Origin of the sequence: Serratia sp. SA088 (assembly GCF_049065515.1) — a bacterium.
GTDB lineage: Bacteria > Pseudomonadota > Gammaproteobacteria > Enterobacterales > Enterobacteriaceae > Serratia > Serratia nematodiphila.
Genome location: NZ_JBAKGW010000003.1, coordinates 395,657 through 580,711, shown reverse-complemented (window position 1 = coordinate 580,711; position 185,055 = coordinate 395,657). Strand labels below are relative to the sequence as shown.

The 185,055-nt window shown below is 60.0% G+C and carries 164 protein-coding genes, 5 tRNA genes, 1 riboswitch and 1 other annotated feature (1 of these 171 running past the window's edge); of the genes, 62 read left to right on the top strand and 107 right to left on the bottom strand.

Going from position 1 to position 185,055, the window contains the following annotated elements; translation table 11 throughout:
• Window positions 1–310 precede the first annotated feature (310 nt).
• The 3 genes from clpB to rluD all read right to left on the bottom strand — a co-directional run bounded on the left by clpB (window position 311) and on the right by rluD (window position 4,723).
• A complete protein-coding gene (gene clpB, locus ACOWVD_RS11480; RefSeq protein ID WP_004932446.1) occupies window positions 311–2,884 on the bottom strand; it encodes an ATP-dependent chaperone ClpB in 2,574 nt (857 codons plus the stop codon).
• Between the two features lie 130 nt (window positions 2,885–3,014).
• Entirely contained in the window at window positions 3,015–3,746 is a 732-nt protein-coding gene (gene yfiH / locus ACOWVD_RS11475; RefSeq protein ID WP_103085963.1) for a purine nucleoside phosphorylase YfiH, read from the bottom strand.
• A complete protein-coding gene (gene rluD, locus ACOWVD_RS11470; RefSeq protein WP_004932452.1) occupies window positions 3,746–4,723 on the bottom strand; it encodes a 23S rRNA pseudouridine(1911/1915/1917) synthase RluD in 978 nt (325 codons plus the stop codon). Before rluD ends, yfiH begins: the two co-directional genes overlap by 1 nt.
• A gap of 131 nt (window positions 4,724–4,854) precedes the next feature.
• On the opposite strand from rluD, the gene bamD reads away from it, so the two are divergent.
• The 4 genes from bamD (at window position 4,855) to pheA (ending at window position 7,689) form a co-directional block, all read left to right on the top strand.
• Window positions 4,855–5,586 (top strand): outer membrane protein assembly factor BamD, encoded by a 732-nt coding sequence (gene bamD, locus ACOWVD_RS11465; RefSeq protein ID WP_176326194.1) that lies wholly within the window; start codon window positions 4,855–4,857, stop codon window positions 5,584–5,586.
• A 312-nt stretch (window positions 5,587–5,898) separates the two neighbouring features.
• Window positions 5,899–6,240 (top strand): ribosome-associated translation inhibitor RaiA, encoded by a 342-nt coding sequence (gene raiA, locus ACOWVD_RS11460; RefSeq protein ID WP_004932457.1) that lies wholly within the window; start codon window positions 5,899–5,901, stop codon window positions 6,238–6,240.
• Window positions 6,241–6,362: 122 nt separating this feature from the next.
• Window positions 6,363–6,489, top strand: a sequence feature (Phe leader region).
• Complete coding sequence (locus ACOWVD_RS11455; RefSeq protein WP_101428074.1) at window positions 6,364–6,411, top strand: hypothetical protein; 48 nt, start codon at window positions 6,364–6,366, stop codon at window positions 6,409–6,411. Its footprint overlaps the feature before it by 48 nt.
• 42 nt (window positions 6,490–6,531) lie before the next feature.
• On the top strand, window positions 6,532–7,689 hold the full coding sequence (gene pheA, locus ACOWVD_RS11450; RefSeq protein WP_049187931.1) for a bifunctional chorismate mutase/prephenate dehydratase: 1,158 nt from the start codon (window positions 6,532–6,534) through the stop codon (window positions 7,687–7,689).
• Window positions 7,690–7,743: 54 nt separating this feature from the next.
• Here pheA and tyrA read toward each other — a convergent pair whose 3' ends face one another.
• Window positions 7,744–8,865 carry a bifunctional chorismate mutase/prephenate dehydrogenase gene (tyrA, locus tag ACOWVD_RS11445; protein ID WP_004932463.1) on the bottom strand — a complete coding sequence of 374 codons (1,122 nt, stop codon included), beginning with the start codon at window positions 8,863–8,865 and terminating at the stop codon, window positions 7,744–7,746.
• 3 nt (window positions 8,866–8,868) lie between these two features.
• On the bottom strand, window positions 8,869–9,945 hold the full coding sequence (locus tag ACOWVD_RS11440) for a 3-deoxy-7-phosphoheptulonate synthase (RefSeq protein WP_004932466.1): 1,077 nt from the start codon (window positions 9,943–9,945) through the stop codon (window positions 8,869–8,871).
• A 495-nt stretch (window positions 9,946–10,440) separates the two neighbouring features.
• Here ACOWVD_RS11440 and ACOWVD_RS11435 point away from each other — a divergent pair, with 495 nt between their 5' ends.
• From ACOWVD_RS11435 to ACOWVD_RS11420, 4 genes are all read left to right on the top strand, one after another.
• Window positions 10,441–11,205: a DUF481 domain-containing protein gene (locus tag ACOWVD_RS11435; RefSeq protein WP_004932469.1), complete on the top strand. Its 765-nt coding sequence runs from the start codon at window positions 10,441–10,443 to the stop codon at window positions 11,203–11,205.
• 244 nt (window positions 11,206–11,449) lie between these two features.
• Window positions 11,450–11,671, top strand: a complete 222-nt coding sequence (locus tag ACOWVD_RS11430) for an HP1 family phage holin (RefSeq protein ID WP_004932472.1) — start codon at window positions 11,450–11,452, stop codon at window positions 11,669–11,671.
• Complete coding sequence (locus ACOWVD_RS11425; protein WP_015376709.1) at window positions 11,655–12,167, top strand: lysozyme; 513 nt, start codon at window positions 11,655–11,657, stop codon at window positions 12,165–12,167. The genes ACOWVD_RS11430 and ACOWVD_RS11425 overlap by 17 nt, the downstream gene beginning before the upstream one ends.
• A gap of 66 nt (window positions 12,168–12,233) precedes the next feature.
• On the top strand, window positions 12,234–12,461 hold the full coding sequence (locus ACOWVD_RS11420) for an ogr/Delta-like zinc finger family protein (protein ID WP_021505301.1): 228 nt from the start codon (window positions 12,234–12,236) through the stop codon (window positions 12,459–12,461).
• A 144-nt stretch (window positions 12,462–12,605) separates the two neighbouring features.
• On the opposite strand, the gene rplS is transcribed toward ACOWVD_RS11420, so the two are convergent.
• The 5 genes from rplS to ffh form a co-directional block, all read right to left on the bottom strand.
• Entirely contained in the window at window positions 12,606–12,962 is a 357-nt protein-coding gene (gene rplS, locus ACOWVD_RS11415; RefSeq protein ID WP_015376707.1) for a 50S ribosomal protein L19, read from the bottom strand.
• A 48-nt stretch (window positions 12,963–13,010) separates the two neighbouring features.
• Complete coding sequence (trmD, locus tag ACOWVD_RS11410) at window positions 13,011–13,778, bottom strand: tRNA (guanosine(37)-N1)-methyltransferase TrmD (RefSeq protein WP_004932485.1); 768 nt, start codon at window positions 13,776–13,778, stop codon at window positions 13,011–13,013.
• A 52-nt stretch (window positions 13,779–13,830) separates the two neighbouring features.
• Window positions 13,831–14,379 (bottom strand): ribosome maturation factor RimM, encoded by a 549-nt coding sequence (rimM, locus tag ACOWVD_RS11405; RefSeq protein ID WP_004932489.1) that lies wholly within the window; start codon window positions 14,377–14,379, stop codon window positions 13,831–13,833.
• Window positions 14,380–14,397: 18 nt separating this feature from the next.
• Complete coding sequence (gene rpsP / locus ACOWVD_RS11400) at window positions 14,398–14,646, bottom strand: 30S ribosomal protein S16 (protein ID WP_004932501.1); 249 nt, start codon at window positions 14,644–14,646, stop codon at window positions 14,398–14,400.
• A gap of 214 nt (window positions 14,647–14,860) precedes the next feature.
• Complete coding sequence (ffh, locus tag ACOWVD_RS11395; protein ID WP_004932504.1) at window positions 14,861–16,222, bottom strand: signal recognition particle protein; 1,362 nt, start codon at window positions 16,220–16,222, stop codon at window positions 14,861–14,863.
• Between the two features lie 169 nt (window positions 16,223–16,391).
• Here ffh and ACOWVD_RS11390 point away from each other — a divergent pair, with 169 nt between their 5' ends.
• Together ACOWVD_RS11390 and ACOWVD_RS11385 are read left to right on the top strand one after the other, a co-directional pair.
• Window positions 16,392–17,183 (top strand): cytochrome C assembly family protein, encoded by a 792-nt coding sequence (locus ACOWVD_RS11390; RefSeq protein WP_004932506.1) that lies wholly within the window; start codon window positions 16,392–16,394, stop codon window positions 17,181–17,183.
• 42 nt (window positions 17,184–17,225) lie between these two features.
• Window positions 17,226–18,515, top strand: coding sequence for an HlyC/CorC family transporter (locus ACOWVD_RS11385; RefSeq protein ID WP_053091190.1), 1,290 nt, complete (start codon window positions 17,226–17,228; stop codon window positions 18,513–18,515).
• Between the two features lie 66 nt (window positions 18,516–18,581).
• On the opposite strand, the gene luxS is transcribed toward ACOWVD_RS11385, so the two are convergent.
• From luxS to alaS, 11 genes are all read right to left on the bottom strand, one after another.
• Entirely contained in the window at window positions 18,582–19,097 is a 516-nt protein-coding gene (luxS, locus tag ACOWVD_RS11380) for an S-ribosylhomocysteine lyase (RefSeq protein ID WP_004932513.1), read from the bottom strand.
• Window positions 19,098–19,263: 166 nt separating this feature from the next.
• Window positions 19,264–20,826: a glutamate--cysteine ligase gene (gene gshA / locus ACOWVD_RS11375; protein WP_049240037.1), complete on the bottom strand. Its 1,563-nt coding sequence runs from the start codon at window positions 20,824–20,826 to the stop codon at window positions 19,264–19,266.
• Window positions 20,827–20,908: 82 nt separating this feature from the next.
• Window positions 20,909–21,337 carry a YqaA family protein gene (locus ACOWVD_RS11370; protein WP_025159656.1) on the bottom strand — a complete coding sequence of 143 codons (429 nt, stop codon included), beginning with the start codon at window positions 21,335–21,337 and terminating at the stop codon, window positions 20,909–20,911.
• Window positions 21,334–21,900, bottom strand: coding sequence for a fructose-1-phosphate/6-phosphogluconate phosphatase (gene yqaB / locus ACOWVD_RS11365; RefSeq protein ID WP_004932523.1), 567 nt, complete (start codon window positions 21,898–21,900; stop codon window positions 21,334–21,336). Before yqaB ends, ACOWVD_RS11370 begins: the two co-directional genes overlap by 4 nt.
• Before the next feature lie 315 nt (window positions 21,901–22,215).
• Window positions 22,216–22,292: transfer RNA gene (locus tag ACOWVD_RS11360), tRNA-Arg, on the bottom strand.
• A gap of 75 nt (window positions 22,293–22,367) precedes the next feature.
• Window positions 22,368–22,444: transfer RNA gene (locus ACOWVD_RS11355), tRNA-Arg, on the bottom strand.
• Window positions 22,445–22,633: 189 nt separating this feature from the next.
• A tRNA-Arg gene (locus ACOWVD_RS11350) sits at window positions 22,634–22,710 on the bottom strand.
• Between the two features lie 61 nt (window positions 22,711–22,771).
• Window positions 22,772–22,848 (bottom strand) — tRNA-Arg (locus tag ACOWVD_RS11345).
• Window positions 22,849–22,851: 3 nt separating this feature from the next.
• Window positions 22,852–22,944, bottom strand: a tRNA-Ser gene (locus ACOWVD_RS11340).
• 310 nt (window positions 22,945–23,254) lie between these two features.
• Window positions 23,255–23,440 carry a carbon storage regulator CsrA gene (csrA, locus tag ACOWVD_RS11335; RefSeq protein ID WP_004091602.1) on the bottom strand — a complete coding sequence of 62 codons (186 nt, stop codon included), beginning with the start codon at window positions 23,438–23,440 and terminating at the stop codon, window positions 23,255–23,257.
• Between the two features lie 252 nt (window positions 23,441–23,692).
• Window positions 23,693–26,320: an alanine--tRNA ligase gene (alaS, locus tag ACOWVD_RS11330; protein WP_049242670.1), complete on the bottom strand. Its 2,628-nt coding sequence runs from the start codon at window positions 26,318–26,320 to the stop codon at window positions 23,693–23,695.
• On the opposite strand from alaS, the gene ACOWVD_RS11325 reads away from it, so the two are divergent.
• The gene (locus ACOWVD_RS11325; protein ID WP_162180460.1) at window positions 26,270–26,413 is read left to right on the top strand and encodes a hypothetical protein; all 144 of its coding nucleotides are present in this window, start codon (window positions 26,270–26,272) and stop codon (window positions 26,411–26,413) included. The two genes, alaS and ACOWVD_RS11325, sit on opposite strands and share 51 nt — an antisense overlap.
• Window positions 26,414–26,453: 40 nt before the next feature.
• Here ACOWVD_RS11325 and recX read toward each other — a convergent pair whose 3' ends face one another.
• The 3 genes from recX to pncC all read right to left on the bottom strand — a co-directional run bounded on the left by recX (window position 26,454) and on the right by pncC (window position 28,694).
• On the bottom strand, window positions 26,454–26,969 hold the full coding sequence (recX, locus tag ACOWVD_RS11320) for a recombination regulator RecX (protein WP_197763734.1): 516 nt from the start codon (window positions 26,967–26,969) through the stop codon (window positions 26,454–26,456).
• Window positions 26,970–27,029: 60 nt separating this feature from the next.
• Window positions 27,030–28,094 (bottom strand): recombinase RecA, encoded by a 1,065-nt coding sequence (gene recA / locus ACOWVD_RS11315; protein ID WP_004932541.1) that lies wholly within the window; start codon window positions 28,092–28,094, stop codon window positions 27,030–27,032.
• Between the two features lie 111 nt (window positions 28,095–28,205).
• A complete protein-coding gene (pncC, locus tag ACOWVD_RS11310) occupies window positions 28,206–28,694 on the bottom strand; it encodes a nicotinamide-nucleotide amidase (protein WP_015376700.1) in 489 nt (162 codons plus the stop codon).
• 243 nt (window positions 28,695–28,937) lie between these two features.
• Here pncC and ACOWVD_RS11305 point away from each other — a divergent pair, with 243 nt between their 5' ends.
• Complete coding sequence (locus ACOWVD_RS11305; protein ID WP_049242668.1) at window positions 28,938–30,317, top strand: MFS transporter; 1,380 nt, start codon at window positions 28,938–28,940, stop codon at window positions 30,315–30,317.
• Between the two features lie 9 nt (window positions 30,318–30,326).
• Here ACOWVD_RS11305 and chbG read toward each other — a convergent pair whose 3' ends face one another.
• The 6 genes from chbG to ACOWVD_RS11275 form a co-directional block, all read right to left on the bottom strand.
• Window positions 30,327–31,088, bottom strand: a complete 762-nt coding sequence (chbG, locus tag ACOWVD_RS11300) for a chitin disaccharide deacetylase (RefSeq protein ID WP_004932547.1) — start codon at window positions 31,086–31,088, stop codon at window positions 30,327–30,329.
• A 148-nt stretch (window positions 31,089–31,236) separates the two neighbouring features.
• Window positions 31,237–32,085, bottom strand: coding sequence for a transcriptional regulator ChbR (chbR, locus tag ACOWVD_RS11295; RefSeq protein ID WP_015376697.1), 849 nt, complete (start codon window positions 32,083–32,085; stop codon window positions 31,237–31,239).
• A gap of 15 nt (window positions 32,086–32,100) precedes the next feature.
• The gene (locus ACOWVD_RS11290; RefSeq protein WP_044029649.1) at window positions 32,101–33,486 is read right to left on the bottom strand and encodes a glycoside hydrolase family 1 protein; all 1,386 of its coding nucleotides are present in this window, start codon (window positions 33,484–33,486) and stop codon (window positions 32,101–32,103) included.
• 43 nt (window positions 33,487–33,529) lie between these two features.
• Window positions 33,530–34,891 carry a PTS N,N'-diacetylchitobiose transporter subunit IIC gene (gene chbC, locus ACOWVD_RS11285; protein ID WP_016929034.1) on the bottom strand — a complete coding sequence of 454 codons (1,362 nt, stop codon included), beginning with the start codon at window positions 34,889–34,891 and terminating at the stop codon, window positions 33,530–33,532.
• A gap of 12 nt (window positions 34,892–34,903) precedes the next feature.
• The gene (locus ACOWVD_RS11280) at window positions 34,904–35,221 is read right to left on the bottom strand and encodes a PTS sugar transporter subunit IIB (RefSeq protein ID WP_004932561.1); all 318 of its coding nucleotides are present in this window, start codon (window positions 35,219–35,221) and stop codon (window positions 34,904–34,906) included.
• 417 nt (window positions 35,222–35,638) lie between these two features.
• Window positions 35,639–36,532: a LysR family transcriptional regulator gene (locus ACOWVD_RS11275; protein ID WP_049242665.1), complete on the bottom strand. Its 894-nt coding sequence runs from the start codon at window positions 36,530–36,532 to the stop codon at window positions 35,639–35,641.
• Between the two features lie 106 nt (window positions 36,533–36,638).
• Between ACOWVD_RS11275 and ACOWVD_RS11270 the strand changes: the two genes are divergently transcribed.
• From ACOWVD_RS11270 to ACOWVD_RS11255, 4 genes are all read left to right on the top strand, one after another.
• Window positions 36,639–37,439, top strand: a complete 801-nt coding sequence (locus ACOWVD_RS11270) for an SDR family NAD(P)-dependent oxidoreductase (protein ID WP_049242664.1) — start codon at window positions 36,639–36,641, stop codon at window positions 37,437–37,439.
• A 12-nt stretch (window positions 37,440–37,451) separates the two neighbouring features.
• Window positions 37,452–38,423 (top strand): aldo/keto reductase, encoded by a 972-nt coding sequence (locus ACOWVD_RS11265; RefSeq protein WP_118892434.1) that lies wholly within the window; start codon window positions 37,452–37,454, stop codon window positions 38,421–38,423.
• A gap of 30 nt (window positions 38,424–38,453) precedes the next feature.
• Entirely contained in the window at window positions 38,454–39,446 is a 993-nt protein-coding gene (locus tag ACOWVD_RS11260; protein WP_226883042.1) for a hypothetical protein, read from the top strand.
• 193 nt (window positions 39,447–39,639) lie between these two features.
• Window positions 39,640–40,257, top strand: a complete 618-nt coding sequence (locus ACOWVD_RS11255; protein WP_164095553.1) for a Fic/DOC family protein — start codon at window positions 39,640–39,642, stop codon at window positions 40,255–40,257.
• On the opposite strand, the gene ACOWVD_RS11250 is transcribed toward ACOWVD_RS11255, so the two are convergent.
• Window positions 40,254–40,421 carry a hypothetical protein gene (locus tag ACOWVD_RS11250; protein WP_162882342.1) on the bottom strand — a complete coding sequence of 56 codons (168 nt, stop codon included), beginning with the start codon at window positions 40,419–40,421 and terminating at the stop codon, window positions 40,254–40,256. The two genes, ACOWVD_RS11255 and ACOWVD_RS11250, sit on opposite strands and share 4 nt — an antisense overlap.
• A gap of 396 nt (window positions 40,422–40,817) precedes the next feature.
• Here ACOWVD_RS11250 and mutS point away from each other — a divergent pair, with 396 nt between their 5' ends.
• Window positions 40,818–43,373: a DNA mismatch repair protein MutS gene (gene mutS / locus ACOWVD_RS11245; protein ID WP_421105631.1), complete on the top strand. Its 2,556-nt coding sequence runs from the start codon at window positions 40,818–40,820 to the stop codon at window positions 43,371–43,373.
• 79 nt (window positions 43,374–43,452) lie between these two features.
• On the opposite strand, the gene rpoS is transcribed toward mutS, so the two are convergent.
• The 8 genes from rpoS to ftsB form a co-directional block, all read right to left on the bottom strand.
• Window positions 43,453–44,451, bottom strand: coding sequence for an RNA polymerase sigma factor RpoS (rpoS, locus tag ACOWVD_RS11240; RefSeq protein ID WP_004932578.1), 999 nt, complete (start codon window positions 44,449–44,451; stop codon window positions 43,453–43,455).
• A gap of 54 nt (window positions 44,452–44,505) precedes the next feature.
• A complete protein-coding gene (gene nlpD, locus ACOWVD_RS11235; protein ID WP_015376692.1) occupies window positions 44,506–45,504 on the bottom strand; it encodes a murein hydrolase activator NlpD in 999 nt (332 codons plus the stop codon).
• A gap of 325 nt (window positions 45,505–45,829) precedes the next feature.
• The gene (locus tag ACOWVD_RS11230) at window positions 45,830–46,456 is read right to left on the bottom strand and encodes a protein-L-isoaspartate(D-aspartate) O-methyltransferase (RefSeq protein ID WP_004932585.1); all 627 of its coding nucleotides are present in this window, start codon (window positions 46,454–46,456) and stop codon (window positions 45,830–45,832) included.
• Window positions 46,450–47,211 (bottom strand): 5'/3'-nucleotidase SurE, encoded by a 762-nt coding sequence (gene surE, locus ACOWVD_RS11225; protein ID WP_033631815.1) that lies wholly within the window; start codon window positions 47,209–47,211, stop codon window positions 46,450–46,452. Before surE ends, ACOWVD_RS11230 begins: the two co-directional genes overlap by 7 nt.
• Complete coding sequence (gene truD / locus ACOWVD_RS11220) at window positions 47,192–48,238, bottom strand: tRNA pseudouridine(13) synthase TruD (RefSeq protein WP_049242663.1); 1,047 nt, start codon at window positions 48,236–48,238, stop codon at window positions 47,192–47,194. The genes surE and truD overlap by 20 nt, the downstream gene beginning before the upstream one ends.
• Before the next feature lie 4 nt (window positions 48,239–48,242).
• The gene (ispF, locus tag ACOWVD_RS11215; protein WP_004932594.1) at window positions 48,243–48,716 is read right to left on the bottom strand and encodes a 2-C-methyl-D-erythritol 2,4-cyclodiphosphate synthase; all 474 of its coding nucleotides are present in this window, start codon (window positions 48,714–48,716) and stop codon (window positions 48,243–48,245) included.
• Window positions 48,717–48,726: 10 nt separating this feature from the next.
• On the bottom strand, window positions 48,727–49,434 hold the full coding sequence (ispD, locus tag ACOWVD_RS11210; RefSeq protein WP_197763731.1) for a 2-C-methyl-D-erythritol 4-phosphate cytidylyltransferase: 708 nt from the start codon (window positions 49,432–49,434) through the stop codon (window positions 48,727–48,729).
• 3 nt (window positions 49,435–49,437) lie between these two features.
• Window positions 49,438–49,758, bottom strand: coding sequence for a cell division protein FtsB (ftsB, locus tag ACOWVD_RS11205; RefSeq protein ID WP_021505314.1), 321 nt, complete (start codon window positions 49,756–49,758; stop codon window positions 49,438–49,440).
• A 403-nt stretch (window positions 49,759–50,161) separates the two neighbouring features.
• Between ftsB and ACOWVD_RS11200 the strand changes: the two genes are divergently transcribed.
• The 3 genes from ACOWVD_RS11200 to ACOWVD_RS11190 all read left to right on the top strand — a co-directional run bounded on the left by ACOWVD_RS11200 (window position 50,162) and on the right by ACOWVD_RS11190 (window position 52,472).
• Window positions 50,162–50,932 (top strand): basic amino acid ABC transporter substrate-binding protein, encoded by a 771-nt coding sequence (locus ACOWVD_RS11200; protein WP_015376687.1) that lies wholly within the window; start codon window positions 50,162–50,164, stop codon window positions 50,930–50,932.
• Between the two features lie 114 nt (window positions 50,933–51,046).
• Window positions 51,047–51,766 (top strand): amino acid ABC transporter permease, encoded by a 720-nt coding sequence (locus ACOWVD_RS11195; RefSeq protein ID WP_164095563.1) that lies wholly within the window; start codon window positions 51,047–51,049, stop codon window positions 51,764–51,766.
• Window positions 51,750–52,472: an amino acid ABC transporter ATP-binding protein gene (locus ACOWVD_RS11190; RefSeq protein ID WP_004932608.1), complete on the top strand. Its 723-nt coding sequence runs from the start codon at window positions 51,750–51,752 to the stop codon at window positions 52,470–52,472. Before ACOWVD_RS11195 ends, ACOWVD_RS11190 begins: the two co-directional genes overlap by 17 nt.
• Window positions 52,473–52,524: 52 nt before the next feature.
• On the opposite strand, the gene ACOWVD_RS11185 is transcribed toward ACOWVD_RS11190, so the two are convergent.
• The 5 genes from ACOWVD_RS11185 to cysG all read right to left on the bottom strand — a co-directional run bounded on the left by ACOWVD_RS11185 (window position 52,525) and on the right by cysG (window position 57,364).
• On the bottom strand, window positions 52,525–52,851 hold the full coding sequence (locus tag ACOWVD_RS11185; RefSeq protein WP_016929047.1) for a DUF3561 family protein: 327 nt from the start codon (window positions 52,849–52,851) through the stop codon (window positions 52,525–52,527).
• Window positions 52,852–52,935: 84 nt separating this feature from the next.
• Window positions 52,936–53,625, bottom strand: a complete 690-nt coding sequence (cysC, locus tag ACOWVD_RS11180) for an adenylyl-sulfate kinase (protein WP_080356245.1) — start codon at window positions 53,623–53,625, stop codon at window positions 52,936–52,938.
• The gene (cysN, locus tag ACOWVD_RS11175; protein ID WP_049242652.1) at window positions 53,564–54,991 is read right to left on the bottom strand and encodes a sulfate adenylyltransferase subunit CysN; all 1,428 of its coding nucleotides are present in this window, start codon (window positions 54,989–54,991) and stop codon (window positions 53,564–53,566) included. Before cysN ends, cysC begins: the two co-directional genes overlap by 62 nt.
• An 11-nt stretch (window positions 54,992–55,002) precedes the next feature.
• Complete coding sequence (gene cysD / locus ACOWVD_RS11170) at window positions 55,003–55,911, bottom strand: sulfate adenylyltransferase subunit CysD (RefSeq protein WP_004932620.1); 909 nt, start codon at window positions 55,909–55,911, stop codon at window positions 55,003–55,005.
• A 22-nt stretch (window positions 55,912–55,933) separates the two neighbouring features.
• A complete protein-coding gene (gene cysG, locus ACOWVD_RS11165) occupies window positions 55,934–57,364 on the bottom strand; it encodes a siroheme synthase CysG (protein WP_421105630.1) in 1,431 nt (476 codons plus the stop codon).
• 261 nt (window positions 57,365–57,625) lie between these two features.
• Here cysG and ACOWVD_RS11160 point away from each other — a divergent pair, with 261 nt between their 5' ends.
• The gene (locus ACOWVD_RS11160) at window positions 57,626–58,696 is read left to right on the top strand and encodes an aminopeptidase (RefSeq protein WP_031300380.1); all 1,071 of its coding nucleotides are present in this window, start codon (window positions 57,626–57,628) and stop codon (window positions 58,694–58,696) included.
• 55 nt (window positions 58,697–58,751) lie between these two features.
• On the opposite strand, the gene ACOWVD_RS11155 is transcribed toward ACOWVD_RS11160, so the two are convergent.
• The 3 genes from ACOWVD_RS11155 to cysJ all read right to left on the bottom strand — a co-directional run bounded on the left by ACOWVD_RS11155 (window position 58,752) and on the right by cysJ (window position 63,065).
• Window positions 58,752–59,486, bottom strand: a complete 735-nt coding sequence (locus ACOWVD_RS11155) for a phosphoadenylyl-sulfate reductase (protein ID WP_015376681.1) — start codon at window positions 59,484–59,486, stop codon at window positions 58,752–58,754.
• A 61-nt stretch (window positions 59,487–59,547) separates the two neighbouring features.
• Window positions 59,548–61,263 carry an assimilatory sulfite reductase (NADPH) hemoprotein subunit gene (gene cysI / locus ACOWVD_RS11150; protein WP_197842995.1) on the bottom strand — a complete coding sequence of 572 codons (1,716 nt, stop codon included), beginning with the start codon at window positions 61,261–61,263 and terminating at the stop codon, window positions 59,548–59,550.
• Window positions 61,263–63,065 (bottom strand): NADPH-dependent assimilatory sulfite reductase flavoprotein subunit, encoded by a 1,803-nt coding sequence (gene cysJ, locus ACOWVD_RS11145; protein ID WP_049242645.1) that lies wholly within the window; start codon window positions 63,063–63,065, stop codon window positions 61,263–61,265. Before cysJ ends, cysI begins: the two co-directional genes overlap by 1 nt.
• A gap of 436 nt (window positions 63,066–63,501) precedes the next feature.
• Between cysJ and queD the strand changes: the two genes are divergently transcribed.
• Complete coding sequence (gene queD, locus ACOWVD_RS11140) at window positions 63,502–63,861, top strand: 6-carboxytetrahydropterin synthase QueD (protein ID WP_004932638.1); 360 nt, start codon at window positions 63,502–63,504, stop codon at window positions 63,859–63,861.
• Between the two features lie 30 nt (window positions 63,862–63,891).
• On the opposite strand, the gene queE is transcribed toward queD, so the two are convergent.
• Complete coding sequence (queE, locus tag ACOWVD_RS11135) at window positions 63,892–64,563, bottom strand: 7-carboxy-7-deazaguanine synthase QueE (RefSeq protein WP_004932641.1); 672 nt, start codon at window positions 64,561–64,563, stop codon at window positions 63,892–63,894.
• 327 nt (window positions 64,564–64,890) lie between these two features.
• On the opposite strand from queE, the gene ACOWVD_RS11130 reads away from it, so the two are divergent.
• The 4 genes from ACOWVD_RS11130 to ACOWVD_RS11115 all read left to right on the top strand — a co-directional run bounded on the left by ACOWVD_RS11130 (window position 64,891) and on the right by ACOWVD_RS11115 (window position 71,327).
• Window positions 64,891–66,231, top strand: coding sequence for an MFS transporter (locus tag ACOWVD_RS11130; protein ID WP_049242642.1), 1,341 nt, complete (start codon window positions 64,891–64,893; stop codon window positions 66,229–66,231).
• A gap of 375 nt (window positions 66,232–66,606) precedes the next feature.
• Window positions 66,607–68,298, top strand: a complete 1,692-nt coding sequence (gene hutU / locus ACOWVD_RS11125) for a urocanate hydratase (RefSeq protein ID WP_015376677.1) — start codon at window positions 66,607–66,609, stop codon at window positions 68,296–68,298.
• Window positions 68,295–69,830, top strand: a complete 1,536-nt coding sequence (hutH, locus tag ACOWVD_RS11120; protein WP_015376676.1) for a histidine ammonia-lyase — start codon at window positions 68,295–68,297, stop codon at window positions 69,828–69,830. Before hutU ends, hutH begins: the two co-directional genes overlap by 4 nt.
• A 102-nt stretch (window positions 69,831–69,932) precedes the next feature.
• Window positions 69,933–71,327, top strand: a complete 1,395-nt coding sequence (locus tag ACOWVD_RS11115) for an amino acid permease (protein WP_085337443.1) — start codon at window positions 69,933–69,935, stop codon at window positions 71,325–71,327.
• 36 nt (window positions 71,328–71,363) lie between these two features.
• On the opposite strand, the gene ACOWVD_RS11110 is transcribed toward ACOWVD_RS11115, so the two are convergent.
• The 9 genes from ACOWVD_RS11110 to rlmD all read right to left on the bottom strand — a co-directional run bounded on the left by ACOWVD_RS11110 (window position 71,364) and on the right by rlmD (window position 83,310).
• Window positions 71,364–72,560 (bottom strand): methionine gamma-lyase, encoded by a 1,197-nt coding sequence (locus ACOWVD_RS11110; protein WP_031300382.1) that lies wholly within the window; start codon window positions 72,558–72,560, stop codon window positions 71,364–71,366.
• 30 nt (window positions 72,561–72,590) lie between these two features.
• Complete coding sequence (locus ACOWVD_RS11105) at window positions 72,591–72,995, bottom strand: hypothetical protein (protein ID WP_080286892.1); 405 nt, start codon at window positions 72,993–72,995, stop codon at window positions 72,591–72,593.
• Entirely contained in the window at window positions 72,992–74,182 is a 1,191-nt protein-coding gene (locus tag ACOWVD_RS11100; protein ID WP_049242070.1) for an NAD(P)/FAD-dependent oxidoreductase, read from the bottom strand. The genes ACOWVD_RS11105 and ACOWVD_RS11100 overlap by 4 nt, the downstream gene beginning before the upstream one ends.
• Window positions 74,183–74,479: 297 nt before the next feature.
• A complete protein-coding gene (eno, locus tag ACOWVD_RS11095) occupies window positions 74,480–75,775 on the bottom strand; it encodes a phosphopyruvate hydratase (protein ID WP_004932670.1) in 1,296 nt (431 codons plus the stop codon).
• An 81-nt stretch (window positions 75,776–75,856) separates the two neighbouring features.
• Entirely contained in the window at window positions 75,857–77,494 is a 1,638-nt protein-coding gene (pyrG, locus tag ACOWVD_RS11090; protein ID WP_004932674.1) for a glutamine hydrolyzing CTP synthase, read from the bottom strand.
• A 393-nt stretch (window positions 77,495–77,887) separates the two neighbouring features.
• Complete coding sequence (locus ACOWVD_RS11085) at window positions 77,888–78,751, bottom strand: hypothetical protein (protein ID WP_049242067.1); 864 nt, start codon at window positions 78,749–78,751, stop codon at window positions 77,888–77,890.
• 71 nt (window positions 78,752–78,822) lie between these two features.
• On the bottom strand, window positions 78,823–79,617 hold the full coding sequence (mazG, locus tag ACOWVD_RS11080; protein WP_015376670.1) for a nucleoside triphosphate pyrophosphohydrolase: 795 nt from the start codon (window positions 79,615–79,617) through the stop codon (window positions 78,823–78,825).
• A 102-nt stretch (window positions 79,618–79,719) separates the two neighbouring features.
• Window positions 79,720–81,951, bottom strand: a complete 2,232-nt coding sequence (relA, locus tag ACOWVD_RS11075; RefSeq protein ID WP_004932686.1) for a GTP diphosphokinase — start codon at window positions 81,949–81,951, stop codon at window positions 79,720–79,722.
• Between the two features lie 9 nt (window positions 81,952–81,960).
• A complete protein-coding gene (rlmD, locus tag ACOWVD_RS11070) occupies window positions 81,961–83,310 on the bottom strand; it encodes a 23S rRNA (uracil(1939)-C(5))-methyltransferase RlmD (RefSeq protein WP_044029673.1) in 1,350 nt (449 codons plus the stop codon).
• A gap of 66 nt (window positions 83,311–83,376) precedes the next feature.
• Here rlmD and barA point away from each other — a divergent pair, with 66 nt between their 5' ends.
• Entirely contained in the window at window positions 83,377–86,103 is a 2,727-nt protein-coding gene (gene barA, locus ACOWVD_RS11065) for a two-component sensor histidine kinase BarA (protein WP_015376668.1), read from the top strand.
• Between the two features lie 68 nt (window positions 86,104–86,171).
• Here the strand turns inward: barA and degP are convergent, their stop codons facing one another.
• Both degP and dgt read right to left on the bottom strand, forming a co-directional pair.
• The gene (gene degP / locus ACOWVD_RS11060) at window positions 86,172–87,611 is read right to left on the bottom strand and encodes a serine endoprotease DegP (RefSeq protein WP_015376667.1); all 1,440 of its coding nucleotides are present in this window, start codon (window positions 87,609–87,611) and stop codon (window positions 86,172–86,174) included.
• A 181-nt stretch (window positions 87,612–87,792) separates the two neighbouring features.
• Window positions 87,793–89,310, bottom strand: a complete 1,518-nt coding sequence (gene dgt, locus ACOWVD_RS11055) for a dGTPase (protein WP_044029676.1) — start codon at window positions 89,308–89,310, stop codon at window positions 87,793–87,795.
• Window positions 89,311–89,439: 129 nt separating this feature from the next.
• Here dgt and mtnN point away from each other — a divergent pair, with 129 nt between their 5' ends.
• The 3 genes from mtnN to ACOWVD_RS11040 are packed head-to-tail and all read left to right on the top strand — an operon-like array spanning window position 89,440 to window position 91,563.
• On the top strand, window positions 89,440–90,141 hold the full coding sequence (mtnN, locus tag ACOWVD_RS11050) for a 5'-methylthioadenosine/S-adenosylhomocysteine nucleosidase (RefSeq protein WP_015376665.1): 702 nt from the start codon (window positions 89,440–89,442) through the stop codon (window positions 90,139–90,141).
• Between the two features lie 22 nt (window positions 90,142–90,163).
• Window positions 90,164–90,949: a vitamin B12 ABC transporter substrate-binding protein BtuF gene (btuF, locus tag ACOWVD_RS11045; protein WP_004932705.1), complete on the top strand. Its 786-nt coding sequence runs from the start codon at window positions 90,164–90,166 to the stop codon at window positions 90,947–90,949.
• Complete coding sequence (locus ACOWVD_RS11040) at window positions 90,949–91,563, top strand: TRIC cation channel family protein (RefSeq protein WP_015376663.1); 615 nt, start codon at window positions 90,949–90,951, stop codon at window positions 91,561–91,563. Before btuF ends, ACOWVD_RS11040 begins: the two co-directional genes overlap by 1 nt.
• Before the next feature lie 130 nt (window positions 91,564–91,693).
• Here ACOWVD_RS11040 and erpA read toward each other — a convergent pair whose 3' ends face one another.
• Entirely contained in the window at window positions 91,694–92,038 is a 345-nt protein-coding gene (gene erpA / locus ACOWVD_RS11035; protein WP_004932708.1) for an iron-sulfur cluster insertion protein ErpA, read from the bottom strand.
• 89 nt (window positions 92,039–92,127) lie between these two features.
• Window positions 92,128–93,567 carry a H(+)/Cl(-) exchange transporter ClcA gene (gene clcA, locus ACOWVD_RS11030; protein ID WP_197798698.1) on the bottom strand — a complete coding sequence of 480 codons (1,440 nt, stop codon included), beginning with the start codon at window positions 93,565–93,567 and terminating at the stop codon, window positions 92,128–92,130.
• A gap of 174 nt (window positions 93,568–93,741) precedes the next feature.
• On the opposite strand from clcA, the gene hemL reads away from it, so the two are divergent.
• A complete protein-coding gene (gene hemL / locus ACOWVD_RS11025) occupies window positions 93,742–95,031 on the top strand; it encodes a glutamate-1-semialdehyde 2,1-aminomutase (protein WP_049242056.1) in 1,290 nt (429 codons plus the stop codon).
• A 60-nt stretch (window positions 95,032–95,091) separates the two neighbouring features.
• Here the strand turns inward: hemL and ampE are convergent, their stop codons facing one another.
• Together ampE and ampD are read right to left on the bottom strand one after the other, a co-directional pair.
• The gene (ampE, locus tag ACOWVD_RS11020; RefSeq protein WP_004932714.1) at window positions 95,092–95,946 is read right to left on the bottom strand and encodes a beta-lactamase regulator AmpE; all 855 of its coding nucleotides are present in this window, start codon (window positions 95,944–95,946) and stop codon (window positions 95,092–95,094) included.
• On the bottom strand, window positions 95,946–96,542 hold the full coding sequence (ampD, locus tag ACOWVD_RS11015) for a 1,6-anhydro-N-acetylmuramyl-L-alanine amidase AmpD (RefSeq protein ID WP_049242053.1): 597 nt from the start codon (window positions 96,540–96,542) through the stop codon (window positions 95,946–95,948). The genes ampE and ampD overlap by 1 nt, the downstream gene beginning before the upstream one ends.
• A gap of 84 nt (window positions 96,543–96,626) precedes the next feature.
• On the opposite strand from ampD, the gene nadC reads away from it, so the two are divergent.
• The 4 genes from nadC to hofC all read left to right on the top strand — a co-directional run bounded on the left by nadC (window position 96,627) and on the right by hofC (window position 100,788).
• Window positions 96,627–97,517 (top strand): carboxylating nicotinate-nucleotide diphosphorylase, encoded by an 891-nt coding sequence (gene nadC, locus ACOWVD_RS11010; RefSeq protein ID WP_004932717.1) that lies wholly within the window; start codon window positions 96,627–96,629, stop codon window positions 97,515–97,517.
• Between the two features lie 189 nt (window positions 97,518–97,706).
• Entirely contained in the window at window positions 97,707–98,144 is a 438-nt protein-coding gene (gene ppdD / locus ACOWVD_RS11005) for a prepilin peptidase-dependent pilin (RefSeq protein ID WP_049242050.1), read from the top strand.
• Window positions 98,145–98,149: 5 nt separating this feature from the next.
• A complete protein-coding gene (gspE, locus tag ACOWVD_RS11000; protein WP_342134803.1) occupies window positions 98,150–99,592 on the top strand; it encodes a type II secretion system protein GspE in 1,443 nt (480 codons plus the stop codon).
• A complete protein-coding gene (gene hofC / locus ACOWVD_RS10995) occupies window positions 99,589–100,788 on the top strand; it encodes a protein transport protein HofC (RefSeq protein WP_049242047.1) in 1,200 nt (399 codons plus the stop codon). The genes gspE and hofC overlap by 4 nt, the downstream gene beginning before the upstream one ends.
• 52 nt (window positions 100,789–100,840) lie before the next feature.
• On the opposite strand, the gene ACOWVD_RS10990 is transcribed toward hofC, so the two are convergent.
• Complete coding sequence (locus ACOWVD_RS10990) at window positions 100,841–101,884, bottom strand: GMP reductase (protein ID WP_004932727.1); 1,044 nt, start codon at window positions 101,882–101,884, stop codon at window positions 100,841–100,843.
• Between the two features lie 362 nt (window positions 101,885–102,246).
• Between ACOWVD_RS10990 and coaE the strand changes: the two genes are divergently transcribed.
• From coaE to yacG, 3 genes are read left to right on the top strand one after another with little or no spacing between them, the layout of a single operon-like run.
• Window positions 102,247–102,861, top strand: coding sequence for a dephospho-CoA kinase (gene coaE, locus ACOWVD_RS10985; protein WP_004932729.1), 615 nt, complete (start codon window positions 102,247–102,249; stop codon window positions 102,859–102,861).
• 5 nt (window positions 102,862–102,866) lie between these two features.
• The gene (gene zapD, locus ACOWVD_RS10980; RefSeq protein WP_004932732.1) at window positions 102,867–103,619 is read left to right on the top strand and encodes a cell division protein ZapD; all 753 of its coding nucleotides are present in this window, start codon (window positions 102,867–102,869) and stop codon (window positions 103,617–103,619) included.
• A gap of 51 nt (window positions 103,620–103,670) precedes the next feature.
• Entirely contained in the window at window positions 103,671–103,862 is a 192-nt protein-coding gene (yacG, locus tag ACOWVD_RS10975) for a DNA gyrase inhibitor YacG (protein WP_004932737.1), read from the top strand.
• A 39-nt stretch (window positions 103,863–103,901) separates the two neighbouring features.
• On the opposite strand, the gene mutT is transcribed toward yacG, so the two are convergent.
• The 3 genes from mutT to secM form a co-directional block, all read right to left on the bottom strand.
• On the bottom strand, window positions 103,902–104,306 hold the full coding sequence (mutT, locus tag ACOWVD_RS10970) for an 8-oxo-dGTP diphosphatase MutT (RefSeq protein WP_033631788.1): 405 nt from the start codon (window positions 104,304–104,306) through the stop codon (window positions 103,902–103,904).
• Between the two features lie 80 nt (window positions 104,307–104,386).
• The gene (gene secA, locus ACOWVD_RS10965; protein ID WP_049242045.1) at window positions 104,387–107,095 is read right to left on the bottom strand and encodes a preprotein translocase subunit SecA; all 2,709 of its coding nucleotides are present in this window, start codon (window positions 107,093–107,095) and stop codon (window positions 104,387–104,389) included.
• 82 nt (window positions 107,096–107,177) lie between these two features.
• Window positions 107,178–107,708: a secA translation cis-regulator SecM gene (gene secM, locus ACOWVD_RS10960; protein ID WP_076740942.1), complete on the bottom strand. Its 531-nt coding sequence runs from the start codon at window positions 107,706–107,708 to the stop codon at window positions 107,178–107,180.
• Between the two features lie 26 nt (window positions 107,709–107,734).
• Between secM and ACOWVD_RS10955 the strand changes: the two genes are divergently transcribed.
• The gene (locus tag ACOWVD_RS10955; RefSeq protein ID WP_004932751.1) at window positions 107,735–108,250 is read left to right on the top strand and encodes a DUF721 domain-containing protein; all 516 of its coding nucleotides are present in this window, start codon (window positions 107,735–107,737) and stop codon (window positions 108,248–108,250) included.
• A gap of 104 nt (window positions 108,251–108,354) precedes the next feature.
• Here ACOWVD_RS10955 and lpxC read toward each other — a convergent pair whose 3' ends face one another.
• The 16 genes from lpxC to mraZ all read right to left on the bottom strand — a co-directional run bounded on the left by lpxC (window position 108,355) and on the right by mraZ (window position 126,205).
• The gene (lpxC, locus tag ACOWVD_RS10950; protein WP_004932754.1) at window positions 108,355–109,272 is read right to left on the bottom strand and encodes a UDP-3-O-acyl-N-acetylglucosamine deacetylase; all 918 of its coding nucleotides are present in this window, start codon (window positions 109,270–109,272) and stop codon (window positions 108,355–108,357) included.
• A gap of 103 nt (window positions 109,273–109,375) precedes the next feature.
• Window positions 109,376–110,530, bottom strand: a complete 1,155-nt coding sequence (ftsZ, locus tag ACOWVD_RS10945) for a cell division protein FtsZ (RefSeq protein WP_004932757.1) — start codon at window positions 110,528–110,530, stop codon at window positions 109,376–109,378.
• Between the two features lie 74 nt (window positions 110,531–110,604).
• Window positions 110,605–111,861 carry a cell division protein FtsA gene (gene ftsA, locus ACOWVD_RS10940; RefSeq protein WP_004932758.1) on the bottom strand — a complete coding sequence of 419 codons (1,257 nt, stop codon included), beginning with the start codon at window positions 111,859–111,861 and terminating at the stop codon, window positions 110,605–110,607.
• Window positions 111,858–112,709 (bottom strand): cell division protein FtsQ, encoded by an 852-nt coding sequence (gene ftsQ / locus ACOWVD_RS10935; protein ID WP_004932761.1) that lies wholly within the window; start codon window positions 112,707–112,709, stop codon window positions 111,858–111,860. Before ftsQ ends, ftsA begins: the two co-directional genes overlap by 4 nt.
• A gap of 1 nt (window position 112,710) precedes the next feature.
• On the bottom strand, window positions 112,711–113,631 hold the full coding sequence (locus ACOWVD_RS10930) for a D-alanine--D-alanine ligase (RefSeq protein ID WP_015376651.1): 921 nt from the start codon (window positions 113,629–113,631) through the stop codon (window positions 112,711–112,713).
• A complete protein-coding gene (gene murC, locus ACOWVD_RS10925) occupies window positions 113,624–115,099 on the bottom strand; it encodes a UDP-N-acetylmuramate--L-alanine ligase (protein ID WP_028127852.1) in 1,476 nt (491 codons plus the stop codon). Before murC ends, ACOWVD_RS10930 begins: the two co-directional genes overlap by 8 nt.
• An 83-nt stretch (window positions 115,100–115,182) precedes the next feature.
• Window positions 115,183–116,247 carry an undecaprenyldiphospho-muramoylpentapeptide beta-N-acetylglucosaminyltransferase gene (gene murG / locus ACOWVD_RS10920; protein ID WP_004932773.1) on the bottom strand — a complete coding sequence of 355 codons (1,065 nt, stop codon included), beginning with the start codon at window positions 116,245–116,247 and terminating at the stop codon, window positions 115,183–115,185.
• Window positions 116,248–116,250: 3 nt separating this feature from the next.
• Entirely contained in the window at window positions 116,251–117,453 is a 1,203-nt protein-coding gene (gene ftsW, locus ACOWVD_RS10915; protein ID WP_004932776.1) for a cell division protein FtsW, read from the bottom strand.
• Entirely contained in the window at window positions 117,450–118,769 is a 1,320-nt protein-coding gene (murD, locus tag ACOWVD_RS10910) for a UDP-N-acetylmuramoyl-L-alanine--D-glutamate ligase (protein ID WP_033651671.1), read from the bottom strand. The genes ftsW and murD overlap by 4 nt, the downstream gene beginning before the upstream one ends.
• Window positions 118,770–118,771: 2 nt before the next feature.
• Window positions 118,772–119,854 (bottom strand): phospho-N-acetylmuramoyl-pentapeptide-transferase, encoded by a 1,083-nt coding sequence (gene mraY / locus ACOWVD_RS10905; protein WP_004932782.1) that lies wholly within the window; start codon window positions 119,852–119,854, stop codon window positions 118,772–118,774.
• Entirely contained in the window at window positions 119,848–121,209 is a 1,362-nt protein-coding gene (gene murF, locus ACOWVD_RS10900) for a UDP-N-acetylmuramoyl-tripeptide--D-alanyl-D-alanine ligase (RefSeq protein WP_421105629.1), read from the bottom strand. Before murF ends, mraY begins: the two co-directional genes overlap by 7 nt.
• Window positions 121,206–122,693, bottom strand: coding sequence for a UDP-N-acetylmuramoyl-L-alanyl-D-glutamate--2,6-diaminopimelate ligase (murE, locus tag ACOWVD_RS10895; protein WP_015376646.1), 1,488 nt, complete (start codon window positions 122,691–122,693; stop codon window positions 121,206–121,208). The genes murF and murE overlap by 4 nt, the downstream gene beginning before the upstream one ends.
• Window positions 122,680–124,443, bottom strand: coding sequence for a peptidoglycan glycosyltransferase FtsI (locus ACOWVD_RS10890; RefSeq protein WP_004932790.1), 1,764 nt, complete (start codon window positions 124,441–124,443; stop codon window positions 122,680–122,682). The genes murE and ACOWVD_RS10890 overlap by 14 nt, the downstream gene beginning before the upstream one ends.
• Window positions 124,444–124,485: 42 nt before the next feature.
• Window positions 124,486–124,806 (bottom strand): cell division protein FtsL, encoded by a 321-nt coding sequence (gene ftsL / locus ACOWVD_RS10885; RefSeq protein ID WP_015376645.1) that lies wholly within the window; start codon window positions 124,804–124,806, stop codon window positions 124,486–124,488.
• Window positions 124,803–125,744, bottom strand: a complete 942-nt coding sequence (gene rsmH / locus ACOWVD_RS10880; protein ID WP_004932794.1) for a 16S rRNA (cytosine(1402)-N(4))-methyltransferase RsmH — start codon at window positions 125,742–125,744, stop codon at window positions 124,803–124,805. The genes ftsL and rsmH overlap by 4 nt, the downstream gene beginning before the upstream one ends.
• A 2-nt stretch (window positions 125,745–125,746) precedes the next feature.
• A complete protein-coding gene (mraZ, locus tag ACOWVD_RS10875; protein ID WP_031300396.1) occupies window positions 125,747–126,205 on the bottom strand; it encodes a division/cell wall cluster transcriptional repressor MraZ in 459 nt (152 codons plus the stop codon).
• Between the two features lie 862 nt (window positions 126,206–127,067).
• Here mraZ and ACOWVD_RS10870 point away from each other — a divergent pair.
• Window positions 127,068–127,508, top strand: a complete 441-nt coding sequence (locus ACOWVD_RS10870) for an L-alanine exporter AlaE (protein ID WP_004932798.1) — start codon at window positions 127,068–127,070, stop codon at window positions 127,506–127,508.
• Between the two features lie 37 nt (window positions 127,509–127,545).
• On the opposite strand, the gene cra is transcribed toward ACOWVD_RS10870, so the two are convergent.
• From cra to leuO, 5 genes are all read right to left on the bottom strand, one after another.
• Window positions 127,546–128,550: a catabolite repressor/activator gene (gene cra / locus ACOWVD_RS10865; protein WP_004932801.1), complete on the bottom strand. Its 1,005-nt coding sequence runs from the start codon at window positions 128,548–128,550 to the stop codon at window positions 127,546–127,548.
• Between the two features lie 217 nt (window positions 128,551–128,767).
• The gene (gene ilvN, locus ACOWVD_RS10860) at window positions 128,768–129,259 is read right to left on the bottom strand and encodes an acetolactate synthase small subunit (RefSeq protein ID WP_004932806.1); all 492 of its coding nucleotides are present in this window, start codon (window positions 129,257–129,259) and stop codon (window positions 128,768–128,770) included.
• Between the two features lie 2 nt (window positions 129,260–129,261).
• Entirely contained in the window at window positions 129,262–130,980 is a 1,719-nt protein-coding gene (ilvI, locus tag ACOWVD_RS10855; RefSeq protein ID WP_033641254.1) for an acetolactate synthase 3 large subunit, read from the bottom strand.
• 316 nt (window positions 130,981–131,296) lie between these two features.
• A complete protein-coding gene (locus ACOWVD_RS10850; protein WP_049242032.1) occupies window positions 131,297–133,105 on the bottom strand; it encodes an AMP-dependent synthetase/ligase in 1,809 nt (602 codons plus the stop codon).
• 465 nt (window positions 133,106–133,570) lie between these two features.
• A complete protein-coding gene (gene leuO, locus ACOWVD_RS10845) occupies window positions 133,571–134,518 on the bottom strand; it encodes a transcriptional regulator LeuO (protein ID WP_164095546.1) in 948 nt (315 codons plus the stop codon).
• An 874-nt stretch (window positions 134,519–135,392) separates the two neighbouring features.
• On the opposite strand from leuO, the gene leuA reads away from it, so the two are divergent.
• From leuA to leuD, 4 genes are read left to right on the top strand one after another with little or no spacing between them, the layout of a single operon-like run.
• Window positions 135,393–136,967 (top strand): 2-isopropylmalate synthase, encoded by a 1,575-nt coding sequence (gene leuA, locus ACOWVD_RS10840; RefSeq protein WP_004932820.1) that lies wholly within the window; start codon window positions 135,393–135,395, stop codon window positions 136,965–136,967.
• 2 nt (window positions 136,968–136,969) lie between these two features.
• Window positions 136,970–138,061 carry a 3-isopropylmalate dehydrogenase gene (gene leuB / locus ACOWVD_RS10835; RefSeq protein WP_004932823.1) on the top strand — a complete coding sequence of 364 codons (1,092 nt, stop codon included), beginning with the start codon at window positions 136,970–136,972 and terminating at the stop codon, window positions 138,059–138,061.
• 1 nt (window position 138,062) lies between these two features.
• Window positions 138,063–139,463: a 3-isopropylmalate dehydratase large subunit gene (leuC, locus tag ACOWVD_RS10830; protein ID WP_044029698.1), complete on the top strand. Its 1,401-nt coding sequence runs from the start codon at window positions 138,063–138,065 to the stop codon at window positions 139,461–139,463.
• Window positions 139,464–139,472: 9 nt separating this feature from the next.
• Window positions 139,473–140,075 (top strand): 3-isopropylmalate dehydratase small subunit, encoded by a 603-nt coding sequence (leuD, locus tag ACOWVD_RS10825; RefSeq protein WP_049242028.1) that lies wholly within the window; start codon window positions 139,473–139,475, stop codon window positions 140,073–140,075.
• Window positions 140,076–140,112: 37 nt separating this feature from the next.
• Here leuD and ACOWVD_RS10820 read toward each other — a convergent pair whose 3' ends face one another.
• From ACOWVD_RS10820 to sgrT, 3 genes are all read right to left on the bottom strand, one after another.
• A complete protein-coding gene (locus ACOWVD_RS10820; RefSeq protein ID WP_197763726.1) occupies window positions 140,113–141,585 on the bottom strand; it encodes a DASS family sodium-coupled anion symporter in 1,473 nt (490 codons plus the stop codon).
• 144 nt (window positions 141,586–141,729) lie between these two features.
• Window positions 141,730–142,926 carry a sugar efflux transporter gene (locus tag ACOWVD_RS10815; protein ID WP_049242024.1) on the bottom strand — a complete coding sequence of 399 codons (1,197 nt, stop codon included), beginning with the start codon at window positions 142,924–142,926 and terminating at the stop codon, window positions 141,730–141,732.
• Window positions 142,927–143,080: 154 nt separating this feature from the next.
• The gene (gene sgrT, locus ACOWVD_RS10810) at window positions 143,081–143,254 is read right to left on the bottom strand and encodes a glucose uptake inhibitor SgrT (RefSeq protein ID WP_004932838.1); all 174 of its coding nucleotides are present in this window, start codon (window positions 143,252–143,254) and stop codon (window positions 143,081–143,083) included.
• Window positions 143,255–143,344: 90 nt separating this feature from the next.
• Between sgrT and sgrR the strand changes: the two genes are divergently transcribed.
• From sgrR to ilvN (ACOWVD_RS10775), 7 genes are all read left to right on the top strand, one after another.
• Window positions 143,345–145,006: an HTH-type transcriptional regulator SgrR gene (gene sgrR / locus ACOWVD_RS10805; protein ID WP_049242022.1), complete on the top strand. Its 1,662-nt coding sequence runs from the start codon at window positions 143,345–143,347 to the stop codon at window positions 145,004–145,006.
• Window positions 145,007–145,043: 37 nt separating this feature from the next.
• Window positions 145,044–145,162, top strand: a riboswitch (TPP riboswitch).
• Window positions 145,163–145,219: 57 nt separating this feature from the next.
• Window positions 145,220–146,206, top strand: a complete 987-nt coding sequence (gene thiB / locus ACOWVD_RS10800; protein ID WP_015376636.1) for a thiamine ABC transporter substrate binding subunit — start codon at window positions 145,220–145,222, stop codon at window positions 146,204–146,206.
• The gene (thiP, locus tag ACOWVD_RS10795) at window positions 146,182–147,789 is read left to right on the top strand and encodes a thiamine/thiamine pyrophosphate ABC transporter permease ThiP (protein WP_325994558.1); all 1,608 of its coding nucleotides are present in this window, start codon (window positions 146,182–146,184) and stop codon (window positions 147,787–147,789) included. The genes thiB and thiP overlap by 25 nt, the downstream gene beginning before the upstream one ends.
• The gene (thiQ, locus tag ACOWVD_RS10790; RefSeq protein WP_049242016.1) at window positions 147,776–148,480 is read left to right on the top strand and encodes a thiamine ABC transporter ATP-binding protein ThiQ; all 705 of its coding nucleotides are present in this window, start codon (window positions 147,776–147,778) and stop codon (window positions 148,478–148,480) included. The genes thiP and thiQ overlap by 14 nt, the downstream gene beginning before the upstream one ends.
• An 88-nt stretch (window positions 148,481–148,568) precedes the next feature.
• Window positions 148,569–148,682, top strand: a complete 114-nt coding sequence (gene ivbL / locus ACOWVD_RS10785) for an ilvB operon leader peptide IvbL (RefSeq protein WP_154747116.1) — start codon at window positions 148,569–148,571, stop codon at window positions 148,680–148,682.
• Window positions 148,683–148,793: 111 nt separating this feature from the next.
• Window positions 148,794–150,488, top strand: coding sequence for an acetolactate synthase large subunit (gene ilvB, locus ACOWVD_RS10780; protein WP_197798703.1), 1,695 nt, complete (start codon window positions 148,794–148,796; stop codon window positions 150,486–150,488).
• A 3-nt stretch (window positions 150,489–150,491) separates the two neighbouring features.
• The gene (gene ilvN / locus ACOWVD_RS10775) at window positions 150,492–150,785 is read left to right on the top strand and encodes an acetolactate synthase small subunit (RefSeq protein WP_016929110.1); all 294 of its coding nucleotides are present in this window, start codon (window positions 150,492–150,494) and stop codon (window positions 150,783–150,785) included.
• A gap of 28 nt (window positions 150,786–150,813) precedes the next feature.
• Here the strand turns inward: ilvN (ACOWVD_RS10775) and ACOWVD_RS10770 are convergent, their stop codons facing one another.
• The gene (locus tag ACOWVD_RS10770; RefSeq protein ID WP_004932860.1) at window positions 150,814–151,584 is read right to left on the bottom strand and encodes a DedA family protein; all 771 of its coding nucleotides are present in this window, start codon (window positions 151,582–151,584) and stop codon (window positions 150,814–150,816) included.
• 214 nt (window positions 151,585–151,798) lie between these two features.
• Between ACOWVD_RS10770 and ACOWVD_RS10765 the strand changes: the two genes are divergently transcribed.
• The 3 genes from ACOWVD_RS10765 to rluA all read left to right on the top strand — a co-directional run bounded on the left by ACOWVD_RS10765 (window position 151,799) and on the right by rluA (window position 158,027).
• Window positions 151,799–154,165, top strand: a complete 2,367-nt coding sequence (locus ACOWVD_RS10765) for a DNA polymerase II (RefSeq protein WP_049242010.1) — start codon at window positions 151,799–151,801, stop codon at window positions 154,163–154,165.
• Between the two features lie 247 nt (window positions 154,166–154,412).
• Window positions 154,413–157,319: an RNA polymerase-associated protein RapA gene (gene rapA, locus ACOWVD_RS10760; protein ID WP_015376629.1), complete on the top strand. Its 2,907-nt coding sequence runs from the start codon at window positions 154,413–154,415 to the stop codon at window positions 157,317–157,319.
• Window positions 157,320–157,376: 57 nt separating this feature from the next.
• Window positions 157,377–158,027, top strand: a complete 651-nt coding sequence (gene rluA / locus ACOWVD_RS10755) for a bifunctional tRNA pseudouridine(32) synthase/23S rRNA pseudouridine(746) synthase RluA (RefSeq protein ID WP_004932866.1) — start codon at window positions 157,377–157,379, stop codon at window positions 158,025–158,027.
• Between the two features lie 143 nt (window positions 158,028–158,170).
• Here rluA and djlA read toward each other — a convergent pair whose 3' ends face one another.
• On the bottom strand, window positions 158,171–158,992 hold the full coding sequence (gene djlA / locus ACOWVD_RS10750) for a co-chaperone DjlA (RefSeq protein WP_015376627.1): 822 nt from the start codon (window positions 158,990–158,992) through the stop codon (window positions 158,171–158,173).
• 228 nt (window positions 158,993–159,220) lie between these two features.
• On the opposite strand from djlA, the gene lptD reads away from it, so the two are divergent.
• From lptD to apaH, 6 genes are all read left to right on the top strand, one after another.
• Window positions 159,221–161,581, top strand: a complete 2,361-nt coding sequence (gene lptD, locus ACOWVD_RS10745) for an LPS assembly protein LptD (protein ID WP_049242007.1) — start codon at window positions 159,221–159,223, stop codon at window positions 161,579–161,581.
• 65 nt (window positions 161,582–161,646) lie between these two features.
• Window positions 161,647–162,948 (top strand): peptidylprolyl isomerase SurA, encoded by a 1,302-nt coding sequence (gene surA / locus ACOWVD_RS10740; protein ID WP_004932876.1) that lies wholly within the window; start codon window positions 161,647–161,649, stop codon window positions 162,946–162,948.
• Window positions 162,926–163,927: a 4-hydroxythreonine-4-phosphate dehydrogenase PdxA gene (gene pdxA, locus ACOWVD_RS10735; RefSeq protein WP_375547460.1), complete on the top strand. Its 1,002-nt coding sequence runs from the start codon at window positions 162,926–162,928 to the stop codon at window positions 163,925–163,927. Before surA ends, pdxA begins: the two co-directional genes overlap by 23 nt.
• On the top strand, window positions 163,920–164,738 hold the full coding sequence (gene rsmA / locus ACOWVD_RS10730; protein WP_004932881.1) for a 16S rRNA (adenine(1518)-N(6)/adenine(1519)-N(6))-dimethyltransferase RsmA: 819 nt from the start codon (window positions 163,920–163,922) through the stop codon (window positions 164,736–164,738). The genes pdxA and rsmA overlap by 8 nt, the downstream gene beginning before the upstream one ends.
• A 12-nt stretch (window positions 164,739–164,750) precedes the next feature.
• Window positions 164,751–165,128, top strand: a complete 378-nt coding sequence (apaG, locus tag ACOWVD_RS10725) for a Co2+/Mg2+ efflux protein ApaG (RefSeq protein WP_015376624.1) — start codon at window positions 164,751–164,753, stop codon at window positions 165,126–165,128.
• Between the two features lie 2 nt (window positions 165,129–165,130).
• Entirely contained in the window at window positions 165,131–165,982 is an 852-nt protein-coding gene (gene apaH / locus ACOWVD_RS10720; protein WP_164095542.1) for a bis(5'-nucleosyl)-tetraphosphatase (symmetrical) ApaH, read from the top strand.
• A gap of 48 nt (window positions 165,983–166,030) precedes the next feature.
• Here the strand turns inward: apaH and ACOWVD_RS10715 are convergent, their stop codons facing one another.
• The 4 genes from ACOWVD_RS10715 to ACOWVD_RS10700 form a co-directional block, all read right to left on the bottom strand.
• Window positions 166,031–167,920: a PhoX family protein gene (locus ACOWVD_RS10715; protein ID WP_421105628.1), complete on the bottom strand. Its 1,890-nt coding sequence runs from the start codon at window positions 167,918–167,920 to the stop codon at window positions 166,031–166,033.
• Window positions 167,921–168,100: 180 nt separating this feature from the next.
• Window positions 168,101–168,583 carry a type 3 dihydrofolate reductase gene (gene folA / locus ACOWVD_RS10710; protein ID WP_033631766.1) on the bottom strand — a complete coding sequence of 161 codons (483 nt, stop codon included), beginning with the start codon at window positions 168,581–168,583 and terminating at the stop codon, window positions 168,101–168,103.
• Window positions 168,584–168,726: 143 nt separating this feature from the next.
• Entirely contained in the window at window positions 168,727–169,191 is a 465-nt protein-coding gene (locus tag ACOWVD_RS10705; protein ID WP_015376621.1) for a threonine/serine exporter, read from the bottom strand.
• A complete protein-coding gene (locus tag ACOWVD_RS10700; protein ID WP_015376620.1) occupies window positions 169,188–169,988 on the bottom strand; it encodes a threonine/serine ThrE exporter family protein in 801 nt (266 codons plus the stop codon). Before ACOWVD_RS10700 ends, ACOWVD_RS10705 begins: the two co-directional genes overlap by 4 nt.
• 128 nt (window positions 169,989–170,116) lie before the next feature.
• On the opposite strand from ACOWVD_RS10700, the gene ACOWVD_RS10695 reads away from it, so the two are divergent.
• The gene (locus ACOWVD_RS10695; RefSeq protein ID WP_015376619.1) at window positions 170,117–170,731 is read left to right on the top strand and encodes a LysE family translocator; all 615 of its coding nucleotides are present in this window, start codon (window positions 170,117–170,119) and stop codon (window positions 170,729–170,731) included.
• Window positions 170,732–170,765: 34 nt separating this feature from the next.
• On the opposite strand, the gene kefC is transcribed toward ACOWVD_RS10695, so the two are convergent.
• From kefC to pvcA, 8 genes are all read right to left on the bottom strand, one after another.
• Complete coding sequence (gene kefC, locus ACOWVD_RS10690) at window positions 170,766–172,619, bottom strand: glutathione-regulated potassium-efflux system protein KefC (protein ID WP_021505358.1); 1,854 nt, start codon at window positions 172,617–172,619, stop codon at window positions 170,766–170,768.
• Window positions 172,612–173,169, bottom strand: a complete 558-nt coding sequence (gene kefF, locus ACOWVD_RS10685; protein WP_004932911.1) for a glutathione-regulated potassium-efflux system oxidoreductase KefF — start codon at window positions 173,167–173,169, stop codon at window positions 172,612–172,614. The genes kefC and kefF overlap by 8 nt, the downstream gene beginning before the upstream one ends.
• Window positions 173,170–173,340: 171 nt before the next feature.
• Complete coding sequence (gene carB / locus ACOWVD_RS10680; RefSeq protein WP_421079898.1) at window positions 173,341–176,565, bottom strand: carbamoyl-phosphate synthase large subunit; 3,225 nt, start codon at window positions 176,563–176,565, stop codon at window positions 173,341–173,343.
• A gap of 16 nt (window positions 176,566–176,581) precedes the next feature.
• On the bottom strand, window positions 176,582–177,730 hold the full coding sequence (carA, locus tag ACOWVD_RS10675) for a glutamine-hydrolyzing carbamoyl-phosphate synthase small subunit (RefSeq protein WP_004932920.1): 1,149 nt from the start codon (window positions 177,728–177,730) through the stop codon (window positions 176,582–176,584).
• Between the two features lie 470 nt (window positions 177,731–178,200).
• Window positions 178,201–179,022, bottom strand: coding sequence for a 4-hydroxy-tetrahydrodipicolinate reductase (gene dapB, locus ACOWVD_RS10670; RefSeq protein WP_049241995.1), 822 nt, complete (start codon window positions 179,020–179,022; stop codon window positions 178,201–178,203).
• A gap of 263 nt (window positions 179,023–179,285) precedes the next feature.
• Entirely contained in the window at window positions 179,286–180,545 is a 1,260-nt protein-coding gene (locus ACOWVD_RS10665) for a glycosyltransferase (RefSeq protein WP_421105633.1), read from the bottom strand.
• A gap of 25 nt (window positions 180,546–180,570) precedes the next feature.
• Complete coding sequence (locus ACOWVD_RS10660) at window positions 180,571–181,434, bottom strand: TauD/TfdA dioxygenase family protein (protein WP_164095539.1); 864 nt, start codon at window positions 181,432–181,434, stop codon at window positions 180,571–180,573.
• Window positions 181,435–181,530: 96 nt separating this feature from the next.
• Window positions 181,531–182,499, bottom strand: coding sequence for an L-tyrosine isonitrile synthase (pvcA, locus tag ACOWVD_RS10655; RefSeq protein WP_004932937.1), 969 nt, complete (start codon window positions 182,497–182,499; stop codon window positions 181,531–181,533).
• Window positions 182,500–182,690: 191 nt separating this feature from the next.
• On the opposite strand from pvcA, the gene ACOWVD_RS10650 reads away from it, so the two are divergent.
• Window positions 182,691–183,617: a LysR family transcriptional regulator gene (locus tag ACOWVD_RS10650; RefSeq protein WP_004932941.1), complete on the top strand. Its 927-nt coding sequence runs from the start codon at window positions 182,691–182,693 to the stop codon at window positions 183,615–183,617.
• 272 nt (window positions 183,618–183,889) lie between these two features.
• Here the strand turns inward: ACOWVD_RS10650 and ispH are convergent, their stop codons facing one another.
• Both ispH and fkpB read right to left on the bottom strand, forming a co-directional pair.
• Complete coding sequence (ispH, locus tag ACOWVD_RS10645) at window positions 183,890–184,843, bottom strand: 4-hydroxy-3-methylbut-2-enyl diphosphate reductase (RefSeq protein ID WP_004932946.1); 954 nt, start codon at window positions 184,841–184,843, stop codon at window positions 183,890–183,892.
• Window positions 184,824–185,055, bottom strand: partial view of an FKBP-type peptidyl-prolyl cis-trans isomerase gene (fkpB, locus tag ACOWVD_RS10640; RefSeq protein ID WP_004932949.1) — the end only. 239 nt of this gene lie beyond the right edge of the window; 232 of the gene's 471 nt are visible here — the last part of the coding sequence; the start codon falls outside the window, past its right edge; the stop codon is at window positions 184,824–184,826. The genes ispH and fkpB overlap by 20 nt, the downstream gene beginning before the upstream one ends.

Below are 185,055 nucleotides of genomic sequence, written 5' to 3'. Positions count from 1 at the left end.
TACGCTTTTCGCCCGGAGAGTCAAGCGTTTATTTCGCTTTCTTCTCGCTGACCCGGCGGCTTGTCAGTCGTTGTTCCCGGTCAGTGGAGGCGCATTATAGGGAGTTCTCGGCAGGCCGCAACCCCTAATTGCAAAAAACTTTTCAAGCGTTCAAATAATCACCAGAAATGCCTTTTTAGGATGTTTATTAGTCAAAAAACACCGGTTTTAGCGCAGTAATAGCGGCAAACCCTGCAAACAGGAGCAAACGAAGATAAAGAAAAGGGAGCGGTCACCCGCTCCCTTTCATCTTTAATAGGCTTAATTGCCGTTATTGGCGTGCAACGATATGGTCGTTTTCCACATCCAGCGTCACCAGCTTGCCGGGGATCAGCTTGCCGGACAGGATTTGCTGCGCCAACGGGTTCTCGATCTCCTGCTGAATAGCGCGTTTCAACGGACGCGCACCATACACAGGGTCGTAACCGGTTTTGCTCAACAACGCCAGAGCAGGCTCGGTCATGGTTACTTCGTAACCGCGCTCTTCCAAACGCTTGTACAGACGCGACAGCTGAATCTTGGCGATCGCAGCAATGTGTTTCTCGCCCAGCGGATGGAACACCACCACTTCATCGATACGGTTGATGAATTCCGGACGGAAGTGGTGACTCACCATCTCCATCACCGACTCTTTCATCTGCGCGTAGTTCATCTGACCGAAATGCTCCTGGATCAGATCCGAACCCAGGTTGGACGTCATGATCACCACGGTATTGCGGAAATCGACGGTACGGCCCTGGCCATCGGTCAGGCGGCCGTCATCCAACACCTGCAGCAGGATGTTAAACACGTCTGGGTGCGCTTTCTCGACTTCATCCAGCAGGATCACCGAATAAGGCCGGCGACGCACGGCTTCCGTCAGGTAGCCGCCCTCTTCATAACCGACATAGCCCGGAGGCGCGCCGACCAGACGAGAGACGGAGTGTTTCTCCATAAACTCGGACATATCGATACGCACCATGGCGTCGTCGCTGTCGAACAGGAACGAAGCCAGCGCCTTGCAAAGCTCGGTTTTCCCCACCCCGGTCGGGCCAAGGAACAGGAACGAACCGATCGGCCGGTTAGGATCGGACAACCCGGCGCGGCTGCGGCGGATAGCATTAGAGACCGCGCTGACCGCTTCGTCCTGGCCGATCACCCGCGAATGCAGCTCTTGCTCCAGGCGCAGCAGCTTGTCGCGCTCGCCTTCCAGCATTCTGGCCACCGGGATCCCGGTCGCGCGCGCCAGCACTTCGGCAATCTCCGCATCGGTTACCCGGTTGCGCAACAGCTTCATGCTCTTGCCTTCGGCCTGCGTGGCAGCGGCGAGCTGTTTCTCCAGCTCAGGGATCTTGCCGTATTGCAGTTCCGACATCCGCCCCAAATCGCCGACGCGGCGCGCCTGCTCCAGGGTGATTTTGGCCTGCTCAAGTTCCGCCTTGATGTTCTGAGTACCGGAGAGTGACGCTTTTTCCGCTTTCCACTCTTCTTCCAGCTCCGAATATTCGCGTTCTTTCTGCCCCAGCTCATCGCTGAGCATTTCCAGGCGTTTCTTACTGGCGTCGTCCGACTCTTTATTCAGCGCCTGCTGTTCCAGCTTCAACTGAATGATGCGGCGCTCAAGCCTGTCGAGCGATTCAGGCTTGGAGTCCATCTGCATGCGAATGCTGGACGCCGCTTCGTCGATAAGGTCAATAGCCTTGTCCGGCAATTGACGATCGGCGATATAACGGTGCGAAAGCGTTGCCGCCGCCACGATGGCCGGATCGGTGATCTGCACGTGGTGGTGCAGTTCGTAACGCTCTTTCAGGCCGCGCAGAATAGCGATAGTGTCTTCCACACTCGGCTCCGCCACATACACTTTCTGGAAACGGCGTTCGAGGGCCGCATCCTTCTCTATATATTGACGATACTCATCCAGCGTGGTGGCACCGACGCAGTGCAGCTCGCCGCGCGCCAGCGCCGGCTTGAGCATGTTGCCCGCATCCATTGCGCCATCCGCCTTACCGGCGCCGACCATGGTGTGCAGTTCGTCGATAAACAGGATCACGCTGCCTTCCTGCTTGGCCAGATCGTTGAGCACGCCTTTCAGACGCTCTTCAAACTCGCCGCGATATTTGGCGCCGGCGATCAAAGCGCCCATATCGAGGGACAATACGCGCTTGTGCTTCAACCCTTCCGGCACTTCGCCGTTGATGATGCGCTGCGCCAGGCCTTCGACGATGGCGGTTTTACCCACGCCAGGTTCGCCGATAAGTACCGGGTTGTTTTTGGTGCGGCGTTGCAGCACCTGAATGGTGCGGCGGATCTCTTCGTCACGGCCAATCACCGGGTCAAGTTTGCCCTGCTCGGCACGTTCGGTCAGATCGATGGTGTATTTCTTCAATGCTTGCCGTTGGTCTTCGGCGCCTTGATCTTCCACGCTGTCACCGCCTCTCATTTGTTCAATGGCTTTGCTGATTTTGTCGGCCGTTGCGCCGGCCGCTTTCAACAAGTCGGTCAACGAGCCGCGGTCTTCCAGCACCGCAAGCACAAACAGCTCGGAAGAAATGAATTTGTCCGCGCGCTTCTGCGCCAGCTTGTCGCACAGGTTCAGGACGCGCACCAGCTCGTGGGACGGTTGAACGTCGCCACCGGTGCCTTCTACCTGCGGTAAACGGGACAGCGCCTGTTCGATTTCGGTGCGCACGCGCCCGGCATCGATACCTGCGGAAGTTAATAGTGGACGAACCGTGCCCCCTTCTTGATTGAGCAGGGCGCTCATCAGATGTAGCGGTTCAATAAACTGGTTGTCGTGCCCAAGGGCTAGTGACTGGGCATCGGCGAGGGCAAGCTGGAATTTGTTGGTAAGACGATCCAGACGCATAACACCTCCAAGATGGGTCGAAATTGCTACTGGAGATTAAATGAGGTCATCCCTCAAATTTTCAAGGTTATCTCGACGCTAAATTTTCGGTACAACGCCATGCGTCGTTGGATCGTCCTAATTCAATAGGTTATATCAGCCAGATTAAACTTGCCAGACGTCCGGTTATTCCGTCGCGCCGATAGGAGAAAAAATGACTCGTTTCGTTAACCGTACAGCGGTCGCCGCCATAGATGGCCTGCACGCCCGCTCGCAACAAACGTTGGCGAGCCAGCAAATAGATATTAGCCAAAAACTTATCGCCGTGCGGCGTAAACGCCGCCGCGGCTTCGGCGTCTTCCGCCATGAAAGCGGCGCGCACCTCCGGCCCGACCTCAAACTGCTGTGGGCCGATCGCCGGCCCCAACCAGGCACTAATTTGGCACGGTGCAGCGCTGAACGCCGCCACGGTTTGCTCCAGCACGCCGTGGCACAATCCGCGCCAGCCAGCGTGGGCGGCAGCTACTTCGTCACCGTGCTGCGAGCAGAACAACACCGGCAGACAATCCGCCGTCATCACGGCACACACCTGCCCCGGCACGTTGCTGTACACCGCATCCGCCCGCAGATCGGCGGGCGCTTTCCCTGTCAACGTCACCACGCGAGTGCCGTGCACCTGCTCGAGCCACACCGGCATCTGCGGCAAACCGGCGGCGGTAACCAAACGTTCCCGATTGCGTGTCACCGCTTGCGCCTCATCACCGACGTGGGTGCCGAGGTTCAGCGAGTCATAAGGCGGCAGGCTAACGCCGCCGCCACGCGTGGTGCTGCAGGCCTTAATGCCGGTAGGCAACGGCCAGTCAGGCAGAATGAGCGAGCTCATTACCAGTCCATCTGATCTTTGAATTCTTCGGTGTCCGCCTTCAGCGCATTGATCAGATCGACCATGTCCTGCGGCAGCGGCGCATGCCACTCCATCTGGATGCCGCTGATCGGATGATACAAACGCAGCATGGTGGCGTGCAGCGCCTGGCGGTCAAAGCCGCGCAGCGTGTTGATGAAGGCTTCCGAAGCGCCCTTTGGTGGACGCGGACGGCCGCCGTACAGCGGATCGCCCACCAGCGGATGGCTGATGTAAGCCATGTGCACGCGGATCTGGTGAGTACGGCCGGTTTCCAGGCGCAGGCGCAGGCGGGTGTGTGCGCGGAAGTGTTCCATGATGCGGTAGTGCGTTACCGCCGGTTTACCCATCGGGTGCACCGCCATATGGGTACGCTTGGTGGAATGACGCGCGATAGGCTCTTCTACCGTGCCGCCGGCGGTCATGGTGCCGATCGCCACCGCTTCGTATTCACGGGTGATCTCACGCGCCTGCAGCGCTTCCACCAGCCGGGTTTGCGCCGGCACGGTTTTCGCCACCACCATCAGGCCGGTGGTGTCTTTGTCCAGACGGTGCACGATGCCGGCACGCGGCACGTCGGCAATTTCCGGGTAGTGATGCAGCAGCGCATTGAGCACCGTGCCGTCCGGGTTACCGGCGCCAGGGTGCACCACCAAATCGCGCGGTTTGTTGATCACCAGGATGTCGCTGTCTTCATAGACGATATCCAGCGCGATGTCCTGTGGCTCCCAACGCGCCTCTTCTTCAATCTGTGCATCGATGGCGACGGTCTCTCCGCCCAGCACCTTCTCTTTCGGTTTGTTTGACGTTTTGCCATTGACCTTCACCCGATCGCCCAGGATCCACTCTTTTATGCGAGATCGTGAATAATCAGGGAACAATTCGGCCAAAGCCTGATCTAAACGTTGTCCGAGTTGAGATTCGGCCACCGTTGCGGTGAGTTGTACTTGTTGTGCCATATGCAGCTTCTTCGTTAACGTTGGGTTTTCACGGCGATGCCGTTTAATATAATGTGCTATTGTACCTGGTCTTTGTCGGGAGCTTAACGGACAGTCTCCCGGAATAACACCCTGAGGATAATCAAAACGTCATGACGCGTATGAAATATCTGGTGGCGGCAGCCACGTTGAGCCTGGCGCTGGCAGGTTGCTCCACATCCAAGGATGCGGTTCCCGACAACCCACCTTCGGAAATCTATGCTACCGCGCAGCAAAAACTGCAGGACGGTAACTTCAAGGGCGCGATTACGCAACTCGAAGCGTTAGATAACCGCTATCCTTTCGGGCCGTATTCCCAGCAGGTCCAGCTGGATTTGATTTACGCCTACTATAAGGCCGCCGACTTGCCGATGGCTCAGGCATCCATCGATCGCTTCATGCGTCTGAACCCGACGCACCCGAACATCGATTACGTGATGTACATGCGCGGCCTGACCGACATGGCGCTCGATGACAGCGCGCTGCAGGGCTTCTTCGGGGTTGACCGTTCGGACCGCGATCCTCAGCACGCTCGCGCTGCGTTCCGCGACTTCAGCCAGTTGATTCAGCAATACCCGAACAGCCAATACGCGACCGACGCCAACAAGCGTTTGGTGTATCTGAAAGACCGTTTGGCCAAGTATGAGCTTTCGGTGGCGGAATACTACACTAAACGCGGTGCTTACGTCGCGGTCGTTAATCGCGCCGAGCAGATGTTGCGTGAATTCCCGGATACCAAAGCGACGCACGACGTGTTGCCGCTGATGGAAAATGCCTACAAGCAGCTGCAGCTGAGCGGCCAGGCTGACAAAGTGGCCAAAGTGATCGCCGCCAACCCGCAATAAGCGCGCGTCGGCAACGGCAGAAAAACCAAACGGCAGCCGAGGCTGCCGTTTTCATTGGCGTCGACCTGGTTTTCACTGGAAAAATACACAAGTAAAAACACGGTGTTAGCTAGTACTCCTCACCGGTCAACTCATCGATAATGCGCCATCCGGCGGCAACTCTCAAGCATTAGATAGCCAATTCAAATGCTGAATCACAGATTGAACTAACTTTGCAAAAAGTGACAAAAAATCGTGATTTACATCACGCATTTAAACAAAAAGCGGGGTATGCTGGATTCACCAAGACGGAAAGACAGAGAGGTAAGTTATATGACATTGAACATTACCAGCAAACAAATGGATATCACTCCCGCAATCCGCAATCACGTCGAAGACCGTCTCACCAAACTGGAAAAATGGCAGACTCAGCTGATTAACCCGCATATCGTCTTATCCAAAGAACCGCAGGGGTTTGTCGCCGATGCTACCATTACCACGCCTAACGGCCCGCTGGTCGCCAGCGCCAAACATGATGACATGTATACCGCCGTTAATGAGCTGATCGCCAAGCTGGAGCGCCAGCTGAACAAAGTGCAGCACAAAGGCGAAGCGCGCCGCTGCAACGCCAGCGTGAAAGACATCGTGCCGGAAGTCACGCAAGAGCAGGAATAACCGTCCGACAGCGATTGCCGCATCAAACGCGCCCGAGGGCGCGTTTTTTGTCGGGTATTTTTGTTGACGGGCTAAAGGCCAGCGGTTACTTTAAAACCTGTTCACATTAACCTTAGGTAGCCCATGCCACGCACACCGTTTTTCTTCGCATTCTTTTTTACCTTCCCCTGACTGGGAGGCGTTTCGTCGTGTGAGAAAGAATGCGAAGACGAACAACAAGGCCTCCTGGAGACAGGGGGCTTTTTTTATGGCTGTTTTACAACGAATAAGAACTGAAGGCGGAAGCTGATTATGACTGACAACCCGTTATTGGTGCTGCGCGAGCGCATCAGCGCATTGGACTTGAAACTGTTGGCCCTGCTGGCGGAACGCCGTGAGCTGGCGATCGAAGTCGGCAAGACCAAGCTGCACTCTCACCGCCCGATCCGCGACAAAGAGCGCGAACGCGATCTGCTGGATGCGCTGATCGCCGCCGCCAAACCTTACGACCTGGACGGCTTCTACGTCACCCGTCTGTTTCAACTGATTATCGAAGATTCCGTCCTGACCCAACAGGCGCTGCTGCAGCACCAGCTCAACCCCGTCAGCCAACACTCCGCCCGCATCGCCTTTCTCGGTCCTAAAGGCTCTTATTCGCATCTGGCGGCACGCCAATACGCCGCCCGTCATTTTGATCAGCTGATCGAATGCGGCTGCCAGAAGTTTCAGGATATCTTCGCCCAGGTGGAAACCGGCCAGGCGGACTACGCAATTTTGCCGATCGAGAACACCAGTTCCGGTTCGATTAACGAGGTGTACGATCTGCTGCAACACACCAGCCTGTCGATCGTCGGCGAACTAACCAACCCGATCGATCATTGCGTTCTGGTGGCCGGCGACAGCGACCTGGGCCAGATTGAAACCGTCTACAGCCACCCGCAGCCGTTCCAACAGTGCAGCCAGTTCCTTAACCGCTTCCCGCACTGGAAAATCGAGTACACCGAAAGCACCGCCGCGGCGATGGAGAAAGTCGCCAAGCTGAATTCGCCGAAGGTGGCGGCGCTGGGCAGTGAGGCCGGCGGCGCGTTGTACGGGCTGCAGGTGCTGGAACACAACCTCGCCAACCAGCAGCAGAACATCACTCGCTTCATCGTCCTGGCGCGCAAAGCGATCGACGTATCTGAACAGGTGCCGGCCAAAACCACACTGATCATGGCGACCGGCCAACAATCCGGCGCGCTGGTCGAAGCGCTGCTGGTTCTGCGCGACAACGGCATCATCATGACCAAACTGGAATCACGCCCGATCAACGGCAATCCGTGGGAAGAGATGTTTTATATCGATGTGCAGGCCAACCTGCGCGCCGACGCGATGCAAAAAGCGCTGCGCGATCTGGCGCCAATCACCCGCTCGCTGAAGGTACTGGGCTGCTACCCGAGCGATACCGTGGTGCCGGTCAACCCATCCTGAAACCATAAAAAAAGGTTCGGCCAAGCCGAACCTTTTACGTTTACCGCCCGCGTTTTACTGCCGGCTGTCATTAGCCTGCCGCAACAGCGTGCGGCTCTCCACCAGGAAGCGTTGGGCGTAATCGCCGAACCAGTGCTCCACCTTGCGGAAACTGTCGATAAACGCCTGTTTGTCGCCATGCTCCAACAGCGTTATCGCCTCGCCGAAGCGCTGGTAGTAACGTTTAATCAGCGCCACGTTTTCCTCCGACGACATGATGATATCGGCGTAAAGCTGCGGATCCTGCGCAAACAGGCGGCCAACCATCGCCAGCTCCAGCCGGTAGATCGGCGAGGAGAGCGCCAGCAACTGCTCCAGTTGCACGTTCTCTTCCGCCAGATGCAACCCGTAGGCGAAGGTGGCGAAGTGCCGCAGCGCCTGAATAAACGCCATGTTCTGATCGTGTTCGACCGCGCTGATGCGATGCAGCCGCGCGCCCCACACCTGCAGCTGTTCAAGCAACCATTGGTAAGCCTCCGGCTGGCGGCCGTCGCAGTAAACCACCACCTGCTTCGCCACGCTGCCCACGTCCGGGCCGAACATCGGGTGCAACCCTACCACTGGGCCGCTGTGCGCCGCCAACATCGCATGCAGCGGGCGGTTCTTCACCGACGCCAAATCCACCAGAATACAGTCGGCAGGCAGCGTCGGCAGGCGGCTTATCACCTGCTCGGTCACGTGGATCGGCACGCTGACGATCACCATGCCGGCGTCTGCCAGCAGCTGTTCCGCCTGCGGCCAATCTTCCTGATCCAGTACCCTGACCTGATAACCCGACAGCGTCAGCAAGCGGTTGAACAGCCTTCCCATCTGGCCGTTGCCGCCGATGATGACGATCGGCCGCAGCTGCGGACACAAAGTTTTAAAGCCTTTATCGTTCTCGCTGACGTAGGATTCGCGCATCACGCGGCGCAAAACGTCCTCGATCAAATCCGGCGGCACGCCGAGGTTTTCCGCCTCCTGGCGACGCGAGGCCAGCATCGCGGCTTCGCGCTCCGGTACGTAAACCGGCAGGCCATGACGGCTTTTGACTTCGCCCACTTCCGCTACCAGATGCAGGCGTTTCGCCAGCAGACCCAGCAGCGCTTTATCCACCTCATCGATTTGATCGCGCAGCGCGGTCAGTTCGGCCACCATAACTTACTTTTCTCCCGTGCGGGCCGCCAGCGCAGCGCCGAGTTCCTGATGCATATGACGCAGCAGGGTTTCCGTGCTCTCCCAGTTGATGCAGGCGTCGGTGACGGACACACCGTAACGCATGTCTGCACGCGGCTGTTCGGAAGACTGATTGCCCTCATGCAGATGGCTCTCCAGCATAATGCCGGTGATTGAGCGGTTACCCGCTTTGATCTGCTCTACCACGGACTCGGCCACCGCCGGCTGACGGCGATAGTCTTTATTCGAGTTGCCATGGCTGCAATCTATCATCAAGGACGGATGGAGTCCCGCCTCGAGCATCTGTTTTTCACAGGCCGCGACGTGCTCAGCGCTGTAGTTCGGGGTTTTGCCGCCGCGCAGGATCACGTGTCCGTCCGGGTTGCCCTGCGTCTGCAGCAGGCAAACCTGGCCTGCCTGGTTGATGCCGACGAAGCGGTGCGGCATAGCCGCGGCGCGCATGGCGTTGATGGCGGTGCCCAGACTGCCATCGGTGCCGTTTTTGAACCCGACCGGCATCGACAGGCCGGAGGCCATTTCGCGGTGGGTCTGAGATTCGGTGGTACGCGCGCCGATCGCCGACCAGCTGAACAAATCCCCCAGGTACTGCGGGCTGTTCGGATCCAACGCTTCGGTAGCCAACGGCAAGCCCATGCCCACCAGATCCAGCAACAGGCGACGCGCGATATGCAAGCCTGCTTCAACGTCAAACGAACCGTCCATGTACGGATCGTTGATCAAACCTTTCCAGCCGACAGTGGTTCTGGGTTTTTCAAAGTAGACGCGCATAACGATATACAGCTGATCGCTCAAGTCAGCCGCCAGGGTTTTCAAACGACGGGCATAGTCCAGCGCCGCGTCCGGATCGTGGATCGAACAAGGCCCGCACACCACCAACAGGCGATGATCGCGCCCCTGCAAAATGTTGGCGATAGTGTTGCGCGCAGTGGCGATCTCATTTTCGTCGTCGGCGCTGAGCGGGAACTGGTTCTTCAGCTCCTCCGGCGTGATGAGAACCTGTTCTGCACTGATGTGTACGTTATTGAGCGCGTCTTTTTGCATGATGCTATTCCTGTCGTTTGGCGTTATGCGTTGAAATGGAACATTGAGCGTTTCAGGACTCTACCCTATCACGATATGTAAAGTTTTCAATCCATTTCCCGTAAATAAAAAATTACCGTAATCACCCTGATTAAATCACCTTTGAAAAAGGCTTGTAAAAACCATTTAAAATACAACAAATACATAGCATTAACGAATAACAAACCCCGTCATTCCACATTAGCCACCCGGTCTAAGAAAAATGAACATTCGTAAATAAATTTGTACACTTAATTTTACAGCGAAAATACGCCGCCGATCTCGGCACCGACGCCAGTGCGAAGCAGGATCAGCACGAAATGCCGCCAAAAGCGATGATTTTAAGTAGAAGAAAAGTGAATAAATGAGGGATAAAAATTAAAAACTTAAGCTAATGGCGGCTATTTTTGTCGCCGAAATGAACCGATATAATGTGACCGTCATCAACAATAACTCCCCTTAACAACTGGATCCAAGATGCTCTCTTCTCGCGCTCGTCGCGCTTTTCCGCTGTATATTTGCTGTTTAACGACTTTCACCAGTGTTTCAGCCCTTGCCGACAATACGCTTTTCACCGCGATGGACGATCCGGCCACAGCCAAGAAACCGTTCGAAGGCAACGTGCAGGCGGGCTACAACGCCCAGTCAGGCAACTCGCAGAGCTCCACCCTGTTGGCCAACACCAACATGACCTGGTTCAACAGCGACGCGGCGTACAGCCTGTGGGGGGCGGCCAACAACACCACCTCCTCCAACGTGCGCTCGTCCGAAAAATACCAGGCCGGTGGCCGTACGCGCTATAACCTGACCGATCGCAACTACCTGTTCGGTCAGGCCAGCTGGCTGAGTGACCGTTTCAACGGTTACGATTCACGCTCCACGCTGACCGGCGGCTACGGCCGTCAACTCCTTAACGGGCCGCTCAGTGACCTGCGGGTGGAATTCGGTCCCGGCGTGCGCCATGACGAATACCATGGCGGCGGCCGCTCGACCAAGGGGCTGGCCTATGGTGCGGCCAACTATTCCTATCAGTTGACCGACAACACCAAGTTCATTCAGGGCGTTTCCGCGCTGGCGAACGAAGAAACCACGCTGAACTCGGAAAGCGCGTTGAACGTGGCGATCAACGATCGCTTCTCATTGCGCGTGGCTTACACCGTGACCTACAACAGCAAACCGCCGGCCTCAGCGCCGAAGAACACAGATACCACCACCTCGGTCACGCTGGTCTACGGCCTGTAATCTCCCCCATTATTTCTCGAAGCCCATCATCGATGGGCTTTTTTTATGCCGCCCCCTCCCTCTTTTGCACAATCTGCTAAAAATATTCACCTCACCCATTGACGACTTTAGCAAATAGCTTAATACTGTATGCATATACAGTAATTATCATACAGGCCAGGAGCATGATGGATATCGATAGCAAGCTGTCTCGCATTGATGCCTCCGGCTCCCGAGATTCTGTAAACGAAGCGAGCATAATGCTATGGAGAAAATAACCTCATTCATCACCTACGCCATGGCGCTGTTTCTCGCCTGGCTCGGCAAGCTGTCTCCGCAGGACATTGCCTTTTTAGTCGGTGCGGCGGTAGGCATCGGCACGTTTCTGGTGAACTGGTACTACCGACGTAAAAGCCTGCAGATCTTGAAGGCCATTGAGCGCAATGCGACATCGCGGAGGAAAATTTACGATGAGTGCAACCGTTAAGCGCTGCAGCGTCGCCGCCGTTTTGGCCATCGCCGTGCTGTTGCCGTCATTTGGCGAGCTGCAAACCTCAGAAGCCGGCCTCAGGCTGATCGCCGATCTCGAAGGTTGCCGCCTGTCGCCTTACCAGTGCAGCGCCGGGGTGTGGACGCAGGGCATTGGGCACACCGCTGGCGTCATCCCTGGTAAAGCGATCGATGAACACAAAGCCGCGATGGATTTGGTCGACGATGTTCGCCGCACCGAGCGCGGCATGGCCGCCTGCCTGCCGGATACGCTCTCGCAACAAACCTATGATGCGGCGATCGCCTTCGCCTTCAATGTGGGCGTCAGCGCAGCCTGCCACTCTACGCTGGTCGCGCTGCTGCAACAGCGCCAGTGGCGGCAGGCCTGCGATCAGCTGCCACGCTGGGTTTACGTAAACGGAAAGAAAAACAAAGGGCTGGAACAGCGACGCGCCATGGAACGCGCACTGTGCTTGCAGGGCATTGCCTCATGATGACGAGTTCGCTCGCCAAAGGATGATGCCACACCAATTTCACTTAATTTGTTCAAGGGGGTTCTTATGATGCACTGTCCACTATGCGGTCACGTGGCCCACACTCGCTCCAGCCGCTATCTGAGCGAGTCGACCAAAGAGCGTTACCATCAATGCCGCAACATCAATTGCAGCTGCACGTTCGCCACGCACGAATCCGTCGCGCGGGTGATCGTCAAACCTGGCGATGACATTATCCCGGCTCAGCCTCACCCGCCGGAGAGTCAGCAGAAACACAGCGCCGCAGCGCTGTAATGCAAAAAGCCTGCTTATGCAGGCTTTATTATGTTGGCGGTGCGCAGACGAAATCTCGCAAATGCAACATGTCGAGGTTTTAAGATAAAAAAAGGGGTTGGCATAATGCCAACCCCTGATAACTATTAACTTTTGGATGCAGCGTTAGTTAACGCGGTTCAGACGCTCTTTGATACGAGCAGCCTTACCAGTACGCTCACGCAGGTAGTACAGTTTAGCTTTACGAACGGCGCCACGACGTTTAACAGTAATGCTGTCGATTACTGGGGAGTGAGTCTGGAATACGCGCTCAACACCTTCGCCGTTGGAAATCTTACGAACAGTGAATGCAGAGTGCAGACCGCGGTTACGGATAGCGATAACCACGCCCTCGAATGCCTGCAGACGTTTTTTGCTACCTTCAACGACCCATACCTTCACTTCCACGGAATCACCCGGACGGAATGCAGGTACGTCTTGTTTCATCTGCTCTTGTTCAAGTTGCTTAATAATGTTGCTCATAATATGTCTCTTACCCTAGGTAAACTGATATATCGGTCCCGTCTGATGTCAGACGTTTCCTTCATAGTCCTGTTGCCTGGCCTGATGTTCCCGTTGGAACTCAGCCAGCAACACCGCTTGCTCGTCAGTCAGAGCTAGGCTTTCTAGAAGTTCAGGTCTTCTAAGCCAGGTTCGGCCCAGCGACTGCTTTAAGCGCCAGCGACGTATCTCGGCATGGTTGCCCGACAGCAGAACCGGCGGTACTTCCATTCCTTCCAACACCTCGGGGCGGGTATAGTGCGGGCAGTCCAGCAATCCGTCGGCGAAGGAGTCTTCCTCCGCTGAGGCCTGATGGCCCAGCACACCCGGTATGAAACGGGCGACTGAATCAATCAGGGTCATCGCCGGCAGTTCCCCGCCGCTGAGAACGTAATCGCCGATTGACCATTCTTCGTCAATTTCGGTTTGGATTACGCGCTCGTCTATCCCTTCGTAACGGCCGCACACCAGAATCATCTTCTGATTGGCCGCCAGTTCGCACACGCCGGTTTGATCCAGCTTGCGCCCCTGAGGTGACAGATAAATCACCTTTGCTCCCTCGCCTGCCGCTGCTTTCGCCGCATGAATGGCTTCCCGTAAAGGTTGCACCATCATCAGCATTCCCGGGCCGCCGCCGTAAGGGCGATCGTCCACGGTGCGATGCCGGTCGTAGGTGAAGTCGCGAGGACTCCAACACTGCACGCTCAGCAGGCCATTTTTTACTGCCCGGCCAGTCACCCCGTAATCGGTGATAGCGCGGAACATCTCAGGAAACAGGCTTACAATACCGATGAACACAAGCCAATCCCCTTACCGTTATTCCACTTGCTTCGACCGTTTGATCCGGGGGTCAAAAACCAGGATCCCAATCTGCCTCAATCACGCGAGCAGTGAGATCGACTTTCTTGATAACCTGCCCATGAAGAAACGGAATCAACCGCTCCTTCATGCCGAACGCATCTTTCAGGTTCGCTTTCACAACCATCACATCGTTCGAGCCGGTTTCCATCATATCGATGACTTTACCCAGCTCGTAGCCGGCGGAGGTGACTACCTGGCAGCCCATCAGGTCTTTCCAGTAGTAATCATCACCCTCCAACGGAGGAAGTTGATCGGAATCCACCATAATCTCGCGATTAGTCAGCAGATTCGCCGCGTCCCGATCGTCAATGCCTTTGACTTTGATGATCAGATCCTGACTGTGGCGCTTCCAGTCTTCCAACTCGATATGCTGCCACTGACCCGCCTGCTGGATAAACCACGGCTGATAGTCAAAAATGCTTTCGGCGTTCTCGGTGGATGAAAACACTCTGAGCCAACCACGAATGCCGTAAGCGGAACCCATTTTACCGAGTACAATCGGCGCGATCGGCGCTACCGGTTTGAGTTGCTTGCTCATTGCCACCACCGCGACAGATTAAGCTGCTTTCTTAGCGTCTTTGATCAGCGCGTGAACGCGATCAGAAACGGTTGCACCCAGACCAACCCAGTGCTCGATGCGGTCCAGGTCCAGACGCAGTGCTTCAGCCTGACCGGAAGCGATCGGGTTGAAGAAGCCTACGCGCTCGATGAAACGACCATCACGAGCGTTGCGGCTGTCGGTCACTACTACTTGATAGAACGGACGCTTTTTAGCGCCGCCACGTGCCAAACGAATTGTTACCATAACATCCTCTTTAGTTAATAAAACAGCCGGGCCCCATTGAGGGACGGGGCCCGGTTGCAATATAAAAAGCCCGAAAATTTTACTCATTTTGGCGCAAAAAGCAATCTAAAGCGTCGATCGCAGGGGACAACTTTTGCAGCCTGTCAAATTTCGGACGGTTTTCACCGCGAACGGCGAATGCTGAAAGCGCCCGCACTCGGCGTGCGGAAGCCCGTCAGCGGCCAGGGAAGCCCGGCGGCATCATACCTTTCATGCCGCGCATCATCTTCGCCATACCGCCTTTTTTCATCTTCTTCATCATACGCTGCATTTCGTCGAACTGCTTCAGCAAGCGGTTGACGTCCTGCACCTGCATGCCGGCCCCCATCGCGATGCGGCGCTTGCGCGAGCCCTTGATGATTTCCGGTTTGGCACGCTCTTTCAGCGTCATCGAGTTGATGATCGCCTCCATGCGCACCAGCACTTTGTCGTCCATCTGCGACTTGACGTTGTCCGGCAGCTGGCCGGCGCCCGGCAGCTTGCTCAGCATATTGGCCATGCCGCCCATGTTGCGCATCTGCTTGAGCTGCTCCAGGAAGTCGGTCAGATCGAAACCGTCGCCCTTCTTCAGCTTGTTGGCCAGCTTCTCCGCCTGCTCGCGGTCGACCTTGCTTTCGATATCTTCGATCAGCGACAGCACGTCGCCCATGCCCAGGATGCGCGATGCCACGCGATCCGGGTAAAACGGCTCCAGCGCTTCGGTCTTCTCGCCGACGCCAAGGAACTTGATCGGCTTGCCGGTGATATGGCGGATGGACAACGCGGCACCGCCGCGCGCATCGCCGTCGACCTTGGTCAGCACCACGCCGGTCAGCGGCAGCGCTTCGTTAAACGCCTTGGCGGTATTGGCGGCGTCCTGGCCGGTCATGGCGTCGACCACGAACAGGGTCTCCACCGGCTTGATCGCCGCGTGCACCTGTTTGATCTCGTCCATCATCGCTTCGTCAACGTGCAAGCGGCCGGCGGTATCGACAATAAGGACATCGTAGAACTTCAGCTTGGCCTGTTGCAGCGCGCGATTGACGATGTCGATCGGTTTTTCTTTGACGTCAGACGGGAAGAAGTCGATGCCGACGCCTTCCGCCAAGGTTTCCAGCTGTTTGATCGCCGCCGGGCGATAAACGTCCGCGGAAACCACCAACACTTTCTTCTTCTGTTTTTCTTTCAGGAACTTGCCGAGCTTACCGACGCTGGTGGTTTTACCGGCGCCCTGCAGGCCCGCCATCAGCACCACCGCCGGCGGCTGGGCCGCCAGATTCAGCTCGGTGTTGACTTCGCCCATCGCGGCGATCAGCTCGCCCTTGACGATCTTGACGAACTCCTGCCCCGGCGTCAGGCTTTTGTTGACTTCATGGCCAACCGCGCTCTCTTTGACGCGGTTGATGAAGTCGCGCACCACCGGCAGCGCAACGTCCGCCTCCAGCAATGCCATGCGCACTTCACGCAGGGTTTCCTTGATATTCTCTTCGGTCAGCCGCCCGCGGCCGCTGATATTGCGCAACGTGCGCGACAATCGATCGGTTAAATTTTCAAACATCGTCTCATGCTCAACGTGTAATGACAGGCCGCTCCGGCGACACAATTGCGCCGATGATAACACGAAGCGCGCAGGATCTCTGCCTCAGCGTTGGAGATAGGTTGGAGTGAAACGCGCGCAACGCTATACTGACACTCCAATTAACCACGCCGAAGCAAAATTAAACGTTATGCCAGTTTTCTCCATTGTGGCTTTGATGGCCTACCTGCTCAGCCTTGGACTGATCATTCCCAGCTTGTTGCGGAAGAACAGCGCATACCGTCGGCTCGCCCTCGTCTCGGCGGTGGTGGCGTTGATTTGCCACGCCATCGCGCTGCAGCAGCGCATCTTTGACGTCAGCGCCGGGCAGAATCTCAGCCTGCTGAACATTGGTTCTATCGTCAGCCTGATCATCTGTTCGGTGATGACCTTCGTCGCTTCACGCGATCGCGGCTGGTTCCTGCTGCCAATCGTCTACAGCTTCGCGATGATCAATCTGGCCTTCGCCAGCTTCATGCCCGGCGAGTTCATCACTCACCTGGAAGCCAGCCCGGAATTGATGGTGCATATCGGCCTGGCGCTGTTCTCTTACGCCACCCTTATCATCGCCGCGCTCTACGCCTTACAGCTCGCCTGGCTCGACTACCTGTTGAAAAACAAAAAGCTGACCTTCAGCGCCGACATGCCGCCGCTGATGAGCATCGAGCGCAAGATGTTCCATATCACCCAGATCGGCGTGGTGCTGCTGACGCTCACCCTGTGCACCGGCCTGCTGTACATGGATAATCTGTTCAGCAAAGAGAACGTGCATAAAGCCGTGTTGTCGATCATGGCCTGGTTCGTGTATATCGTGTTGCTGTGGGGCCATTACCATGAAGGCTGGCGCGGCCGCCGCGTCGTCTGGTTCAGCTTCGCCGGCGCCTTCCTGCTGACGCTCGCCTACTTCGGCAGCCGTCTGATTCAACAGGTGATGGTGCGCTGAGCCAGCCCGGTTCAACTTTCCCTCTCTATAAGGAATACTGCATTGGAGCATGTGTCGACGGGGACCCTCATCATTATCCTGGTGATCATGATCGTGGTCTCCGCTTACTTCTCCGCCTCCGAAACCGGCATGATGACGCTCAACCGTTATCGCCTGCGTCACCTGTCCAAACAGGGTAACCGTTCGGCGCGCCGGGTGGAGAAGCTGCTGCAAAAACCGGATCGGCTGATCGGCCTGGTGCTGATCGGCAACAACCTGGTCAACATCCTCGCCTCGGCGCTGGCGACCATCGTCGGCATGCGGCTGTATGGCGATCTCGGCGTGGCGATTGCGACCGGCGTGCTGACCTTCGCCGTGCTGCTGTTCGCTGAAGTGCTGCCGAAAACCTTCGCCGCGCTCTATCCGGAACGCATCGCCTTCCCCAGCAGCGTCCTGCTGGCCCCGTTGCAAAAGGTGATGTTCCCGCTGGTCTGGTTGCTCAACGGCATCACCAGCCTGACCTTGCGCCTGTTCGGCATTCGCACCAACGTGCGCATCAGCGACGCCGTCAGCAAGGATGAGCTGCGCACCATCGTGCGTGAATCCCAGTCGCAGATCTCCCGTCGCAATCAGGACATGCTGATCTCGGTGCTGGACCTGGAAAAGGTGACGGTCAACGACATCATGGTGCCGCGCACCGAGATCGTCGGCATCGACGTCAACGACGACTGGAAGTCGATCATGCGCCAGCTGACCCACTCGCCGCACGGCCGCATCGTGCTGTATCGCAGCTCGCTGGACGACGCGATCGGCATGCTGCGCGTGCGCGAAGCCTATCGCCTGATGACCGAGAAAAAAGAGTTCAACAAAGAGAACCTGCTGCGCGCCGCCGATGAGATCTACTTCGTACCGGAAGGCACGCCGCTCAACGTGCAGCTGGTGAAGTTCCAGCGCAATAAAGAGAAGGTCGGCATCGTGGTCGACGAGTACGGCGACATTCAGGGCCTGGTTACGGTGGAAGACATCCTCGAGGAGATCGTCGGCGACTTCACCACCTCGATGTCGCCGACGCTGGCGGAAGAAGTCACGCCGCAGAGCGACGGCTCGGTCTTGATCGACGGTACCGCCAACGTGCGGGAGCTGAACAAGGCCTTTAACTGGACTTTACCCGCCAATGAAGCTCGCACCGTCAACGGCATGCTGCTGGAAGAACTGGAAGAGATACCCGAAATCGGCACCCGGGTGCGTATCGGCCATTACGATATCGACATTCTCGACGTGCAGGGCAATATGATCAAACAGGTGCGGGTCACGCCGATCACCTCGCTGCAGTCGAGCGTCGGCCATCATTAACCCTCCGCCAGAACGTAAAAAAGACGCGAAATCGCGTCTTTTTTTATCTCTGCGGGCCACGCACGACTAGATATGCAGTTCCTGCAGCTTCTCTTTCGGCAGCGCCAGTTCGTCGTTGTGGTTCACCACCACGCCGTTATCCAGAATGTGCTTGGCGATTTCCTGCGCTTCTTCCAGCGAGTGCATGTGGTAGGTACCACACTGGTACTCGTTCAGCTCAGGGATCTTGCGCTGGTCGGTCACTTTCAGCACGTCTGCCATCGCCGCTTTCCAGGCATCGGCAACGCGCTGCTCTTCCGGCACGCCGATCAGGCTCATGTAGAAACCGGTGCGACAGCCCATTGGGGAGATGTCGATAATCTCCACGCCTTGGCCGTTCAGGTGGTCGCGCATAAAGCCGGCGAACAGGTGTTCCAGCGTGTGAATGCCGCGTTCGGGCATCACTTCCAGGTTCGGGCGGCAAAAGCGCAGATCAAATACCGTGATGGTATCGCCATGAGGCGTTTTCATGGTTTTTGCAACGCGGACAGCCGGAGCTGCCATACGGGTATGATCGACGGTAAAGCTATCCAGCAATGGCATTTCGCTACCTCCTCGTAAAAGAGCATTTATTTCGAAACTTTTTTTCCTAACCGGGAAACCTTTTCCAACCCTGCGAGTCTGAGTATGTGAAAGACGCGCATTTGTTATCATCATCCCTGTCATCAGAGATGCATATTTGGCCACATTGATGTGGCCTTTTTCTTTTTCAGCTTCCGCCGTTTTGCTTCAGGAACGCTTCAAAGCTTAGCGTATCATTGGCTTCTATGTCGCGTTGACGCTGCCAAGAGGCTTCCCGCTCTTTATCCAGCTCGGCTTCGTTCAGGATTTCCAACGGTTCTTCCAGCAATGTCTGGCGATACTGCTCCGCCAGCTGCAGACCAACGCGTCCGGTGCCTTCCGCCTTCATCGCCTTCAGAATGCGCGCGGAGAAGGTCAGTTCCGGATCGTCGAACGCGGCGACCAGCTCATCGCACACCTGCTGGTATTGACGATTACCGGCTTCGCCGTCCAACACTTCCGCGACCCGACGCAGATCGGCGAACAGCGCCTTGCCCACTTTTTCCAACGGTTCATGGCTGGCGCCACAGCCGATGCCGATGGTCTGGCCCGGCTTGCGCCCTTCCAGAATCACCCGGTTCCAGTTCTTGCGCGTGCACAGCAGTTCATCGCTGCTCATCTCCGGCGCATCGGCCAGCGCGCACCACACTAGGAACAGATCCAGGAAACGCGCCTGCACCGCATCCACGCCGATCGGCGAGAACGGGTTGATATCCAACGAACGCACTTCGATGTATTCGATACCGCCGCGCAGCAGCGCGTCTGACGGCGTCTCGCCGCTTTTGGTCACGCGCTTCGGCCGGATCGGCGCATACAGCTCGTTCTCGATTTGCAGCACGTTGCTGTTCAACTGCAGGTAGCGATCACCCTCTTTCACGCCCAGCTTGGCGAACTCTTCGGAAGGCGTAACGATCGCCCGCTTCAAACCGGCCACATAGCTGTGCAGATCGTTGAAGGTAATGCCCAGATTACTCTGCGATTTGTTGGTGTAACCCAGGTCGCTCAAACGCAACGAGGTGGCGTATGGCAGGTAGCACATGCCCTGTTCGGTACGCTCGAACGGCAGATTGGTCTCGCGCCCTTTGAGGAACGAAGAACAGATCGCCGGCGATGCGCCGAACAGATACGGGATCACCCAACCGAAACGGTAGTAGTTGCGGATCAGGCGGAAATAGCCCGCCGAGATCTGCTCTTTACCGCTTTCTGCGTCCTGCACGCCGGCCCAGGCCTGCCAAAACTCCAGCGGCAGCGAGAAGTTGTAGTGCACGCCGGAAATGGTCTGCATCAGCGCGCCATAGCGATTCTTCAGCCCTTCGCGGTACAGCGTCTTCATGCGGCCGATGTTCGACGAACCGAACTGCGCCAGCTCAATATCCTGTTCGGCTTCGATAAAGCACGGCATGCTGAGCGGCCACATGCGTTCATCGCCAATATTGCGCGCCACGTAGCGATGAATATCGCGCAAGAACGTCAGCAGGTGATCGATATTGTCATCAACCGGCGTAATGAACTCTAACAGCGCCTCGGCGAAATCCGTGGTGATCCAGTGATGCGTCAATGCCGCCCCCAGCTTTTCCGGATGCCCGGTAGTCGCCAAGGTGCCGTTCGGCGTGACTCGCAGCGTTTCACGCTCGATGCCGCGACGAATGCCTTTTAATGCCTGAGGATGGGCTTCCAACCAAGAAAGCGCCTGTGATACGTCCGGGATCAAATTGACCTCCCGCTTCTAAAAACAATAACTCGTAAGCATACTGAATCCGCACCCGAGAGAATATTGAGTTATATTCACTTGGTTACTGCCACCAGGCGATGCCCTGTACCGTTATCATAGTCAAAACGATGTAACGCAGCGCCTTTCCGATACACAGAAACAGCGCGACAGAGCCCCAGGGCATGCGCAGCCAACCTGCCAACACGCACAACAAATCGCCCACCACCGGCACCCAACTGAGCAACAGCGCAGCCGGGCCGAAGCGTTGCAGCCACCCGAGCGCCGTTGCCAGCCCCCGCTGTGGTTTCAACGCCGGTAACAGGCGCCCGATAATGACATTGGTCAAGCCGCCCAGCGTGTTGCCCAGGGTCGCGGCCAGCACCAGCAATTCCGGCGAGACGCGACTCTGGGTCAGCAAAGCGACCAGAACGATTTCTGAATTTCCCGGCAGCAGCGTCGCACTGAGGAAGCTGCTGCCAAATAACGATATTACGGCTAGCGTACTACTCACAGCGTGCGAACGTCTACCACGTCCATACCGGCGCTTTTTGCCGCCTGAATGCCGAACTCGGCGTCTTCAAACACCACGCACTTTTCCGGCGGCACGCCGATAAGTTCGGCGCAACGCAGGAAGGTGTCCGGCTCCGGTTTATGGCGCTGTACGTCGTCCGCACCGACGATCGCGTCGAAGCAGTTGAACAGGCCGAGATGACGCAGCAGCATTTCCGCCATGCGGTGCTCGCTGCCGGTACCGACCGCCATCGGACGGCGACCGTGATAGGATTTTACCACCTCGATCAGCGGCAACGGGCGCACGCTGTCCAACAGCATCGCCTCCACCGCGCGGGTTTTCTCCGCGGCCAAGTGATGGGGATCGAGATCGGCCTGGTGGCTGGCGATAATCGCCTGAGCGATGCGCCAGGTCGGTGAACCGCTCAGCGCCACCATAGCCGCTTCATCAAACGTCATGCCATAACGTGACAGCACTTCACTCCACGCTTTGCGGTGCGTTGGCTCGGTGTCCAGAATCGTGCCGTCCATGTCGAAAATAAGACCCTGATAGCGGTCGTACATCGTTACTCCATGATCGTTGAGGAAAGAAAACTACTTTAGCGTAAAGCCGTTGGGTTGTCGCTGACTGCGTCATAGCGGAATGTGCTGTGATCGATCGGGTACAAAGCAGGAAAGGGGTGAAGAGAGAATGGCTAAATGCTGAAAAGCGAAAAACCCGCCAGGGCGGGTTTCTCTTAGATGGTGCATCCGGGAGGATGATTCGGCGCCAACGCCTCACCCTGCGGGCCGTTGCTAAAGCAACGTTATCCTCCCCAAGGACACTTTCTTTTTACCACCCGCATGACGATTTCTCTTCGCGATACGGGAGGTTAAACATGGTGCATCCGGGAGGATTCGAACCTCCGACCGCTCGGTTCGTAGCCGAGTACTCTATCCAGCTGAGCTACGGATGCATGACTGTTTTTGCCGCTTGTCTGTTTCACGAATAACAGAAAAGCAAAAACCCGCTAAGGCGGGCTTCTCTTAGATGGTGCATCCGGGAGGATTCGAACCTCCGACCGCTCGGTTCGTAGCCGAGTACTCTATCCAGCTGAGCTACGGATGCATTACTATTTTTACCGCGCGCCGGCTTTGCTAATAAAGCCAGGCTTTAAGAATGGTGTATCCGGGAGGATGATTCGGCGCTAGCGCCTTACCCTGCGGGCCGTTGCTGAAGCAACGTTATCCTCCCTGGGAACACTTTTTTCCTCTCACCCGCATGAAAATTTTTCTTCGCGACGAATGAGATTAAGAATGGTGCATCCGGGAGGATTCGAACCTCCGACCGCTCGGTTCGTAGCCGAGTACTCTATCCAGCTGAGCTACGGATGCACAGGAATTCTTTTTTGATACCGTATGGTACGTTGTTACTACCCCACCATACTGCAAAATATGGTGCATCCGGGAGGATTCGAACCTCCGACCGCTCGGTTCGTAGCCGAGTACTCTATCCAGCTGAGCTACGGATGCAAATGGCGGTGAGGCGGGGATTCGAACCCCGGATGCAGCTTTTGACCGCATACTCCCTTAGCAGGGGAGCGCCTTCAGCCTCTCGGCCACCTCACCATACGCTTCTTTCGAATTGTGCCTAACTTGCTTTGGAGAAGCTCATCGGCACTGCGTGGCGCACATATTACTTTCTCCGACTTTTAAGTCAAACAATTTTTCCCAACTCATGCGCGTTTGCACAATTCACACCCAACATGGGCGATTTCACGGCAAAAAGGGCGTTTTATCAACAGGCAACCGCAACGTCTGCAGCAATAAAGCAGGAAACTCACCGGGAAAATAATCACGAAAAAGAGAGGGGAGAACGAAAGAAGTGGGTAAAACGATGCAGTAGCGTCTCGTCTGGCAACGAGACGCTGCTTCGGAATCAGTAAGTCGTCTGCTGAGACTTCTCTGCCTGAATGCGCTGATAGATTTCTTCACGGTGAACTGAAACCTCTTTGGGGGCGTTCACACCAATACGCACCTGGTTGCCTTTTACCCCTAGCACAGTGACCGTAACCTCATCGCCAATCATGAGGGTTTCACCAACTCGACGAGTCAGAATTAACATTCTTTGCTCCTTGAAAGATTAAAAGAGTCGGGTCTCTCAGTTTCCCCGTCATTATCCATCATATGTGGTGAAAACGTAAGCCGCGCAATCCACAATAAGTGTAAGCAGACTTGGTCCCACCTCAGATAATGGTAAGTTTAGCCGACCAGAAAAACTTTGTTCCCGCAATTGTAACTAAATTGTGTTAGCACAGTATGAAAACGCCATAATCAACAAAGTATTATGGCGTTTGTCCGTGCTATTTATTTATGTTCACAGCTTTGAGGCCACCCAGGCTTCTACGCTGTTTAACGCCGCTGGCAGAGCGTTGATATCCGTCCCCCCCGCCATCGCCATATCCGGGCGACCACCGCCCTTGCCGCCGACCTGCTGCGCCACGTTGCCGATCAACTCGCCGGCTTTCACGCGGTCAGTCAGATCCTTGGTCACGCCCGCGACCAGGCTGACTTTGTCATCAGCCGTCGTCGCCAACACGATAATGGCCGAACCCAATTGATTTTTCAGGTCATCCACCATGGTGCGCAGCATCTTGGCTTCGACATTGTCCAACTGGCTGACCAACAGCTTCACGCCGTTAACCACTTTCGCCTGGCTGGACAGCGACGCGCTTTCCTGCGCCGCCTGCTGATCTTTCAGTTGCTGCAGTTCTTTTTCCAGCACGCGCGTGCGATCGAGCACCGAGCGCACTTTATCGGTCAGGTTGTTGCTGTCGCCCTTCACCAACTGCGCAACGTCTTGCAACAAATCGCTTTGCTGATGCAGCGTAGCGATAGCGCCAGCGCCGGTCACCGCTTCAATACGGCGGATGCCCGCCGCGGTGCCCGATTCGCTCAGAATGCGGAACAGGCCGATATCGCCGGTGCGGCTGGCGTGGGTGCCGCCGCACAGCTCGGTGGAGAAGTCGCCCATGGTCAGCACGCGCACGTTGTCGTCGTACTTCTCACCGAACAGCGCCATTGCGCCCTTCTCTTTGGCGTCTTCCAACGCCATCAGCTCGGTCTGCACCGGCAGGTTACGACGCACCTGCTGGTTCACCAGATCTTCCACCGCGCGGATTTGTTCCGGCTTCATCGCTTCGAAGTGCGAGAAGTCGAAACGCAGGTATTTGTCGTTAACCAGCGAGCCTTTCTGCGCAACGTGATCGCCCAGCGTTTGGCGCAGCGCGGCGTGCAGCAGGTGAGTCGCGGAGTGGTTCAGGCGGATGCTGTTGCGGCGCTCGGCGTCGATCTGCGCATCCACGCGATCGTTCAGCTTCAGCGAGCCCTGCGCCAGTTTGCCTTGGTGGCCGATAGCCTGACCGTATTTCTGGGTGTCATTGACCACAAACTCGGCGCCGGCGGCTTTCAGCACGCCTTTATCGCCGACCTGGCCGCCGGATTCACCGTAGAACGGCGTCTCGTCCAGCACCACCACCGCCTCTTCGCCGGCGTTGATCTGCTCGACCGGCTGGCCGTCACGGAACAGCGCGATCACCGTCGCCTGCTGCTCGTCGTGATCGTAGCCACTGAACTGGCTGCTGCCATCCACGCGGATCAGGCTGTTGTAGTCGGCGCCGAAGCCGCTGGACTCACGCGCGCGGCGGCGCTGCGCTTCCATCGCTTCTTCAAAGCCCGCTTCGTCGACTTTCAGACCGCGCTCGCGGCAGACGTCAGCGGTCAGATCGACCGGGAAACCGTAGGTATCGTACAGACGGAAAGCGGTTTCGCCGTCCAGAGTATCGCCCTGCAGCTTGGCCAGCTCTTCGTCCAACAACGCCAGACCACGCTCCAGCGTGCGGGCAAACTGCTCCTCTTCGGTTTTCAGCACCTGCTCCACCAGCGATTGCTGGCGTTTCAGCTCGTCGGCCGCCGGGCCCATCACTTCGATCAGTGGCGCTACCAGTTTGTAGAAGAAGGTATCTTTCGCGCCCAGCATGTTGCCATGACGGATCGCGCGGCGAATGATACGACGCAGCACGTAGCCGCGGTTTTCGTTAGACGGGATCACGCCGTCAGACACCAGGAAGGCGCAGGAACGAATGTGGTCGGCGATAACGCGCAGGGATTTGTTATCCAGATCGGTCGCGCCGGTCACTTTCGCTACGGCGGCGATCAGGGTACGGAACAGGTCGATCTCATAGTTGGAGTTCACATGCTGCAACACCGCCGCGATGCGCTCCAGACCCATGCCGGTATCCACCGAAGGTTTCGGCAGCGGCAGCATGGTGCCGTCGGACTGACGGTTGAACTGCATGAAAACGATGTTCCAGATCTCGATGTAGCGGTCGCCGTCTTCTTCCGGGCTGCCCGGAGGGCCGCCCCAGATGTGATCGCCGTGATCGTAGAAAATCTCGGTGCACGGGCCGCATGGGCCGGTATCACCCATCTGCCAGAAGTTATCTGAAGCGAAAGGCGCGCCCTTGTTATCGCCGATGCGGATAATGCGCTCGGCCGGTACGCCGATTTGCTTCTGCCAGATGTCGAAGGCTTCGTCATCGGTTTCATATACGGTGACCCACAGTCTTTCTTTCGGCAGGTTGAACCAGTTTTCACCGGTCAGCAGTTCCCACGCGTAGCTGATCGCGTCGTGCTTGAAGTAATCGCCGAAGCTGAAGTTGCCCAGCATTTCAAAGAAGGTGTGGTGACGAGCGGTATAACCGACGTTTTCCAGGTCGTTATGCTTGCCGCCTGCGCGCACGCAGCGCTGCGAGGTGGTGGCGCGGGAATAGGCGCGTTTGTCGAGCCCCAGGAAAACATCCTTAAATTGGTTCATGCCGGCATTGGTAAACAGCAATGTCGGATCATTGTTAGGCACCAGGGAGCTGCTTGCTACAACCTGATGACCCTTACTATGAAAGAAATCGAGAAACGCTTGACGGATCTCAGCGGTGCTCTTGCTCATAATTTTCCTGGAAAGGCTAGAATAACGACACGTGAGCCGGTGGCGCGTCATCCCGACGATGACAACCAGCTCACGAACAAAAAGTGGGGATAAGATAAATTTTCTTCAGAGGGAAGTAAAACCCCGTGTGCGCTCATTGCGCAAAATCACGGTAAATTGACTGAATTTCTTCCTGGAAGAAGCCGCGATAGAGCAGATAACGCTGCACTTTGGCTTTCTCTTTCCAGTCGGTTGGCAACGCATCGCCAAATTTTCGCTGCGCCACCTGTTTCGCCTGTTCGCACCAGTCGATATCGCATTCCGCCAACGCGTCCTGCACCAGCGCTTTATCCACGCCCTTTTGCATCAGTTCGCTACGGATGCGCTGTGCGCCATAACCCTTGCGGCTGCGGCTACCGATGTAGCTGTGTGCGAAACGCTTATCATCCAGCCAGTTGTGCTGGTAACAGTAGGCGATAACCTGATCGATCAGCGCAGGATCCACCGGCTCTTCAGCTACCGGCGGCGGCGATGTCGGCACATGCGGCCCCTTACCGCCAAACCGGGCTTTCGCCACAAACGGCTGCGCCGCAAGTTTGCGGCGCAGTTCAGCTTCACTATGATCGCGTTGCGACAGCAGGCGCATGGCGCGGCTTAGCAAGTCATTCATCATTCAAGCCTGAATTCAGAGGATATGCGCCACATAAACGGCGGCGCACATCTTCAGCGATTAGAACTGCTCGCTGGTTTCCGCTTCGTCATCTTCGAAGTCGTCACCGGAGGCAGCCACCAGCTCACCGCCGCTGTGCAGCAGCAGGTCACGCAGCTTCTTGTCCAGCTCGGCGGCGATAGCCGGGTTTTCTTTCAGGAAGTTACAGGCGTTCGCCTTGCCCTGACCGATCTTCTCGCCGTTATAGCTGTACCAGGCGCCGGCTTTTTCGATCATCTTGTGCTTCACGCCCAGATCGACCAGTTCGCCGCGGCTGTTGATGCCTTCGCCGTACATGATTTGGAACTCAGCCTGTTTGAACGGTGCAGCGATTTTGTTCTTCACCACTTTCACGCGGGTTTCGCTGCCCACCACTTCGTCGCCTTCTTTGATGGCGCCGATGCGGCGGATATCCAGACGCACCGAAGCATAGAACTTCAGGGCGTTACCGCCGGTCGTGGTTTCCGGGTTGCCGAACATCACACCAATTTTCATACGGATCTGGTTGATGAAGATCAGCAGGGTATTGGCGTTTTTCAGGTTGCCGGCCAGTTTACGCATCGCCTGGCTCATCATGCGCGCCGCCAGGCCCATGTGCGAATCGCCGATTTCACCTTCGATTTCCGCCTTCGGCGTCAGCGCCGCCACGGAGTCGACGATGATGACATCAACCGCGCCGGAGCGGGTCAGCGCATCACAGATTTCCAGCGCCTGCTCGCCGGTATCCGGCTGGGAGCACAGCAGGTTGTCGATATCGACGCCCAGCTTTTTCGCATAGATAGGATCCAGCGCGTGTTCGGCGTCGATGAACGCACAGGTTTTGCCTTCGCGCTGCGCAGCGGCGATCACCTGCAGCGTCAAAGTGGTTTTACCGGACGATTCCGGGCCGTAGATTTCTACGATGCGGCCCATCGGCAGGCCGCCGGCGCCCAGGGCGATATCGAGTGACAGTGAGCCGGTGGAGATCGTTTCCACGTCCATGGAGCGGTCTTCACCCAGGCGCATGATGGAGCCTTTGCCGAACTGTTTCTCAATCTGGCCCAGTGCCGCAGCTAACGCCTTTTGCTTGTTCTCATCAATAGCCATTTTTGCTCCTTCGTTTCGCAATGCCGGTGTTACCCCACACTGCCACTGAATGTATGTTGTGCAGGAAATGTCACTAATTATACTGTATGGTCATACAGTATCAAGCCTAATTTACAAAAATTCGTCGATGGCGGTTTGCAGCGCGAAAATCGTCGCCTGCAGCCGCACCGCATCGCGATCGCCCTCGAATTGCATCTTGCGCGACAGCCCCCGGCCATCGCTGCTGGCAAAGCCGAACCACACGGTGCCGACCGGCTTTTCCACGCTGCCGCCGTCCGGGCCGGCGATGCCGCTCACCGACAGCGCCAGATCGGCCTGCGCCGCCCGCAGCGCCCCTATCGCCATCTCGCGCACCACCTCTTCGCTGACCGCGCCGTGCGCCATCAACGTCGCTTCGCTCACCCCCAGCAGATCATGTTTCGCCGCATTGCTGTAGGTGACGAAACCGCGATCGAAATAGGCGGAGCTGCCGGCGATATCGGTAATGGCCTTGGCGATGCCGCCGCCGGTGCAGGATTCCGCGCAGGTGATCCAGCGGCCCTGAGCCTTCAGTTTTTCCCCCGCCAGCACGCTGAGCCGGCGCAGTTGGTTTTCACTCATAACCCCTCCCTCGCGAATTCAGGTATATGCGCCCGATAGTAGCATTTATCAAGGCGACACGGCGGCCGGCGCGCAGAAATGCGCAGCGCCTCGCAGGAGGTGCGGTTTTAAGCGCCCGGCCAAGCTGCTAGTATCAAAAGAAGCGCCCCATCGAGCGGCGGCGCACCAGCACAAGGAACATCACGGAGGCGGCGCGCTGCGGCGCCGGCCTCAGGGCGCACCAGAAGAGATTAGGATGATAGCGTGAAAAAAACGTTGGGCGTATTCTTGCCGTTGTACACCACCACCCTGTTGCTGCTGTTGGGCTCGGGCCTGCTCACCACCTATGTCTCGCTGCGGCTGACCTCCATCCACGTCAGCAGCGCGCTGATCGGCGCCATCATCGCCGCCAACTACATCGGGTTGGTGATCGGCGGCAAGGTCGGCCACTTTCTCATCGCCCGCGTCGGGCATATCCGCGCCTACGTGGCCTGCGCCGGCATCATCACCGCTGCGGTGCTGGGGCACGGTCTGACGGCGTTCATTCCCGCCTGGGTCGCGCTGCGTCTGGTGATCGGGTTGTGCATGATGTGCCAGTATATGGTGCTGGAAAGCTGGCTGAACGACCAGGCGGAATCCAACCAGCGCGGCATGGTGTTCGGCTTCTATATGGCGGCGACCTATCTCGGCATGTCGCTGGGCCAGATAGTGCTGATGCTGCAAAGCAACCTGGGCATCACCACGCTGCTGGTGATCGCGCTGTGCTTCGCGCTTTGTCTGGTGCCCATCGCTCTCACCACCCGCACCAATGCGCGCCACATGTCGCCGGCCCCGATGGAGCTGCGTTACTTTGTCGGCGCCATTCCCAAGGTGCTGGCTACCACGCTGGTGATCGGCATGGTGGTGGGCTCGTTTTACGGCCTGGCGCCGGTCTACGCCAGCCTGCAATCCTTAACCACTCAGCAAACCGGCCTGTTCATGGCGCTGGCCATCTTCGCCGGGCTGGTGGCGCAGTTCCCGCTCAGTTGGCTGTCGGATCGCTATAATCGCCCGTTGCTGATGCGCCTCAACGCCATTTTTCTGATCGTGGCGACGCTGCCGCTGGCGCTGCTGCCGCACATCGATTTCCCGCTGCTGCTGGCGGTCGGGTTCGTCGTCAGCATGTTGCAATTTACGCTCTACCCGTTGGCGGTGGCGCTGGCCAACGATCTGATCGAGCCGGAACGCCGCGTCTCGCTGGCCGCCTGTCTGCTGATGGCGTTCGGCGTCGGCGCCAGCATCGGGCCATTGGCGGTCGGCGCGCTGATCGAGCCGCTGGGCGGCAATATCCTGTACGCCTTTTTCGCCCTGTGCGGCGTGCTGCTGGCGGCCCTCAGCCGCACGGCGAAAGCGGAGGAACCGCAGTTGGCGCAGGACGCGCCGGTGCCGCACATTCCGCTGCCGGACAGCCTCACCAGCTCGCCGCTGTCGCCGGCGCTCAATCCGACCTTCGATGAACAGATCATTCACGACACCATGCCGCCGCCGGAAGCGGCGCCCGAGGTCGACGATCCGCAGCCCGAAGCACAAGAGGCGGAGCCTTTGCCTCAGGGCGCCGATCCGGAAGAGGACACCGGCCTGAAAAAGGCGCACGCCATGCTGTAAACGGCGACGTTACAAATCCTGAAAGGAGCCCAACAGAAAACCGCGTTCGGCGATCGCCGCTTTCAGCGTCGGCGCGGTCAACACATCCAGCTCGACGAGGCGCGGATGGCAGTATTGGCTCTGCAGAATGGTCGCGTCGAGGAACGCCGGGTGGCACATCATTTCCAATGATTCTGCGCCCTGCTCGTCGGCGCGCGCCAACCTTTGCAGGAACAACGTTTCGGAAATCGTCTCACCGTAGAATCCCGCGTCGAAAGCGTCAGTGCTATAGGGGGCATGCAGCGTAATGCCACGCCGTTTCGCCTCTTCGCGATCGAGACGCAGCGGCAGACCCTGCGCTTGCGCGAACGCCTCCACCAGCGGATAAATTTGCGGCTGCATATGCACATGGTGGTGACTGTCGATATGCGTCGGCGGCCGGCCGAACAGCGTCACGAAGCGCGCGAACTGGCGCTGCAGCTCCTCGTGAATTTCGTCCAGCTGCAGCTCGCCGGCCTCGGCGCGGCGCCACAGCCATTTGCCCAGTTCGCCATGTTCGTTGACCAGCGAAGGCATGGCGCCCAGCGGCTTGCCATGGGTCAAAACGAAATGCAGCCCAATCGGCAACCCCGGATATTGCCGGCTGAGCGCCGCCGCGTGCTGCGCGCCGCCGCCGTTCACCATCGCCGTGGTGGAGGAAACGACGCCATGCTGATACGCCTCGATGACGCCATAGTTCTGCCCTTTGCTCAGGCCGAAATCATCGGCATTCACGATCAGTAGTTTTTCCATAGAGGCTCCCGCGGGATGGATTTTTGGCAAGGGAAGGCCGACCGCTCGGCGCGGCATTCCCCCTCGTTAAGGTAAAAATCAAATGATTAACCGACCGGCGCCCTGAAGCTCATCGGCATATCGGCGTTGATACTGATCGGGAGCGGCCCTAAAGAGGGCCGTAACACTTTTTTCGGTAGTTGCCTGGGGTCACGTCGGTGAGCCGCTTGAAGTTTTTAATGAACAAGCTGACGTCGCCATAGCCGGAGTCGAAGGCGATGTCAGAGACCGAATAGTTGGTGACCTCCAGCTGCGTCTTGGCGAAGTTGATGCGGATCTCATTGATCACCTGCATCGGCGTCTTCTGGTAGTAGCGCCGCATCGCCCGGGTCAGGTACTCCTGGGTTTTCCCCGACAGCGCCACCATGTTCGCCAACGCCTTTTCGCCGAACATCGCCTTGTCATGCATGCCGGCCAGGGTGTTCTTCAGCCACTGCGGGATATCATCGCCGCCGTCGTTTTCTTCTTTATGGTGACGAATGCGGCTGATCACGTAGAAGGTCAATGTTTCGAGGAATTCGGCGAAGTCATCCTCGCGAAACTGCGGCGAACTCACCACCGATTCAATATAGGCCAAAAACTCGCTTCTCAGGCTGTAGGCCTGCGAGGCGACAAAGCAACGCGGCAGCTGTTGCAAGTAATGTTCTTCAAAGAACGCTTTGCTGACCGCCACGTTGAAGATTTTCGTCGCGCCGAACTCGTAAAAGCTCTGGTGGTAGGAACCGATAGGGATAAAGACGAAATCCCCGCGTTCCAGCAGCACCCGCTTGCCGTTGATCTCCTGATAGCATTTGCCGCTCAGCACGATGGTGAACTCGTAATAGTCGTGCTGATGCAGCCCGGTGGCGCTTTCCACCTTGTTGTAGATGAACAGGTGAAAGTCTTTGCAGTTAAAGAAATCCTGCTCGCGAATCAGCTTCACGTCGTTGGCACTCAGCGAAATTCGGTTATCGGACACAGCGCCGGCCTCCCGTTAGTCAAATCCGTTGCGTCTGGCCGCCTCGGCAAACCAGTAACCGCTTTTTTTGATGGTGCGCCGCTGATCCGCCCGATCCAGCCGCACCAGCCCATAACGATTCTTGTAGGCATTCAGCCAGGACCAGCAATCGATAAAGGTCCACAGATGATAACCCTTGCACTGCGAGCCTTCCGCCAGCGCGCGGTGCAGCCACTTCAGGTGCTCGCGAATAAAGTCGATGCGGTAATCGTCCTCCACCCGCCCATCGGCGCCGATAAACGCTTCTTCGCCCTCGACGCCCATGCCGTTTTCCGAAATATAACAAGGCAGATTGCCGTAGTTCTCTTTCAGATCCATCAGGATGTCGTACAGCCCCTTCTCATAGATCTCCCAACCGCGATGCGGATTGATTTTGCGGCCTGGCATTGCATAGTAACTGAACAAATCCTCCGGCGATGCGATCGGCCCCTCGGCGCGCCGTCCCTCTTTCGCCTGCACCCTGCGCGGCTGGTAATAGTTGACGCCAAGGATATCCACCACGCCGCCTTCGATCAGCTGCGCGTCCTGCGGTTCGCAGTAGGGCATCAGCCCATGCCGCTCCAGCAGGTGCAACAATGCGGCCGGGTAACGCCCTTTGGCGACCGGATCGAGGAAACTGCGATTGAGCAGCAGATCGGCGTCGTGTGCCGCCTGCCGATCCTCCGGCGCGTCGGAGCGCGGATAGGTCGGGCTCAGATTCAGAATGATGCCGATGCTCCCCGGCAGCCTCCGCGCTCTGAAACGCTGCACCGCCATGGCGTGCGCCAGTACGCTGTGATACGCCACGGTGACCGCCCGTTTGAAGTCCACTACGCAAGGGTAGTGCAGGTCATTCAGGTAACCGGCTTCCACCGGCACGATCGGCTCGTTGAAGGTGAACCAGTGGGTGACCCGATCGCCAAACAGGCCGAAACAGGTATCGGCGTAACGCGCATAGGCTTCGACCACCGCCCGGCTTTCCCAACCGCCGCGCTGTTGCATGCACAGCGGCATATCGAAGTGATAGAGATTGATAAACGGGGTGATGCCCTGCGCCAGCAGCTCGTCGATCATCGCGTTATAGAACGCCACCGCCTGCGGGTTCACTTCACCGTCGCCGTCCGGGATCAGCCGCGACCACGAGATCGACGTTCTAAAGGTATTGTGGCCCAGCGTTTTGAGCAGCCCGATATCGGTGCGGAAATGGTCGTAAAAGGTCGAGGCTTCGGTCGGGCCCACCCGCTCGTGAAAGCGCTCGGGCGCGATCTCGTACCAATAGTCGAAGATGTTGCGGCTCTTGCCGTCCCGCGCGGCCGCCCCTTCAGACTGTGGCGCGGAGGTGGCGCTGCCCCACCAGAACCCGTCGGCAAATTGATATTCCATACTCGCGTCCCTCGCGGGGCGGCCACACCGCCCCGTTCCACAGTTAGAATTTCAGCGCCTTGGCGATGTCTTCTTCGCTTTCCGTCGCCGCGTCGATCTGGCTCTGCGCCTTGTTGGAGATCGCCACGAACGGCAGATAGATCACGGTGGCGACCGCCAGGTTGAACAGGCTCAGCAACATGGCCATGATGCTGCCGTTGGTGTTGAAGAACGCCCCCAGGCCGACCGGCATGGTCCAGGGCGCGATGTTGGTGATCGGCGGGATCAGTCCGGAGTAGTAGGCCAGGGAGGTGATAATGGTCAGCACCGGCTGCACCAGGATGAACGGAATGAACATCACCGGATTCATGATCACCGGCAGGCCGAACAGTATCGGTTCGTTGATCTGGAAGATGCCGGATGGCGTCGCCAGTTTGGCGACCTGGCGGTAATCTTCGCGGCGCGAGGCGATGAAGATGGCGATGATCAAGCCCAGCGTCGAGCCGGTGCCGCCGAGGTAGATGTAGGAGTCGACGAACGGTTTCGCCCACATGTGGAACTCTTTTCCGGCGGCCACCGCCGCTTCGACCGAACCGTATTTGTTGTACAGCTCCACGTTTTCCAGCGCGAACGGCGTCATGATGCCGCTGTCCAGAGCCGCCAGCGCCATGGAGCCGTGCACCCCAAAGAACCACAGCAGCGAGGAGAACAGCACGTACACCCAGCCCACCACGCTGCCCATCTTGGCCAGCGGCGCCGAAATGCCGTCCATGATGATCTGGTGGAAGTTGGTGCCCCAGTGCGCCAGCGCGAACGCCACCAGCCCCATGATGGAGAGGATGATGAAACCGGGGATCAGCGCCGAGAAGGAACGCGACACCGAAGCCGGCACGCTGTCCGGCAGGCTAATCACCCAGTTGCGCCGCACGATGAAGGCAAACATCTCGGCCACCGCCAGCCCAATCACCATACCGGAAATGATGTTGGCGCCGCCCAACCAGTTGGCTCCCACCGCATAGGCCTCGCCGACATTGAACGGTGTGACGGTCATAAAGGCCGCCACCGCCAGCAGCGCCGAAGCGAGCGGATCGACCTTTCGCTCTTCCGCCAACGCCATGCTGATAAAGAACGGCGTCATCAGGGACATGATCCCCAGCGTGCCGTTGTAAACGCTGCCGCCGATGCTCTTCAGACTATTTAGCGTCTCGATGGTAGAGGCATCCAATCTTACGCCCAGCGAATAGAAGAACGATCCTTCGCCGAAGCTCAGGAACACGTTGTTGATCAACACGAACATCGCTCCGGTCAAGGTCAGCGGCATCAGGCGGATAAAGCCATTCTTGATGGCGTTGACGTGGGGCTGCTTACCGATTTTTACGGCGAAAGGCAGGATAACCTTCTCGAGCGAGGCAATGAGGGTATTCACGGCGGCCTCCTGTTATTGATTGGCTTTCTTGATGGCGGCCACCGCGGCCTTCAGCACGCCCAGCCCATCGACCTTGCCGTACAGCAGCGGATCGATGACTTCCACAGGTTTGTTGGGCAGCTGTTTTTGCACTTCCGGCAAGGTGTAGGCGATCTGCGGCCCCAGCAGGATCAGATCCGCCTCAACGCCTTTCTCCGCAGCCAGCGCTTCCGGATAGGCGGCGATGATCACCGGCACTTCATATTTCTCGGCCTGCGCCTTCATTTTTGATACCAACAGGGAAGTGGACATACCGGCAGAACAAAACAGATAGATTTTTTTCTTTTCCATACCAAGCACCTCAGATAATCAAAAAAACCCCGTGTTATTTGTATGCCAGATGCAATCACGATTGCTTCACGCACATTCCTTATGAAAATTTCCGTCACGTTGCCCTGGTTACGGACAGTATACGGAGCATGAAAAACGGATCGGTAAGCCAGGAGGAGACATAACCGTCTCTCATTGACCTGACGGATTGACCCCCTTCACATTTCGCACAAAAAAATAGTGTGACCGGGCTCTCAAATAACCGATATAGACTCGGAATATTCGCAATAAATATTCAAATGACAATTATAAACAGCAAGTTACAAACTCACCGAGAATTTAAGGGTTTATTTGCGCCTGAACAAACGAAAAGGGAATAAAAATAGTTCAAGCTTGATTCACCTACGGCCATCCGAACGCGATAGCCGGTGAAGAGGATTAGGTGGGCAGACGCAGCAACTCGATCACCGTGCTCAGCGCCACGGAATGATTCCTGCGGTTGGGGTAATAGAGGTAAAAACCGGTAAACGGCGCGCACCAGTCGTTCAACACCCGCCGCAGCCGCCCGCTCGCCAGGTGTTCTTCTACCTCTTGTTCGATGGCGAAAGCGATGCCGACATGCGCCAGCGCCGCCTGCACCATCATCCTGCCGTCATCGAGTATCAACGGGCTGTTAACCGCCACGGAAAACCGCTGCTGGCCCTGCTGAAATGCCCATTTGTAGCGCTCGCCCGAAGAGGCCTTGCGCCAACCGATGCAGCGGTGCTGCAGCAAATCCTGCGGATGCATCGGTTCGCCGTGCCGTTGAAAATAGTCCGGCGTGGCGACGATGGCGAAACGCAGATCCGGCGTCAGACGCACCGCGCGCATATCGTTGTGCAGATCCTCGCCGAGCCTAATACCGGCGTCAAAGCCCTGTTCGACAATGTTGGCAAACCCCTCGTCCGCCACCACTTCCAGCGTAATGCCGGGGTACTCGCAGGCCAACCGCTCCAGATGCGGCACGATGGCAAGATCGATGGCCGAACGCGGCGCGTTGATGCGCACCAGGCCGCGCGGCCCTTCGCGAAACACATTCAGGCTCTCCAGCGCGGCGTCGATATCGGTAAAAGCGGGCACCAGCTGTGCCAGCAGATGCTCACCGGCCTCCGTCGGCGAGACGTTGCGGGTGGTGCGGTTTAGCAGACGAATGCCCACCTGCGCTTCCAATTCGCGCAGGGTGTGGGTCAGCGTCGGCGGCGTCACGCCCAATCGGGCGGCGGCGCGGCGGAAGCTGCGTTCACTGGCGATAGCCACGAAGGCCGCCAGGCCGGACAGTTCAGGTTTTTTCATGCTATTGATATAAATTATCTAATAGTGAGATGAATTTTTAGCGGATAGTTATCCGTCATCTAACAACATAGCATTGCGATCGACCCCATTACCAGGTATCGATACGATGATTAATGCTACAGCTCCAACTCATGAAACGCCGCGCCGTCTGGCGGGCAAAGTCGTACTGGTGAGCGGCGGCGGCACCGGCATCGGCCGCGCCGCCGCGCTGGCCTATGCCCGCGAAGGCGCCAAAGTCGCGCTGGCCGGCCGACGCGCGGCGGAAATCGAAGCCACGGCGCGCGACATCGCGCTGGCCGGCGGCGACGCCCTGCCCATCGTGGCCGACGTCTCTCAGGAAAACGATATCCGCCAACTGATCGCCACGGTGACCGCCCATTACGGCCGGCTCGACGTCGCCTTCAACAACGCCGGCATCATCGGCAACTTCGCCCCCATCGCCGAACAGAGCAGCGAGGATTTTGACCGGGTGATCGCCATTAACCTCAGAGGCGTCTGGCTGGCGATGAAATATGAGATTGAAACCTTCCTGGCTCAGCGCTCGGGCGGCGTGATCATCAACACCTCCTCCTGGCTGACCCACGGCGCGCTGGCCGGCTCATCCAGCTACTCCGCCAGCAAGGGCGCGCTCGATGCGATGATCCGCGCGGTGGCGCTCGAGTACAGCGGCCAGGGCATCCGCGTCAACAACATCAACCCCGGCATCATCGACACGCCGATGGCACGCGGCAGCGTGGCTGACAGCGCGGCCTTCGCGCCCTTTATCGCCCATACGCCCGCCGGCCGCCTGGGTGAATCGGAAGACATCGGCGATGTGGCGCTGTGGCTGGCGACGGACGAAGCTCGCTTCATCACCGGCCAAAGCCTGCTGGTGGACGGCGGTTACACCATCGCCGGCATGCGTTGAGGAGACGAGGCCATGAACTACGTTCGGCTTGGCGACAGCGGCCTGAAGGTGTCCCGCCTCTGCCTGGGTTGCATGACCTACGGCGATCCGGCCTGGCGGCCCTGGGTGCTGAAGGAAGATGAAGCGCGCCCCTTTATCCGCGAGGCGCTGGAGGCGGGTATCAATTTTTTCGATACCGCCAACATTTACTCCGGCGGAGAAAGCGAGCGCATTCTCGGCCGCGCGCTGAGGGCGTTCGCCCGCCGTGAAGACGTGGTGATCGCCACCAAGGCCTACTTTCCAATGGACGCGCAGCCGAACAGCCGGGGGCTATCACGCAAGCACCTGCTGCACAGCGTCGACGCCTCCTTGCAGCGGCTGGGAACGGATTACCTCGATCTGTTCGTGCTGCACCGCTTCGACACCGAAACGCCGATCGAAGAAACCGCCGACACCCTCGATGGCCTGGTGCGGGCGGGCAAGATCCGCTATCTCGGCGCCTCCTCGCTGCACGCCTGGCGCCTGATGAAAATGCTGGCCTTTCAACGTCAGCACCGCCTGGCGCCATTTATTTCGCTGCAAAGCCAATACAACCTGGTGACGCGTGAAGATGAGGAGGAGTTGATCCCGCTGTGCCTGGAGGAAGGTCTTGGTCTGACGCCCTGGTCGCCGCTGGCCCGCGGCGTGCTGGCCGGCTCCGGCAGCGGCGGCACGCTGCGCGCCGCCACCGACGAACAGGCGCCCCGTTGGTACGGCGGCAGAAACGAGGTAGAACGCACCGTCGCGGCGGTCGCGGAGGTGGCGGCCGCGCGCGGCATTCCACCAGCGCAAATCGCGCTGGCCTGGCTGTTGGCCAAACCCGGCGTGGTGTCGCCGCTGGTGGGCATGTCCAAGCCGCATCATCTGCAGGATGCGCTGGCAGCGCTCGACCTCAGGCTATCACCGGAAGACGTGGCCGCGCTGGAGGCGCCAATGGCGCATGCTGTCCGCCCTGAGCGCTGGTAGCCCCTTTTCCGTCATTCCAGGAGAGAAGACATGTCATATGCGCTTACCGCGCGAGCGGTGTTGCTCGCCCTCGCTGCCGCATTCACCCTTAGCGCTCCGGTGCAGGCTGCCGTCAGCGCAGACTGCGCCGCAAACAGCATGACGCTGCCGCCTGGCGCGCTTTACCCCAACGGCATCGCCCGTGCGACGGACGGTACGCTGTATGTCGGCTTTGTCACCAGCGGCAACGTGCTGCGCAAGCGGCCGGGTCAAGCGTGGGAAACCTTTTTCCCCGGCGCTGACACAGTGTTCGCCTCAAACGCGCTGCGGCTGGACGAAAAACGCGGGCTGCTGTGGGGCAATTCGCCGGACTTTCTCTCCGGCGGCAAAACGCGCGCCAACCGCATTTACGCGCTGAACGTCGCGGATGGCACGCTCGACCGCAGCCTGGCGTTGCCGACGGGAGAAATGGGTAACGATATCGTACTCGGCGCAGACGGTACGGTGTATGTGACGGAAACCCGCGGCGGCGGCATCCTGCGCCTGCGACCGGGCGAGACGGCATTCCGTACGCTGTTTCAGGATCCGCAGTTAGCGGCCCCCAGCGGGCTGGGCGCCGCCGGCATCGTGCTGCTCGACGATCGGCTGATGGCTGTCGCCAATTTCGGCACCGGTAAGCTCTACACCCTCAGTTATAACGCTCCAAAGCCGCAGCTGACGGAAATGCAGCTGCCGCGCCTCATCGAAAACCCGGACGGAATGGGATTAGCGCCGGACGGCGCGCTGATCGTGCTGGAAAACGGGATCCAAAGCGGCCAGGGGCGGATCCTGCGGATCCCGTCACCCAAGGCGGCAGGCATGCACCAGCTTGAGGTCTTGCGCGAAGGCATGGAATCGCCGGTCAACCTGACTATCGCTCCGCAAGGCTGCGCCTTCGTCAGCGAATCGCGCATCCGCCACCGCCTGCTGCCCGGCCATGAAACCGAAGTGCCCGACAGTTTCCGCCTCTATCAACTGCCCTTGCCTCTCACCGCCGCGCAATAAACTCTGCGCCGCCTCTTCGGGCGGCGTTTGCGTTGTATCGTTAACATCCAATAAATTGAAACTATTTACTTCGATGCCATTAATCAGACTAATGATTAATCCTAACTTAACAACCTGATTTTAATTAAATTGTTCCGCCGCGTATCGCTGATTATACTTGCCTTATCTCCCGCCTCATTTATCGAGCGTAAGCATGAGCCGATACCATGTTTCCAGCAGCGAAGGCCAATATGAGAAAGAATCCGGCGAGCAAGTTCTAGCCAACAAGCTGGGTATTGCCGATAGCAATGAACTCGACGATGCCGAATTGGTATTGCTGGAACAGCTCTACCATTCCATTTTCGAACAGCATTTTCCATTAGGGAAAATCACCGTCGAGATGATCAAGGGCTGGCATCGCCGCTGGTTAGGCAATATCTATGCATGGGCTGGACAAGCAAGAACTGTCAATATCAGCAAAGGGGGCTTTATGTTTGCCCCTTCGACGCGATTGCCCAAACTACTGGACGATTTCGAGGTGGAATACCTGGCCCGTTACACACCTTGCTTAGCCATGAGCGAAGAACAGCTGATAGAGGCGATTGCGATAATCCATGTTGAACTGATACTCATACACCCCTTCAGAGAAGGGAATGGCCGTTTGTCACGGTTGTTGGCCGATGTGATGGCGGTTCAGGGCGGGCATAAACCGTTGGATTATCAAAGCTGGGAGCAAAACAGAGCCCAGTATATCTCAGCGATTCACTCAGGTATGAACATGAACTACGAACCGATGAAACACTGGGTCAGTCAAGCACTAAGAAGATATTAGGCAAGGCGTAAATGAGCAAATTTTTTACGCGCTTCTTCTAAAGAAGCTTCAACTCTGGCTGAGGGTTGACCTGTTTCAACCGCCGTTGATGTCGCCACGGAACGCGCAATGTCCGTACGGGACGGCTTGGCATAACCCACCTGCACTTTTTTGCTGTTACTCATGACAACCTCTGTTCGCAAATTTGTTGAAGACATTATATCAAGGAATGTACAGGACTTCATTCCCTTGCCTCTCACTCCCGAGCCATAGCCTCACCACCACTCCGGGCGGCGACACTTGCGTTGTTGCCCGCAGGCGAACGACAATCTCGCTTCGTTGCAAACCGGCCTTGCGCAGCGCTTCCCATTTTTACCTGTGACAGCCGATTGCCCGCTGGGCTAGTATAAGCGTCTGTGCAAACCTCGGGTTTGAGCGCGCCGTTTGGCGTATTGATAATTTGATTTGCGCCGCCCGCCAAGCGCTGAATGGGGTGGCGCCTGCTGAAACAATGTGATAGCGAATGACGACAATGAAAATCACAGTTCCCTTTACATTCAATGGATTGGAAAAATAATCGCATGAATAGCACCGATAAACTCGATTCGCACACGCCGATGATGCAGCAGTACCTGCGCCTCAAGGCCCAGCATCCTGAAATCCTGCTGTTCTACCGCATGGGCGACTTCTACGAGCTATTTTACGACGACGCCAAGCGCGCTTCCCAACTGCTGGATATCTCGCTGACCAAACGCGGCGCCTCGGCGGGCGAACCGATCCCGATGGCCGGCGTGCCGCACCACGCGGTGGAGAACTACCTGGCCAAGCTGGTGCAGCTCGGCGAGTCCGTCGCCATCTGCGAGCAGATCGGCGATCCGGCCACCAGCAAAGGGCCGGTCGAACGCAAAGTGGTGCGTATCGTCACCCCCGGCACCATCACCGACGAAGCGCTGCTGCAAGAACGCCAGGACAACCTGCTGGCGGCGATCTGGCAGGATGCGCGCGGCTTCGGCTACGCCACGCTGGACATCAGCTCCGGCCGCTTCCGCGTCGCCGAGCCGCAGGATCTGGAAACCATGGCCGCCGAGCTGCAGCGCACCAATCCGGCCGAGCTGCTCTACCCGGAAACCTTCGAACAGATGACGCTGATCGAACAGCGCCATGGCCTGCGCCGCCGCCCGCTGTGGGAATTCGAGCTTGAGACCGCACGCCAGCAGCTCAACCTGCAGTTCGGCACCCGCGACTTGACCGGCTTTGGCGTCGAGCAGGCGCACCAGGCGCTGCGCGCCGCAGGCTGTCTGCTGCAGTACGTCAAAGATACCCAACGCACTTCGCTGCCGCACATTCGCGGCATCACCATGGAGCGCCAGCAGGACGGCATCATCATGGACGCCGCCACCCGCCGTAATCTGGAGCTGACGCAGAGCCTGTCCGGCGGCAGCGACAACACGCTGGCGGCGATCCTCGATCGCACGGTGACACCGATGGGCAGCCGCATGCTGAAACGCTGGCTGCACATGCCAACCCGCGACATCAAGGTCCTGACTGCCCGCCAGCAGGCGATCGGCGCATTGCAGGAATTGTTCGCGGATCTGCAGCCTTCGCTGCGTCAGGTAGGCGATCAGGAACGTATTTTGGCGCGTCTGGCGCTGCGCACCGCCCGTCCGCGCGATCTGGCGCGCATGCGCCATGCTTTCCAACAGTTGCCAGACATCCGCGCGCTGCTGCAGGATGTGAAAACGCCGCACGTGCAGCAGCTACTGTCGCAGGTGGGCCAGTTCGACGAACTGCGCGAATTGTTGGAACGCGCGGTCATTGAATCACCGCCGGTGCTGGTGCGCGACGGCGGCGTGATCGCCCCCGGTTACAACAGCGAACTGGACGAGTGGCGGGCACTGGCCGACGGCGCCAGCGACTACCTCGATCGGCTGGAGATCCGCGAGCGTGAAAAGCTGGGTCTGGATACGCTCAAGGTCGGCTTCAACGGCGTACACGGCTATTACATTCAGGTCAGCCGCGGTCAAAGCCACCTGGTGCCGATCCACTATGTACGCCGTCAGACGCTGAAAAACGCCGAGCGCTACATCATCCCGGAACTGAAAGAGTACGAAGACAAAGTGCTCACCTCCAAGGGTAAGGCGCTGGCGATCGAGAAAAGCCTGTACGACGAGCTGTTCGATCTGCTGCTGCCGCACCTGGCGGAACTGCAACAAAGCGCCGCCGCGCTGGCCGAGCTGGACGTGCTGGCCAACCTGGCCGAGCGCGCCGATACCCTGAACTACGCTTGCCCGACCATGAGCGAGCAGCCGGGGATCCGCATTACCGAAGGCCGCCATCCGGTGGTGGAGCAGGTGCTGAGCGAGCCGTTTATCTCCAACCCGCTCACCCTGTCGCCGCAGCGCCGCATGCTGATCATAACCGGTCCGAACATGGGCGGTAAAAGCACCTATATGCGGCAAACGGCGCTGATCGTGCTGATGGCGCACATCGGCAGCTACGTGCCGGCCACCAAGGCCACCATCGGCCCGGTGGATCGCATCTTCACCCGCGTCGGCGCGGCGGACGATCTGGCTTCCGGCCGCTCCACCTTCATGGTGGAGATGACCGAAACCGCCAACATTCTGCACAACGCCACCGAGCACAGCCTGGTGTTGATGGATGAAATCGGCCGCGGCACCTCCACCTACGACGGCCTGTCGCTGGCCTGGGCCTGCGCCGAGAACCTGGCCAACCGCATCAAGGCGATGACGCTGTTCGCCACCCACTACTTCGAGCTAACGACCCTGCCTGAGAAGATGGAAGGCGTGGTCAACGTGCATCTGGATGCGCTTGAACACGGCGACACCATCGCCTTCATGCACAGCGTGCAAGACGGTGCCGCCAGCAAAAGTTATGGCCTGGCGGTCGCCGCACTGGCCGGCGTGCCGCGCGACGTCATCAAACGCGCCCGTCAGAAACTGCGCGAGCTGGAATCCATCTCCAGCCACACCGCGTCGGGCAGCGTCGATGCCACCCAGATGACGCTGCTGCAGGAAGAGACCTCGCCGGCGGTAGAAGCCCTGGAGGCGCTTGATCCAGACTCCCTGTCGCCTCGACAGGCGCTGGAATGGATCTACCGGCTGAAAAATATGGTGTAATCTGGCGCCAAACGCGGGCATAAAAAAACGGTGAGCATCATGCTCACCGTTTTTATTTGATGCGGTTCAACAACCGGCGTTATTCGCGGAACAGCGCCTCAATGCTCAGGCCCTGCATCTGCAAAATCTCACGCAGACGGCGCAGACCTTCTACCTGAATCTGACGAACGCGCTCGCGCGTCAAGCCAATCTCCCGGCCTACGTCTTCCAGCGTCGCCGCTTCATAGCCCAGCAGGCCGAAACGACGCGCCAACACTTCACGCTGTTTGGCGTTCAGTTCGAACAGCCATTTGACGATGCTTTGCTTCATATCGTCATCTTGCGTGGTGTCTTCAGGCCCGTTGTCCTTCTCGTCGGCCAGAATGTCCAGCAGCGCTTTCTCCGAATCCCCGCCCAGCGGCGTATCCACCGAGGTGATGCGCTCATTCAGGCGCAGCATGCGGCTGACGTCATCCACCGGCTTGTCGAGTTGCTCGGCAATTTCTTCAGCGCTCGGTTCATGATCCAGCTTGTGGGAAAGCTCGCGCGCGGTGCGCAGATAGACATTCAGTTCTTTGACGATATGGATAGGCAAACGAATGGTACGGGTTTGGTTCATGATCGCCCGTTCAATCGTCTGACGGATCCACCAGGTTGCATAAGTGGAGAAGCGGAAGCCGCGTTCCGGGTCGAATTTTTCCACTGCGCGAATCAGACCGAGGTTACCCTCTTCGATCAGATCCAGCAGCGCCAGACCGCGGTTGCTGTAGCGGCGGGCGATTTTCACCACCAGCCGCAGGTTGCTTTCAATCATGCGGCGGCGGGACGGCACGTCACCGCGCAGAGCACGCCGCGCAAAATAGACTTCTTCCTCTGCGGTCAGCAGAGGTGAATAACCGATCTCACCCAGATAGAGCTGCGTCGCATCCAATACGCGTTGCGTAACGCCTTGAGACAACAGCTCTTCTTCCGCTAAATCGTTCTCGCTGGTCTCTTCTTCTACCAGCGCTTTTTCATCAAACGACTCGGCCTCAGCTCCATTCTCGTCGAAATCCGCATCATCATGTAACTCGTTAACTTTCAGCGTATTTTGGCTCATATGCTGCTCCTACCCGTGATACCGCGAGCAGAATCTCAGCGTATTCTGCCCAATCTATCGCTGCGGAAGATAACGCAGCGGGTTTACGGATTTCCCCTTGTAACGAATTTCAAAATGCAAACGTACTGAACTGGTACCGGTGCTACCCATGGTGGCTATTTTTTGACCCGCCTTCACTTCTTGTTGTTCCCGGACCAGCATTGTGTCGTTATGAGCGTAGGCGCTCAGGTAATCATCATTATGTTTGATGATGATTAGATTACCGTAACCCCGTAAAGCGTTGCCTGCATACACTACGCGGCCATCGGCGGTAGCGAAGATAGGCTGCCCACGGGAACCGGCGATATCGACACCCTTATTCCCACCTTCTGATGAGGAAAAGTTATCAATAACCTTACCGTCAGTCGGCCATCTCCAGGTACTGACCGGAGCGCTGTTGCTGACGGTGCTGCTCACAGGTGGAGCGGCTTCCGGCGCGGTAACAGGCGCAGTCGCGGTCCCAACCGCTGCGGCACCTGCTGCAGGTAACATCTTACCTACATTCTGTTTACCCGAGTTTTCAGAATACGCGTTAGTTGATTGAGAATCAACCGTTGCCGTCTGGATCTGGGAGCTGGAAGGTGGCTTCGGAACACCGCCTTTGGTCGCATCTGTCGTCGCCAACATGCCGCCGCCGCCGTTGGCAGAACCATTACCAAGCTGAATGGTTTGGCCAACATTCAGGCTGTATGGCTCGGGAATATTGTTGCGCTGCGCCAGGTCGCGGAAATCATTGCCGGTGATCCAGGCGATATAAAACAGCGTGTCGCCGCGCTTGACCGTATAAGTTTCGCCGCCGCTGTAGCTCCCTTTAGGGATGGCGTTATAACTGCGGTTATAGACAATGCGGCCCTCTGGGCTGGCCTGCTGCACTCCGCCATTATTATTGCCGGATGGAGCGGCACCGCCGCCCCCCACGCTGCTGATAGGAGCCGACGTCGAGGCCGTATTCGTACAACCCGCCAACCACAAACTTACCATCGTACACACCGCTACCCGGCGTAACGTAATCATTGGGCTTCCCGTGCTCATGCTTCCCCCATGACAGCAATATCAGTGATATATCCAAAATACCCTTTACATCGTAGCCGAGCTTTTGCCACTTCCCAGTTTCTGCGATGTAAAGGCGCCGCCGGCCGATCCCTGAACGCCAGGTCATCTCGCGCCGGAGCATCAAAACGCGCGCCAATGCTAACCACATTGGCGTTGCCGCACCATAAGACAACTACGTAGAAAGGCCAATTCTAGTGAAAATTAGCCTGATTGGAACGAGAAAACCTTATCCGGCCATGATGAAAGTGCAACAGATTTTGCAGACGGTCGAAAATTCAGACAATCGCTAGGCCAATTCGCCTTTCACCAACGGCACAAAGCGCACCGCCTCTACCGCATCGACCACGAAATCGTTGCCATGGCGCTGAATGCGTTTGAGGGTTTGGGCCTGCTCGCCCACCGGCAACACCAAAATGCCGCCGTCGTCCAACTGCTCAACCAGCGCCTGCGGGATCTCCGGCGGCGCGGCAGTGACGATGATCGCATCGAACGGGCCGCGCGACGCCCAACCCTGCCAACCGTCGCCGTGGCGGGTGGAAACATTGTGAAGATCGAGCTGTTTCAGGCGGCGCTTGGCCTGCCACTGCAGCCCCTTGATGCGTTCGACGGAACAAACGTGTTGCACCAGATGCGCCAGGATAGCGGTTTGATAACCGGAACCGGTACCGATCTCCAGCACCCTTGAGGTAGGTTTCAGATTCAGCAGCTCGGTCATCCGCGCCACCATATAAGGCTGGGAAATGGTCTGACCGGAACCGATCGGCAATGCGGTGTTTTCGTAGGCCTTATGATCCAGCGCTTCATCGACAAAACGCTCGCGCGGCACCGCTTCGATCGCCCGCAGCAGCTTTTCGTCTCGGATCCCCTGCTGCCGCAGCTGCGTCAGCAATGTTTGCATGCGCTTATTCACCATTCCCCGCTAACCTCTGCCTTGGTTAACCATGTTTTCACGACTTCTTGCGCCGCGTAGGCGGTTAAATCCACCTGCAGCGGCGTTATCGCCACATAGCCTTGTTCCACCGCCGCAAAGTCGGTATCCGGCCCGGCATCAAATTTATCACCAGGCGGCCCGATCCAGTAGATATTTTGTCCGCGCGGATCCTGCTGGCAGAAGACCTTGTCGGCGGGATGGCGGCTGCCGCAGCGGGTAACGCGCAGGCCTTTGATCTCAGCCAGCGGCAGATCCGGCACGTTAATATTCAGAATTTTTCCGGTACGTAGCGGTTCGCGCTGCAGCGCGCGCAGGATGCGGCAGGTAATGGCGGCTGCGGTCGCGTAGTGCCGGTGGCCGTTCAGCGACACCGCCAAGGCAGGCAACCCCAGGTGCCGGCCCTCCATCGCCGCCGCGACGGTGCCGGAATAGATAACGTCGTCGCCCAAATTCGGCCCGGCGTTAATGCCGGATACCACGATATCGGGCGCCGGGCGCATCAACGCGTTGACGCCAAGGTAAACGCAGTCGGTCGGCGTCCCTTGCAACACCGCAATATCCCCGTTGGCCAGCGTCTGCGTGCGCAACGGCGACTCCAGCGTTAAAGCATTGGAAGAGCCGCTGCGGTTACGATCCGGCGCCACGACCTGCACTTCGGCGAATTCCCGCAGCGCCGCCGCCAGCACCTGAATGCCCGGGGCGCTGACGCCGTCATCGTTACTCAGCAATATCCGCATCACTGTTATCCTGCTGCATGATCTCGCGAACCACGCTGGTAGCAAAGCTGCCCGCCGGCAGCCAGAAGCGCAGTTCCACGGTAACGTCATCCCACCAGTTCCACTGCAAATTTTGCGGCTGCAACAGCAGGGCCCGGCGAGCGGGTTCGATACGCTCGCGCTTTAAAAGCGTAAGCAATTCCGGTTGTTCCGCCAAGCATTGTTGTTCAAAAGCCAAGGCTTGGCCGGCGGTGCCTGGCTCACCGTCGCCCGGCAAGGGAGCCGTGATCGCCAGCTCGCCGGCATCCAGCCGTTGCTGCAACGTCTCCAGCTCATCGGCTTTGGCGACGAACCAGCTGCCGCGCCCACTCAGCTGCAGGGCATCCCCTTCCAGCACGGTGCGCTGCAGCCCGTCAGCCAGGCGTTGGCTCGCGATCAGATTGAACAGCGCACTGCGGCTGGCGGACAGGTAGAAGCTGCGCTTACTGCGCTCTTTGACACGAATTTCGTCGTTCGCCCAGCGGCGCGCCATCACCAGGTTGTTGCCGCCGCGGCCGAAACGCTGGCTGCCGAAGTAGTTTGGCACGCCCTGCGCGGCGATGGCCTGCAGGCGACGTTCCACGTCCAGCCGATCGGAAATCTGGCGCAGCACCAACGTAAAGTGGTTGCCCTTCAGGTTGCCGATGCGCATTTTGCGCAGGTGGCGGGCGAACGAGAGCACCTCGCAGCCTTCCAGCGTAAACCGGGAGAAATCCGGCGTGTCTTTACCCGGCATATGCAGGCAGAACCACTGTTCGGTCACCGCGTGGCGATCCTTCAAACCGGCATAGCTGACGGAACGGGCGTGAATACCGGCGAAGCGCGCCAGATAGTCGGCCACGAACTGGGTATTGCAGCCGTTTTTACGGATATTTACCAGCACGTGCTCACCTTCACCGTCCGGCGCAAAGCCCAGATCTTCGACCACCACGAAATCTTCCGGATTGGCTTTCAACACCCCGGAACTCTGCGGCCGGCCATGCAGCCAGGTCAGATTCGCCATATCCATGCGGTTATTCCTTGATCAGCAAGGCAACCGCTTCGCACGCGATGCCCTCGCCGCGCCCGGTAAAACCGAGCTGCTCGGTGGTGGTGGCCTTCACGTTGACGTCATCCATATGGCACTGCAGGTCTTCCGCCAGGAAGACGCGCATCTGCGGGATGTGCGGCGCCATTTTCGGCGCCTGAGCGATGATGGTGATATCGAGGTTACCGAGGCGGTAACCTTTGGCGCGGATGCGTTTCCAGGCTTCGCGCAGCAGCTCGCGGCTGTCGGCGCCTTTGAAGGCCGGATCGGTATCGGGGAACAGTTTGCCGATATCGCCCAGCGCCGCCGCCCCCAGCAGGGCGTCGGTGGCGGCATGCAGCGCGACGTCACCGTCGGAGTGGGCCAGCAAGCCTTTGTCGTAAGGGATGCGAACACCACCGATCACCAACGGGCCTTCGCCGCCGAATTTATGTACATCAAAACCGTGACCGATACGCATGATGCGCTCCTTAATTGTCTAACTGGGTCAAATAGAACGCCGCCAGCGCCAAATCCTCCGGCCGCGTTACTTTAATGTTGTCCGCCCGGCCGGCGATCAGCTGCGGATGATAGCCGCAATGTTCCAGCGCCGAGGCTTCGTCGGTGACGTTCGCGCCTTCATCCAGCGCGCGCTGCAGGCACTGCTTGAGCAGCGGCAGCGGAAACAGCTGCGGCGTCAGCGCATGCCACAGATCCTGCCGTTCAACGGTGTGGGCGATGGTGTCGCGGCCGGGTTCAGCGCGCTTCATGGTGTCGCGCACCGGCGCGGCGAGAATGCCGCCCACCTTGCTGTGTGAGGTGATCGCCAACAGGCGCTCGAGATCGTCGGCGTGCAGGCAGGGGCGCGCGGCGTCGTGCACCAGCACCCAGTCCGCATCACCCGCCAGCTTCAACCCGGCCATCACCGAATCGGCGCGCTGTTTGCCGCCCTCGGTGACGATTACCCGCGGATCCTGAGCGATGGGTAGCCGTTCGAACTGACGATCTTCGGGGCCGATCGCCACGATCACCCGTTCAATGCGCGGGTGGCGCAACAGGGCGTGGATGGCGTGTTCGACGATGCTGTGCCGGCCGATGGTTAAATATTGCTTCGGGCATTCCGCCTGCATGCGGCTGCCGATACCGGCAGCGGGCAGGACGGCAATCACCGAGGGAAAGGTGCCTGCGGAGTGATTCATGCGTTATTTTTGTGCGTTATTTTGCGAGGAAGACGCCGCGTTGCGTCTGGATTGGTCAGGAACCAGACGATAGAAAGTCTCACCGGGCTTGATCATGCCCAGCTCATTACGTGCTCGCTCTTCGATCGCTTCCTGACCGCCGTTCAAATCATCGATTTCGGCAAACAGCTGATCGTTACGCGCTTTCAACTTGGCGTTGCTACCCTGTTGGACCGCAACGTCTTCATTGACTCGCACGTAATCGTGAATACCATTTTTGCCCAGCCACAGTGAATACTGTAACCAACCGAGCAATGCCAGCAATAGCAGCGTAAGTTTTCCCATCTCCGCCCCCTGAAAAACCGACCAATCATCCCACAACTTCTCGTTGGACTCCACACTGAGAGCGGCATTTCAACGCCAAATTCAGAATACGGATGAAGGGTTCCCGTGTTTATCGCCTAATTCCGCTGCGAAAGCGGCAAAAAACGCCCCTTTGGCTCGGCGCACGCGCCGCGTTTTCCAATGAGACACACTCTATCCTACCTCCATTATGCAGCAAGAATCACTGCATCACCGCTTCCTGACACATCGCTTACGCCACAGCAAAGCAAAAAGTGAATATTTAACACCATAGAGAGAATAATCGTCATGCAGCGGTTGCACTTTCATTCATTGAAGCTTATTTTTATGCACTCATAGTGCATAAATAACTCCAATATATAACCATTCATTATCGGGGATCGCGATGTTAAAACGTTTAGTTCTGATCGGCGCCTGCCTGGCCGCCACCTTCTCCATCGCTGCGTTGGCGGCTGAACCCACCTACGTCGTCGGCTCCGGCGGTACCTATCGGCCATTCGAATTTGAAAACAGCCAAAAGCAGCTGGAAGGTTTCGACATCGACATCATCAAGGCGGTAGCCAAGGCCGAAGGCTTCCAAATCAAACTGATCAATACGCCATGGGAAGGGATCTTCGCCACACTGAACTCCGGCGATCGCGATATCATCATTTCCGGCATCACCATCACCGATAAGCGCAAGCAGATGGTTGATTTCTCTGCGCCTTACTTCCCGGCTGAGCAGGCTATCGTGGTGCCGCAAGACTCGACGGTGGACTCCATCGCCGCGCTGAAAGCGCTGAAGGTCGGCGTGGTGAACTCCAGCACCGGCGACATCGTGGTGTCCGACGCGCTGGGTAAAAACAGTACCGCCATCAAGCGCTTCGACAATACCCCGCTGATGCTGCAGGAGCTGTATGAAGACGGCATCGGCGCGGCGGTCGGCGACGTCGGCGTGGCCAAGTTCTATATCAAGACCCACCCTGAGAAAGCCTTCAAGCTGGTGCCCGACGCCAAGTTCGAGCGCCAGTATTTCGGCATCGCCGTCGCCAAAGGCAACGATGAGCTGCGCAACAAGATCAACGCCGGCCTGAAGAAAATCGTCGCCGACGGCACCTACGCCAAGATCTACCAAACCTGGTTCGACAGCAACGTACCGACGCTGCCGGCGGAATAATCCCCAGTAGCCGGCGCCCGCAAGGGCGTCGGCGCACCACCGTTTCAGCCTACCAAGAAGGAATACCCCTTGAACTTCCGCTGGGAGATCATCCAGGAATACGCGCCGCTGTTTATGGAAGGCACCTGGATGACCATCAAATGCACCATTATCTGCGTGCTGCTGGGCACCACCTGGGGCTTGATCCTCGGGCTGGGCCGTTTGGCGCAGGCGCCGCACGGCATCTGGAAACCCATCCTGCATTACGGCGTTCAGTGGCCGGTGCGCATCTACATCAGCGCCTTTCGCGGCACGCCGCTGTTCGTGCAGATCATGGTGGTGCACTTCGCGCTGGTGCCGCTGTTCATCAACCCGCGTGACGGTCTGCTGGTCACCAGCGGTCTGATGAGCGTCGATTTCGCTCGCGCGCTGCGCGCCGACTACGGCGCCTTTCTCTCCTGCGTGGTGGCGATCACGCTCAACGCCGGTGCCTATGTGTCGGAAATCTTCCGCGCCGGGATCCAGTCTATCGACCGCGGCCAGATGGAAGCCTCACGCTCGCTGGGCATGAGCTATGGCAAGACCATGCGCCAGGTGATCCTGCCGCAGGCCTTCCGCCGCATGCTGCCGCCGCTGGGCAACAACGCCATCGCCATCGTCAAGGATTCGTCGCTGGCCTCCGCCATCGGCCTGGCGGATCTGGCCTATGCCGCCCGTACCGTCTCCGGCGCCTACGCCACCTACTGGGAGCCCTATCTGACCATTTCGCTGGTCTATTGGGTCATCACCTTCCTGCTCTCGCTGCTGGTGCAGCATATGGAAAAGAGGTTCGGTAAAAGTGATTCGCGTACATAACCTGCAAAAACAGTTCGGCGAAAGCCACGTGCTGCGCGGCATTTCCTGCCGGATCGCCGCCAACGAAGTGGTGTGCGTCATCGGCCCTTCCGGCTCGGGCAAAAGCACCTTCCTGCGCTGCATCAACGCGCTGGAAACGCTCTCCGGCGGCGAGATCGAGGTGAACGGCTTCGCCGTCCACGATCAGAAAACCGACCTGAACAAAATGCGGGAAAGCGTGGGCATGGTGTTCCAGCGTTTCAATCTGTTCCCGCACATGACGGTGTTGGAAAACATCATCATGGCGCCGGTGAGCGTGAAGAAACAGCCGCGCGCCGAAGCCATCGCGCAAGCAGAACAGCTGCTGCTCAAGGTCGGCCTGCTCGACAAGATCGACGCCTACCCCAACAGCCTGTCCGGCGGCCAGCAGCAGCGGGTAGCGATCGCCCGCGCGCTGGCGATGGAGCCGAAGATCATGTTGTTCGATGAACCGACCTCCGCGCTCGATCCTGAGCTGGTGGGCGAAGTGTTGGCGGTGATGAAATCACTGGCCCACGAGGGCATGACCATGGTGGTGGTGACGCATGAGATGGGCTTTGCCCGCGAGGTGGCCGACCGGGTGCTGTTTATCGATCAGGGGATCATTCAGGAGGAGGGTGCGCCACAGCAGATCTTCAGCCAGCCGGCCAATCCGCGCACGCAGGCGTTTCTGAGCAAAGTTTTGTAACCTTCGACACGGCTTTGCAATCCTTCGGGCGCCGGCATCGGCGCCCGCTCTCTCACCACCCGGTCAGAAAGCTGAACACCAGCCAGAACAGGCACAGCACAACGGCGCCGGTCAGCAACAGCGTCAGGATCAGACGGCCGCGCAGCAGCATGCTGAGGGTGATGCCGATCAGCACCGACAGCGGCATCAGCGCCAGGAAGAACGGCCAGGTATAGAGCAGGAAAAACAGCGTGTTGGAACCGTAAACCAGAAACGGCAACGCGAACGCCAGCCAGTAGAAAACAAAGCCGCTGACGCCGCCCAGGAAAGAATAAGAAGGCTCCTCTCTCTCCTGTTTTGACTGCTTGGAGTCGATCAAGATAGGCGTGACATTTTGCATAGTGATCCCTGGTTATTCGGCTCGCTCTGCGGCGGCTTAAGAGTAAAAAGCGCATGGCGAAAAACGCCACACGCTTTTTTGAATTCAGGGTTTGATAATAGCCTGACCACGTAACACGTCTAACAATTGCGCAATCAAATTTGTTACCAATTGTTGGCCGTCGAGGTGGATTTCCGGCTGCTGCGGCGCCTCATAAACCGCGTCGATACCGGTGAAATTGCGCAGCTCGCCGGCGCGCGCTTTTTTATACAACCCTTTCGGATCGCGCGCCTCGCAGATCGCCAACGGCGTGTCGACGAACACCTCGATAAAGCGATCGTCGCCGAGCATCTCGCGCACCATTTGCCGCTCGGCGCGGTGCGGCGAAATGAACGCGGTCAGCACCACCAGCCCGGCGTCCACCATCAGCTTGGCCACTTCCCCCACCCGGCGAATGTTCTCGCGCCGATCCTCGTCGGAGAAGCCGAGATCGCGGCACAGGCCGTGGCGCACGTTATCGCCGTCCAGCAGATAGGTGCTGACGCCAAGCCCATGCAGCGCCTGCTCCAGCGCGCCGGCGACGGTGGATTTTCCCGAGCCGGACAGCCCGGTAAACCACAGCACCGCGCCGCGGTGGCCGTTGCGCGCTTCGCGATCCGCACGCGTCACCGCATGCGGATGCCAAACCACGTTCTCATCGTCCGGCCCGGTCGCCCTCAGTTCAGCGGCCATCTTATCGGCCACCGAGCAGATCGCGTGCGCCCCAGTGCGGGAAGTGCTTGCGCACCAGCGCATTCAGCTCCAGCTCGAAGGCGCTGAATTCGCCGCGCGCCGCCGGGGCATCCTGCAGCGTTTCACGCACCAGACCGGCGCCAACCGTCACGTTGCTCATGCGATCGATGAAGATCAGCCCGCCGGTGTCGTGATTGCTCTGATAGCTGTCCAGCACCAGCGGTTCGTCGAAGGTCAGCTCCACCAACCCGATGCCGTTGAGCGGCAATGTGTCGGCTGGGTGTTGCGCCAGCGTGTTGATCTCCACCTGATGGCGGATGCTCTCCACGCGGGCGCGGGTCTTTTTGCCGGCGATCTTGATGTCGTAGCTCTGGCCCGGCACCAGCGGCTGCTCGGCCATCCATACCACGTCCACCCGCGCGCTCTGCGCCGCCTGCAGGCTTTCGCCGGCGTCGACCAGCAAATCGCCGCGGCTGATGTCCACTTCATCTTTCAGCACCAGCGTAATCGCCTCGCCCGGCACCGCTTCTTGCAGATCGCCGTCGAAGGTCACGATACGCGCCACGCTGGACTCCACGCCGGAAGGCAGCACTTTGATGCGTTGCCCCACCCGCACTACGCCGGCGGACAGCGTGCCGGCATAGCCGCGGAAATCGAGGTTCGGGCGGTTGACGTACTGCACCGGGAAGCGCAGCGGCTGGTTTTCTCGCTCGCTGATCACGTCGACGCTCTCCAGCACTTCCAGCAGCGTCGGGCCGCTGTACCACGGCATATGGGCGCTTTCGCTCGCCACGTTGTCGCCGTCCAGCGCCGACAGCGGCACGAACTTGATGTCCAGATCGCCAGGCAGCTGCTGGGCGAAGGTCAGGTAATCCTGTTTGAACTGCTCGAACACCGCTTCCTGATAGTCCACCAGATCCATTTTGTTTACCGCAACCACCAGATGACGAATGCCCAGCAGGGTCGCGATAAAGCTGTGGCGGCGAGTCTGATCCAACACCCCTTTGCGCGCGTCGATCAACAGGATCGCCAGATCGCAGGTCGAGGCGCCGGTGGCCATGTTGCGGGTGTACTGCTCGTGTCCCGGGGTATCGGCGATGATAAATTTACGTTTTTCGGTCGAGAAATAGCGATAGGCCACGTCGATGGTGATGCCCTGCTCGCGCTCGGCCTGCAGGCCGTCCACCAGCAGCGCCAGATCGAGCTTTTCGCCCTGGGTGCCGATGCGTTTGCTGTCGCTGTGCAGCGTCGACAGCTGATCCTCGTAGATCTGGCGGGTATCGTGCAGCAGGCGGCCAATCAGGGTGCTTTTGCCGTCGTCGACGCTGCCGCAGGTCAGAAAGCGCAGCAGGCTCTTGTGCTGCTGCGCGTGCAGATAGGACTCGACGCCGCCCTGGTCAGCGATTTGTTGTGCAATTGCGTTGTTCATCCGGCGGCTCCTTAGAAATACCCTTGACGCTTTTTCAGCTCCATCGAGCCGGACTGATCGCGATCGATCATCCGCCCCTGGCGTTCGCTGGTGGTGGAGACCAGCATCTCTTCGATGATCTCCGGCAGGGTTTGCGCCTGCGAATCCACCGCGCCGGTCAGCGGCCAGCACCCCAGAGTGCGGAAACGCACCATGCGCTGGCTGATCACTTCACCCGGCTGCAGATCGATGCGATCGTCGTCCACCATCATCAGCATGCCGTCGCGCTCCACCACCGGGCGCGGTTTCGCCAGGTACAGCGGCACGATGTCGATCTTTTCCAGGAAGATGTACTGCCAGATATCCAGCTCGGTCCAGTTCGACAGCGGGAAGACGCGGATGCTCTCCCCTTTGTTAATCTGGCCGTTGTAGTTGTGCCACAGCTCCGGCCGCTGATTTTTCGGATCCCAGCGGTGGAAGCGATCGCGGAACGAGTAGATGCGCTCTTTGGCGCGCGATTTCTCCTCATCGCGCCGCGCACCGCCGAAGGCGGCGTCAAAACCGTACTTGTTCAACGCCTGTTTCAGGCCCTCGGTCTTCATGATGTCGGTATGCTTGGCGCTGCCGTGCACGAACGGGTTGATGCCCATCGCCACCCCTTCCGGGTTTTTATGCACCAGCAGCTCGAAGCCGTACTCCTTCGCGGTGCGATCGCGGAATTCGTACATTTCACGGAATTTCCAGCCGGTATCGACGTGCAGCAGCGGGAACGGCAGCGTGCCGGGGAAGAACGCCTTACGCGCCAGGTGCAGCATCACGGAAGAGTCTTTGCCAATGGAATACAGCATCACCGGGTTGGCGAATTCAGCGGCGACTTCACGGATGATATGGATACTCTCCGCCTCCAATTGCCGCAAATGAGTGAGTCGTTTTTCGTCCATAACAGGTCCTTAAAAGCCTTGCCTATGCCAAATTCACGACGGCCGGGCGCGCGGCCCCTTCCGTCTGCGATTGATGCCCGAACCAGGCGATTTGGTGGTGCAGTTCCACCACCTCGCCGATCACCAACAGCGCCGGCAACGGCGCCCGTTGGGCCAGGTGTTCCAATTGATCCAGCGTGCCGAGCTGCACCTGCTGATCGGCGCGCGTGCCGCGGCTGATCACCGCCACCGGCGTCGCAGCGTCGCGGCCGTGGGCGATCAGGCGTTGGCTGATGTCCGCCGCCTTCATGGTGCCCATGTAGATAGCCAGCGTTTGCCGCGTCCGGGCCAGATCGGCCCAGTCCAGGCCATCGCCGTCCGGGCGGCAGTGGCCAGTGATAAAGGTCACGCTCTGCGCGTGATCGCGATGCGTCAGCGGAATGCCGGCGTAGGCGGTCGCCCCCGCGGCGGCCGTGACGCCCGGCACCACCTGGAACGGAATGCCGGCGGCGGCGGCCACCTGCAGCTCTTCGCCGCCGCGGCCAAAGATGAACGGATCGCCGCCCTTGAGGCGCACCACCCGTTTGCCCTGCTGCGCCAGCTCCACCAGCAGCCGGTTGGTCTCTTCCTGGATCACCGAGTGCGCGCCGGCGCGCTTGCCCACGCAGATGCGCTCGGCGTCGCGCCGCACCAGATCGAGGATCTCGCCGCTGACCAGATGGTCATACAGCACCACGTCCGCCTGCTGCATCACCTGCAGCCCGCGCAGGGTCAACAACCCCACGTCGCCCGGCCCGGCGCCCACTAGGGCGATCTCGCCCTGTGCGCCTTCATCGCCTGCGGCGAAGCGGTGTAAATCCTGCTCCAGCTGCCGTTCCGCCTGCGCCGTCTGGCCGTTGGCCACCAGCGTGGCGAAACGGCCGCCGAAGGTTTTCTCCCAGAAACGGCGACGTTCGCCGATCGAAGCCAACCGCTGTTTGACCTGGCCGCGCCAGCGGCCCGCGACCTGCGCCATCTGCCCCAAACTGGCGGGCAATAACGCCTCCAGCTTTTCGCGCAGCAGTCGCGCCAGCACCGGCGCCTGGCCGCTGGACGACACCGCCACCACCAGCGGCGAGCGATCGATGATCGACGGGAAGATGAACGAGCAGCGCGGCTGATCGTCCACCACGTTGGCCAGCACCCGGCGTTTATCCGCCTCGGCGAACACTGCGGCGTTCAGCGCGTTGTCGTCCGTGGCGGCGATCGCCAGAAACACGTCGTCCAACTGCTGCGGATCAAAGGTTTTCCCCAGCCAGAGCACCCGCCCTTGCTGACGTTGTTGTTCCAGTTCCGGTGAGAGCGACTGCGCAACTATCCGTATTTCAGCCCCGACGCGCTGAAGCAGGGAGACTTTGCGCGCCGCCACGTCACCACCGCCAACGACCAGCACCGGGCGTTGTTTCAGGTCGGCGAATATTGGTAGATAGTCCACAACAGCCTTTTCATATAACAGAAAGATAGTGTGACTATACGGGCTGAGATTTAGCCTCTGAAATGACGAAAAGGAATGATTAGTTCCTTTATGGAATATAGGCCGCAACGCAGGAGGCAAACGGTAATACTCACGGCGGCGGTTTGCGCGTTCGCGCGAAAATTAAGAGACAGGGAAATTGTGTAATGCCGTCCGGCGTCTCATACTGGGTGCCGAAGAAAAATGATCGGCAGCGCCGATAGCAAAGAAGGATTTTTCGGTATGTTTTCCCGTTTTTACCTGAAGACCAGCCTGCTGGCCCTCGCACTCGGCGGCGTCTTCAGCGTTTGTGCCGCACAGCCCGTAAAAGACGCGCCAATGGGCCGTTTCGCCGCCGAACAGACCCGCCACATCGCCACTTACTTCCCCGGCCGCATGGCGGGCAGCCCGGCCGAATTGCTCACCGCCGACTATCTCAAGCAGCAATTCAGCAAGATGGGTTACCAAAGCGACATTCGCAGCGTCAATACGCGCTATCTCTACACCAGCAAAGACGGCAAGAAGAACTGGAACAACGTCACCGCCAGCTCGGTGATCGCCGCCCGCAACGGCGACAGCCCAAAACAGATCGTGGTCGTCGCCCACTTCGACACCTATACGCCGCAGAGCGACGAGGATCTGGATAACAACCTCGGCGGCTTGACGCTGCAGGGCGTCGACGACAACGCCTCCGGCATCGGTGTGATGCTGGAACTGGCGGAACGCCTGAAGAACATCCCCACCGCCTACGGCCTGCGCTTCGTCGCCACCAGCGCCGAAGAGATCGGTTCACTGGGGGCGCAGAACTACCTGCAACGCATGAGCGCGGAAGAGAAAAGCAACACCGTGCTGGTGATCAACCTCGACAGCCTGATCACCGGCGATCGTCTGTATTTCAACGCCGGGCGCAACACGCCGCCGCAAATGGCGAAGCGTTCCCGCGATCGCGCGCTGGATATCGCCCACCGCTATGGCATCGCCGCCGCCACCAATCCGGGCAGCGCACAGCACCCGCAGGGCACCGGCTGCTGCTCCGATCAAGAGGTGTTCGACGCCGCGGGCATCCCGGTGCTGTCGGTGGAGGCCACCAACTGGTCGCTGGGCGACAAAGATGGCTACCAGCAGCGCGCCGTCAGCCCGCACTTCCCGCAGGGCATCACCTGGCACCGTCCGCAGTATGACAATCTGCAGTATCTGGATCGCTACCTGCCGGGGCGGATCGACAAACGCAGCCGCGACAGCGTGCAGATCCTGCTGCCGCTGATCAAAGAGCTGGCGCAGGCGCACCCGCCGAAAGCACAGAAGAAAAAGTAGCCCGCAAAAAAACAGGGCCCAGCATTGCTGAGCCCTGTCATGTCAATCACGCCGTTTAGCCTTCGTGCAGGCCACACTCGCGCTTCAGGCCGAAGAAACGCGTCTCTTCCTCGCTCATGCCCGGCTCCCACTTCTGGGTGGTGTGTGTATCACCTACCGACAGGTAGCCCTGCTCCCACAGCGGGTGATAACTCAGCCCATGTTCGGTCAGATACTGGTAAATCTTGCGGTTGTCCCAGTCGATGATCGGCAGGATCTTGAACACCCCACGCTGCACCGCCAGGACCGGCAGATTGGCGCGGCTGCCGGACTGCTCGCGCCGCAGGCCGGCGAACCAGCTCTGCGCGCCCAGCGTCTCCAGCGCGCGGTTCATCGGCTCGACCTTGTTGATCTGGTTGTATTTTTCAATCCCTTCCACGCCCTGCTCCCACAGCTTGCCATAGCGAGCCTCTTGCCAGGCGGGAGACTGCTCCGCGCGGAACACCTGCAGATTCAGCTTCAGCTGGTCGGCCAGTTGATCGATAAAGCGATAGGTTTCCGGGAACAGATAACCGGTGTCGGTCAGGATCACCGGGATATCCGGGCGGATACGCGTCACCAGGTGCAGGCATACCGCCGCCTGAATGCCGAAACTGGACGAGAGTACGAACTCGCCGGGCAGGTGCTCCAGCGCCCATTCAACGCGCTGTTCGGCGCTGAGGGTCTCCAGTTGGCCGTTGACCACCGCCAATGCCAGCGCCTGCCCGGATTTGGGCAACGCGTTCAGCGCCGCCAGATCGAATTCAGCCATGTTGTCTCTCCTGATACTTGAAATTGCCTGTGCGGCCCCTCTGCCCAGGGGCCGCCCGGCCTCACTCCCAGAAATCTCGCGCCGGATCCAGCACCGGTTTGACGATGCCCGCGCGAACGGTGAAGTCACCAAAGCCTTCGCCAGCGTTGCGCTCCTTCGCCCAGCGCCCCACCAGCAGGTCGATCTCGCTCAGGATCTCATCTTCGTTGATGTTCTCGCGGTACATGCGCGGAATGCGCGTGCCTTCGCGGTTGCCGCCCAAATGCAGGTTATAGCGGCCGACCGCCTTGCCCACCAGCCCCAGCTCCGCCAGCAGCGCGCGGCCACAGCCGTTCGGGCAGCCGGTGATGCGCAACACGATATGCTCGTCGCCCACCCCATGCCGATGCATAATCCCTTCCACCTTGGTGACAAACTGCGGCAGGAAACGCTCGGCCTCCGCCATCGCCAGCGGGCAGGTCGGGAACGATACGCAGGCCATCGAGTTTTTGCGTTGCTCGCTGATCTGGTCGTCGATCAGGCCATGATCGCGCGCCAAGGCTTCGATCTTCGCCTTTTCGCTTTCCGGCACGCCGGCGATGATCACGTTTTGGTTCGCCGTCAGACGGAAGTCGCCTTTATGGATCTTGGCGATCTCCGCCATGCCGGTCTTCAGCGGGCGCCCCGGATAGTCCAGCAGGCGGCCGTTCTCGATAAACAGCGTCAGGTGCCATTGATCGTCGATGCCCTTCACCCAACCGATGCGATCGCCACGGCCGGTGAATTCATACGGCCGGATCGGCGCGAAGGTGATGCCGGCGCGCTTTTCCACTTCGGCGCGGAAAACGTCCACCCCAACGCGCTCCAGCGTGTATTTGGTTTTGGCGTTCTTGCGGTCGGTACGGTTGCCCCAGTCGCGCTGCGTGGTCACCACCGCTTCCGCCACCGCCAGCGTATGCTCGAGCGGAATGTAGCCGAACTCGCTGGCCTGGCGCGCGTAGGTTTTCTTGTTGCCGTGCTCAATGGACAGCCCGCCGCCCACCAGCAGGTTGAAGCCCACCAGCTTGCCGTTTTCGGCGATCGCCACAAAGTTCATGTCGTTGGCGTGCAGATCGACGTCGTTCTGCGGCGGGATCACCACCGTGGTTTTAAATTTACGCGGCAGGTAGGTCGGCCCCAGAATCGGCTCTTCGTCGGTGGTGGCCACCTTCTCCTGATCCAGCCACACCTCTGCGTAGGCGCGGGTGCGCGGCAGCAGGTGTTCGGAGATCTTCTTCGCCCACTCGTAGGCTTCCTGATGCAGCTCGGACTCCACCGGATTGGAGGTGCACAGCACGTTGCGGTTCACGTCGTTGGCGGTCGCCAGCGCGTCCAGCCCCAGGCGGTTCAGCAGCTGGTGCACCGGTTTGACGTTGCCTTTCAGAATGCCGTGAAACTGGAACGTTTGGCGGTTAGTGATGCGAATGCTGCCGTACAGCGTGCTCTCCTGGGCGAACTTGTCGATGCCCAGCCACTGCTGCGGGCTGATGATGCCGCCCGGCAGGCGACAGCGCAGCATCATGGCGTGGCGCGGCTCCAGCTTCTGCTCGGCGCGTTCGGCGCGAATGTCGCGGTCATCCTGCTGGTACATGCCGTGAAAACGGATCAGCAGGAAGTTGTCGCCGTTGAAGCCGCCGGTCAGGCCGTCGTTCAAATCTTCGGCGATGGTGCCGCGCAGGAAGTTGCTCTCCTTCTTCATGCGCTCCGCATCGGCCAGTTTGCCTTCGACTACCAAAGGCCCGGGGTGTTTATCACTCATCAGTAAACATCTCGCTGATAACGGCGCTCAAGGCGCAGCTCACTTAAAAATTCATCCGCCTGCTCGGTATCCATGCCACCGTGCTCGGCCACCAGTTCCAGTAATGTGTTTTCCACGTCTTTTGCCATGCGATTGGCATCGCCGCAGACGTAAATGTGCGCGCCTTCCTGAATCCAGCGCCACACTTCCGCGCCCTGTTCGCGCAGTTTGTCTTGTACGTATATTTTATGTTGTTGGTCTCGGGACCAGGCCAGATCGATGCGTGTCAGCAGGCCGTCTTTCACGTAGCGCTGCCATTCGACCTGGTACAGGAAATCTTCGGTAAAGTGCGGGTTGCCGAAGAACAGCCAGTTTTTGCCGCCGGCGCCGTCGGCGTCGCGCTGCTGCATAAAGGCGCGGAACGGCGCGATGCCGGTGCCCGGGCCGATCATGATCACCGGCGTTTCCGGGTTGGCCGGTAGACGGAAGTTGTCGTTGTGCTCGATAAACACCCGCACGTCGCCGTCCTCCTCCAGGCGATCCGCCAGGAAGCCGGAGGCGCCGCCGCTGCGGGCGCGTCCGTCGATGTCGTAACGCACCACGCCCACGGTGATGTGCACTTCGTTCTCATTTTCCGCCTGTGAAGAGGCGATGGAGTACAGGCGCGGCGTCAGCGGACGCAGCAGCCCGACCAGCTGTTCGGCGCTCAGATCCGCCGGCGCCTGGCGCACCATGTCGACGATCGGCGTGTTGTGCGCGTACTGCTGCAGCGCGGCTTTATCCGCCAGCAGACCGATCAGCGTTTCGTCGCGCGACAGCGCGGCGTATTTATCGACGATCGGCGTGGTGTTCTGCGTCAGCTCGAAATGGCTGCGCAGCGCCTGCGCCAGCGGCAGGGTTTGCCCTTCCACCTCGACCGGCTCGTCGCCTTTCAGCCACAACAGCTGCACCAGTTCGTCCACCAGCGCCGGATCGTTGTCGAACCATACGCCGAGCGCATCGCCCGGCTGATAGCGCAGGCCGGAGTCGCCCAGATCGATCTCGATATGGCGCACGTCTTTATCCGACGCGCGGCCGGTAATTTTCTGCTTGACCGCCAGTTGGGCGGTGAGCGGCTGTTCCTTGCTGTACGGGCTGCTGTCGATCAGATCGACCGCGCCGCTGGCCAACACGCCCGGCGCGGCGCTTGCCGCCGGCGCGCGCGCCTTCAGCACCGATACCACCTGTTTGCGCCAGGCGGCGGCCAGTTCCTGATACTCCACGTCGGCATCCACACGCTCCACCAGGCGCTCGGCGCCCAGCTCGGCCAGCTTGCCGTCGAAATCCTTGCCAGACTGGCAGAAATTCTCATAAGAGGTGTCGCCCAGCCCGAACACCGCAAAAGCGGTATCATTCAGCTTCGGCGCCTTTTTTGAGAACAGGAATTTATGCAGCGCCACCGCTTCTTCCGCCGGCTCGCCTTCCCCTTGCGTGGAGGCGACGATCACCAGCAGGCGCTCTTGAGCTATCTGCTTGAACTTGTAGTCGCCAGCGCTGATCAGCGTGGCGCTCAGATTGGCGGCCAGCAGATCGTCGCGCAGCTGCTCCGCCAAGCGGCGCGCATTGCCGGTCTGCGAAGCGGAAATGATGGTGATGCCGGCGGCAGCCGCAGGGGCAACAGGCGCAATGGCCACGGCTCCGGGCTGTTGATTGACCATGCCCCAAAAATAACCGGACAGCCACGCCAGCTGCGTCGGCGAATAGTCGCCGATCGTCGCCTGCAGGCGCGCCAGCTGTTCGGGCGTCAGCGGGAGCAAAGATGTTGGAGGAGCCTGAGTCGTCATTGCTGTACTTATTTCCTATACTTAGCGCCTTTCCTGCCAGGCGCGCGCCAGTGTCAGTCGCTGTCTCTTCGCTGCGTCGGGTGTGCGGAAAAGATCAGGAGAGTTTGTAAGGTTACCGAGCAGAATAGCAACGATTAAATAAGGGATAGCAATAAATCATAACCAAAATGACTAAGCTGTTTTTCTGGTAAGGGATAACGCTTAAACCGTTAAACAAAGTTTTTTATCCAGATGAAATTAAAGCGCTTTTTTTCATCGTTTTTTCACCGTTCAACATTTCGGCTCATAACCCCAGCCGATAGGTGCCGCAAACACCAAACAAAAAAAGTGTTAAACGGGCGCGTTGGCCGTGGCGGTAGACCATAACGGTATAAATGGCAAGCAGACGCGCTTTCCGGTACTATGCGGCGGTTTTTGAGTCAATGAGGCCGTAATAATGGCAACCACGCTGTTTAAAGATTTTCAGTTTGAAGCCGCACACCGCTTGCCGCACGTGCCGGAGGGCCATAAATGCGGCCGTCTGCATGGGCATTCGTTTATGGTGCGTCTGGAAGTGACCGGTGAAGTGGATCCCCACACCGGTTGGGTGATGGATTTCGCCGAGCTCAAGGCTGTGTTTTCCCCGATCTGGGAACGGCTGGATCACCATTATCTGAACGATATTCCAGGATTGGAAAATCCCACCAGCGAAGTGCTCGCCGCCTGGATTTGGCAGCAGCTCAAGCCCCAGCTGCCGGAATTGACGGCGGTGATGGTGAAAGAGACCTGTACGGCGGGATGCGTATATAAAGGTTAAAAGAAAGGGCGCCGCAATGGCGCCCTGATTTTAGGCGATGTTCAAATACTTGTGGGTCTGCATCGACAGCCGCCAATTGCGCGCGATACAGGTTTCAATACACAGACGGGTCGCCTCTTCTTTCTGGCTGATCGGCTGCAGTGCGATAATGCGCGCCTTGTCATCCTGCAACGTCGCCAGCAGCGCATCCAGCGCCTCGATGTCGCGCTCGCGCGCCACCGGATGCTTCACCTCGTCGGCGCGCCGCAGCGCCTGATCCAACACCTTCATGCCGCCGCGCATGTTCACCTTGGGCGAAACCGTCACCCAGGTGTTGGCGGAACAGCGAATTTCGTGGGTGCCGCTGGTTTCAATCTGGCAACGGTAGCCGTGCTGTTCGAACAGCTCGGTCAGCGGCGCCAGATCGTAGATGCAGGGTTCGCCGCCGGTGATCACCACATGACGCGCGGTGTAGCCTTGCTGACGCATCACCGCCAGCAGCTGCTCGGCGCTGGCATTGCCCCAGGCGTCGCTCTCTTCTGTTTTGACCAGGATCCGTTGCAGGTCGACTTCCCGATGGGCTTCCTTTTCCCAGGTATGTTTGGTGTCGCACCAGCTGCACCCTACCGGGCAGCCCTGCAGGCGGATAAAAATGGCCGGCACGCCGGTGAAAAAGCCTTCGCCCTGCAAGGTTTGGAACATCTCGTTGATCGGGTACTGCATCGGTTTCTCAATCTGGAAAAGTAAAAAGCGATTATCGCAGATTCCGGCCCGGCGACCAAACGGCCAAAATTGTATTAAATTTTATCCTCCGCGCCGCCGTCAGCATATCTCACCGCCAAGGGCGTTCATTTAATTTGTTAACCGGTCTTTGGCCTTTCATCGGCGGTGCAACCTGCTCCACAGAAAACAACACGCAGTTAACAAATAAGATAATTATATTTGACATAAAGCGCCGACGCGCAGATGTATATACAAGCAAACACAAGCCGAGCGCCAGTTTCGGCCACGTTCCATCCATCACGACTACATCTGCGTTTAGAGGGTGCCATGACTCATTCCACCAGCGAGTTAAACATTCAACAGGCCATCGACGACAGCAAGTTTTCGCTGTTTCACTGGACACTGATCATTCTCGGATTTCTGATCCTCGCCATCGACGGTTTCGATACCGCCGCCATGGGCTATATCGCCCCCTCGGTCGCCAAAGACTGGGGCATCGTGAAGCAGGATCTTGGACCGGTGCTGAGCGCCGCGCTGTTGGGGCTGTCGCTCGGCGCGCTGATAGCCGGGCCAATCTCCGACCGCATCGGCCGCAAGCGCGTGCTGGTGTTTTCCTGCCTGTTCTTCGGCCTGTCGAGCCTGGCCACCGCCTACGCCGGCTCGCTCAATAGCCTGACGCTGTGGCGTTTCCTCACCGGCCTCGGGCTGGGAGCGGCGATGCCCAACGCTATCACGCTGATCTCCGAATACGCGCCGCAGCGCTGCCGTTCGCTGGCGATCAATACCATGTATTGCGGCTTTCCGCTGGGCGCGGCCGGCGGCGGCGCCATTTCATCGTGGCTGATCCCGAGCTACGGCTGGCACAGCGTGCTGTTGCTCGGCGCCATTGCGCCGCTGGCGTTGACGGTGTTGCTGATCCTGCTGCTGCCGGAATCGGTCAAATATATGGTCAACCGCGGGCAGGATGTGGCGAAGATCAAACGCATTGCGCAACGCTTCGTCAGCCAGAGCCTCGACGGCGTGACGCGTTTTTACCTGTATGAAGAGAAGCTGACGCAGGCCAAGACCAGCGTCGGGCTGCTGTTCAGTCGCCCTTACCTGCTCGGCACGCTGATGCTGTGGGTGACCTACTTCATGGGGCTGGTGATCTACTACGTGTTGCTGAGCTGGATGCCGATCCTGATGCAGGGCTTGGGCTATCAGCTGGAGCAATCGGCGATGCTCACCTCGCTGTTCACCTTCGGCGGCACGCTCGGCATCCTGGTGGCCGGCTGGCTGATGGACCGCTGGAATGCGCACAAAGTGGTCTCGAGCGGCTTTGTCGTCACCGCCCTGCTGATCGTGGCGATGGCCACCGAAGACAAGCAGATCGTGCTGCTGGGCGCCTTCATCTTCCTGATGGGCGTCACCATGAACGGCGCGCAGTCCGGGCTGCAAACGCTGGCGGCCACCTTCTACCCGACCCACAGCCGCGCCACCGGCATCGCCTGGATGCAGGGCATCGGCCGCTTCGGCGGCGTCGCCGGCACCATGATGGGCGCCCAACTGCTGGCGATGCAGTGGGAAGTGCAGAGCATCCTGATGTTCCTGTGCGTACCGGCTCTGATCGCCGCCATCGCCACGGTGTGCAAGATGAGCCGCAAGCCGATGCTGCAACCGGCTGCCTGAGCCTGGCAAGCCCGCCCACGGCGGGCTTTCTTCCCGCGGTGATAGGGCTTGTTTATCCTCCGCCGCCAACTGTAATCAGTCTGTAAAAATATTGTGACTAGCCGCCCAAAAATGAGTCAATTTTAATTCATTTTTGCCGAACAGCTCACTTTTCTCCGGCTTTCCGTATCTGAGACCGGCGATAAAAAATCGCATATCAACCTGATATAAAAAGAAAATAACTTTTTCTTATGCCACTTTTCAGCGGCAACTGGTCAGTGTTGCATATGCTTGTACATACAAGTATATGTTAATAAGCCCTACGCATTGTTATGCCGTGGTACTCATCCCCACCGCGGCATGGAATCTGCACCGATACTGTTTGAGGAAAATGCTGTGACTACAAATAACAAAGTTCGCAATGTCGATGTACGCGCGCCACGCGGCACACAATTAAACGCAAAAAGCTGGCTGACCGAAGCGCCGTTACGCATGCTGATGAACAACCTCGATCCTGAAGTTGCGGAGAACCCACACGAGCTGGTGGTGTACGGCGGCATCGGCCGCGCCGCGCGCGACTGGGATTGCTACGACAAGATCGTCGAAACCCTGAAAACGCTGGAAGAAGACGAAACCCTGCTGGTGCAGTCCGGCAAGCCGGTCGGCGTATTCAAAACCCACAGCAACGCGCCGCGCGTGCTGATCGCCAACTCCAACCTGGTGCCGCACTGGGCGACCTGGGAACACTTCAACGAGCTGGACGCCAAAGGCCTGGCGATGTACGGCCAGATGACCGCCGGCAGCTGGATCTACATCGGCAGCCAGGGCATCGTTCAGGGCACCTACGAAACCTTCGTCGAAGCGGGCCGCCAGCACTACGACGGCAGTCTGCAGGGGCGCTGGGTGCTGACCGCCGGTCTGGGCGGCATGGGCGGCGCGCAGCCGCTGGCCGCCACGCTGGCGGGCGCCTGCTCGCTGAACATCGAATGTCAGCAGAGCCGCATCGATTTCCGTCTGAAAACCCGCTACGTCGATGAGCAGGCCAAAGATCTGGATGACGCGCTGGCCCGCATCAAAAAATACACCGCCGAAGGCAAAGCCATCTCCATCGCCCTGTGCGGCAACGCGGCGGAAATCCTGCCGGAGTTGGTGCGCCGCGGCGTGCGCCCGGACATGGTCACCGATCAGACCAGCGCCCACGACCCGCTGAACGGCTATCTGCCGAAGGGCTGGAGCTGGGAAGAGTATCGCCAGCGCGCCCAGACCGAGCCGGCCAAGGTGGTCGCCGCCGCCAAGCAGTCGATGGCCGATCACGTCAAAGCCATGCTGGCGTTCCAGCAGATGGGCGTGCCGACCTTCGACTACGGCAACAACATTCGCCAGATGGCGAAAGAAACCGGCGTCGACAACGCCTTCGACTTCCCGGGCTTCGTGCCGGCCTACATCCGTCCGCTGTTCTGCCGCGGCATCGGGCCGTTCCGCTGGGCGGCGCTGTCCGGCGATCCGCAGGACATCTACAAAACCGACGCCATGGTGAAAGAGCTGATCCCGGATGACGAACACCTGCACCGCTGGCTGGACATGGCGCGCGAGCGCATCAGCTTCCAGGGCCTGCCGGCGCGCATCTGCTGGGTTGGCCTCGGCCAGCGCGCCAAGCTGGGCCTGGCGTTCAACGAGATGGTGCGCCGCGGTGAACTGTCCGCCCCGATCGTCATCGGCCGCGACCACCTGGATTCCGGCTCCGTTTCCAGCCCGAACCGTGAAACCGAAGCGATGAAAGACGGCTCAGATGCGGTCTCCGACTGGCCGCTGTTGAACGCCCTGCTGAACACCGCCAGCGGCGCCACCTGGGTTTCCCTGCACCACGGCGGTGGCGTCGGCATGGGCTTCTCCCAACACTCCGGCATGGTGATCGTCTGCGACGGCACCGACGAAGCCGCCGAGCGCATCGCCCGCGTGCTGCACAATGACCCGGCTACCGGGGTCATGCGTCACGCCGACGCCGGTTACGATATCGCTATCGACTGCGCCCGCGAGCAAGGCCTGAATCTGCCAATGGTTGCCGCGACCCAAGGAGAAAAAGCATGAAAGCGCTGACTATTCGCCCGGGCAAACTGACGCTGGCCCAGCTACGCGACGTCTATCAGCATCCGGTGACGCTGACGCTGGACGACAACGCCTACGGCCCTATCCAACAGAGCGTAGCCTGCGTGGAACGCATCGTTGAAGAAAACCGCACCACTTACGGCATCAACACCGGATTTGGCCTGCTGGCTTCGACGCGCATCGCCCGCGACGATTTGGAAAATCTGCAGCGCTCGATCGTGCTGTCACACGCCGCCGGCGTGGGCGAGCCGACCGACGACAATCTGGTGCGCCTGATCATGGTGCTGAAGATCAACAGCCTGTCGCGCGGCTTCTCCGGCATTCGCCTGGAAGTTATCCAGGCGCTGATCGCGCTGGTCAACGCCGAAGTCTATCCGCATATTCCGCTGAAAGGCTCCGTCGGCGCCTCCGGCGACCTGGCGCCGCTGGCGCACATGAGCCTGGTGCTGCTGGGCGAAGGTAAGGCACGCCATCAGGGCCAATGGCTGCCGGCGACCGAAGCGCTGGCCAAAGCCGGCCTGAAACCGCTGACGCTGGCGGCGAAAGAGGGCCTGGCATTGCTGAACGGCACCCAGGTCTCCGCCGCCTTCGCGCTGCGCGGCCTGTTCGATGCCGAAGATCTGTTCGCGGCCGCCACCGTGGCGGGCAGCCTGACGGTGGAAGCGGCGCTGGGCTCTCGCAGCCCGTTCGATGCGCGTATCCACGAGGTGCGCGGCCAGCGCGGCCAGATCGACGCCGCCCTCGCCTATCGCCACCTGCTCGGCGCGCGCAGCGAAGTCTCCGACTCGCACCGCAACTGTGAAAAAGTGCAGGATCCTTACTCCCTGCGCTGCCAGCCACAGGTGATGGGCGCCTGCCTGACGCAGATCCGCCAGGCCGCCGAGGTGCTGGAGATCGAAGCCAACGCCGTCTCCGATAACCCGCTGGTGTTCGCCGAACAGGGCGACGTGCTGTCCGGCGGCAACTTCCACGCCGAACCGGTAGCGATGGCCGCCGATAACCTGGCGCTGGCATTCGCCGAAATCGGTTCGCTGTCCGAACGCCGCATCTCGCTGATGATGGACAAACACATGTCGCAGCTGCCACCGTTCCTGGTGGAGAACGGCGGCGTGAACTCCGGCTTCATGATCGCTCAGGTCACCGCCGCAGCGCTGGCCAGCGAAAACAAAGCGCTGGCGCATCCATCAAGCGTCGACAGCATTCCGACCTCCGCCAACCAGGAGGACCACGTTTCCATGGCGCCGGCCGCCGGCCGCCGCCTGTGGAACATGGCGGACAACGTGCGCGGTATTCTGGCGGTCGAGTGGCTGGCCGCCTGTCAGGGCCTGGATTTCCGCAACGGCCTGAAGACCTCGGAAGGTCTGGAGCAGGCGCGCCGTCTGCTGCGCGAGCATGTCAGTTTCTACGACAAGGATCGTTTCTTCGCCCCCGACATTGAAGCCGCCAGCCAACTCTTGGCGGCCGGTCACCTGACATCGCTGCTGCCTGCGGCGCTGCTGCCTAGCCAGGCATAATCATCACATACTGAATCACGCAGTTTGTTCTGCCCCGCCGGGTGCGTTCCACCCGGCGCGGGCAGCGCGTGCCTGTTCGGCAAACACTTAACGGGAAGCAACATGCGTAACGAAACAACACAACTCAGACGCGGACTAAACGCGCGACATATCCGTTTCATGGCTCTCGGCTCGGCGATCGGCACCGGCCTGTTCTACGGCTCCGCCGGCGCCATTCAGCTGGCCGGCCCGGCGGTGCTGCTGGCCTATCTGGTAGGCGGCGCGGCGGTGTTCATGGTGATGCGCGCGCTGGGTGAAATGGCGGTGCACCAACCGGTCTCCGGCTCGTTCGGCCACTACGCCAGCCACTATCTCGGCCCGCTGGCCGGGTTCCTTACCGGCTGGACCTACACCTTTGAAATGGTGATCGTCGCCCTGGCGGACGTCACTGCCTTCGGCATCTATATGGGGCTGTGGTTCCCGGACGTCGCCCAGTGGGTTTGGGTGCTCAGCATCATCCTGTTTATCGGCGCGCTCAACCTGTGCAGCGTCAAGGTTTTCGGCGAGCTGGAGTTCTGGCTGTCGCTGGTCAAGGTCGCCGCCATCGTGGCGATGATCGTCGGCGGCGCGGCGGTGATGCTGTTCGGTTTCGGGCAAGCCCAGCACGCCACCGGCATCAGCAACCTGTGGCAGCACGGCGGCTTTATGCCTAACGGCATCGGCGGCGTGGTCGCGTCATTAGCGGTAGTGATGTTCGCCTTCGGCGGCATCGAGATCATCGGCATCACCGCCAGCGAGGCGAAAGACCCCGCCAAAGTGCTGCCGAAGGCGATCAACGCCGTGCCGGTGCGCATCCTGCTGTTTTACGTGCTGACGCTGACGGTGCTGATGGCGATCTATCCGTGGAACAGCATCGGCCAGAACGGCAGCCCGTTCGTTGAGATCTTCAGCAACCTCGGCATCAGCTCCGCCGCCAACGTGCTGAACGTGGTAGTGATCACCGCCGCCATTTCGGCCATCAACAGCGATATCTTCGGCGCCGGCCGCATGATGTACGGCATGGCGCAGGACGGCCAGGCGCCGCGCAGCTTCACCAAACTGACCGCCAGCGGCGTGCCGTGGATGACGGTGCTGGTGATGTCGGTCGCCCTGCTGTTGGCGGTGGTGCTCAACTACCTGATCCCCGAGAAGGTCTTCATGATCATCGCCTCGATCGCCACCTTCGCCACCGTCTGGGTGTGGCTGATGATCCTGCTGTCACAGATCGTCATGCGCCGCACGCTGTCGCCGGAAGAAACGCGTCAGTTGAGCTTCCCGGTGCCGTGGTGGCCGGTCGCGCCGGCATTGGCGACCGCCTTTATGGCGTTCGTCATCGGCCTGCTCGGCTACTTCGAAGAGAGCCGCATCGCGCTGTACGTCGGGCTGGTGTGGATCGCGTTCCTCACCGTGGCTTACTGGCTGTGGGTGCGCAAGAAAGGCGGCGGTTCGCCGGTGACCGCAGCAACGCAACAGATGTAACGCTCGCTTCTGCTAAAACCCGCTGCGGCGGGTTTTTTATTGCGCCTGCGCCAACGCCTGCAGGATATCCGCCTGCAGATCGTCAAACGCCTCCAGCCCGGCGGACAGCCGCACCAGCCCCTCGCTGATGTGGTGCCGTTTCCGCTCTTCCGGTGTGTAGGCCGAGTGCGTCATGCTGGCCGGGTGCTGCGCCAGGCTTTCGCAATCGCCCAGGCTGACCGCGCGCAAGATGAGCTGCAGCGCGTTGAGGAAACGAATGCCCGCACGCAAGCCACCCCGCAGCTCAAACGCCAGCATGCCGCCGGGGCGCGCCATTTGCCGCTGCGCCAACGCATGCTGCGGGAAGTTCGCCAGGCCGGGGTAATATACCCGCTCGACCGCCGGATGCTCCGCCAACATCTCCGCCAGGCGCTGCGCATTATCGCAATGACGATCCATGCGCAGCGGCAGGGTTTTCATCCCACGCAGCACCAGCGCGGCATCCTGCGCCGACAGTACCGCCCCATTCATGTCCTTTAGCCCCTCCAGACGGATCGCCTCGGCCAACGCCTGACGCGTCACCGCGATCCCGGCCAGGAGATCCCCATGCCCGCCGAGGTACTTGGTCGCCGAGTGCACCACGATATCGGCGCCTAGCGCCAAAGGCCGCTGCAGATAGGGCGTACAGTAGGTGTTGTCCACCAGCAACAGCGCCTGATGCCGATGGGCGATCTCCGCCACGGCGGCGATATCGATCAAACGCATATTGGGATTGGCCGGCGTTTCGCAATACACCAGGCGGGTACGCGGTCCAATGGCCGCCGCCAACCGCTCCGGCCGGGTCAGATCAACGTGGGTTATCTTGACGCCAAAGCGCGCCAGACCATGATGAAAGTAGCTGAAGGTGCAACCATAGACGGTTTCGTCGACAATCAGCTCATCACCCGGTCTGAGCAGCGTCCAACAACACGCGGTGATCGCCCCCATACCGGAAGCGAACGCCACCGCAGCTTCCCCTTCCTCCAGGTTGGCGATGCGTTGCTCGAGCAGGTTTAACGTCGGGTTGGCGATACGCGAATAAAAGTACCCCGGCTCGGTGCCGGCAAAGCAGGCGCCGCCGTATTCCGCCGTGGGAAAAGCAAACGTAGAGCTCATAAACACCGGCGGAGACAGTGCCCCCTGATACCGCTGAGGATCGTAGCCGTAATGAATAGCCCGGGTGGCAAAGTCGTGGCCAACTGCTGTAGCGGACATAACACAACTCCTTACCTGAGTGGGTGAAGCTTAATTCGACGATTCATCTGGCAGGGCTGACGGCAACGCACTGTCTCGCGTGCGCTGGCCGATGATTTGTAAAGTACGCAGCAGCAACGTTAACCCCAGCAGGGTATCCGGCTGCTTCAGCAAGGCGTACAGCGCGCGAAAACTGGCCGGTGGTGGATTCAACTGCAGCTCGCTGTGCGCCATCTGCAGCGCCGTTCCGCCTTCCCAGCCGAGGGTCACCAAACCTTCAAAGACGCCGGCTAATTTCTCCACCAGCGCGTTGTCGGCAATATCCACCACGTCCGACAACAGCGACAACAGATCGACCACGTTATCCAACCGGCCACCCGCCAGCAGCGGCTGCAGTTTCTCGAGCAACGCCGCCAATGATTGCAGGTCAGCCGCATGCACCGTGCTTTCCGTCATATCAGCCCCCTTACCGTGGCCCAGTAAAGGCCGCGGTTAAACCCATTGCGCAGCATGCCGCCCACCTTGGTGGCGGGCGTCGGCAGCACGTCGTGACGGTAGTCGTACACCAGCGGCATGCCGGCATTCAGCCCCATTTGCGCGACCGCCTGCACCTTGCCGTCATAATGGCTCACGGTTTGGCCCAGCCGCATTTCCGCCACGATGTTGTCGGCAATGACCGGCGCCTGATTATGGCAAGAGCCGCCGGCCTTGCTGACCGGCAAATCCACGGTATCGCCTATGACATACACGCCCTGCTGGCCGTAGACCTGCAGCGTTTGATGATCGGTCGGCAGCCAGCCTTCACCGTTTTGACTCTCGCTCAACCCTGTATTGCGCACCGCTTCGACTGCGCGAATCGGCGGCGTTGCCATCAGAATGTCGAACGACTGCTCTTCCCCCTCAGCGGAATAGGCGATGTTACGTTGGGCGTCTACCCGGCTGAGGGTAAACCCACGCTGGTGGAGAATGTCACGTGCGGCAAAAATGGCGGGCAACGCTTCGCCGGTCGGGCGCTGTAAAAACAGGCAGTTACGCAGCAGTTGAGAAATGGTTGGGTAGGTATAAACGATCTCCACCGCCTTGCGCACGCCGCGCCGCCGCAGGTAGTCGTCCAGCATCAGGGTGGTTTCGATCGGGGCGATGCCGCACTGGTGGGGCACGTTGGGCGTTTCAGGGAAGGACACGGTGATGAAAATGCGGCCTTTCTCGATCGTCGCCAGCTTATGCGCCAACTGCTGCGCGGCCTGATACTGGTAGAAATGATCGCCCGCCTGCGCCAACCCTTCGATGCGCTCTGGCCAGGGTACGCAGCCGGTGGCGAAAACCAGAAAATCATAGGAATAAAATTTACCGCTTTGTGTCGCTATACTTCGCTGTTTTAAATCGAAAGATTCCGCTTTATCAATAATAAACTGTATTTCAGGCCGCAATAAACTCCGCTGTGAGCGCGTAAGCTCCTGCTTGAAAAAAGAATTGAATGCCACATACATAAACGCCGGTTTGTAATAATGCAGCGGTGAATCCGATATCATTAATAACTCGACTTTATTATTAATAATTTCCCGGTGTAATTTTGCAGCCAATAAATTGGCCAGGATGGTGCCGCCGGTTCCACCGCCGACAATGATGATTCGTTGTCGCATCAAGCCCTCGCTCAACCGGCCAGCAAGCCGGCAGTATTAAGGTATGGTGATGTTCAAGGTCTACGGCAGAACGGCGAAAATAAACTGCCTTATTGGCAGTCTAGTAACGAATAGTTATAAAGCAAACAAAATGGGAATATAAAATAATCGCGTTTACTATCTTTAATGAAATTATCGGGTTAAACAAAACCACGCTTTCAATAAAAAACTTATTATTAAAATGACAATCATCACGAATTTAAAACATAAAAAAACCCGCCGCGGCGGGTTTTTATTTAGCAACCGAATCGGTCGAACTTACTGGCCTTTAACTTCTTTCAGGCCGTTGAACGGCGCACGGTCACCCAGCGCTTCTTCGATACGGATCAGTTGGTTGTACTTGGCAACGCGGTCAGAACGGCTCATGGAACCGGTTTTGATCTGACCAGCCGCAGTCCCTACCGCCAGGTCAGCGATGGTCGCGTCTTCGGTTTCACCGGAACGGTGAGAGATCACCGCAGTGTAACCGGCGTCTTTCGCCATCTTGATAGCTGCCAGGGTTTCGGTCAGAGAACCGATCTGGTTGAACTTGATCAGGATGGAGTTAGCGATGCCTTTCTCGATGCCTTCTTTCAGGATCTTGGTGTTGGTCACGAACAGATCGTCGCCAACCAGCTGGATTTTGTCGCCCAGTACTTTGGTCTGGTAAGCGAAGCCCGCCCAGTCGGATTCATCCAGGCCGTCTTCGATAGACACGATTGGGTACTGTTTGGTCAGCTCTTCCAGGAAGTGAGTGAACTCTTCGGAAGTGAAGGCTTTGTTGCCTTCGCCGGCCAGCACGTATTTACCGTCTTTGTAGAATTCGGAAGCCGCGCAGTCCATCGCCAGAGTGACGTCTTTGCCCAGCTCGTAGCCCGCCGCTTTTACCGCTTCAGCGATAACCGCCAGCGCTTCGGCGTTGGAACCCAGGTTTGGCGCGTAGCCGCCTTCGTCGCCCACGGCGGTGTTCATGCCTTTGGCTTTCAGAACTTTCGCCAGGTGGTGGAACACTTCGGAACCGATGCGTACCGCTTCTTTCAGGGTCTTCGCGCCAACCGGCTGAATCATGAATTCCTGAATGTCGACGTTGTTGTCAGCGTGCTCGCCGCCGTTGATGATGTTCATCATCGGCAGTGGCATGGAGAATTTGCCTGGGGTGCCGTTCAGTTCAGCGATGTGCTCGTACAGCGGCATGCCTTTAGAAGCTGCGGCCGCTTTCGCTGCTGCCAGGGAAACCGCCAGAATGGCGTTGGCGCCGAAGTTGGATTTGTTTTCGGTGCCGTCCAGCTCGATCATGATCTTGTCGATGTTCGCCTGGTCTTTGGCATCTTTACCCAGTACTGCCTGAGCAATCGGACCGTTTACTGCAGCAACGGCTTTCAGTACGCCTTTACCCAGGAAACGAGACTTGTCACCGTCACGCAGTTCCAGCGCTTCGCGGGAACCGGTAGAAGCACCTGACGGCGCAGCAGCCAGGCCGACGAAACCGCCTTCCAGATGAACTTCGGCTTCAACAGTCGGGTTACCGCGGGAGTCGATGATTTCACGACCGATGACTTTAACGATTTTGGACATTAGGTTTTCCTCAGTACAAGTTAAACTAAAACTCCAGACAAACAGCGCGCGGTTCTCACCGCGCGCCGCCTACCAAATATGTTATTTCACCTGGCGCTTCTGATGCTCGCCAGCGGCTTTCACGAAGCCGGCGAACAGCGGATGCCCATCACGCGGCGTAGACGTAAATTCCGGGTGGAACTGGCAGGCTACAAACCACGGGTGATTCGGCAGTTCAATGATCTCGACCAGCTTGTTGTCGGCGGAACGACCGGCGACACGCAGCCCTGCGGCTTCGATCTGCTTCAACAGCATGTTGTTAACTTCGTAACGGTGACGGTGACGCTCGACAATGGTCGGTTCGCCGTACAGCTGGCGCACCAGGCTGTTGTCGCTCAGGTTGCACTGTTGGCCACCTACGCGCATCGTGCCGCCCAAATCGCTTTCTTCGCTGCGCACTTCGACGTTGCCGTCTTCGTCGCGCCATTCGGTGATCAACGCCACCACCGGGTACTTACAGTCTGGCATAAACTCGGTGGAGTTGGCGTTCTCCATCCCCGCCACGTTGCGAGCGAACTCCATCAACGCCACCTGCATGCCCAGGCAAATGCCCAGATAAGGAATGTTGTTCTCGCGCGCATAGCGTGCGGTCATCACTTTGCCTTCCACGCCGCGATAGCCAAAGCCGCCCGGGATCAGGATCGCGTCCAGCCCTTTCAGCACTTCCACGCCGCGGGTTTCCACGTCCTGCGAGTCGATCAGCTTGATGTTCACGGTCAGACGGTTTTTCAGCCCGCCGTGCTTCAGCGCTTCGATCACCGACTTGTAAGCGTCCGGCAGCTCAACGTATTTGCCGACCATACCGATGGTCACTTCGCCGCCCGGATTGGCTTCTTCGTAGATCACCTGTTCCCATTCGGCCAGGTTGGCTTCCGGCGCGTTCAGGCTGAATCGTTTACAAATATAATCGTCCAGCCCCTGAGATTTCAATAGGCCTGGGATTTTATAAATAGAATCAACGTCTTTCAGAGAGATAACCGCTTTTTCCGGCACGTTGCAGAAAAGCGCGATTTTAGCGCGTTCGTTAGCAGGAACCGCGCGATCGGAGCGGCAAATCAGCACATCAGGCTGAATACCGATGGAAAGCAGCTCTTTTACGGAATGCTGGGTCGGCTTGGTTTTCACTTCGCCCGCCGCCGCCATGTACGGCACCAGCGTCAGGTGCATGTACAGCGTGTGCTCGCGGCCCACTTCCACCGCCATCTGACGGATGGCTTCGAGGAACGGCAGCGATTCGATATCGCCGACGGTGCCGCCGATTTCCACCAGCACCACATCGTGGCCTTCGCCGCCTTCGATGATGCGCTCTTTGATCGCGTTGGTGATGTGCGGAATGACCTGCACGGTCGCGCCCAGATAGTCGCCGCGGCGTTCTTTACGCAGCACGTCGGAGTAGATGCGGCCGGTGGTGAAGTTGTTGCGACGCGACATTTTGGTGCGAATGAAGCGCTCGTAGTGACCCAAATCCAGATCGGTTTCTGCGCCGTCTTCGGTGACGAAAACTTCCCCATGCTGAATCGGGCTCATGGTGCCCGGATCCACGTTGATGTACGGGTCCAGTTTCATGATGGTAACGTTGAGGCCACGGGCTTCAAGAATAGCCGCCAGAGAGGCTGCGGCAATGCCTTTACCCAGAGAGGATACGACCCCGCCGGTCACAAAAATATAATTAGTTGTCATGCTGAACCTGAGAGTTTAGGTTTAAAGACGATGGAAGAACCAGGACGGGAAAGTAGTATACCCGAACCTCTCCTGACCTACAAACGATCGTTTTGCTGTCCATCATCTCGGCCGCCCTCCCGTGTTCATCAGGGTTTACTCCGCCGGCGCGCCCAAAACCCTCCAGGAAATACAAAGAGTTAGCGGAGAAAATTTCTTTTTACCGCCCCTCAGGAGCGATAAAACGCCTTAGATTTCAGTTTGTTGGCCTTTTGCTGCCGACGGCAGCCATGCGCCTGTGACCTGACTGCAAGCTTAACCGTTTCAGCTTTCGTGAACCTTGTCGTCGATCAACATTGTAGCGGCGGTTCAGCTTCCCTAAACCCAATTAGCCTGGGATCGAGGAGCATCGGATTAACGACTGATGTAGAGCATGCGTTCAGGCATATCAACAATCACACGATGCCCCCGCATAAAGCCCATCCCCAGCAGACCATCAAAACCCAGCGCCTCAGACGTTGGGCCCTCGGTAATGATGGCCAAATCGTTGTGATGCCGGCCCCGGCGATCGGTCAAGGTGAATCTGGTCACTCGGCAATCCAGGTTCTCAGCCTCAGGCTCAATGGAGCGACAGCCGGAAAACAAGAGGCCAGCCGGCAAGCCTGCGGCAAACAAAAGAGAATGGCTGGCGCCGGTATCAACAATCAGGCGCAACGGTTTATTGCCAACGAAGGCCGTCACGCTCAGCCCCTCATCGGTCTGTTCGAATGGATATGAAGCCCATATTGCAATGTCTGAAGGCAGATGAGTCAACATTTGCAAGCGGTCGTTTTCGAAGTCCATCAGCACCTTTCGATCGCGGAACAACCCAAGCCCCATCACTTCACTTACCGGCACCTCGTTTCCCAGGCTGAGTCCCCAGGGCTTAAAACTCACCGCTTCGACGTCGTTAAACGGGATATTGCCAATAAACAGCCGACTAATCCGCCAGGCAGACACCTGATTTTCACCGCCAGAGAGATCTCTCAGCCGCCGAGGCGCCAGCTGCACCGCCTTCAGACTCGGTTGCGCGACCAGACGCTCCAGATCGTGTTGATAAAGGTGTATCCCTTCTGCGCTGCCGGTATCCAGCATGAGCGTGTGTAACCGGTTATCGATCTGCACATCGACTAATGGCAGCCTGCGTTCATCATACCGCAGCCGCCCAACATCAGCAGGAGGAGACGCCGTGCTGAAACCGGGGAAAAAACAGGCTAAAAGCATTAGCCTCTTGATCATGACGCCACCTTCCCTTGTCTGCGTGGAACGTCCTTCATGTTCACCCCGGCGCCATGAACGCCGGAAGCGCATCAGATTTCAGATTTCTTCACCTGCTGCCAGGCGTCTTCCATCTGCTCCAGCGTGGCGTCTTCAAGCCGCAGCCCGCGTTGCTGGACGATCGCTTCCACCTGGCGGAAGCGGCGCTCGAACTTGCGGTTCGCCGCCTGCAGCGCGTTCTCCGCCTTGTGCCCCAGATGGCGCGACAGGTTCACCGTGGCGAACAGCAGATCGCCGATCTCCTCTTCCAGCTTGCTCTCATCGACCACCGCCTGGCGGGCTTCGTGCATCACTTCATCGATCTCTTCGTACACTTTGTCCAGCACCGGCCCCAGGGTGTTCCAGTCGAAGCCGACCGAGGCGCAGCGTTTTTGAATTTTGTGCGCCTTCATCAGCGCCGGCAACGCCTGCGGAATGTCGTCCAGCACCGAGTGCAGCGCTTTTTCGGCGCGCTCGCCGGCCTTGAGCTGCTCCCAGCGCGCGGCCACGGCTTCGCTGTCCCCACCCTCGGCGTCACCGAAAATGTGCGGGTGACGGCGCTCCAGCTTATCGCTGATGGCGGTGCACACCTCATCGAAATCGAACAGCCCCTGTTCCTGCCCCATCTGGGCGTAGAACACCACCTGGAACAGCAAATCGCCCAGTTCGTCGCGCAGATCGGCGTAGTCCTGCCGCTCGATGGCGTCCAGCACTTCGTAAGTCTCTTCCAGCGTGTAGGGCGCGATGGTGGCGAAAGTTTGCTTGCGGTCCCACGAGCAACCGACCTGGGGATCGCGCAGCGTTTTCATGATGTTCAGCAGGCGCTGCAGCGGAGTGGATTGGGTCATAAAAAATCTCTGAGAAAGAATGAGGGCGCATGGGAGCGCCCACCGAATGCATGGTTCTCGGGCCGTATCGATGGCGCATACGGCCCGAAAGGCGATGTGAGCTTAGTTGCCGTGCAGACGCTTGGCGTCTATCACGTCCGGCAGCTGATTCAGCTTCGCCAGCACCCGGCTCAGCACCTGCTGGTTGTAGATTTCGATATCCATGTCGATGGTGGCCAACTGTTTCTTGGTGTCGCTGCGGCTGGCAACCCCCAGCACGTTGACCTTTTCGTTGGCCAAAATGGTGGTAATGTCGCGCAGCAACCCGCTGCGATCGTTGGCCATCACGCGCACCACCAGCGAATAACCGCTGGAGTAGCTTTCACCCCATACCGCATCGACGATGCGCTCCGGCGCGTGCGATTGCAAATCGACCAGCTGATCGCAGTCCGCACGGTGGATCGAGATACCGCGCCCCTGGGTGATAAAACCGACGATGTCGTCGCCCGGGATCGGCTGGCAGCAGCGGGCAATGTGGTGCATCAGGTTGCCCACGCCCTCCACCACCACTCGGCCGTTGTCCTTGTTGCGAGCCGGCGGCGGCGCTTTCTGCTGCACCAGCTGGCGCAGCGCCTCGCGATCCTGCTCTTCGGCGCTCGGCTTGTTGAACTTGCCCTGCAGGTAATTCACCATCTGGTTCAGGCGAATGTCCCCGCCGCCGATCGCCGCCAATACCTCGTCCAGCGAGTTCATGTTGTAGCGCGGGATCAGCAGCTTTTCGGCCTCTTTCAGGCTGATGCCGAGGTGTTCCAGTTCGTTGTCCAGCATCTGGCGGCCGGCGAGAATGTTCTTGTCGCGATCCTGCTTGCGGAACCAGTTGTGGATCTTCGAGCGCCCGCGGCTGGTGGTGACATACCCCAGGTTTGGGTTCAGCCAGTCGCGGCTCGGGTTCGGCTGTTTCTGGGTGATGATCTCAATCTGATCGCCCATCTTCAGCTGATAGGTAAACGGCACGATGCGGCCGCCGATCTTGGCGCCGATACAGCGGTGACCGACGTCGCTGTGAATGTGGTAGGCGAAATCGAGCGGCGTGGAGCCGGCCGGCAGATCCACCACGTCGCCTTTCGGGGTAAATACATAGACCCGATCGTCGAACACCTGGCTGCGCACTTCGTCGAGCATCTCGCCGGAGTCCGCCATTTCTTCCTGCCAGGCGATCAGCTTGCGCAGCCAGGCGATGCGTTCTTCGTAGCCGGAGCGCACGGTCACGCCTGCGCCCTCTTTGTACTTCCAGTGCGCGGCCACGCCCAGTTCGGCGTCTTCGTGCATTTGGCGCGTGCGGATCTGAATCTCTACGGTTTTGCCGCGCGGCCCCAGCACCACGGTGTGGATCGACTGGTAGCCGTTCGGTTTCGGGTTAGCGACGTAGTCGTCGAACTCATCCGGCAAATGGCGGAAGTGGGTATGCACGATGCCCAACGCCGCGTAGCAATCCTGCAGGCGCTCCGCCACGATGCGCACCGCACGCACGTCGAACAGTTCGTCGAACGCCAGGTGTTTTTTCTGCATCTTGCGCCAGATGCTGTAGATGTGTTTCGGCCGGCCGTAGATCTCCACCCGAATGCCTTCGTTGGCCATCTCGGCGCGCAGCCCGGCGACGAAATCGTCGATGAACTGTTCGCGATCGATGCGGCGCTCATGCAACAGCTTGGCGATGCGCTTATATTCTTCCGGATGCAGGTAGCGGAAGCAGAAATCCTCCAGCTCCCACTTCAGCTGGCCGATGCCGAGCCGGTTGGCCAGCGGGGCGTAGATGTTGGAACACTCTTTCGCCGCCAGCACGCGTTCGTCTTCCGGCGCGTCTTTCACCTCACGCAGGTGGGCGATGCGCTCCGCCAGCTTGATGACCACGCAGCGGAAATCCTCCACCATCGCCAACAGCATGCGGCGCACGTTGTCGACCTGTTCGGAGGCCATCGAGTCGTTTTGGGTGGCTTTCAGTTGGCGAATGGCGTCCATGTCACGCACGCCGTGCACCAGCGCGACGATGCCCTTGCCGAACGCTTCGGTCAGGGTCTCTTCCTGCACGATGCCGGCGTCCACCAGCGGGAACAGCAGCGCGGCGCGCATGCTGTCATTGTCCATGCTCAGCGTCGAGAGAATTTCCACCATCTCCAGGCCGCGCCACAGCAGCAACGAGGCGTCAGGATGGTTTTGGGTCTGCTGCTCACAATAACGCCAGGTTGCGGCCAATCGCTCACATGACTGCGGGTTAGGTAGCCCCAAGCCGGCGATCCACTCATCAAGAGCGAACTCACCCGCCGTATTCAGATGTGCACTTCTTACCGCAACCATAACTTCTCCCTACTTTGCAGCGACCTCTGGCGCACGCTCGTTGATAAACAGCGCCATTGATTCAAGATGCCCCGTGTGCGGAAACATATCCAACATCCGCACGCGCGCAAGACGATAACCGGCGTTCAACAGCACGTTGCTGTCGCGAGCCAGCGTGGTGGGGTTACAGGAAACATACACCACCCGCGCCGGCGCCAGTTTTACAATGTGTGACATCACCCCGGCCGCACCAGCGCGGGCGGGATCCAGCATCACCTTATCAAACCCTTGTGCTGCCCAAGGTTGCCGCGCAACGTTGTCCTCCAGATTCTCATGGAAGAACGACGCATTATTCAGCTTATTCTTATGTGCATTATATTGCCCATTCGCTACCAGCGTGGCAACACCTTCGATGCCCACCACCGCGGCGGCGCGGCGCGCCAGCGGCAGGGTGAAATTACCCATGCCGCAGAACAGGTCCAGCACCCGATCATTGGGTTGAATGTCGAGCCATTCAAGGGCCTGCGCCACCATTTGTTGGTTTACGACGTCATTGACCTGAATAAAGTCGCGCGGACTGAAGTCTAAGCGTAGCCCGTCAACCTGATAATACGGCGTTTCACCGCACAGTTTTTCCACCCGTTCGCTGTCCGGCGCCAGATAAACGGCGACCTTTTCCCGCTCGCCAAACGCCAACAGCGCCTGCCGATCCGCCTCTTTCAGCGCGTCGAGATGACGCAGCACCAGCAGCGGGCCGTTATCCGCCAGCACCAGCTCCACATGCCCCAGCCGCCGCACCGCCTGCAGCCCGCTCAGGCAGGCGCGCACCGGCGCCAGCAGCTGCTCCAGCTCCGGCCGCAGCACCGGGCAGTGCTCCACCGCCACCAGCTCGCTGGAGGCCGCCTGCCGAAAGCCCATCATCAGGCGCTGCAGCTTCGGCTGCCATGCCAGGCTCAGGCGGGCGCGGCGGCGATAGCCGTATTCCGGGCCGGCGATCACCGGTTCCTGTTGCGGGGTTACTCCGGTTTCGCGGGCGATCATGCGCACCAGCGCCGCCGCCTTGCTCTGCTGTTGCAGCGCCTCATCCGCATGTTGCTGCTGGCAGCCGCCGCACACGCCGAAATGCGGGCAGCGCGGTTCTACCCGCTGCGGGCTGCGGCTCAGCAGGCGTTTGAGCTTGCCTTTGGCGAACTGACGCTTGTCTTCGGTCAGTTGGATTTCCGCCTGCTCGCCCGGCAATACGCCCGGCACGAACACCGCTTTGCCGTCGTGGCGCGCCACGCCCTGGCCGAAAGGATCGAGATCGCTCACCGTCACGGTGAAGATTTGTGAGCTCTGCCGGGTCGTCACGCGGCGTTTGGGAGAGTAGAATTGCGCCATATTTGTCGATTGTGTGCTGGTTCATTAAGCTAGTGTCAGCTGTCAATTCTCCCACATTGGAATCCCATGACCAAATACAGCCTGCGTGCGCGCATGATGATCCTGATTCTGGCACCGACCTTGCTGATTGGTTTGCTGCTCAGCACCTTCTTCGTGGTGCACCGCTATAACGAGCTGCAGGAACAACTGGTCGACGCCGGCGCCAGCATCATCGAGCCGCTGGCGGTGGCCAGCGAGTACGGCATGACGTTCCGCAGCCGCGAATCGGTCAGGCAGTTGGTCAGCCTGTTGCACCGCCGCCATTCGGACATCGTGCGTTCGATCACCGTGTTCGATGCGCAGAACAATTTGTTCGTCACCTCCAATTATCATCACAACTTCGCTCAGCTGCAGCTGCCGAAAGGCGTGCCGTTGCCCACCGATCTGATGCTCACCCGACGCGGCGATTCGCTGATCCTGCGCACGCCGATCCTGTCGGAAAGCCAGTATCCGGATGAAACCGCCGACGGCGGCAGCCATCCCGACAACAACCTGGGCTATGTGGCGATCGAGCTGGATCTGCAGTCAGTGCGGCTGCAGCAATATAAAGAGGTCTTTGTCTCTACCCTGCTGTTGCTGCTGTGCATGTGTATCGCCATCCTGTTCGCTTACCGGCTGATGCGCGACGTGACCGGCCCGATCCGCAATATGGTGAACACCGTCGACCGCATCCGCCGCGGCCAGCTCGACAGCCGCGTGGAAGGCTACATGCTCGGCGAGCTGCACATGCTGAAAAACGGCATCAACTCGATGGCGATGTCGCTTACCGCCTATCACGAAGAGATGCAGCAGAACATCGATCAGGCCACGTCAGACCTGCGCGAAACGCTGGAGCAGATGGAGATCCAGAACGTCGAACTGGATCTGGCGAAAAAACGTGCGCAGGAGGCGGCGCGCATCAAGTCCGAATTTCTGGCCAACATGTCGCATGAGCTGCGTACTCCGCTCAACGGCGTGATCGGCTTCACCCGCCAGATGCTGAAAACCGATCTGAGCGCAACCCAGACCGACTATTTGCAGACCATCGAGCGCTCGGCCAACAACCTGCTGACCATCATCAACGACGTGCTGGACTTCTCCAAGCTGGAGGCCGGCAAGCTGGTGCTGGAGCATATTCCGTTCGCCCTGCGTGAAACGCTGGACGAAGTGGTGGTGCTGCTGGCGCCCAGCGCCCACGACAAGGGCCTGGAGCTGACGCTGGATGTGCACAACGACGTGCCGGAGCAGGTGATCGGCGACTCGCTGCGCCTGCAGCAGATCATCACCAACCTGCTGGGCAACGCCATCAAATTCACCGAAACCGGCAATATCGACATTCGCGTCGAGCTGCGCAAACAGCTGGATCGCCGGGTGGAAGTGGAAGTGCAGATCCACGATACCGGCATCGGCATCTCCGAACGCCAGCAGTCGCAGCTGTTCCAGGCATTCCGCCAGGCGGACGCCAGCATCTCCCGCCGCCACGGCGGCACCGGGCTGGGGCTGGTGATCACGCAAAAGCTGGTGAAAGAGATGGGGGGCGATATCTGCTTCCACAGCCAGTTGAACCGCGGCTCGACCTTCTGGTTCCATATCACGCTGGATCTGAATGAGGGCATGCTGTCGCTGGCGCCGAGTCTGCCGGATCTGAACGGCAAAACGCTGGCCTATATCGAGTCCAACCCGACGGCGGCGCAGGCGACGCTCAACATGCTCAGCGTCACGCAGCTGGTGATCACCCACTCGCCGACGCTGGGCCAGTTGCCGCCAAGCCACTATGACTTCCTGCTGGCCGGCGTGCCGATCCCGTTCCGCGACAACATGGCGCAGCATCAGGACAAATTGCTGGCCTCGCTGAAGCTGGCCGATAGGGTCATTCTGGCGCTGCCGTGCCAGGCGCAGATCGATGCCGAGCTGCTTAAACAACAAGGCGCGCTCGGCTGCCTGATCAAGCCGATCACCAGCACGCGTCTGTTCCCTCTGCTGAGAATGGAGACGCCCGATCGGCTCGCCGCCCCGCCTGAGCGTAAACGTCTGCCGCTGACGGTGATGGCGGTCGACGACAACCCGGCCAACCTGAAGCTGATCGGCACGCTGCTGGGCGAACAGGTGGAAAAAACGCTGCTGTGCGAGAGCGGTGAGGAAGCGCTGGCGCTGGCGCGCAACAACGTGCTGGATCTGATCCTGATGGACATTCAAATGCCGAAGATGGACGGCATTCACGCCAGCGAACTGATCCGCCAGTTGCCGCACCACAACTCCACGCCGATCGTCGCCGTCACCGCCCATGCAGCCAGCGGCGAGCGCGAGCACCTGCTTCAGGCCGGGATGGACGACTACCTGGCCAAGCCGATCGACGAGAAAATGCTGACCCGCGTGCTGTCGCGCTATCACAGTGGCGAAATGGAAAACGCCGTCGCCGACGACGCGCCGCTGTCGCTCGACTGGCCGCTGGCGCTGCGTCAGGCGGCCAATAAGCCGGATCTGGCGCGCGATCTGCTGCAAATGCTGCTCGATTTCCTGCCACAGGTGCGCGAACGGGTGCAGGCGCTGCTCGAAGGGCAACACGACGACGAGATCCTCGACCTGGTCCATAAGCTGCACGGCAGCTGCAGCTACAGCGGCGTGCCGCGCCTCAAGCAGCTGTGTTTCTACCTCGAGCGGCAGCTGCGCCAGGGCATCACCAACGACGAACTGGAGCCGGAGTGGCTGGAGCTGTTGGATGAGATTGAACTGGTGATCCACGCGGCGCGCGTGCATCTGGCGCAACCGGCCTGAATCCTCAGGCCATAATGCAAAAAGGCACGCCATAGCGTGCCTTTGTTGCTTTTAGCGCCTGACGTTTATCATTGCGCCAGCAGGTACAGCTGGCTATCGCCGCGCTGAATATTCAACGCCAGCACCGACGGCTTGCTGTCGAGGATTTTACGCAGCTCGCCCAGGTTCTGGATCGGCTGTTGGTTCACGCCCAGGATCACGTCGCCCTTTTTCAGGCCGATGCGCGCGGCGGCGCTGCCGGCTTTCACGCTGTCGACCTTGACGCCTTTCTGGTTGCCGACCTGGGCATTGCTCAGCTCGGCGCCTTCAATGCCGGTGTAGATATTGCCAGAGGCCACCTGGGTCTGCGCACTTTGCTCCAGCGTGACGTCAATGGTCACCGGTTTGCCGTCGCGGATAATGCCCAGCGACATTTTGCTGCCGACCGGCAGCGTGCCGATCTCCGCCCGGAATGAGGCGAAGCTGGAGATGGCCTTGCCGTTCATGGTGACGATCACGTCGCCGGCTTTGATGCCCGCCTTCGCGGCGGAAGACTTCGGCACCACCTGGCTGACGAAAGCGCCGCGCTGCGCGTCGACCTTCATCGCCTTGGCCAGCTCAGAGTTAAGCTCGGTGCCCATGATGCCGAGCTCGCCGCGTTTCACCTGGCCATACTCGACCATTTGCGCCGTCAGATTTTTCACCATGTTGCTCGGAATGGCGAAGCCGATGCCGATGTTGCCGCCGTCCGGCGCCAGGATCGCGGTGTTGATACCGATCAGCTCGCCGTTCAGGTTAACCAGCGCGCCGCCGGAGTTGCCGCGGTTGATCGCCGCATCGGTCTGGATAAAGTTTTCGTAGTTTTCGATGTTCAGGCCGCTGCGCCCCAGGGCGGACACGATGCCTGAGGTGGCGGTTTCGCCCAGCCCGTACGGGTTGCCGATCGCCACGGTGTAATCGCCGACGCGCAGCTGATCGGAGTCCGCCATCTTGATCGCCGTCAGGTTCTTGAAGTCTTTCAGCTGGATCAGGGCGATGTCGGAACGCGGATCCTTGCCGATCACCTTGGCGTCGAAACGGCGGCCGTCGCTCAGCTGCACCTGGATCTTGTTGGCGTTATCCACCACGTGGTTATTGGTCACCACATAGCCCTTGGCGGCATCGATGACCACCCCGGCGCCCAGCGCCTGGAATTTCTGCTGCGTGCCCTGCGGCTGGCCATCCGGCCCAGGCTGTTCACCGCCCTGACACATCGGCGAGCCCTGGAACGGCGAACCGTCCTGGCAGAACGGCGAATCTTCACCGAAGAACTGTTGGAACTGCTGCGGCATGCGCGGCGTATTGACCGTGGTGCTGCCCTCAACGTTAATGCTCACCACGGAAGGCATTACCTTTTCCAGCATCGGCGCCAGGCTCGGCAACTGCTGGGTGCTGGAAGAGGCGGTTTCAGCGGCGCTGGCCGTCACCGGGCCCATCGCCATGCCGATGCTGAATGCCAATGCGCTCAGAACTAATGCGGTTTTTTTCATCTGTGTGTCTCTTATAAAGTCGTTCAAAAAAGAATGGCCGTCTTGCGTGCTTATTCAGAGTTAATTAATAGCCTGAAGTTCCGGCACAGATGATTGGCAATAGTAAACAAATATTGTCCGTCTTTACAAAAATCAAGACAGCCAACCGGTTGGAATTGCTGATAATTATTCCTCAGCTTAATTATTCCGCCGCCATTAATCGACGATATTCATCATAGGCATAAAGGTCGGTCATTCCGCTGATATAGTCCTGCAATAAACGCGCGCGGAAATAATATTCCCGAATGGCTTGCTGCTCCGGCGATAAATGCTGCAGCCCTTCTACCGCCTCCGCATACGCCAGCCGATGCTTGGTGGACAGCTTGTGGAACAGGCGCGTTTCGATCGGGTAAGCGCGGTGGCTGTCCTCACGCACCAGCAGGCTGAAGTCCGCCAGCGACATCGCCAACAGCGGGCTGTAAATGTCCAGCAGGCCGCTGATCACCCGGTAGCCTTGCAGCTCGAGCTGTTCGACCTCCGGATGGTTGAACACATGCTTGAACGCCACATTTTTAAATATTTTCAGCAGCCGGTAGGCCGGGCTGGAATCCTCCAGCAGCGCCTGATTGAAGCTGCCCTGATAAACCGCGTCCAGATTGTCGATAAAGCGCTGCGCCGCGTGCGGCACCAGCCGCGCCACGGTAAACACCCGCAGATACATGAAGAACTGATCTTCCGCGCTGCGCCGCGCGCCGCCGCGATCGATCTTGCGAAACGCGCTGGCGACGGTCTTGTCGAACAAATCACCCGGCGCCACCTCGCCCCACTCCTGAATCAGGTGCTGATACAGCTGCTCGACGGTGAAAATGCTCTTCTCCACCGCGTCTTCCAGATCGGCCACGCAGTACGAAATATCGTCGGCGGCCTCCATAATGTAGGTCAGCGGGAAACGATCGAACTCGCCCATATGCAGCTCACGCCGCAGCCGATCGACGAAGGCCTCTTCCGCCAGATAGTAGCCGGGCTTTTTCATCAGATAACTGTGGCTGGCGGGGATGTCGCTCGCCCAGTAGGCCGGGCGGGTGTATTTCAGAATGCAGCCGACCTGCGCGTAGGTCAGGTTGAGCTTGAGCAGGCTGTACACCATGCGGATCGCCTGGGCGTTGCCCTCGAAGTGGCTGAGATCCTGACGGATCCGGCTGCGCAGCCGGTTCAGATCGCTCTCCCCTTCATGCAGGCGCAGCGTCGCCACCTGGCAGCGATCGTGGCTGCCCGGCTCGCTGCCGCAGCTGGCGGGATCGAGCCGCTGGGCAAACCAGTCATTGATCGCCGATTCGCCGAAGTGACCGAACGGCGGATTGCCGATGTCGTGCATCAGGCAGGCCATTTCCACGATGCTTTCAAACGGATCGAGCAGCCGAGTCAGGCCGAGTTCGTCGATCTTCCCCGCCTGTTTGAAGCGGTTGAGGATCTCTTTGGCGATATGGCGCCCGACCTGCTGCACCTCCATCGAGTGCGTCAGGCGGCTGCGCACCGCCGCGTTGCGCTCCAGCGGAAATACCTGAGTTTTTTGCTGCAGACGGCGAATGGCCGCCGAGTTGACGATGCGCCCGCGATCGCTCTCGAACTGCCGCACGATGTCGTACTCTTCCTCGGCCTCGATCGGTTTGCTGAAAGGCCGTTGGAAGCTGATTTTTTGCTTGAAGTCGATCCCGGACATCTGTTTCTCCGCCGTTGCGCCCTGCCCCCGTGATAACAATTCCCGGCGGCGGATGCAACGCATTATCTCTCTTACACAGCCATGATAGACTATGCCGCAATTCTCACGGCCAATCAGCGAGTGTTATTTATGAAAGTAGGCATCATCGGCGCAATGGAGCAGGAAGTCACCCTGCTGCGCGATCAAATCGAAAACCGTCAAACCATCCAGCGCGCGGGCTGCGAAATCTACACCGGCCAGATCGGCGGCGTTGACGTGGCCCTGCTGAAATCCGGCATCGGCAAAGTCTCTGCGGCCATGGGCACCACCCTGTTGCTGGAGCACTGCAGCCCGGACGTGGTGATCAATACCGGCTCCGCCGGCGGCCTGGCCAGCACGCTGCGCGTGGGCGATATCGTGGTGTCGGAAGAAGTGCGCTACCACGACGCCGACGTCACCGCCTTCGGCTACGAGCCGGGCCAGATGGCCGGCTGCCCGGCGGCGTTCGTCGCCGACGACGCGCTGATCGCGCTGGCGGAAAGCTGCATCAAACAGCTGGATCTGCACGCGGTGCGCGGCCTGATCTGCAGCGGTGACGCCTTCATCAACGGCGCCGAACCGCTGGCGCGCATCCGCGCCACCTTCCCGAGCGTCGCCGCCGTGGAAATGGAAGCCGCGGCGATCGCCCACGTCTGCCATCTGTTCGGCACGCCGTTCGTGGTGGTGCGCGCCATTTCCGACGTCGCCGACAGCGAATCGCACATGAGCTTTGACGAGTTCCTGGTGGTAGCGGCCAAGCAGTCCACGCTGATGGTCAACGCCATGCTGCAAACCCTGGCCAAGCGCGGTTGATGTGAGACTGCGCTTCACCTCGATGTTCTGCCTGTTGGCGCTCTGGCTGGCTCTGCCGGCCGGCGCCGCGCAGCGGGTGATCAGCCTGGCGCCCAACGCCACCGAACTCGCCTATGCCGCCGGCATGGGCGATGTGCTGGTGGCGGCGAGCGCCTATTCCGATTACCCGCCGCAGGCCGCCAGGCTGGAGCAGGTGGCCTCCTGGCAGGGCATCAATCTGGAGCGGGTGCTGGCGCTCAAGCCGGATCTGATCCTCGCCTGGCGCGGCGGCAATCCGCAACGCGCGTTGGATCAGCTCGCCGCGTTCGGCATCCCGATCTTCTATGCGGACGCCGACAATCTCGAAGGGATCGCCGGCTTGCTGGACAAGCTGGCGCGCTACAGCCCGCACCCGGACCAGGCGCATCAGGCCGCAGAAGGCCTTCGCCGCCAGTTCGCCGCTCTCAAGCAACAGTACGCCACTAACGTGCCACGCCGCGTGTTGCTGCAGTTCGGCACCCAGCCGCTGTTCACCAGCTCCGGCGCCACGCTGCAAAGCCAGGTGCTGGCGCTGTGCGGCGGGCAGAACGTCTTCGCCGACAGCCGCACCCCTTGGCCGCAGATCAGCCGCGAGCAGGTACTGGCGCGTCAGCCGCAGGCCATCGTCATCACCGGCGGCGCGAAAGAGGCCGCCAATGTGAAAGCCTTCTGGGCGCCGCAGCTGCAGGTGCCGGTGATCGCGCTGAACGAAGACTGGTTCAATCGCGGCGGGCCGCGCCTGCTGTTGGCGGCGCAGCAGCTGTGCCGCCAGTTGGCGGAGATCCGCTGATGCTGGTGTTCTGGCTGGATATTCTCGGCACGGCGGTGTTCGCCGTCTCCGGCGTGCTGCTGGCCGGCAAGCTGCGCATGGATCCGTTCGGCGTGCTGGTATTGGGCGTGGTCACCGCGGTCGGCGGCGGCACCATCCGCGACATGGCGCTGGCCAACGGCCCGGTATTCTGGGTCAAGGATCCCACCGATCTGGTGGTGGCGATGATCACCTGCGTCTTGACGCTGCTGCTGGTGCGCCAGCCGCGCCGCCTGCCGAAGTGGGTGCTGCCGGTGCTGGACGCCGTCGGGCTGGCGGTGTTCGTCGGCATCGGCGTCAACAAGGCCTTCGCGGCCGGCACCGGCCCGCTGGTGGCGATCTGCATGGGGGTGATCACCGGCGTCGGCGGCGGCATTATCCGCGACGTGCTGGCGCGCGAGATCCCGATGATCCTGCGCACCGAAATTTACGCCACCGCCTGCATCATCGGCGGCATCGTGCACGCCACGGCGTTTTACACCTTCAATATGCCGCTGCAACAGGCCATGATGCTGGGCATGCTCATTACCCTGGCCATTCGGCTGGCGGCCATTCGTTGGCATCTCAAGCTGCCCGCCTTTATTCTCGAACGCTGAGCCGCCGCGCATCACTCACGGCCGGCCGGCCGGCGCAGGAGAACGGCACGGCAGTGATCCTCGTGGAAGGGTAGGCATAAAAAAACCCGCCGGCCGTAAGGCGAGCGGGTTGATATTCCGGCAGGCAAACTCAGATGCTGAACGACGAACCGCAACCGCAGGTGGTTTTGGCATTCGGGTTGGTCACCACAAAGCGCGATCCTTCCAGCCCTTCGGTGTAGTCCACCGAACCGCCGACCAGGTACTGCAGGCTCATCGGATCGACCACCAGCGCCACGCCCTGCTTCTCGATGGTCATATCGCCATCGTTGACCTTGTCGTCAAAAGTGAAGCCGTACTGGAATCCGCTGCAGCCGCCGCCGGTAATATAAACCCGCAACTTCAGGTTCGGGTTTTCTTCGTCAGCAATCAGGAACTTAACCTTGTTTGCTGCTGCCTCGGTAAATTGCAGGGGCAGTGCCGTTTGATCACTCATACTCTTTACTCCCAACATTGTTCAGCATCAGATCGCGACTATGGCTGCCTGATTAATATTAACGATTATCCGATACCTGAGTGTTGCGTTCAAGTATTCACCGCATTTGTTGTATTTTCCTTACTTGTTTTCTGCGCCGCCTCCCGCGCCAGCTGCGCCTCCTGCTTTTGCAGCGTGCGGGCCAGGATCGACGAATACAGCGGCTTGCCGCCGAGCAGCTGCGCCACCACCGTGGCGCCGAGGCAGGTGATGATCATCGGTAAAATAAGTTGGTAGTTGTCGGTCATTTCCAGCACCAGCACGATGCCGGTCAGCGGGGCGCGCACCGTGGCGGCGAACAGCGCCCCCATGCCGGCGATGGCGAAGGTGCCCGCCTCGATGCCGTACTGCGGGAACAGATGCGCCCCCGCCAGCCCGAAGGCGGTGCCGAACAGCGTGCCCAACGCCAGCATCGGCGCGAAGATGCCGCCCGGCGCGCCGGAACCGAAGCACAGCAGCGTGGTGAAGATGCGGGTGATAAAGATAAACATCAACATGCCGACGCTGTAGTTGCCCGCCGCGGCGATCGGGATCAGCCCAAAGCCGCCGCCCGCTGCCTCCGGCTGGATCAGCCCCAGAATGCCGCACACGCCGCCGAGCAGCCCGCCCATCAGCAAGACATTGCGCATTCTGCCGCCGTGCAGGCGCGCGAACATGTCCTGGGTGCGGAAGATCAGCGCGTTGAAACCCACGCCCACCGCGCCGAAGATTGCCCCCAACACCAGATAGAGCCACAGGGTATTGATGGGCGCCGAAGAAAGTTTGTCGACCGCGATCACCGCCCCCTGGCCGTTAAACAGCTGGAACACCACGCTCGACATGATAACGCCGATAAACACCGCTTTAATCGAGATCAGGTTGTAGCGGAACTGCGGCCGCATCTCTTCGATGATGAACAGGATGCCGGCCAGCGGCGCGTTGAACGCGGCGGACAACCCGGCGGCGGCCCCGGTCGCCAGCAATGTATGACGCGCCTCGGCGCCGCGAATGCGCAGCACGTCCAATACCATACGCCCGACGTTGCCGCCCATCTGCACCGTGGGCCCTTCGCGCCCCAGCACCATGCCCGCCCCCAGCGTGCCCATGCCACCGATGAATTTCACCGGGATCACGCGCCACCAGCGTACCGGCCGCAGCTCTTCCAGCGCGCCTTCGATTTCCGGAATACCCGAGCCGCCCGCCTCAGGCGCAAAGCGCCGCACCAGGTAATAGCCCAGCGCCGCCAGCGCGGCGGACAGGATAAACGCCAGCGGCCACACCAGAAGCCAGGAGTCGGCGACCTGCGCCAGCGAAGCCAGCCGCTGCTGCTGCACCCACTCCACCGCTTTATCGAAGGCCACGCCGAGCAAACCGGCCAGCGCCCCCACCAGCGCGGCCATCACCAGGATCGCCACCGGGGTTTTATCGCGGCGAATAAACTGACGCACCGCATCGCTGCGGCTAAGACGCGGGCTCAACGTCCCGACGAGCTGTGATTGTGATTCTGTCATCGCGAGTGATTCGTCAGGTAATTTGTAATACAAATAGGCAGAGCGATAATTCTACCCCAACCTGGCGGCGGACGCTGCCGTTAATGGTATCTGACTGTGATCGTTTCATAACGCGGCGCTCTCCTCTAGAATAGCGCGGTCAAATCATTCAAAAGAGAATCCAGGAGCCGATTTATGAGCCTACACAGCAAGTCCGAAAGTCTGTACGCCCAGGCGCAACAGTTGATCCCCGGCGGGGTAAACTCTCCGGTGCGTGCATTCACCGGCGTGGGCGGTGTGCCGCTGTTTATCGAGCGGGCAGACGGGGCTTACCTGTTCGATGCCGACGGCAAGGCCTATATCGACTATGTCGGTTCCTGGGGGCCGATGGTGCTGGGGCATAACCACCCGGCGATCCGCGACGCGGTAATCGAAGCGGCGCAGCGCGGCCTGAGCTTCGGCGCGCCGACCGAGATGGAAGTCAAAATGGCGCAGCTGGTCACTGAGCTGGTGCCGACGATGGATATGGTGCGCATGGTGAACTCGGGCACCGAAGCCACCATGAGCGCCATCCGCCTGGCGCGCGGCTACACCAACCGCGATAAAATCATCAAGTTCGAAGGCTGCTATCACGGCCACGCCGACTGCCTGCTGGTGAAAGCCGGCTCCGGCGCGCTGACCCTCGGCCAGCCGAACTCACCGGGCGTGCCGGCCGACTTCGCCAAGCACACTCTGACCTGCACCTATAACGATCTGGATTCGGTGCGCGCCGCCTTCGAACAGTACCCGTCCGAAATCGCCTGTATCATCGTCGAGCCGGTCGCCGGCAACATGAACTGCGTGCCGCCGCTGCCGGAATTCCTGCCGGGCCTGCGCGCCCTGTGCGACAAGTACGGCGCGCTCTTGATCATCGACGAAGTGATGACCGGCTTCCGCGTCGCGCTGGCCGGCGCGCAATCCTATTACGGCGTCGAGCCTGATCTGACCTGCCTCGGCAAAATCATCGGCGGCGGCATGCCGGTGGGCGCCTTCGGCGGCCGTCGCGAGGTGATGGAGGCGCTGGCGCCGACCGGCCCGGTCTACCAGGCCGGCACCCTGTCCGGCAACCCGATCGCCATGGCGGCGGGCTACGCTTGTTTGACCGAAGTCTCACAGGTCGGCGTGCACCAGACGCTGACCGAACTGACCGAGATGCTGGCCGCTGGCCTGCTGCACGCGGCGCAGGAGGAGAATATTCCGCTGGTGGTCAACAACGTCGGCGGCATGTTCGGCCTGTTCTTCACCGACGCGCCGGCGGTCACCTGCTACCAGGACGTGATGCAGTGCGACGTGGAACGCTTCAAGCGCTTCTTCCACCTGATGCTGGAAGAAGGGGTGTATCTGGCGCCGTCCGCCTTCGAAGCGGGCTTCATGTCCGTGGCGCACAGCAAGGAAGACATTCAGCGCACCATCGACGCCGCGCGTCGCTGCTTCGCCAAGCTGTAATCCCGGCCGAATGGCCAAAAAAACGGGCGCCGAGGCGCCCGTTTTGTTTTTCGCAGCTGCTTAAAGCAGCGTGCCGTAAATGGTCAACAGCGCCACCACCACCACGATGATCATCGTCACCTTGCGCGCCAGCGTCACCGCCGCCCGCGGCGTTTGCACCGGATCCATATGCGGATCGCGCGCCAGCGAGAATTGCGCCAGCCGCGTCAGCACCTGATACGACGACGAATGCCGATCCCCCAGCGAGGCGAACCAGGCCGGCAGCGCGCGTTCACCGTGGCCAAACAGCGCGTAGGCCACTCCAGCCAAACGCACCGGGATCCAGTCCAGCCAGTTCAGCAGGTGATCGATGCCCGATTGCGAACGCTCCAGCGGCGTATTGTGGCGCGCCAGCCAGGTTTGATAGGCGCGCAGAAAGGCATACCCCGCCAGCGCGATCGGCCCGTACGGCCCAAAGACCACAAACCAGAACAGCGGCGCCAGGTAATAACGGAAGTTAATCCACAGCAGCGCGTTTTGCAGCTCGCGCAGGCGCAGCTCTTCGCTGCAGTCCACCGGCAAGCCGTGGATCAACGCCAGCTCTTCCGCCATCTGATCGCTGGCGTGGATATCCCCCTGTCGCGCCGCTTTCAGGTAGGCGCGGTAGTGTTTGCGCTTGATGCCGGCGCCGACGCACAGCAGATCGATGACGATCCACAGCAGCAGCGTCACCACGCCGAAGAACAGCCCGTGCGACAACCACAGAACGCCCCAGACGATCACCATCCAGGCGGCGGTCATCGCCAGCGTCTGCGCCAGCGAAACCCGATGCAGCCGCTGAAATACCACTTCGAGGCGATGATCCAGCTGCCAGTGTTCTCCCAGCTTGAACAGGCGCTCCCAGGCCAAAACCAGCAACAGCGTAAACAGCGTCATTAGCGATTCCTCTCCCTTTTTCTTGTCTCAAGCATAGCGTCGGCGGGCGCGCCGCGTTGTTCCAGAGATGCCAGATAGCGATCCCAATCGAACGCCGGCCCGGGATCGGTCTTGCGGCCGGGGGCGATATCGCAATGCCCGGCGATATTGGACGCCAGCGGCGGATAATGTTCGGCCAGCAGCACGGTGACCGCCTGCAGCGTGCGATATTGCGCTTCGGTGTAGGGTAACTGGTCAGTCCCTTCCAGCTCGATGCCGATGGAGAAATCGTTGCACCGATCGCGCCCCTGATACAGGGAAACGCCCGCGTGCCAGGCGCGCTGGTCGAAGGGCACATACTGCACTATCGCCCCGTCGCGGCGAATCAGGCAATGCGCCGACACCCGCAGCTGATGGATATCGGCGAAATAAGGGTGCTGCGCAGGGTCGAGCGTGCCGGTGAACAGTTGGTCGATATAGGGGCCGCCGAACTCGCCGGGCGGCAAGCTGATGTTGTGGATGACCAGCAGCGAGGGCGGCTCGTCATCCGGGCGCCGATCGCAGTGCGGCGAGAGCACTCGCGTCGCCCCGACAATCCAGCCATTTTCCAACTGCATCAGACACCTCTCTGCGGTGGTACTTATTCCTGCAACAGAGTAGCATGTTCCCCTACGATCTAACCGTCCATTTCGGAGTTTTCCATGCCGACACGCCGCTACAGTGCCGACAGTCGCCGCACCGAGCTTCTTGAACGAATTGAAAGTGATATTCCCTATGCCGTCGCCCAGGCGCTGCGCGAAGACCTGGGGGGTGAAGTCGACGCCGGACGCGATATTACCGCGCAATTGTTACCGGCAGACAAACAGGCCGAAGCCACCGTCATCACCCGCGAAGCCGGCGTGTTCTGTGGTCGCCGCTGGCTGAACGAAGTCTTTATTCAGTTGGGCAATCAGGTGCAGGTGGAGTGGCTGGTGGCGGACGGCGACCGTCTGACGCCGAACCAACCGCTCTGCCGGCTGCGCGGCCCGGCGCGGGTGATGCTGACCGGCGAGCGCACCGCGCTGAACTTCGTGCAGACGCTTTCCGGCGTGGCGACCGAGGTCAGCCGCTATGTGGCCCTGCTGGAAGGCACCCGGACTCGCCTGCTCGATACCCGCAAGACCTTACCCGGCCTGCGCACCGCGCTGAAATACGCCGTGCTGTGCGGGGGCGGCAGCAACCACCGGCTGGGGCTGTCCGATGCCTTCCTGATCAAGGAAAACCACATTATCGCCTCCGGCTCGATCAAGAACGCGGTGGAAAAAGCCTTCTGGCTGCACGCCGACGTGCCGGTGGAAGTGGAAGTCGAGTCGCTCGATGAACTGCAGCAGGCGCTGGATGCCGGCGCCGATATCATCATGCTGGACAACTTCAGCGTAGAGATGATGCGTCAGGCGGTCGCCCAAACCCAGGGCCGCGCCCAGCTGGAAGTGTCCGGCAATGTCACCCGCGAGACGCTGCGCACCTTCGCCGAAACCGGCGTGGATTACATTTCGGTCGGCGCGCTGACCAAGCATGTGACCGCGCTCGATCTGTCGATGCGCTTCAAATGATCCCCTCGCCCCCGGCCGCTGCCGGGGGCGTTACCGTAAAATTGCGAACCCCCTCTCACCGTTTTTTTCACCGCTGCAAACCACATCATTACTGATGGAAGCGCGCCGAGAAACGCGTAACCGCCCCTCGCCGTGCCCCCGAGCAAGCCGCTACCGTTGTCTTCCACACCCCAATGGAGGAAACAACGCATGGAAACACAACGCGGCTTTACCCTGATAGAACTGATGGTGGTGATCGCCATCATCGCCATCCTCAGCGCCATCGGCATTCCCGCCTACCAGCGCTACATCCAGAAAGCAGCGATGACCGACATGCTGCAAACCATGGCGCCGTATAAAATGGCGGTCGAGCTGTGCGTACTGGACGAAGGCGCGCCCGCCGGCTGCGAGGCCGGCAGCAAAGGCATTCCCACCGGCGGCACGTCGCGCTATGTCAGCGGGGTGAAAGTCGTCAAAGGCGTGATCACGCTGACCGGCAGCCAAACGCTACAGGGCCTGGCGGTGGCATTAACCCCCAAGTCGAACGCCGATGGGCTGACCCGCTGGACCCGGCTGTGCAGCAGCGAAAACGCGACGCTGGTTGAGGTGTGCCAGGAAGTCTTCCGCTTCGACAACGCGGCGGAGTAATGGCGATGAACGCGCAAATCAGCGAAGAGGTTCACGCCCTGTGCCGGCGCTATCAGGCGCTGGCGCTGAGCGAAGACCCGACCACCCTGACGGTCGCGCTCAGCGAAGAAGCGCCGCAGGGGCTGCTGGCGGCGCTGCGTTTCGCCACCGGCAAGCGCATACATTTGGAACAATGGCCGGCGGCCAGGCTGGAGATGGCGCTGAACCAACACCACGAGCCGCTCCCGGCGCCGTTGACGGCCGAAGAGGATACGACCGACATCGCCTATCCCGACGACGGCGATGCGCCGGTGGTACAGTTCATCAACCAGACGCTGCGCCTGGCCATTCAGCGCCGCGCCTCGGACATTCACTTTGAGCCCTTTCGGCAGCATTTTCGCATTCGCCTGCGCATCGACGGCGTGCTGCAAACCCTTGCCTCACCGCCGCCGCAGCTGGCTGCGCGCCTCATCGCCCGGCTGAAGATCCTCGGCCAACTGGATATCGCCGAGCGCCGTCAACCTCAGGACGGGCAGCTCAGCCTGACGCTGGACAGCGCGCGCTATGCCACGCGCATCGCCACCCTGCCGACGTTGCACGGCGAAAAGGTGGTGCTGCGCGTTCAGCAGGGCGAGCAGCAAGAGCTGCCGCTGGATCAACTGGGCATGAGCCGGACGGATCTGGCGCGCTACGCGGCAGCGTTGGCCTGCCCGCAAGGTTTGATCCTGGTGACCGGCCCGACCGGCAGCGGCAAGACGGTAACGCTGTACAGCGGGCTGCGCCAGCTGAATGATGCGCAAAGCAACCTGTGCAGCGTCGAGGATCCGGTCGAGATCCCGCTGTTCGGCGTCAATCAGACCCAGATCAACGCCAAAACCGAGCTGAACTTCACCCGAGTGCTGCGTGCCCTGCTGCGCCAGGATCCGGACGTCATCATGATCGGCGAGATCCGCGATGCGGAAACCGCCGAGATCGCGGTCAAGGCCGCGCAAACCGGCCACCTGGTGCTGTCGACGCTGCATACCAACTCCACGGCTGAAACCCTGACGCGGCTGATGCACATGGGTATCCCCGGCTACCTGCTCGCCGGCTGCCTGAAGCTGGTCGTCGCCCAGCGGCTGGTGCGCAGGCTGTGTCGCCACTGCCGCTACCCGCAAAGCCAGCCGGCGCATTTTCCCACCGCGCTCTGGCCGGAACCGCTGACCGCCTGGCGCGCCGACGGCTGCGAGCACTGCTTCGGCGGCTATTATGGGCGCATCGGCGTGTATGAACTGTTGGCCATTACGCCGGAAATTCAGGCGGCATTGCTGGCGAACGCCGCACCCAGTCTGCTGGCGGATATCGCCCGCGAACAGGGGCAGCTTTCGCTGCTGCAGGCGGGTCTGGCGCTGGCCGCCGAAGGCACGACCTCGCTGGAAGAACTGTACCGCGTGATCGACGTCGTCCAGCCCGGCGTAACCACGCCATGAAAGCGCGCCGGTTGTTTCTGTGGCAGGCTTTCGACGCTCACGGCACCTTACGCCGCGGCGAACTGATGAGCGAGGAAAAACGGCAGGTGAGCCGGCTGCTGATCGAACAAGGCCTGCAACCTTGGCGGATCGGGCACGGTAAACGCGTCACGCCCGGCCAATGGCGCGGAGAACCCTTAATCCACTTCACCCGCCAGCTCGCTACCCTGTTGCAGGCCGGGCTGCCGCTGGTCAATACGCTGCAGCTTCTGGCGGCAGAGCACCCTTCGGCAGCCTGGCGCTGCCTGCTGCGCCAGCTGGCCGACCAGGTGCGCGAAGGGCAGCCGCTCTCCGAAAGCCTTGCCGCACAACCAAGCGTTTTTCCACTGATCTATCGCCAACTGATCGCCATCGGCGAACTGACCGGCAACCTCGATCGCTGCTGCCTGCAGCTGGCGCAACAACAAGAGGCCCAGTTGCTGCTGCGCCGCAAGGTGACCAAAGCGCTGCGTTATCCCCTCTTCATCTGCGCGGTGGCGCTGCTGGTCAGCGTGCTGATGCTGGTGATGGTGCTGCCGGAATTTGCCAAGGTTTATCAGTCGTTCGATGCGCAGCTGCCCTGGTTTACCCAAGGATTATTGGGGTTGTCCGCGCTGCTGATCGCCGTAGGCCCCTATTTGGCGCTGCTGCTCGGCGCGTTGCTGTTCGGCTACTGCCGCTGGCTGCATCCGCGCCCTCCGTGGCGCCAACGCGAACAGGCCGCCTTGCTGCGCCTGCCGCTGATTGCCCGGCTGGTGAGCGGCGGCGCGCTGAGCCAAACATTTCGTATCCTGACCATGACCCAACGCGCGGGGCTGACGCTGGTGGAAGGTTTGAACGCGGCGGCGCTGGCGGCGGATCATCCGCTGTACCGGCAGGCGCTGGAGCAGGTGCAACGGCAGATCGCCGAAGGCGAAGCGTTTCATCAGGCCCTGGGTTTGCAACCGCTGTTTCCGCCACTGTGCCGGCAGCTGGTGCGGGTGGGCGAGGAGTCCGGTTCGCTGGACGCCTTGCTGGATAAGTTGGCGCAGTGGTATGAACGGCAGACGCACGAGCTGGCCGATACGCTGACGCAAACGCTGGAGCCGCTGTTGATGCTGGTAGTGGGCGGGATTGTCGGCGCTTTGGTGATCGCCATGTATCTGCCTATCTTTCAACTGGGCAGCGTGCTGGGATAAAGAAGAGGATAGCGGGCGCCGCGGTGCGCGGCGCCCGAATGCAAGCTGCGGCTTATTTGCTGCCGAAGACGCGGTTTTCCTGCTCCGCCACGCGGATAAAGGTGGTGCGCTTGGTCAGCTCTTTCAGGCGCTCGGCGCCGACGTAGGTGCAGGCGGAACGCAAGCCGCCGAGGATATCGCGCACGGTGAACTCCACCTCGCCGCGCAGCGGCAGCTTGACGGTTTTGCCTTCGGCCGCGCGATACTCTGCTACGCCGCCGACGTGGCGCTTCATCGCCGACTCAGAGCTCATGCCGTAGAACAGCATGAACTTCTCGCCGTTCTCTTCCACCACGGTGCCTTCGCACTCGTCGTGGCCGGCCAGCATGCCGCCCAGCATCACAAAGTCCGCGCCGCCGCCGAAGGCTTTGGCGACATCGCCCGGCACCGAGCAGCCGCCGTCGCTGACGATTTGGCCGCCCAGCCCATGGGCCGCGTCGGCGCATTCGATCACCGCCGACAGCTGCGGATAGCCCACGCCGGTCTTCACGCGGGTGGTGCATACCGACCCCGGGCCGATGCCGACTTTAACGATGTCGGCGCCGGAGAGGATCAACTCTTCCACCATCTCGCCGGTTACCACGTTGCCGGCGCAGATGACGTGATTCGGGCAGGCTTCGCGCGCTTTCTGCAGGAAGGCGACGAAGTGTTCGGAGTAGCCGTTGGCCACGTCGATACAGATGAATTTCAGCGCCGAAGACAGGGCCAGGATCTGCTGCATTTTGGCGAAGTCGGCTTCGGAGGTGCCGGTGGACACCATCACGTGGCGCAGCACCGATTCCGGCATGCGCTGCACGAAGTCAGCCCATTGCTCGACGCTGTAATGTTTGTGTACGGCGGTGAGAACGTCGAAAGAAGCCAGGGCCTCGGCCATGCGGAAGGTGCCCACCGTGTCCATGTTGGCGGCGATAATCGGCACGCCGGACCAGCTGCAACCTGAATGCTTGAAGGTAAACTGACGTTCCAGTTCAACCTCGGAGCGGCTTTTCAGCGTGGAACGCTTAGGGCGGATCAACACGTCTTTAAAGCCCAACTTCAAATCTTCTTCAATACGCATGACTTATGATTTCCTGGTTAATGGCGACGGATCGCAAGGAGGATATTCGAACCTCTACCCGACGGCTTTCCAGTGGCGCAAAAAGACGGCGGCGAGATTAATGCCAGTTCCAGTGACGTTATAATACGCGCTAATAATCGCCGAACAAGACTGCGAATTCGCCTTTATTTACGCTACAATCCGACAAATTTACCTGCATAATCGCAGTGTGATTGCCCGCTCATTTTTGCCGTGCCGCTGCGTTTTTTCTCGCCACCCAATCGGTGCCGATGCGCAAGCGCCGCCTGCCGACTTGCACTTCTGCGCGATCGCTTTATGATTCGACTATTATTTTTTTATGAACATCGGATGCACCTAACACCATGGCCTACATTGTTGCGTTGACCGGGGGCATAGGCAGCGGCAAGACGACCGTCGCGAACGCCTTTGCGCGCCACGGCGCAACCCTTGTCGATGCCGACGTGATCGCCCGTCAGGTCGTCGAGCCGGGCACCCCTGCCTTGGCCGCGATCGCCGAACGATTTGGTAATGAAATGTTGCTGCCGGACGGTGCGTTGGATCGCGCTGCGCTGCGTCAGCGCATCTTCAGCCATCCCGATGACAAAACCTGGCTGAACCAGCTGCTGCACCCGCTGATACACCGAGAAACCCAGCGCCAACTGGCGCAGGCCACCAGCCCGTACGCGCTGTGGGTGGTGCCGCTGCTGGTGGAAAACCGCCTGCAGGATCGCGCCGATCGGGTGCTGGTGATCGACGTCGACGCCGAAACCCAGCTGGCTCGCACCATCGCGCGCGACGGCGTAAGCCGTGAGCAAGCGCAGAGCATTCTCGCCGCCCAGGCCACGCGCCAGCAGCGCCTCGCCGTGGCGGATGACATTATTGACAACAGCGGCGCCGCTCAGGGGATAGAGCCACAGGTCGCCGCTCTGCATCGTCGCTACCTTGAACTGGCGGCAACAGCGCCCCAACAGGATTAAACTGCATGAGTGATGTTTCCCCAACCGTTCTCTTTGAACACCCGCTGAACGAGAAGATGCGCACCTGGCTGCGCATCGAATTCCTGCTGCAACAGCTGCACGGCCAACGCGCCCTGAGTGAAACCGCCATCGCCCTCACCTTCTTTCGCACCGTCTCCGACTTGCTGGACGTGCTGGAGCGCGGCGAAGTGCGCACCGAACTGCTCAAAGAGCTGGAGCGCCAGCAGCAGAAACTGTTGGCCTGGGCCGATGTGCCGGGCGTGGATATGGCGCTGATCGACCAGCTGCGCGGCCAGCTGAAGTCGCGCTCATCGGCGCTGATGGCGGCGCCGCGCCTCGGCCAGGCGCTGCGCGAAGATCGGCTGATCGGCCTGGTGCGTCAGCGGCTGAACATTCCTGGCGGTTGCTGCAGCTTCGATCTGCCGACCCTGCACATGTGGATGCACGCGCCGCAGCAAGATCGCGATGCCGACGTCGCCGCCTGGCTGCAGTCGCTGGATCCGCTGAACCAGGCGCTGATCATGGTGTTGGATCTGATCCGCCAATCCGGGCCGTTCCGCAATCAAATCAGCCTGAACGGTTTTTTCCAGGACAACGCCGAAGGGGCGGATCTGCTGCGCCTGCGCCTCCATCTGGCGCCGCAGCTTTATCCGCAGATTTCCGGCCATAAGACGCGTTATGCTATTCGTTTCCTGCCGCTGGACAGCGAACATGGCGCGGTGCCTGAACGCCTGACGTTCGAACTGGCCTGTTGTTGAACTTATGAAAGAAAGCCTTCTCAGTATTGTCAGAAGGCGTAAGGAACCGTTATGACGACCGTAGTAAAATGCCCAACCTGTGGCACCGGCGTGGTTTGGGGTGAAGTCAGTCCATTCCGGCCGTTTTGCAGCAAACGCTGCCAGCTGATCGATCTCGGCGAGTGGGCCGATGAAGAGAAGCGCATTCCGAGCAACAGCGATCTGTCGGAAAGCGAAGACTGGAGCGAAATGGACGATCGCTGATCGCCCGCTGTTGGCCTGGCGGACGCCAGGCCAAACTGGTTATTGCGCGGCGTTCGCCTGTGCCACCAGCAGCTGAATAATGCCGACGTTGGCTTCCGGGAACTCGTCTTCACGCAGGTCCGCCTGTTTTACCCAGCGCATCGGTTGCCCCTCACGGCCGAACGGCTCACCCGCCCAGGCTTCTACCAGATAAAAATTCAGCGTCACGATGCGATCGCTGAAGCGGTGCTCCACCACCTCCAGCAGTTCGGCGCGTTCGGCTTCGATACCGGTCTCTTCCCGCAGCTCGCGGCTCAACGCCTGTTCCGGCGTTTCACCCTGTTCGATCTTACCGCCGGGAAACTCCCAGAATCCGGCCATGTGCGCATCGGCGGCGCGGCGGGTAATAAAGATCTCCTGTTGAGCATTGCGGATAATGCCCACGGCGATATTCAGATGTTTCATCTCACCCTCCTGATGGGTGCCAAAAAACAGGGGCTCAGCAAGCTGAACCCCTGGGTGTTATCGGTTAACCGCGGCCGGCATTACTGCAGGCGGCCGTGGCACTGCTTGTATTTCTTGCCGGAACCGCATGGGCAAGGATCGTTGCGCCCCACTTTACGCTCGGCAGTCGCCGGCGCGTTCGGATCTTCAGTCACCAGCGCGTTCTCGTCGTGGTGGCTCAGCTGTTGCTGCTGCGCCAGACGCTCGGCCTCTTCACGGCGCTGCTGTTCCAGCGCTTCCACCTCTTCCGGCATCCGCACCTGTACCTTGCTCAGCACGCTGATCACTTCATATTTCAGCGATTCCAGCATAGTGGCGAACATGTTGAAGGATTCACGCTTGTACTCCTGCTTCGGATCCTTCTGCGCGTAACCGCGCAGGTGGATACCCTGGCGCAGGTAGTCCATCGCCGCCAGATGCTCTTTCCACAGGGAATCCAGCGTCTGCAGCATCACGCCCTTCTCGAAGTTGCGCATCATCTCGCTGCCGACCACTTCTTCCTTACGCTGATACTGCTCTTTGGCGTTCTCCAGAATGCGTTCGCGCAGCGTCTCTTCGTGCAGCTCCGGCTCTTTGTCCAGCCACTGGGCGATCGGCATCTCCAGATCGAAGTCGTTCTTCAGGCGCTCTTCCAGCCCCTGAATGTCCCACTCTTCTTCCAGCGACTGCGGCGTGATGTAGTTGTCGATGGTGCTCTTGAACACGTCCTCGCGGATGCTGGCGATGGTTTCGCTCACGTCGGACACGTCCAGCAATTCGTTGCGTTGGCTGTAGATGGCGCGGCGCTGATCGTTGGCGACGTCATCGTACTCCAGCAGCTGCTTACGGATGTCGAAGTTGCGGCTCTCTACCTTACGCTGGGCATTGGCGATCGCCTTGGTCACCCACGGGTGCTCAATCGCTTCGCCTTCTTTCATGCCCAGTTTACGCATCATGCCGGACACGCGATCCGAGGCGAAGATACGCATCAGGGCATCTTCCATCGACAGATAGAAGCGGGATGAACCGGCGTCGCCCTGACGACCGGAACGGCCGCGCAGCTGGTTATCGATACGGCGCGATTCATGGCGCTCGGTGCCGATGATATGCAGGCCGCCCGCCGCCAGCACCGCGTCGTGGCGCTCTTTCCAGGCGGCTTTGATGGCTTCGATCTGCTCTTCGGTCGGCGCTTCCAGCAGCGCCACTTCGGCCTGCCAGCTGCCGCCCAGCACGATATCAGTACCACGACCCGCCATGTTGGTGGCGATGGTTACCGCACCGCTCTGGCCGGCCTGGGCGACGATGTCCGCTTCCATGGCGTGGAATTTGGCGTTCAGCACCTTGTGGTCGATGCCCGCTTTGGTCAGCTCACGGGACACCACTTCGGATTTCTCGATCGAGATGGTACCCACCAGCACCGGTTGGCCTTTGGCGGTACGCTCGCGGATGTCCTCGATGATGGCGTCGATCTTCTCTTTCTCGGTCATGTACACCAGATCCGGCATGTCCTTACGGATCATCGGACGGTTGGTTGGCACCACGATGGTGTCCAGCTTGTAGATCGAGCTGAATTCGAAGGCTTCGGTATCGGCGGTACCGGTCATCCCGGCCAGCTTCTCGTACAGACGGAAGTAGTTCTGGAAGGTGATCGAAGCCAGCGTCTGGTTCTCGTTCTGGATCTCCACGCCTTCTTTGGCTTCCACCGCCTGGTGCAGGCCATCGGACCAACGGCGGCCCTGCATGGTGCGGCCGGTGTGCTCATCGACGATGATCACTTCGCCGTCTTTCACGATGTAGTCAACGTCGCGGGTGAACAGCACGTGGGCGCGCAGCGCGGCGGTAACGTGGTGCATCAGCATGATGTTGGTCGGCGAGTACAGCGATTCGCCTTCATCCATGATGCCGGCTTCCACCAGCATCTCTTCGATCAGGATCAGGCCGCGTTCGGTCAGGTGGACCTGGCGCGCCTTCTCATCCACCGAGAAGTGCCCTTCACCCTTGAAGGTGTCGGAGTCTTCTTTTTCCTGGCGGATCAGTTTAGGGATCAGCTTGTTGACCTTGATGTACATCTCGGAGCTGTCTTCGGCCGGGCCGGAGATGATCAGCGGCGTACGCGCTTCATCGATCAGGATGGAGTCCACCTCATCCACCAGCGCATAGTGCAGTTTGCGCTGCACGCGCTCTTCCGGGCTGAACGCCATGTTGTCGCGCAGGTAGTCGAAGCCGTATTCGTTGTTGGTGCCGTAGGTGATGTCGGCGGCGTAAGCTTCACGCTTGGCCGGCGCCGGCATGCCCGGCAGGTTGATGCCGATGCTCAGGCCGAGGAACTCGAACAGCGGGCGGTTGTTTTCGGCGTCACGCTGCGCCAGATAGTCGTTGACGGTCACCACGTGCACGCCGCGGCCGCTCAGGGCGTTCAGGTAGGCCGGCAGCGTCGCGGTCAGGGTTTTACCTTCACCGGTACGCATCTCGGCGATGCAGCGGTCGTTCAGCACCATGCCGCCCAGCAGCTGCACGTCGAAGTGACGCATGCCGAACACGCGCTTGCTCGCCTCACGCACCACGGCGAAGGCTTCCGGGATCAGGCTTTCCAGCGACTCGCCTTTTTCCAGGCGTGCGCGGAACTCGTTGGTTTTCGCTTTCAGCTCGTCATCGGACAGTTTTTCCATGTCCGGTTCCATGCGGTTGATCTGCTCAACCACTTTGCGCATGCGGCGCAGGGTACGATCGTTACGGCTGCCAAAAACTTTGGTTAATAATTTCACTAACATGATGTTTGATATCTCTGTCATGACGGCCGAATGCGGCAGTCAACTTGCTATTATTTATGGTTTTTATGCCCTAAGGGCGGAGTCAGACGAGAACGACGGGCCCGGCGCGAATGCCTTGCACCTGAGCCACCCACAGGCCGGTCTGGTGCCGCGCCAGCGTTGGCAGCACCTCAAGGTGGGTGTGGCGAATGATGGTCGGCGGCTTCGGCTCATGCGTCAGCAGCGCATTGAGGGTAGACAGCAGCGCCAGTTGCGCTACCTGCAAAGGCGGTTCCGCTTCGGCTTCGCTCTCCTGTACCCGCGCATAAACCGCCTGCGGCGCCAACGCGAAAGAGAGGTGACGAATGACGGTGCGCAGTGCATGCTGCTGCCAATAATCTACGCTGAAGGTAGGGCGGCGGTGCGCGTCCTGCAGCAGGGCCAGGCTGGTGAAGGTGCCGTTGGCCGAATTTTGCCGGTTAAGGCTGGACGACGTATTCGGCAGTGCGGCCTGATCGGGAGCGCCGGACAAATTGGAAGACGCGCCAAGCGTGGCCGCAACCATCCCTAACAGGAGATGGGGCCAGAAATAACGTCTGCCAAATTGTCGCCAACGATTTAGAATACCGATCACGAGTTTATAATCCGCCGGAGCCCATTATGCGCGATAGCCGTCCACAATTATTAGATGTCCTGTTCGACGACGCGTCTGCCGGCAGCAAAGGGCCGCTGCATAACGTCCAGCAACGCGCGGTGGCGCTGCTCAAGCTTAACCGTGCAGTGAAGGGCCTGTTGCCCGCTCCCCTGCATCCCTGGTGCCGCGTCGCGAATTTCCGACAGGGTATTTTAGTGCTCGAAACGGCAAATGCCAGTTGGATGATGCGCTTGCGCTACGAACAACCCGCTTTGCTGTCTGCACTACGAGCGCAAATTCTACCATCATTGTCGTCGATCGACATCAGGATTAATCCGGCCTTGATGGCGAAAGGCAGCAACCAGGTGCAAAACGCCGAGAAAGCGCCGGAAAAACCCGTGCCGATGCGGCATTTGAGTCTGGAAAGTGCGGAAGAGCTGAGAGGATTGGCGAGCCGTAGCCCGGAGAAACTGCGCAAGATATTGGAACGGCTGGCTGCATTGGCCGGAGAGGGTACCAACACAACCAGTCGTGATAAGTAATCAGCGACACAACTGCAAAACATCAGACGGCATCACGAGCCTGAATTCTCAGGCTCTCAGAGGATGCGCCTGCCGTTATTCGCAGCAGGCGAGGAATTCAGACCTTACGCCAATACGGTAGACGGTGCCTTGAATGCCAACGGCATTTCGGCTTCGTCCTGGAAGGTCACGTATTCCCACGCTTCCTGCTTGGCCAGTACGGCCTGCAGCAGTTTGTTGTTCAGCGCGTGCCCAGACTTGAACGCGGTGAACGCGCCAATGATGTTGTGGCCGCACATGAACAGGTCGCCGATGGCGTCCAGCATTTTGTGACGTACGAACTCGTCTTCGAAACGCAGACCGTCTTCGTTCAGCACGCGGTAGTCATCTACCACGATGGCGCAATCGAAGCTGCCGCCCAGGGCCAAGCCGCGGGACTGCAGATATTCGATATCGCGCATGAACCCGAAGGTGCGCGCGCGGCTGATTTGACGCACGAACGACTCAGCCGAGAAATCAAGACGGTAGCGCTGAGAGCTGGCGTCAATAGCCGGGTGGTTGAAGTCGATGGTGAAGTCCAGGCGGAACCCGTTATGCGGGGACAGCTCGGCCCACTTGTCGCCATCTTCAACACGCACGGTCTCTTTCAGACGCAGGAATTTCTTCGCCGAGTTCAGTTCTTCGATGCCGGCATCCAGCAGCAAGAACACGAACGGACTGGCGCTGCCGTCCATGATTGGGATTTCAGCGGCGTCGACTTCGATGACGATGTTGTCGATGCCCAGCCCAGCCAGCGCAGCGTTGAGGTGCTCAACGGTCGAAATACGCACGTCATGCTCATTCACCAGGCAAGTACAGAGCATGGTATCACGCACGGATTTTGCATCAGCCGGAAAATCAACCGGTGGATTCAAGTCAGTGCGACGATAGATGACCCCGGTATTAGCCGGCGCTGGGCGCATTGTCAGCGTGACTTTCTTGCCGGTATGCAAACCGACGCCAGTCGCCTGAACAATACGTTTTAATGTCCTTTGTTTGATCATCGTTTTATCTCGCAATGTTATCCATCCTACCAGCCAAGCATACAGCATGGCCGGCGGGACAGTTTAGCACAAAGAGCGGAGATTCCAAATTCTCAGGATATTCTTAGTCTGCCTGTTTACGCAGGAAGGCTGGAATATCAAGATAGTCGGGCTCTTTATTCGGCTGCGCAGCTTGGTCGTTGACCACCTTGGCGGCAGGTTTCACTTCCTGCGGCAGAGGCGACATGCCGTGCTGCTGATAACGGTGATCCATCACTGGCTGGCTGGCCTGCTTATTGGTCACCAGAGTGATTTCAGGACGCTTGTCCATACCGATACCGGTTGCAACCACGGTAACGCGCAGTTCGTCGTTCATTTCCGGATCCAGCGAGGTACCGATAACCACGGTAGCGTTGTCGGAAGCGAATGCACGGATGGTGTTACCCACAGTTTCGAACTCATCCAGACGCAGATCGAAGCCAGCGGTAATGTTGACCAGCACGCCGCGCGCGCCGGACAGGTCGATGTCTTCCAGCAGCGGGCTGGAGATCGCCATTTCGGCCGCTTCTTCGGCGCGGTCTTCACCGCAAGCCACGCCGGAACCCATCATCGCGTAGCCCATTTCGGACATCACGGTGCGCACGTCGGCGAAGTCGACGTTCATCAGGCCCGGACGGGTGATCAGCTCGGCGATACCCTGCACCGCGCCTTTCAGCACGTCGTTGGCCGCGCCGAACGCGTCCAGCAGAGAGATGCCGCGCCCCAGAACTTTCAACAGCTTGTCGTTCGGGATGGTGATCAGCGAGTCCACGTGTTTGGACAGTTCAGCGATACCCTGCTCCGCGAATGCCATGCGCTTCTTGCCTTCGAAGTTGAAAGGCTTGGTCACCACGGCCACGGTCAGAATACCCAAATCTTTAGCCACTTCAGCCACCACTGGCGCCGCACCGGTACCGGTACCGCCGCCCATGCCGGCTGCGATGAAGACCATGTCTGCGCCGTCCAGCGCTGCGCGCAGGGCTTCGCGGTCTTCTTCCGCTGAATTGCGACCCACCTCAGGGTTCGCGCCCGCACCCAGACCTTTGGTAATACCGCTACCAATCTGGATGGTTTGGCCAACCGCCGTTTTGCGGAGCGCCTGGGCGTCCGTGTTCACAGCGAAGAATTCAACACCTTCGATGCGCTCGCGCACCATGTGTTCAACGGCGTTGCCACCGCCGCCGCCGACGCCGATGACTTTAATCACCGCGTCATTGGTTAGTTCCATTGGTTCAAACATAGTTTCTCTCCGTTTTGTGCCTGTCGCTGCGAGATCATAAAAAGATTACTCAGCATGATCTCTTTGTTGAAACATTAAAACTCTTTTCTCAGCCAGCTATTGATGCGTTTAAACCAATTGCCCACCGAGGCGCGTTTTTCTACTTCTGTCTCACCGCTCAGGTGAGACTCTTTTCCATAGTGCAGCAGACCTACCGCCGTCGAGTAGTAAGGCTCCTGCGCATAATCCGTCAGCCCCGTGATGTTCAAGGGTTGGCCGATGCGTACCTGAGTGTGGAACACCCGTTGCGCACAGGCTGCCAGGCCATCAATCTGGGCGGCGCCACCGGTCAGCACGATACCTGCCGCCAGATGATGCTTCACCCCTTGCTGACGCAGTTGCTCCTGCAATTGCAAAATTTCATCGTTAACCAGATTCAACAGTTCGGTGTAGCGTGGCTCAATGACTTCAGCCAGCGTCTGTCTTTGCAGACTGCGCGGAGGACGTCCCCCGACGCTAGGCACCTCTACATTCTCATCCTTGCTAACAATCGACCCAAGCGCACAACCGTGTCGAACTTTGATCGCTTCCGCGTCGGTCGGCGGCGTGCCGAAGGCGTAGGCGATATCGCTGGTGACCACGTTCCCGGCATAAGGGATCACTTTGGTGTGGCGCAGCGCACCGCCGGTATACACCGCCATATCCATGGTGCCGCCGCCGATATCCACCACGCAAACGCCGAGTTCGCGTTCATCTTCGGTCAGCACCGCGTAGCTCGCGGCCAGACCGGCGAAAATAAGTTGGTCAACTTTCAGGCCGCAACGTTCCACGGCCTTGACGATGTTCTTCGCCATATCGTTATGGCAGGTAATCAGATGCACCTTGGCCTGCATGCGCACGCCGGACAGCCCAACCGGGTTTTTGATGCCTTCCTGATAATCGATGGCATATTCCTGAGGGATCACGTGCAGGATACGGTGTTCGTCGCGCACGCGCACCGATTTGGCGGTGTGCACCACATTCTCCACGTCGTCCTGCGTCACTTCCTCTTCCGAGATCGGCACCATGCCGATTTCGTTCTGACAGCTGATGTGTTTGCCCGACAGCGCCAGGTACACCGAAGAGATCTGGCAGTCCGCCATCAGCTCGGCCTGATCGATGGCGCGCTGTACGCACTTCACCACCGATTCCAGGTCGTTTACGCCACCCTTATCCATACCGCGAGACGGGCAGCTGCCCACCCCGATAATGTTGACCATGCCATCGGGCAGAACTTCCCCTACCAACGCGGAGACTTTTGCAGTACCGATCTCCAGTCCAACTACCAGTTTTCTGTCCGTCGACTTGATCATTGTTGTTTTGCCTGTGCCTGATTCTGTTGCTGATTACTGTTTTGCTGACCGCCAAGCGCCTGCGGATCGACCAACACCGGAGCCCACCCTACCGAAGCGCCGGACTCGTAGCGCAGATCGACATAGCTGACACGCTTGCTCTCCGCCTGGCCCTGCTGCTGCAATACCGGGTAAAGCTCGATAAACCGCTGCAAACGCCCGTTGCGGTCATCGCGCCCCAGCTCAAGCCGGACATCGTTGTCCAGCGCCAGCTGCCAGGAATGGCGCGCGGTCATCGCCGCCATTTTCAGCGTATATTTGCTGGCCGCCAACGTGGCGCTCATCGCCCGATAGCCTTCCAGCACATCCTGCTCGCTCCCTTCCGGCCCGTAGAGCAGCGGCAACTTCTGCTTGCCCGCCCGCTCCGCCGGTACGCTGAACGCTTTGCCCTCGGCGTCCACCATGTGCAAATCGTTCCAGCGCGCCACCGGGACGTACTCCACCAGATGGATCTTCAGCTCATCCGGCCATTGTTTGCGCACGCTGGCCTGCTTGATCCACGGCAGACGTTCGATCTGCTGCTGGATGACGTCCACATCCTGCGTCATAAAGGTGCCGGGTGCGCCCAGCGCCAGGATCGCCTGACGAATATCATCGTTGGTGGTGTAATGGCGTTCGCCGGTCACCACCAGCCTTGAGAGCGGCAGGCGGCTGGCGTCTTTCATCCAGCCAAGCACCGCCCAACCGCTCCACACGACCGTTCCCAACACCATCAGCAGGAAAATCATTCCCGCCAACTGGGTTCCATTGCTGCGGCGCGGGCCGTTATCCACCTCGCGATCGCGCGCATTCAGGGCAGCTTGCGACATATCAGTCGGCCAACTCCAAAATTCTCGCCACCAACTGCGAGAAGCTTAATCCAAACTGGCGCGCCGCCATCGGCACCAGGCTATGACTAGTCATGCCCGGAGAGGTGTTCACCTCAAGCAGATAGAAGCGGCCATCGCTGTCTTGCATCACGTCGACGCGGCCCCAGCCGCTGCAGTCCAGACCGCGGTAGGCGCGCAGCGCCAACGCCGCCATCTCGGCTTCCTGCTCGGCGCTCAAACCGCTCGGGCAGAAGTACTGCGTGTCGTCCGAAATGTACTTGGCCTGGTAGTCGTAAAACACGCCGGCCGGCTGGATGCGGATTGACGGCAGAACCTGGTCGCCCAGCATCGCCACGGTGTATTCCGGGCCGCTCAACCACTTCTCCACCAGCACATCGTCGTCATGGCGGAAGGCTTCTTCCAGCGCCGCTGCCAACGCCGCGCTTTCGGTGACCTTGCTCATACCGACGCTGGAGCCTTCACGGCTCGGCTTGACGATCAGCGGCAAACCGAGATCCGCCACGCGCGCCAGCAGCGCCGCTTTTTCGGCGCCGAGGTACAGCTGGCGATTCAGCGCCACGTAAGGCGCTACCGGCAAGCCCATCGACTGCCACACCATCTTGGTGCGCCATTTGTCCATGGTCAGCGCCGAGGCCATCACGCCACTGCCGGTATAAGGCAGTTCGAGGAACTCCAGCAGCCCTTGCAGGGTGCCGTCCTCGCCGCCGCGCCCGTGCAGCGCGATAAATACTTTGGTGAATCCCTGCTCTTTCAACTGGGTCACCGGGAAATCGCGGGTGTCGACGCCGTGCGCATCGATACCGGCTTCGCGCAACCCGGCCAGCACCGCGGCGCCGGACTGCAGGGAAACTTCGCGTTCGGCGGAGGTGCCGCCCAGCAGAACTGCAACTTTATCAGCCATGGTGCTCCTCCTCTTTCTTCGGCGGCTGCAGCTTCAGCTCGGCCAGTTTACGGGCGATTTTGCCCACGTTGCCGGCGCCCTGCACCAGCACCAAGTCTTCATCCTGCAGCAGCTGCGCCAGGGTTTCCGGCACGCTATCGGCATCGGAAACCAGGATCGGATCCAGCTTGCCGCGGCTGCGGATGGTGCGGCACAGCGAACGGCTGTCCGCGCCCGGGATCGGCGCTTCGCCGGCGGCGTACACGTCGAGCATCAGCAGCACATCCACCTGCGACAGCACGTTGGCGAAATCGTCGTACAGATCGCGGGTGCGCGTATAACGGTGCGGCTGGAAGATCATCACCAAACGCTTGTCCGGCCAGCCGGCGCGCGCCGCTTTCAGCGTGGCGTCCACCTCGGTCGGATGGTGGCCGTAATCGTCCACCAGCATCGCGCTGCCCGCTTTGCCGTTGACCGGTTCCAGCGGGAACTCGCCGAGGAAATCGAAGCGGCGCCCGGTGCCCTGGAAGCCCGCCAGCGCGCGCAGGATATCTTCGTCGTCGATGCCTTCTTCGGTCGCTACCGCCACCGCCGCCGCTGCGTTCAACGCATTGTGGCGGCCCGGCGCGTTCAGCGTTACCGTCAGCAACGGCTTGTCCTGGCGGCTCAGGGTAAAGTGCCCCTGCGGCCCAATCTGCCGGTAGTCTTCGATGCGCACGTCGGCATCTTCACTGAAGCCGTAGGTGGTGATATGGCGCCCCACGCGCGGCAGCAGCTCGCGCACTACCGGATCGTCGATGCACATCACCGCACGGCCGTAGAACGGCAGGTTGTGCAAGAAATTGATAAACGTCTGTTTCAGGTTCTCAAAGTCGCCCTGGTAGGTGTCCATGTGGTCGGCTTCAATGTTGGTGACCACGGCCACCATCGGCTGCAGATGCAGGAACGACGCATCGCTCTCATCCGCTTCCGCGATCAGATAACGGCTGGATCCCAGTCGTGCGTGGGTGCCCGCCGCCTTCACCAGCCCGCCGTTGACGAAGGTCGGGTCCAGGCGGGCTTCGGCATAAATGCTCGAGACCATCGCCGTGGTGGTGGTTTTGCCGTGCGTGCCGGCAATAGCGATGCCGTGACGAAAACGCATCAGCTCCGCCAGCATTTCAGCGCGGCGGATCACCGGGATGCGCGCTTCACGAGCGGCGACGATCTCCGGGTTGTCGGCGGAGATGGCGGTAGAGACCACCACCACGCTCGCATCCAGCACGTTTTCCGGGCGGTGATTGAAATAAATCGTCGCTCCGAGCGCGCTCAACTGTTGGGTCACCGGATTCGGCGCCAGGTCGGAGCCGCTGATCTGATACCCTTCGTTTGCCAACACTTCGGCGATACCACCCATGCCGGCGCCACCGATGCCGACAAAGTGAATGTGCCGGACGCGACGCATCTCGGGCACGATAGTACGTAGTTTCGCCAGTTGTTGTGTATTCATCACTCTCTCTAATCCGGACCCGGTATCCCGGCCCTACATCACATTGCTTTATTCAGGTTCGGCGCACCGAACCCCTGCACTCGTTACTTGGCGAGCCGCACCAGCTCCGCCGCCACGCGCTCGGTGGCGTCCGGAATGGCGACCGCGCGCGCTTTCTCGGCCATGGCCAGCAGCGTCTTGCGATCCCAGCTCGCCAGCAGTTCGGCCACCACATCGGCGTTAAACTGCGGCTGTTCGATAATCTTCGCCGCGCCGGCTTCTTCCAGCGGACGCGCATTCCAGTACTGCTGACGGTCCTTGTGCATGAACGGCACGAAGATCGCCGGCAGCCCCGCCGCCGCGATTTCGCTGACGGTCAACGCGCCGGAGCGGCAGACCACCACGTCGGCCCAGGCGTAGGCGGCGGCCATGTCGTCGATGAACTCGGTCACCTTGTGCTGCGTCTGCCCTACCCTCTCGTAGTCGCGCAGCACCGTTTCCAGCGCGCCCTTGCCCACCTGATGCCAGAGCGTAATTCTATCGCCCAAACGCGCCGCGACTTCAGGAACTGTCTGATTCAGCACGCGCGCGCCCTGACTTCCGCCAATCACCAACACGCGGATCGGGCCTTCGCGCCCTTGCAACCGCTCCGCCGGCAGTGGCAGCGCCAACACGTCGGTACGCACCGGGTTGCCCACCACCTCGGCGTTCGGGAACGCGCCGGGGAAGGCCTGCATCACTTTGGCGGCGATGCGCGCCAGCCAGCGGTTGGTCAAACCGGCGATGCCGTTCTGCTCGTGCAGCACCACCGGGATGCCGCACTGCCAGGCCGCCAGGCCGCCGGGGCCGGAAACGTAACCCCCCATCCCCAGCACCACATCCGGCTGATAACTGCGCATGATGGCTTTCGCCTGCCGCACCGCCTGCCAGATGCGCAATGGCGCGGTCAGCTGGGCCTTCAGGCCCTTGCCGCGCAGGCCGGAGATGCGGATAAAATCAATCTCGATCCCGTGCTTCGGCACCAGATCGGCTTCCATTCGGTCTGCGGTTCCGAGCCAGCGCACCTGCCAGCCCTGCGCCATCAGATGATGCGCGACCGCCAGCCCCGGGAACACGTGCCCGCCGGTACCGCCTGCCATCACCATTAAACGCTTAGGTTTCCCGCTCATCCCTTACCTCTTCACAAACGCCTGAGCCTTGGTCAGGCGCGTTTCATAATCAATTCGCAGCAACAGCACGATCGCCGTCGACATAATCAGCAAGCTCGAGCCGCCGTAACTGATCAGCGGCAGCGTCAGACCTTTGGTCGGCAGCATGCCTGCGGCGGCGCCGACGTTAACCAGCGCCTGGAAGCTGAACCACACGCCGATCGCGCAGGCCAGGAAGCCGGAGAAGCGTTGGTCGATCTCCAGCGCGCGGCGCCCGATGGACATCGCGCGAAAAGCGACGAAGAATACCATTAACAGGGCTAAAACCACACCGATATAGCCCAGTTCTTCACCCAAAATGGAGAAGATGAAGTCGGTGTGCGCTTCCGGCAAATACTCCAGTTTCTGCACCGAGTTGCCGAGCCCCTGCCCCCAGAACTCACCGCGGCCGAATGCCATCAGCGACTGGGTCAGCTGGTAGCCGCTGCCGAACGGGTCGGCCCACGGGTTCCAGAACGAGGTCACGCGGCGCATACGGTACGGTTCCGCGATAATCAGCAGCACCACGGCGAACACGCCGGAGCCGATGATCGCCAGGAACTGCCACATTTTCGCGCCGGCCAGGAACAGCATCGCCAGCGTGGTGATGAACAGCACCACCACGGTGCCGAGATCCGGTTGCGCCAGCAGCAGCACCGCCAGCACCACCATCACGCCCATCGGCTTGCAGAAGCCCCAGAAGTTGCTGCGCACCTCTTCCACCTTGCGCACCAGATAGCTCGCCAGATAGCAGAACAGCGACAGCTTGGACAGCTCCGCCGGCTGAATACGCAGCGGGCCGAGCGCGATCCAGCGCGAGGCCCCGTTCACCGAGCTCCCCACCACCAGGACGATCAGCAGCATCACGATCGACATCAGCAGCATCACGTTGCTGTAGCGCTGCCAAACTTCCATCGGGATGCGCAGCGTCACCAGAGACAAGCCGAACGCCAGGCCAAGGTACAGCGCATCGCGTTTGGCGAACAGGAACGGATCGTCCGCCAGGCGTTGGCCGATCGGCATCGACGCCGAAGTCACCATCACGAAGCCGATGATCGCCAACCCGAAGGTCAGCCACAGCAGGGTGCGGTCGTACAGCACCATGTTGACCGCGTCGTTGTCACGCGCGCCGGTCACCCAGTCTTTCATCCGTTCTGTCAGCCCGAAGTTCGGCAAGCGTAGTTTCATCCGCCAAGCTCCTGCGCCAGGCGGGCGAACTCATCGCCGCGCACTTCAAAATTACGGAACTGATCGAGACTGGCGCAGGCCGGCGACAACAGCACCATATCGCCGGGCTGTACGCGGCCGGCGATGGTGCGCATCGCCTGCTCCATGGTCTCGGTCAGCGTCGCCACTTCCGGCCGCAGCTGCGCCAGCTGGGCGCCGTCGCGGCCAAAGCAATACAGACGCACGTTGTCGCCCTGCAGATAGCGCGCCAGCGGTGAGAAATCGGCGGATTTGCCGTCGCCGCCCAGCAGCAGATGCAGCGTGCCGTCCACCTGCAGGCCGTTCAGCGCCGCTTCGGTGCTGCCGACGTTGGTGGCTTTGGAATCGTTGATCCAACGAACGCCGTTGTTCTCCCAGGCCAGCTGGAAACGGTGCGCCAGGCCGGTAAAGGTGGTCAGCGCCTTCAGGCTGGAGGCACGCGGGATATTGACCGCATCCGCCAACGCCAGCGCCGCCAGGGCGTTGGTGTAATTGTGGCGGCCGGTCAGCTTCATCTCGCGCGTATTCAGCACCTTCTCACCGCGCACCCGCAGCCAGGTTTCGCCCTGCTGACGGTTCAGGTGATAGTCGCCCACGTCCGCCCCGAAGCTGACGCAGCGCTCGTCGGCGCCGCGCACCGGCATGGTCAGCGCATCGTCCGCGTTCACCACGCACACCGCGGCGTTTTCATACACGCGCAGCTTGGCGCCGCGATACTGCTGCAGGCCAAATGGATAACGATCCATATGATCTTCGGTCACGTTCAGGATGGTCGCCGCCGCCGCTCGCAGGCTATGCGTCGTTTCAAGCTGGAAGCTGGACAGTTCCAGCACGTACAGCTGACATTCCTGACGCAACAGGCTCAGCGCCGGCAGGCCGATATTGCCGCCCACGCCTACCGCCCAACCGGCGGCTTTCGCCATTTCGCCCACCAGGGTGGTGACGGTGCTCTTGCCGTTGGAGCCGGTGATCGCCACGATCGGCGCCTGCGCCTCGCGGCAGAACAGTTCGACGTCGCCGACGATTTCCACGCCGGCGTCCGCTGCGGCGCTCAATGCCGGGGTCGCCAACGCGACGCCCGGACTGGCGACGATCAGATCCGCCGCCAGCAGCCAGTCCTGATTCAAATCGCCCAAATGGCGCTCCACGCTTTCAGGCAGTTTGTCCAACCCTGGCGGCGCGATACGGGTATCCATCACGCGCGGCGTTACGCCGCGCGCCATGAAGAAATCGACACAGGACAGGCCGGTGAGGCCCAACCCGATGATGACGACTTTTCTACCCTGATAGTCTGCCATGATTAACGCACCTTCAGCGTTGCCAGGCCAATCAGCACCAGCATCAGCGAAATGATCCAGAAGCGCACGATCACGCGCGGTTCCGGCCAGCCTTTCAATTCATAGTGGTGGTGAATCGGCGCCATGCGGAAAATGCGTTGCCCGCGCAGCTTGAACGACCCCACCTGCAGGATCACCGACAGCGTCTCTACCACGAATACGCCGCCCATGATCACCAACAAGAACTCTTGGCGCAGCAGCACCGCGATAGTGCCCAGCGCGCCGCCCAGCGCCAGCGAACCGACGTCGCCCATAAATACCTGAGCCGGGTAGGTGTTGAACCACAGGAACCCAAGGCCGGCGCCGACGATGGCGGTGCAGACGATCACCAACTCACCGGCATGACGCAGATACGGAATATGCAGGTAGTTGGCGAAGTTCATGTTACCGGTCGCCCAGGCCACCAGCGCGAAACCGGCCGCCACGAATACCGTCGGCATAATCGCCAGGCCGTCCAGGCCGTCGGTCAGGTTGACCGCGTTGCTGGTGCCGACGATGACGAAATAGGCCAGCAGGATGTACAGCAGGCCCAGCTGCGGCATCACGTCCTTAAAGAACGGCACAACCAGCTCGGTGGCTGGCGTGTCTTTTCCTACGGCGTACATGGCGAATGCGACAATCAGCGCAATCACCGACTGCCAGAAATACTTCCAGCGGGCGATCAGCCCTTTGGTGTCCTTACGCACCACCTTGCGGTAGTCGTCGACGAAACCGACGATGCCGTAACCCACCAGCACAAACAGCACGCACCAGACATACGGGTTGGACGGGTAGGCCCACATCAGCACCGAAATGGTGATGGAGGTCAGGATCATGATGCCGCCCATGGTCGGCGTGCCGCGCTTGCTGAAGTGCGACTCGGGGCCGTCGTTGCGCACCACCTGCCCGAAGGACATTTCTTGCAGACGCTTGATCACCCGCGGGCCCATCCACAACGACAGGAACAGCGCGGTCAGCAGGCTGACAATGGCTCGGAACGTCAGATAAGAAAAGACGTTGAAGCCTGAGTAATACTTGACCAAATGCTCGGCCAGCCAAACTAACATGGTGCTTTCTCCTGTAACGCGCGTACTACCTGCTCCATTGCGGCACTACGTGAACCTTTGATTAACACGGTGATGACCGCATGTTCCGACAGTAATTCCGCCACGCGCGCGATCACTGCTGTCTTGTCCTGATAATGTTCGCCGTTGCCGGAAGCTTCGCTCAGCACGCGGCTCAACCCGCCGACGCTGATCACTTTGTCGACCCCGGCCAGACGGGCGGCTTCGCCCACCTGACGGTGGCACTCTTCCGCTTCTGCGCCCAGCTCAGCCATATCGCCGACCACCATCACGCGGTAGCCCGGCATCTCCGCCAGCACCTGCGCCGCCGCGGTCATCGACCCGACGTTGGCGTTGTAGCTGTCGTCCAGCAGCAGCTTACCTTCGGCCAGCGCCACCGGGAACAAACGCCCCGGCACCGCCTGCAATTGTTTTAACCCCTGACGCACCGCTTCCAGGGTGGCGCCTAGCGACATCGCCAGCGCCGTGGCCGCCAACGCGTTGGCCACGTTGTGGCGCCCCGGCAGCGGCAGCGCGATCTCGGCGGTGCCGAACGGGCTGTGCAGCGTGAACTGCGTGCCTGCGCCGTTCACCCGCACGTCGTCCGCGAAGAAGTCCACGCCTTCGGCGGCCTGTGGCGAGAAGCGCCAGACGGTTTTGCCGTCCAGCATGCTCTGCCAGTGCGGCCAGTCGTTGTTATCGGCGTTGATGATCGCCACGCCGTCGGCCGGCAGGCCGGTAAAGATTTCACCTTTCGCCTGGGCGACGCCGGCCAGCGAGCCGAAGCCTTCCAGGTGCGCGGCCGCCAGGTTGTTCACCAAAGCGGTCTGCGGACGCGTCAATGCGGTGGTGTAAGCAATTTCGCCAATGTGGTTAGCGCCCAGCTCTATCACGGCAAAATCATGCTGCGGCTCCAGACGCAACAGCGTCAGCGGCACGCCGATGTCGTTATTGAAGTTGCCGGCGGTATACAGCACTTCGCCGCATTCACGCAGAATGGCGGCGGTCATTTCTTTCACCGATGTCTTGCCCGAGGAACCGGTCAGCGCTACCACGCGCGCCGGCACCTGTTGACGCACCCAGGCGCCAAGCTGGCCCAGCGCCAAACGGGTGTCTTGCACCACCAGCTGCGGCGCGTCCACTGATAAGCGCTTACTGACCAGCAGCGCCCCGGCGCCTGCGGCTACGGCATCCGCCGCGAAGTCGTGCGCGTCGAAACGCTCGCCTTTCAGCGCCACAAACAGGCAACCGGCGGTCACCTTGCGGGTGTCTGTCGTCACCTCGACAATTTGGCAATCGGCGCCCACCAGTTCAGCGCTCAATACCTCAGCCAGTGTCTGAAGAGAGACAGGGATCATGCCAGCACCCCCAGCAGTCGGGCGACCGTCGTGCGGTCGGAGTAATCCAGGCGGCGGTTGCCCACCAGTTGATAATCTTCGTGGCCTTTGCCCGCCACCAGCACCACATCCTGCTCCTGCGCCTGCATGATGGCGCTGGTCACCGCTTCGGCGCGGCCGTGGATCACCAGCGCCTGCCCGGCGTCCAGCAATCCGGTCAGGATGTCGTTGATAATCGCGCGCGGCTCTTCGGTGCGCGGGTTGTCATCGGTGATCACCACGCGATCGGCGAACTGCTCGGCGATGCCGCCCATCAGCGGACGCTTGCCCTTGTCGCGATCGCCGCCGCAGCCGAACACACACCACAGCTGCCCCTGGCAGTGCAGACGCGCGGCTTCCAGCGCTTTCTCCAGCGCATCCGGCGTGTGGGCGTAATCCACCACTACCGTCGGTTTGCCCGGCGCGTTAAACACTTCCATGCGGCCGCAGACCGGCTGCAGACGGCTGCCGGTTTCCACCAGCGCCTCCAGCGGGTAGCCCAACGACAGCAGCGTCGCCAATGCCAACAGCAGGTTGCTGACGTTGAACGCGCCCATCAGGCGGCTTTCGATCTCGCCGTCGCCCCAGCTGGAGCTGAAACGAACAGTCGCGCCGTTGTCGTGATAGTCGACCGCCGTGGTTTTCAGCCAGCGGCCGTGGCAGCCCGGCTGCAGGTTGTCCTGCATCGTCACCGCTACCGCATCCGGCAATTTGCCGAGCCAGCGCTGACCGACTTCATCGTCGGCGTTGATGATCGCCTGCCCCACGTTGTGGGCGGCGAACAGCGACCATTTGGCCGCTTCGTAATTGGCCATATCACCGTGGTAATCCAGGTGATCGCGGCTCAGGTTGGTGAAGACCGCCGCAGCGAACGGCAGCGCCGCTACCCGGTGTTGCACCAAACCGTGGGAAGAAACTTCCATGGCGGCGAAGGTCGCGCCCTGTTCCGCCAACTCGTTTAATACGTGTTGAACATCCACCGCAGAACCGGTGGTATTCTCGGTCGGACACACCTGGCCCAGCAGGCCGTTGCCGACGGTGCCCATCACCGCGCTGGTTTCGCCCAGCAGTTGGCTCCACTGCGCCAGCAGCTGCGTGGTGGTGGTTTTGCCGTTGGTGCCGGTCACGCCGACCAGGCGCAAGCGCTCGCCCGGCTGATGGTAAAAACGCCCGGCCAGCGCGGAAAGGCGCTGGTTCAGTTGGCTCAGGTAGATCACCGGCACGCCGTGCATCTCAACGATGGCGCCGTCTTCGGCCTGACCGTCAGCCTCGGCGATCACAGCGGCGACGCCCTGCGCGATGGCCTGCGGAATATAGCGGCGCCCATCCGTTTGATGGCCGACCACGGCGACAAACAGATCCCCGGCAGCCGCCACACGGCTGTCTAATGTCATTTCCCGCAGCGCGCGCCCGGGTGCCGTCGGCACCCACGGGGCGAGTAAGTCGCGCAAATTACGATCTGCCACCTGAACCCTCTTTCTTGTTAATCACTAATTCGCTTTTGTCACCGGTGGGCAACGCGTCAGGCTCGACGTTCATGGTGCGCAATACGCCGCCCATGATGGCGCCGAACACCGGCGCGGAGATTGCGCCACCATAGTATTTCCCACCCTGCGGGTCGTTGATGACGACCACCAGGGCAAAACGGGGGTTACTTGCCGGCGCGACGCCGGCGGTATAAGCGATGTATCGGTTGACGTATTTGCCGTCCGGGCCCACTTTTTTCGCGGTACCGGTTTTGATGGCGATACGGTATCCCTTGATGGCGGCTTTTACGCCGCCGCCGCCCGGCAAGGCCACGCTTTCCATCATGTGCACCACGGTGCGCACCAGAGGTTCAGGGAAAACGCGCTCGCCGGCGACCGGAGGGTCAACCTTGGTGATCGACAATGGGCGATACACGCCCAGGCTGCCGATCGTTGCATAGACTCGCGCCAACTGTAACGGAGTTACCATCAGCCCGTAGCCGAAAGAGAAGGTGGCCCTCTCTATGTCAGACCACCGTTGTTTTTTTGGGTATATGCCACTGCTTTCTCCGACCAGCCCCAAATTGGTCGCTTTTCCCAGCCCAAAACGAGAGTAAGTATCTACTAACGCTGAGGACGGCATCGCTAACGCCAGCTTTGAAACACCGACGTTACTCGACTTCTGCAAGATCCCGGTCAATGACAGCTCCGAGTACCGCGCCACGTCTTTGATCTCGTGGCCCTGAATGCGATACGGGATGGTGTTCAGCACGCTGTTTTCTCTCACCACGCCGTTTTGCAGCGCGGTCATCACCACCATTGGCTTCACGGTTGAACCGGGTTCAAAAATATCGGTGATGGCGCGGTTACGCATGGTTTCTTTCGGCGTACCGGCCATGTTGTTCGGGTTGTAAGACGGGCTGTTGGCCATCGCCAGCACTTCGCCGGTGTTCACATCGATCAGCACCGCAGTGCCCGATTCGGCCTTGTTGAACGCCACCGCATTGTTCAGCTCGCGATACACCAGCGCCTGCAGGCGCTCATCGACGCTCAGCACCAGGTTGTGCGCCGCCTGGCTGTCGACGGAGGAGATGTCTTCGATCACCCGGCCGAAGCGGTCCTTGCGCACCGTTCTCTCGCCCGGTTGCCCGGTCAGCCAGCGGTCGAAGCTCTTCTCTACGCCTTCGATACCTTGCCCGTCGATGTTGGTCACGCCGATGATGTGCGACGTCACCTGCCCCGCCGGATAGTAACGGCGCGACTCCTGCCGCAGGTAGATCCCCGGCAGCTTGAGTTTGTGGATGTAGTCGCCGATCGCCGGGTTAACCTGGCGCGCCAGATAAACGAAGCGCCCTTTCGGGTTGGCGTTGATGCGGTTGGAGAGTTGGTCCAGCGGGATGTTCAGCGCATCGGAAAGCGCTTTCCAGCGGCTGTCCAGCGTGATGCCGCCGCGCTCGTTCAGCTCTTTCGGATCGGCCCACACCGCATTCACCGGCACGCTGACCGCCAACGGACGGCCGGCGCGATCGCTGATCATGCCGCGCGCGGTCGGCACTTCCTGCACGCGCAGCGAACGCATGTCGCCTTCTTTCACCAGACGATCGGGGTTGATGACCTGCAGGTACGCGACGCGCAACATCAGGCCAACCATCGCCAGCAAAATGCAGCCGCACAGCAACGCAAAACGCCAGCTGACAAAGCTGGCCTGATCTTCCTGGCGTCTCAACTTACCGGGGCGCGCTGCTTTCATGCGTTTCCTTTCTACTCCGTGTCATTATTCCGGTTAAACCATTCATTGTTTAACGATGATATTTTCCTGCGATGGATCAACGTGTTGCATCTGCAGTTTTTCTGTCGCGATACGTTCAACCCGGCTGTGATCGCCGAGGGCGTTCTCTTCTAAAATCAGGTTGCGCCACTCGATGTCCAGCGCATCGCGCTCCAGAACCAGCTGTTCGCGCTCGGCGGTCAGCAGGCGGGTGCGGTGCGCGGTAGTCACCACGAAAATCGCGGAGACCAGTGACGCAATCAGTAAAATCAGGGGGATCTTGGCGTTGCGCAGCAGATCGCCGCCAATGACCCCAACCAGACCGTGACGTTCGTTGCCGATCACGCGGGCATCCTCTCAGCAATACGCAGCACCGAGCTGCGCGCACGCGGGTTGTCCGCCACTTCCGCTTCCGACGGCATCATTTTGCCCAGCGCTTTCAGCGTCCGGCCGCCCATGCCGCGCAGCTGCTCTTCGGTCAACGGAATGCCGGCCGGCACCTGGGCGCCGCGGCTATGGTGACGCATAAAGCGTTTGACGATGCGGTCTTCCAGCGAGTGGAAGCTGATGATCGACAAACGGCCCTGCGGGGCCAGCACTTCCAGCGCGCCGTCGAGCGCACGCTCGATCTCTTCCAGCTCGCTGTTGATATAGATGCGGATCGCCTGGAAGCTGCGCGTCGCCGGGTGCTTGTGCTTTTCCCGGAACGGACTGGCATCGGCGATCAGATCCGCCAGCTCTTTGGTCCGCGTCATCGGCTCCACGCGGTTTCTTTCCACGATGGCGCGCGCGATGCGCTTGGCGAAACGCTCCTCGCCAAAGGTTTTCAGCACCCAGGCGATGTCGTCCGCTTCGGCCTTCATCAGCCATTCCGCGGCGGACAGGCCGGTGGACGGATCCATGCGCATGTCCAGCGGGCCGTCGCGCATAAAGGAGAACCCGCGCTCCGCGTCGTCAAGCTGCGGCGAGGAAACGCCCAGATCGAGCAGAACGCCGTCGATCTTGCCCACCAGCTCGCGCTCCCGCACATAGTGCGACAACTCGGAAAATGGGCCGTGTACGATGGTAAAACGAGGATCTTCAATAGATTTGGCGGCTGCAATCGCCTGAGGGTCACGGTCAATCGCCAGCAAGCGCCCTTCCGGCCCCAGCTGGGACAGAATCAGACGAGAATGGCCACCGCGACCAAAAGTACCGTCGATATATATGCCGTTGCTGCGGATGTTGAGGCCATTGACGGCTTCGTCCAGCAGGACGGTGGTGTGTTTATAGTTTTCCAACATGCTTATAGCGACAAGTCCTGTAGCCGCTCAGACAACGGTTCCTGAGCCGACTGTTCAGCGTCAATATCATCCTTGACTTGTTGATACCAGGTCTGTTCATCCCACAGTTCAAACTTGTTGAACTGACCGACCAGCATCACTTCTTTCGTGAGCCCGGCGTGTTGCCGCAGCGTACTGGCTAACAGCAAACGACCGGCACTATCCATCTGACACTCACTGGCATGCCCCAACAGCAGGCGCTGAACGCGGCGCTCGGCGGGATTCATGCTCGACAGACGTGATAATTTTTGTTCAATAATTTCCCATTCGGGCAAAGGATAAAGCAGCAGACAGGGCTGATGGAGGTCAATGGTACAGACCATTTGGCCTTGCGATTCCTCGTTGAGCAATTCCCGATATCGGGTAGGTACGGCGAGCCGCCCTTTGCTGTCGAGGTTGACCATCGTCGCTCCACGGAACATTCCTGAGCTACCCCTTAGTGACCGTTTTCACCACTTTACCCCACAAATTCCCACACAATGGAGTTTACGGAGGGTATGAAAACCTTGTCAAGCCAGAGCGCCAGCGCTTTGGCAATATTTCTCTGGTCATTTTGGGAGCTGACTCGCGAAAGAAACTCTGATTATTCGACGATTAAAAATTAACACCATGATAAACGGAGAGAATTTTCTAAGCGGAAAGAATCTGATTAAAAACCTGACGAACTGGCGATTAATTAACTCATTACTTCCTTCTGCAAGCCATGTCTCATTTTTCAGCTCGGCAATCTCAGGGCTGTAACCGCTGGCGAGCCGCGCCCGCCAAGGCTCAGCGCCAGGCGAACCGATCGAGGAATAAGGCCATAACTCCTTGAGTTAATAACGCTCAATCGTTATTCACCGTAAAACCGGGCGCTATTTTACTTCAATTTGCACCGCCGTGATGAGGCCGCGATAAAAATAAATGGCTCGGATATTACGAGCAGAAGTAATTTCGATTCAAATCAACTTGGTAAGATTATTCCCAAAATACCTGTTTACAATTATGGTTTCATTTTCTTACACCTTTATTTCCACAATTTTTGCCGGAAAAAATCCTCTTCAAAAACGAAAAATCGCAACCTTATGTTTTTAATCGATTTATTTAAAAACGCCGATTTTAATCTCTCCGCTCCATCCTACGCCCCTGTTCTGCGGGACAAAAAGCGAACAAATGTTAAAAATAAAAATATAAACCTAGTTAAAAAACACAATCCAGATTAGTACACTATAAAAAAGGCAAAAAACCAGCCTTAACATCCAAAAATTAATGATTTAACAGAATTTTAACCATAAGGGGTGACACATGCTTTCGCCCGCTACTCACTGGCGTAGCGCCGCTGCCGATACGTTCGCACTGGTGGTGTATTGCTTTATCGCCGGCATGGCGATAGAAGTGTTGATCTCAGGCATGAGCTTCCAGCAATCCCTCTCTTCACGCCTGTTGTCGATCCCGGTCAACATCCTGATCGCCTGGCCTTACGGCCGCTATCGCGATCTGTTTATCCGCACGGCGCGCCGCTGCCCGCGCGGCCAGTTCCTGCTGCGCAACCTCGCCGATCTGCTGGCCTACGTCAGCTTCCAGTCGCCGGTTTATGCCGCCATTCTATGGAGCGTAGGCGCCGACGGCCAACAAATGCTGGCGGCGGTAACCAGCAATGCGCTGGTCTCCATGGCGATGGGCGTGGTGTATGGCTATTTCCTGGAATACTGCCGGCGGCTGTTCCGGGTGGCGGACTACGTCTAAACCAGGAGCCCGCCAACGCGGGCCCCTGTCAGGCAAACTACTTGCGGCTCAGGCTGCCGCGGCGGAACAGATTGCGGCGAATGCGCGTCAGCCCCGGCTTGGGTTTACGCGGTTCGTCCAGGCTGGCCAGCACCAGCTCCAGCACGCGCTCGGCCACGTCGCGATGGCGCTGCGCTACCGCCAATACCGGGCACTCCAGGAAATCCAACAGTTCATGATCGCCGAAGGTGGCGATCGCCAGATCGGTCGGCAAGCGGCCGCGTTGCTTCAGCGTCACGTCCATCACGCCCTGCAATAAAGAGAATGACGTGGTAAACAGCGCCTGCGGCATCGGGTGCGTTTTCAGCCATTCGGCAAACAGCGCGCCGGCGGCTTCGCGTTCATAGCTGTTGGCGTACAGGTAATCGACGTGGCGAGGATCCTCTTGCCAGGCCTGACGGAAGCCCTGCTCACGCAGGAAGCTCACCGAAAGCTCCGGCAAGGCGCCCAGATACAGCACCGATTCAGCCGGGAAGGTGCGCAGCTCCTGCGCCAGCGCAAAGGCATCTTCCTGATCGGCGCCCACAACGCTGATGAAATGCTCGCGATCCAGCGCGCGGTCCAGCGCGATGATCGGCAGCGGATCGTTGGCCCAGCGTTGATAGAAAGGATGTTCCGGCGGCAAGGCGGTGGAGACGATAATGGCATCCACCTGACGCTGCAGCAGGTGCTCAATGCAGCGCATTTCGTTATCCGGCTGATCTTCGGAACAGGCGATCAGCAATTGATAACCCCGCTGGCGCGCCTGGCGCTCCAGGTAGTTGGCGATGCGGGTATAGCTGGTATTTTCCAGATCCGGGATCACCAGGCCGATAGAACGGGTGCGCCCGGCGCGCAGCCCCGCCGCGACGGCATTCGGGTGATAGTTATGCTCCCTGACCACGGCCATCACTTTCTCGACGGTTTTATCGCTGACACGATACTGCTTCGCCTTGCCGTTGATGACATAACTGGCCGTCGTGCGCGAAACGCCCGCGAGACGCGCGATTTCATCCAGTTTCACATTAACCCCTTAATGACGCTGAAAATAGAAGTGAAGGCTGTGCTCGGATTAACCATGACATCCCGTACGGTTATTCAATCCAGCCTCTGCGATCTAACAGCAGAAAACACTGCCTAGCAACCGCTTTTGCCGAAAGGTGCCAGCAATCGGGCAAAAAATACCGAAAAACAAAGGGCGCAGCCACGCCGCGCCCCGATTATTCGCCGCCAGACCGCGCTCAGCGCATGATTTTGTCGCCGCGCGACACGCCGACCACGCCGGAACGCGCCACTTCCACGATCTCCGCCACTTCACGCACCGCGCTCAGGAAGGCGTCGAGCTTGTCGCTGGTGCCGGCCAGCTGCACCGTATACAGCGTCGCCGTCACATCAACGATCTGGCCGCGGAAAATGTCGGCGCAGCGCTTCACCTCTTCACGGCCGTAGCCGCTGGCCTGCAGCTTCACCAGCATGATCTCGCGCTCGACGTGGGCGCCCTGCACCAGTTCGCTGACGCGCAGCACGTCCACCAGCTTGTGCAACTGCTTCTCAATCTGCTCCAGCACTTTCTCGTCGCCGACGGTCTGGATAGTCATGCGCGACAGCGTCGGATCATCGGTCGGCGCCACCGTCAGGCTCTCGATGTTGTAACCGCGCTGGGAGAACAACCCCACCACGCGCGACAGGGCGCCGGATTCGTTTTCCAGCAAGACAGATAAAATACGGCGCATGATCAGGTCCTCTCCGTTTTGCTAAGCCACATTTCGTCCATGCTTCCGCCGCGGATCTGCATCGGGTAGACATGTTCGGTTTCATCGACGGTCACGTCGACGAACACCAGCCGCTCTTTTTCCGCCAGCGCCTGCGCCAGCTTGCTTTCCAGCTCATCCGGCGTGCGGATGGCGATGCCGACATGGCCGTAAGCCTCGGCCAGCTTGACGAAGTCCGGCAGCGAATCCATGTAAGACTGCGAATGACGGCCGGAATAAATCATGTCCTGCCACTGCTTGACCATGCCCAGATAGCGGTTGTTGAGGTTCACCACCACCACCGGCAGGTTATATTGCAGCGCGGTGGACAGCTCCTGAATATTCATCTGAATGCTGCCGTCGCCGGTCACGCACACCACGGTTTCCTCCGGCAGCGCCAGCTTGACGCCCAATGCCGCCGGCAGGCCGAAGCCCATGGTGCCAAGGCCGCCGGAGTTGATCCAACGGCGCGGTTTGTCGAACGGATAATAGAGCGCGGCGAACATCTGGTGCTGCCCCACGTCGGAGGTCACATAGGCGTCGCCTTTGGTCAGGCGATGCAGGGTTTCAATCACCGCCTGCGGCTTGATGGTGCCGCTGTTTTTGTCGTAGCCCAGGCAGTCGCGGGCGCGCCACTGCTCGATAGACTGCCACCAATCGCGCAGCGCATCGTGATCCTGCGCCTTGTCATCCTGCGCCAACAGCTCCAGCATCTGCACCAGCACCTGTTTGGCATCGCCGACGATCGGGATATCGGCGTCCACCGTTTTGGAGATCGAGGTCGGATCGATATCGATGTGCAGCACGGTGGCGTCCGGGCAGTATTTGGCCAGATTGTTGGTAGTGCGATCGTCGAAACGCACGCCGACGGCGAAGATCACGTCGGCATGGTGCATGGTTTTATTGGCTTCATAGGTGCCGTGCATGCCGAGCATGCCGACACTCTGGCGATGGGTGCCGGGGAAAGCGCCCAGTCCCATCAGGCTGCTGGTCACCGGCAGGTTCAGCTGCTCCGCCAACGCCAGCAGTTCGGCTTCACAACCGGCGTTGATCGCGCCGCCGCCGACGTACATCACCGGCTTTTTGGCCGCCAGGATGGTTTGCAACGCGCGTTTGATCTGCCCGCGGTGGCCCTGCACCGTCGGGTTGTAGGAACGCATGCTCACGTCCTGCGGATAGGCATAAGGCATCCGCACCGCCGGGCCGACGATGTCTTTCGGCAGATCGATCACCACCGGGCCGGGGCGGCCGCTGGAAGCCAGGTAAAAGGCCTTCTTCAACACCGCCGGGATGTCTTCGGTACGTTTCACCAGGAAACTGTGTTTCACCACCGGCCGAGAAATCCCCACCATATCGCACTCCTGGAAGGCGTCGTAGCCGATCAGCGAGCTGGGCACCTGCCCCGACAGGACGACCATCGGGATCGAGTCCATATAGGCGGTGGCAATGCCGGTAATGGCATTGGTGGCACCGGGGCCGGAGGTCACCAGCACCACGCCCACTTCGCCGGTGGCGCGCGCGTAGCCGTCGGCCATGTGCACCGCCCCTTGCTCGTGGCGCACCAGAATATGATCGATCCCTCCGACCGTATGCAGGGCGTCGTAGATATCGAGCACCGCCCCGCCGGGGTAGCCGAATACATGTTTAACGCCCTGATCGATCAACGATCGGACGACCATCTCGGCTCCTGACAACATCTCCATGGGTTTGCCTCCAGGCTTGCTTATTCTTCTCTGGCGCCGGAACGTAGCGCCTGCTGCGGGGCAATGCCCCAAAGTTTTTATGGGTTGTCGCTATCGAATTAACATAACGTCAGAATTTGGGGCAGGCAAACGGCAAAATGGCTTAACGGTGGCAGGGTTATTGCCAAGCGGCTGGAGATCGCAGCTTTATAAAAACAATGCGCTAGCCTCAGGGTTGTCGGGCTAGGCATTGTTTCGAACAGGAGGGAAATTACAGAACTAAATCAGGTGATGGATATGCCGCTTTTTTCGCCGGGCACATGGCCCGGCGGCGGCGTCAGGCCTGTTCCTGGTACATCGAGTCGATTTCGCGCTGATAGCGCTGCAGGATCACTTTGCGGCGCAGCTTCAGCGTGGGCGTCAGCTCCCCCAACTCCATGGAAAAAGCCGCCGGCAGCAGCGTGAACTTCTTCACCTGCTCGAAACGCGCCAGCTCCTTTTGCATCTCGCGCAGGCGCTTTTCGAACATCGCGAGGATCTCGCCGTTGCGCAGTAGCTCCAGGCGATCCTGGTATTTCAGGTTGACTGACTTCGCGTACTCTTCCAGCGACTCAAAGCACGGCACGATCAGCGCGGAAACGAACTTGCGCGCATCGGCGATGATCGCCACCTGCTCGATAAAGCGGTCCTGCGCCAGCGTGCCTTCCAGCATCTGCGGCGCTATGTATTTGCCGCCGGAGGTTTTCATCAAATCTTTCAGGCGCTCGGTGATGAACAGATTGCCCTCTTCATCGATCGCCCCGGCGTCGCCGGTTTTCAGCCAGCCGTCGGCGGTAAAGGTCGCGGCGGTTTCCAACGGTTTGTTGAAATAGCCGCGCATCACGATCGGCCCGCGCACCTGAATTTCATTTTCTTCACCGATGCGCACCTCGACCTCCGGCAGCGGTTTACCGATAGAGCCGAAGCGGAAATGCCCCTCTTCCCAGCAGGACACGGTCGCACAGGTTTCGGTCATGCCGTAGCCGTACTTGATGTTGACGCCCATCGCCTGGAAAAACAGGATCACATTATCATCCAGCTTGGCGCCCGCCGCCGGCAAGAAACGCACCCGGCCACCGAGAATGCCGCGCAGCTTGCTCAATACCAGCTTGTCGGCCCAGCGGTGAGAGAGTTCGAACAGTTTGCCCAACGGTTTGCCGGCCCGCTCTTGCAGGAACTTGCGCTCCCCGCAGACGATCGCCCAGTGGAACAGCGCACGGCGCAGCCAAGGGGCACGCGCCACTTTTTCATGCACCGCGCTGAAAATCTTCTCGTAGAAACGCGGTACCGCGCACATTAACGTCGGCCGCACCTGCCCCATCGCTTCCCGTACCCAGTCGGTGTTCGGCAGGAAAACATTCTGCGCGCCGGAATGCATGACAAAGAAGCTCCAGGCACGCTCGAACACGTGCGACAGCGGCAGGAAACTGAGCGACACATCCTCTTCGCCGACCGTCAGTCTCTCATCATGCAGGTAGAGCTGCGCCGCCAGGTTGCGGTAGTCCAGCATTACCCCTTTCGGTTCGCCGGTAGTGCCCGAGGTATAGATCAGGGTAAAGAGATCCTGCAGGTCGCACTCTTCAATGCGCTGCCGACGTTGAGCGATAAAAGCCGCCGGATCGGCAGCGCGCTCGAAGGCGCTCAGGTGTTGTGCGATCTCGCAGCCGCGCAGATCGGCGCCCTCGTCGAACACGATGATATGACTCAGCTGTGGGCAGACGCCACGCAGTGCGATGGCGGCATCCAGCTGCGCCTGCTCGCCGACGAACAGGATGCGAATGTCAGCGTCGTTGATGACGAAGGCCGCCTGCGCCGGCGTATTGGTGGAATAGAGCGGTACGCTGACGCCACGCAGGTGCAGGATCGCGAGATCGGTCAACGACCAGGCCACCGTGTTATTGGCGAAGATACCGATACGTTCTTGCACTTCGGCGCCCAGCGCCAGCAGCCCGGCAGCAATGCGATCAATGCGGGCAGCCGCCGCTCCCCAGGTCAGTTGAAACTCGCCGTTGGGCGACCATTGGCGAAATGCTGTGCGATCGGCTCGGTGGGTGATTTGATGCTGTATACGATGGATCAAATGGTATTGCAGCAGATTAGTGATCATAGTGCTCTAAGCCTGAAATGAATCATACAGTTAAGCCTGAACGATGCCTTGCGGCCCTCATCTCAGCTTACACGTGTTTACTTTTTTCCGCGCAGTCTACCTACTCTCGGGCAGGGGGAAAAGCGATTTCAGCGTAGAAGTGTGAGCCAAAACTCAGGCCGGCTTTCGCGCTTTCATGGGTTGGACAAAACGGGAAGGAAAAGGTTTGATGGCGGCCATAAAACGCGGCCCGTTCGGGCCGCCACATCGAGTTAGTTTAAAATTCCAGCTGGAAAGTAAAAATCAGAATATTAATTTATATTAATTGTTTTCGCTAAATGAACAAATTTATCCTGAGAATAAGTTATTCTATCGCCGCAAAACCAAGAAACATCTTAATAAAAACGCAGATAGTTCTTAGTTTTTTTCATGAGAAAAAAACGCTCAATTGAATATTATCTTTATATGGCTCCCATCTTTATCGCTTTACTTTGGGTTACCCGCCTCAATCAGGACAGATTTCATCCACTGGTGGCCTTTATCCCGCTCTGAGGATTCATGCCAGGAGAGGTAGCAGGTGGCTTTATTATCGTTGCCACATAAAGCAACCGCCTTTATTTTCAACGCCTCCGTCTGCTGTCGCACCAACCAGGCGGGCGCAATCGCTACCATTTCCGTTTGCGACACCATATTCAACACGCTGTAAAGATCCGTGCACTGCTGCGTCACGACACGCAGCATCGGCTCGTCTAAATAAAAAGGTTTACTGAACGATCCAAAACTTTCCAGGGAAACCGCAGCATGCTGCTCGGCCAGCATGTGTTCCGGCGTCACCTCCTCGCCTATTCTCGGGTGCGCCTGCGCAACCGCCAGCACTAATTCGTCGTCGAACATCGCCAAGCTGCGAAACTCCGCCGACTCGAAACGGCTGTAGCCGATGACAAACTCCACGTCCTGGTAACGCAGTTGACGTTCAATATTATTGTTAATGTATGACTTTATTTGCAGGTTAAGCTGCGGCGCTATCTGTTTGACGTGATTGATTATCCCGGCGCCCAGACGCAAATCGAGCGGGCTGCACAGCGACAGGGAGAACGCTCGCGTGCTGGTCAGCGGCTCAAACTCAGATCCCGGCAACTCATTCTGCACCAGCTGCAGCGCTTGCCGCACCGGCCCGAACAGCTGCCTGGCCCGCATGGTGGGCTGGATCCCGCGGCCACAGCGCACGAACAGTTCGTCGTTGAACATCACCTTCAGGCGCGCTACCGCGTTGCTCACCGCCGGCTGCGACATCCCTAACGAATTAGCGGCTCGCGTAATATTTTGCATTTGCATCACGGCGTCAAACACCGTCAGTAAATTAAGATCGACGCTGCGCAAATGGATGTCCGCCGGCTCTTTGACCATGGCGATTTCTGAATCATATTCAGCCATATTTCACTCCACTAAATCCTGTGTAAATAATCTAATCCTTATGCTCGACAAACAATGAAACGCCGCATTGTCTTATCTTTGCACGACAAATCCTGCCATTACCGTCATCAATCGATAAAAAACCTCGTGTTATCGACACGATATAAGTCGTATATGGAATACATGTCAGCAGCTTTCCCCGTCAGCGAGAAGAATGCCACCTGGGTAGTACTAATAATTAGGTATCAACAATGATTAATACAATTGAACAACGTCGCCGCACTGTATGAGACAAACTATAAAAACACATCATAAGCAATCAAACCATCTAAAAACACCGCTCACTTTGTGTAAAAACGCATTATTTTGTTATATTATGACTAAAACAATCAATTATTCATATGAGTTCAATTTAAACCATTTGTATTGGAAATGTTATTTTATTGCTCCCCGTGATTAATCCCTCTTGCTTTTTTCATCACAAATCTTAACGCAACGAAATCCAGAAGCAATTAGCGCAGTATATATTCGATTCGTTTATGCTAAGCAGCACGCAAACTGGCCCCATTTTTTTCTCTAAGGCGTCGTTTTTTTGCCGAATGATCCTCTGTTTAGCTAATGGGCTGATGCATTGTCCCCGCATTCAATCAGGTGTTGACATCGCCAGGCCAATCACGTATCAAATTAGGCAGACACCCAATTTAAGAGAAGCTGAACCCTTATGATCCGTACTCACCGTCTACTAGGCCTACTACTCAACGCATCTTGTTTGCGCGGTATGCCTGTGGACGACGTTCGGAGCTGACTCAGCCGATCACCCATAAGAAACCCGCGCTACTGCGCGGGTTTTTTTTTGCCCGCTTAGCGTGAAATCAACACGATAAGGAATGCACCGATGAGCCAACAAGTCATTATTTTCGATACCACGCTGCGTGATGGCGAGCAGGCGCTGCAGGCCAGCCTGAGCGTAAAAGAGAAGATTCAGATTGCGCTGGCGCTGGAAAGAATGGGCGTTGACGTGATGGAAGTCGGCTTCCCGGTCTCTTCGCCGGGCGACTTCGAGTCGGTGCAAACCATCGCGCGCCAGATCAAGAACAGCCGCGTCTGTGGCCTGGCCCGCTGCGTGGACAAAGACATCGACGTGGCCGCCGAAGCGCTGCGCGTCGCCGAAGCGTTCCGCATCCACGTATTCCTGGCCACCTCAACCCTGCACATCGAATCGAAGCTGAAGCGCTCGTTCGACGAAGTGCTGGAGATGGCGGTGCGCTCGGTAAAACGCGCCCGCAACTACACCGACGACGTGGAGTTCTCCTGTGAAGACGCCGGCCGCACGCCGATCGACAACCTGTGTCGCGTGGTTGAAGCCGCCATCAACGCCGGCGCCACCACCATCAATATCCCGGATACCGTCGGCTACACCACCCCGAACCAGTTCGGCGGCATCATCACTACCCTGTATGACCGCGTGCCGAACATCGACAAAGCCATCATCTCCGTGCACTGCCACGACGATTTGGGCATGGCGGTCGGCAACTCCATCGCCGCAGTGCAGGCCGGTGCCCGCCAGGTGGAAGGCACCCTGAACGGCATTGGTGAACGCGCCGGCAACTGTTCGCTGGAAGAAGTGATCATGGCGATTAAAGTGCGCCAGGACATCATGAATGTGCACACCAACATCAACCACCAGGAAATCTTCCGCACCAGCCAGATCGTCAGCCAGCTGTGCAACATGCCGATCCCGGCCAACAAGGCGATCGTCGGCTCCAACGCCTTCGCCCACTCCTCCGGCATTCACCAGGACGGCGTGCTGAAGAACCGCGAAAACTACGAAATCATGACCCCGCAGTCGATCGGCCTGAAGGACGTGCAGTTAAACCTGACCTCCCGCTCCGGCCGCGCGGCGGTGAAACACCGCATGGAAGAGATGGGCTACCAGGAGCAGGATTACAACCTGGATACCCTGTACGCCGCCTTCCTGAAGCTGGCCGACAAAAAGGGCCAGGTGTTCGACTACGATCTGGAGGCCTTGGCCTTCATCAACAAACAACAGGAAGAGCCTGAGCACTTCAGCCTGGGTTACTTCAGCGTACAGTCCGGCAGCAGCATCATGGCCACCGCCTCGGTGAAACTGATCTGCGGCGGCGAAGAGAAAGCCGAAGCCGCCACCGGCAACGGCCCGGTCGATGCGGTTTATCAGGCGATCAATCGCATCACCGACTACCCGATCGAGCTGGTGAAGTACCAGTTGACCGCCAAGGGCCATGGCCGCGACGCGCTGGGCCAGGTGGATATCGTGGTCTCTTACAACGGCCGCCGCTTCCACGGCGTGGGGCTGGCGACCGACATCGTCGAATCCTCCGCCAAGGCGATGGTGCACGTGTTGAACAATATTTGGCGCTCACAGCAGGTAGAAAAAGAAAAGCAGCGCCTGCAGCAAAACAAACATCAAAATAATCAGGAAACGGTGTGAACATGACGAAGACTTATCACATTGCCGTCTTGCCCGGAGACGGCATCGGCCCGGAAGTAATGGCTCAGGCGCGCAAAGTGTTGGACGCGGTGCGTCAACGCTTTGACATTCGCATCACCACCGCCGAGTACGACGTCGGCGGCATCGCCATCGATCGCCACGGCAGCCCGTTGCCGGCGGCGACCGTCGCCGGCTGCGAGCAGGCCGACGCCATCCTGTTCGGCTCGGTAGGCGGCCCGAAATGGGAACATCTGCCGCCGGCCGAGCAGCCGGAACGCGGCGCGCTGTTGCCGCTGCGCAAACACTTCAAATTGTTCAGCAACCTGCGCCCGGCGCGCCTGTATCAAGGGCTGGAGGCGTTCTGCCCGCTGCGCGCCGACATCGCCGCCCGCGGCTTCGACATTCTGTGCGTACGCGAATTGACCGGCGGCATCTACTTCGGCCAGCCGAAGGGCCGTGAAGGCCAGGGCATGCAGGAGCGCGCCTTCGACACCGAGGTGTACCACCGTTTCGAGATTGAGCGCATCGCGCGCATCGCCTTCGAATCCGCCCGCAAGCGCCGCCACAAGGTGACGTCGATCGACAAGGCCAACGTGCTGCAAAGCTCCATTCTGTGGCGTGAAGTGGTCAATCAGGTCGCCAGGGATTACCCGGACGTGTCGCTGTCGCACATGTATATCGACAACGCCACCATGCAGTTGATCAAGGATCCGTCCCAGTTCGACGTGCTGCTGTGCTCCAATCTGTTCGGCGACATCCTGTCCGACGAGTGCGCGATGATCACCGGTTCGATGGGCATGCTGCCGTCCGCCAGCCTGAATGAGCAAGGCTTCGGCCTGTACGAACCGGCGGGCGGTTCCGCGCCGGATATTGCCGGCAAAGGCATCGCCAACCCGATTGCGCAGATCCTGTCCGCCACTCTGCTGCTGCGTTACAGCCTGGGCGCCGATGAAGCGGCCGACGCCGTGGAGCGCGCCATCAACCAGGCGTTGGAACAGGGCTACCGCACCGCCGATCTGGCCGGTGACGGCAAAGCCGTCAGCACCGATGAAATGGGCGATATCATCGCCCGCTTTGTAGCTCAGGGGGCATAACATGGCCAAGACCTTATACCAGAAGCTGTACGACGCTCACGTGGTGCACGAAGCACCGAACGAAACGCCGTTGCTGTATATCGACCGTCACCTGGTGCACGAAGTCACGTCGCCGCAGGCGTTCGACGGCCTGCGCGCCATGGGCCGCAAGGTGCGCCAACCCGGCAAAACCTTCGCCACCATGGATCACAACGTGTCGACCCAGACCAAAGACATCAACGCCAGCGGCGAAATGGCGCGCATCCAGATGCAGGAGCTGATCAAGAACTGCGCGGAATTCGGCGTTTCGCTGTATGACCTGAACCACCCGTTCCAGGGCATCGTGCACGTGATTGGGCCTGAGCAAGGCATGACGCTGCCGGGCATGACCATCGTCTGCGGCGACTCGCACACCGCCACCCACGGCGCTTTCGGCTCGTTGGCGTTCGGCATCGGCACCTCCGAAGTGGAACACGTGCTGGCGACCCAGACCCTGAAACAGGGCCGCGCCAAGACCATGAAGATTGAAGTCACCGGCGACGCCGCCGAGGGCATTACCGCCAAAGACATCGTGCTGGCGGTGATCGGCAAAACCGGCAGCGCAGGCGGCACCGGCCACGTGGTGGAATTCTGCGGCAAGGCGATCGAAGCGTTGAGCATGGAAGGGCGCATGACCCTGTGCAACATGGCGATCGAGATGGGCGCCAAAGCCGGGTTGGTGGCGCCGGACGACACCACCTTCGCCTACCTGAAGGGGCGTCAGTTCGCGCCAACCGGCGAAAACTGGGAGCAGGCGGTCGCTTACTGGCGCACGCTGAAGTCCGACGCCGACGCCCAGTTCGATACCGTAGTGACGCTGCACGCCGAAGAGATCGCGCCGCAGGTCACCTGGGGCACCAATCCCGGCCAGGTGATCGCCGTCAATCAGGCGATCCCGGCGCCGGAATCGTTCAGCGATCCGGTTGAGCGCGCTTCCGCCGAGAAAGCGTTGGCCTACATGGATTTGAAACCGGGCATCAAATTGACCGAGGTGCCGATCGACAAAGTGTTCATCGGCTCCTGCACCAACTCACGCATCGAAGATCTGCGCGCGGCGGCGGCTATCGCCAAGGGGCGCAAGGTCGCCAGCGGCGTGCAGGCCATCGTGGTGCCAGGCTCCGGCCCGGTGAAGGCCCAGGCGGAAGCCGAAGGGTTGGACAAAATCTTTATTGAAGCCGGCTTCGAATGGCGCTTGCCGGGTTGCTCGATGTGCCTGGCGATGAACAACGACCGTCTGAATCCGGGCGAGCGCTGCGCGTCCACCAGCAACCGTAACTTCGAAGGGCGCCAGGGCCGCGGTGGGCGCACCCACCTGGTCAGCCCGGCAATGGCCGCCGCGGCCGCCGTCGCCGGTCACTTCGCTGACATCCGTGATATTCACTAAGGGGCTAACGTGGCTAAATTTACTCAACATACCGGCTTAGTGGTGCCTTTGGATGCGGCCAACGTCGACACCGACGCCATTATTCCCAAGCAGTTTTTACAGAAGGTGACCCGCACCGGTTTCGGCCAGCACCTGTTCAACGACTGGCGCTTCCTCGACGACGCCGGCCAGCAGCCGAACCCGGCGTTCGTGCTGAACAAACCGCGCTATAAAGGCGCCAGCATCCTGTTGGCGCGCGAAAACTTCGGCTGCGGCTCTTCGCGCGAACACGCCCCCTGGGCGCTGACCGACTACGGGTTCAAAGTGGTGATTGCGCCGAGCTTTGCCGATATCTTCTATGGCAACTCGTTCAACAACCAGCTGTTGCCGGTGACGCTGAGCGAGCAGCAGGTGGATGAGCTGTTCAAACTGGTTGACGCCAACGAGGGCATGGAGTTCGTGGTGGATCTGGAGAACCAGACGGTCAACGCCGGCGGCAAAAGCTATCCGTTCGAAATAGACAGCTTCCGCCGCCACTGCATGATCAACGGGCTGGACAGCATCGGCCTGACGCTGCAGCACGAAGCGGACATCTCCCGCTACGAAGCGCAGCAGCCGGCGTTTCTGAATTAATCCCCTTCACCCGCCGCCCGGCGGGTGAATTTTTTCCTCACCAGTAGCCCAGCAGCTTCCACCATGCACCGCCGATCACTATCCAGATCAGCAGGTTAACCACGCTCATCACCCATCCCGCTTTCCACCACTCCCCCAGCGTCACGTAGCCGGAGCCAAAGATGATCGGCGCGGTGCCAGTGCCGTAATGCGTCAGCGACATCATTAGCGAGGAAGAAAACGCCAGGATCAGGCCCAGCAGTGCCGGTGGCGCGCCAAGCGCGATGCCGGCAGCGAAGAAGGCGGCGAACATCGCCGTCACGTGCGCGGTGGTGCTGGCGAAGAAATAGTGTGAATACAAATAGATGAGTGTCAGCAAGATCGTGCCGCCCACCCAGCTCATGCCCATACGGTCGATGCCGTTGCCGACGGTTTGCGACAGCCAGCCGATCAGCCCCAGCTTGCCGAGGAAGCTGGCCATCATCACCAGCGCCGAGAACCACACCACGGTGTCCCAGGCCCCTTTATGCTTCAGCACATCCTCCCAGCTCAGCACGCCGGTGGCCAGCAGCACCGCCAGGCCTATCAGCGCCGCGGTGGTAGGATTGACCACCAGCGCCGGGCCGAAGATCATCGCCGGAATGCCGGCCCACAGCACCAGCAGCAGCGCAAATACCCCGAGAGTAATTTTCTCCGGCAGCGTCACCGGCCCCAGCGCCTGCAGCTTTTCGCGGGCGAAACGCGGCGCATCCGGCGTGCTTTTCACCTCCGGGGGGTACAGCAGATAAATCACCAGCGGCATCACGATCAGCGAGCACAGCCCTGGCACCAGGGCGGCGACCGCCCACATCGACCAGGACAGCTCGAAGCTGCCGTGGGTGCCTTTGGCGATCAGGCTAACGATCAGCGGGTTAGGCGCGGTGGCGGTGATAAACATCGCCGAGGTGACCGGGTTGATGTTGTAGTTCACCAGCGACAGGTAGCGGCCAATCTTGCCGGAGGTATTGAGCTCGGGTTTGGAGCCGAAGCTGTCGGCGATCGACTTCATGATCGGGTGAATGATGCCGCCGCCGCGCGCGGTATTGCTCGGCGTCACCGGCGCCAGCGTGGTTTCCGCCAACGTCAATGCGTAGGCGATGCCGAGCGTTTTTTTACCGAACAGCGAGATAAAGTAGTAGCCGATGCGCGCGCCCAGCCCGGTTTTGTTCAGGCTGAGGGAGATCATGATAGAAAAGCCGATCAGCCAGATCAGCTGGTTGGAAAAGCCGCTGAGCGCGTCGTCCAGCGCGGCGCCCGGCTTGCCGGGGTTGGTGACGCCGGTCACCGCCACCAGAGCGATGGCGATCACCGAGACCGCGCCGATCGGCATCGCCTTGCCGATGATGGCGATGATGGTGCCGATAAACAGCGCCAGCAGCTGCCAGGCGTTGGGCGCAACGCCCTCCGGCACGGGAATGAGGAACCAGATAATCAGCGTGGCGCCAAGGGCGCACAGGGAAGGAAGCGGTTTGAGCGGTGTGAGTTTATCCATAACGTTCCCACTGTTCTAAACGACAGGGCGGCATCTCAATAGCGAGACGGGCGTGGGCGCAACGATCGCGCGCCATATGCTTTCAGCTTGAGCGCCCGGCTTAGCCTTCTCAATGACTTGCATCAAGAATGCCGTCGTTTAACCTCACACTTCACGCACTTTGGCGCTCATCCCGAGCGCCGCCAGCGCCAGCAGCGCCGCCATCCAATACACCGAACCATGACCGAAATTCTCCACCAGCGCGCCCTGCAGCACCCCGGCCAGGATCACCCCGGTAGAGATGCTGTTGGTGAACAGCGTGGTGGCGGCGCCCGGCCGGCCCGGCATCAAATCCTGAAAATAGAGCATGCCGATACCGGCGACGATGCCGATAAACACCGCGTTGAGCAGTTGCAGCGCGATCAGGGCCGGCTTGGTCGCCAACACCGTCAGCCCGAGATAAAACAGCACGCCCGCCGCCACCGCCAGCAGCATCATGTTGCGCTTGCCGAAGCGTTTGACGTAATAACCGGCCAGCAGCATTGCCGGGATTTCCAACCCGGCGGCGGTGCCCATCAGCACCCCGGCCAGCCCTTCCGGCAGCCCGAGATCGGCGGTGATATACAGCGGCATATCAATGATATACAAGGTATTGCAGGTCCACATCAGCATCGAAGCGATGAACAGCAGCCGCACGTCGCGATTGCGCCAGGCACTGGCGGGCGCGATCGGCGCAGACATCCCGCCCTGCAGCTCCTTATTCTCCGCCGCACGCGGCACCGAAGGCAGCATAAACCCTACCAGCAGTACGCAAACCGCGAAGGTGGCGGCGGCGATCAGGAACATCACGGTGAACCCATAGTTCAGCGCCAGCGCAAACGACAGCGGCGGGCCGATCACCCACGCCAGCGAAAGCTGGGCGCGCATCACCGAGCTGAACATCACCACCTCACGCGCCTCGCTGTCGGCATATTCCCGCGCCAACGCGAAAATCTGCGGCATGGCGGTGTTGGCAACGGCGGACATCAGCACCCCGGCGGTGATCAGCGTCAGATAGTCGCGGTTAAAGGCGAACAGCAGGCAGTTGCCGACCGCCATCAGGCAGCACAGCAGGATCAACCGGCGCCGATCGCCGCGGGTGTCGGAGCGCTTGGCCAGCAGAAAACTGACCACGATGCCGGCCACGGCGTTGGCGGTGTAAAACAGCCCTACCCACAGCGGCCGCACTTTGACCTCGGTGGTCAGAAACAGACTGAGCGTCGGCGTCAGCAACGCGCCGGCGATGCCGGAGAGAAAAGCGATCAGCAGGAATGCGGCAAAGATGGGGTTAATGCGCAGTGACAACCGGCTCAGGCGTTGCATATCGTCTTCCCTGACCTCAAAGCAGAAGAAAGAACCTTAAGCCACGGCGAGAAAAATGCAAGCGCATCGCCATGACCGCGCATAAAAAAACCAGTGGGTCACCCCACTGGCTGGTGAAACAGCACCATTACTCAGAAACTTGTTGCCGCAGCCCCTACAGGTGCTCGCGATACTGCTTATCGGTCATCTCTTTAATGTCCCATTGCGTCAGGTGCGCCAGCATCGCCAGCCGCGCCTGTTCGGGCACCACGCTCAGCCAGTCGGCTCGCTGGCGGCGCACCGCGCTGAAATAGCGCTGATAGAACTGCCTGGATAAGAAAGCTTTCATGATTACGCCCTCCCCTTTCATTGATGAAAATTATCGGCGTAATATAGGGAAAGAAAAATTGACGAGTTGAAGCGGGAGCGTTCCTCTTTTATGTCCACGTCCAGATTGCAGCAGCAGTTCATCCGCCTGTGGCAGCGCTGCCACGGTGAAACCACCGACACCACGCTGCAGGATCTGGCGGAGGTGCTCAGCTGCTCGCGGCGCCACGTGCGCTCCCTGCTGAGCGCCATGCAGCGGGAAGGCTGGCTCACCTGGCAGGCGGAGTCGGGGCGCGGCAAGCGTTCGCGGCTAACCTTCCACTACACCGGCCTGGCGCTGCAGCAACAGCGGGCCGAGGAGCTGCTGGAACAGGATCGCATCGATCAGCTGGTGCAACTGGTGGGCGACAAAAACGTGGTGCGCCAGATGCTGCTGTCACAGCTGGGGCGTAGCTTCCGCCAGGGGAAACACATCCTGCGGGTGCTCTACTACCGGCAGTTGTACAACCTGCTGCCCGGCTCGGCGCTGCGGCGTTCGGAAACCCATCTGGCGCGCCAGATCTTCAACGGTCTGACGCGCATAAATGAGGAAAACGGGGAACTGGAGTCCGATCTGTCTCACCATTGGCAGGCGTTGACGCCACTGCACTGGCGATTTTACCTGCGCCCGGCGATCCATTTTCATCACGGCCGCGAGCTGGAGATGGCGGACGTCATTACTTCTCTTTCGCGTCTGACCTCGCAACCGCTGTTCTCGCATATCGAGAGCGTCACCTCGCCGACGCCATTCGTGATTGACGTGCATCTGCGCAGCCCCGACCACTGGCTGCCCTGGCTGCTGGGCAGCGTGCACGCCATGATCCTGCCGCGCGAATGGCGCGAACTGCCGGATTTCGCCCGCCATCCGATCGGCACCGGCCCCTATCGCGTAGTGCGCAATCTCCCCAGCCAGATGAAGATCCACGCCTTCGACGACTATTTCGGCTACCGGGCGCTTATTGATGAGGTCAATATCTGGGTGCTGCCGGAGTTCTCCGAAGAACTGGTGCATTCCGGCGTACAGCTGCAGGGCGATGAAACCGGCAACAACGAACTGGAAAGCCGGCTGGAAGAGGGCTGCTATTTCCTGCTGTTCGACCAGCGCTCCCCGCTGGCCGCCGATCCCGCCATTCGCAGCTGGCTGTGCGAATTGATCAATCCCATTTCGCTGCTGAGCCACGCCGGGCCGCTCTACCAACGCTACTGGTCGCCGGCGTACGGCCTGCTGCCCCGTTGGCACCACAACCGCGCGCTGGCGCAGCAGCCCAAACCGGCGGGGCTGACCGAACTGACGATGACCCACTTCAATGAGCATTCGGAGTTTCACGCCATCCGTCAGGCGATCGAGCCGCTGCTGGCGCAGCACGGCATCCGCCTGATCGTGCAAAGCGTGGATTACGCCACCTGGCACCAGGGCGACGCACGCAGCGATCTGTGGCTTGGCAGCGCCAACTTCTATCTGCCGCTGGAGTTTTCGCTGTTCGCCACGCTGTACGAACTGCCACTGATGCAGCATTGCATGAACGAAGATCTGGCGCAGGACGCGGCGCTGTGGCGCGCCAACCGTCTGCCGCTGGCGGAGTTCTGCCAGCGTCTGGTCAGCAACCACCAGCTGCATCCGCTGTTCCACCACTGGCTGCAGCTGCACGGCCAGCGCAGCATGCGCGGCGTGCGGATGAACACCCTCGGCTGGTTCGACTTCAAGTCCGCCTGGTTTGCCCCGCCGGAGACATAAGCGCCTTTCGCCCAAGTCGGTTAATCTTTACAATAGCGCCGTCTCAACGGGGTGCGGAGAACCGGGCCGCGTAATAAGCCTGATTTTCCGCTGAGAGCACACCCGTCGAACCTGATCCGGTCAATACCGGCGGAGGGATTTGAGCCCAGCGAACCGGCGACGCCGCCTCGCCCCCTCAGATGCCCTTGCCCCCTTATTTTTCAGGAGTGCAACGTGGTCAAAAAATATCTGCCCTGCTTATTGCTGCTGTGCGCCGCGCCGGCGTTCGCCAAGCCGACGCTGACGGTTTACACCTACGATTCCTTCGCCGCCGACTGGGGCCCAGGCCCGGCGGTGAAAAAAGCCTTCGAGGCCGAATGCGACTGTGAACTGAAGTTCGTGGCGCTGGAAGACGGCGTTTCGCTGCTGAACCGCCTGCGCATGGAGGGCAAGAACAGCGCCGCCGATGTGGTGCTGGGGCTGGACAACAACCTGTTGCAGGCGGCGCAGCAAACCGGCCTGTTCGCGCCGAGCGGCGTCGATACCGCCAGGCTGACGGTGCCGGGCGGCTGGCAGGACGCGACCTTCGTGCCTTACGACTACGGGTACTTCGCCTTCGTCTACAACAAAGAAAAACTGAAGAACCCGCCGAAAAGCCTGCAGGAACTGGTCAGCGGCGACCGCAACTGGAAAGTGATCTACGAAGATCCGCGCACCAGCACGCCGGGGCTCGGCCTGCTGCTGTGGATGCAAAAAGTGTATGGCGACAAGGCGCCGGCCGCCTGGCAGCAGTTGGCGAAAAAGACCGTGACCGTCACCAAAGGCTGGAGCGAAGCCTACGGCCTGTTCCTGAAAGGCGAAGGCGATCTGGTGCTCAGCTATACCACCTCTCCCGCCTACCACCTGATCGAAGAAAAAAAAGACCTTTACGCCGCCGCCACGTTCAGCGAAGGCCACTACCTGCAGGTGGAAGTGGCCGGCAAGCTGAAAGCCGCCAAACAGCCTGAACTGGCCGAGCGTTTCATGCGGTTCATGGTGACGCCGGCATTCCAGAACACCATCCCGACCGGCAACTGGATGTACCCGGTGATCAACACCCCGCTGCCCGTCGGTTTTGAGCAGATGAACGTGCCGCAGACCGCGCTGCAATACAGCGCCGAAGAGGTGGCCACACAACGCGGCGGCTGGATCCGGGCATGGCAAACCGCCGTCAGCCGCTGATCCCCCGCTGGCTCTGGCCGGGGCTGCTGGCCGCCGGCCTGATCCTGCTCGTCGCCGCGCTGGCGCTGGGTTCGCTGTGGCGTCACGCGCCGGACAGCGACTGGCGCAGCCTGTGGCAGGACAGCTATCTGTGGCACGTGGTGCGTTTCACCTTCTGGCAGGCGCTGCTGTCGGCGCTGATCTCGGTGCTGCCCGCCATTCTGCTGGCGCGCGCGCTCTATCGCCGCCGTTTCCCCGGCCGGCAGTTGTTGCTGCGGCTGTGCGCCATGACGCTGGTGCTGCCGGTGCTGGTGGCGGTGTTCGGCCTGCTCAGCGTCTATGGGCGCCAGGGCTGGCTGGCGACGCTGTGCGGCTGGCTGGGCGTCGAGTATGGTTTCTCGCCCTACGGTCTGCAGGGCATTCTGCTGGCGCACCTGTTCTTTAACCTGCCGCTGGCCACCCGCCTGTTGCTGCAGGCACTGGAGAACATTCCGGTGGAGCAGCGCCAGTTGGCCGCCCAATTGGGCATGAACGGCTGGCAGCAGTTCCGCTTCGTCGAATGGCCGGCGCTGCGCCGCCAAATCCTGCCGAGCGGCGCACTGATCTTCATGCTGTGCTTCGCCAGCTTCGCCACCGTGCTGTCGCTGGGCGGCGGGCCGCAGGCCACCACCATCGAACTGGCGATCTACCAGGCGCTGAGTTACGACTACGATCTGGGGCGTGCCGCCATGCTGGCGCTGATCCAGCTGGGCTGTTGTCTCGGGCTGGTGTTGATCAGTCAGCGCCTGAGCCAGGCATTGCCGGTGGGGCATACCCACGCCCAGCGCTGGCGCAACCCGGAAGACAGCCTGTGGCGACGCATCGGCGATTTTCTGCTGATCGCCGCCGCGCTGTTGCTGCTGCTGCCGCCTCTGCTGGCGGTGATCGCCGACGGCGCCAACCAGGCCATGGTCAGCGTGCTGCGCCAGCCGGTGCTGTGGCAGGCGCTGTTCACGTCGCTGCGCATCGCCCTCGGCGCAGGGCTGCTGTGCGTGGCGCTCACGATGATGCTGCTGTGGAGCAGCCGTGAGCTAAAACTGCGGCAACAGCTGCGCGGCGGCCAGGCGCTGGAGCTGAGCGGCATGGTGATCCTGGCGATGCCGGGCATCGTGCTGGCCACCGGCTTCTTCCTGCTGCTGAGCGATACAGTGGGGTTGCCGCAGTCGCCCTATGCGCTGGTGATCCTCACCAATGCGCTGATGGCGGTGCCCTACGCGCTAAAGGTATTGGAGAACCCGATGCGCGACCTCGCCGAACGTTACAACCCGCTGTGCCTGTCGCTGGATATCCGCGGCTGGCGACGGCTGCGGCTGATTGAGCTGCACGCCCTGCGCCGCCCGCTGGCACAGGCGCTGGCCTTCGCCTGCGTGCTGTCGATCGGCGACTTCGGCGTGGTCGCCTTGTTTGGCAACGAGCATTTCCGTACCCTGCCTTTTTACCTGTATCAGCAGATTGGCGCCTACCGCAGCAACGACGGGGCGGTGACCGCGCTGCTGTTGCTGTTGCTGTGCTTCCTGTTGTTTACCCTGATTGAACGCTTACCGGGCCGCCATGCTGACGCTTGAAAAACTGACCTACCTGTATGAACACCTGCCGATGCGCTTTGATCTGCGCATCCAGCCGGGCGAGCGCGTCGCGGTGCTCGGCCCCAGCGGCGCCGGTAAAAGCACCTTGCTGAGCCTGATCGCCGGCTTTCTGCCGGCGGCCAACGGCCGGCTGCTGCTGAACGGCGAAGACCACACCGCCTCGCCGCCGGCCAAGCGGCCGGTGTCGATGCTGTTTCAGGAGAACAACCTGTTCGCGCATCTGACGGTGGCGCAGAACATCGGGCTGGGGTTGGATCCCGGACTGCGCTTGACTGAACAGCAGCGCCAACAGCGGGCGCACATCGCCCATCAGGTCGGCCTGGAAGAGCATCTGGAGCGCCTGCCGTCGCAACTTTCCGGTGGCCAGCGTCAGCGCGCCGCGCTGGCGCGCTGTTTGATTCGCCAACGGCCGATCCTGCTGCTCGACGAGCCCTTCTCGGCGCTCGATCCGGCGCTGCGCAACGAGATGTTGCAACTGCTGCAGACGGTATGCGAACAGCGCAACCTGACGCTGCTGATGGTATCGCACAACCTCGACGACGCCGCGCGCATCGCGCCGCGCACGCTGCTGGTGGTCGACGGCCGCATCTACTACGACGGCCCGACGCAGGCCCTGCTGGACGGCAGCGCGCCCGAAGCGCGCGTGCTGGGCATTTCGGGCAAAGCGTGATCTGACGCTCGTTTTTTATGCTGCGCCAATAAACCTGTTGTGCGAATTTTGCGCCTGTGTTTTTATAAAAACCTGACTTTTTTTACTGATGATAAGGTTCCCTGTGATCGCATCCTCGCTGACTTCGACCCTACTAGTTACCGCGCTACCAGCCGCGGTGGTCGTCGTGCGTGTGGTGGTGGTCGTCGGCAATGCGCCGTAGGGTCCGAATCAACGCATCGATTCCCAAACCCCGCCGGCGCAAACCGGGCGGGGTTTCTTGTTTTAGCACCCTGCCCAGCAAAGCTCACCGGCCTTGAGAAAGGACAGGAACATGGCAACTTCGGGCACGCCTCAACCGGGCACCAGCTTCACCGGCGCACAATTGATCGTTCATCTGCTGGAGCGTCAGGGCATCACCACCGTCGCCGGCATTCCCGGCGGCGCCGCGCTGCCGCTGTATGACGCGCTGAGCCAAAGCACCCGCATTCACCACGTGCTGGCGCGCCACGAACAGGGCGCGGGCTTTATGGCGCAAGGCATGGCGCGCGCCAACGGCAAGGCGGCGGTGTGCATCGCCTCCAGCGGGCCGGGCGCCACCAACCTGGTCACCGCCATCGCCGACGCCAAACTCGACTCCATTCCGCTGGTGTGCATCACCGGTCAGGTGCCCTCCTCGATGATCGGCACCGACGCCTTTCAGGAAGTGGACACCTACGGCATTTCCATCCCGATCACCAAGCACAACCATCTGGTGCGCGATATCCGCGAACTGCCGCAGGTGATTGGCGACGCCTTCCGCATCGCCGAGTCCGGCCGCCCCGGCCCGGTCTGGATCGATGTGCCGAAAGATGTGCAAACCGCCACCATCACGCTGGAAGAGCTGCCGCCGATCGCCGTGCCGGACGCCGCTCCGAGCTTCGATCCGGCGCTGGTTTCGCAGGCCGCCGCGATGATCAACCGGGCAAAGCGCCCGATCCTCTATCTGGGCGGCGGCATCATCTGCGCCGACGCCCACCGGCAAGCGGTGGAACTGGCCGAACGCGCCGGTCTGCCCACCACCATGACGCTGATGGCGCTGGGCGCGATGCCGGTGGAACACCCGCTGTCGCTGGGCATGCTGGGCATGCACGCGGCGCGCAGCACCAACTTCATTCTGCAGGAAGCCGATCTGCTGATCGTGCTGGGCGCGCGTTTCGACGATCGGGCAATCGGCAAAACCGAGCAGTTCTGCCCTAACGCCGCCATCATTCATGTGGATATCGACCGCGCCGAGCTGGGCAAGGTCAAACAGGCCAACGTGGCGATCCATGCCGACGTCGGCCAGGTGCTGCAACAGCTGCTGCCGCAGATCGACACGCAGCCGCGCAGCGAATGGCTGAACACCGTCAATGACCTGAAGCGCGAATTCCCGTTCAACATGCCGAACGCCGACGATCCGCTGAGCCATTACGGCCTGGTGCTGGCCGCCGCGCGCTGCGTGGACGACAGCGCTATTATCACCACCGACGTAGGCCAGCATCAGATGTGGGTGGCGCAAGCCTATCCGCTGAGCCGGCCGCGCCAGTGGCTGACGTCGGGCGGCCTGGGCACCATGGGCTTCGGTCTGCCGGCGGCGATCGGCGCGGCGCTGGCGGAGCCCGAGCGCAAAGTGCTGTGCTTCTCCGGCGACGGCAGCCTGATGATGAACATTCAGGAAATGGCCACCGCGGTCGAGCACGATCTGGACGTGAAAATCATTTTGATGAACAACCAGGCGCTGGGGCTGGTGCACCAGCAGCAAACCCTGTTCTACCAACAGCGCATCTTCGCCGCCGCCTATCCGAAGCGCACCGACTTCCTGAAGATCGCCGCCGGATTCGGGTTGGATACCTGCGATCTGAACGCCGCGGAAGATCCGCAGGCGGCGCTGGCCGAGGCGATCCAACGCCCGGGCCCCTGCCTGATCCACGCGCTGATCGATATCAACGAAAAAGTATTCCCGATGGTGCCGCCGGGCGCCGCCAACATCGACATGATTGGAGAATAAGCCATGCTGCAACCACAAGATAAACCCCAGGTGATCCTGGAGCTGGCGGTGCGCAACCATCCCGGCGTGATGTCGCACGTTTGCGGGCTGTTCGCCCGCCGCGCGTTCAACGTCGAAGGCATTTTGTGCCTGCCATTGAAAGACGGCCAGCAAAGCCGCATTTGGCTACTGGTCGCCGACGATCAGCGGCTGGAGCAGATGATAAGCCAGGTGGAAAAGCTGGAGGATGTGCTGCAGGTGAAGCGCCACAGCGAAGACGTGCGGGTATTTGAACAGCTGGAAGCGTTCTTCCAGTAAGGCGAACGGGGGCTTTCGCCCCCTTTTGTCATTGCCCGGACAACACCTGCCACAGCAGGTGGCGATACACCGGCATCAGAGGCTGCTGGCTCAGCGCATAACCGGCCGCCAGCGCCGCCAGCCAACTCAATCCGCAAACCACGCGCAGCCGCAGCGGCGTCAGCCAACGGCTCAGTCGATCGGCGTTGCGCTTGCCCTCACGCCACCAACGCCAGCTCAACCATACCGCCAGCCAGACCAGCAACGCCGCCGCGAGCAGCAGCCACTTGAACATCGCGCTGTCGGCGCCGGCGGGAATATCGATCGCCACGCCCGCCAGAATGCCGGGGAAGAAATAAACCGGCGGCCAGGTCAGGCAACCGATGATGTTCGGCAGCGCGAACTTGTACGGCGGCAAATCGAGCATGCCAGCCACCATCGGCACCAACGGACGCGTCGGGCCGACGAAACGGCCGATCAGAATGGTCGCCATGCTGTGCTGGTGCAAGGCGTGCTCGGTTTTGTCTAGCAGCGCCTTGTTTTTCTTCAGGAAAGACCAACGGTGTAATGGCCCCTTGAACGCGCGGCCGACGAAATAAGAGATCCAGTCGCCGAGCAGGCAACCGACGATGCCCGCCGCCCAGGCGTAGTAAAAGTCCACCTTGCCGCTGCCGATCAACGCGCCGATGCTGGCCATCATCACCGTACCGGGCAGCAGCAGCCCCACCAGCGCCAGCGACTCCAGAAAAGCGACCAGCAGAACGACCATCAGGGTGAAAGCCAGTGACTGGGTGATCAAATCTTGTAAATAGGCTTCCATTACACCTCTGTGGATTATTCGGGCCAAACGGGCGGAGGATTTTCCAGTGCCGCCGCAAACGAGTCAATCGATCAATTGTATGCGTATTTGGCAACGCCGCGCGGCGATGGACAATTACTGTATAAAAACCCATACTATAATTTATCTATATTAGCGCCAAAACCGACATCTCGCTGAATGTCGCGCACGCCGCCCGGCGGAAGACGAAGGGGTTATGACAGCACTGCAACAGGGTTTCCTGCTCACTCGCCACTGGCGCGACACGCCCGCCGGCACCGAGGTCGAATTCTGGCTGGCGACCGACGCCGGCCCGCGTCAGCTGCGCCTGCCGCCGCAAACCTCGGTGGCGTTTATCCCCGCCGAACAAAGGCAGCGCGCGGAACTGCTGCTACGGGAAGAACGGCAAGTCGAACTGAAACCGCTGGCGCTGACGGATTTTCATCACCGGCCGATGCTGGGGCTGTACTGCCGCCAGCACCGTCAGCTCATCAAGCTGGAAAAACTGCTGCGGGAAGGCGGCGTTGCGGTCTACGAGGCCGACATTCGCCCGCCGGAGCGCTACCTGATGGAACGCTTCATCACCGCGCCGGTGTGGTTCAACGGCCAGGGCGACGGCAATGGGCCGTTGCTCAGCGGCCAAATGAAGCCGGCGCCAGAGTACCGCCCAACGCTAAAACTGGTGTCGCTGGATATCGAAACCACCGCCCACGGCGAGCTTTACTCCATCGCGCTGGAAGGCTGCGGCCAGCGGCAGGTCTACATGCTGGGACCGGCCAACGGCGGCGATGAGCCGCTGGATTTCGATCTGGAATACTGCGCCAGCCGCCCTCAACTGCTGGAGCGGCTGAATGCGTGGCTGGAGCGGCACGATCCCGATGCCATCATCGGCTGGAACCTGGTGCAGTTCGATCTGCGGGTGCTGCAGAAGCACGCTGAGCGCTACCAAATCCCGCTGCGGCTGGGGCGCGGCGGCAACCTGCTGGAGTGGCGCGAGCACGGCTTCAAGCAGAATCACTTTTTCGCCGCCGCCGCCGGCCGCCTGATCATCGATGGCATCGAGGCGCTGAAATCCGCCACCTGGAACTTTCCCTCCTTCAGCCTGGAATACGTTTCGCAGGAACTGCTGGGCGAAGGCAAGGCGATCGACAATCCTTATCAACGCATGGCGGAGATCGACCGGCGCTTCGCCGAAGACAAGCCGGCGCTGGCCCGCTACAACCTGAAGGACTGCGAGCTGGTGACGCGCATCTTCGCCAAGGCCGACCTGCTCAACTTCCTGCTGGAGCGCGCTACCGTCACCGGGTTGGCGGCCGACCGCAGCGGCGGATCGGTGGCGGCCTTCAGCCACCTCTATATGCCGCGCATGCATCGCCTGGGCTTTGTTGCCCCCAACCTCGGCGAACAGCCGGAAGAGCACAGCCCCGGCGGCTTCGTGATGGACTCCCAGCCCGGCCTGTACGATTCGGTGTTGGTACTGGACTATAAAAGCCTGTACCCGTCGATCATCCGCACCTTCCTGATCGATCCGGTCGGGTTGGTGGAAGGCATGCGCCACCCAAGCGACGCCGACTCGGTGCCCGGCTTTCGCAACGCCCGCTTCTCGCGCAGTAAACACTGCCTGCCGGCGATCGTCGAGCAGATCTGGCAGGGGCGCGAGGCCGCCAAGCGCCAGCACAACAAGCCCCTGTCGCAGGCGTTGAAGATCATTATGAACGCGCTGTACGGCGTGCTGGGATCGAGCGGCTGCCGCTTCTTCGATCCGCGGCTGGCGTCGTCGATCACCCTGCGCGGCCACGAGATCATGCGCCAAACCCGCGAGCTGATCGAAGCCGAAGGCTATCAGGTGATTTACGGTGACACCGACTCCACCTTCGTGTGGTTGAAACAGCCGCATGACGAGCAGCAGGCGGCGCAGATCGGCCGGGCGCTGGTGCAGCGGGTCAACGCCTGGTGGCAACAGCATCTGCAGCAGCAGTTCGGGCTGGAGAACGCGCTGGAACTGGAGTTCGAAACCCACTATTCCCGCTTCCTGATGCCGACCATTCGCGGCGCCGAACAGGGCAGCAAAAAACGCTACGCCGGCCTGATCGCGCGCGCCGACGGCGAGGAAGAGATGGTGTACAAAGGGCTGGAAACGGTGCGCACCGACTGGACGCCGCTGGCGCAGCAGTTCCAGCAGCAGCTCTATCAGCGTATCTTCAAACAACAGCCCTACCAGGACTATGTGCGCGATTACGTCGGCAAAACCCTGAACGGCGACTTCGACGATCAACTGGTGTACCGCAAACGGCTGCGCAGAAAGCTCGATGACTATCAGCGCAACGTGCCGCCGCATGCCCGCGCCGCGCGCATCGCCGACGACTACAACCGCCAACAGGGGCGGCCGCTGCAGTATCAGAACGGCGGCTGGATCAGCTACGTGATGACCGTGGCCGGGCCGGAACCGCTGGAAACCCGCCATTCGCCCATCGACTATCAGCATTACCTCGAACGCCAGCTGCAACCGGTGGCAGACGCTATACTCCCTTTCTTGCACGACGATTTCACCACGCTGGTCACCGGGCAAATGGGGCTGTTTTGAGATTGCGCCAGGTTAAGAAAAATCATCGGGTTTTGCAGGTGACGAACGCGCCGCCTTCCATTACCATAGCGCCCTTCCCAAAACTGAACCACGCTTAGCCCTGCCGTCTCGCGACGTCTGCATGGCGTGAACGGCTATTGCCCGCCAAATTTAAAACAAACCGGGATTAGCAGACGTTCAGTACAGGTGCCGCGGCCCTTCCCGCCCGGTAACAAGACTTACTTACAAAGAATCGAGCCGACAATATATGCCTTTTACTCTTGGTCAACGCTGGATCAGCGACACGGAAAGCGAATTAGGATTGGGCACCGTCGTGGCGCTGGATGCGCGCATGATTACCCTGCTTTTCCCCGCCACCGGTGAAAACCGCCTCTATGCCAGAAACGATTCGCCGATCACCCGCGTGATGTTCAACCCGGGCGATACCGTCAGCAGCCACGAGGGCTGGCAGCTGCAGGTGGAAGAGGTGAAAGAGGAAAACGGTCTGTTGACCTATATCGGCACCCGCCTGGACACTCAGGAAAGCGGCGTGGCGATGCGCGAGGTGCTGCTGGACAGTAAGCTGACCTTCAGCAAACCACAGGATCGCCTGTTCGCCGGCCAAATCGACCGCATGGACCGTTTCGCGCTGCGTTTTCGCGCCCGCAAATACCAGAGCGAGCAGTATCGCCTGCCGTTCGCCGGCCTGCGCGGCATGCGCGCCAGCCTGATCCCGCACCAGCTGCACATCGCTCATGAAGTCGGCCAGCGCCATGCGCCGCGCGTTCTGCTGGCGGACGAAGTCGGCCTCGGCAAAACCATCGAAGCCGGCATGATCATCCACCAGCAACTGCTGGCGGGCCGCGCCGAGCGCGTGCTGATTGTGGTGCCGGAAACGCTGCAGCACCAGTGGCTGGTGGAGATGATGCGCCGCTTCAACCTCTACTTCTCGCTGTTCGACGACAGCCGCTACGCCGAAGCCAAGCTCGACAGCAGCAACCCGTTTGAGACCGAACAGTTGGTGATCTGCTCGCTGGACTTCGTGCGCCGCAACAAGCAGCGCCTGGAAGAGCTGGCGGACGCCCAGTGGGATCTGCTGGTGGTCGATGAAGCGCACCACCTGGCCTGGAGCGAAGAGGCGCCAAGCCGCGAATATCAGGTGATCGAACAGCTGGCCGAGCATATCCCCGGCGTGCTGCTGCTGACCGCCACCCCGGAACAGCTCGGTCAACAGAGCCACTTTGCGCGCCTGCGCCTGCTCGACCCGAACCGTTTCCACGACTACGGCGAGTTCGTCGCCGAGCAGCAGAAATACCGTCCGGTGGCCGACGCCGTCACCCTGCTGCTGAGCGGTGAACGCCTGGCCGACGACAAGCTTAACCTGCTGGGCGAGCTGATCGACGAGCAGGACATCGAGCCGCTGCTCAAAGCCGCCAACAGCGAAGGCGACAACGCCGAGCAGGCGCGTCAGGAGCTGGTTTCGATGCTGATGGATCGCCACGGCACCAGCCGCGTGCTGTTCCGCAACACCCGTAACGGCGTGAAGGGCTTCCCGCACCGCAACCTGCACCAGATCAAGCTGCCGCTGCCGACCCAATATCAGACCGCGATCAAAGTGTCCGGCATCATGGGCGCCAAAAAGTCCGTCGAAGCCCGCGCGCGCGACATGCTGTACCCGGAGCAAATCTACCAGGAATTCGAAGGCGAAAACGCCACCTGGTGGAACTTCGACCCGCGCGTCGAGTGGCTGCTGGATTACCTGCTGGCCAACCGCAACGAAAAAGTGCTGGTGATCTGCGCCAAAGCCGACACCGCGCTGCAGCTGGAGCAGGTGCTGCGCGAGCGTGAAGCGATCCGCGCCGCGGTGTTCCACGAAGGGCTGTCGATCATCGAGCGCGACCGCGCCGCCGCCTACTTCGCCTCCGAAGAAGAAGGCGCGCAGGTGCTGCTGTGTTCCGAGATCGGTTCCGAAGGCCGCAACTTCCAGTTCGCCAGCCAGCTGGTGATGTTCGATCTGCCGTTCAACCCGGATCTGCTGGAGCAGCGTATCGGCCGTCTGGACCGTATCGGCCAGATGCACGATATCCAAATCATGGTGCCTTACCTGGAGCACACCGCGCAGGCGGTGCTGGGCCGCTGGTTCCACGAAGGGCTCGACGCCTTCGAACACACCTGCCCGACCGGCCGCACCATCTACGACAGCTGCTACGAGCAGTTGATCGGCTATCTGGCCGCGCCGACCGAGCAGGAAGGCCTGGACGAATTCATCCACGCCTGCCGCCAGCAGCATGACCAGTTGAAAGCGCAGCTGGAACAGGGCCGCGATCGCCTGCTGGAGATGCACTCCAACGGCGGCGACAAAGCCCAGGCGCTGGCCGCCGCCATCGCCGAGCAGGATAACGACGTCAACCTGGTGGGCTTCGCGCTCAACCTGTTCGACATCGTCGGCATCAATCAGGAAGACCGCAGCGACAACCTGATCGTGCTCACGCCGTCCGACCATATGCTGGTGCCGGACTTCCCGGGCCTGCCGCAGGACGGCTGCACCGTCACCTTCGATCGCGATCGGGCGCTGTCGCGCGAAGACGCGCAGTTCGTCAGTTGGGAACACCCGATCATCCGCAACGGTCTGGATCTGATCCTGTCCGGCGACACCGGCAGCTGCGCAGTGTCCCTGTTGAAAAACAAAGCGTTGCCGGTGGGCACCCTGCTGGTTGAGCTGGTGTACGTGGTGGAAGCCCAGGCGCCGAAGCACCTGCAGCTGACCCGCTTCCTGCCGCCGACGCCGATCCGCATGCTGATGGATCGCAAGGGCACCAACCTGGCGGCGCAGGTCGAGTTCGAAAGCTTCAACCGCCAGTTGAACGCGGTCAACCGCCACACCTCCAGCAAGCTGGTCAATGCCGTGCAGCAAGACGTGCACGCCATGCTGCAGCAGGCGGAAAGCCTGGTGGAAGCGCAGGCGCGCACGCTTATCGAACAAGCGAAGCAAGAGGCTGACGACAAGCTGAGCGCCGAGCTGGCGCGTCTGGAAGCGCTGAAGGCGGTCAACCCGAACATCCGCGACGACGAAGTCGAAGCGCTGGAGTTCAACCGCCGTCAGGTGCTGGCCAACCTCAATGAAGCCGGCTGGCGCCTGGACGCCATTCGTCTGGTGGTGGTCACCCACCAGTAACCGGCGCGACATGGGGAGGCCACCGTCTCCCCGGTCGGCCCTTTTCGCGGAGCCAAGATGGAACCCTACAATCCCCCGCAGGACCCGCTGCACATCCTGTATCAGGATGAACACATCATGGTGGTCAACAAGCCCAGCGGCTTGCTGTCGGTGCCCGGCCGCGCGCCGGAAAACAAAGACAGCCTGATGACCCGCATTCAGGCCGATCATCCGGCCGCCGAATCGGTGCACCGGCTGGACATGGCCACCAGCGGGGTGATCGTGGTGGCGCTCAACAAGGCCGCCGAGCGTGAGCTGAAGCGTCAATTCCGCGAACGCGAGCCGAAGAAATCCTATATCGCCCGCGTTTGGGGGCATATGGAACATGACGAAGGACTGGTGGATTTGCCGCTGATCTGCGATTGGCCGAACCGGCCGCTGCAAAAGGTGTGTTTTGACACCGGCAAAGCGGCGCAAACCGAGTATCTGGTGCTGTCGCGAGACGCCGATGGCAGCACGCGCGTGAAGCTGACGCCGATCACCGGCCGCTCGCATCAGCTGCGGGTGCACATGCTGGCGCTGGGGCACCCGATCCTCGGCGACGGTTTCTACGCCCCACCGGAGGCTAAGGCGATGGCGCCACGGCTACAGCTGCATGCACAAGAGTTGCGCATCACCCACCCCGCTTTCCAGACGCCGATGCACTTTCGCGCCGAACCGGATTTCTGAGCTCATCACCCAGGGATACCCTAAATAATTCGAGTTGCAGGAAGGCGGCAACTAAGCGCAGCCCCGGGAGCGTACAAAAAGTACGTGACCGGGGTAAGCGCGGGCAGCCAACACACCTGCAGATCGAAGTATGACGGGTATCGTTATTTAAAACCTTTCTCGCGTTTGATCAGGTCGTACGCCGCCTGGATCTCCTGCGCTTTCTGCTTGGCCATTTCCATCATCTGTGGCGGCAAGCCTTTCGCCACCAGCTTATCCGGATGGTGTTCGCTCATCAGCTTGCGGTAGGCGCGTTTGATGGTGGCGGCATCGTCGCTGCTGCGCACGCCGAGCACCTTGCAGGCATCGTCGAGCGTCGGGCCGCGCTGAGCCTGCTGATAGCCGCCCTGCGAATACCCGCCCTGCTGACCGCCGCCGAACTGACGCCCGCCCTCCATCATGCTGAGGAACTGATCGAACTGCGCGCGCGAAATGCCCAGCTCTTCGGCGATGACATACAGCACCTGACGTTCGTTCGGGTGCAGCGAGCCGTCGGCAAACGCCGCCTGAATCTGAATTTCCAGAAACATCCGAATCAGATCGAAGCGGCCGAAACAGATGCTGCGAAACTGCTGCAGCGTCTCACGCAGCGGGAACTGGCTCTGTTTGCCCTCGCGGAACGCCTGCTGCGCCGCGGTGCGCGCTTCGCCGTGCAGCTGCAGGCGATCCATAAACAGGCTGGCGATCTGGATATCCGCCTCGGTAACGCGTCCCTTGGATTTGGTCAGGTGGCCCATCACCTGAAAAGTGGTGCGGAAAAACAGCGTTTGCCGCGTTTGCTGGTCGGTGAAAAACCCCCGGCTGCGCTTGTTGCTGCGCGCCGTATCGATCATATGACCGATAATCAGCCCCAGAACTACACCCCAGAATCCCGCGCCAGACCAGATGGCGACGATGACGCCGAGCAGTTTTCCCCAATACTGCATATACTCCTCAATTATCATGCCGAAAGCCGCCCGCTCTCCTTCGCTTCAGGAAAGGGCGCAGGCGATTTTTCCTAGAATTTGGATTATCATACCTGTCATTTATCTTTGCGCCTAACGACGACGCAAGTAAACGGCTGGATTTAGCACTAGCGCAACGCAGATGAGTAATATAGTCTCTGACCGTTTGCCGGACACGACGCCTCTGATGACGGAACACCAAAACCGCGTATGAAAAAAAGTTTCCCAACACTGCTGGCCACGATGATTTGGACGGCACTCTACAGTCAGCATGCGCTGGCTGATCTGGCCGAGCAATGCATGCTTGGCGTTCCCGTTTACGACAAGCCTTTGGTCAGCGGCGATCCGAACAGCCAGCCGGTGACCATCAATGCCGATGACTCGCGCGCCGACTACCCGAAAAGCGCCCTGTTCAGCGGCAACGTGCATATCGAGCAGGGCAACAGCACCCTGACCGCCAAAGAAGTTGAGCTGAACCAGACGCAAAACCCTGGCCAGACGGAACCGGTGCGCACCGTCACCGCCACCGGCGACGTGCACTACAGCGACAATCAGATCAAACTGAAAGGCCCTAAGGCCTGGTCGAACCTGAATACCAAAGATACCGACGTCTATGAAGGCGACTACCAGATGGTCGGCCGTCAGGGGCGCGGCGACGCCGACAAGATGAAAATGCGCGGCGCCAACCGTTACACCATTCTGGAAAACGGCACCTTTACCTCCTGTCTGCCGGGCGACGACAGCTGGAGCGTAGTCGGTTCCGAAGTGATCCACGATCGCGAAGAGCAGGTGGCGGAAGTGTGGAATGCCCGCTTCCGCATCGGCGGCGTGCCGGTGTTCTACAGCCCATACCTGCAATTGCCGGTCGGCGACAAGCGCCGTTCCGGTTTCCTGATCCCGAACGCCAAGTACGGCAGCAACAACGGCTTCGAGTTCATGTTGCCGTACTACTGGAACATCGCGCCGAACTACGATGCCACCATCACGCCACACTATATGTCCAAGCGCGGCCTGCAGTGGCAGACCGAGTTCCGCTATCTGGTACAGCCGGGCCTCGGCCTGATGGAGTTCGACTGGCTGCCGGACGATAAGGAATACGGCAAAGATCATGACGACAGCAAACGCTGGCTGTTCTACTGGAACCACAACGGCGTCATGGATCAGGTGTGGCGCTTCAACGTCGATTACACCAAGGTCAGCGATTCCAAGTACTTCACCGATCTGGACTCCAAGTACGGTTCCACTACCGACGGCTACGCCACGCAGAAATTCAGCCTCGGCTACGCCAACGAGAACTGGAACGCCACGCTGAGCTCCAAACAGTTCCAGATTTACGACGATACCGATCGCTCACAGTCGGACTCGTATAAAGTCCAGCCGCAGCTGGATCTGAACTATTACAAGAACGACCTCGGCCCGTTCGATTTCCATATTTACGGCCAGGCTGCCAAGTTCACCAGCGTCAACCCGTACAGCCCGGATGCCACCCGTCTGCATATGGAGCCAACGCTGAGTCTGCCGCTCACCAACGGCTGGGCCAGCCTGAACACCGAAGCCAAAGTGATGGCGACCCACTACCAGCAGGATATTCCTGACGGTTTCGCCGCTAACTACCAGAACCGCAAAGGCGCCGCAGCACCGGATCTTGATGACTCGGTCAACCGCGTATTGCCTCAATTCAAGGTCGACGGCAAGCTGGTGTTCGAGCGGCCGATGATCTGGGCCGAAGGCGCCACCCAGACGCTGGAGCCGCGCGTGCAGTACCTGTACGTGCCGTACCGCGATCAGAGCAACATCTACACCTACGACACCACGCTGCTGCAGACCGACTACTCCGGCCTGTTCCGCGACCGCGCCTACAGCGGCCTGGATCGCATCGCTTCGCAGAACCGCGTCTCTACCGGTTTGACCACCCGCATTTATGATGACGCGCTGGTGGAACGATTTAACGCTTCCGTGGGTCAAATCTACTACTTCAGCCGTTCGCGTACCGGTGACCAGATGACCGGTTACGACAACAACGACGACACCGGCAGCGTGGCCTGGGCCGGCGATACCTATTGGAAAATCGACGATCGTTGGGGCCTGCGCGGTGGCCTGCAGTATGACACCCGCCTGAACAGCGTCTCGCTGGGCAACGGCGTGGTGGAATACCGCCAGGACGCCGAGCGCGTGGTGCAGCTGAACTACCGTTACGCCACGCCGGAATACATCCAGACGGCGTTGAACACCAAAACGGTTCCGGCCTTCCAGGACGGCATCTCGCAGGTGGGCATCACCGGCAGTTGGCCGATCGCCGATCGTTGGGCGGTCGTCGGGGCGTACTACTACGACACCCGCGCCAAACAATCCGCCGATCAACTGGTGGGGCTGAAGTACAACACCTGCTGCTGGGCGGTGACCCTGGGCTATGAGCGCAAGATCACCGACTGGAACAACAGCAACAATACCAGCGTTTACGACAACAGAGTTTCGTTCAACGTCGAACTGCGCGGCCTGAGCAGCGATCATAGTCTCGGCTCCGCAGAAATGCTGCGCTCCGGCATTCTGCCGTATCAGCGCGCATTCTGACGCTTTGCAACACTTTGAAAACGAGAACTTTCACCCGCATTTGCGGATTACATAATGGGAAATGTATGAAGAACTGGAGAACGCTTATTCTCGGATTGGTGGTTTGCGCCAATGCCGCGTTCGCAGCACCCCAAGAAGTGGATAAAGTCGCCGCCGTCGTGGATAACGGCGTGGTACTCGAAAGCGACGTCAACGGTCTGTTGCAGTCAGTCAAGCTCAACGCCCAGCAGGCCGGCCAACAGTTGCCGGACGACAAGACGCTGCGCCATCAGATCATCGAACGGCTGATCATGGATAACATCCAGCTGCAGATGGCCAAGAAAATGGGCATTACCGTGTCCGACGCCGAGCTGGACAAAGCGATCGCCAACATCGCCGCGCAGAACCGCATGAACGTCGATCAGCTGCGCAGCCGCCTGTCGTACGAAGGGTTGAACTACAACACCTACCGTTCGCAGATCCGCAAAGAGATGCTGATTTCCGAAGTGCGTAACAACGAAGTGCGCCGCCGCGTCACCATCCTGCCGCAGGAAGTGGACGCGCTGGCCAAACAGGTGGGCGCGCAGAACGGCAGCGACACCGAAATGAACATCAGCCACATCCTGATCCCGCTGCCGGAAAACCCGTCGCAGCAGCAGGTCGACAAAGCCGAAGAGCTGGCCAAACGCCTGGTGGGTGAGATCAACAGCGGCGCCGACTTCGGCAAGCTGGCGATCACCTACTCCGCCGATTCTCAGGCGCTGAAAGGCGGCAACATGGGCTGGGGCAAGCTGCAAGAGATCCCGACCCTGTTCGCTGAACGTCTGGTGAGCGCCAAGAAAGGCGACGTCGTCGGCCCAATCCGTTCCGGCGTCGGCTTCCACATCCTGAAAGTGAACGATATCCGCGGCGCCAGCCAGTCGGTGTCGGTCACCGAAGTGCACGCCCGTCACATCCTGCTGAAGCCTTCGGTGGTGCTGACTGACGATCAGGCGCGCGCCAAGCTGCAATCCGTTGCGGAAGCGATCAAGAGCGGCCGCGCCAAATTCGCCGACGAAGCCAAACAGCTGTCGCAGGATCCGGGTTCCGCCATGCAGGGCGGCGATCTGGGCTGGGCCTCCCCGGACATCTACGACCCGGCCTTCCGCGATGCGTTGCTGAAGCTGAGCAAAGGTGAAATCAGCGCGCCGGTCCACTCTTCCTTCGGTTGGCACCTGATTCAGCTGCTGGATACCCGTCAGGTGGATAAAACCGACGCCGCGCAGAAAGATCGCGCTTACCGCATGCTGTTCAACCGTAAGTTCGCCGAAGAGGCGCAGACCTGGATGCAGGAACAGCGCGCCCAGGCTTACGTGAAGATCCTCGATGGCAGCGATGCACAGCAATAAACGCGTCGTCATTACCCCCGGCGAACCCGCCGGGGTGGGGCCGGATTTGGTAGCCGCCCTGGCGCAACAGGATTGGCCTGTTGAGCTGGTGGTGTGCGCCGATCCGGCCCTGTTGCTTGAACGCGCCAAGCGTTTGGGCCTGCCGCTGACGCTGCGCGACTACCAACCGCAGCAACCGGCCGAGGCGCAACGCGCCGGCACGCTGACCGTGCTGCCGGTGTCGCTCGCTCAGCCGGTCACCGCCGGTGAACTGAACGTCGGCAACAGCGCCTACGTGGTGGAAACCCTGGCGCGCGCCTGCGACGGCTGCCTGAACGGCGAATTTGCCGCTCTGATCACCGGTCCGGTGAACAAAGGCGTGATCAACGACGCCGGCGTGCCGTTTATCGGCCATACCGAATTCTTTGCCGATCGCAGCCGCTGCGATCGCGTGGTGATGATGCTCGCGACCGAAGAGCTGCGCGTGGCGCTGGCGACCACCCACCTGCCGCTGCTGGCGGTGCCGGGCGCCATCACGCAGCAGAGCCTGTTCGAAGTCATTCGCATTCTCGACCACGATCTGAAAACCAAATTTGGCATCGCTCAGCCGCACATTTACGTCTGCGGTCTGAATCCCCACGCCGGGGAAGGCGGCCATATGGGGCGCGAAGAGATAGACACCATCATCCCGGCGCTCGACGCGCTGCGCGCTGACGGTATCCATCTGATCGGCCCGCTGCCGGCGGACACCCTGTTCCAGCCCAAATATCTGCAAGATGCCGATGCGGTGCTGGCGATGTATCACGATCAGGGGCTGCCGGTGCTAAAATACCAAGGGTTCGGCCGCGCGGTGAATATCACCCTCGGTTTGCCTTTCATACGCACCTCGGTCGACCACGGTACCGCTCTGGAACTGGCCGGCACCGGCACCGCCGATGTCGGCAGTTTCCAAACGGCCCTGAATCTCGCCATTAAAATGATAATTAATTGTAATGAATAACAGAGTCCACCAAGGGCACTTTGCCCGCAAACGCTTTGGACAAAACTTTTTAACCGATCAGTTTGTCATCGATAGCATTGTCTCCGCCATTCACCCGCAGCCGGGCGAAGCGGTGGTCGAGATCGGCCCCGGCCTCGGCGCCTTGACCGAGCCGGTTGGCGCACGCATGGACCGCATGACGGTGATCGAACTGGACCGCGATCTGGCCACCCGGTTGGAGAACCACCCGCGGCTGAAAGACAAGCTGACCATCCGCCAGCAGGACGCCATGACGGTGAATTTCGCCGAACTGGCCGAGGAAGCTGGCCAACCGCTGCGCGTATTTGGTAACCTGCCGTACAATATTTCGACGCCGCTGATGTTCCACCTTTTCAGCTATACTCAGGCAATCCGCGACATGCACTTTATGTTGCAAAAAGAGGTGGTCAACCGTCTGGTGGCCGGCCCGAACAGCAAGGCCTACGGGCGTTTGACCGTGATGGCGCAGTACTACTGCAACGTCATTCCGGTGCTGGAAGTGCCGCCGACCGCGTTCGCGCCGCCGCCGAAGGTCGATTCCGCCGTGGTGCGCCTGGTCCCGCACACCGAGCTGCCGAACCCGGTGGGCGACGTGCGCATGCTGAGCCGCATCACCACGCAGGCGTTCAACCAGCGGCGGAAAACCATCCGCAACAGCCTGGGCGACCTGTTCACGCCGGAGCAGCTGACGGAGCTGGGCGTCGATCCTTCGCTCAGAGCAGAGAATATTTCTGTGGCGCAGTACTGCAAGCTGGCGAACTGGCTGTCAGCCAATCCGGCGCCGCAGCAATAAGGAGTTGTTGTCATGATTGATTCGCCCCGCGTGTGTATTCAGGTTCAGAGCATCTATGTGGAATCACAGTCGATCCCTGAAGAAGAGCGTTACGTCTTCGCCTATACCATCACCATCCGCAATCTGGGGCGGACCAACGTGCAACTGCTGGGCCGTTACTGGCTGATCACCAACAGCAACGGCCGCCAAACCGAAGTCCAGGGCGAAGGCGTGATCGGCGAACAGCCCGTCATTCCGCCCGGTGGAGAGTTTCAGTACACCAGCGGCGCCATTCTGGAAACGCCGCTGGGCACCATGGAAGGCCATTACGAAATGGTTGACCATCAGGGTCAACCGTTCCGCACCGCTATTCCCGTGTTCCGCTTAGCCATTCCAACGCTGATCCATTAATTATGTCGACATACCTTATCGGCGACGTTCACGGCTGTTTCGATGAACTGAAGTCGCTGCTGGCTCAGGTTGCGTTCGATCCCGAGCGCGATCAACTGTGGCTGACCGGCGATCTGGTGGCGCGCGGCCCCGCCTCGCTGGACGTGCTGCGCTACGTGCGCTCGCTCGGTCCGGCGGTGCGCATGGTGCTGGGCAACCACGATCTGCACCTGCTGGCGGTCTACGCCGGCATCAGCCGCAACAAACCCAAAGATCGCATCACCCCGCTGCTGGAGGCGCCTGACGCCGACGAGCTGATCAACTGGCTGCGCCGCCAACCGGTGCTGCAGGTGGATGATGAGCAAAAGCTGGTGATGGCGCACGCCGGCATCACCCCGCAGTGGGATATCGACACCGCGAAAATGTGCGCGCGCGAAGTGGAAGCGGTATTGAGCAGCGACAGCTATCCGCTGTTCCTCGATGCCATGTACGGCGACATGCCGAACAACTGGGCGCCGGAGTTGAGCGGCCTGGCTCGCCTGCGTTTCAGCACCAATGCGTTCACGCGCATGCGCTACTGCTTCCCCAACGGCCAGCTCGACATGATCTGCAAAGATGCGCCGGGCAGCGCGCCGGCGCCGCTGAAGCCGTGGTTCGAACTGCCGCGCCTGGTGGATCCGGAATACACCATCGTCTTCGGCCACTGGGCCTCGCTCGAAGGCAAGGGCACGCCGGAAGGCGTGATCGGGCTGGATACCGGCTGCTGCTGGGGCGGCGACTTGACGATGCTGCGCTGGGAAGACCGTCGTTACTTCACGCAGCCCGCCAATCGGGGTGAGGCGTCTGACCACGCCGGCAGACTGGCCGCATCCTGAAAATACAAAGGCGGCCCCGTGGCCGCCTTTGTTTTCTATATTATCGCCTTACGCCCCAATCACCCCGCCATCTTCACGCGTGATCATCAATACCGATGAACGCGGGCGCGGACTGTTGTTCGGGAAGTGCGAATCGCCCTCTTCTCCCGGATGCTGCACGTTGACGAACATCGTCTTGTAGTCCGGGGTGAAAGTGATGCCGGTCAGTTCGCAGGACTTCGGCCCCACCATGAAACGGCGGATCTCACCGCTGATCGGATCGCCCACCAGCATCTGGTTGTTGCCCTGCCCGACATAATCGCCCTTGTTGCTGTACTTGCCGTCGGTGAGGATCCACAGGCGGCCGGCGCGATCGAAGCCCAGCCCGTCCGGGCTGTTGAAGGTATTTTCCGCCGTGATGTTCGGCGTGCCGCGGTTGACGCCTTCGGGGTGGGCGATCGGGTTGCCGCACAGCGCATAGATGTCCCAGGCGAAGACGTCGGCGGTGGCGTCGCCGCCTTCATCCCAGCGAATGATCTGGCCATAGATATTGTTAGGCCGCGGGTTGGCGGCGTTCAGCGGCATCCCTTCCTCACCGCGCTTGCTGTTGTTGGTCAGCGTACAGTACGCGCGGCCGTCATGCGGGTTCACCGCGATCCACTCCGGGCGATCCATTTTGGTGGCGCCGACCTGCTGCGCCGCCTTGCGGGCGAAGATCAGCACTTCAGCCTCGTCGCGGAAGCCGTTCTCCGGCGTCAGGCCGTTCTTGCCGAACTCGAGCGCAATCCAGCGCCCTTTGCCCTTCAGCGGCGTGCCGGCTTCATCGCCGTCGAACTGCGCCACGTACAGCGTCCCCTCGTCCAGCAGCGTGCGATTGTTGGCCGGATTGGCGGCGTCGACCACGCCTTTGGAGACGTATTTATAGATATGTTCGCCGCGCTCGTCGTCGCCCATGTACACCACCAGGCGGCCGTCTTTGGCCACGGTCACCGCCGCGTTTTCATGTTTGAAGCGGCCGAGCGCGGTGTGCTTGATGGGCGTCGAGGCCGGATTCAGCGGATCGATCTCGACGATCCAGCCGTGGCGCTTGAATTCGTTAGGGTTCTTCGCCACATCGAAGCGCTCATCATAGTCCGGCCAGTTGCGCTCCGGTTCGCTGGCCTTCAGCGTGTAGCGCTTCTGTTCCGGCGTGGTGCGATAATCGGCCTGACGGGTGCCGAAATAGGTATCGAAGTTTTCCTCGCAGGTCAGATAGGTCCCCCACGGCGTCTTGCCGTTGGCGCAATTGCCAAAGGTGCCCAACACCTTGCGGCCACTCGGATCGGCGGCGGTCTGCAGCAGCGGGTGCCCGGCGGCCGGGCCGCTGAACTGCATTTCGCTGTTGGCGGTGATGCGGCGGTTATAGCGCGATGGACGTTCCACCTCCCAGCGCTGGCCGTCGCCGACCCGCTTGACCGCCACAATGGAGACGCCGTGCGCCGCCTGTGACTTGCGCACCTCTTCCAGGCTGGTGGCTTTGGCGCCGCCGTGGGCGAACAGATACTGTTCGTTGACGTATTCGTTATTGATGGCCATCACGCCGTGATTGTCATCGATAGGGAAGAAGCTCATGCCGTCATTGTTGTCGCCAAACTGTTTTTCCTGATCGGCGGCGCTGTTGTTGCCCTGCGGATCGAAGGCCGGCGCGCCGTCCACCAGCGGCTCGCCCCAGGAGATCAGCACCTCCGCGCGGTAGCCCGGCGCGATGGTCACCTCGTCGGCGGTAGATGCGGCGATACCCTGAAAGCCCAGCAGCCTGTTCGGTGGCAGATCCTCGGCCAACGCCTCGGCGGAGACCGACCAGATGCCACCGCCGAGAAAGCCGGCCAGGCCGACGGCGCCGGCGCTGCCGAGCAACAGCTTGCGGCGAGAGGGATCGATCAGGCGGTCGGCGTCTAATTGCTCAATTTGCTTGGTCATAACGTGGTTACCTTTTTAGTTATGGCGCCGCGGTCAAGATTCACCAGAGTTGCCGTGGCGCTCGGAGTTGGGCTTCATACTAATCAGGTAATGTGACGGAAAGGTTACGAATGACCGGCGTAAAAAGGCCGGGGGCGCAATTGCTTGCGCCCCCGGGGATAACTGGCTAACAGGCTGAGATCAGCGGCGCTGCAGGATTTCGAAACAGTAGCTGTGCGAGTTCAGATTGTCGGCATCGTGGAATTCGCTGAACGTGGTTTCCCACTCGTCCGGCTCGTAATCCGGGAAGTGGGTATCGCCGCCGACTTCGGCGTCGATGTGCGTCAGGTACAGACGGTCGGCGCGCGGCAGCAACTGGGTATAGATGCGCCCACCGCCGATCACCATCACTTCTTCCACCTCGCCCGCGGCGGCCAGCGCCTCATCCAGCGAGGTTACCCAGGTCACCCCGGCTTCGTTGCCCGGGCGGCTGCTCAAAACGATATTGTGGCGGCCCGGCAGCGGGCGGCCGATGGACTCGAAGGTCTTGCGGCCCATAATAACTGGCTTATTCAACGTGTTGCGTTTAAACCACGCAAGGTCCGCCGGCAGGTGCCACGGCATGGCGTTTTCCATGCCAATAACGCGATCCGCCGCCAAGGCAGCGATCAGGCTGATAATCATTGTTTAACCCTGTGTAGGCAGCAAAATTGGTGACACTATACGTAAAGGCCTGAGTGCCGTCGATAGGCTAATCAAGCAAGATGAATATATAAGATAGCTCTTATCAGCATATCTAATAACCAACGTTCTTCCGCCGGGAAATTTCACACGCCGGGGCGTTTGCGGTACAGCCACAGGCCCGGTAACGACAGGCCGATCGACAAGGCACCGACGATGAAACTGGCCTTAAGGAAGTTGGTGATCATGGTCTCCATCAGGGCCTCGCTGTAGCCCAGATGCGAGATCTCCACCACAGTTATCATCGCGGTATAGGCGGAAATGCCGGGGAACATCGGGATCACCGCCGCCACGGTGAACACCTTCGGATGCGCCAGCAGCCAGCGCGACCAGTAGATGCCGATGATGCCGATCAGGATCGCCGCCAGCAGCGAGGCCCACTCGATGTTCATGCCGGCATGCATCATCAGCATGCGCGAACCGCGCCCGATAGCCCCGAGCAATGCGCAATAGCGCAGCGCACGCAGCGGCACGTTAAACACCATGGCGAAGCCCAGCGCCGGCACCGCCGCCAACAGCATCTCCTGCAACAAGGCCCACAACAGATTCATGACCACCCCCGCAGATCCCACAGCGACATCGCCATCACTACCCCGATACAGGTCGCCAGCGTCAGCAGGCTGGCCATCGCCCAGCGCGCCAGCCCGGTATTCACATGCCCCTTGAACATGTCGGCCACCGCGTTGATCAGCGGGAAGCCCGGCACCAGCAGCAGCACGCTGGCGGCCATCGCCACGCTCGAGGTGTCTTTAAACGCCGGCAGGCGCAGCAGCAGTCCGGAGATCGACGTCGCGACAAACGCCGTCAGGCAAAAATTGATCAACGGATTCATCTGGCGGGCGGTGAGGATTTGGCGCACCAACATCGCCGTGCCGCTGGCGATAAAGGTCACCAGGAAGGCGTCGCCGCCACCGCCGTTGAGCATGCTGAAGCACCCACAGGACAGCCCCACCATCAATACCACCAGCCAGCGCGGGTAGCGCAGCGGCCGGATCCTTTCAAAGCGGCGCGCCACGTCGTGCGCATCCGCCAGGCGATGCTCGGCGAGGATCACGATATGCTGCACTTCGGTCACCACCTGCATATTGATGCCGCGATCGACGTTCTTACGGGTGGTGGTCAGACAGGCACCATGGCTAAGAGTGGTCAATACCACCGCATTGGCGGAGATCGAGCTTTCCACGCTGTCCATGCCCAGCGCCAGTCCCAGGCGAGTTGATAACTGTTCCACCACCGTGCTCTCGGCGCCGTGCTGCAACAGCAGCAACGCGCATTGAATGCACAGTCGGGTGATTTCACGCTGTTGCCGGTGCGGTTCCGGCCTGTCTGTGGCGGTAGTCTGCTGCATGGTGCTCCGTCGCGGGCGGTAGATGAATTATTATCATAGAGCCTAACAATACCTCATTGGGTTGATGCGCATCAGAGGAAGCGGCGTTATTATCGCCAGATTGCTGCCTTTTGCGCGAGACGTCTCCCATGCTTGAAACTTCGTTGTTCGTCGCCGGCATTGCCGCCCTCGGCATGCTCTCCCCCGGCCCGGATTTTTTCCTGGTGATCAAAAACGCCGCCCGCTACCCGCGGCTGGCCGCCATGATGACCGCCTTCGGCGTGATCTGCGGCGTCGCCACCCACATGTCCTACTGCGTCGCCGGGCTGGCGGTGGTGATCACCACCACGCCGTGGCTGTTCAACCTGCTGAAATACGCCGGGGCGGTCTATCTGGTGTGGATCGGCATCCAGGCGCTGCTGTCGCGCGGCGGCGGCAAAATGAACGTCAGCAATCTGCCGCAGCAGCAGGTCAGCCTGAAGAGCGCCTTTGCGCAAGGCTACCTGTGCAACCTGCTGAATCCGAAAGCCACCCTGTTCTTCCTGGCGGTCTTCACCCAGGTGCTGCAGATCGATTCCGGTCTGGGTGACAAGCTGTGGTACGCGGGGATTATTCTCGGCCTGTCGGTCATCTGGTGGCCGCTGCTGGTATTTTTGATCCAGAGCGGGCCGGTGCGCCGCGGGCTGGAAAAGACGCAGAAGATCGTCGACAAATTGCTGGGCGGCATGTTGATCGCCTTAGGCATCAAGGTCGCGCTGAGCTAAGCAAAAAAAGGGCGCCATCACGGCGCCCCTCCCCTTATCCTTTGGCTTCCACCACTTCATCCTCCGGCGCCTTGCCGTCGATACTGCCGCGCCAGCCGGTCTGCTGCACCCGCGCCAGCCGATTCTGATCCTGCTCGATGGCCGCGCTGAGCATCTCCTTGGCCCGCTGCAGGCTGGCGATACGGAATTCAGTATCCTGGTAATTATCCAGCGTATCTTCCAGCATCTTCAGGTTATAGCGACGGAACGTGTCCGCTTTCTCGCGCGCCTCATAGGCGTCCAGCCCCAGCAACTCCAGCGTTTCACGGCCGACGCGCAGCGAGCTTTCGAAGGTTTCGCGCTCCGGTTTTTCCACCCCCAGTTGCCGCAGCTGATACCAGTGATCGACGTCGCGCGCCCGCGCCACCACTTTCAGATGCGGGAAGTGCTGCCTGGCCAGCTCGGTTAACGCCAGGCTGTCCTCCACATCGTCGATGGCGTTGATCAGCACCTTGGCGTGAGCGGCGCCGGCGGCCTCCAGCAGATCGGCGCGCGTGGCGTCGCCGTAGAACACCTTGGTATCGAATTTGCGCAGCGTTTCGATATGGTCCGGATCGTGATCAAGTACCACGGTGTGCACGCCGTTGGCCAACAGTAAACGACCGGCGATCTGGCCGAAACGGCCGAAGCCGGCGATGATCACGCTGGCGTTCTCGTCATCAATGACGTCAGCCGGGCGATCCTCTTTCGGCGCATTTTTCTCCAGCTGCGCGGCGATCACCAACAGCAGCGGGGTGGCCGCCATCGACAGCGCCACCGCCAGCGTCAGCGACTTGGCCCATTCAACCGGCAAGACGCCGGCCAGCTGTGCGGCGCTGAAAATCACGAAGGCGAACTCACTGCCCTGCCCCAGCAGAATGGCGAACAGGCCGCGCTGGCGCTTCGGCACGCCGAGCAGCGGCCCAATCAGCCACAGCAACGCCGCCTTGATCAGCATAAAGCCCAGCAGCAGCGAGGCGATCAGCAACGGATGATGGAACAGCGTGCCGAAGTCGATCGACATGCCGACGCCGATGAAGAACAGCCCCAGCAGCAGTCCCTTGAACGGCTGAATATCGCTCTCCAGCGCGTGGCGGTATTCCGAGCTCGCCAACAACACCCCGGCGAGGAACGCCCCCATCGCCATCGACAGCCCGGCCATCTCCAGCAGGATGCCGAAGCCGAACACCAGGAACAGCGCCACGGCGCTGAACACTTCGCGCATGCCCGAACGGGCGACGAAGTGCAGCAGCGGACGGGTGACGTAGCGGCCGAGCAACACCACCATCGTCAACGCGCCCACCACCTTGGCCGCCGACAGCATGAAAGCGCCCAGCGTGGTGGTGGCGCCGCTGCTGGCCAGCAGCGGGATCATCGCCACCAGCGGGATCGCCGCGATATCCTGGAACAGCAGCACCGCAAACGCGCTGCGGCCGATCGGCGACGGCGTCAGATTGCGTTCGCTCATCGCCTGCATGGCAATGGCGGTGGATGAGAGCGCCAGCGTCAGGCCAATCAGCAACGCCACCTTCCAGTTAAGGCCAAGGAAGTAACAGAAGGCGCTCAGCGCCAGGCCGCAGCCCACCATCTGAATGCTGCCGCCGCCGAACACCGAGGCACGCAGCGTCCACAGCCGTTTGGGATCCAGCTCCAGGCCGATGATAAACAGCATCAGCACCACGCCGATCTCGGCGAAGGTCAGGATCGATTCGGCGTCCGACACCAGCTTCAGCCCCCAGGGGCCAATGATGCAGCCGGCGATCAGGTAACCGAGCACCGAACCCAGTCCCAGGCGCACCGCGATCGGCACAAACAGCGCCGCGGAGCCGAGGTAGATCAGCCCTTCGATCATCATGTGGTGATTATCCATGGCTGGCCTCCCGGGTTTCCGCTTCGGCATGTTCCATCAGGTAGTCGACCAGCCGCTGGCGGTAGGCTTCGCCGGCGGCGAGCAGCGCCGGCTCGTTGCAGGTAAAGGTATTGTGCACGGCGAAATAAGGCAGCCAGGTCATGCCGCAATAGATCGCCGTGGCCTGCAGCGGCTGCGCCAGCGCGGCGAAGTTGGGGAAGTCGCCCAGCTCGAAGTGGTGCTCGTCGCCGCCGCTGGTCACCGCCCACAGACAGTCTTTACCCACCAGCGCATTGCCGTCGTGGCCGTAGGCCCAGCCGTGCTCCAGCACTTTGTCGATCCACAGCTTCAACAACGGCGGGAAGCTGTACCACTGCATCGGATGTTGCAGCACCACCAGGTCGGCGCGCTCCACCGCCCGCTGCTCGGCGTTGATGTCAATATTGAAATCGGGGTACAGCTCATACAGCGAGCGCACCTCCACCTCGGGGAGATCCTTCACCGCCTGCAGCAGGCGGTGATTGGCATGTGAATGCCGGGGATACGGGTGAGCATAAATTATCAGAATCATTGTTATCGTCGTTCCTTCGTTCCTTGCCAATACACCAAGCATATACCAATCACACAGAGTGACAGTTTGCCCACTGATTGATAGCGGAAATTTTTAACGCCAGCCGACAAATTCGCTGAATAAAAAAGGGCGCTGCATCTGCAGCGCCCCTTACGTTGCGTTATCGCGCGGTTACTTGCCGATGCGCGCGTGCATTTCCTGCACCGACGTCACCTGCTCGGTCGGATCCGCTTTCAGCGCCATCGCGGTGGCGAAGCCGCCGTTCAGCGTGGTGTCGTAGTGCACCTTGTACTGCAGGGCGCTGCGGCGAATCAGCTTGGAGTCCTCAATCGCCTGACGGCCTGCCGTGGTGTTGACGATGTAGGTGTACTCGCCGTTCTTGATACGGTCCTGAATGTGCGGACGCCCTTCGTGCACCTTGTTGACCAGGCGTGGGTTGATGCCCGCTTCGCCCAGTACCACCGCGGTGCCGTGGGTGGCGTCCAGCTCAAAGCCCTGCTTCAGCAGGCTGGCGGCCAAATCGACCACGCGGGCTTTATCGCCTTCACGCACCGACAGCAGCGCGCGGCCCTGCTTCTTCATGCCCGAGTTGCTGCCCAGCATCGCTTTGGAGAAGGCTTCCGCGAAGGTGCGGCCCACGCCCATCACTTCCCCGGTAGAGCGCATTTCCGGCCCCAGAATCGGGTCGACGCCCGGGAATTTGTTGAACGGCAGCACCACTTCTTTCACCGAATAGTACGGCGGGATGATCTCTTCGGTCACGCCCTGCTCGACCAGCGTTTTGCCCGCCATCACGCGCGCGGCCACTTTGGCCAGCGGCACGCCGGTGGCTTTGGAGACGAACGGCACGGTGCGCGCGGCGCGCGGGTTGACTTCAATCAGGTAGACTTCGTTGTCTTTCACCGCGAACTGCACGTTCATCAGGCCGCGCACCTGCAGCTCGAACGCCAGTTTTTCCACCTGACGACGCATCACGTCCTGAATTTCCTGGCTCAGGGTGTACGCCGGCAGCGAACACGCGGAGTCGCCGGAGTGCACGCCCGCCTGCTCGATGTGCTCCATGATGCCGCCAATCAGCACGCGTTCGCCGTCGCAGATGGCATCGACGTCCACTTCCACCGCGTCGTCCAGGAAGCGATCCAGCAGCACCGGCGCATCGTTGGACACGCTGACCGCGGTCTGGAAGTAGCGGCGCAGGTCGGTTTCGTCGTAAACGATTTCCATCGCCCGGCCGCCCAGCACGTAGGAAGGACGCACCACCAGCGGATAGCCGATGGCCGCCGCCTTCTCCACCGCCTGTTCGATGGCGGTCACGGTGGCGTTGGCCGGTTGCTTCAGGCCCAGACGGTTGACCGCCTGCTGGAAGCGCTCGCGGTCTTCGGCGCGGTCGATGGCGTCCGGACTGGTGCCGATAACCGGCACGCCTGCGGCTTCCAGCTCGCGCGCCAGCTTCAGCGGAGTCTGGCCGCCATACTGCACGATCACGCCCTTCGGCTTCTCGATGCGCACGATTTCCAGCACGTCTTCCAGCGTTACCGGCTCAAAGTACAGGCGGTCTGAGGTGTCGTAGTCGGTGGAGACGGTTTCCGGGTTACAGTTGACCATGATGGTCTCGTAGCCGTCTTCACGCAGCGCCAGCGAAGCGTGCACGCAGCAGTAGTCAAACTCGATGCCCTGGCCGATACGGTTCGGCCCGCCGCCCAGCACCATCACTTTCGGCCGGTCGTTGGTCGGGTTGGACTCGCACTCTTCTTCATAGGTGGAGTACATGTAGGCGGTGTCGGTGGCGAATTCCGCCGCGCAGGTATCCACGCGCTTGTACACCGGATGCAGGCCGTAACTGTGGCGCAGCTTGCGAATTTCACTCTCGGCGACGCCGGCCAGCTTGGCCAGGCGCGCATCGGCGAAGCCTTTGCGCTTCAGAGTGCGCAGGAACTCTTGGTTCAGGCCGTTGATGCCCGCCTCGGCCACCTGCTCTTCCAGGCGCACCAGCTCTTCAATCTGCACCAGGAACCAGCGGTCGACGTTGGTCAGGTTGAACACGCCGTCGACCGACAGACCGGCGCGGAAGGCGTCGGCGATGTACCAGATGCGGTCGGAACCGGCGTCTTTCAGCTCGCGGCGGATTTTGGTCAGCGCTTCCGGATCGTCCAGGTTCACTTTCGGGTCGAAACCGGTGGCGCCCACTTCCAGGCCGCGCAGCGCTTTCTGCAGCGACTCCTGCTGGGTGCGGCCGATGGCCATCACTTCACCGACCGACTTCATCTGGGTAGTCAGGCGATCGTTGGCGCCGGCGAACTTCTCGAAGTTGAAGCGCGGGATCTTGGTGACGACGTAGTCGATTGACGGCTCGAACGACGCCGGGGTGCGGCCGCCGGTGATGTCGTTCATCAGCTCATCGAGGGTGTAGCCCACCGCCAGCTTGGCGGCGATCTTGGCGATCGGGAAGCCGGTGGCTTTCGACGCCAGCGCCGAAGAGCGCGATACGCGCGGGTTCATTTCGATGACGATCAGGCGGCCGGTTTTCGGGTTGACCGAGAACTGCACGTTGGAGCCGCCGGTTTCGACGCCGATCTCACGCAGCACCGCCATCGAGGCGTTGCGCATGATTTGGTATTCCTTGTCGGTCAGGGTCTGGGCCGGCGCGACGGTGATCGAGTCGCCGGTGTGGATGCCCATGGCGTCGAAGTTTTCGATGGAGCAGACGATGATGCAGTTGTCGTTCTTATCACGCACCACTTCCATCTCGTACTCTTTCCAACCGATCAGCGATTCATCGATCAGCAACTCGTTGGTCGGCGACAGGTCCAGGCCGCGTTCGCAGATCTCTTCGAACTCTTCGCGGTTGTAGGCGATGCCGCCGCCGGTGCCGCCCATGGTAAAGGAAGGGCGGATGATGCACGGGAAGCCGACGTCAGCGGCCACCGCCAGCGCTTCTTCCATGGTGTGCGCGATGCCGGAACGCGCGGTATCCAGACCGATTTTCTTCATCGCCACGTCGAAACGGCGACGGTCTTCGGCCTTGTCAATCGCATCGGCGGTGGCGCCGATCATGGTAACGCCGAACTCGGCCAGCACGCCCTGACGCTCCAGTTCCAGCGCGCAGTTCAGCGCCGTCTGGCCGCCCATGGTCGGCAGCACCGCATCCGGGCGCTCTTTTTCGATGATCTTGCGCACCACTTCCCAGTGGATCGGCTCGATGTAGGTCGCATCGGCCATTTCCGGGTCGGTCATGATGGTCGCCGGGTTGGAGTTGACCAGAATGACGCGGTAACCCTCTTCGCGCAGCGCTTTACACGCCTGGGCACCCGAGTAGTCGAACTCACACGCCTGGCCGATAACGATCGGGCCAGCGCCGAGGATCAGGATGCTTTTTATGTCTGTACGTTTTGGCATTTTTTACTGCTCCTGATTATTTGGCGTTAGAACGGTAAGTCTCAATCAGTTCGATAAAGTGATCGAACAGCGGCGCGGCGTCGTGCGGGCCTGGGCTGGCTTCCGGGTGGCCCTGGAAGCTGAACGCCGCTTTGTCGGTGCGGTGAATGCCCTGCACCGTGTGGTCGAACAGCGATTTGTGCGTCACGCGCAGGTTCGCCGGCAGATTGTTCTCATCTACCGCAAAGCCGTGGTTCTGCGCGGTGATCATCACCGTGTTGTTGTCCAGATCCTTCACCGGGTGGTTGCCGCCGTGGTGGCCGAGCTTCATCTTCATGGTTTTCGCCCCGCTGGCCAGCGCCAGCAGCTGGTGGCCCAGGCAGATGCCGAACACCGGAATGTCGGTTTCCAGGAACTGTTTGATGGCGGTGATGGCGTAGTCGCACGGCTCCGGATCGCCCGGGCCGTTGGACAGGAAGATGCCGTCCGGATTCATTTTCAGCACCTCGTCGGCCGGGGTCTGCGCCGGCACCACGGTCAGGCGGCAGCCGCGATCCACCAGCATGCGCAGGATGTTGCGCTTGGCGCCGTAGTCGTAAGCCACCACGTGGAACGGCAGTTCCGCGGCGGTTTTGGCTTCGGGCAGGTCGCCTTCAAGCGTCCAGCTGCCTTGCTGCCAGCTGTAGGCCTCTTGGGTGGTGACCTCTTTCGCCAGATCCATGCCCTTCAACCCCGGGAAACCTTGCGCCTTGGCCAGGGCCAGCGCGGCGTCCGGCGAATCGGCGGCGATGATGCAGCCGTTCTGGGCGCCCTTCTCGCGCAGCAGGCGGGTCAATTTGCGGGTATCGATATCGGCGATCGCCACGATGTTGTGACGCTTGAGGTAGTCGGACAGGCTTTCTTCGTTGCGGTAGTTGCTGGCGATCAGCGGGAGGTCGCGAATGACGAGGCCTTGGGCGTGTACTGCGGAGGATTCTTCGTCGGAAGCATTGGTGCCGACATTGCCGATATGAGGATAAGTAAGAGTAACGATCTGGCGGGAATAGGAAGGATCAGTGAGGATTTCTTGATAACCGGTCATCGACGTATTGAAGACCACTTCCCCCACTGCCGTTCCCTCTGCCCCGATGGCCCGACCGTGGAATTGGGTTCCGTCTTCCAGAACCAATAGCGCTGACTTTATCAAAACACCCTCCAAGGAATAATCAATCACAATATTTGCATATTAATTCAGATATCGCGATCTAAATCAATGCAAAAACCGTCCGCGAGGCCAATTTTTGGCAAATTGGGCGCATTTTAATGATGAGTGCCTGGCTTGTCTACCCAAACTGCCGTTTTTTGTTTTATTTTTGCAGTTCTCGGCGCTCATGCGGCTTGAGCGGCGATAAAAACACAGAAAACCGGGGCTGGAAAACGGTTGCGGGGAAGAATGACGGAAAATGGCGCCGGAATGGGACAAAAAAGACGCTGAAAAAGCCGAGGGGGGAAAAAAAGGAGATGATTAGCAAAGTAAACACAGACAAATAACAGCTTTGACAATGAAATAAAATCAACATGATATTTATCATGTTAAAAAAAAGGACAATAAAATTATTGCCCGATTATCATAGCATTATGATCAATACAACCACATCACGATGGTATGCAAATCAATTATAACTGGTCCAAATTCAACACGTCGCGCATATCAAATAAACCTTTATCCCGGTTATGCAGCCAGGCAGCCGCGCGCACCGCACCGCTGGCAAAAGTCATGCGGCTGGAAGCCTTATGGGTAATTTCCACCCGTTCACCGATGTCGGCGAACATTGCGGTGTGCTCGCCGACGATGTCGCCGGCGCGAATGGTGGCAAAGCCGATGCTTTGGGGATCGCGTTCGCCGGTATGGCCTTCGCGCGCATAGACCGCACAGCTTTTCAGATCGCGCCCCAGCGCGCCGGCGATCGCTTCGCCCATCGCCAACGCCGTGCCCGACGGCGCATCCACTTTGTGGCGGTGGTGCGCCTCGACGATTTCGATATCGGTATAGTCGCCCATCACCTGCGCGGCCTTCTCCAGCAGTTTCAGCACCAGGTTGACGCCGACGCTGAAGTTGGCGGCGAACACGATGCCGATATGCTGCGCCGCAGCGCGGATCGCCTGCTTGCCGGCGTCATCGAAGCCGGTGGTGCCAATCACCATCGCCTTGTGGTGCGCCACGCAAAAATCCAGGTAGTTCCGCGTGCTTTCCGGGCGGGTGAAGTCGATCAAAATGTCGAACCCGCTCGCCACTTTCTCCAGGCTGTCGCTTACCTTGACGCCCAGCGCGCCAATGCCCGCCAACTCGCCGGCATCGACGCCGATCAGGCTTGAACCCGGGCGCGACAGCGCCGCGCCCAACACCACGCCTTCCGCCTGCTGCACCGCCTGGATCAACTGACGGCCCATCCGGCCGCCGGCGCCCGCAATCGCAATGCGGATTTGTGAATCACTCATGCTTGCTCTCTTCTTGATTTGACGCCTATCCCATTAGGCTATCGATTCAGGGTAACTGCCCCGCTGCAGCGCCGCCAGAGGATTCATTTCATAATTAGAAAATTATGATATTCCCCCGCTTTCATCAGCGGCGCTGTCGTGAGATTAACATTCAACCGATTTGGCGGCCTGCGACGATTGTACATAATCATGCAGTTTCCATGGCAAAAAAATGCAGAAAAAAGGCGCCGAAAACGGCGCCTTGGGAAAGGATCACAGCGAGGTCAGGCGGTAATAGCGGCCACTTCGTTGGCGATCGCCGTCAGCGCATCGTGGCGGGCATAGTCCTCACGCACCAGCGCCGCGCGCTGGCGATAGATCGGCTGTTGCAGAATGCGCGTCGCTGCCGCCAGTATTTGTTCGGAGCTTGGCGTGCTGGTATGCAGGCTGATGCCGCAGCCGGCGGCCACCACGCGCGCGGCCGCCTCCAGCTTGTCCTCGCCGGTGCCGGCGACAATCAGCGGCACGCCGCTGTCCAGCGCATAGTTGATCGAGCCGTAACCGCCGTTGGTGATCAGCAGCGCTGCCTGCGGCAACCAGTGTTCGAAGGAGATGAACGCCCGCACTCGGGCGTTGTCCGGCAACGCGTCCATCAGCCCTTCGGTCGCCCGCCCGCCGGTGGTGGCCAACACCCGCACCGGCAGATGCGCCAGCGCCTGCAGCGTCGGCACGATCAGCTGATGCAGATCGACATTGGCCAGCGTGCCCTGAGACACGATCACCAGCGGCCGACGATCGTCCTCCTCCCACAGCGCCTCTTCCGCGGCCGGTTGACCACCGCTGCGCAGCGGCCCGACGAAGCGCACGCCGCTCGGCAGGTCGTCGCGCTCATATTCCAGCGCCGTGGTAGCCAGCTGCAGGAAACGCTCGCAGCCGCCGATCAGCGCATCGGTGAACGGGCGATCCAGCGCCCGTCCCCCCGCCTGCACCAGCGCCGCATCAAAACTTTGCTGCACCTCATCAAGCAACACCCGCGTCGCTTCATCCACCAATTGCTCACGGGTCAGAGCCCGCGGCAGCAGCGCCGGCGGGATGCGCGGGCCATAGAAAATAGCATCGCGCGAAGAATACGACAGCGGCGTGACGCCGATCCCAAAGACCGGCGGCCGTTCGGCGGACTGCAGCAGCGGCAGCACGCCGTAGAAGCAGTTCTCCACCATCAGCAGATCGGTCTTCTCGGCGGCGATGGCCGCACGCAGCTGACGAGCCAACAGCGGGATCGGCGCGGCGAAGAAATCTTTCAGCGCCAGCGCCATCTGCGCATTGCCCGGCGGCAGCGCGGCGCGCTCGGGGAAATGCTCCTCCAGGTGGCGATAGTCGAAGTCCACCTGCGCGTCGAACGGCGCGAAGCTCGCGCCCACCGCCTCGGCGCGTTCGCGGAACAGCGCGCCGGTCATCACCCGCACCTGATGCCCTTGGGCGATCAGGTGACGAGCGATAGCTAACATCGGGTAGACGTGCCCCGGAGTGGCGACCGCCGCCATCAGTATCCTTGCCATAATGCTCCTTTTAAGCTTCTGCGTTGGCCGGCTTCAGCGCCAGATTGGCGCACACCGGATTGCTTTGAATATGCACGCGCTGCAAATGACGCGCGGAACGGGCGGTAAAGCCCTCGCGGCCGTGCAACAGCGAGAAGTTGTCCGCCACCACCACGTCGCCCTGTTGCCATTGGTGGGCATAATAGTGACGCGGATCGTACAGATGCTGCTGCAGAGTGTGGTGGAACTGTTCCTGCTGTTGTTCCGGCACGCCGTGATATTCCAGCGCATGTTGATTGAGGAATTTTTTCCCCTCCGTCGGCGGTTCATTGTAGCGCATGATCAAGCCCCTGCCGTTCGGGTGCTGCACCACCAGCGGCGAACAGACTTCACCGCCGTAGTGCACCACCTGCTTGATGCGATAGGTGATCGAGACCGACAGCCACTGATCCAGCAACGCTTCGTCCGCATTGGCCAGCAAGCGCGTGGTGTCGACGAAGGTCGTGCGCCCGCCTTCGTCCGGCGACGGCGCCGCCACGCAGTGGAACAGCTGGAACTCGGGAATAGTCGGCTTATACATGCCATCCCAATGCAGCGGGACGTAGCTGCTGTCGAAAATATGATCCTTGGCGTCCGGATGTTCCTTCACGTCCAGCACCGCGCCAAACGGCCACATCATGATCTCGCCCCACTGTTCGGCGTAGCGCGTCAGAACCTCCCCATCACTGAAACCGGAGTCGAATCCGCGCAGCACCAGCAAGTGATGCTCCTGCGCCAGCGCCCGCAGCGCTGCCACCGGCAGTTCGCCGATCTTTTGCCCCGGATGCTGCGGCGTCAGGATCGCGCCAAACGGGGTATTCGGTTGAATATGGCAATTAAGCGGTTGGTTATTCATCGGTGATTCTCCTTGCATCGAATGTGCTGCTCACACGGCAACGTGCCGTCAAAAACGCGTCCGCCAGGATTTCGGGCGCAAAAGCCTGCAGCGGCCTCAGGCCATCTGCGGTTGTTCGATCAGGTAATGGCTCGGCGTGCCGCGGATCTCCACCAATTCGCCGTCCAGGCTCTGCGCATCTTTACGCTTCATCAGCACGAACTGGCCGTTCACGTTGGCTGCCACGCCATGCCACGGCGTCAGCCAGTCGTCTTTGGTCGGCATCATGTGGATGCCTATCTTCAGGCTGTCGGCCGGCTGCGGGTGAATCGACAGGCGGATCGCCGCCGGGAAATGCTGGGCCAGCAGGTTGCCCCAGGCCCAGCTGCGCTGGATAACGCCGCAGGCGCGCCGTTTGGCGTCTTTTTGCAGCGCGGCGTTGGAACCGCTGTAGCCCGGCAGGAGGCTGTCTTCATACAAGAAGCGCGTGATGGCGCGATACAGCATTAATCCCTGCTCGTCCTGCATCAGCTGGCGCTTGATCGCCTCTTCCGATTCGGCATAGCCGTCCACCAACAGCCGGCGCAGCAGATCGTAGTCATCGGTATGCTCCGCCAGGCCTTTGACATCGCCGAGGTTGAACACGCTCAGGTGGGTTGCGCCTACTTCATGCAGCAGGCTTTCAATCTCACGTTGATAATGGTTGATCGCTTCGTCGCTGACGCGGATCAGATCGCCGAACACGTGGCCGTCGGAACAGATAACGATATGCGCGCCCGGCGGGTAATAGAGTTGAATGCGCTGGCACAGCGAGTTGAGGAAGATCAGCGACAGCCGCTCCGCCATGTCCGGCACCGCGCCTATCACCTTATTGGCGTTGGGTGACTTGGTCGGAAAAGCCGGCAGCACGAATTCGATGCGCTGGTCGTTTTCAATGAATGCCCGAATGCGCGGCAATTGCACCTGAGTGACCTGCCGCTCTTCTTCAGCCAGAGAAGCATCGTCGGCGATGAGGCGACGTCGATATTGCAATAATTCACGTAGGATTTTTAATGCTATTTCTTCTTTTTTCTGTGCGCTATCCACAATGAGCTCCTGTTGCGATGTGGCGCGGGTGTATTATTGGCAAGCGCAATAAGATTTATCAAAAAGAGATAAAGCGCATGCAAAATAATAATCAGCCCGTCGTTTATATGCTTCAGGCAATATAGGAAAGATGGTGCTATATTATTAGCCCGTATAAATCACAATCTAGGTTAAGTTGTGCTTAACAAACTATGAGCAATATTTTAAAACGCATGGCCATTTTCTCAAAAGTGGTCGATTGTGGCGCATTCAGCATGGCGGCAAAAGAATTGGGCATGACGACATCGGCCGTCAGCCAGCATATTCGCCAGCTGGAGGAACATCTGGGCATTCAATTACTGTTGCGATCGACGCGCTCATTGAGCCTGACCGAAGCCGGATTGTGCTTTTATGAAGATTGTCTGCTGATGATCCACGCCGCCGAGCGCGGGCAACAGCGGATCGCCGCGCTGCGCGGCGAGCTGGTCGGTGAACTGCGCGTCGCCACCTCGACCGAATTCGCCACCCATTATCTGGTGCCGGCGCTGCAGAGCTTCCTCGACGAGCACCCGCGCATCACGCTGCGGTTGGAAATCCACGATGAGAGAATAGACCTCATCGCGCAACGCATCGATCTGGCGATACGCGGCGGCGCGCTGGCTGACTCCAGCTACGTCTCAACGCGGCTGGCGCGCTGCCGCGAAGTGCTGTGCGCGTCCCCGGCCTACCTGGCACACCACGGGGTGCCGGATTCGCCTCAGGCGCTGACCCATCATCATTGGGTCACCTTTACGCCGCTCGGCAATCCGCAGTTTGTTCGCCTGATCCATCGCGACGGCGGCGAGCACCGCATGCGCATGACCGGGCGACTGTTCACCAACAGCGGCATGGCGATGAAGGAGCTGGCGCTGACCGGCAAAGGCATCATTCGCAATTTCTTCGCCAACGTCGAGCGAGAGTTGCGCAGCGGCGAGCTGATTGAAATATTGCCCGACTGGCGATTACCGGAAATTAATTGCTATGCCATTATGCCGCGACGGGAGATCCAGCCATTAAAAGTCCGGCGATTACTGGAGCATATGAAGCTCTATTTAAAGGAGAAAGGATTAAACGACCTAGAACAGATTCGACAAGAATAAAATAAGAAACATCTGCAAGACTACTATTGTAATTATTGTAATCACGTTGACGACACCAGGCCCTATTTAGATTGCAGCCTAATGATATTCTATTTAATGACTTAATTCAGCCTATATAATTAATGACGCCACCGCTATTTCAAATACTCAGAATAAATTTGACTTTAGTTAGCAGAAAATTTGAATATACTCAGCATTTTATTTTTAATGCCGTTGGCATTCCCAAAAAAAACGGGAAGCCTAAGCTCCCCGTTGTCATTCACTCACGCACCTCAGTCAATCTGACGGACGTCCACGCGTAGCTCTTTCGGCACTTCGAACACGATGTTCTCTTCACGCCCGCTGATTTCATGCACGTCCAGGCCGCCCAGCGCTTTCAGGCGGGAGATCACCTCCTGCACCAGCACATCCGGTGCCGAGGCGCCGGCGGTAACGCCAATATTGCGCGCTTCGCTCAGCCAGCTTTCCTGAATATCCGCCGCCGAATCGATCAGATAAGCCGGTTTTCCGACGCGCTGCGCCAGTTCCGCCAGACGGTTAGAGTTGGAGGAGTTCTTCGACCCCACCACCAGCACCACGTCCGCATCGCCGGCCAGGTTGCGCACCGCTTCCTGACGGTTGGTGGTGGCGTAGCAAATGTCATCCTTGCGCGGACCGATAATGCTCGGGAAGCGCTGACGCAGCGCGTCTATTACGTCCGAGGTATCATCCACCGACAGCGTGGTCTGCGTCATGAAGCACAGGTTGTTTTCGTCTTTCACCTGCAGCTTCCACACGTCATCCGGCGACTCGACCAGGTACATGCCGCCCTGCGGATTGCTGTACTGGCCCATGGTGCCTTCCACCTCCGGGTGCCCGGCGTGACCGATCAGAATCGCTTCGGTGCCGCGGCGGCTGGCGCGCGCCACTTCCATATGCACCTTGGTCACCAGCGGACAGGTGGCGTCGAACAGCATGGTCAGATCGCGCGCCTTGGCTTCGGCGCGCACCGCCTGAGAAACGCCGTGCGCCGAAAAGATCAGGATAGAGCCGTCCGGCACTTCGGCGATCTCTTCGATAAACACCGCGCCGCGCTCACGCAGGCTGTCGACCACGTAGCGGTTGTGCACCACTTCATGTCGCACGTAGATCGGCGCGCCATACAGCTCCAGCGCGCGTTCCACGATGCTGATCGCACGATCGACCCCGGCGCAGAAGCCGCGCGGGTTAGCCAGCAATATTTGCATGCGTCTCCTCCTGCTGCGGATCGATCTCCAGCACTTCGATGTCGAAGGTCACCGGATGACCCGCCAGCGGATGGTTGAAATCGACGGTGATCGAATCTTCCGCCACCGCGCGCACCACGCCCGGCATTTCACTGCCGTCGATGGCGGTAAACAGCATGATGGTGCCCACGTCCGGCACGCCGGTTTCCGCGAAGTCGCGGCGCGAGAAGAAC

Coding starts and splice junctions, on each gene's coding strand:
- clpB (WP_004932446.1), bottom strand. CDS start 2,884: ATGCGTCTGGATCGTCTTACCAACAAATTCCAGCTTGCCCTCGCCGAT.
- yfiH (WP_103085963.1), bottom strand. CDS start 3,746: ATGAGCTCGCTCATTCTGCCTGACTGGCCGTTGCCTACCGGCATTAAG.
- rluD (WP_004932452.1), bottom strand. CDS start 4,723: ATGGCACAACAAGTACAACTCACCGCAACGGTGGCCGAATCTCAACTC.
- bamD (WP_176326194.1), top strand. CDS start 4,855: ATGACGCGTATGAAATATCTGGTGGCGGCAGCCACGTTGAGCCTGGCG.
- raiA (WP_004932457.1), top strand. CDS start 5,899: ATGACATTGAACATTACCAGCAAACAAATGGATATCACTCCCGCAATC.
- pheA (WP_049187931.1), top strand. CDS start 6,532: ATGACTGACAACCCGTTATTGGTGCTGCGCGAGCGCATCAGCGCATTG.
- tyrA (WP_004932463.1), bottom strand. CDS start 8,865: ATGGTGGCCGAACTGACCGCGCTGCGCGATCAAATCGATGAGGTGGAT.
- ACOWVD_RS11440 (WP_004932466.1), bottom strand. CDS start 9,945: ATGCAAAAAGACGCGCTCAATAACGTACACATCAGTGCAGAACAGGTT.
- ACOWVD_RS11435 (WP_004932469.1), top strand. CDS start 10,441: ATGCTCTCTTCTCGCGCTCGTCGCGCTTTTCCGCTGTATATTTGCTGT.
- ACOWVD_RS11430 (WP_004932472.1), top strand. CDS start 11,450: ATGGAGAAAATAACCTCATTCATCACCTACGCCATGGCGCTGTTTCTC.
- ACOWVD_RS11425 (WP_015376709.1), top strand. CDS start 11,655: ATGAGTGCAACCGTTAAGCGCTGCAGCGTCGCCGCCGTTTTGGCCATC.
- ACOWVD_RS11420 (WP_021505301.1), top strand. CDS start 12,234: ATGATGCACTGTCCACTATGCGGTCACGTGGCCCACACTCGCTCCAGC.
- rplS (WP_015376707.1), bottom strand. CDS start 12,962: ATGAGCAACATTATTAAGCAACTTGAACAAGAGCAGATGAAACAAGAC.
- rimM (WP_004932489.1), bottom strand. CDS start 14,379: ATGAGCAAGCAACTCAAACCGGTAGCGCCGATCGCGCCGATTGTACTC.
- rpsP (WP_004932501.1), bottom strand. CDS start 14,646: ATGGTAACAATTCGTTTGGCACGTGGCGGCGCTAAAAAGCGTCCGTTC.
- ffh (WP_004932504.1), bottom strand. CDS start 16,222: ATGTTTGAAAATTTAACCGATCGATTGTCGCGCACGTTGCGCAATATC.
- ACOWVD_RS11390 (WP_004932506.1), top strand. CDS start 16,392: ATGCCAGTTTTCTCCATTGTGGCTTTGATGGCCTACCTGCTCAGCCTT.
- luxS (WP_004932513.1), bottom strand. CDS start 19,097: ATGCCATTGCTGGATAGCTTTACCGTCGATCATACCCGTATGGCAGCT.
- yqaB (WP_004932523.1), bottom strand. CDS start 21,900: ATGTACGACCGCTATCAGGGTCTTATTTTCGACATGGACGGCACGATT.
- csrA (WP_004091602.1), bottom strand. CDS start 23,440: ATGTTAATTCTGACTCGTCGAGTTGGTGAAACCCTCATGATTGGCGAT.
- ACOWVD_RS11325 (WP_162180460.1), top strand. CDS start 26,270: ATGAAAGAAATCGAGAAACGCTTGACGGATCTCAGCGGTGCTCTTGCT.
- alaS (WP_049242670.1), bottom strand. CDS start 26,320: ATGAGCAAGAGCACCGCTGAGATCCGTCAAGCGTTTCTCGATTTCTTT.
- recX (WP_197763734.1), bottom strand. CDS start 26,969: ATGAATGACTTGCTAAGCCGCGCCATGCGCCTGCTGTCGCAACGCGAT.
- recA (WP_004932541.1), bottom strand. CDS start 28,094: ATGGCTATTGATGAGAACAAGCAAAAGGCGTTAGCTGCGGCACTGGGC.
- pncC (WP_015376700.1), bottom strand. CDS start 28,694: ATGAGTGAAAACCAACTGCGCCGGCTCAGCGTGCTGGCGGGGGAAAAA.
- chbG (WP_004932547.1), bottom strand. CDS start 31,088: ATGGAAAAACTACTGATCGTGAATGCCGATGATTTCGGCCTGAGCAAA.
- ACOWVD_RS11290 (WP_044029649.1), bottom strand. CDS start 33,486: ATGGAATATCAATTTGCCGACGGGTTCTGGTGGGGCAGCGCCACCTCC.
- ACOWVD_RS11280 (WP_004932561.1), bottom strand. CDS start 35,221: ATGGAAAAGAAAAAAATCTATCTGTTTTGTTCTGCCGGTATGTCCACT.
- ACOWVD_RS11275 (WP_049242665.1), bottom strand. CDS start 36,532: ATGAAAAAACCTGAACTGTCCGGCCTGGCGGCCTTCGTGGCTATCGCC.
- ACOWVD_RS11270 (WP_049242664.1), top strand. CDS start 36,639: ATGATTAATGCTACAGCTCCAACTCATGAAACGCCGCGCCGTCTGGCG.
- ACOWVD_RS11265 (WP_118892434.1), top strand. CDS start 37,452: ATGAACTACGTTCGGCTTGGCGACAGCGGCCTGAAGGTGTCCCGCCTC.
- ACOWVD_RS11260 (WP_226883042.1), top strand. CDS start 38,454: ATGTCATATGCGCTTACCGCGCGAGCGGTGTTGCTCGCCCTCGCTGCC.
- ACOWVD_RS11255 (WP_164095553.1), top strand. CDS start 39,640: ATGAGCCGATACCATGTTTCCAGCAGCGAAGGCCAATATGAGAAAGAA.
- ACOWVD_RS11250 (WP_162882342.1), bottom strand. CDS start 40,421: ATGAGTAACAGCAAAAAAGTGCAGGTGGGTTATGCCAAGCCGTCCCGT.
- mutS (WP_421105631.1), top strand. CDS start 40,818: ATGAATAGCACCGATAAACTCGATTCGCACACGCCGATGATGCAGCAG.
- rpoS (WP_004932578.1), bottom strand. CDS start 44,451: ATGAGCCAAAATACGCTGAAAGTTAACGAGTTACATGATGATGCGGAT.
- nlpD (WP_015376692.1), bottom strand. CDS start 45,504: ATGATTACGTTACGCCGGGTAGCGGTGTGTACGATGGTAAGTTTGTGG.
- ACOWVD_RS11230 (WP_004932585.1), bottom strand. CDS start 46,456: ATGGTGAATAAGCGCATGCAAACATTGCTGACGCAGCTGCGGCAGCAG.
- surE (WP_033631815.1), bottom strand. CDS start 47,211: ATGCGGATATTGCTGAGTAACGATGACGGCGTCAGCGCCCCGGGCATT.
- truD (WP_049242663.1), bottom strand. CDS start 48,238: ATGGATATGGCGAATCTGACCTGGCTGCATGGCCGGCCGCAGAGTTCC.
- ispF (WP_004932594.1), bottom strand. CDS start 48,716: ATGCGTATCGGTCACGGTTTTGATGTACATAAATTCGGCGGCGAAGGC.
- ispD (WP_197763731.1), bottom strand. CDS start 49,434: ATGAATCACTCCGCAGGCACCTTTCCCTCGGTGATTGCCGTCCTGCCC.
- ftsB (WP_021505314.1), bottom strand. CDS start 49,758: ATGGGAAAACTTACGCTGCTATTGCTGGCATTGCTCGGTTGGTTACAG.
- ACOWVD_RS11200 (WP_015376687.1), top strand. CDS start 50,162: ATGTTAAAACGTTTAGTTCTGATCGGCGCCTGCCTGGCCGCCACCTTC.
- ACOWVD_RS11195 (WP_164095563.1), top strand. CDS start 51,047: ATGGAAGGCACCTGGATGACCATCAAATGCACCATTATCTGCGTGCTG.
- ACOWVD_RS11185 (WP_016929047.1), bottom strand. CDS start 52,851: ATGCAAAATGTCACGCCTATCTTGATCGACTCCAAGCAGTCAAAACAG.
- cysC (WP_080356245.1), bottom strand. CDS start 53,625: ATGCGCTGGTGCGCAAGCACTTCCCGCACTGGGGCGCACGCGATCTGC.
- cysN (WP_049242652.1), bottom strand. CDS start 54,991: ATGAACAACGCAATTGCACAACAAATCGCTGACCAGGGCGGCGTCGAG.
- cysD (WP_004932620.1), bottom strand. CDS start 55,911: ATGGACGAAAAACGACTCACTCATTTGCGGCAATTGGAGGCGGAGAGT.
- ACOWVD_RS11160 (WP_031300380.1), top strand. CDS start 57,626: ATGTTTTCCCGTTTTTACCTGAAGACCAGCCTGCTGGCCCTCGCACTC.
- ACOWVD_RS11155 (WP_015376681.1), bottom strand. CDS start 59,486: ATGGCTGAATTCGATCTGGCGGCGCTGAACGCGTTGCCCAAATCCGGG.
- cysI (WP_197842995.1), bottom strand. CDS start 61,263: ATGAGTGATAAACACCCCGGGCCTTTGGTAGTCGAAGGCAAACTGGCC.
- cysJ (WP_049242645.1), bottom strand. CDS start 63,065: ATGACGACTCAGGCTCCTCCAACATCTTTGCTCCCGCTGACGCCCGAA.
- queD (WP_004932638.1), top strand. CDS start 63,502: ATGGCAACCACGCTGTTTAAAGATTTTCAGTTTGAAGCCGCACACCGC.
- queE (WP_004932641.1), bottom strand. CDS start 64,563: ATGCAGTACCCGATCAACGAGATGTTCCAAACCTTGCAGGGCGAAGGC.
- ACOWVD_RS11130 (WP_049242642.1), top strand. CDS start 64,891: ATGACTCATTCCACCAGCGAGTTAAACATTCAACAGGCCATCGACGAC.
- hutH (WP_015376676.1), top strand. CDS start 68,295: ATGAAAGCGCTGACTATTCGCCCGGGCAAACTGACGCTGGCCCAGCTA.
- ACOWVD_RS11115 (WP_085337443.1), top strand. CDS start 69,933: ATGCGTAACGAAACAACACAACTCAGACGCGGACTAAACGCGCGACAT.
- ACOWVD_RS11110 (WP_031300382.1), bottom strand. CDS start 72,560: ATGTCCGCTACAGCAGTTGGCCACGACTTTGCCACCCGGGCTATTCAT.
- ACOWVD_RS11105 (WP_080286892.1), bottom strand. CDS start 72,995: ATGACGGAAAGCACGGTGCATGCGGCTGACCTGCAATCATTGGCGGCG.
- ACOWVD_RS11100 (WP_049242070.1), bottom strand. CDS start 74,182: ATGCGACAACGAATCATCATTGTCGGCGGTGGAACCGGCGGCACCATC.
- eno (WP_004932670.1), bottom strand. CDS start 75,775: ATGTCCAAAATCGTTAAAGTCATCGGTCGTGAAATCATCGACTCCCGC.
- pyrG (WP_004932674.1), bottom strand. CDS start 77,494: ATGACAACTAATTATATTTTTGTGACCGGCGGGGTCGTATCCTCTCTG.
- ACOWVD_RS11085 (WP_049242067.1), bottom strand. CDS start 78,751: ATGATCAAGAGGCTAATGCTTTTAGCCTGTTTTTTCCCCGGTTTCAGC.
- mazG (WP_015376670.1), bottom strand. CDS start 79,617: ATGACCCAATCCACTCCGCTGCAGCGCCTGCTGAACATCATGAAAACG.
- relA (WP_004932686.1), bottom strand. CDS start 81,951: ATGGTTGCGGTAAGAAGTGCACATCTGAATACGGCGGGTGAGTTCGCT.
- rlmD (WP_044029673.1), bottom strand. CDS start 83,310: ATGGCGCAATTCTACTCTCCCAAACGCCGCGTGACGACCCGGCAGAGC.
- barA (WP_015376668.1), top strand. CDS start 83,377: ATGACCAAATACAGCCTGCGTGCGCGCATGATGATCCTGATTCTGGCA.
- degP (WP_015376667.1), bottom strand. CDS start 87,611: ATGAAAAAAACCGCATTAGTTCTGAGCGCATTGGCATTCAGCATCGGC.
- dgt (WP_044029676.1), bottom strand. CDS start 89,310: ATGTCCGGGATCGACTTCAAGCAAAAAATCAGCTTCCAACGGCCTTTC.
- mtnN (WP_015376665.1), top strand. CDS start 89,440: ATGAAAGTAGGCATCATCGGCGCAATGGAGCAGGAAGTCACCCTGCTG.
- btuF (WP_004932705.1), top strand. CDS start 90,164: ATGTTCTGCCTGTTGGCGCTCTGGCTGGCTCTGCCGGCCGGCGCCGCG.
- ACOWVD_RS11040 (WP_015376663.1), top strand. CDS start 90,949: ATGCTGGTGTTCTGGCTGGATATTCTCGGCACGGCGGTGTTCGCCGTC.
- erpA (WP_004932708.1), bottom strand. CDS start 92,038: ATGAGTGATCAAACGGCACTGCCCCTGCAATTTACCGAGGCAGCAGCA.
- clcA (WP_197798698.1), bottom strand. CDS start 93,567: ATGACAGAATCACAATCACAGCTCGTCGGGACGTTGAGCCCGCGTCTT.
- hemL (WP_049242056.1), top strand. CDS start 93,742: ATGAGCCTACACAGCAAGTCCGAAAGTCTGTACGCCCAGGCGCAACAG.
- ampE (WP_004932714.1), bottom strand. CDS start 95,946: ATGACGCTGTTTACGCTGTTGCTGGTTTTGGCCTGGGAGCGCCTGTTC.
- ampD (WP_049242053.1), bottom strand. CDS start 96,542: ATGCAGTTGGAAAATGGCTGGATTGTCGGGGCGACGCGAGTGCTCTCG.
- nadC (WP_004932717.1), top strand. CDS start 96,627: ATGCCGACACGCCGCTACAGTGCCGACAGTCGCCGCACCGAGCTTCTT.
- ppdD (WP_049242050.1), top strand. CDS start 97,707: ATGGAAACACAACGCGGCTTTACCCTGATAGAACTGATGGTGGTGATC.
- gspE (WP_342134803.1), top strand. CDS start 98,150: ATGAACGCGCAAATCAGCGAAGAGGTTCACGCCCTGTGCCGGCGCTAT.
- hofC (WP_049242047.1), top strand. CDS start 99,589: ATGAAAGCGCGCCGGTTGTTTCTGTGGCAGGCTTTCGACGCTCACGGC.
- ACOWVD_RS10990 (WP_004932727.1), bottom strand. CDS start 101,884: ATGCGTATTGAAGAAGATTTGAAGTTGGGCTTTAAAGACGTGTTGATC.
- coaE (WP_004932729.1), top strand. CDS start 102,247: ATGGCCTACATTGTTGCGTTGACCGGGGGCATAGGCAGCGGCAAGACG.
- zapD (WP_004932732.1), top strand. CDS start 102,867: ATGAGTGATGTTTCCCCAACCGTTCTCTTTGAACACCCGCTGAACGAG.
- yacG (WP_004932737.1), top strand. CDS start 103,671: ATGACGACCGTAGTAAAATGCCCAACCTGTGGCACCGGCGTGGTTTGG.
- mutT (WP_033631788.1), bottom strand. CDS start 104,306: ATGAAACATCTGAATATCGCCGTGGGCATTATCCGCAATGCTCAACAG.
- secA (WP_049242045.1), bottom strand. CDS start 107,095: ATGTTAGTGAAATTATTAACCAAAGTTTTTGGCAGCCGTAACGATCGT.
- ACOWVD_RS10955 (WP_004932751.1), top strand. CDS start 107,735: ATGCGCGATAGCCGTCCACAATTATTAGATGTCCTGTTCGACGACGCG.
- lpxC (WP_004932754.1), bottom strand. CDS start 109,272: ATGATCAAACAAAGGACATTAAAACGTATTGTTCAGGCGACTGGCGTC.
- ftsZ (WP_004932757.1), bottom strand. CDS start 110,530: ATGTTTGAACCAATGGAACTAACCAATGACGCGGTGATTAAAGTCATC.
- ftsA (WP_004932758.1), bottom strand. CDS start 111,861: ATGATCAAGTCGACGGACAGAAAACTGGTAGTTGGACTGGAGATCGGT.
- ftsQ (WP_004932761.1), bottom strand. CDS start 112,709: ATGTCGCAAGCTGCCCTGAATGCGCGCGATCGCGAGGTGGATAACGGC.
- ACOWVD_RS10930 (WP_015376651.1), bottom strand. CDS start 113,631: ATGGCTGATAAAGTTGCAGTTCTGCTGGGCGGCACCTCCGCCGAACGC.
- murC (WP_028127852.1), bottom strand. CDS start 115,099: ATGAATACACAACAACTGGCGAAACTACGTACTATCGTGCCCGAGATG.
- murG (WP_004932773.1), bottom strand. CDS start 116,247: ATGAGCGGGAAACCTAAGCGTTTAATGGTGATGGCAGGCGGTACCGGC.
- ftsW (WP_004932776.1), bottom strand. CDS start 117,453: ATGAAACTACGCTTGCCGAACTTCGGGCTGACAGAACGGATGAAAGAC.
- murD (WP_033651671.1), bottom strand. CDS start 118,769: ATGGCAGACTATCAGGGTAGAAAAGTCGTCATCATCGGGTTGGGCCTC.
- mraY (WP_004932782.1), bottom strand. CDS start 119,854: ATGTTAGTTTGGCTGGCCGAGCATTTGGTCAAGTATTACTCAGGCTTC.
- murF (WP_421105629.1), bottom strand. CDS start 121,209: ATGATCCCTGTCTCTCTTCAGACACTGGCTGAGGTATTGAGCGCTGAA.
- ACOWVD_RS10890 (WP_004932790.1), bottom strand. CDS start 124,443: ATGAAAGCAGCGCGCCCCGGTAAGTTGAGACGCCAGGAAGATCAGGCC.
- rsmH (WP_004932794.1), bottom strand. CDS start 125,744: ATGTTGGAAAACTATAAACACACCACCGTCCTGCTGGACGAAGCCGTC.
- mraZ (WP_031300396.1), bottom strand. CDS start 126,205: ATGTTCCGTGGAGCGACGATGGTCAACCTCGACAGCAAAGGGCGGCTC.
- ACOWVD_RS10870 (WP_004932798.1), top strand. CDS start 127,068: ATGCTTTCGCCCGCTACTCACTGGCGTAGCGCCGCTGCCGATACGTTC.
- ilvN (WP_004932806.1), bottom strand. CDS start 129,259: ATGCGCCGTATTTTATCTGTCTTGCTGGAAAACGAATCCGGCGCCCTG.
- ilvI (WP_033641254.1), bottom strand. CDS start 130,980: ATGGAGATGTTGTCAGGAGCCGAGATGGTCGTCCGATCGTTGATCGAT.
- ACOWVD_RS10850 (WP_049242032.1), bottom strand. CDS start 133,105: ATGATCACTAATCTGCTGCAATACCATTTGATCCATCGTATACAGCAT.
- leuO (WP_164095546.1), bottom strand. CDS start 134,518: ATGGCTGAATATGATTCAGAAATCGCCATGGTCAAAGAGCCGGCGGAC.
- leuA (WP_004932820.1), top strand. CDS start 135,393: ATGAGCCAACAAGTCATTATTTTCGATACCACGCTGCGTGATGGCGAG.
- leuB (WP_004932823.1), top strand. CDS start 136,970: ATGACGAAGACTTATCACATTGCCGTCTTGCCCGGAGACGGCATCGGC.
- leuC (WP_044029698.1), top strand. CDS start 138,063: ATGGCCAAGACCTTATACCAGAAGCTGTACGACGCTCACGTGGTGCAC.
- ACOWVD_RS10820 (WP_197763726.1), bottom strand. CDS start 141,585: ATGGATAAACTCACACCGCTCAAACCGCTTCCTTCCCTGTGCGCCCTT.
- ACOWVD_RS10815 (WP_049242024.1), bottom strand. CDS start 142,926: ATGCAACGCCTGAGCCGGTTGTCACTGCGCATTAACCCCATCTTTGCC.
- sgrT (WP_004932838.1), bottom strand. CDS start 143,254: ATGAAAGCTTTCTTATCCAGGCAGTTCTATCAGCGCTATTTCAGCGCG.
- sgrR (WP_049242022.1), top strand. CDS start 143,345: ATGTCCACGTCCAGATTGCAGCAGCAGTTCATCCGCCTGTGGCAGCGC.
- thiP (WP_325994558.1), top strand. CDS start 146,182: ATGGCAAACCGCCGTCAGCCGCTGATCCCCCGCTGGCTCTGGCCGGGG.
- thiQ (WP_049242016.1), top strand. CDS start 147,776: ATGCTGACGCTTGAAAAACTGACCTACCTGTATGAACACCTGCCGATG.
- ivbL (WP_154747116.1), top strand. CDS start 148,569: ATGATAAGGTTCCCTGTGATCGCATCCTCGCTGACTTCGACCCTACTA.
- ilvB (WP_197798703.1), top strand. CDS start 148,794: ATGGCAACTTCGGGCACGCCTCAACCGGGCACCAGCTTCACCGGCGCA.
- ilvN (WP_016929110.1), top strand. CDS start 150,492: ATGCTGCAACCACAAGATAAACCCCAGGTGATCCTGGAGCTGGCGGTG.
- ACOWVD_RS10770 (WP_004932860.1), bottom strand. CDS start 151,584: ATGGAAGCCTATTTACAAGATTTGATCACCCAGTCACTGGCTTTCACC.
- ACOWVD_RS10765 (WP_049242010.1), top strand. CDS start 151,799: ATGACAGCACTGCAACAGGGTTTCCTGCTCACTCGCCACTGGCGCGAC.
- rapA (WP_015376629.1), top strand. CDS start 154,413: ATGCCTTTTACTCTTGGTCAACGCTGGATCAGCGACACGGAAAGCGAA.
- rluA (WP_004932866.1), top strand. CDS start 157,377: ATGGAACCCTACAATCCCCCGCAGGACCCGCTGCACATCCTGTATCAG.
- djlA (WP_015376627.1), bottom strand. CDS start 158,992: ATGCAGTATTGGGGAAAACTGCTCGGCGTCATCGTCGCCATCTGGTCT.
- lptD (WP_049242007.1), top strand. CDS start 159,221: ATGAAAAAAAGTTTCCCAACACTGCTGGCCACGATGATTTGGACGGCA.
- surA (WP_004932876.1), top strand. CDS start 161,647: ATGAAGAACTGGAGAACGCTTATTCTCGGATTGGTGGTTTGCGCCAAT.
- pdxA (WP_375547460.1), top strand. CDS start 162,926: ATGGCAGCGATGCACAGCAATAAACGCGTCGTCATTACCCCCGGCGAA.
- rsmA (WP_004932881.1), top strand. CDS start 163,920: ATGAATAACAGAGTCCACCAAGGGCACTTTGCCCGCAAACGCTTTGGA.
- apaG (WP_015376624.1), top strand. CDS start 164,751: ATGATTGATTCGCCCCGCGTGTGTATTCAGGTTCAGAGCATCTATGTG.
- apaH (WP_164095542.1), top strand. CDS start 165,131: ATGTCGACATACCTTATCGGCGACGTTCACGGCTGTTTCGATGAACTG.
- ACOWVD_RS10715 (WP_421105628.1), bottom strand. CDS start 167,920: ATGACCAAGCAAATTGAGCAATTAGACGCCGACCGCCTGATCGATCCC.
- folA (WP_033631766.1), bottom strand. CDS start 168,583: ATGATTATCAGCCTGATCGCTGCCTTGGCGGCGGATCGCGTTATTGGC.
- ACOWVD_RS10705 (WP_015376621.1), bottom strand. CDS start 169,191: ATGAATCTGTTGTGGGCCTTGTTGCAGGAGATGCTGTTGGCGGCGGTG.
- ACOWVD_RS10700 (WP_015376620.1), bottom strand. CDS start 169,988: ATGCAGCAGACTACCGCCACAGACAGGCCGGAACCGCACCGGCAACAG.
- ACOWVD_RS10695 (WP_015376619.1), top strand. CDS start 170,117: ATGCTTGAAACTTCGTTGTTCGTCGCCGGCATTGCCGCCCTCGGCATG.
- kefC (WP_021505358.1), bottom strand. CDS start 172,619: ATGGATAATCACCACATGATGATCGAAGGGCTGATCTACCTCGGCTCC.
- kefF (WP_004932911.1), bottom strand. CDS start 173,169: ATGATTCTGATAATTTATGCTCACCCGTATCCCCGGCATTCACATGCC.
- carB (WP_421079898.1), bottom strand. CDS start 176,565: ATGCCAAAACGTACAGACATAAAAAGCATCCTGATCCTCGGCGCTGGC.
- dapB (WP_049241995.1), bottom strand. CDS start 179,022: ATGAGTGATTCACAAATCCGCATTGCGATTGCGGGCGCCGGCGGCCGG.
- ACOWVD_RS10665 (WP_421105633.1), bottom strand. CDS start 180,545: ATGGCGGCGGTCGCCACTCCGGGGCACGTCTACCCGATGTTAGCTATC.
- ACOWVD_RS10660 (WP_164095539.1), bottom strand. CDS start 181,434: ATGAATAACCAACCGCTTAATTGCCATATTCAACCGAATACCCCGTTT.
- ACOWVD_RS10650 (WP_004932941.1), top strand. CDS start 182,691: ATGAGCAATATTTTAAAACGCATGGCCATTTTCTCAAAAGTGGTCGAT.
- ispH (WP_004932946.1), bottom strand. CDS start 184,843: ATGCAAATATTGCTGGCTAACCCGCGCGGCTTCTGCGCCGGGGTCGAT.